Below are 230,686 nucleotides of genomic sequence, written 5' to 3' on the forward strand. Positions count from 1 at the left end.
CGAGGCCCAGGTGGCCATGGCGGGCTTCGCCTTCACGGCGTTGGGCCTGGCGCTCCTGCCGGTGGCTCCCACCTACGGGTGGCTGTTTCCCGTCATGGGGCTCCTGGCGGTGGGCTCGGCCCTGACGAACCCCTGCCTGTCCGCGCTGGTCTCACTGCATGCGCCTCCCCAACGACTCGGTGCGGCGCTGGGGGGCTTCCAGGCGGCGGGCTCGCTGGGGCGGATTGTAGGGCCGGCGCTGGGCGGGTGGCTCTTCACCCGTTTGGGGCCGGGGGCGCCCTACGGGACGGCGGCGGGAATGCTGGTGGTAGGTGTGGTGGTGGCGGCCAGCCTCGTGACCCAAGCGAGAATGGCAGGCGCGAGGGCCGGACAAAGGTCGTAAGATGGGGGGCATGGTGGTCAAACAGCCGCAGCCCGTGACGATTGCCTTCGACGTGATGGGGACGGACCATGGGCCCGCGGAGGTGGTGCGCGGAGCCGCGCAGCTCTCCCTGGACTCACCCCACATCCATGCGTTGCTGGTGGGGGACCGGACCCTCATCGACAACGCGCTCGCGGAGACGAAGCACAACGGCGAGCGCATCTCCGTCCAGCACGCGGCGGACTTCGTGGGCATGGACGAGAAACCCGGCGAGGCGCTGGCTCGCAAGCCCAACGCCTCCGTGGCGGTGGCCGCGCGGCTCGTCGCCGAGGGCGAGGCCCAGGCGCTGGTATCCGCGGGCAACACGGGCGCGGGCGTGCTGGCGTGCGCGCGTCACTTCCAGCTCATCCCCGGCGTGCGCCGCGCGGCGCTGGCCACGGTGTATCCGACGCGCTCGGTGCGAGGCGCCAAGGAGGACCCGTTCTCCCTCATCCTCGACGTGGGGGCGACGGTGGAGGCCACGGCCGATGACCTGGTGACGTTCGCCGTCATGGGCTCGCAGTACGCGCGCATCATCTCCCGCAACGAGCGGCCCAAGGTGGCGCTGTTGTCCAACGGTGTCGAGCCGCAGAAGGGCCCGCCCCGCGTGGTGGAGGCGCACGCGCGGCTGTCGGAGATGAAGGACATCAACTTCATCGGCAACGTGGAGGGCATCGACATCCCCAAGGGCACCGCGGACGTCATCGTCACCGACGGCTTCACGGGCAACGTGTGCCTGAAGATGCTGGAGGGCGTGCACGAGACAGTCGTGGAGCTGGCCCAGTACGCCTACAAGGAGAGCCTGCGCTGGCGCGCGGGCCTGGCCATGTTGTCGAGCGGAATCCAGCGCATCAAGGACATCACCGACTGGAACCAGTACGGCGGTGCGCCCATCCTCGGGTTCGACCGCATCTTCATCAAGGCGCACGGACGCTCGAAGGCGCGCGCCATCGCCAACGCGGGCAAGGTGGCCGCCAAGGTGGTGGCGAACAACCTGGGGAGCTCCATCCGGGAAGGTCTTCAGAAGTGAGTCTGCCGGACCGCATCGACCCGCGACCGCCGCGGCGCATCTACCGCTGGGATCTGGACAAGACGTACCTCCAGACGGACTTCGATTCGCTCAAGGACCTGCTGCGCACCGCCTTCCAGAAGGCGCACGAGAAGGTCGCCATCCCAGGCGCGAGCGCGCTCATCCGCGAGCTGTCGGAGAACGGCGACTCGCGGCTGTGCATCGTCTCCGGCAGCCCCAAGCAGATGCGCGCCGTGCTGGAGGAGAAGCTCAAGCTGGACGGCGTGCGCTGGGACGAGTTCGTCCTCAAGGACAACATCGGCAACCTGTTGCGCGGGCGCTTCCGCGCGCTGCGCGGGCAGGTGGGCTACAAGCTGCCGGCGATTCTGGAGAGCCGGGTGAAGGCGCCCGCGGAGGCCGAGGAAGTCCTCTTCGGTGACGACGCGGAGGCGGATGCGTTCATCTACTCGCTCTTCGCGGACCTGATTGCCGGCCGCGTGGACGAGCGCGTGTTGTCCCAGGTGCTGGAGGCGGGCGGCGTCTACCCGGACGACGCGGAGCGCGTGCGCGCGGCGTGGAAGCAGATTCCAGTGGCGGACCCGGTGCGGCGCATCTTCATCCACCTGGACAAGCTGACGCCGCCCGCGCACTTCACGGCGTACGGGCCTCGCGTCGTCCCCATCTTCAACTACTTCCAGGCCGCGCTGGTGCTGCTGGCGGACGGACATCTGTCCGCGCCGCAGGTGCTGAAAATCGCGGTGGAGATGGTGCAGACGGCGGGGCACAACATCATCACCCTCTCCAACTCCTTCCAGGATCTGCTGCGCCGGGGCCTGCCGCTCCAGCAGGCGGCGGTGGCGCTGTCGCAGGCGCTGGAGGGGCCCAACAAGCTGCTGGCCGCGATGCGTCCGATGCCGGACATCCTCTCCGCGTTCAGCAAGCGGCTCGCCGCGCTGGGCACGCCGCCGCCCCCGCCGCCCGTGCAGGCCGTGGACTACGTGTCCCTCATCCACCACGCCCTGCCGCGCAACCACAAGGGCCGCACCAAGCCGTAGCGGTGGGCTTCAGGGCCTCCGAGCGTCCGAGTCTCGGAGCTCCGGAGCCTGGCGTCCGGGCGCATGGCCGGTGGGGACGTCGGACGCCCGGCCCTGGGGCAGACGACCAGGCGGGTTGGGCGAGCCCAGGCCCGTCAAGGCGCCGCCCAGGCGGGCTGGTGCGCGGTGGTTGGGCTGTTTCCAGAACGTTTCTGGCGTCTCCAGTGTTGATACGGAACAGAGTCTCCCGGGAGAGCGGGTCCCTGCCGCCGGCTTCCGGCCATGGGGCGATACTCGTGGCGGACTCTTTTTCACCGCCTGGAGCGAGCCTGGAACAGGATGCCCTTCGACGCTTCCCCGAATGCACGTTCGTACCCCTTTTCGCTGGAAAAGGGACGGGTGGGGTGGAAGCGCTCCACCTGTCCGGTGGACCCGCAGAAAGGGCGCTACACCCCCCCAGGGCGGATGCGCTATAGACGGCTGCCCCTGAAGCGCCCCTGTCGGGACGTCCACGGTGATGACGCGAGTTTTGACTGAAACGCCGCCTGCCGGCGGTCCGCTGCCACCTGCGCCCGATTCGACGCGCGCGAGGTTGCCTCATCCGAGGCGGCAGTGGGCTCCGAGCGCGGTGCTCAAGAGGTTTCCATGTCTTCCAATCTGGAGCTGACGACTGCCCCCTCGGAACAGGCGAGTGCCCCCGAGTCCGTGGCCGAATCGGCCCCCTCCGACGAAGTGTCCCCCCAGCTCTCTTTTTCCACCGAGGCGGCCCCCGAAACGAATGGCCGGTTGAGCCCGTCCGACGACGAGGCCGACGACGACGAGTCCGATGACGACGACGAGGTCGACGCGCTCGACGCCGTCTTCGACGAAACGGGCCGGGCCGCCGCGGAGGTGCTCGCCGCCGCCGAGGCGCAGGACGCCGCCGAGGCCGCCGAGGACGAAATCGAGCAGGTGCCCACGGTGCTCGAGCCCGAGCCCGAGCCGACCCCCTATGAGCGCGCGCTGCACGCGCCCCACGTGCGCTCCACCGGCGAGCCGGCGGAAATCGACCCGGACGAGTTGGATCCGGACGCGCTGAAGGTGGTGCTGCGGCTGCATCAGCACGGCCATCAGGCGTACCTGGTGGGTGGCTGCGTGCGCGATTTGCTCCTGGGCAAGAAGCCCAAGGACTTCGACGTGGCCACCAGCGCCCATCCGGGCGAGGTGCGCGCCATCTTCCGCAACTGCCGGCTCATCGGCAGGCGCTTCCGGCTGGCGCACGTCTACTTCAAGGGCGGGAAGATCATCGAAGTCTCCACCTTCCGGGCGAATCCGACGGAGCTGGAGGCCGCGGCACCTTCCGCGCCGGAGGAGGAGGGCGAGGCCGGGGGCGATGACCTGCTCATCACCCACGACAACGTCTTCGGCACCGCGCAGCAGGACGCGCGCCGCCGCGACTTCACCATCAACGGCCTCTTCTACGACGTGAGCGAGGGACGGGTCATCGACTACGTCCGCGGCCGGCGTGACTTGGACGAGCGGTTCATCCGCACCATCGGCGACCCGGAGGTGCGCATGCGCGAGGACCCGGTGCGAATCCTCCGCGCCGTGCGCTTCGCCGCGAAGCTGGACCTGGACATCGAGTCGCGCACGTACGCGGCCATGGAAGGCGCGGTGGAGGACCTGCCGCGCTGCGCTCCCGCGCGCCTCCTGGAGGAGACCTTCCGGCTCATCCGTGGCGGTGTGTCCGCGCCGGCCTTGAAGCTGCTGGACGCGCTGGACGCGATGAAGTTCCTGCTGCCTCCGGTGAACGCGTACCTCAAGCAGCACGGCAAGGAAGGCGAGAAGACCTTCTACTCCTTCGCCCAGGCGTTGGATCGCCGGGTGGCCGCGGGAGAGCCGCTCGACGACGCCATCCTGCTGGCGGCGTTGCTGGTGCCCATCAGCCACTCGGGCCCGCCGGCCGAGCCTCAGGAGGGCGGTCGTCCTTCCGTGTCGCAGGTGGTGGAGGAACTGCTCGCCGGCTTCGTCCAGTCGGCCCGGCTGCCTCGCCGCATCGCCGAGCGCTGCCGCATGCTGCTGCTCGCGCAGCGCACGCTGTCCGGTGAGCGCCGCCGCAAGAGCGCGGCCTTCCGGCGTCACCCCCTCTTCGGCGAAGCCCTCACCGTGTTCGAGATGACGGTGGAGGCCACCGGAGAGCACCGTGAGCAGCTTGACGCGTGGAAGGCTGGCGAGGTGCCCACGCCGCGTCCCGAGGCCTCCGATAGCGAGGGCTCCGAGCCCGGTGGCCAGCGCAAGCGTCGTCGCCGCCGTCGTCGTCGTCGTTCCGGGGGAGAGGGCTCCGCCTCGGCGGGTTCTTCATCCGGCTCCGGCGCCGGCGAGGCGTGAGCCCGCGAGTCGACGCGGAGGTCCCCCGGGCGCGTATCTACGGGGGACTGGTGCTGGGCGTGGTGGCCGTCTCCTGGGCGGCGCCGCTCATCCGTTTCGCGGAGGCGCCGTCCCTGGCCATCTCCGCGTGGCGTCTCACCTTCGCCTCGGTGCCGCTGCTGGCGCTGGCGCTGCTTCGGAGTCGCTCGGAGCTGACGTCGCTCTCCACGCGGACCTGGGGCTGGCTGGTGCTGTCCGGCCTCGCGCTGGCGCTGCACTTCGCGACGTGGATTGCGTCGCTCCAGTACACCACCGTGGCCAGCTCGGTGGCGCTCGTCACCACGCAGCCCGTGTGGGTGACGTTGTTCGCGTGGCTCGCCCTGGGTGAGCGCGTGGGCCCCCGGGGAATCGCCGCCCTCGTGTTGTGTCTGGCGGGCAGTGTCCTCATCGGCGCGCGGGACTTCGCGGCCGGAGGCACGGCGCTCTGGGGGGACTTGCTCGCGGTGGCCGGCGCCGTCATGGCGGGCGTGTACTTCGTCGTGGGCCGTCGCGTGCGCGAGTCCATGTCGCTGGGCACGTACGTGGGCATCGTCTACTCCGTGGCGGCGGTGGCGCTGATGCTGGCGCACGGCTTCGTCGACTCTCCGCTGACGGGCTTCACGCCGAGCACCTGGATGGTGCTGGTGGGGCTGGCCCTGGTGCCGCAGCTCATCGGCCACTCGCTGCTCAACGCCTCCGTGCGTCACCTCTCCGCGCCCTTCGTCGCGGTGGCCTCGTTGGGCGAGCCGGTGCTGTCCACGCTGTGGGCCGTGCCGCTGCTGGGCGAGAAGCCGGACTGGGTGCAGTTGGTGGGCGGAGCCCTGGCGCTGGTGGGTGTGCTGGTGATGTCCCGGGACGAGGCCGCGCGTCAGCCTCCACCTCCGGACATGGTTCCCGCCGCGGACTGAGTCTGGCTCAGCGCTTGGGCTTGTCCTTGTCCACGGGACGCTCGGAGCGGTGCTCGTCTCCGCCCGGTGCGTCGCTGCCCGCGATGTCCGCGGTGGTGATGGCCTTGCTGCCGAAGCGCTCCGCGATTCTGTCCAGCGTCGCGTTCAGCTTCGCCGTCCGGGGCGGCGCGGCGGGGAAGAGGCCGAGCTGCGGAGGCACGTCGTCCAACTGCACGCTCACCCCGGTGAGGCGGATGGCCTTGCCCTCGTGTGAGCGCTCCATCAACTCCAGGGCGGTGCGATAGAGCGTCTGCCCGTCGTCCGTCGCCTCGCGCAGCGTGGTGCGGCGGGTGAGCAGCGTGAAGTCCGCGAGCTTCAGCTTGAGCTGCACCACGCGGCCCTTCACCCCCGCGCGTCGCAGACGTCGGGCCACGCGCAGCGCCTGCGCATGGATGTGGGGCTTGAGGGCCTCCACGCCCGCGAGGTCCTCCTCGAAGGTGTCCTCGGCGCCCACGCTCTTGGCCGCGCGGTCCGGCACCACCTCGCGCATGTCGATGCCCTGCGACAGCTCCCACAGGTGCCGCCCGCTGGTGCCCAGCCGCTGCTCCAGCCACTCGACGTCCTTCGACGCCACGTCGCCAATCGTCTTCAGTCCCGAGCGCTGGAGGGACTCCTCCGTCTTCGGCCCCACGCCCCACAGGCGCGACACCGGGAGGCCCGCGAGGAAGGCCATCGTCTCCTCCGCGCGCACCTCCCGCTGCCCGTTGGGCTTGGCGAGGTCGGAGGCAATCTTCGCCACGAACTTCACCGTGGAGATGCCCGCGGACGACGGCAGCTTCAGCTCGTCCGCGATGTCCTTGCGGATGCGCCGCGCGATGTCCGAGGGAGAGCCGAACAGGCCCACCGACGCCGTGACATCCAGGAAGGCCTCGTCCAGGGACAGGGGCTCGATGAGCGGGGTGTAGCGCTCGAAGATGGCGAAGACCTGCTCGCTGGCCTCCGCGTACGCGGCGAAGCGTGGCTTCACGATGAGCGCATGCGGCGCGGCCTTCACCGCGCGCGCCATGGGCATGGCGCTGCGCACGCCAAAGGGCCTGACTTCATAGGACGCGGCGACAACGACGCCTCGTTGGGCATGCCCGCCCACGATGACGGGTTTGCCCTTCAGGGCCGGGTTGTCCCGCTGCTCCACGGACGCATAGAAGGCGTCCATGTCCACGTGGATGATGGCTCGCATGCACCAACCACTCTAACGGCTCTGTCTGACGTTGCAGGGGCTCCAAATCGGCGCGGGCGCCACCGCCGCTCGCTGTCCAGCAAGCCCATCTGCTCGGGCCCATGCCGTTCAACCGAGAAGGTCGCGAGCACCTCGAGCGCGGCGACGTCCGAGCCCGCCAGGGGCCGATTCAAGGCCTCCGGCGCGACTTCGAGCAGTGTGAGGTTCTTCACGTTGATGACGGGAACGAACCCGGGCTGTCGTGCGAGCACCCACGCGACGGCGAGCGGTGCGGGCGACAGCTGATGCTCGCGCGCGAAGCGCTGGAGTGAACCCACCACGTCCTCGTTCTTCTCGCGGTGCTCACCGCTGAGGCGGGGCGGATGGGCGCCGAAGTCGCCGGCGCCCGTGAGGTGCGCCATGAGGCGTTTCTGGTATGAACTGGCGGCGCCTCATGTCCCCCTATCGCCTGGTCATCTTCGACTTCGACGGCACCCTGGCTGACTCGCTGCCGTGGTTCCGGTCCGTCTTCAACGACGTGGCCGACCGCTTCGGCTTCTCCCGGCTGACTCCGACGGAGTTCGAGGCGCTGCGCGGCATGTCCGGGCGCGAGCTCATGGCGCACGCGAAGGTGCCCATGTGGCGGCTGCCCGCCATCGTCAAGCACATGCGCAAGGAGAAGCTGGCCGCCGCCGCCACCACGCCGCTGTTCCCGGGCGTGCCGGAGTTGCTCGGGGCGCTGAAGGACGCTGGAGTCACGGTGGCCATCGTCAGCTCGGACAGCGAGGTGTCGGTGCGGGCCGTGCTGGGACCTCTCGCGGCCTCGGTGGCGCACTTCGACTGTGGCGCCGCCATCTTCGGCAAGGCCGCCAAGTTCCGCCGCATGCTGAAGCGCACCCAGATTCCACCGGGCGAGGCCCTGTCGGTGGGTGACGAGATTCGCGACATCGAGGCCGCGCGAGAGGCGCGTCTTCCCTCCGCCGCGGTGGGGTGGGGCTACACGCTGCCAGAGGCGCTGGCGCGGCACTCCCCCACACACATGTTCCACTCCGTCGCGGAGCTGCGCTCGGTGCTGTTGCCCTGAGCCTGGCACCCGGGAATCGCTCGGTGCCTCGCGGCGGAGCGCTCCCGGGGGTGGGTCGGCCTTGGCCGAACGCTAGCTGCGCTGCGCGTAGTACTCGACGATGAACGGCTCGTTCACGTCGACGGGAATCTCCTCGCGCTCCGGGGTGCGCACGAAGCGCAGTCCCTCTCCGTCACCGAGCACCTGCACGTAGGCGGGCACGTTGCGCCCCTTCATCCGCTCGAAGGACTCGCGGACGATGAGCAGCTTCTGGTGGGCGGGGTGGTAGCGCACCTCGCTGCCTGGCTTGACGCGGAAGCTGGGGATGTCCGTGGCGGCGCCGTTCACCTGGAAGTAGCCGTGGCGGACGAACTGACGGGCCTGGCGGATGCTCGTGGCCAGCCCCGCGCGCAGCACCAACGCGTCCAGGCGGCTCTCCAGCAACTGCAACAGCACCGTGCCCGTGTTGCCCGGCGAGCGGCGCGCCTCCATGAACGCGCGGCGGCACTGCTTCTCCAGCAGGCCGTAGTAGAGCTTCAGCTTCTGCTTCTCCCGCAGTCTCCGGGAGAAGTCGCTGTTTCCCATGCGCGCCGTGGCGCCGTGCTGGCCGGGCGGATAGGGGCGCCGCAGCACCGGGTCCTTGTCGGGGTCCTTCGCGGTGATTCGCGAGAGAGGAATCCCCAGTCGACGGCACATCTTTCCCCTCGGTCCCAGATCACGCGCCACGTCTCGTCCCTCCGTATCCGGCTCGATGCTGTCGAGCTCAGTTGATTTTGATAATCACTATCAATATCATGATCAGTACCGTGACCCGAGGCCTCGGGTCAAGCCCACAGTGCGAGTTCGGTGCGGTGGGGGCTCACGGAGGGTGACTCCCGCGTGCCGTGGGAGGGGAGGCACGGGGCCGCGTGCGGAGTGGAAGGGGGCTGTCGGCGTGGCGTCCGGAGCGTGAGTCCTGGGCGCGGTGGCCGATGTGAGCGCAGCGTCCGGAGCGCGCAGGGAGCTTCAATCGGACGGCTTTCAGCCGGCGCTGGGGAGGGCAGGCCCCAGGTCTTTCTTTGGCGCCTGGTGACAGGCGTGTCGACACGGCGTCTGTCTGGGTTTTAGAGGCGCCTCGCCTGGAGCCTGCCGCACTGCTACCGGACTCGAGCAATGCCTGACGCGCCCCGGCGCGGACCTGGAGCGCTCCTGACCCGCGAGTCCTCGCGGCGGTCAAACAAGACACCCATTGCTTTTCAGTTGCTGGGTGACGAGGGCCGGTGCTGGCAAATTATGGCGCGGGTGTGTCGCATTCTGCTTCGGTGGTCTGTGTTGTGAGCCGTTGCGGGAGGGCGATAGAGTCACGTTGCCTTTTCCCCAACGGAGTCGTTCATCATGACTGTCTTCAAGCGTCTTGCCTGGGCTTGCGCCGCTGTGTCCCTCTCCGCCTGTGGTGGCGGCCTCCCCGAAGGCTCCGCGCCTCAGGACGCGCTGGACGAGCAGCAGGCCGCGCTGACCACCAGCTCCTTCGGGGGCTGTTCGTTCACCATCTCCTCGGCCATCATTCCTGGAGAGCTTCCTCCGCGCTATGCCATCACCCTGACGCGCGCCGCCTCGGGCACGTGTCCGTATGCCGCGGGCAGCGTGGAGCTGGGCCGCTCCTACAATACGCCGCACATCGCCGTGCTGGGGACGGGCGTGGGGCTGGCGACGGCCTACTCGACGAAGGGTTCCCCGAGCGGGAGCGCCAACACGCAGTGCCGGGTGAACCACATCGACGCGGCCACGCTCGCGAAGGTTCGGGACGACACCATCGTGGTGAACTTCGGCGCGGGCAATGTCCCGGTCTGCAACCTGGACAAGACGGACGCTGGCGCCACGCTGGTTGCCTACGGCACGAAGACGGGCCCGCTTCCGGGCGAGACGGGGAGCGGCAGCAACTACGTGGCCACGTATTACAACTACTTCACCAGCACCACGCCGCCCGTCTACTACGCCTACTGAAGACGGCTTCCGGCCCGCGGCGCAGCACCTCCGCGGGCCGTCGGTTTCCTTTCGAGGGACCGCTCTTCAGGGCACTCGAAGCTCAGGGACAGTTCTTGCCGAACACGGCCGTGAAGGAAGCGCCGTTGTTGTAGACCTGGAGCTTCTTCAGCCGGTATCCCTGAGCCGACTCATTCCCATGGAGCGTCTGGTACTGGGACATGGCGGCGTCCACGTACGCATGAGTCAGGCAGCCGCTGGCGTTGTTGGCGGTGTACGCGAAGCGCGGCGGGTTGTGCGTCGGGTCGGCGACCAGGTTCTCCACGTGCATCCCCTGTCCCGCGAGCGCGGCCAGTTCCGACACCGCCTGGGCCTCGGATAGCCCATAGCGCAGGTACCGCACGTCCAGGTCATGACTGCTGAAGAGGACGGCGTAGTACTGCACGCCATTCTCCCGGTAGGGGAAGAAGTCCTCCACGCGCCAGCCCAGGTTCAGCACATACGTCTGGTAGAACGAGTCCAGGCTCGCCTGCGTCAGCCGGTGCTCGAACTGTGCCTGCTCTCCCGCGCGCAGCTTGCCGTAGGTGGTGTTGTAGCGAGCCTGCCCGGAGGAGTTGATGCGGATGCGGGTCTCCCGAGGCACGTAATTGGATTGCCGCCACAGGTCCACCTGTGTGTTGAACCCGGTGCTGTCCAGGCCCGCCTGCACGCCGAAGGCGGTGTCGGTGGAGTACTGGTAGGAGCCCGCGACGCGCAGCACGGAGTCCTGCTCGTAGAAGGTCAGCGTCTCCGGGCGGTAGCTCATGCCCCGGTAGTACTCGGGCTGCTCGGTGAAGGTCTCCCACGTGGCGCCGTGGAAGTCCGGGTAGTGGGGCATCCACAGGCGCGGATAGAAGGTGTCCTGGAAGCCGGTGTAGCAGCCGGTGGAGACCTTCTCGTAGACACCGAAAGGGTCCACCTCCACGGCCACCAGCGGCTGGGTCGGCATGGGCATGCCGATGTAGACATGCAAGTGATTGTTGGCGTGGTTGCTGGCGGGCCTGCCGTCCGCGGCGAGCGAGCCGGGCGTGAGCGTGTTGCCGGATTTGGCGATTCTCTGCCCGCTGGAGACCCACTGGCCGAGGGTGACGGGGATGGCATCCGCCTCCGTGCCCCAGGAGGGGTGATTGGGGTAGTTGTGCGCCATCAACTGGTAGCGCGCGCACTCGTCATCCCCGGTGGGACACGTCATCGCCTTGACGGCGGCCACGTCATGGGCGCGGCCGTCTCGCAGGTGCATGTAGAAACTGTAGAGCTTCTTGCCGTTGGCGCCGGTGTGCTCGATGACGATGGTGTTGCCGCCACCGCCCGGCGGGCCATCGAAGTAGATGCCGATGACCTTGCCCTCGGCGATGGCCAGCACATCGAAGCTGGAGTCCTTGTCCGCCGGCGTGTTGGCGCGGCTGATGTCGAGCCCCCGGTGGATGCCGCCGCCGTTGTAGCGCCAGCCGTGGCCCAGTCGGACCTCGGTGCCGGAGATGACCGGCGAATTCGCCGTGAAGGGCAGCCTCAGCGGAAGGGGTGCGCGGATGCCGCGCAGGAACGTCTGGGCGTCCGCCGCGACTGGGAAGGCGGTGGAGGGGCCGCGCAGGTGCGTCAGCAGCCGCCCCTGGAGGTCGGTGCGCAGCGCGGAGGCGGGCAGGGCGTTGATGGCCTCGCGCCACTCCTCCAGCGCGCCTCCTGGGGCGGTGGAGAGGGACTCCGAGCCCGTGGTGTCCGGAGTCACGCAGGCATCCGCGATGTCGCTCACCAGGACGGGCTGCTCCTGGGTCCCCTCGAAAATGGGAGACGAGGCCTCGGGGGGACCGCCACAGGCGGAGAGGAGCACGGCGGACAGCAGGGACCAGGACCAGGGGCTGCGTGGAGTCATGCCCCCCCAACGAAGCTCGCCGGCGATTCCCCTCACCTCGACGCGCGGAGTACTCCGCTGTCATTGGCGTCCTGCTCCAGGAACTGCTGGGAGTAGCGCTGTGTGTCCAGGTCCACCCAGTCCTGATAGCCCCGCATCCAGTCGCGCATCCCGGTGATGAAGCCTCGGAGCTCCTTGCTGGCGTGGGGCTCCACCTGGCTGGCTTCCCGCTGGAACGCGTCAATCTCCGCGCGGACCTTGTCGAAGGTGTAGTCGATGCCCTCCTGGAGCGTGTGCCCCTGGGCGGCATGGAGGATGACCATGTTGCGGTACTGCCCGGGTTGCCGTGCTTCCATGGGCAGGCTCTGCATGTCGTTGCTCCAGCAGACGACGTTGTTGGTGTGCAGGCGCAGGCCGAGGACATCGGGCCGGTGGAACTCTTCAGCGGGGAGCGGCCCCGCATTGGCCGTGTCGAGCAAGTCGATGCAGGGGTTCATTCCGCTGGTGTGGCGGCGAATCGCCTCATAGGGCCGGATGGCCGAAGAGGGCTCCTCCGCGAGGTGGCTGACGATTTGAAGTCCCGCGGTGGAGGCCCACATCCGCATGCCATGGGCGAACCGCTCGAAGTGCTCCCCGGGGAGCCGGCGGCGCAGGCGCTGGCAGACGTCCAGCCAGGCGACCTCGCCGAAGACGGGCGACGCGCCCAGGCGGTTGAAGTCCAGGACGTCCAGCATCGCCGTGAGATTTGGGAGCGTCTCGCGACTGAGGGTCTCCACCCGGTCCACGAAGAGGTCGTCCGTGATGAAGAACCAGATGAAGTAATCCGCGATGATTTGAAGCAGCTCCCGGTCGGCGTGGGGATAGCAGCGGGCAGCGAGCCAGCCGTATTTCGTCCGAGTGACGCGTGCCAGATACTGCTCGGAGGGGATGAGACCGTGCCTTGCCGCCCAGTGCGTGGCTTCCTGCTCCACGGGCTCGACGTCGGGTGAGCACACGCCCGCCCAGGGGAAGGCGATGGTGGGAATTCGGAGTTGCTCCAGTTGGGCGGAGAGATTCTCGAGCACGATGTGCCTCCAACATCCCTTGGCTGGATTCCGTATGAGCACGCGCTGCCGGGCGGACTCGTGTGTCGCGAGTGCGGTGCTGAAACACGGCTCGAACGGAGAGGGTTGTTGTGTGGATGATGGAGGCGTCACGAGGGCCGCGCAATTGAATCTGTACTCAAGGGCTGTGTCGCGTGAGACAAATAGTGGCTGCGGGCCAGGGGGCTGTTTCATCGAGCCCGCAGGCGTCGCGAATGCCGTGCCTGCTCGGGGGCGCTCAGAGAGGGATGTCATGGGGAGGGCAGATACGCTGGACGGCCCGCGCAACATTGTCTGTTTTCAGGGGCATTGCCGCCGGAGGTGAGAGCCATTGCGGGCCGAGGGGCTGTTCCCGCGAGCCCGCAGGCGTCTATCCTGCGGGGCATGAAGACCCTGACCGAGTACCTGTGGTTCGAGACGAAAGAGCGGCGAGAGCTGGTCCGACTCACCGACACCGTGGCCTCGCTGGTCCGCAAGAGCGGCATCCAGGAGGGGATGGTCCTGGTCTCCGCCATGCACATCACCGCGGGCGTCTTCGTCAACGATGACGAGTCCGGACTCCATGAAGACATCTGGGAGTGGCTCCAGAAGCTCGCGCCGTTCGGGCCTGACTACCGCCACCATGGCACCGGCGAAGACAACGGTGACGCTCATCTCAAATCGATGCTGGTCCACCATCAGGTCATCATCCCCATCACCACCGGGAAGCTGGACCTGGGCCCGTGGCAGCAGGTGTTCTATGCGGAGTTTGACGGACAGCGTCGCAAGCGCGTCATCGTCAAGGTGATGGGCGAATAGCACCGTTTCGGAACAACGCGGTGGGTCCTCTCGGTGACAGGCCCTTGGGGGACGGGCTCGATGCTCGCGGCGTGCTCCTCTTTCTGCTTGGATTCAACGCCCACCCCTGGGAGTCATCATGCGAATGTGTCGTCCATCGACATCTGCCGTTGCCGGTGTGTTGTGCGTCCTCTCCTCCGTGCTCTTGAGCTGCACGGGAGGAGGGACGGAGGATCCTCCCGCGCAGTTCGATGGCGTCGTCCTGGAGCAACGGGGGCAGGCGCTGGATGGCAGCAACATCACCGAGTACGCCGCATCGTGTCGCGCGGAGCTGGGGCGACTGACGGACGCCACGTTCAACTGCCGGGACGGGACGCTGCTGCACACCACGAACACGCCCGACGGCGCGACCTGTGACAAGCCGGTGTGGCTCAACCTCGGCGGGAAGTACTGTGTCGACAACGCGCGCCTGTTGAAGCTGAAGACGAGCAATCCGGACACCGAGGCGCGGGTCATCTGTCGCCGCTACAAGGCGGGGCCGGACACGTCGGAGAGCTTTCAAGACGTCGCCATCGTCGTCGCCAACAAGACGTCGGGGGCCACGTGCTACTTCCAGGCGCTGAGTGGCTCGGGCCCGGATCTCAATGGCAAGAACGTGCCCAACCCGATGGCGGACCCGGCGTCCACGGATGCGGCGGAGCGCGCCGCGGCCACCGCGGCCAAGACGTACTACATCAGCCCCAAAGGGCTTCGGGACAGCTCCTCCCTGCACTGCTCGAAGTGCCATGACAGTGACCCCTGGATGCACTCGCCCTACATCGACCAGGTGGCGGCGAGCGCGGATGGGCTGCCCACGGGCTTCAAGAAGGGGAAGTACAAGCTCGTCGAAGAGGCCTATCTCACGAACGGAGGGAGCGGCTGGCCCAAGCCGGAGACGGTCACCACGGCGCGGGTCAAGGATGGTGCTGGAGATGTCCGCAATCAGGAGTGCACCGCCTGTCACCGCATTGGAACGAAGAACACGTGCGCGGATTGGTTCCCCAAGTCCGTCGACAAGAAGCCCATTCCCTCGCGCAACGCCGCGAATGGTGTGTGGCCGAAGAGCCACTGGATGCCTGAAGTCCTTCCCGCGACGAAGGCGGAGTTCCACACGCTCTATGACAATCACATCAAGGCGCTTGAGTGCTGCTGCTCTTCGCCGTGGAAGCTGGGCTGCTCCACCTTCACGGACCTGACGGACCTGACGAAGAAGCGCCAGGGAACGGGCGCGGCGGGGTTCATGCCCGGGGCGGAGAAGTGCGTGGATGGAACGACGGGAGTGGTGGCGCTCGGAGTCAGCATCGCGCCCATCGTCGTCGCCGCGCGAGGCTCTTCGGAGAGCTCCTGCACGTCACCCTTCACCGCGCCGCTCTGTGCCAGCTTCTCCATCGAACGCACGGACCTGGAGGGCAACACCACCACGCTCACGGAGGGGCCGAACGGGTCCCCGTTGATGGCGTGCGCCAATCATCCCCAGTCGCCCTATCCCGGGCCTCACGAGTCGCTCCTCGATGTGGAGCCGGGGGACCTGGTGAAGCTCAGCACTCCGCAGCGCTATGCCTATGCGGACAACCATGACCTGCTCGAGTTCGTCGGGTGGCAGGTCTCGGAGAGCTGCCCCTGTGTCGATGGCGGCAGCACCACTTGTCAGTTCCGCACGCGCGGCAGCCGCCACTGGTTTGGGACGGATGCCGAACTGCCGGAGGTGACGTACGAGGGCGATCCGGAGAGCTTCCATTGTCAGGCGCTCTATCAGCGCACGAGCGTCTGTCAGCCTCCCGACGCGGGCGTGGATGCCGGCACGAATGCGGGCGTGGATGCCGGATACGACGGAGGGCCGAGTGACGCGGGGTTCGATGGCGGCGTGCGCGACGCGGGGTTCGATGCGGGAGTCTTTGACGCGGGCGTCGCCGACGCGGGAGTCTTTGACGCGGGAGTCTTTGACGCGGGAGTCTTTGACGCGGGAGTCTTTGACGCGGGAGTCTTTGACGCGGGAGTCTTTGACGCGGGAGTATTCGACGCAGGAGTCGCTGACGCGGGAGTCCTCGACGCAGGAGTATTCGACGCGGGAGCCTTCGACGCGGGAGTCGCTGACGCAGGAGTCTTCGACGCGGGAGTCTTCGACGCGGGAGTCGCTGATGCGGGCTGCACCGACGCGGGAGTCTCCGACGCGGGAGTCGCTGATGCGGGCTGCGCCGACGCTGGAGTCGCTGACGCTGGAGTCGCTGACGCTGGAGTCTCCGACGCGGGAGTGAAGCGGTGTGACGGCGGAGTCAGTGTCCCCGCTCAGTTTGGCGTGGGCGGCCCCATCCCCGCCGAGGATTGCCAGATAACCGCGGAGGAGGTGCCCTCGGGGCCCGAGGAGCCTTGACCCAGGGAGGGTCTGAATGACCGCACGGGCCGGTGCCCTCTGGGGTTGCACCGGCCCGTTTGTCCTTGGGCCTCCATGGGCTTTCCGTCCCATGAGTGTGGCGCCAGACAGGTGTTCGCAGGCTTGATCTGGGCCAGGACGATTCCTGGCGCTACATTGGGTGGCCCATGGATTCCGTGCCCGCCAAGCCCTTTGGCCGCTATTCGTTGGTGTCAAGGTTGGGAAAGGGAGGCATGGCCGAGGCGTGGCGTGCGCGATTGGTGGGTGAGGCTGGCGTGACGAAGCCGGTGCTCATCAAGAAGGTGCTGCCGGAGTACGCGCAGGATGAGCGCTTCATCCAGATGTTCATCAGCGAGGCCCGCATCTCCGCGTCGCTGTCGCACGGCAACATCGCCCAGGTCTTCGACTTCGGACGGACGGACGGAGAGCACTTCCTGGCGATGGAGCTGGTGGACGGACCGCCGCTCCATCGCATCATCAAACGCGCGCTCCAACATGGGCTGAGTGCGATTCCCGTGGCGCAAGCCGTGTTCATCGCCATGGAGGTCTGCCGAGGGCTGCACTACGCGCACACGCGCACGGACGGCCGGGGTGTTCCACTGGGCATCGTCCATCGGGACATCTCTCCGGAGAACGTCCTGGTCAGCTACGAGGGACAGGTCAAGATCGTCGACTTCGGCATCGCCAAGGCGCGCGAGCTTCGAGGATTCAAGACGGAGCCTGGTGTGGTGAAGGGCAAGTACCTCTTCTTCTCACCGGAGCAGGCGAGGGGAGAGGACGTCGACGCACGCACGGATGTGTGGGCGGCCGGCGTGGTGCTCTACCAGATGCTGTGCGGACGTCTGCCCTTGCAGGGGCCTGAGTACGTGGTGATGCACCAGCTGCAGGAGGGACGCTTTCCGTCACCGCGAACGCTGCGCCCCGAACTGCCCGCGGAGCTGGATGCCATCGTCCAGAAGGCGCTGACCGTGAAGAAGGAAGCGCGCTTCGAGTCCGCGCTTGCCTTGGCGGAGGCGCTCTCCGGATTTCTCTACGCGACCATGCCCCGCTTCTCGCCCATGTCGGTGGCGTGGCTCGTCCAGACGCTGTTCACCATGGAATTGCGAGAAGAGGGGCGCGAGCCTCAGGTGCCCACACCTTTCCGGGAGGAGCTGGCTCGCGTCGCCGAGACTCGCAGTTTCGCCACGATGCATGAGTCGCCCATCGTGACGGAGGCCTCCACCCGCAAGTGGGTGTCGTATCGACGTGGCGTGGGGACGGGGCTCGGGGCGGCGTTCCTGCTCGCCGCGGGACTCGGTGTCGTGACGTGGAGGCTGCGTGAGACTCCTGCCGTCGATGCGCCGCCGCCGCGCGTGAGTGAGATTGTCGAAGCTCGCGTTGCTCCGGCAGCACCCTCGACGGTACCGGTTGCGCCCACTCAGGCGGCTGCTGGAGAGGTGAACGAGGAGGTTGTACCTGCCGCCGAGGTGGCACCCCCGGTCGTCGACCCTGGTAGTGCGCCAGCTCTGGAGGTGGTGCCGACTCCGCCCGTGAGCACCCCAGCGGAGGCGCGGCAGGTTGACTCCGAAGCCGAGTACGCCGGCCTCATCAAGCAAGCCCGGTCCGCCATCGTGGGCAGTCGCTACAAGTCCGCGGCGGCGTTCTTCCGCAAGGCGCTGTCCTTCAAGCCGGGCTCTACCGAGGCGAAGGTGGGGCTGGGCATCGCCCTGGTCAATGGATTCGAATCCGAGGCGGCCTTCCGCGAGTCCGCGAAGCTGCTCGCGGAGGTCGTGCGCGAGGACCCGCGGCACTCCCGGGCCTGGCTGTCGCTGGGCATGGCCTACCAGTCCATCGGGAAGAATTCCCAGGCGGCCGATGCCTACAAGAAGTATCTGATGCTGGACCCCTCGGGGGCATCCGCCAACGAGGTCCGCACGATGCTCAAGACGCTGGGGAACTGACCCGTCCCGTCAGCTCGCCGGGCTCTCGCCCTCGCCTCGCGGCAACTGCAATCCCAGCCGCTCCAATTCCGCGCGGAGCTCCGGGGGCAGGGGGCTCGTCACGTGCATCGGCTTCTTCGTCTCCGGATGCGTCAGCCCGAGCGCCCGCGCATGCAGGAAGAAGCGCCCCAGCTCCGGCGCCTCGCGCCCGCCGTAGAGCGTGTCTCCGACGATGGGCGCTCCAATGCCCGCCATGTGCGCGCGCACCTGATGCAACACCCCCGTGAGGATGCGCACCTCCACCAGGCTGTGCTCCCCCGCGCGCCCCAGCACCCGGAAGCGCGACACCGCCTCGCGCGCGTCCTCGGCGCCGTGCGGCGCGGGCTCCACCCGGTCCGGGTGCCGCGGGTGATGGCGCAGCGGCAGCTCGATGTCGCCCTCGTCCACCAACGGCCCCGTCACCAGCGCCAGGTAGCGCTTGTCCACCGCCCGCTCACCGAACGCCGCACGGACCGCGTCCCACGCCGTTCTCGAGCGCGCGGCCAGCACCACGCCCGACGTCTCCACGTCCAGCCGGTGGCACAGCCCACCCTCACGCGGGTCCACGGAGGCCTGCGCGCACTCGGGGTAGCGCGCCACCAGCGCGTTGGCCACCGTGCCCGTCTCTCCCGACTGGAGCGGATGCGAGGCCCGGCCCGCGGGCTTGTCCACGAACACCAGCGCCGCGTCCTCGTGCAAGACGACGAGCGGGAAATCCTCGTCCGGCACCGCCTCGCGCGTCTCCTCCTCCACCACCACGGAGATCTGCTGCCCCGCCACGAGCGTCAGGCCCTTCTTCGCCGCCCGGTGGTTCACCTTCACCGCGCCCGCATCGAAGAGCCGCTTGAGGCGCGCGCGCGACAGGCCCAGCGCCTCGCCCACGAAGAGGTCCACCCGCTGGCCCGCCTTGTCGGCGTCCACGGTGAAGGTGTGCAGCTTGGAGGGATTCACTCGGAAAGAGCCTCGTAGACTTCCTCGGCCGTCTGGAACCGGTCGTCCGGCTCCTTGCGGATGAGGCGGTGGGCCACGCGTGCGAACTGCGGGTCCCCATGAAGGTTCAACGCCAGCACCGGCGGAGGCTCCGTCTCCAACACCTGCCGCCACAGCTCGTGCGGCGTCTTCGCATCGAAGGGGGGCCGCCCGCTGAGCAGCTCATAGAGGATGACGCCCAGACTGTACAGGTCCGAGCGCCCATCCAACGGCTCCCCGAGAATCTGCTCGGGCGCCATGTAGCGGTACGTACCGACCAGCTTCCCCGCCTCCGTGATGGCCACGTCGTCCGCGAGGAACTTGGCCAGCCCGAAGTCCATCAGCCGCACCTGCCGGTCCTCGTCCACCATGACGTTGGACGGCTTGAGGTCGCGGTGCACCAACCCATGCCCGTGGATGTAGGCCAGCGCTTCACACAGCTGGAGCATGGTGTCCTTCAACCGCCCCATGCGCTCCGGACGGTTGAGCTCCTCCTCGCGCGGCGCCCGGCCGTCGTCCACCAGCTTGCGAGGCGAGGGCAGGGGCGCATCGAACCCCTCCAGCGAGTCGTCCGAGCTGGAGCCCGAGCCCATCTCGTCGTCGCCCTCTGCCGCGCCATAGGACTCCAGGTCCTCGCTGGGCGGCTCCTCGTTGAAGGCGTTCATGCTGAACAGCCCCTCCGTGGCGGAGCGGGAATCCCCCAGCGCGTCCGCGTTGGAGATGCTGTCACTGCCAGGGCCGAAGTCCTCGTCCGCCGTGCGCCGCACCGTCAGCAGGCTGCGCGGCGTGTTGACGCTGATGGGCGACAGCAGGTCGTCACCCCGGATGTCCAGGTAGTGGCGCAGCGTGAGCCCTTCAATCAGCTCCATGGCCAGGTAGGGCCAGCCCTGGTGGACTCCGGCCTCGAAGACCTTCACCACGTTGGGGTGGGACAGGTCCGCCAGCGTCTCGAACTCGCGCGCGAGCCGTCGCGCCGCGCGCTCGTCCAGCGCGGGGCCGGCGGAGAGCAGCTTGAGCGCGACTTCGTCGTTGCTGCGGCGGTCCAGGGCCCGGTACACGGTGCCTGCCCCGCCGCTGCCGAGCGTCTCCAGGACGCGGTAGGGACCGATGACCTTCGGGGGCATGCGTGGCGCGGATCCTACGAACCCCGTCGCGTCACGGTCAAACTCGATGATGCCTGGTTGCATGGTCCGGGGCAGGACACTCGCGCGGGCATTTCACTTTTCCAGGGAAAACTGGGAGAACCTTCATCAAATGCAAGTCGGGAAGTATCAACTCGTCCGGAAGCTTGCCACGGGGGGCATGGCGGAGGTCTACCTCGCCAAGGCCGCGGGCCCCATGGGCTTCGAGAAGACGCTCGTGCTGAAGCGGATCCTTCCGCACCTGGCGGAAGACCCGGCGTTCGTGGAGATGTTCCTGGGGGAGGCGCGGCTGGCCGCGCAACTGGAGCACCCGAACATCGTCCAGATTTTCGACTTCGGCGAGGCGGACGGCAGCTACTTCCTGGCGATGGAGTTCATCGACGGGCCCACGTTGCGGCGGCTGGTGAAGCGCGCGGCGGAGCAGCCGTTGCCGCCGATGATGTGCGCGAAGCTGGTGTCGCTCGCGGCGGAGGGCCTGGCCTTCGCCCACGACTTCTGTGACGCGACGACGGGGGAGCCTTTGGGGCTCATCCACCGCGACGTGAGTCCGGACAACATCCTGGTGTCGCGGCAGGGCGCGGTGAAGGTGGTGGACTTCGGGGTGGCGAAGGTCGCCGGGCAGGGGCACCGCACGCAGACGGGCGTGGCGAAGGGGAAGGTCTCGTACATGCCCCCGGAGCAACTGCGGACGAAGCCGCTGGACAAGCGGGTGGATGTCTACGCGCTGGGGGTGGTGCTGTACGAGCTGCTGACGGGGAGGCGTCCGTTCGACGCGACGACCGAGGCGAGCACGATGCAGGCCATCCTGTTCGAGCCGTTCATCCCGGCGGTGGAGCGCAGGCCGGACCTGCCGGTGGCGCTCCAGAAGGTCCTCGACCTGGCGCTGGCGAAGGAGCGCGACGCGCGCTACCCGGACTGCCGCGCGCTGCAGATGGACCTGGAGCGCTTCCTGCTGACGTCAGGCGAGTCCGTGGGGGCGTACCAGCTCTCGCAGTTCGTGGCGAAGCTGGGGGCGGAGGGTGTGTCGGGGCCGGTGGTGCCTTCGCCGGGACTGATGGCGGGTGCGACGCCGGTGAAGCCTGGGAGCATGCCGAAGTCCATGGCGTCGCCCCCGCCTCCGCCCGTGGACTCGACGTCGCCCACGACGCCGATGCCGCTCTCGATGCGCGGGGTGGTGGACGAGGTGCGTCCGCGGGCTCCGGCGAATGAAGGAAGCAAGGGCGCGGAGACCCCGGAGGGTACGGCGAAGGCGGCCGGGGCTCGGCGAAAGCCCGCGGCCCGAGCGGTGGCGGCTTCGCAGGAGGGCGTGGCGGCGGAGGCGCGCGGCACGGGTGGGGAGTGGAACCCATCGCGCATCGCTGGCGTGCAGGCGCCCGAGGGGCCGTCACGGGAGTCCGAGAGGGACGCGGAGGAGCGTGTCCCGACGAATGGGGGTGCGTCTGACGAGGACGCCATCGCCACGGGGGCGCAGGTGCGTGCTCCGAAGGCGCGCAAGGTGTCGGCGGGGCTCCTCGCGGCGCTCGTGGGAGCGGCGGTGTTGGGGGTGGGTGGCGTGGCGCTGGTGTCCACGCGGGGCGAGCAGCCCAGGGTCGTGGTGCCTCCTCCGCTTTCCCTGGCGAAGAAGCCCGACGCGAAGCTCCCGCCGCCGACGGCGCGGGTCGAACCGTCGCAGCCTGTCCCTTCGCCGGAGCGGGGCTCGGGCGGGGAGTCACTGGCGGTGGCACAGGTGCCCCAGGGGGCGGAGGTGAAGAAGGCGGAACCTCAGGCCACCGCGACTGCGCCAGAGGCCGTGGCCGCGAAGCCCGTGGAGAAGGCTCCACCGGTCGTCGTTCCTGTCGCCGATGCTCCGGTTGTGCCCGAGCCGAGCGAGACGAAGCCCGCCGTGAAGAGCGCGGCTCCTCGCCCGCGCGCCCCCGCGAAGGCGGTGGCCACGGGCAAGTTGGAGTTCCGCATCCGTCCTTATGCGGAGGTCTACCTGAATGGGAAGCACCTCGGGCCGACGCCGATCGCGGCCGTCGAGGTGCCTGAAGGCAAGCACACCATCAGGCTCGTCAATCCCGAGTTGAAGCGGGAAGAGACGCAGAAGTTCGAGGTGAAGGCGGGGCAGAACAACATCTTCAAGTTCAACTTCCAATCAGAGTGAACCGAGTCATTTCCTACGACGGAGCCGCGCCTGTCGTGATTCCTCGGCTGGCGAGCTGGATGCCCCGGTCATCTGCATCCTGCTCCGCGAACTTCGCCAGGTAGCGGTGGGTGACCAGGTCTGCCCAGTCCTGGTCACCCATCAGCCATTCGCGCATGCCAGAGATGTAGCCCCGGAGTTCCTTGCTGGCATCGCGCTCCAGGCGGGTGGCCTCTTCCTGGAAGGCGGCGATCTCGTCACGGACTCTCCGCGCGGTGTAGTCGATGCCTTCTTGAAGGGAATGTCCCTGGGCCGCGAATAACAGGACCATGTTGCGGTTCTGGTCGGGCTCGTGTGCCTCGGTGTGAATGCCATGCAGGTCATTGCCCCAAGAAGCGATGTTGTTGAAATGCAGGTGGAGGTGCTCCACTGAGGGGTGGTGGTACTCCTCGGGAGCCAAGGGCCCCGCATTGTCGACGTCGAGGAGGGCCGCGCAGGCGTTCCCGCCCGAAAGATGTCGGCGAGTCGCGCAGTAGGCTCGCAGCGAAGTGGGATTGTCCAAGAGCTGCCCGACGATTTGAAGTCCCGCGGAGCTCGCTCACATGCGCATGCCCTGGGCGAAGCGCGAGAAGTGCTCGGGGGACAGGAAGCCTCTCAATCGCTGGCAGATGTCCCGCAGGGCCCCCACTCCGAAGAGAGGCTCGGGGCTGCTCTGGTCGAGGTCGAGGACATCCAGGAAGGCGGTGAGATGCGACAGGGTGGAGGCGCTGAGCGGGTTCACCCTGTCCACGACGAGGTCGTCGATGACGAAGAACCATGCGAGGAAGTCCGCGAAGATTTGGAGCAGCGCTGGGGACGCATGGGGAAAGCCTCGGGCCGCGAACGAGGCATACTTCGCTCGCTCCGCCCGTGCCCTGTGCTCCGCCGTGGGGGTGAGCCCGTGCCGGGTGGCCCAGGTGAGCCTCCTGTGTTCCAGTTGCTCGACGTCGGGCGCGCACGCCCCCTGCCATGGAAATGTGATGACAGGGATGCGGACGTGTTCAAGCTCCAATCGGGCGTGTCTGTCTATTTGAATGGATGCGCGGCGAGAATCCCTGTCGCCAGGTCCACCAAACGGGTGCGCAGCGCTGTCGGCTCCACCACCTCGAAGCCACTTCCCACCTCGAAGAGTTGGCCCACCGCGATGGACTCCCGCTCGAAGTCCACGGTGACAGTCTTTCCCCCATCCTCCACCCGCCCCGCGTCGAACCGGGGCGCATCCGCGGGCGGACGAATCCGTCGCAAGGCCGCCTCCGCCTCGGTCGTCAGCCGCAGCGTCACTTCGTATCGGGCCCGCTTCTCCGCGAAGCGCGCGCACCACTCCCGCCAGAACGCGGGCAAATCGAACCGCGCGGGCCGCTCGAACGTCTCCGCTCGCAAGCGGGCCCCCTCGATTCGCGAGCCCCGGTACACGCGCTCTCCCTTCTGGGTCCCCGCGACCAGGTACCAGCGGTCCGCCTTGAGCACGAGCGCGTACGGGTCCACTTCGCGCCGCCCGCGCTTCCCGTCGAAGTCCCGATACGTCAGCGCCACCTTCCGGTTCAGCCACGCCGCCTCGCGCAGCACCTCCAGGTAGGGCACCGACTCCCGCTCCGTGAACCAGCCCGAGGAGTCCACGTGCAGCCGCTGTCGCGCATATTCCAGCGCGGGTTGCTGCAAGACGGGCAGCGCCGCCGCCAGCTTCGCCAACCCGCTGCTCAGCGGCGCGGACAGGCCCAGGTCGCCCAGCCCGCCTGGCGTGGCGCTCATCGCCGCCAGCGCCTGCAGCTCCGCGCGATTCAATCCCGTGAGCTGCGTCTTCCACCCTTCGAGCAGCGCGACGCCTCCCGCCGAGCCTCGCGTCGCGTACACCGGCACGCCGGAAGCAGACAGCGCGTCGAGGTCCCGGTGGATGGTCCGCTCGGAGACCTGGAGCTCGCGCGCGAGCTGTCCCGCCGTCCGCTTCGGACGGGTCTGCAACAACATCATCAGGCTGACGAGTCGGTCGGCGCGCATGTCGGAAACCCCACCGCGCACTGTACGCGGACCATCATGACAACAGATGTCATGATTCCCTCCATAGGGTGTGCCCATCACCGGCCCATCCACACCCCACCCGCGCCGGTCCGAGGAGAGACACCATGAAGAAGCCACTCGAAGGACGCATCGCCCTGGTCGCTGGAGCCACGCGCGGCGCCGGCAGGGGAATCGCCACGCGGCTCGGCGAGGCCGGTGCCACCGTGTACTGCACGGGCCGCAGCGTGCGCGGCCGTCCCGCCTCCGGCCCCAAGCGCCCGGAGACGCTCGAGGAGACCGCCGAGCAGGTCACCGCGCTGGGCGGAAAGGGCATCGCCGTCCGGTGCGACCACACCGTCACGGAGGAGGTCGCCGCCCTGTGCGAGCGCATCCAGAAGGAGCAGGGGCGGCTCGACATCCTGGTGAATGACATCTGGGGCTGCGACAACATCTCCGAGTTCGGCGTGCCCTTCTGGAAGCAGTCCACCGACAACGCGCGCACCATGCTGGAGCGCGCCGTGCTCACCCACATCATCACCAGCCGCCACGCCGTGCCCCTCATGCTGGAGCAGGAGCGGGGCCTCGTCGTCGAAATCACCGACGGCGACCACTTCGGCTACCGGGGCAGCGTCAACTACGACGTCGTGAAGATGAGCGTCATCCGCCTGGCCTTCGCCATGTCGCGCGACTTGCGCCGCACCCGTGTCACCGCGCTCGCCGTGACGCCCGGCTTCCTGCGCTCCGAGGAGATGCTGGAGAACTTCGGCGTCGCCGAGGCGAACTGGCGCGACGGCGCGAAGGCCGAGCCGGACTTCATCGCCTCCGAGTCACCGGCCTACGTCGGCCGCGCCATCGCCGCGCTCGCCGCGGACCCGGACGTCGCCACCAAGGCCGGCGCCGTCCACAGCTCCTGGGCCCTGGCCCGCGAGTACGGCTTCACCGACCTGGATGGCTCCCAGCCCCACTGGGCCGACTACTTCGAGCGCACCTACCGCGCGCCCTACAGCGTCGCCAACGCCGCCGCCTACGCGTCATGGCACAACAGCCCCATCGACATCGTCCGCCCCAACTGGCCCCTGGAGTGAGTCCGGCGCCCGCGCCCCCTGTCCGCACCGGCGAGGCTGCCCACCTGGGCCTACATGGCTTGGGAGTCCCGGGCCGCTCGCACCGGGCGGGCGACCGACCAGGGGGCTCGGGCGACGGTTGGGCCACGCGCTCGTGGACGTGGCCCCTCGCCGCCGGTAGGGTGCGCGGCTCGAATGGAACGCCCCCTAGTGGTTTCCGCCCTCGAAAATCAGGTCAAGGCCCGGCCGGTGCCGCGCCACGTGGGCATCATCATGGATGGCAACGGTCGGTGGGCGGAGTCGCGGGGTCTGGACCGGCTGGAAGGTCACCGCGAGGGAAGCTCCAGTGTGCGAGAAGTGACCCGCACCGCCCGCCGTGTGGGCATCCAGGCTCTGACTCTCTACGCCTTTTCCTCACAGAACTGGGCCCGCCCCGCGGAAGAGGTCGCCGGGCTGATGGACCTGCTGCGCGACTACCTGGAGCGCGAGCGGGCCGAAATCCTCGACAACGGCATCCGCCTCAACGCGGTGGGTGACGTGGGGCGACTTCCCCGGTTCGTTCGCGAGCCGCTGGACAGCCTCATCACCGCTTCGGCGCACAACACCGGCATGGTGCTGTCGCTGGCGCTGTCCTACGGCGGCCGGGAGGAAATCCTCCACGCCGCCAGCCGGATGGCGGAGGCCATCTCCCGGGGCGAGCTGTTGGCGGACCGGGTGGAACAGGCCGACTTCGAGTCCTTCCTGTGGACGAACGGGCTGCCCCCGCTGGACCTGGTGGTGCGCACCAGCGGCGAGCAGCGCGTGTCCAACTTCCTGCTCTGGCAGATGGCGTACGCGGAACTGTGCTTCACCGACGCCCTCTGGCCGGACTTCCGCACCGACGAGTTTCTCCGCTGCGTGTCTCAGTACCAGCAGCGAGAGCGGCGCTTCGGTCTCACTTCCGCGCAGGTCAAGCGGGAGGACACCCCCCAGCGGGCCAAGGCGTGAACGACAAGAACAAGAACCTCGTCGTGCGCATCGTGACGGCGTTGACGCTCCTGCCGCTCGTGGTGCTGCTGCTCTTCCTCGGTGGCGTGTGGAGCGCGGGCCTGTTGGGCCTCGCCGCCGCCGCGTGCGTGGGCGAGTACTACCTCATCGTCCAGAAGCGGCTGAACGCCGCCGCCTGGGTGGGCATGGCCTTCGCCGCGGTGATGCCGTTCCTGCCGCTCAAGGACGCCGCGCGCACGGGAGAGACGGCCTTCTGGCTCACCGTCGTCTTCTCGTTCTTCGCGTGGATATTCCACCTGTTCAAGGGCCCGCTCGCCGAGGCCCCCACGCGCACGGCCCACCTGGTCAACGGCTTCCTGTACGGCGCCGTGGGCCTCACCGCCTTGTCCGCGCTGCGGCTCCTGCCGGACCATGGCCTCGCGTGGGTCATCTGCGCGCTGACGATTACGTGGGGCAACGACACCGCCGCCTACTTCTTCGGCCGCTTCATGGGGCGCCACAAGCTGTACCCCGAGGTGAGCCCCAACAAGACGTGGGAGGGCTTCTTCGGCGGCATGCTCGGCTCGGTGGGCGGCATGTTCATCGCTCGGGGGTTCTTCTTCCCCGTCTTCACCGTGTGGGACTGCGTGCTGCTGGGAATCGCCGGCGGCCTGCTCGGTCCGGTGGGCGACTTGTGCGAGTCCATGCTCAAGCGCGCCTATGGGGTGAAGGACTCGGGGTTCCTGATTCCGGGGCACGGCGGGGTGCTGGACCGCATCGACGCGCTGCTCTTCAACGCCCCCCTGGTGTTCGTCTACGTGCAGTTCGTGCGCGGGCTGTTGCCGTAGAATCGTGAGATTTCGCTCGCCCGCCTGGCTGGCGGGTCCGGATGTGCGTTGTCCGTCCGGGGGCTCACGATTACTGTTGCCGCCATGCCCTCACTTCAGAACCTGGGGTTCTTCATCCTCCTGCTTGGCGTGCTCGTGACAGTGCACGAGCTCGGCCATTTCCTCGTGGCGAAGGCCTGCGGGGTGAAGGTCCTCAAGTTCTCCATCGGCTTCGGGCCCAAGCTCATCGGCTTCGTGAAGGGCGAGACGGAGTATCAAATCGCCCTGCTGCCCTTGGGCGGCTTCGTGAAGATGGCGGGGGACCTGCCTCATGAAGAGCTGAGCCCGGAAGAGGCCAGGCGCGGCTTCCTGGCGCAGCCCCCCTGGAAGCGCGGCCTCATCGTGCTGGCGGGGCCGGCCTTCAACCTCATCTTCCCCGTCATCGTCTATTTCTTCGTGTTCCTCGGCCCGCACCAGGCGACGTCCACCCTGGTGGGCTACGTGGAGCCCGGGATGCCCGCCGCCGCCGCCGGCATGCGCCCGGGAGACCGGGTGATGTCCGTGGAGGGCGAGTCGGTGCGCACCTTCGACGACATGCGGGACACCTTCGTCGGGCGCTTCGAGCGGGCGATTCCCATCGTCGTGGAGCGGGACGGCCAGCCGGTGACGTTGACGGTGACGCCCATCAAGAACACGGAGACGTCGCCCATCGACACGGTGGAGCGGGGCCTCATCGGCGTGCTGCCGCTGGCCAAGCCGCCGCTGGTGGGCGTGCCCCCGGGTTCCGTGGCGGAGACCGCGGGGCTGCGCACGTTCGACCGCGTGCTGAGCGTCAACGGCGCCAGCGTCCCGGATGAGGCGCGGCTGTACCAGGAGCTGGGCCGGCACCCGGAGGGCGAGCCGCTCAAGGTCGTCGTGCGGCGCATGGACACCGTGGAGGCGGGCGTGGTGCAGGGGCAGGTGGCCCGCGTGGTGGAGGTGACGGTGCCGCGACAGCCCGGCGCGGGTCTGGCGGCGCTGGGCGCGGAACCGGCGGACCAGTACGTGGCGATGGTGATGCCCGGCAGCGCGGCCCAGAAGGCCGGGCTCAAGCAGGGTGACCGCATCGTGTCGCTCGACGGCGAGGCGCTCGCGTCCTTCCGGCTGCTGGAGGTGAAGCTCAGCGGCGCCGAGGCCAAGCCCTTCTCGCTGACGTGGCGGAGCAAGGACGGCGAGCACACGCAGACGATTGCGCAGGCGCCGCTGATGGCGGAGGACGCCATGGGGCAGCAGCTCTCCAAGCTCTCCCTGGGCGCGCGCGGCTGGACGCTGGTGGACGCGGACGTGGCCAAGGCGGACGAGGTGACGGTGCACCTGGGCCCCGCGGCGGCGCTGAAGCAGGCGGCCGTCGTCGTTCCGAAAATCGTCGGGCAGATGGTGAAGGTGCTCGGCGGTCTGGTCACCCGCGACGTGCCGCTGAGCACGGTGGGTGGCCCCATCATGATGTACCAGCTGGCGGCGCGCAGCGCGGAGCAGGGGCTGGACTCCTTCCTCAACCTGATGGCCATCATCTCCATCAACCTGGGGGTGATGAACCTGTTGCCCATCCCCGTGCTGGACGGGTTCGCGCTGCTGTCCGCCGCGTGGGAGGGCATCCGCCGTCGTCCCATTCCGGTGCGCGTGCGCGAGGCCGCCAACATGGTGGGTCTGGCGCTGCTCATCCTGTTGATGCTGCTGGTCTTCACCAACGACATCACCCGCTAGAGAGGCCCCATGCGCGCGAGCACCGTCGTCATCCTGCTGGCGCTGGGCATGGGCCTCTCCACCGGCTGCGCGTCGCGCGCGGCGAAGCCGGACTCGCGCGAGGAGCCGAACCCTTCGCCGCCGTCTCCGGGCGTGACGAGGCGCGAGCAGATGCCGCGCTCCTATCTGGGCGAGGGGCTGGCCTCGTTCTACGGCCCGGGGCTGCACGGCCGTCCCACCGCGAGCGGGGAGCGCTTCAACCAGAACGAGCTGACGGCCGCGCACCGCAAGGAGCGCTTCGGTTCGTGCGTGCGCGTGGTGAACATGGAGAACGGTCGCTCCGTGCAGGTCCGGGTGAATGACCGGGGGCCTTACGTGGACGGTCGCATCATCGACGTCTCGAAGGCCGCCGCCTCCAAGCTGGGCATGTTGGACAAGGGCGTGGTGCGCGTGCGGCTGTATCGCTGCAAGGACGCCGTGTCGGAGATTCCCCGCGCAATGTGGGCCGTGCCGGTGTAGGGAGCGCCCATGTTCCTCGCGCTGGACACCTCCACGCTGACGATGTCGCTCGCCCTGGTGGAGCGCGGGCCGGATGGCGCCGTGCGCGCGGTGGAGCACTCCGTGGTGCGTCCGCCCGTGAAGCAGAGCGAGGCGCTGCCCGGTGTCGTCGGGGAGCTCCTGGCCCGTCATGGCCTCAAGCTGGCGGACCTGGAGGGGCTCGTCGTGGGGCTGGGGCCCGGCTCCTTCACGGGGCTGCGCATCGGCCTGGCCACGGTGAAGTCGCTGGCGTACGCGACGGGCCTCAAGGTGGCTGGCGCGTCCTCGCTGGCGGCCGTGGCGCTGGAGGGCCCGGAGGACGTGCCGCTGTACTGCCTCGCGGTGGCGCGCAAGGACGACCTGTACCTGGGCGCCTACGTCCGGCGTGGCGCCACGGTGGAGGCGCTGGAGCCGGAGACGGCCATGTCGCCCAAGGACGTGGCCGCGCGCATGGCCGCGGAGCCCCGGGCGGTGGCGCTGGGGCCGGCGCTGGTGGACTACCGCGCGGCGCTGGTGTCCCACGGCGTGGCCCCGGAGCGGCTGCTGACGGGGGGGGAGTTCCCCTCGGCGGTGGAGCTGACGCGGCTTGTGCGCATGCCGGAGACGTTCTCGCTCGAGGCCCTCTTCGCCATGGAGCCGCACTACGTGCGGGCCTCCGAGCCGGAGCGAAACCCCAAGTTCCCTCCGCTGCCGGGGCCGGTGCCCACGGCGCGGTTGAAGGACGACTGAAGCGTCCAGCGCTCACGCGCTCGGGCGATGCAAAGGACGCGCGATGAAAGACGATTTCAAGATTGCCGTGGTGGGCGCCACGGGCGTGGTGGGCCGTGAGGTGTTGGCCGCGCTGCACGCGCGCGACGTGCCCGCGGAGCAGGTGCATGCCTTCGGCTCCGAGCGTTCGAAGGGCCTGTCGGTGGAGTACGGCGAGGACTCGCTGGACGTGGAGCGCGCCGTGCCCGAGGCCTTCCGGGGCATGGGCCTGGTGCTGCTGGCCACGCCCGCCGAGGCGTCCCGCACGCTGGCGCCGGCCGCGCAGGCCGCGGGCGCGTGGGTGGTGGATGTCAGCTCCGCCTTCCGGGGCGACGGCAACGTCCCGCTGGTGCTGCCGGGCTTCAACACGGAGCTGCTCGGCGCGACGATGAAGGGGCGCATGGTGTGCCTGCCGAGCGCGGTGACGACAGCCTCCGTGCATGTCATCGAGCCCCTGCGTCGGGCCTTCGGCGTGGTGCGCGCGCAGGTGACGGCGATGATGAGCGTGTCCAGCGCGGGCGTGCGCGGCGTGGCGGAGCTGGAGAAGCAGACCGCGGACTTGATGTCCGGGCGCGAGCCGGACCCGAGCGTCTTCCCGCACCGCGTGGGCTTCAACCTGGTGCCCCAGGTGGGCGGCTTCATGGTGGGCTCCCCGTGGACGGAGGAGGAGGGCGGCTGGACGCTGGAGGCCGCGCGGCTGTTCGCGACGGTAGGGGATGCGCTCGTGCTCGCCGGCACCGCGGTGCAGGTGCCCAGCTTCTACGGCCACGGCCTCACCCTCAACGTGCAGCTCAAGAAGGCGGGCCCGGTGGAGCAGGTGCGCGCGGCCCTGAAGACGTCGCCCGCCCTCAAGGTGCTGGACACCCCCGGTGAGCGCATCTACCCCATGCCCATGCTCGTCACGTCGGACCCCACGGTGCACGTGGGCCGGGTGCGCGCCTTCCCGCAGGCCCCGGAGTGGGTGACGCTCTTCGCCGCCGTGGACAACGCCACCCGGGGCGCCGCCCTCAACCTGGTGGAGGCTGGCCTCAAGCTGGCCGAGCGCGCCGTCTGACAAATTGGCACAAGGGCCGCGGCCGTCCTGCCTGTTTGGCTCGCCAGGACGGCCCGCGAGGGCCAAAAGTAGGCATGCGGGAACGATTTGAGTGTGGCCTCCCGCTTGCTAGCTTGCGGCTTACCCATGCGCCTCACATTCGCCGTGCTCCTGCTCTTCGCGTCGACCGCCCTTGGGCAGACGGCCCCGGTCGTGAACTTCGCGATCCCGGGCACCACCGCCCAGAACAACGAAATCGTTGTCTCCAAACAAACCTGCGCCGACCTGAGGACCGTCACCTGGACGCGGACGGGGGCCCTGGCGTGCAGCTCGCTCATCTTCTGGCTGTCGCCGGACAACTGTACGGGGGAGCCGGGCACGGGGGACCTGGTGCTCGGTAATGAGGTGCCCCAAGGTGACACCACGACCCTGTCCGGCACGCTCCAACTGAGGATGAGCGACGCGCTCGCCGCGAGCAGCCCGACCCTTTCGTGTAGCACCCAGGCGGAGAACAAGAGCTACAAGCTTTGTGCGTCGACGGAGAAGCAGGACTCGACCCTGGACTGTGACGATGAGCGCTCCAACATCGGCCAGCCGACCATCACCTTCACCCTGGACCCGGTCGCTCCCCCAGCGCCCGCGCTTCCGGCCGTGACGGGGCTGGACAGCGCGCTGAGCGTCAGTGTGACGGTGTCTGGTGACGCGTCGCAGATGAAGGTGCAGGTGGTGGAACTGGTGCAGGGCGGAGAGGACGGCGGCACGGTCACCGCAGGCGAACTCGTGGTGGAGAAGACCCAGACGATCGACAACACGGTGTTCCGGATGGACGGCTTGGTGAACGGCAAGTTGTACGGCGTGCAAGCCATCGCCTACGACAAGGCGGGGAATCCGAGTGACGAGTCGCCCCTGGCGACCGGCTCGCCGATTCCGAGCGATGGGTTCTTCGCGGCCTATCGTGAGGCGGGCGGTCAGGAGACGGGCGGGTGTGGAGCGGGTGGTGGCGGGCTCGCGCTGGGCGCTGTGGTGGCGGCCCTGGGGTTCTGGATGATGTCGAGGAGGAAGCTGTCATGAGTCGGGCACGGGCCGTGAGTGTGGCCATGATGGTCGCCGCGCTGCCGGCGTGGGCGCAGGACGTCGGAGTGGTTTCGGACGAGCAGTTCCAGTCGCCTCGCAGCGGCGGCATCATCATCCGGGCGGGCGGCTACAAGCCGCTGTTGGATGATGAGAAGGCGCTCAATGGGAAGACGCCCTTCAAGGACACGTTCGGGGATTCGTCGCTCCTGCTCGCGGAGCTGGAGATTCAGGGGTACTTCTACCAGGGCATTGGCACCGCGGGTGTGGGGGTGTCGGCCGGCTACGGCGAGAAGTACGCGGCGGCGAAGCTTGAGAGCGGAGCCAACGCGGCGGAGCTGACGGCGCTGAAGGTGGTGCCGCTCGGGCTCAACCTCTTCTACAAGTTCGACTACGCCGCCTTCGAGTGGGGCATCCCCCTGGTGCCGTACGGCAAGGTGGGCCTCGTCTACTCGCCGTGGTGGGTGACGAAGGGCAACGACGACGAGGTGGTCGACGGCATCAACGCCAGCGGCGGCAAGTGGGGTTGGAGCGCGACGGGCGGGATGTCCTTCCTGCTGGACGTGCTGCAGCCGCGCTTCGCGCGCGACTTCGACTCGGGGCTGGGCATCAACCACAGCTACCTGTTCGCCGAGTACACCTACTCGGATGTGGACAATTTCGGCAAGCCGGGCTTCGTGCTCTCCAGCCGGCGCTGGATGTTCGGACTCGCGCTGGACTATTAGCGGCGGATGCCGCTCTTTCCGCGCTCCTTCCGCCCGTTCGTCGCGCTCCTCCTCTTGATGGTCGCCGTGGGCCCCTGGGCCTCCGGCTGCCGGCGCGTCGTCCGGGCGGACCTGGGCGCGGACCGCACCGTGGAAGCGGGCGTGCCCGTGGAGCTGGGCTCGGGCGAGGCGGGGGCGCAGGCCCTCACCTGGGAGCCCGGTGACGGGACGCCCGCGTCGCAAGGCGCGCGGCTGTCACATGCGTTCGCGCGCGTGGGCACGTACACGGTTCGGGCGCTGCACGAGGGCCAGGAGGTCGGCCGCGTGCGGCTCACCGTGGTGCCGCGTCCGCTGCTGCGCGCGGTGCCCTCGGATGCGCGCTCGCTGCTGTGGGTGCCTCGACTGCAGGGCAACGTGGAGCCGCTCGTGGACTTCTATGAGCGGCTCGTCGGTCCCGACGAGGCGGAGCAGGCGCTGCGGGAGGCTCCCCTGGTGTCGCTCGTGCTGAGCAGCCTGACGAACGGCTCCAGCAGCGTGGTGGACCCCGAGGAGGGCTTTGGCCTCTTCATGGTGCCCGCGTTCGACGGCGTGGTGGCGCTCCTGGGCGTGACGGAGCCCGACGCGGCGCTGGCGGCGGTGGCGAAGGAGCTGGAGGGCGTGGGGCACGAGGTGACTCCCACCGGGGACGGCGCCATGCGCGTGACGCCCCTGGACTCCAGCGAGGCGATGCTGCTGTTCGTCGACCGGGGCTACCTGTACCTGGCGATTCCGGACAGCGCGGATGCCGACGCGGAGCCCGAGGCGGGTGAGACGCTGGAGGTGCTGGCCCTGGCCGAGGAGGCTCCGGCGGTGGTGGGCGACGTGGAGGTGGCGCGCCGCGCGGTGAAGGGCCTGTCCGGCCCCGGGCTCTCCGAAGCCGCGCTGCTGACGGAGCTGCGGCCGAAGGTGGCCGAGGGCAATGTCTACGTGTACTCGGGCGCGCTGCGGCGGGAAGAGGAAGGGGAGGAGGCGGGGCCGGTGCGTGGGTTCTTCGCGTCGGTGACGGTGCTGCCGGAGCGCCTGTCGTTGGATGGCTTCCTGTCATCCACGCGGCCGTTGTTGCAGGGGGCGGATGCGCCCGCGTCGGCGCTGCTCCTGGACAGCGCGCTGGGGCCGGTGGCCGCCGCGCAGCTCTCCGTGCCTCCGGAGGAATTGGCGAAGCTGGTGTTCGGCGCGCCGGGCTCACCGCACCGGGAGCGCACGGTGGAGCGCTGGCGCGCGCGGGGACTGGACGCGGAGGCGCTGTTGAAGGCGCTGCGCGGCGACGTGGCCATGCTGGTGTACTTCGACGCGCCCGCGTTCCTGCGCAACTTCGTCCAGAAGCAGCGCCCGGAGCCCAAGGGCACGCTGCTCATCGACGCGGGCCTGACGTCGGCGGAGCCGGTGATGCGACTGCTCGATGCGCGGCTGGAGGGCACGTCGCTGCGCTACAGCACGGAGAAGATTCCCGGAGGCAAGGTCTACCGGACGCTGCTCCAGGGGTATCCCATCGAGCTGAAGGTGGGGCCCGAGCGGGCCACGCTCGTCGCGGGCGAGTCGCTGGACGGCCGGCCCCGCGGCGACGTGGGCCGTGCCCTGCGCGAGCAACTGGGAGGTGAGGCGTTCGGTGCCGGGCACATGTCGGTGATGGCGGACCTGGGCCAGCTTCGCGCGGACCTGGATGCACAACGGTCCGTGCCCGGGGTGTCGCCGGAGCGGCTCGCGTCCGCCCAGGCGCTCATCAAGGCGGTGCTGGAGGGGTTCACGCCCCTGGACTCGGCCTTCCTGGACTTCTCGCTCGCCGAAGGAGGCGCGCGGCTCAAGGGCGAGCTGCGGCTTCGCGAGGACACTCGGACGGGACGAGGTTGGCGGTGAGCGCGGGGGGCACCATCACCGTGCTGTACTTCGCCGCCGCGCGTGAGCGGACGGGACGGGCGCGTGAGTCCGTGGAGGTGCCCGAGGGCGCGTCGGTGAAGGACGTGCTCGGGTTGCTCGCGACGGCGCACCCGGGGCTCGCGGTGCTGTTGCCTCATCTGCGCGTGGCGGTGGACCAGGAGTTCGTGGGCGCGGAGGCGCCGGTGCGCGCGGGCGCGGAGGTGGCGCTGATTCCTCCCGTGGCGGGTGGCTCGCCCGGACTGTTCCGGGTGGTGGACCGGCCGTTGCGGCTGGAAGAGGTGGTGGAGGCGGTGGGCGGTGATGCGTATGGCGGGCTGGTGACGTTCAGCGGTTCCGTGCGCGACCAGACGAAGGGGCGACGCGTGCTGCGGTTGGAGTACGAGGCCTACGCGCCCATGGCGGAGAAGAAGCTGGCGGAGATTGGCGCGGAGGCCACGGCGCAGTGGCCCGGTGTGCGACTGGCGATTGTCCACCGCGTGGGCACGCTGGTGCCCGGAGAGCTGGCGGTGGTCATCGCCGCCGCGGCCCCGCATCGCAAGGAGGCGTTCCGGGGCTGTGAGCACGCCATCGAGCGGCTCAAGCAGGACGTGCCCATCTGGAAGAAGGAGTTCTTCGAAGACGGCGAGGTCTGGGTCGGGCTGGGGCCCTGACGTCTCAGCGCGCGCGGAAGGTCGCGGGGATGTGGACCTCCGGGCCCGCGTCGGGTTGCTGCTGCGCGCGCTCCGCGTCGGTGATGGGGCGCATGGGTTTGTCGAGGCCCATCGCCTTGCGGCGCGCGGCCTCCTTGTCGGCGGCCAGTTGCAGCGCGCGCGCGTTGGATTCAGCGGCGCGTTCCGGTGTCGGGCCCGCGAGGAGGAAGCCCACGGGGAGGCTCAGGAAGAGCAGTGCGACGATGACCAGCCAGCCCATGTCCTTCCACTGGAGGGGGCCGACGCGCTCCTTCACGACGGAGCTCTGGACGAGCAGTGACAGGTGGCCTTCCGTCAGCCGCAGCGTCATGCCGTCCGCGAGCGCCACCGAAGTCCGGCCCTGGTCCTGGACGCGCTGGTTGTCCGGCAGGGAGGTGAAGGCGTCGCCGCGTGCCTTGTGGTCCACGTGGACGTTGGGCGGCAGGTGGATGCGCCAACCGCGCCCGGTGCGCTCGGCCATGAGGAAGGGCTCCTCCGGCAGCGTGAAGCCATAGAGGGGCAGGGGCGCCTTTTCATCGGGCGCGGCAAGCACCTTCGCCTGCTCGGGCCCGTAGCTCCAGGCTTCCGCCAGGTTCTCTCCCCAGTACAGCTCGAAATACAGCCCGCCGTCCGCCTTGGTGCTCATCTCGCCTGCAAGCATATGCGTCCTGCTGCCTCTCGGCCGCGTCATCGGGTGCGGAAGCCCACCGGTGGACACGAAACGTCCGCCCGCCTGCCTGACAACCGAGGGAGGGCTGGGGTTCTCCCTGCCTGTTCACGTGGCGGAGGGGGCGCTCGTCCCATCCGGGCCCGTGGGGAGCGGGGCACTCGGGGACGGTTTCGCGGGTGGCGGCGGCCCGGCGGGGCCTGGAGGTGTGGGGCCGCTGGGGCCGCCTGTTCCCGGGGGCGACGCGGGTGCCGGGGCATTCGTGCCGATGGCTGTCGATGCGGCGGGCGGGACATCCTTCCCACTTGTCGTGGGGGAGCTCGAGCCGCCAGGCGCGGAGGCACCCGGAGCGTTCGGTCCCGCGGGTGCGGTGGTTCCAGGCGCTCCCGGTCTGCCTGTCGCGGGGGAGGGTGGATTCGTTTCGTTTGTCGCGGGGGCACCCGGTCCGCCTGGCGGGGTGGTGGCGGGTGCTGCGGAGCCCGTCGTTCCCGCGTCGGTGGGAGGAGTGGTTCCGGCGACAGCGGGCATGGGGCCGCCCGGGCCCGAGGGTCCGGCGGCTCCGGTGACAGCTGGCGCAACCGAGCCACTCGCACCGGTGGCAGCAGGCGGAATGGGCGCACCTGCTCCAGCGACAGCAGGAGGAACCGCTCCACTCGCGCCAGTCACAACAAGCGGAGTCTGCGCACCTGCTCCAGCGACAGCAGGAGGAACCGCTCCACTCGCGCCAGTCACAACAAGCGGAGTCTGCGTGCCTGCTTCCGTTACAGCAGGCGCGCCAGGTCCAGTAGCGCTCGTGACACCTGGCACCACGAGACCACCAGGGCTCGTGACGGCAGGTGCGCCGATTCCTCCGAGGCCGGCAGGCGCCGTCGTCGAACCCGCGACGACAGGCGTGCCCGTTCCAGGTGAGGACGGAGTTCCAGTCACCGGAGTCGTCGCCGTGGCGGCCTGCGTCCCCCACCTGAACCGCTCGGGCACCGCGCCTCGAATCTCCGCGGCGGCCACCGCGACGATGACCGCTGAAATCGCGAGGAAGCCCACCGTCTGCGCCACGGTCTCCACGCGCGGCGGCAGCTTGCGGCCGCTCGCCACCTCAATCATCAGCAACAGCACCCGCCCACCATCCAACCCGGGCACCGGCAACAGCGTCAGCAACGCCAGCGCCATCGATGCGGCCACCAGGGCCCGCAGCACCGAGTCAGTACCCGAGGACGCCGCATCCGACGACTCCTGCCGCACCAGCGCTCCGGGCCCCGTCGGGCCTCCATGTGGCTGGCCACCCCGCACCAGCCGCACGAACATCGCCCCGCCTTCCGACGCGAGGTTCATCGTGTGTACGAACGCATGGCCCAGCGCCTCGCCCGGCGCATGCGAGCGATAGACGTACTGCTGACTCACGCCGATACGTCCCGCGCCACGCTCATCCGCGCGGGGTCGCACGCTCACCGTGCGCGACTCCCCGTGTCGACCCACCCGCAGCTCCAGCGTGCGGCCCACGCCCACCGCCACCTTCTCCACGAACTCCTTCCAGGTGCGCAGGGGCTGCCCGTCCACCGTGTCGATGCGGTCTCCCGGAAGCAGTTGCGCTCGCGCCGCCTCCGAGCCGGGCCGCACCGTGCCCACCGTCAGCGGCACCACCACGTGCGTGCCGGACGTGTACAGCGCGAAGAGGACCCCCAACGCGAACAGGTAGTTGGCCAGCGGACCCGCCAGGATGATGAGCGCGCGACGCAGCGGCCCCATGGCCCGGAAGCTCACGGCCTCGTCCGCGTCCGCGCGGTGCGGATTCATCCCCTGGATGTGCACGGTGGCGCCCAGCGGCACCGCGCCCACGACGAACTGCGTCCCTCCCACCCGGAAGGACGCCATCGGAGGACCAAACCCGAAGACGAACCGAGGCACCCTCACGCCGAGCAACCGCGCGGCGACGAGGTGCCCCAATTCGTGCAGGGCCAACAGCGCCCCGAGGGCGAGCAGGACGAGTGCGTAGTGCATCCGGGACGGCCGCTCCCTACAGCTTCCGCCGCTGTCCGGTCCGCTTGTATGCGCGGTAGTCGGAGAGGATGGTTCCGTGGTCGAAGCACAGGTCGTTCGGCAGCGCATCCAGCGTGAAGGTGCGCGCCTCCGCCGCGTCATCGGAGCCCTGCGGCTCGCCCTCCGCCGTGCCGATGTAGACCGTGGACAGCGTGTGCTGCCGGGGGTCTCTCTTCGGGTCCGAGTACGTGAAGAACTGCTCCACCAGCTTCACGTCCATTCCCGTCTCTTCCTTCACCTCGCGAATGGCCGCCGCGTCCAGCGGCTCGCCTTCGTCCACGAACCCGCCCGGCAGGGCCCAGCCGATGGGCGGATTCGCGCGACGGATGAGGACGATGCGTTCTCCCGGCAGCTCGATGATGCAGTCCACCGTGGGTTTGGGGTTGCGGTATTCGGGCATGGTCCCCAGTCTACCCCGACCTCCACGTCCGCACTGCACTCGATGCGTCCGTGGAGTATGGTGCGCGCCGTGTCCACCGTGAGACGCTTCCGCCTGCTCCTGCCCGCCCTTCTCGTGAGCGCCATGTCGGGCTGTGTGCCCTTCCACCAGGACGCGGGGGAATATGAATTCACCCCCGTGGAGATCTTCCGCGACGAGTGCGGCCTCTTCGCCGCCAACCAGGACCAGTTCCGCGGCGCCCTCCAAGTCACGGGGCGCGTCGTCCGCCTGGACTTCGGACTGCTCAACATGCAGCTCATCGGCTACTTCCTCGCCGAGGGCGACGACTTCGCCATCGACGGCACCATCGTGAACGCCTCGGCCAGGGTGCGAGGGCAGGAGTGCCTGCTCGACGAGGCCAGCTTCCACATCGACGCCACGACGCAGTGCGGGACGCGCTTCGACGGGGTGATGCGCGTGCGCTACGAGGCGACGCAGCGGCCCGCCGAGTGCGCCTGCGAGCTGTGGATGCGTTTTGAAGCCGTCAAGGAAGCGAAGCGCTGCGAATAGCGTGCTTGAGCCTGGGCTCGCGGGTTCCTAGAACAGAGGGGCTGTCGCCCACTCCGTGGAGGAGCCCATGGCTGAAACGCACGATGAGATTGTCTCGGTCCTATCCGAGACCCGCGTCTTCCCACCGCCCCAGGCGTTCTCCCAGCGCGCCCACTTGCGGAGCATGGAAGACTACCAGCGACTGTGGGACGAGGCCGCCAAGGACCCGGACAAGTACTGGGGAGACCGCGCTCGCGAGGAGCTGTACTGGAAGGAGCCCTTCAAGACAGTCCTCGACTGGAAGCCGCCGCACGCGCGCTGGTTCGTCGAGGGGCGCACCAACCTGGCCTACAACTGCCTGGACCGGCACCTCGCCACACGCCGTGACAAGCCCGCCATCCTCTTCGAGGGCGAGCCCGGAGACCGCCGCCGCATCACCTACGGTGAGCTGTCCACGCAGGTGAACCGGCTGGCCAACGGCCTCAAGTCGCTGGGCGTCAAGAAGGGTGACCGCGTGGGCATCTACCTGCCCATGGTGCCCGAGGCCGCGGTGGCGATGCTGGCGTGCGCGCGCATCGGCGCGGTGCACTCGGTGGTGTTCGGCGGGTTCTCCACGGAGGCGCTCCAGGAGCGCATGAACGACGCGGGCGCCAAGGTGGTGCTCACCGCCGACGGCGGCTGGCGCAAGGGCGCGGTGGTGCCGCTGCTCAAGAACGTGGAAGCCGCGCTGAAGAGTATGACCACCGTGGAGAAGGTGGTGGTGCTGCGGCGCACCGGCGACTCGCTGTCGCTGAACGACTCGAAGCTGGTGGCGTGGGACGCGCTGGTGAAGGACCAGGCCGACACTTGCGAGCCCGAGTGGGTGGAGAGCGAGCACCCGCTGTTCATCCTCTACACGTCCGGCTCCACCGGGAAGCCCAAGGGGGTGCTGCACACCACGGCCGGCTACGCGGTGAACGCATCGCTCACCACGCGCTGGGTGTTCGACTTGCGCGAGGAGGACGTCTACTGGTGCACCGCCGACGTGGGCTGGGTGACGGGGCACAGCTACGTCGTCTACGGGCCGCTGATGAACGGCGCGACGACGGTCATCTACGAGGGCGCGCCCACGCACCCGGGGCCGGAGCGGTTCTGGGACATCATCGAGCGCTACAAGGCCACCATCCTCTACACCGCGCCCACCGCCATCCGCGCCTTCATGCGCCTGGGTGACGAGCACCCGCGCAAGAAGGACCTGTCCTCGCTGCGCCTGTTGGGAAGCGTGGGCGAGCCCATCAACCCCGAGGCCTGGATGTGGTACCGCGACGTCATCGGCGGCGGACGCTGCCCCGTCGTGGACACGTGGTGGCAGACGGAGACGGGCTCCATCATGATTTCGCCGCTGCCTGGCGCCACGCCCACCAAGCCCGGCTCCGCCACGCTGCCGCTGCCGGGCATCCACGCCCAGATTCTGGACCGCGAGGGCAACGTGGTGCCGAAGGGGCAGGGTGGACTGCTCTTCGTCACCCAGCCGTGGCCCTCCATGCTGCGCACCGTGTACGGCGACCCGGACCGCTACGTGCGCACGTACTTCAGCGAGCTGCCCGGCAAGTACTTCACCGGCGACGGCGCGCGCACCGACGCGGACGGCTACTTCTGGTTGATGGGCCGCGTGGATGATGTCGTCAACGTGGCTGGCCACCGCCTGGGCACCGCCGAGGTGGAGAGCGCTCTCGTCTCGCACGCCCGCGTGTCCGAGGCCGCGGTGGTGGGCCGCCCCGACGACTTGAAGGGCACCGCGTTGGTGGCCTTCGTCACGCTGAAGCAGGGCCACGCGCCGTCGCCCGAGCTCAAGAAGGAGCTGGCCCAGCACGTCTCCAAGGAGATTGGCGCGATTGCCCGGCCGGATGAAATCCGCTTCGCGGAGGCGCTGCCCAAGACACGCTCCGGGAAGATCATGCGCCGGCTGCTGCGCGACGTCGCCGCGGGCAAGAAGTCCTCCCAGGACACCACCACGCTCGAGGACCTCAACGTCCTCGCCACGCTCCAGCAGAACGACGAATAGCCACACACCCGACGGGTAGGGTGGGGGCTCCCCCGGAGCCCCGCCCTCGTCGATGGGACGTGGGAACTCGGGTGTTCTAAGGGGAACCACTCAGGTCGGACTTTCCCTGGATTTCACTCGACGTGCGAAGTTGAATCCGCGCTCATAATCCGAAATAATCAGGTGTTGAGGAGTTGTTGACACTGGAAGATTGCAGGGGCATTAAAGGCCGCGCTCGACCCCCCCGAGCCGACGCCCCAGGTCCTCTTCCGCGTCGTCATCCCTCCCCCCTCGGATGTGTCCATGAATCTCCGCGATCAGCTCGACTCGCCGCTGTTCACCCATTTCATCGCCAATTACACGCACCCGACGGGGCCCGATTTGCTGGGCCGCACGGAGGCGTTCTTCGAGTGGCAGGAGTCGCGGCGGCAGAGTGGCTTGTGGCCGTACTCGCGGAGCCTGGAGGGGGCGCCCACGGCCGAGTGTGCCGTGAGAAGCGAGACAGGGGTTGCGCGGCAGGGATTGAACTTCGGCTCGCAGGATTACCTGGCGCTGTCGACGCATCCGTCCGTGGTGGAGGCGGCGCACCGGGCCATCCGTGACTTCGGCGTGCACAGCGCGGGCTCCGGGATGTTCGGTGGCAACACGGCGCCGTCGCTGAAGCTGGAGCAGGCGCTCGCGGAGCATCTGGAGATGCCGCATGTGGCGCTGTTCGCGACGGGGTGGGGCGCGGGCTTCGGCGCCATCGCCGGGCTGGTGCGTCCGGAGGACCACGTGGTGCTGGACGCGCTGTCTCACGCGAGCCTCCAGCAGGGAGCGAACGCGGCGACGCAGAAGGTGAGCCGGGTGCCGCACCTGAACAACCGCGCGATGCGCCGCAAGCTGCAGGAGTTGCGCGCCACCGACACGGCCAACGGCATCCTCGTCGTCACCGAGGGTCTGTTCTCCATGGACTCGGACGTGCCTCGAATCGAGGAGCTCCAGGGCATCTGTCACGAGTTCGGCGCGACGCTGCTGGTGGACGTGGCGCATGACCTGGGCGCGCTGGGGCCTCGGGGCACGGGCAGCCTGGGCGCGCAGGGGCTGCTCGGGAAGGTGGACCTGGTGGTGGGCTCCTTCTCCAAGACGTTCTCGTCCAACGGTGGCTTCGTGGCGACGCGCTCGGCGGCGGTGCGCCAGTTCGTGCGTGTCATGGGCGGGCCGCACATCTTCTCCAACGCGCTGGTGCCCGTGCAGGCCGCGGTGGCGATGGAGTCGCTGCGCATCGTCCGCTCGGAGGAGGGAACGATGCTGCGCGCGAAGGCGATGGAGAACATCCTCGCGCTGCGCGCCGCGTTCGCCGAGCGCGGGGTGAAGTGTCTGGGCGAGCCCTCCAACGTGGTACCCGTACCGCTGGGCGACCCGAAGGTGGCGCGCGTCGCATCCAAGCTGGTGTTCGAGCGAGGTGTGTTCCCCAACCTGGTGGAGTACCCCGCGGTGCGCATCCGCGAGTCCCGCTTCCGCATGCAGGTGATGTCGTCGCACACCGTGGAGCAGATGAAGCAGGGCGCCGAGGTGGTGCTCACCGCCGTCGAAGAGGCTCGTGCGCTGCTCGCGGCGCCCCAGCCGAGCCCGTTACGGGTGGCGCGCGCCGATTCAGGCAAGCGCGCTGAGGTCTGAGTCTCTCGCGCCGAGTCGGGCGGGTGTGCTGTGTCTGTGTCTCGCGCGCCAGGTGTCGAGGTGCGCGGCTTCGTGCGGCCCCACGAAGCCAGTCGTGACGCTCAGGTGTCGTCGAGGCTGTCGTCGCGCAGGTGAGTGATATCGCCCCACGTCACCAGGCGGAACGCGCCCTGGTGGTAGTCGAACTGGTTCCAGCAGGCGTTGAGCACCGAGAAGGCGCGCGGCGTGTTGGGCGGAATCCCCAGGCTGTGGCGGAAGAAGCTGCTCAAGACGCCCCCATGGGTGACGACGACGACGCGCTCCCCGGGATGGCGGCTGCCCACTTCCCCCAGGCACTCCACCGCGTAGCCCAGTCGCTGGGACGTGCTCTCTCCTCCGGGGACGACGTAGTCCGGCGCGTTGGTGGCGTACGGGCCGAAGATTTCGGGGTGGCGCTGGTTCGCCTCCTCCCGGGTGAGCCCCTCGAGGATTCCCAGCCCGCGCTCCCGCAGCCTCGCGTCCGCGTGGACCTCGTGCCCCGTCTTCGCGGCGATGCGCCGGGCGGTCTGCAGGGCCCGGCCCAAGTCACTGCTGTACAGCGCGGTGAAGGAGAGGGTGGACAGCCGCGCCGCGAGCGCGTCCGCCTGACGCAGCCCCTCGGCGCTCAACGGGCTGTCCCGGTGGCCCTGGAGCAACCCCAGCGCGTTCCACTCCGTCTCGCCGTGCCGCAGCAGGATGAGCTCGGTCTTCATGCCCGAAGCCTGACGACAGGCCCCGGGCGGGGCAAGGACTCCGTGCGTGACGTGTCAGCGGCTCAGCGTGCCCGCTCCATATGCGTCATGCCTTCCTCCAGAAGTGCCGCCACGCCCCGGCGCACCACATGGACGACCTTGCGGCTGTAGGCCGGGCCTCCATGGGTGTAGTGCCCGCTCACCTTGTGGTGCAGCTCCGTGGCGCCCCACACCAGCACCAGGTCCGCCCACTCCAAATCACTCCGGGCCCGGTCCGACGTGCGCCGCTCGGTGCCGTCCACCATGCGCAGGTCGATGTGGTGGCCCAGCTTCGCCTCCAGCTCCTCGCGCACCGCCGGAGAGCCGCCCACCACCACCACCTTGCGCACGCCCAGGCGGTTGCACGTCTCCACGAAGGCGACCTCCGCCCGGTGGTTGGCCGAGCCTCCGCAGCGCGCGCAGTGGCTGCGAGGCTCCACCCGCAGCGGCTCGCGGCCACTGGCCTGCGCCACCTTGAGGCACGCGCCATCCGCGCACACGGGGAAGAATCTCCCGTCGAGCACCTCCGCCGCCTTCTGCAGCTTGGGCTCGCTCATGCGCACCTTGCCTGGACGCGTGAGGCCCGCATCCTCCAGCACACCGCGGGCGCGTACTCGCGTCTCCGTCAGCGTGATTCCTCGGTCCGACAGCCAGCCGTCGATGTCGCGGTCCGTGCTCATGACTCTCTCCTCGTGGGAGACGGCACGGCGGCGAACAGCTCCGCCTGCACGGGGGAAGTTTCGGAAGGCGCCGTCACCAGACCCAGCGCTTCTCTCACCGGGCCGAAGCTGCGCCGGTGGATGGGCAGCACGCCCTTCTCCTTCAGCGCCTGGACATGGCGCGCCGTTGGATAGCCCTTGTGCTCCGCCAGGCCATAGCCCGGGTAGCGCGTGTCCAGCTCCGCCATCAGCTTGTCGCGCGTCGTCTTGGCCAGGATGGAGGCCGCCGCGATGCTCATGGAGAGCGTGTCGCCCTTGATGATGCCGCGCTGGGGCGAGGGGCACTGCGGAATCGTCCGCGCGTCCACCAGCACGTAGTCGGGCTTGAGCCCCAGGCCCTCCACCGCGCGGCGCATGGCCAGCAACCCCGCGTGGTAGATGTTGAGGCGGTCAATCTCCTCCACCTCCGCGTGGCCCACCGCCCAGGCGACGGCGTCGCGTTTGATTGCGACCGCCAGCGCCTCGCGCTTCTCGGCGTCCAGCACCTTCTTGGAGTCGTCCAGCCCCTTGAGCCGGTAGCTCCGGGGCAGCACCGCCGCGGCGGCGGTGACGGGGCCGGCCAGCGGTGCCATGCCCGCCTCGTCCACGCCCGCGACGTGGATGTGCCCCTGCTCCCACAGCTCAGTCTCGAAGCGCAGCAGGTGCCGCAGCCGCTGACCCTCGGAGCGGTTCTTCTCCTGCCGGGCCCTGATGCGCCGGGCGAGCGCCTGGGCGCCCCGTCGCGGATCCGCGTCGAGCGCCTCCAACAGGCCGTTCGGAACGGGGTTCGCCTGGGTGACGAAGCGCTCGGTCAGCTCACCGAGGGCACACTGAAGCCACTGTTCCCGGCTATCGATGGACATGCTTGCGGACCCGAGCGGCTACCGGAACGGTAGGACTCCCCGATGAGGGAACGCGGTGCCCACCACAACACGTCCCCACCGCCGTACACACGGGAGCGCCCGACTGGTGGGTGGCTCCGAGGACGGGGGAGTGACGCGACGAGGCGGGCATGCGGGTCTGACGCATGCAGACAGCCGTACCGCAGGCGACCGGCTCAATTCAACCTCCCCGGTGATTTCTCCCGAGGAAATCACTGGGAAGCCCGGAGAAGTTGGAGGCCAGATGAGTTCCTACGGACTCAGCTCCAGCGTCAATTCGGCCGGTTCAGGTACGCAGTTGCAGGTGTCACACACCCATTCGACGCGCGATGCGGGCGAAATCTTGGAGCCGGCGGTGGCGACCACTCGTACCGGGCTGGGGGCGAGCCGCTCATTGACGGCGGTGGTGACGCCGTCGCCGTCGGTGACGCCGGAGACGCTCGCGTTGGAGGTGAGGTTGGTGGCCGTGACGGTGGCGCCACGCACGCGTGCGCCGTCCGCCGAGACGACCGCCACGCGCAATGCCATCAGCGTCGCCTCGCAGTCGTCGAGGCCGCGCTCCATGCGAGGCGCGTCATCACATCCCGCGAGCAGGCTGAGTCCGATGAGCCATGAGAGTCCACGCACCCGAATCATGCGTGGAAGGTGATGACGGCGCGCGCGCTCGGCAATGCCCGACTCAGTCGGAAGTGAGCCTCGTGCGTTCACCTGCGTACCTTGCGGCGCTGGTGTCGGGGTAGCGGTGCAGCACGTACCGGTACACTTCCTCCGCGCGGGCCGTGTCGTTCATCCGCTCGCCCAGCACGCGCGCCAGCATCACCAGGGCGCGGGGCGCGGTGGGTGAATCCGGTGCCACGTCCGCCGCCCGTTCCAACGCGGTGACGGCCAATGGGAAGTTTCCTTCCACCGCCGCGGCCTGCCCGATGAACAGGTGGTGCTCCGAGGGCACACGCGAGGAGGGAAGTTGCTCCAGCGCGGCATAGAGCTCCAGGGCCCGGGGCACGTCGCGCGCGCCCACCGCTGTCGCCAGGGCGGAGAGTTGCTCGGTGGCGTCCACCCGTGTCGCTGGGGCTTCCTCCGGAGGCGAACCCGGTTCCGCGCGGCCTTCCGTCAAGCCCCCCATGGCGTGGAGCGAGGGCGCGTCCCGCAGCGGCCGGGTGCTCCCCAGCACGGGCTCCAGGTAGTCCCGGGCGTCTCCGTAGCCCACCTGGTCCCCCCGGACGTACAGGAGCAGGCCCAGCACGTGCGCCGCGAGGAACGGCACGACCAGCGTGACGCACTCCGACAGGAAGCGGGAGATGACCAGCCACTCCAGCGCGCGGAGCCCGCCGGCCACGGCATGGGCCACGCCCTGGAGCAGCACCAGCACCGCGAGGGTGGCGGTGGTCAGCAGGTAGTCGGAGCCCAGGCCCCGGGCCAGGCCGAGCACCAGGCGCGGGTCCAGCATGCGCCACGGCGGCTGGCCCGTCGCGGCGAGCAGGAGCCCCATGGGCAGCCACAGGCCGCCCACCAGCAAGAGGCCCCAGAACACGGGGTCCGAGAGCAGGCCCGGCGGCAGCTGCCACTGGAGGAACCAGGCGAAGGCGTCCAGCTTCGCGGAGGCGCCGCGGTGGGCCAGGTATCCGTAGGCGAGCGCCGGAAGGCTCGCGAGCACGAAGACCATCAGCCCGCGCAGGCCGGGGATGATGGCGTCGCGGAACACGTCGTTGAAGTCGGGGATGTCCAGCGACGTGTCGCCGCGCGCGGACTCCCGCACCAGGCCGAAGAACGTCGCCCAGAACAGGCCTCCATAGAGCGCGATGAGGGGCGCGCGCATCATCAGGAAGGACATCTCCGTGAGCCAGCTCACCACGGTGAGGAACAGGCCGAGCGCTATCAGGAGCTGGAGCCCGGCGGCGGAGAAGGGGTAGCGCCAGGCCTTCTTCAGTCGGTGCGACAGCGGCACCACGCCCCGGTGGATGCTCAGGGTTCGAGCATCGCCACCGCACAGGCCGCACGCTTCCAGCTCCACCGTCTGGACGCGGCGCCCCACGGCGCACTCGGGGCACAGCGCCGCGCCGCAGGTATTGCAGCGCCAACCGGCGAGGGCCTTGGGATGTCGCTGACAGAAGGACGGGGTGGAGTGTGGCATCCGCCCGGCAGCCTACGTCGTGCCAGGGGCCTCGTCCCAGGGGGCTCCGAGCCAGACCTGGTACGCGGACTTCTGCGCCTCGGTGGGCTTGTCCACGCGCGAAAGCCACACGGCCTCCACGGGCTTGGCGCCCAGCACCACCGGGACTTCCAGCAGCTTGTCGCGGCGGAACACCGTCACCCGCACCGTCTCCCCGGGCCTGCGGTCCTCGCAGCGGCTCATCAGCGCTGCGCCGTCCGCCTTCCAGCCATCGAGCGCCACCACGTCGTCCTCCGCGTACAGCCCCGCCTCCTGCGCCGGCGAGCCTTCCAGCACCGTGGCCACCGTGGCGTTCCCCTTGAGGGTGACGCCCAGCCAGCCCTTCGGCTTGGACTCCTTGCCCTTGGGCGGCGTGCCACCCCTGTCGCTCGCGGACTCCCGGGTGCGGAAGTTCATCTCCAGGCCGACGTGCGCCAGGACGGAGTAGTCCAGCTCCTCCGTGGTGCGCAGCGCGCGGTCGAAGAAGGGCGTCAGGTCCACTCCCGCCACCTCGCTCGCCGCCGCCTCCACGCCGTCCTCATTCACTCCGGAGCCATCTCCGTGGCGCCGCCACAGGAGCCGCAGCACGTCATCCAACCCGCGCGCGTCGCTGGTGGCCCGGCGGATCTCCAGGTCCAGGAGCGCCGAGACGACTTCGCCCTTCAGGTAGTAGGAGATGGCGCTGTTGGGCGAGTTCTCGTCCGGCCGGTAGTGCTTCACCCAGCTCAAGAGCGACGCCTCCAGCAGCGTCTGCGTGCGCCGGCCCGGCGTCGAGTGCAGCGCGGTGAGCGTCTCCCCCAGTCGCGTGAGGTAGCGCTGCGCGGACATCAGCCCCGCGCGCCGGACGATGAGGTTGTCGTAGTACGCGGTGGTGCCCTCGAAGGCCCACAGCAGGGAGGTGTAGTTCTCCTTCGAGTAGTCGAAGGGCACCAGCGCCCGGGGCTTCACCCGCTTGACGACCCACAGGTGGAAGTACTCGTGCGCGGCCAGCGTCAGCAAGTCCTCCCAGCCCCGGCCGGTGGACAGCGCCGTGCGAGGGAAGAGCAGGGCGGTGCTGGCCTGGTGCTCCAGGCCTCCGCGCCCCTTGTCCGTCAGGTACAGGAGGAAGAGGTAGCGCTGCATGGGCAGCCCACCGAAGAGGCGCGCCTGCACCTCGCACAGGCGCTGGAAGTCCGCGCACAGCCGGTCCGGGTCCGCCGGCGTGTCACCCCAGACGACGATGTCGTGCGGCACGCCCGCCGCGGTGAAGCTCAGCGGCGTGTGGGGGCCCACCTCGAAGGGGCTGTCCACCAGCGTGTCGTAGTCCGGCGCGATGAAGGCGCCGCCGCGCTGGCCCAGCGCGCAGAAGGTGCTCCAGCCCTGGGGCGCCTCCACCGTGACGTGGTGCTCCAGGCCGCGCGTGGCCTCCGTGTAGAGGAACACGGTGGCGCCGTTGAGGTACGCGTGGGTGCCGTCCACGTGGCTGGTGCGCACCGTCAGCTCGTTGGCGTAGACGCGGTAGCGCAGCGTGACGGCCTGGCCTCCGGCATTCACGCACCAGGTCTGCTTGTCCACGCGCCGCGCCGTCAGCGGCGAGCCGTCCTGCGTCGTCGCCGTGAGGTCCTGGACGTGCCGCGCGAACTCGCGCACCAGGTAGCTGCCCGGCGTCCATACCGGCATCAGCGCGTCGAGGACGGCGGGGCCCGCCGGGAAGGTGACCTCCACATCCACGAGGTGCGAGTGGGGCCGGGGCAGGGTGACGCGGTAGCGGACGCAAGGGGACATGGCCGGGCCTTTCTTCCAGGCAGGCTACTTCGCTCGGACGAGGACGGCGCCGAAGAAGCCGTCGGTGCCGTGGAGGTGCGGCGCCAGGCGCAGGAACGGGCCGGGGCCCACCTTGGCGCCCAGCTCCGGCCCCAGCAGCTCCGCCACCGGGCGCACGGTGTACTCGGGGTGCCGCGAGAGGAAGTCCTCGATGACGGCCTCGTTCTCCTCGCGCAGCACGCTGCACGTGCCGTAGATGAGCCGGCCACCGGGCTTCACCATCCGCGAGAAGCGCTCCAGGAGCGCCTTCTGCCGGGCCACGTGCTCGGCCAACTGCTCGGGCGTCAGGCGGTAGCGCGCGTCCGGCTTGCGGCGGAACGTGCCGGTGCCGCTGCACGGCGCGTCCACCAGCACCCGGTCCGCCTTGCCCGCGAGCGAGTCCAGCGAGGAGTCCGCCTCCGGCCCCTCCGCGGCGATGAGCTGGGCGCGCACGTTGTGCACCCCGGCGCGGCGGGCCCGCTTCTTGAGGTCCTCCATGCGCCGCGTGTCGATGTCCAACGCGTGCAGGTCTCCCCGGTTCTTCATCTGCGCGGCCAGTTGGAGCGTCTTGCCGCCCGCGCCCGCGCACGCATCCACGACGCGCGTGGGAGGCGCGTCCACCAGCATGCCGAGCAACTGGCTGCCCTCGTCCTGGATTTCGAGGAAGCCCTCGCGGAAGGTCTCCAGCGAGAAGACGTTCATGCGCGTCTCCAGGTGCAGGCCCATGGGAGACAGCAGGGAGGGCTTGCACTCCACCTCCTCGGTGGCCAGGCGCTTCGCCAGCGCGTCGCGGTCCTCCTTGAGGAGGTTGGCGCGGACGGTGAGGGGAGCGCGCTCGTTCATCGCCTCGGCGGCGCGCGCGGCGTCCTTGCCGTACAGAGCGAGGAAGCGCTCGGCGAGGAAGTCCGGCAGCGAGGCGGCGATGGGGAAGCGCTTCTTCTCCGGCAGGGCCTCCAGCGCGGCGGCGGCCTGGGGCAGCGCGCCCAGGGCGGAGGCATCCACGGACGTCAGCGACGAGGTGCGCGACACATCGCCCAGCGCTTCACCGTGGAGGATTCGGGAGGCGGCCAGGCGCAGGACGTCCTGACGGGTGGAGTCCAGCGACTCGAAGCCCGGGTGGGCGCGGGACAGGAGGAAGTCCACCGTGCGCTGGCGGCGCAGCAGGGCGTAGACGCGCTCGGCGACGGCGCGGCGCTCCGACGAATAGAGGTTGGTCTTCCGGCGCAGCGTGAAGTCCAGGGCCCGGTCCGACAGGCGGCCTTCATGGCGCACCAGCGCGTACGCCTCCAGGCAGGCCTGGAGCACCAGGTCCTCTCTCACGGGCCGGGGAGAGCGCGCCTGCTCCTTGAGCGTGGGCTTCTTGCTGTGCGGACGCTCGTTGGTGGACTTCTTCGCGGTGTGGTGCCGCGAGGTCGCGGAGGGGCGCGAGGTCCCCGAAGAGCGCGAGGCCCCGGAGGAGGGGCGCGAGGTCCCCGACGAGCGCGAGGTCCCGGAGGAGGGGCGCGAGGTCGCGGACGAGCGCGAGGTGGGGCGGGATTTGGATTTCTGGGCCATGGCTGCAGGGGGCCTTTGCATCCCCCGGGCGGGTTGACAAGCGGGGAAAGCAAACCCGGGTGGTCGGGGACGCTCGGTCCACCGACACACCCGGGCGGGGAGCTCGCTCACCCGAGGGGAGCGAGGGAGGGGGTTCAGGGGCGCTGGCTGGCGCGGCGCCGACGGAGCAGACCGGCCACCAGCAGGCCCGCGGCGGGGAGCAGGGCGGCGGTGGGACCCGCGGCGCAGCCTCCGCCGGAGCCGCCTTCGTCGTCGGTGCTCGGCGTGCCCGTCGTCGGCGGAGAGGGGCGGTCGTCCGGAGTGCCCGTCGAGGGGGGCCCCGCGTCGGTGCCGCCACCCGTCTCGCCACCTGACGCCGCGCTGACGGTGACGACGGACGTCGCCGTGCGCGTCACCGCGCCGAAGGCCGCCGTCGCCGTCACCGTGTACTGGCCGGCCTTGGCGTAGGTGTGCTCCGCCGTCATGCCCTCGGCCGAGCCACCGTCTCCGAAGTCCCACGTCACCGGGACGTCCGAGGACGTCGCCGCGCGGAAGAGGGCGCGGTGGGGGGCCACGCCGCGCTCACCCTCCACCGTGACGGACAGGGCATCCGCCGGGGGCGGCTGTTCCACGGGCGGCAGGTCCTTGCGCAGCGTGAAGCTGTCCAGCACCTTCTCGTCCGTGGTGATGAGCTTCGCGGTGAGCACGCCCTCCACCACCTCCACGTCGAGGAAGCCGTGCGCCTTGTTGTCGCGCACCTGGCTCCAGCTCGGCTGGCCCACGGAGAACGCGCGCAGGGCCGCGCCGCCGCCGCCCACCACCAGGTAGGGGATGCCGCCCGAGGACGCGACGCCGTCACCCTGCATCAGCTTGCTGCGCTCATAGTTGTGGTCATGCCCCGTCAGCACCAGGTCCACGCCGTACTTCTCGAAGAGGGGGCCGAACTGGCGGCGCATGGTGAGCTGCGAGCCGTGCTCACCGCTGGACCAGGGCGGGTGGTGGAAGAAGACGACCTTCCATGGCTGCGTCGTCCCGGCCAGGTCCGTCTGCAGCCACGCCTTCTGGTCCGCCAGCGAGCAGCGCTCCGCGGACGACAGGCCGATGGCGCAGTTGGAGTCGAGCGACACGAAGTGCACATGCCCCCAGTCGAAGGAGAAGTAGCGCTCCGAGCCCGCCGGGTTGTTGGTGGGCATGTAGAGGTTGTCCAGGTACGGCTGCCCCTGGTCCGTCACGTACTCGTGATTGCCGGGCGAGGCGAAGAGAGGCACTTCCGCCAGCAGCGCGGCCATGGGGGCGAAGAGGTGGTCCTGGAAGTCGGCCTCGGTGCCATCCGGGTAGGCGTTGTCACCCAGGGCCACGAACAGCTCCGGCTTGCGCGCGAGCATGTCGGCGGCCACCAGCTTCTGGTCCGAGCCGCCCGTGCCGAAGTCGCCCACCGCCGCGAAGTGCACGCGGCGCGTTCCGGGCTCGGGCGCGGTGGTGAAGCGTTTGACGGGCGTCTTGAGGCCGCACGCGCTGACCTCGTAGGAATATTCCGTGGCGGGCTTCAGGCCGGTGAGCACCACGGCATGGACGCGGCCGGAGGCCTCCGAGCGGGCGACCTCGCTCACCGCTCCCACGCCGTACCGCACCTCGGGCGAGCAGTTGGCCGCCAGTCGGAACGCCACCAGGGCGGTGTCCGGTCCGACTTTCTGGAGGTAGGGGTCGCGAGCGAGGACGCCCGCGGAAGCCACGCCCGACACCAAGGTCAGGGCCACGGCCAGGGGACGCGGGTTGAAGCGGGTCTTCCGATGCATGCAGCCTCCTCCCGAACCATTTCGGGACGGAGGCCCAACCGTTCACTCGGCGACCTTCATCCGGTGAGGAGACAGGCGCCAGGCGGCGAGGCAGGCCCTCGCACGCCCCACGCCTGTCCCACCGGGCGCTACTTCTTGATGTCGTAGGACGCGAGGTCCTCGGTGCGCTCACCCTCCTCGCGCACCTTGCCCACGCCGGGCACCAGCCAGTACGTGCGCTCCTTGCCTTCCTTCACCTCGCCCGCGTCATTGAGCTTCTCGCGGCGCACCTTGATGGCGTTGGTGAAGGTGCCGGCCCGCGTCTGCACCGTCACGCCCACTTCCTGCACGCGCCACGTATAGGTGGGGTCGCTGTCCTCCTTGCTGCCGTCACCCATCACCGTCAGCTCCTGCACGGCGCTGGTGAAGGACCAGGGCAGGGCGGCCGGCGCGCGCGCCAGGGATTTCACCGTGGCGGGGGCCCAGGTGGTGGTGCGCACCTGGACGCCGTCCCGGTGGTCCTCCTCTCGAAGCCGCACCACCAGCCCGTTGCTCTGCTCGAGCTGCCAGGAATACTCCTCGTAGAGGATGCCGGTGGCGACGCGGTCCTGCCGGCTGTGCACCAGCACGCCCGTCGTCCCCGCCGGAGCCCCCGGCACCTCGCGCGGGCCCTGCACCGTCACGTGCTTCTGGAAGTTGCCATGCACCGGGTCCTGGATGTCGTAGACCCACGTGGAGCCCGTCGTGAGCGGCCACAGCGTCTTGGACTCATCCGGGTTGTTGTCGTTCGGGTTCTTGCCTCCTTCACCTGGCAGTCCCACGTCTCCGCCCGGTCCGGTTGGACCAGGTCCATCTCCGCCCGGCAGGCTCCCTCCGCCACCACAACCCACGAGCAACCATCCGGCCGCGAGCGCGACCACCCATCTGCGTCTCATGTCAGCTCCTCCCGTGTCCCCTTGGGGCCTACCGCCGTCCACCGCAGCCCCCGCAGGGGCGTGCCCTCCGTCCGTCCCAGCGCCGCCGTCAGCGAGCCGGGCACGGGCTCCTCCACTTCCAGCTCCAGCCGCCGCCCGTCGAAGTCGAGCGCGCAGCTCTTCACCAGCACGTTGCGCTCGCCCAGCGCGCTCCTCAGCGACGCCTCCGCGCCCACCAGGTCATCGGCCTGCGCGGACACCAGGAGCCGCTGCTTCGCTGGCGCCGCGGGCGCCTCCCGGTTGAACAAGTCGATGACGAACAGCAGCGCCGCGACGAACAGGGTGCCCACGCCCGCGAGCCCCAGGCTGCCGTGGCCACAGGCCATGCCCAGGCCAATCATCAGGAAGAGGATGGCCGCGTCGCGCGGGTCCTTGAGACCGGAGCGGAAGCGCACGAAGCCGCCCAGCCCCACCAGCCCGAAGGCCTTGGCCACGCTGTCGCCGATGACGGCGGTGATGACCGCCGCCGCCGCGCACAGCAGCACCTGCGCCTGAATCATGTCCGCCTTCGGCAGCGCCCGGCGCATGAGAAACCGCCAGGGCCGCAGCGACAGCACCGTGCCGATGAACGCCGCCGCGAGCATCCGCGGCAGCATCACGGTGATGGACAACGCACTCATCTCCGCCTTGGCGCTCTCGAAGAGCGCCGGAATCGTGGCCTCCATGTCGGGGCTCCTTTAGAGCTCGACCAGCTGTGTGGCCGCTTCCGCGACGACGCGGCTTGGGCGGACCGTGGTGCCCCGGGCGTCGAGCGTCGACGCCGTGGCGATGACCGCATAAGCGTTGCGCAACACCGGCAGGCTCGTGGGACAGGCCTCCAATACCCGTGAGATGAGCGTGCGTGCCTCGGGCCCCAGCGGCAGCCCCTTGAGCGAGGACAGCACGGTGGCGGGCCAGCGCTTCGCATGTTCCACCCGCAGCTTCCACGCCCGCGGGTCGTTCATGCCATCCACCGAGTCCAGCGCCTCCTTCGTCTTCGGTGCCCCGCGCTCGCGCAGCGCCCAGGCCTCTTCCGAGTCGAGCCCCGTCAGTGAGCGCAGCACCAGCTTCAGCGCCTTGCCCGCCAGTGCGTCGCGCAGTCCGCGAGCCACGGGCGTGTCCAGCCCCTGGGTGCCGCGCAGCACCGCCAGCCGGTCATGGGGCAGGAGCACTTCTCTCAGCGCGTCCGCCCTCTCATCCGTCAGGCCTCCCAGGCTGCGCGCCACTTCCGTGTACAGCGAGCGCTGCACCCCGGCCTCGCGCACCACCCAGGACTCCTCGCCGTCGACGCCGGAGAGCCCCAGCAGCACGTCGCCCAGGCGTCCGTCCTTCATGCCGCGCTCGCGCAGCGCCCACGCCTGGGGCGAGGTGTCGCCCTTCAGGCCCTGGAGCACCTCCGACGGTGCCTGGGCATACAGCCGCTCGCGCATCATCGACGCTCGCGCGCCGGTGATTCCTCCCAGGCCGAGCGCCACCTGAGCGGGAGACAGCGGCGCCAGCACCTCGCGCAGTGTCCACGCCGCGTCATCGCCCAGGCCCTGGAGGCCCCGCGCGGTGAGGGAGGGGAAGCGCTCCACGAAGTCCAGTCGACGCTGATGCGCCAGGAGCCCGGGAAGGCCGCCCAGCATCCACACCGCGAGCGACGGCTCGCGCACCTCCACGGTGTCGAGGGCCTGGAAGAAGCGCGCCTCCACGTCCTCCACCGCGACGGGGCCCGAGTGCACGGGCGTCGTCGGCACGGGGACGATGCGCTGCACGGGCGTGTCACGCCCCTCCAGTCGCGCCACCACCGCGTCCACCAGTCGCTGCTCCAGCACGTGCAGCGGCGCGTCGTTGTTCTCCAGGATGAGCCAGCGCCGGGGGTCCTCCTTGGCCAGCGCCAGGAAGGACTCGCGCACGCGCACCGCCAGGCCCGCGCCCGCCAGCCCCTTGCGGCTGTCTCCGTCCGAGCTTCGCCCCGACTGGGCCTTGCCCAGCCGCTTGCGCCACCGCGCGAGGTCCGGATTCACGTCCACCAGGATGACCAGGTCCGGCCACAGCCCCTGCGAGGCCAGCTCGCACGCGGGCCGCAGCTCCGACATGGGAAGTCCCCGGCCACCGCCGCTCAGCGCGAGCTGCGAGTACAGGTATCGGTCGGTGATGCAGACTTCGCCCCGCGAGAGCGCGGGCGCCACCACTTCCTCCAGTTGCTGCGCGTCGCGCGCCAGGTTGAGAAAGAACTCCGCGCGTGGCGACATCTCCAGCAGGCGCGCATCGCGCGTCAGCTCCCGTACGCGCCGGGCCGTGGACGAGCGCAGCTCGCCTCCTTCCCGTGCGTGCGCCACCCGGTAGCCGAGCTTCTTCAGCCTCCCGGCCAGCAGGTTGGAGAGCGTCGTCTTGCCGCTGCCGTCAATCCCCTCGAAGTCGATGAACACGGTGCCTTATCCCCTCGCGACCCCATCCACGGCGAAGGCGTGAACCTTCGCCATCCCCTCAGCGAACTTGCTGTACGTCGGCGCGCCGCCCGGATTGAGCGACGACAGCCAGTCGGGCAGCTCCTGCCCCAGGTGCTTCACCTCCACCACCACGCGCCCTTCGTTCCACAGCGGGGGTCCCAGCCGCTCCGCCGTCAGGGCAAGCTGGGACAGCGCCAGCTCCGGGGCAACGTGGTGGTAGCCGATGTCCCGGTCCACCGTCACCCGCCACGCCTGCGACGCCTGATACACGTGCCGCTGGTACGTCACCGCCAGCACCGGCGACAGGCTTCCTCCGGTGATGAGCGGCAAGAGACGCGCGCCCCCTCGCAACACGCGCCCCAGGTCCGAACGCGGCACCCAGACCCGCCGCTTCTGCGTGAGGCCGTGACGCTCGCGCTTCACCTCCAGCACCACGCGCTCCACGCCGCCAGCACCCACGTCCGGCGAGTACTCCTTCGTGCGGACCTTGAGGCAGTCCTCCGGCGTGCGCAGCGCGCGCGACGCCAACGGACAGCCCGGCCGGTCGAAATAGACGGATACGATTCGCGTGGGCCGCGGCGCCTGTCCGCCCAGCTCCATCGACAACCGCGCGCACAGCGCGAGCGCGGCCTGCTCCCCGAGCACCAGCTTGAACTCACGCCGGAGTCGGGTCACTTCTCCCTCGGCGAACGAGAGCATGACGTGTCTCCGTGACTAGAAGCGGGTGGCGAGCTGCAGCGAGTACTCGAGGCCCGGCGCCTCGTCTCCTGGCCGCAACGCGCGCTCCACCTGGAACTGCCCCCGAAAACGACTCCCCAAGAGAAGGTTGAGACCCCCGAGCAGCGAGTGGCCCCGACCTTCCACATCCCCTCTCAACTGCAACCCCTCCGCTCCCACCACCGGCTGGAGCGCCCACTCCGTCGTCACGGGCACGGTCCAACTCGCCAGCAGCAACTGCGCGGTGAATGGACCCACGGGCAGCCGTCCCGTCACGACTTCACCCGTCACGTTCAGCCCACCGAACTTGAGCTCCGCGTCCGCGGCCACCGCGTGCCGCCGCGCCCTGTCCAGGGCCTCCGCCACGTACGTGCTGACGCCCAGGGTGAGCATCTTCTTGAGCGGACGCACGCTCACCCGCCCGGCCATGTCCTCCTTGGTGCGCACGCCGAGCTCGTCCTTGGAGCCCTGGAAGACGCCCGCGGACACGCGGACATCCCAGAGGCTCTTGAGCCGCACCTCGCCCATCAGTCCCATCCGACGGCCACCCAGCTCGTGCGTGCCGCCCAGGTAGTCCTCCACCAGGCCGCGTCCCTGGATGGGAAGGCTCCACGAGCCCTCCAACCGGCGCTGGAGGAAGGGGGCCTTGAACTGGCCGCCATAGAGGCGGAAGCGCTTGTCGTCATCCGCGAGGCGAACGAAGGCGTCCTTGAGGATGTTGGAGTCCGCGAGGTCCGCGCTCACCTCGGCCTCCAGGTTGGGCAGCGACGTGCCCACGCCCACGCGCGCGGAGGGGATGCTCAGCGTGCGCTGGTACTTCGAGCGCTCGTCCGCGTTGGCGCGCGCATAGACGCGGCCGAAGACGCGCACCGTCTGCACCTCGTCCTCGGGCGTGTCGTCGAGCGCGGTGGCGTCCTCGCCCAGCGAGTCCTCCTGCTGCGCGCCGGGCTTCGACTTCTTCTTCTTCTTTTCCTCCGGCGAGGGCTGCGCGCCCGTCGGCGGCACCGGGCTCACCGCGCCGCTGGAGTCTCCCGGCTGGATTCGCGGCGGCAGGGCCTGCGCCAGCGCTCCTTCCGGCAGTTTGTCCTGGGAGGGCTCCAGGGGCTCGGAGCCCTCCGGTGGTCCGCTCTCGGGCGCTTCCACTCCATCCACCACGCCGCCCGAGAGCGGATCCTCCACGGCCACCGCACCAGAGGTGTCCAGCCCCGCGTCGCTTCCGGAGGCCTGGGCCTCCGCGAACGCCGGTCCACTCAGGAGGACCGCGATGAGGAGGCCCCGCCTCCCTAGAACATCCACCCGCCACCCGCCCATGTCCCCGCCTCCCCATCGCAGCCGGGAGAGCTCTTGTGCAACTGCGATGCCCGAATCGACAACGTCGGGTGCAGGACGGCGGTGGACGGCGAGCGCCCGGACCAGGGCGGGAAAACGTCGTGACGAGGGCGTTACATGCCCACGGGTGGGAACGAAAGTTCCACCGCGCGGGCAGCCAGCCCTGTACGAATGTCGATCAGCCGGTGGAAGGAGTTACCGGTCGGACGCCGCATCCGTCGGCGGGACGGTGGAGCCGCTCACCTCGGAGGGCGCGGCAGGCGCGGTGGGCTCCGCCGGGCCCGCCGAAGCAGGCACCTCGGCGCTGTCGGACGTGCCCGCGGGCGAGGTCGGGGCCTTCAGCCGCCGTATCGCGCCCCGCACACCCCACACGAGCGCCGTGCCAGAGGCCAGGATGAGCAGGCCCCAGCTCAACCCCTGAGGCAACGGCCGCGAGGCCACCGTGACGTAGCCCGTCAGCACCTTGAGGTGCAGGTTCTGGTAGCGGACCTCCAGCTCATAGAGGCCGGGCTCGTCGAAGGTCAGCTCCGTGTGCCAGTTGACGCCATCGCGCGTCAGCGTCTTCGTCACCTGGGCGGGCGAGTCCTTCAGGTGCACCGTCACCGTCAGCGGGCCGGTGAACTCGGCGCCCTGGAACGCGCCCACGTGGAGCGACAGCAGCGCGGGCTCTCCCTCGCGGGGGAGGGCGGGGTGAAGCGTACCCTGCAGGCGCTCCTCGGCATCCGCCCAGCGCAGCTCCATGACGTCGCCACGCCTCTCCAGTCGGAGCTGATCCGCACCCGGAGTGACGGCGAGCGCACCCGTCGCCAGCAGGCAGGCAATCAGCGCGCCGGCCGAATTCCGTGCGAGCCACCTTTGCCTCGGCGGCCGGTGTCCTCTAAGATGGCGACCCCTATCGCATTCCATCTGAGCCAACTCCCCCGGCCAGAGTACCGGGATGAACCCTCAATCATTCGGGAAATATCAGCTCCTGAAGAAGCTCGCCACCGGCGGCATGGCCGAGGTGTGGCTGGCGCGTCAGTCGGGCATCGAGGGGTTCCACAAGAACCTCGTCGTCAAGCGCATCCTTCCGCATCTGGCGGAGGACCGTGAATTCGTCGAGATGTTCCGGAACGAGGCGCTCATCGCGGCGCGCTTCAACCATCCGAACATCGCGCAGGTCTACGAGTTCGGCGAGGCGAACGGCACCTACTACATCGCCATGGAGTTCATCCACGGCGAGGACCTGGGCCGGGTCATGCGCAAGGCGGCCAGCGCGGGCCAGTGGATAGCGCGTCCCCTGGCCATCCGCATCGTCGCGGCGGCGTGCGAGGGCCTGTACTACGCCCACAACCGCACGGACGACGCGGGCCGGCCGCTGCGCGTGGTGCACCGCGATATCTCGCCGCAGAACATCCTCATCAGCTTCGACGGCTCGGTGAAGCTGGTGGACTTCGGCATCGCCAAGGCCGCGGACCAGGCGTCGCTGACCAAGTCGGGCGCCATCAAGGGCAAGTTCGCGTACATGGCGCCGGAGCAGGCCGCCGGCAAGCCGCTGGACGGGCGCGCGGACATCTTCGCCATCGGCCTGGTGCTCTACGAGCTGCTCACGGGCGTGCGCCCGCTGAAGCGGGACTCGGAGCTGGCCACGCTCCAGGCCGCCATGGAGTGCGCCATCCAGCCGCCGTCTCAGGTGGCGGACGTGCCGGAGGAGATGGACCCGGTGGTGATGCGGGCCGTCACCAAGAACGCGGATGACCGCTACCGGGACGCGCGGACGTTCCAGACGGCGCTGGAGGAGATTCTCGTCGGCCAGCGCTGGGTGGCGGGCTCGGTGCAGATCTCCGAGCTGATGGAGACGCTGTTCGCGGACCGGCTCGCGGATGAGAAGGCCCAGGGCCAGGTCGTCCCGGTGGACGACGATGCCTCGGGCAGCTCGGGCTCGCCGGTGCCTCCCCCGCCTCCTCCTCAGGAGCGGGGCCGGGGCCGTCCGTCTTCCGCGGACATGAGCTGGGACGCGCCTCCGGGTGAGGCGTCCGCGCCTCGTGAGCGAGGAGGCCGTGCCCCGCCCTCGCGCTCCGCTCCGCCCCCGCCGCCTCCTCGCCGCACGGGTGCGTCCGCGCAGCCCGTCATCGAAGAGGACCCGGGCGAGTGGGACGCTCCCTCGGGCGACGTCGAGGTTCCTCCGCGCCGCCGGCCCGCGACGTCCGACTCGATGCGCCGGCCCAGCAGCGCGAACGCCACCCAGGTGGCGCGCACCAGCTCCCGCTCGGACCTGCGCAGCGCCGTCACCAACCCTGGAGAGCCGGCGCCGGCGCCGCGCCGCTCCATGACGCGGGCCGCGCCGGTGGTGGACGTGGATCCTCCCCCGCCGCCACGCTCGCGCTCGTCCGCGTCCATGGATCTGGACGAGCGCACGCGCATGGAGGACGACGAGGACGACGAGCGGACCATGCTTCCGCCGCCGGAGCCCTCGCCGCCGCCGCGCCGTCGCACGGGGATGCAGTCGCAGGTGTCCGCGCCGGAGCCGCCGCAGCGCCGTCGCACCTCCAGTCGCGCGGAGATGCCCGCGCCGCCGCCGTCGCGCTCGCGCGCCTCGCTCTCCGCGGCGCCCGCGGTGCGGGTGCATGACGAGGTCGACCGGGCGATATCGGAAGACTCCCGCCGCAAGCTTCGTACAAACGCGACGCGCAACGTGGCCACGCTGGGCTTCATCGTGGGGTTGCTGGCGGTGGTGGCCATCTTCCACAAGCCCATCCTCGCGGTGCTCAACTCCACCGCGTCGGACGGGCAGGGTGTGCTTCTCACCATCAACGCCAACGAGCGGGTGAAGGTCTCCGTGCGCCACGCGAATGGCTGTGGCGGCTCGCAGCCCGTCACCGAGCTGGGCATGACGCCGCTGACGCTGGTGTCGGGCGCGCACCTGCAGGACACGCTCATCCTGGAGAACGAGCAGCAGGGCATCTACAAGGAGGACACGGACACGCTGGCCTTCGGCGAGCCGGGTCAGGCCAAGGTGCTCACCCAGGAGTTCCGCCGAGGGAGTCTGCTGCTGCTGCTCAAGCCGGACAGCGTGCGCGGCATCACCGTGCGCCGCAGGGGCCAGGACGTCGGCATCTACCAGGGTGGCAACAACAAGGGCCTCAAGATCGAGTTGATGGAGGGCAAGAACAAGCTCGAACTGGACGGTGGCCCGCTGAAGGAGCCGTTCCACTTCGAGGTCGACATCAAGCCCAACAGCATCAACCGGGAGACGCAGGACCTGTCCGCGTTCCTCTGAGCTGGCCCGCCCCGCCTCAGTAGCGGGGCAGGCTCGGGTCCACCTGAAGCGAGTACAGGTCGATGCCGCCTCGCAGCGACACGGCCTGGAGCCCCCTCGACAGCAGATAGGCCGTGCCGTCCAGGCTGCGCACGCCGTGGTGGCAGTAGACGACGACGGGCTTGCCCCGCAGGGCCTCCAACTCGTCGGCGCGCTCGTCCAGCTCCGGCAGCGGGATGAGCACCGACTCCGGCAGCGCGACGTACTCGTTCTCGTGCGGGAAGCGCACGTCCAGCAGGAGGGGGCGGGACTCGGCGGGACCCGCGAGCAGCTCGGCGAGGCGGGCGGGCGTGATTTCGGGGATGGGCATGGGGCTTTTTTCCGTCAGGCAGTCACGGCGCAGAAGCGCTCGTAGTCGATGAGCTCCACCTTCGCGCCCGGCGCGCACACCGGACACCCGACGTCCCGGCGCAGCTTCAGCTCCTGGAAGCGGGTGGTCAGCGCGTCGAAGGTGAGCAGCCGGCCCACGAGCGTCTCGCCCTGGCCGAGCAGCAGCTTGAGGGCCTCGTTGGCTTGCAAGAGGCCGATGATGCCGGGCAGCACGCCCAGCACGCCGGCCTCCGCGCACGACGGCGCCAGCTCTGGGGGCGGCGGGGCGGGGTAGAGGCAGCGGTAGCACGGGCCCTGGCCGGGCACGAAAGTCGTCACCTGGCCCTCGAAGCGGAACACGGAGCCGTGGATGTTGGGCAGGCCCTTCATGAGGCACGCGTCGTTGAGCAGGTAGCGGGTGGGGAAGTTGTCCCCGCCGTCGAGGACGAGGTCGAACCCCTCCAGCACGCGCAGGACGTTGTGCGAGGTGAGTCGCTCCTGGAAGGGGATGACGCGGACGTCCGGGTTGAGGGCCTCAATCGCGGCCTTCGCGCTCACGACCTTGGGCTGGCCCCGGCGCTCCTGGGTGTGCAGCACCTGGCGCTGGAGGTTGCTCAGGTCCACCACGTCCGAGTCGACGATGCCCAGCGTCCCCACGCCCGCCGCCGCCAGGTACAGCGCCGCCGGTGAGCCCAGCCCGCCCGCGCCCATCAGCAGCACGCGCGACTTCAAGAGCTTCGCCTGCCCCTCCTCGCCGACCTCCGGGAGGATGAGGTGTCGGCGGTAGCGCTCCTTTTGTTCGGCGCTGAGCACGAAGGGCTTCTCCACCGGCAGCGCCGCGTCGCTCCAGCGGTTGTAGCCCCCCGCCAGCGAGGCCACGCGCGTGTAGCCCAGCTCCTTCAGGCTCTTCACCGCCAGCGCCGAGCGCGTCCCTCCGGCGCAGTAGACGACGAGCTCCTCGTCCCGCCCGGCCCGCTCCTCGATTCGCAGCTCCAGGTAACCCCGGGGGATGTGCACGGCGCCAGGCAGCCGCCCCCCCGCGTACTCGTCCGCCTCCCGCACGTCGATGAGCTTCACCGAGGCCCGGTCGTCCAGGAGCCGCTTCACCTCGTCCACGGTGACTTCGCGAATCTCCTGTTTCACACCGGCCAGAAGCTCACGGAAGGATGGGGCCATGGGGCGGGGTATAACCCGAGGGAGGGGCGTGTTCCGCGTGGGATGAAGCGTCCTGGGCGGACAGGCGGCCGGTCCCATGGATTTTCCGGCCCCGGGCGTTATAAAGGGCCGTTCGAGAGGAGATTTTCCCGACATGGATACGACGACCACGACCCCCGCCCCGGTCACCACGACGGCCCCCCAGTCCGCCCCGCCCGAGGCCGTGCGTTTGACGGAAGGCGCAATCCGGCAGGTGAAGGAGGTCATCAAGGCCCAGGGCTTCGAGGGCTACTTCTTCTCCATCCGCGTCGTCCCGGCCGGCTGCAGCGGCCTGGGCTACGACCTGAACCTGGTCAAGGAGTCGAAGGCCGGCGACAGCGTCTGGGAGCAGGACGGCGTGAAGCTCGCCACCGACGGCATGAGCGCCCAGTACCTGGCCGGCACGGAGATCGACTACGTCTCCGCCATCACCGGCTCGGGCTTCAAGTTCAACAACCCGAACGCGAAGTCCTCCTGCGGCTGCGGCACCTCGTTCACGACCTGAGTTCCCGTCGTGGCGTGACGGGGTTCGCGACGGTCCACGCCTCCTGATGCGTGGACGGGTGCTCGCGAGCCGACACGAGGGTGGGTGTACCGCCCGCCCTCGTGCCTTCTCCATGCCGAGCGGGCCTCTTCAGGCCCCGGCGATGGGCTGCATCACCTTCAACCAGGACTGGTTCTCCTTCTGCCGCGCCAGTCGCTGGACGCGTCGCGCCTCGGCCTCCCGGAACGACTCGCGCTCCACGTCCGTCTCCATCAGCAGCGGCGGCACCGGCACGCGGCCGCCGTCCTTGTCGATGGCGACGAACGTCAGCAGCGCGCTGGTGGTGAGCGTGCGCTCGCCGGTGAGGGGGTTCTCCGCATGCACCGTCACGCCCACTTCCATGGAGGTGCGGAAGGCGGCCAGCACGCGCGAGTGGAGGAGCGCAATCCAGCCGACCTTGATGGGCGCGTGGAAGTGCAGGTCATCCATGGACGCCGTCACCACGACTTGCCGGCAGTGACGCTGGGCGGCCACCGCGCCGCAGATGTCGATCCACTCCATCACCTTGCCGCCGAACGCCGCGTTCAGGTTGTTGGCATCCGGAGGCAGGATGAGCTGGGTCATCACCACCTCCGTGTCCTTGGCTCGCTTGGGCGTCATGTCAGCCATCTCACACCTTCCGTCCTGGGACTGGGGGCCGCGTGCGTGGGCCCCGGTGCCTCATGCCAGGAAGGTGGAGACGCGGTCCAGGAACTCCTCGCGGCCCCGGCCCCGGCGGATGTCCTGGCGTGACACGTCCATCACCAGGCACTCCACGCCGTACTTCTCCTGGAGCACCTGGGGGAAGGACGCGTAGTAGCCGTTGAGGCCTCGGAGGAACTGCGGGCGGATGCCCTTCTCCTCTTCGCGGCCCCGGGTGCGGATGCGCTCCAGCAGCACGTCCACGCTGCCGACCTCGAAGCAGATGACCTTGTCCGGGCGGATGATGTGGCGCGACAGGCGCTGGAAGTACTCGTAGTACAGGTCCAGCTCCGCGTTCGTCAGGTGCCCCAGGCCGTGCAGGTACTTGGCGAAAATCTCCGGGTCCTCGTACAGCGTGCGGTCCTGCACGCAACTGCGGCGGTACGAGTGGATGAGCTCGTGGTGCTCCACGCGGCGGATGAGGAACTCGAGCTGGAGCGTGAAGGACCAGCGCGACATGTCCGAGTAGTAGTCGCGCAGGAAGCGGTTATCGATGACGGGCTCGTCGAACAGCTCGTAGCCGAAGCTCTGGCTGAGCATCTTCGCCGCCGTCGTCTTGCCCGCGCCGATGTTGCCCGACAGCGCCACGAAGCGCCGTCCCTTGGGCGCCTTCACCTTCGTCTTCTCCTTCTCCTTCACCTTCACCTTCACCGAGTTCTTGGCGCGGGAGGCGGGGGCCTCGCGCCCGGGTGCTTCGGGAGCGGGCTTCGGGGCGGCGGCCGGAGCGGGGGACGGGCGCGAGCGCGAGGTGGCACGAGGCATGGATCCGGGGCTTAACCCGGCTTGTTGACGTCGTCCATTCGCTGCCTCAGCAGGTCCGGACGGTCCGTCATGATGCCGCCGACGCCTTCCTCCAGCAGCTTTCGCATCTCGTCCGGGTCATCCACCGTCCAGACGTTGACCCACTTGCCGCGCGCCGCGCAGTCGCGCAGGAAGTCCTCGTCCACCAGCCGCACCTCGCCGAAGTACAGCGGCATGTCGAGCACGGTGAAGCGCGGGTCCTCCGGCGGTGTCTCTCCGCCACGCAGCGCGATGACGAGCGCGGCCAGCGCATCGCGAGGATAGAAGTGACACGCGTGGGGTAGCCGGGCGACCAGGCGCTCGCCCACCGCGTCCTGCTCGCTGCCCATGCACACGCGCTCCACCGCGCCCTCGTCCTCCAACAACCGCGCGAAGATGTCCTCGTGACCGGGCATGTCCGGCTTCAACTCCACGTTGAGGCGCAGCGACGGAAAGGCGCGCAGCACCTCCCGCAGCGTGGGCAGTCGCACGCCCTGGCCCCGGAAGGGAAACGTCCGCCCCTCGTCCTGGGTGAAGCCGTACCCCGCATCCAGCTTCTTCAGCTCGGCCAGCGTGTACCCCGCGAGCGGGCCGAAGCCATCCGTGCAGCGCTCCAGCGTGTCGTCGTGCGCCACGATGACTTCGCCGTCCCGCGTCACGTGCACGTCGAGCTCCAGCATGTCCGTGCGGAAGCGCTCCACTGCCTGGCGGAATGCCTCCAGTGTGTTCTCGGGGGCGAGCGACGCGCCTCCTCGATGCGAGATGTGCAGCGTGGGCCGCAGTCCTTGGATGAATGCGGGAATGGCATTCATGGCTTCCTCGAATTCACGTGGGGGTGACCGACCCGGGGGCGGGGGCTTCCTTGCCGGCCCCCGTTGGCCGCCGGTATAAGGCCGACATACTCGGACCGACCGGCGTCGACTTCAACCATCGTGACGCCGCGACAAGAATGGAGAGACGAGACATGCAACTGCGCAAGACTCTTGGCGCGGCGGCGCTGATCACCACGGCGGTATTCGCTTCGGTGGCGGGCTGCTCCGGTCGCGACGATGGCGACGGTGAGACCCCTGACTCCGGCACGGGCTGTACCGGCGCGTGCGGCACGGACTCCGGCACGGATGCTGGCACGGACGCTGGCACCGGGCCCCAGGGCTGTCCCTCCCCGCTCCCCGCGGAGGGCCCCATTGGCGCCCTGCGCACCGCCGGCGAGCGCGGCCAGCAGGTCACCCTGGCCAACGTCGTCGTCACGGCGGTCAGCAACGTCTCCCGTGGCAGCGCGGGTGACTTCATCGCCCGCTTCTGGGTGGTGAACCCCTGCTTCCCGAATGAGGGCCTCTACATCGACAAGTTCTACACGGACCCCACCACCAACTACGAGCCCGTGGTGGGTGACGTGCTCACCGTGTCCGGCTTGTTCCGTCGCTTCGCGGCGGATGCCGGCGACAACACTCCCAGCACGCGTGACGCGTACCGTGCCGTGTTGAAGAACGACTTCCTGCTCGCGGTGCCGGGCAGCACCGGCAGGTTGACCATCACCAAGCACAGCTCCGGCCCGGCGCTGGCGGACGTCGCGGTTCCCGCGGGCTTCGGCAACTCCGAGGGCGGCGCGACCAAGCCGAACCCCCAGTTCGCCGGCGCGCGCGTCCACATCCCGGGCCCGCTCACCATCACCAACGCGCAGCCCCTCGCGATGAAGCAGCGCCCGGAGGATCCGGACAGCGGCACGTACCTGGGCTTCGAGGTCACCGGCGGCGTGCTGGTGGGGAACTACAAGACCTTCGGCACCTGCGACCTGCGCGCGACGGTGGAGGACGGCGGCACGGTGACGTTCCCCAACGGCATCCGTGGCGTGTATGAGACCTTCTCCAACCCGCCCTGCCTCGACGGCACCACGACGACGACCGCTGATGGCGGCAGCTCCTTCCGCTGCAACGCCAACGGCCCGGGCATCATCCCCGGCACGGCGAACGACTACACCTACGTCGTCTATCCGATGAACTGCGACCCGGACCTGGCCATCCCCGCGGCGCCGTGATTCAGGCCTTCAGCCCTGCTGGGATGATCCGCTGATTTCGCCGCCCCTCGCCCGTGTCGGGAGGGGCGGCTTCTTTTTGGACGCGGGCCCCAGGTCGGTGTCCGCTACCAGTCGATGTGGGCCCCCGGCTCCCCCAAGCGTTTGATTGTGGGTAAGCTCGGGAAAAGTCCAACCTGTCCCACCCTGTCAGACGCCTCGTTCCTTCCGTGAACTCCCCCCAGACGGCCATCCCGTTCGGACAGTACCTGTTGATCAAGCGGCTCGCCGTGGGTGGGATGGCGGAGCTGTTCCTGGCGCACCGTCCGCCGGATCCGGAGCTGGTGGTCCTGAAGCGCATCCTCCCGTATCTGTCGGAGGAGCCCGAGTTCGTTCAGATGTTCCTGGACGAGGCGCGCATCGCCGCGCAGCTCAGCCACCCCAACATCGTGCAGGTGCACGAACTGGGGAAGGAGGGCGACAACATCTTCATCGCCATGGAGTACGTGGAGGGCGTGGACCTCCGCAAGGTGGTGATGGAGGAGCTGAAGTTCGGCGCCACGGTGCCCTGTGGCGTGGCGGCGCGCATCTGCTCGCTGGTGGCGGCGGGGCTGGACTACGCGCACCAGAGCCGGGGCGTGGATGGCCGGCCGCTGGAGCTCATCCACCGGGACGTCAGCCCGCAGAACGTGATGATTGCGTACGACGGGCGCGTCAAGCTGGTCGACTTCGGCATCGCCAAGGCCGGCGCGTTCATGGAGCGCAGCAAGCCGGGCGTCATCAAGGGCAAGTTCCTCTACCTGGCGCCGGAGCAGGTGTCGCAGGAGCGCTTGGACCACCGCGCGGACATCTACGCGCTGGGGACCATGCTGTACGAAATCACCACCGGCAAGCAGCCCTTCTCCAAGCCGACGACGGAGGGGATTCTCTACGCCATCCGCTTCGAGGACCCGACGCCGCCGCACCTGCTGCGGCCCGACTATCCGCTGGAGCTGTCGCGCATCGTCATGAAGTGCCTGACGAAGGACCGCAACCTGCGCTACCCGCGCGCCGCGGTGGTCCACGAGGAGCTGGAGAACTTCCTCGAGTCGGGCGAGCTGCAACAGAGCCTGGACGTGTCCGAGTACATCGCCCGGCTGATGGGGGAGGAAGAGGAGCGCACCATCCTCCACATCCCCGCGTCCAAGCCCGTGGGCCGCACCCAGGCCACCGTGCCGCTGGCGGCCAACCGGCTCTTGTCGGCCCCACCGGCCCGACTGGCTCCGCTGGAGGTCACCGCGCCGACGCTGTCGTCCACCACGCCCATGGCGGAGCCCGCCCCGAGCTCCGTCACCGTGGTGCCGGGCCTCACCGCGCGGCCCACTCCGCGCCGCGTCTCCGCGGAGACCGTGCCGGCGGCGCGCTACGCGGACGAGGCGGAGCCCGCGACGCAGATGGCGCGCCCGCGAGAGCTGCCGACCGGGCCTCGGCGTGGAGAGCACGACGACGAGGACTCGGAGATGTCCACCGCCGTCCGGACCGCGCCCACCGGCTACTCGGTGCTGGTGGATCCGGATGAAGAGGACGCGGGGGACGGCGAGTCCACCATTCCGCAGCGGGGGCGAGCGCGCGCGCCCGTCACGCCACCTCCGGGCCCGCCGGTGCGCCGCTCCAGCACGAGCGCGGAGTTCCCTCCGACACCGCGAGGAGGGCCGTCGGCGGTGGAGCCCCTCACCGCGCCGCCGACGCCGGTGCGCCGCTCGGGCATGGGCCCCGCCGAGCCGCCGCGCGCCGTCGCTCCGCTGGAGCCGCCACCGTCGCCTCGCGCGGCCGTCTTCGCGGATGCGCCCGTCCTCAAGGCGCCTCCTTCTTCCTTGGATACGCGCAACCGCCGCGTGTCGCCTCAGCCGGCGCCCGCCGCCGCATCGCCCCGCAGGGTTCCGACGCCCGTGCCGCAGGACCCCCGGGACGTGGACATGGGCGAGCTCTCCGGCGACATGACGATGCCCATCCGCCGCCAGTCCATCCTGGACGTGGAGGCGTCGGTGTCGCTCACCACGCCCATGCGGCGCCTGTCGCCCTTGGACGAGGAGGCCTCCCAGTCGGTGTCGCTCACCACGCCCATGCGGCGGATGTCGTCGGTGGACGTGGAGTCGTCTGTATCGCTCACCACGCCGATGCGGCGGATGTCGTCGGTGGACGTGGAGGCCTCGCAGTCGGTCTCCATCACCCCGCCCACGGTGAGCCACCGCCATGCCTCGCGGCCGCTCATGCCCGCGACCCGGGGCGGCGGCCCCGCGGTGGGCGATGAGGACGACCACTTCCACACCGACTCCAGCATGTCGGGTGCACTCACCAGTCCCACGGCCTCGCTCCGTGATGACGGCGAGGACGACGAGTCCACCGCCGGGTACGCCGGCTACGGCTATCCCTCCACGATTGCCACGCCCGAGCGCACGAACCCGCGCGGGCTGCTGCTCGCGATTGTCGGCGGGTTGCTGCTGCTGGTGCTGGGTGCCGTGTTGATCTGGGTCCTCTATGGCCGGTTCCGCGGCCCCGTTCCCATGTCGTCGCAGGACCTGTCGCGGCGGGCCATGGAAGGGCAGCAGGGGAACCCGCCTCCGGTGCGGGCCACGCCGCCGTCTCCCCCGGTGCAGCCCGCCGTCGTCGTCACCCCTGCGCCGGCACCGCCCCCGCACATCCCCGAGGCCATGCCTCCGTCGCCGGAACCAACGCCTGCTCCCGTCGCTGGCCCGCGGAACGGGGGCGCGGACGTGCCTCCTGCCGCTCCCTCGCTGATCGAGGTGCGCTTCGAGGCCCCGGCCAAGACAGTCCTTCGCCAGGAGGGGGGCTCCCGCCTGCCTGTCAACAGGCTGCTGACGCTGCCTCCGGGCCCCATCAAGGTGGCCTACGACTGCCCCGGACGACGCGCACCCAAGGGGTCGATTCCCTACCTCATCGAGCAGGCGAGCCCCGGTCCGCTGGTCCTCCACGTCCCCTGCAAGGCACGGCGCTAGTCCGGACGGGCACTTGCCCGTATGCGCGGGCCTCCCCCCGGAACGGACACGTGGGACTGGGTGGGCTTGAGTGCCCTTAAGTCGTTGGATTTCCTAGCTTTTCCGAGTCGCGCGCGCATTGCGCATGTCAGACGGGGCCGTAGAATCCGGCGCTCCATGGCGCGCCTCAAGAAGCAGAAAAACATCGTGACGAAGCGGAGTTACACGGCCGGACGGGTAGTGCGACAGCTGCCTGTCGCGCCCGAGCCGAACCGGCTGGTGAAGGTCTGGAGACGCGTGCTCGAACGCCGCCTCCGCACGCGCTTACGCGCGAAGGTGGCGGTGGAGGTCCACGACAACACGCACACGATGCTGACCTTCCAACGTCACCGGACCATGTGGCGGCTGCGGCTGCACCACATGTTCCTGGCGGCGCCGGATGACATCGTCCAGGCCCTGGCCAGCTTCGTTCGCAAGGGGGACCCGGAGGCGAGCGTCTTGTTGGACCGCTACATCGAGCGCAACAAGATGTACATCCGGCGGCTGTCTCCGGCACAGATGCGCAAGCGCATCCGGCTGGAGCCCTTGGGTCAGCATCATGACCTGGAGCGCATCTTCGAGCGTCTCAACGAGCGCTACTTCAGCACCCGGCCCATCGACGCCGCCATCACCTACGGCCCGGCGCCTCGGGTGAAGGGACCCCGCAAGAGCATCAAGATGGGCTCCTACTCGGCGGACTCGAAGGTCATCCGCATCCATCCCGCGTTGGACCAGCCGGTGGTGCCCCGCTACTTCGTGGAGTGGATTGTCTTCCACGAGATGCTCCACCACATCTACCGGACGCGGAAGGGCGACGACGGGCGGCGCTGCATCCACCCGCCGGAGCTCATGGAGCACGAGAAGCGCTTCCACGACTACGCGCGGGCGCAGGCCTGGGAGCAGGAGAACCTGGACCTGCTGCTGCGCGCCCGTGTCTCGCCGGACTGACGTGCCGGGCGGCCCGTCCTCCCCAGGGCTCAGGGGAGGATGAGGCCACCGGGGCTGCGCCGCTCCTGGGTGGGGGCGGCCTCCGCGGGCGAGGGTGCCCGGGTGCCTGGAGCGCCCGCCTCTCGCCGGGCCGCGGCCTCCTGCCGGGCTCCAGCGGCGGCGACCAGTCCCACCACCTTCTCGAACAGGTGCTCGGCGAAGCGGGAGTAGGGCTGGTCGGCGCCGTGGAAGAGGCGCCGGGCCTCGCCCCGGGCGATGTCAGCCTCGCGGGGTCGGCCGGTCCGCTCGAAGAAGTCCGCCATCCTCCACAGCCTCAGGGCGTAGCGCCGGGACATGTCGGGGGTGAAGTACTCCTGTGTCACCGCTCGCACGGCGCCCTGGAGCTGGTCCTGGCGCTGTACGTCGCTGAGGGCCAGGGGACTGACCACCACCTCGTCCAGCTTCGCGAGCAGGCGCTGGGTGATGGACTCCGGCGGGAGCCACGCAGCCAGCTCCGGCGTCTCGTGCAGCACGTCTCCCTCCATGGCGCGGCGGACGTCCTCCGGCTCTGGCGGGGGCAGGGTTGTGGGCTCCAACTGGGGCTGCACGCCGAAGTGGCGAAGCGCCACGTCGAGTCCCTCGGGAAAGGGCGTGTGGGCGCGCAGGTTGAGGCCGGCGGCCTCGGCCAGCAGCGCGGCGGCCTCGTTCACGGACAGCTCCACCGCGCCGCCCTGCTCCAGGCCGTCCTTGATGATGCGGCGCCAGGCGCCCCGGCTCGCCTCCTGGAGCTCGAGTTGGAGGACGCCCTGCTCGTCGGAGAGGAGGGCCTGCGCCATCTCCACGCCACCGCCGCGAAGCACTCGGCCCAGGACGAGGGCCCGTTCTCCTCGGCCCGTCACCGTGCTGGCCAGGGCCGGTAGCGCCTCCGGTGTCGGGGCGGGGCGGGGGGCTTCTGGAGGCGCCGCGCGGGGGGACTCGGGGATGGAGACGCCGCGTGAGCGCAGGCGGTACAGCGCCTTCTTGGCGAGCTTGGCCAGGGGCTTCACGGTGGAGGTGGACAGCGCCTCGGGCAGCGCGGCTTGTCCGTCCAGCACCGCGGCCTCCAGGAGGGCGGCGGCGAGCGGCTCGGGGAGGGCCTCGACGCGGGCGGGCGTGGCGGAGCCCAGGTCCTTCGCGAGGGCCCGCGCGGACTCCACCGCGTCGGCCGGGAAGTCCGACAGCGAGGTGCCTGCGCGCAGCGCGTCCAGCAGGGAGCGAGGGTCCGAAGCGGAGGATTTCATCCGGGGACTTCTACTCCGTGATGAAGGCCCCCCGGCACCACCCGCATGGGTGCCCCGCCCACCAGGCCACACTCGCCCGCGACTTCAGCGCCGTCGCACCAGCCAGCTCCGGCCCGACTGTCCCACCACCGACAGCTCGGACTGGAGGCGCGCGCCGAACACCTGCGAGGGGTGGACGCCGCGCACCACGAAGGTGTCGTACCAGGCGCCCTGCGTGTCGAGATTCACGTCCTGGGGGCGCCACTCGGACGGGAAGGTGGGAGGCACCTCTCCCCGATAGCGCAGGGGCGAGTGCGGCGTGGAGGCGAAGGTGAAGTTCGGCACGCCGCCGCGCTCGCGCGCCAGCACCGCCGCCGAGTGGATGAACACCGGGAAGCGCACCACTCGCGAGCCCGGGTCATAGATGAGGCCCATGACGCGGGGCTTCTGCCCGGTGGCCGCCACCAGGCCTTCCCACTCGGACGCCTCGCGGGAGAACGCGCGGAAGCCCCGGCCCAGCGTGAAGGCCAGCACCAGCGCGCACGCCCCGGCGGCCCACCTCAGCGGCACCCGCCACTCCGGAATCGTCGCGGGCGCGGTGGCCACCAGCAGCGCGGCGGCCAGGTGCGCGTAGCGCGTGTTGAGGTAGTAGACGTAGCCGCGGATGTCGAATGGCAGCAGGAAGTAGAGCGCGAGCGCCAGCACCCCGAGCCCCAGCAGCCGCGCGCGCGCCACCGGACCTTGAGTGCCCACGGGCCCTGGACGCACGAGCGCCGCCACCCAGCCCGCGAGCGCCACCGCGCCCACCGCGTACATCGCCCACCGGTCCGAGCCGTCGCGCAGCGTGTTGGCGAGCACGTCGAACAGCTCCGCGCGGTTCTGCGCGAAGCCCTTCCACCCCAGGTTCTGCGGGGAGAACGTGGGGCCCCACGCCTTCCAGGGCGCGCCGGGCTGGATGTCCGGCGGCTCGCCGAAGCGCAGCACGACCCAGCCGAGGAACAGCGCCACGCCGGGCACCACGCCCAGCAGGGCCGGCAGCCGGGGCCGCAGCCGCGCCATGAGCCCCCGCGCGGTGGAGTCCTCCGGCACCGCCGTGGTGAGCAGCAACCACGGCAGCCCGAAGGCGAGGAACCCGAACGCCTGCACATGGAACAGCAGCACCGCGACGAGACAGCCCGCCAGCGCCCACGCCCAGGTGCGCCGCCGGGGCACGTCCTCCAGCGCTCGCACGAAGAAGCCGCAGCACAGAAACGTCAGCGGCAGGGCCGCGCAGTAGTTGATGAAGCCCCAGCCGAAGCTGTCGCCGTACGCGAAGGGCAGGGCGAGCAGCGAGGGCCACGTCGGCCGCTTCAGCGAACGCAGCAGGAAACCCAGGCTCAGCGGCAGGCCCACCACGTACGCGGTGAGGAAGACGCGGTTGGCCAGGTCCAGCGGGAGCAGCCAGTTCAGCGCGCTGACCAGGTAGTAGTAGCCGAGGTAGGGCGTCAGCGCATGTCGCGCCTCGAAGAGCTGGGGATACAGCGTGCTCGGGTCATCCAGCCGGTGAAGCACGGAGATGAGGTACAGGTGCTGCGGCAGGTCCACCATCGGCAGGTGGCTCGACACCCAGAGGGGCAGCGCTCCCAGCACCAGGGCGGCGAGTTGAATAAAGCGGGCGTTGGGGTTCGTCACGAGAGGTGCCGGACTGTATGCGTCGCTTCCTTGCCCGGCGAGCAACCGACGTGAGGGCTCGGGCCCATCGCGCCGGGTAGACAAAGGTATGGCCGTCGACCTTGGCAGTCGACGGGGGCTGCGCTATAGGCGCCGATGAACGGGAGCCGAGGCCGAGAGTCTCCCGAAGGAGAGCACACATGACACGCAACGCGACGATGGTGGCTGCGGGTCTGCTGGCCAGCGGTCTGCTGCTGCTCGCCCCCCGGGCGGCGAGCGCCTGCGAGGCCCACGCCCAGGCGGCACGGGCGAAGTCCGAGGAGGCCGCGAAGCCCGCTCCCGACACCGCTGCCCCCGAGGCGGCTCCCGCCCCCGAGAAGCCGCGGCCCACGGGTGGCGAGGTGGACCGTCCGCTGGACGCGCTCGACTCGCTGATGGCCGCCAAGTGCCAGTGTGGCAGCAAGGCGGACTGCACCTGCAAGAAGGGCTCGTGCGAGTGCTCCAAGTGCCAGAAGCCCAAGCGGCAGGTGATGGACGCGCTGCGTGGCCGTCCCGCCGAGCTGAAGCTGGACGAGGCGCGCCGCTACGACGCCTCCGCCGGCATCTTCATCTGATTCAGCGAGGCACCTCGGCGGAGCCCTTCTCCGCCTTGAGGACCAGGAGTGGCGGCAGGGCCACGCGCTCGAAGCGCACCAGTCCCGCCGCGCTGGCCGCCGCTCGCAGTGTCGCTTCGCCCCGGGGGTGAAGCCCCACGCGGCGGTGCAGGACACCGGAGGCGGAGCCCGGGGGCGCGTACGTGCTCGCCACCCAGCGGCCCCCCGGACGCAGCACCCGCGCCACCTCCAGCATCAGCCGGCCCAGGTCCTCCAGGTAGTGGAGCGAGTCGGCCATCAGCACCGCGCCGAGCGTGCCGTCCTGGAAGGGGAGCGCGGGCGCCTGCGCGCGCAGGAAGTCCACCGTCGCGCCCGCCTCGCGCGCCTGGGCCACGCCTTCCTCCAGCATGGCGGGCGACACGTCCTGGCCCACGACGAGGGGAAAGGCCGGCTCCCGTGCCAGCCGCCGCGCCACCAGGCCCGTGCCACAGCCCAAGTCGAGCACCGGCCCCTCGGGCGTGCCCAGGAGGCTGCGATAGAGCAGGTACTCGCTGTCCGTGTCGAGCGGACGGCGCAGGAGCGCGCGCTGGAGCGCGGGGCGCACATAGCGCTCGTAGGAGCGGGCCACCCAGCGACTCTCCAGGCCGCGCTGGAGTCCTCCGGCGGTGGCGTGCTCCAGGACGAGGTCAGCGACGCCCTCGGCCACCGGATAGCTGGCGCGACACTCCGGGCAGCGAAGCGGCCCGAACATCAGCACCGGCGCGGGCGCCTCCGCACGGAGGGCGCCACGGCGGCAGCGAGGACACCGGAGGAGCTGGACGAGCGCGTGCCGCATGATTTGTCCGCGGCGGTCCTCGGCGGCGACTCAGGCCGACGGGCCCGGGTCCGCCAACACGCGACGGTCCTCGGCGACCAGGACGGGCCAGCCTCGGGCCATGGCCTCGCGGAAGAACGACGCCAGCTCCTTGCGGCTGTGGTTCACCGCGCCCTGGAAGGGGTCGATGAGGGCTTCCTCACCCAGGCTGCGGGTGGAGTTGAGCTCCACCGGCGTCCCGCACCGCTCACAGCGGATGGACACCTGACGCACCAGGGCCACGGGCACCGCGTACCGGGCGCCGCAGTCGCCGCACTTCCACACCAGCGCGCGCTCACCCGCCTCGCGCCGGGCCAGGCTCTCCAACTCGTCCGCCAACCTCAAGAGCGCGGGCAAGTCCTGGGGAGGCTGGGCGAAGACCGCGGAAGGACCGAACCCCGTCTCGGGAGCTCCCAGCTTGGGAGGCTTGTCCCCCTGAAGAAGGGAGCGCATGCGGTCCTTGGCGCGGACATCGCGGAACTCGGCGCCCGCCAGGGCGCGCTCCACCGCCTCGTGGACCGGCGGCAGGTCCGGCTCGAGGCGCTCATCTACCGGCAGCGACTGGGGGTGTTCCACCAGCCGGTGCGACGGAACTGCGAGAAATCGGAAGGCCACGGATGGCTCCATTGCACCCCGGCCTTTCCGGCGCAAGACGCGAGTTGGCAAATGTCCGCTGCGACGACAGATTCCGCTCTATCTGGACCACTCCAGCATGCGCTGCAACGGAGCCCGGGCGGCCTCCCGCAAACCCTCCGGCATGGTCAGCTCCGGCGTCCGGTCCTTCATGCACTTCCAGAGCTTCTCCATCGTGTTGAGCCGCATGTACGGGCACTCGTTGCACGCGCAGCCGTTGTCGGGCGGCGCGGGGATGAAGGTCTTCTGGGGCGCGCCCTTCTTCATCTGATGGAGGATGCCCGCCTCCGTCACGATGATGAACTTCTGCTTCGGGCTCTTGATGACGTACTCCAGGAGCGCCTTGGTGGAGCCGATGAAGTCCGCGTGCCGCAGCACCGACTGTTCGCATTCGGGATGGGCCACGACTTCCGCGTCAGGGTGCTCGACCTTGAGCCCCACCAGCTTCTTCTCGCTGAAGATTTCGTGGACGATGCAGCTGCCCGGCCACAGCACCATGTCCCGGCCCGTCTCCTTCATCACGTGGCGCCCCAGGTGCTGGTCCGGGGCGAAGAGGATCTGCCGCTCCTTGGGCACCTGGTTGACGATACGCACCGCGTTGGAGGACGTGCAGATGACGTCGCTCATCGCCTTCACCGCCGCGGAGCTGTTCACGTAGCTCACCACGAAGGCGCCCGGGTGCTTCTCCTTGAAGACCTTGAAGGCCGCCGGCGGGCACCGGTCCGACAACGAACAGCCCGCCTTCAAATCCGGGAGCAGCACCTGCCGGGTCGGATTCAGGATTTTCGCCGTCTCCGCCATGAAGTGCACACCGCAGAAGACGATGACGTCCGCTTCCGTGCGCTCCGCCGCCTGCGCCAACGCGAGGCTGTCCCCGACGAAGTCCGCGACATCCTGGACTTCGCTCTCCTGGTAGTAGTGCGCAAGAATCACAGCGTTCATGGAACGCTTGAGCTCCTGGATTTCCTGCGCGTAATCCACCTCGGTGCCCATGGCACCTCCTTGCCTGGTCGACACTTAACTCGGTCGCCGGGGCCAGGCCACATCGTCGGAAGTCGGCTGCCGGGCGAACGGACGGCTGTCGCTGGCGGGCCCTGGGTCGACTCTGCCACCGTCCCCCTTCGTGCAAGTGCGATGCATGCCCGCATCACCTGACGGCGCGGAGAGGGTAGACTCCGCGCAATCCTCCGGGTCGGCCCGGAGGGAGGCAGTCGCCTTGCTGTCAAGCTTGGACAAGCCACACATTCGGGGTCGAGAACACGCGATCGGCTGGTGGAGAGGGGGCGGCACCGGACCTGTGGCCTTGGGCAGGCAGTTGAAGCTGCCCCTTCTCCATTTGAACGCCTTTCCCGTCGAGGAGAGAGCATGAGTGTCCCCACTCAGGACGTCCTGATTGTGCATCCGAACGAGGGCCGGCGCGCCGCGCTGGCCGAGGTCCTGGGAGTCCACCGTGTCGTGGCGGTGGAGTCCCAGGTGGAAGCCACGCGGAGAATGGAAGCCACCGCGCCCACCCTCATCATCGCCCCACCGGAGAACGCGAGACGTTTCCTGAGACATGTCGACAGGGCGGCCCCGGAGGCCGTGCGCGTCTTCGTGTGCGCGCAGTCGGACCGTCAAGGACTGGAGGAACTCGTGGAGACGGCCGCCGAAGGCCACGTCTTCAACACGCTGGATGACGGGCTGACCGTGTCGGAGCTGGGCCGGCGTCTCACCAACATCCTCCAGCATCGCTCCTCCGCCCGGGTGACTCCGGCCAGCTCGCTGTCGGTGCACTTCCGGCTCAATGGCGTGACGCATCAGGCGGGCTGCCTGGATGTCGGCAACTTCGGCGCCGCGCTGCGCGTGCCGCTCACCGCCTCCATCGGCGCGTTCCTCCAGGGCACCGTGCTGGAGGATCTGACCTTCGAGCGTCACGGGAAGAAGGTGCTCCAGGTTCCTCGCGCCTTCATCCGCCACGCCCAGCAGGTCCAGGCCAGCTCGCAGTCCTATCTGCGCCTGGGCATCGCCTGGAGCGACGGGTTGGAGGAGGCCACCGCGCCCCCGACCTCCCGGATGCGGGACCCCGTCATCGTCCTGGCGCTGTTGCGCAAGGCGGTGCGGCGCGAGACGCCCATCTGGCTGCACTTCCTGGACACGCCCTCGTCGCACTTCCGACTGGAGGCGCCGGTGGTGGAGTTGCAGGACGGGCGCGCGGTGCTCCGGGGCTTCAATGACGGCGCCTTCCCCGCGGACGCGGGGGACGTGCTCCAGCTCACCTTCGAGGTCGGCGGTCAGAGCTACACGGGCGCCACCAGCGTGCTGCGTCGGGGCGACAACGGTGCGTTCCTGAGCGTGCCGCGCTCCGTGGGACTGCAGAACCGGCGAGGCCTGCAGCGCTTCCGGTTGGGGCCGGACCATCGGTTCCTGGTGACGTTCAATGCCCCCGTCAACGGCGAGCGCATCACCCGCTCGGTGTTGGACCTGAGCGGGCGCGGCTTCGCCTTTCCCTTCGACGCCTCGTGCGAGGTGCTGCCCGCCGGCTCGCAGCTGGAGGTCGCGCTGCTGCTGCCGGATGGCTCGGAGGTGCCGTGTCGCGCGGAGGTCCGCTCGGTGGACGCGGTCAACACCGACAGCCGGTTCGACCGCAGCCTGCGTCCCTACCGCTGCGGCGTGCGACTGCTGGAGGTCCCTCCGAAGGTCCGCGACGCCATCCATGACGCCTTCATGGCCTCGCGCAGCGGCGCCTCGCGGGATGGTGGGCGGGAGAAGCTCATCGACATCTGGAAGATGATGGAGGAGTCCCACTACACCTTCCATCCGGACTACCCCTTCGGGGGCGAGGCGGGTTACCTGGACGCGCTGGAGCACACGCACCAGCGGCTGGCCGAGGCGAAGGACCTGGGGCGCTCCATCCTCTACGCGGACTCGGGAGCCATCATGGGCCACGTGGGCGGGCTGAGGATGCACTCGGGCTCGTGGCTGGTGCAGCACCTGGCCGTCCGTCCGGGCTTCCACCGGCACGAGCAGATCGCCAACGACCTGACGGCGCTCGCGGTGGAGATGGGCGAGGCCATCGAGGACGTGGAGTTCCTGCGGTACATGTGGCGCAGCGACAACCGGTGGCCCAACCGGCTGGGCACGTGGCTGGCCCGCGTCATGGAGAACCGCGGCTTCAGCATGCTGCGGACCTTCCACTACATGCGCCTGGCGTTGGAGGGGGCTCCGGAGGTTCCCGCGACGACGCTGACGGTGAGGGAGGGGCGCCCCGAGGACCGGGCCTGGCTGGAGGCGCACCTGCGCGCGAAGGGCGAGGTCGTCCGGGTGCTGGCCGAGGACCTCCAGGCGGAGCCGGACGCGGAGGACCGGATGCGCGCGCGCTTCGCGGCGGCCGGGCTCTACAGGGACAGGCGCATGTTCGTCGTGGATGGCGAAGACGGCCCCCTGGCGCTCGCGTTGGTGGAGGAGGCCTCTCCCGGGTTGAGCTTCATCGAGGTGACCAACGGCTTCTGGCTGGAGGTCGCGGACCGCTCGAACCCGAAGACGGAGGAGGCGCTGCTCGCGCTGGTGCGCCGGTGCATCGAACACGCGCGTGGACGCGGGCGTCCCTCCGCGGTGGCGCTGGTGGCGGATGAGGACGCGCCGCTGCTGGCGCGGCTCGGCTTCGGGGACAATGGGCGCTTCTGCGAGTGGATCTTCCACCGCTCCATGGTCCGCCGCTGGTGCGACCTGTGGCGCTCGCTCTTCGAGCGGCTCAGCCGCCCGCGTCGCGCCACCGCCGAGGACCCTTCATGTACTTGATGGAGTCCACGGAGGAAGGACGACGGCTGCTCGCGCAGGAAGGAGCGTCCGGATACGTCCGGGCGCTCCTGGGCTCGACGGGGCTCGTGGCGGGTGCTCGGGCGCTGGACGCGGGCTGCGGGCCGGGGGGCATCTCCGAGACGATGGCGGACCTGGTGGGCCCCACGGGCCACGTCACCGGGGTGGACCTCAACGAGGACCGGCTGCGCGAGGCCACGGCGCGCAACGCCCACCGTCCCTGGTTGCGGTTCACCCAGGCGGACATCCGCCGCACGGGCCTGCCCGACGCCTCCGTCGACTATGTCTGGAGCCAGTACGTCTTCGAGTACCTGCCGGACCGGCCCGTCGCGCTCGCGGAGTTGATGCGGGTCACCCGGCCGGGCGGCAAGGTGGTCGTCTCCGATATCGACGGGCTGGGCTTCCAGAACTGGCCCTTCCCGGAGTCGCTCCGGGAGGGGACCCAGCGCATCGTCGACGCGCTGGCCACGCGCGGGTTTGATCTGCACGTGGGCCGCAAGCTCTTCTCGGAGTTCCGTCAGGCGGGCCTGCGCGACGTGCGCGTGCACCTGATGCCCTTCTACATGGTCGCCGGAGCGGCGGATGAGCGGCTGATGAAGGACTGGGAGGTCCGCTTCGCCGCGCTGGCCCCAGTGGCCGCGCCGGCCTTCGGCGGAGAGCAGCCCTACCAGGAACACTGCCGGGATTTCCTGCGCATGTTGGCGGACCCGGACGGACTCAAGTATGCGGTGACGCTGGTGACGGAGGGAACCCGGCCTTGAGTGACAGTGCCCCGCAGGGGGCGGAAGCGCAGCCGCCCGACAACGCGCCCGAGGTGGGCACGCGAGCGACCGCCACGCTCTTGCTGTATTTCGAGCGGCGCTACGGCGCCGAGCGGCTCCACCGCATCTGGGAGGAGCACGGCTTCAGCCTCCGCCTGGACTACATGCGCACGCCGACGAACTTCGTCTCGCTGCGCTTCCTGGAGCGCGTGGCGTCCGTGCTCCAGACGGAGTCGGGCGACCCGCAGTTCATGCGACAGGCGGGCCTGTTCACCGCCTCGCCGCAGGCCTTGGGCTTCGTCTACTACATGCTGCGCGCGGTCGGCTCGCCGCGCATGTGCTACCGGCAGACGATTGAGTTCTCCCCCAGCTACAACCGCGTGGGCTCCTTCCACGTGGAGCGGCTGGAGCGCGAGCGGCTCGACTTGTCGTACCGCAGCACCATCGTCGAGCAGGACCGCAACATCTGCGAGCTGCGGATGGGGCAGTTCGCGTCGTTCCCCACCATCTGGGGCCTGGCGCCCGCGGAGGTGCGGGAGCTGGAGTGCCAGGTTCACGGCGCGCCGGCGTGCCGCTACCACCTGACGTGGACGGACCCGCCGTCGCTCTGGGGACACCATCTGGGCCTGGTGCTGGGCACCGTCTGCGGGCTCGCGGCGAGCGCCGCGGGGCTGGGCAATCCGGTGTTCTGCGTGGGCGTGCTGGCCCTGGCCGGCTTCTCCATGGGCGGCTGGCTGGATGGCCGCCGGGAGCTGAAGGGAAAGGACGAGGCGCTGCGCTCGCAGAACGAGGCCATCATGGGCTCGCTGGTGGAGCTGCAGCAGCGCTACGACGAAATCTTCCGCGCCAACGTGGCCCTCGAGGACCGTGTCGCGGAGCGCACCCAGGCCCTCAAGGAGGCCAACGGCAAGCTGGGGGACGCGCTGGTGCGCCAGCAGGAGTTGGACCGCCTCAAGAGCGAGTTCTTCGACAACGTCAGCCACGAGCTGCGCACGCCGCTCACCCTCATCCTGCTGACGCTGGAGTCCCTGGAGCGCCGGGGCGAGGAGAACAACCCGGAGGTGGTCATGCAGCACGTGACCACCATGGAGCGCAGCGCCCAGCGCCTCTTGCGCCTCATCAACAACCTGCTGGACCTGGCGCAGCTCGAATCGGGCAAGGCGCGCCTGCGCTACCAGCCGCTGGAGCTCAACGGCTTCCTGAGCACCGTGCTGCCGCCGTTCCACGCCATGGCCGACAGGCAGGGCGTGTTCCTGCGCCTGGAGGGGCGCGAGGTGACGCCCGTGGAGGTGGACCACGAGCGCATGGACATCGTCTTCCAGAACCTGCTGTCCAACGCGCTGAAGTTCACCCAGACGGGCGGGGTGACGGTGCGCGTGCTCGAGGACGAGAAGGACGTGCTGGTGGACGTGGAGGACACCGGCCAGGGCATCTCCCAGCAGGACACGCAGGTCATCTTCGACCGCTTCGCGCAGGCGGACAACAGCGGCACGCGGCGCTTCGGCGGCACGGGCATCGGCCTGGCGCTGGTGAAGGAGACGCTGGAGCTGCACTCGGGCGGCATCGCCGTGACGAGCGAGCTGGGCAAGGGCTCCATCTTCCGGGTGCGCCTGCCCAAGGGCCGCGCGCACATCCGCGAGGACCTGCGCGAGCGGCGCCGCGCGGAGATGCCGGTGCGCAGGGATCGCCGCATCTCCGGCTCGTTCCCTTCGCTGGACACGGGCGTGCCGGACAACGGCCGCGCCTCCGTGGTGGCGCCGGCCCGGGACCACGCGGGGCCAGGTCCGGAAGCGCCCCGCATCCTCGTGGTGGAGGATGACGTGGAGATTCGCGGCTTCATCGCCGGCCTGCTCAAGCAGCACTACCGGGTGCTGGAGGCCGTCAACGGCGAGGAGGGCCGGCAGCGTGCCATTTCCGAGCGTCCGGACCTCATCGTCTCCGACGTGATGATGCCCGTGCTGTCCGGCCTCCAGATGCTGGTGGCGCTGCGCGAGCAGACGGCGACGGTGGACATCCCCGTCATCCTGCTCACCGCGCGGCAGGAGGTCTCCGCGAAGGTGGAGGCGCTGGGCTCGGGCGCCAATGACTACCTGGGCAAGCCCTTCAGCCCGCGCGAGCTGCTGGCGCGAATCGAGACACAGCTGCGCCTGCGCGAGGCGGCGGTGCGCTCCGCGGAGAACGAGCGGCTGGCGGCCATCGGCCTGTTGACGTCGGGCTTCGCGCACGAGGTCCGAAACCCGCTCAACGGGCTGATGAACGCGCTGGCGCCGCTGAAGGAGGTGCTGGCGGACAACACGCCGGACGCGGAGATGAGCCGCGCCATGGTGGAGGTGATGGAGGAGTGTGGCCAGCGCATCCGCCACCTCGCCGAGTCGCTCCTGTCCTTCACCCGCACCTCCGACACGCCGACGATGCTGTCGCTGGACTCGCTCCTGGACTCCACGCTCGGCGTGCTGACGTGGAAGGTGCCCTCGGGCGTCACCGTGGAGCGGGCCTACGCTTGCACCGTGCCCCTGCAGGGGGACCCGGGCTCGCTCAACCAGGTGTGGCTCAACCTCTTGGACAACGCCTTGCGCGCGGTGGGCGAGCATGGCCGCGTGCGCGTCGCCACGGCCTGCCAGGGCGACGAGGCCATCGTCACCATCAGCGACGACGGCGTGGGCATCCGCTCGGAGGACATGGAGCGGCTGTTCCAGCCCTTCTTCTCCACCCGCGCCGCCGGCGAGGGCACGGGGCTAGGGCTGGCCCTGAGCCGCCGCATCATCCTGCGTCACGGCGGACGGATTCAGGTCCACAGCACGCCGGGCAAGGGCACTCAGGTGGAGGTGCACCTGCCTCTTCGGCCCCCGGGCCGCTCCTCGTCGGGCAACGGCGCGGACGGGCAGGGCGAGTCGCGCGTGGGCCGGCTCGGCTGAAGTGCGGGCTTCACCTCACGACGCGCCCTGACGTGAGCAGGGCAACCCAGGGGGCTGGGGAATTCTCGGCCGCCTCTGTTGTCCACTTGCGCACGGCTCTAGCGCTGTCTGCTACAGTCAAGTGCTCTTTCCGTCACACCCGACCACAGAAGCGAAGGAAACCACGGCATGCAAGGAACCGTAGCCGCGGGCGCTGCCCGCCAGGGGCACCCGCGAGGGTTGTATCTCCTGTTCTTCACCGAGATGTGGGAGCGCATGTCGTATTACGGCATGCGAGGCCTGCTCGTCCTCTTCCTCACGAGCAAGGTCAACGGTGGTTTCGGGTGGACCACGGGCGAGGCGCTCAGCCTCTACGGCACGTACACCGGCCTGGTGTACCTGACGCCCATCGTCGGCGGCTTCATCGCGGACAAGTTCATCGGCCAGCGAAAGGCGGTGGTGCTCGGCGGCACGCTGATGATGATCGGCCACCTCGTCCTCGCGCTACCCAACGTGACGATGTTCTACGTGGGCCTGGGCTTCCTGATTGTCGGCAACGGCTTCTTCAAGCCGAACATCTCCACCATGGTGGGTGGGCTGTACGCGCCGGGTGACGGTCGCCGGGATGGTGCCTTCACCATCTTCTACATGGGCATCAACCTGGGCGCCGTGCTGGGCAACTTCATCTGCGGCACCCTGGGCGAGAAGATTGGCTGGCACTGGGGCTTCGGCTCCGCGGGCGTGGGCATGTTCCTGGGCCTCCTCGCGTTCCTCTTCTTCCAGAAGAAGCTCCTGGGCCCGGTGGGTCTGGCGCCGGTGAAGCCGTCGTTGGAGGAGCGCGCCAGTGGCACGGCGGAGAAGAAGGGCTTCAGCCGCGACGAAATCGACCGCATCGTCGTCATCTTCATCATCGCCATCTTCGTCGTCGCGTTCTGGACGGGCTTCGAGCAGGCCGGCGGCCTGATGAATCTCTACACGAACGAGAAGGTCGACCGGAACATGCTGGGCTTCGAGGTGCCCACGACGTGGTTCCAGAACTTCAACTCGGCGTTCATCGTGCTGCTGGCGCCGGTGTTCGCGGGGCTGTGGGGCTGGCTGTCGGCGCGCGGCAAGGACCCGAGCATCCCGGTGAAGATGGGCATGGGGCTCGTCTTCCTGTCCACCGGCTTCCTCTTCATGCTGGGCGCGTCCAACGAGAGCGCGGCGGCGGGCAAGGCGGCGGCGTACTGGGTCATCCTGGCGTACCTGTTCCACACCATGGGCGAGCTGTGCCTGTCGCCGGTGGGCCTGTCCATGGTGACGAAGGTGGCGCCCCAGCGCATCGTCTCCGCGATGATGGGCGTGTGGTTCCTGGCGAACGCGGCGGCCAACAAGCTCTCCGGCGTCATCGGCGGCTACTCGGAGAAGCTGGGCGAGTTCGACGTGTTCCTCTACATCACCATCGGCACCGGCATCTCCGGCGCCATCCTCCTCGTCGTCGCGCCCATCCTGAAGCGGATGATGCACGGCACCGACGAGGTGAAGCCCGCCGCGCCTCCAGGTGAGCAGACCTCGGGCGGCTCGTCGGTGGCCGCGGCCTGAGTCGAAACGACGAGGGGCGCGCTCCTCCACGGGCAGCGCGCCTCTTCGATTGAAGCACCTGACGCCGGAGCTCCTCCAGGATTCGAGGGCTCCGGCGTTGCTCTTTTCTCAGGCCGACCGGGCGGTGATTCCCGCGGCGTTGCGCTCCTCGGTGGGGAGGGGCGCGGACGTCTGGAAGTAGTCGCGCACCACGTAGCGGCGGGCGACCAGCATCATCCCCACGGCGGCGATGAGCGCCATGCCGGCGTAGAAGAAGAACTGCCCGGAGCCGGAGAAGATGTTGAGCGCCGCGGAGATGGCCACCGCCACGTTGGCCAGCGTGTTCGTCACCAGCCACACGCTCTGGATGGTGCCCTTCATCTCCCGGGGCGCCTGCGTGTACGCGAACTCCAGGCCCGTGGTGGACATCAGGATTTCGCCCAGCGTCAGCACGATGTACGGGAGGATCTGCCAGGAGATGTTCAGCACCGTGCCGCTCTCCATCGCCACCTGGAAGAAGCCGGCGATGATGAACGACACCGCGCCGAAGACGAGGCCCAGCGGCATGCGCCTGAGCGGCGTCAGCTCCCACCCGGAGCGCTGGAACAGCGGGTAGACCACCGCCGTCAGCAGGGGGATGAGCAGCATCACCAGCAGCGGGTTGACGAACTGCATCTGGCTCGGCTGGAAGGCGAACCCCAGGATGTTCAGGTCCATGGAGCGCGCCTGCACCACCCACGTGGACGCCTTCTGGTCGAACAGCATCCAGAAGAAGGGCACGAAGGGCAGCATCAGCCCGCTCACCCGGAACACCGCCTTGACGCCCTCCACCGACTCCGAGGGGTGCGCCGTCTTGGCGCCGTCCAGCCAGTGGCCGCCCTGGCCCCGGTTCTTCAGCGCGCTGCCCACCACCTTGAAGAACGAGTGCGGGTTGGCCCCCGTCGGCGGGACGATGACGTAGTGGCGCCGGCCCAACCAGAAGATGATGGTCGCGATGAACATCAACACGCCGGGGATGCCGAACGCGACGGCCGGCCCGAAGTTCTTGAGCAAGAGCGGGATGAACAGCGACGCGAAGAACGAGCCGAAGTTGATGGTCCAGTAGAAGATGGCGAAGAGCTTCTTCACCAGGTGGCTGTTGGACTCGTTGAACTGGTCTCCGGCCATGGCCGCGACACACGGCTTGATTCCGCCGCTGCCCACCGCAATCAGTGTCAGGCCCGCGAAGAAGCCCGTGGCGTTGTTCTCGAAGAAGGCCAGGAACGCGTGGCCCACGCAGTACACGATGCTCAGCCAGAGGATGGTGCGGTACTTCCCGAAGAAGCGGTCCGCGAGATAGCCACCGATGAGCGGGAAGAAGTACACCCCCGCCATGAAGGTGTGCATCAGGCTCTTGCCCTGCGCCTCGCGCAGCCCTGAGTCGGGCACCGCGTTCTTCAGCAGGTAGTCGATGAGGAACACCGTGAGGATGTTCCGCATCCCGTAGAAGCTGAAGCGCTCACACGCCTCGTTGCCGATGATGAACGGTATCTGCGGCGGGAACTTGTTGTTCTGCGCGGCGGGACTCTCAGCCATGAGACGGGGTGCTCCCTGGTGGAGAAAGGTGGGGGCTCCAAGATGACAAGGGGCCCAACCCTACCCAACGCGGAGCCCGGACTCCACCGAAGCCCCACATGACGCACCCGCACGTCCAGGTCGGCGGCCCGCTCCTCCGCGACAGGGGCGGCCTCCAGACGGCCTCGCGGTCCGCCTGCCTTCACCCGGTGCGGGCTCCCAGCCTGCTCGCCACCGCGCAACCGCACCGGAAATCTCTTGTCTGCCCAACGCCGCGTTCCGGTGGCGGTGCGTGTTTATTGATACACCTTAAGCGGCCTGTGCTGGTTTGACAGGAATTGATGGGGGCCTAGAATGAGACACACGGTTGAAACTGATTTCGCGTCTCAGACCCCTCCTGTGAAGGCTTCCTCCAAGGTGGACGGGGGGTTGGGGTGAATGAAGGCACCCCAGCCCCCCGCTCCATGTTTCGGAAAAGCGGTTGGAGGTCAGCCCAGTGCGCCGTGCTTCAAGGGCGTGGAGCCATCCACGCGCTTGCCGACGCGCGCGCGGCGTGACTTGCCCAGCACGTGCGCCAGGTAGCGGCCGGTGTGGCTTCCCTGAACTTTGGCGACGCTCTCCGGCGTGCCCACGGCGAGCACCTGTCCTCCGCCCGCGCCACCCTCGGGCCCCATGTCGATGAGCCAGTCCGCGCTCTTGATGACATCCAGGTTGTGCTCGATGACGAGCACGCTGTTGCCTGCCTCCACCAGTCGGTTGAGCACGGAGAGCAGCTTGCGGATGTCCTCGAAGTGCAGGCCGGTGGTGGGCTCGTCGAGGATGTAGAGCGTGCGGCCGGTGGCCACGCGCGCCAGCTCCCGGGCCAGCTTGATTCGCTGGGCCTCGCCGCCTGACAGGGTGGGGGAGGGCTGTCCCAGGCGGATGTAGCCCAGGCCCACGTCACCCAGCGTCTGAAGCACGCGCTTGATGTCCTTGTGGGCGGAGAAGTGCTCCATGGCCTCGCGCACGCTCATGTCGAGCGTCTCCGCGATGTTCTTCCCCTTGTAGCGCACGCGCAGCGTCGCCTCGTTGAAGCGCTTGCCGGCGCAGACCTCGCAGGGCACGTACACGTCCGCCAGGAAGTGCATCTCCACCAGCTTGACGCCGTCGCCCTCGCACGACTCGCAGCGGCCGCCCTTGACGTTGAAGCTGAAGCGGCCCGGGCCGTAGCCGAACGTGCGCGCCTCCGGCGTCATCGCGAACACGTCGCGGATGGCGTCGAACAGCTTGGTGTACGTGGCGGGGTTGCTGCGCGGGGTGCGGCCGATGGGCCGCTGGTCGATGTCGATGACCTTGTCCAGGTGCTCGAAGCCCAGCACGGCCTTGTGCTTCCCGGGGGACTCGCGGCTGTCGTAGAGATGCTTGGCCAGCGCGGGGTAGAGAATCTCGTTGATGAGCGTGGACTTGCCGGCGCCCGACACGCCGGTGACGGCGGTGAAGACGCCCAGCGGAATCACCGCGTCCACGTCGCGCAGGTTGTTCTCCTTCGCCCCCTGAATCACCAGCTGGTGTTTGGGATTGAGTGCGCGGCGCTGCTCGGGGATTTCAATCTCCAGCCGTCCGGACAGGTAGCCGCCCGTGGTGCTGTTCTCGTCCGCCATCACCTGCTTGGGCGTGCCCTGGGACACCACTTCGCCCCCCAGCTCACCGGCGCCCGGGCCGAAGTCCACCAGCCAGTCCGCCTCCTCCATCGTCTCCTCGTCGTGCTCCACGACGATGACGGAGTTGCCCAAATCGCGCAGGCGCTTGAGCGTCGTCAACAGCTTGCCGTTGTCGCGCTGGTGCAGGCCGATGGAGGGCTCATCCAGGATGTAGATGACGCCCGTCAGCTCGCTGCCCATCTGCGACGCCAGCCGGATGCGCTGGCTCTCACCGCCGGACAGCGTGGACGCGGTGCGGTCCAACATGAGGTAGCCCAGGCCCACGTCGACCAGGAAGGACAGGCGGCTGCGAATCTCCTTCAAGAGCTCCGTGGCGATCTTCCGCTCCTGCGCCGTCAACCCCAGCTCGCCCAGGAACCCGAGCGCGTCGGAGATGGTCAGCCGGCTCAGGGCGACAATCGAGTGCCCGTGCACCTTCACCGCGCGGCTCTCCGGCTTGAGGCGTTCGCCCGCGCAGGTGGGGCAGGGCTTGTTGCTGAAGTACTTCTGCAGCTCGGTGCGCCGGGCCTCGGACGTCGTGGTCTTGAAGTTGCGCATCAAGCGCTCGACCAGGCCCTCCCACTCCATCTTGTACTGGCCGCCCTCGCCCCACTCGACGGTGAAGCTCTTTCCCTTGCCGCCGTACATCAGCGTGTCGCGCTCGCGCTTGGACAGCTTCGCGAAGGGCACGTCCAAATCAATCTTGAACGCCTTGGCCAGGCTCTCCACGAAGTCCGCCGTCCAGCCCTCGCCGCGATTCATGCCGCTGGCCCAGGGCTCAATGGCGCCGTCGCGGACGCTGCGAGACGGGTCCGGGACGATGAGGTCCGGGTCCATCTCCGGCCGCGTGCCCAGGCCGTTGCAGTCCGTGCACATGCCCAGCGGGTTGTTGAAGGAGAACGACGCGGGCGTCAAATCGCCGAAGGAGATGCCGCAGGCGGGGCACGCGTTCAATTCGCTCATCACCCGGTCCGACGTGGACGCGCCCGTCTCGTCGGTGATGATGAGGGTGCCCTTGCCCTCGCGCAGCGCCGTCTCCACCGAGTCGGTGAGGCGCGTCTTGATGTCCGCCTTGAGCACCAGCCGGTCGATGACCAGCTCGATGTCGTGCTTGGACTTCTTGTCCAGCTCGACGCGCTCCTCCAGACTCTTGAGCTTCCCGTCGATGCGCGCGCGGGAGAAGCCGCGCTTCTGCGCCTCGGTGAGCAAATCCTTGTGCTCGCCCTTGCGGTTCGTCACGAGCGGCGCCAGCACCTGCACCTTGCTGCCCGCGGGCATCTTCAGGATTTCGTCGACAATCTGCTGGGCGCTCTGCTTGCCCACCTTGCGCCCGCAGTTGGGGCAGTGCTGCACGCCGATGGAGGCGTAGAGCACGCGCAGGTAGTCGTGCACCTCGGTGACGGTGCCCACCGTCGAGCGCGGGTTGTTGCTGGCCGCCTTCTGCTCGATGGAGATGGTGGGCGACAGGCCCCGGATGGTGTCGTACTTGGGCTTCTCCATCTGCCCGAGGAACTGGCGGGCATAGGCGGAGAGGCTCTCGACATAGCGCCGCTGACCTTCCGCGTAGAGCGTGTCGAAGGCGAGCGAGCTCTTGCCGGACCCCGAGACTCCCGTGAAGACGACCAGCTTCTTCTTTGGGATATCCAGGGAGACGTTCTTGAGGTTGTGCTCCTTGGCGCCTCTCAGGGAAATGACGTCGGGCTCGGACATGATGGGCGGGCGATCTACCACTGAATGGGTGTTCCGGTAGTGGGAAAACTCGTCACGGTGGGTGGATGGTCCTCAACGCGCGGCGTTGCGCCCACACTCCCACTCGGGGCCGGACTCCGAGCGGGCGGCCCCAGGGCACTGGAGGACGGGCGGGGAATCCGATAGACGGGCGCCCTCCATGACACCCCGCTGGGTTCTCCCCGTGCGTTATCGCGGCGCGCCGCTGCTCGTCTTCTCGAGCGTGCTGTTCGCGGTGATGGCGCTGTGCACCCGCCTGCTCTCCGGCCGTCTGTCGCCAGGGCAGGTGGCGTCCGGCCGCTTCCTCATCGGCCTGCTCTTCCTCGCCGTCTACTACCCGGTGCTGGGGCGCAGGCCGCGCTTCGGTCGCCTGCCGCTGTGGGCGCTGCGAGGCATCTTCGGTGGCGCGGCCGTCTATCTGTACTTCGTCGCCATCGACCGGATGACGGTGGGCCCCGCGGTGCTGCTCAACGCGTGCTGGCCCATCTACGCGGCCATCATTGGATGGGCCTTCTTGAAGGAGCGGGTGACGGGGGCGCTGCTCGCGGGGCTGGTGCTCACCACGGTGGGCGCGGGGCTCGTCATGTGGAGCACCATGGAGGGCGGCGTGTCGCTGTCGCTGGGGTTGGGCGCGTGGGCGGGCATGGGCTCGGCGGTGCTGGGCGGCGCGGCCGTCGTCGTGGTGCGCGCGCTTCGCCACGAGACGGATGCGGCAACCGTCTTCCTCTCCTTCTGTCTCTTCGGCCTCTTGTTCAGCCTTCCCTTCGCGCTGCACGACTGGAGGCCGCTCGGCTGGGATGTCGCGCTTCCTCTGCTGGGCGTGGGTTTGACCTCCGTGGTGGCGCAGATGACCTTCACGTATGCGTTCGGCTACGTCACCGCGGTAGCCGGCGGGGTCGCCACGCAGCTCACGCCCGTCTTCTCGTGGGTGCTGGGCGCGGTGCTGTTGGGCGAGGCCGTCTCGCCGCTGGCCGTGACGGGTGCCCTGGTGTGCATGGTGGGTGTGCTCTGGGGCACGGGAATGCTGGAGCGCTGGCGCTCGACGCCGGCCCGCACCGCGCCGTGAGCCTCGGGCAGGGCACCGGTTTCTCCTGATTGCTACCCGCCGTTCCTGAAGGAATTTCAGTCCCACCCCGCAAGTGGGAAATGTCGTTCCCACGGTGGAGAAACGCGTTTCCCAGGCAGGCCCAAGGCTTGCCACGTTGGCCGGTGGACTTCGTCGCCCCTTCGTAACCGGGCACTCGGGTTGCAGAGCGCCCCCTCCGCCGGAATCGCGCGGTACGAGATCGCGCGGGGCCGGGCTCGGGGAAGTCGTGGGGAGGCTGGTATGCGACGTGTGTTTTGGGTGGCGTGGGTGGCGGCGGCGTTGGTCCTGGGGATGGGCTGTGAGCGCCCGTCGTCGCAGCGCGCGAAGAGCGCCTTCCTGGTGCGTCCCGAGACCATCGACTTCGGCGCCTCGGCGTTGGGGCGGACGAAGAGCTTCAAGCTGAAGCTGACCAACGGTGGCCGCGCGGCGTACCGCGTGGAAGGCGCCCTCTCCAGCATTCCCAATGTGTCGGTGCCGCCGTTCGAGGCCTTCACCCTGGGCGCGGGCGCGGAGCGCGAAATCGAGGTGCACTTCAAGCCCGACGTCGAGGGCACGGTGCAGGGCTCGCTGGAGCTCATCACCGACGCGGACTCGCGGGGCGAGGTGCCGGTGTCCGGGCGGGGCGTGAAGGCCTTCCTGGAGGTGCCCGAAACGGAGCTGGACTTCGGCAACGTGTCCATGGGCTTCGTGGAGATGCGGCAGGTGACGGTGCGCAACACCTCGGACGTGGACACGCCGCTGGGGGTGTCCGTCCAGGGCGCGGACGCGGACCAGTTCACCGCGGAGCGCGGCGAGCCGGAGATGCTGGCCCCGGGTGAGCAGCGCGTGTTGTCGGTGGCCTTCGCGCCCCGGCGGCTGGGCTCGGCGACGGCCGACCTGCGCGTCGTGGTGTGCGACGGGTGCGAGCCGGCCGTGGTGCCGCTCAAGGGGACGGGCGTGGCCTCCAAGCTGGAGGTGACGCCGCTGCGACTGGACTTCGGGCGCGTGGCGTTGGGTGCCAGCGCGGAGCAGTCCATCACCGTGCGCAACCAGGGCACGGAGCCGCTGCGCTGGTCTGGCGTCGAGCTTCAGGCGAACCCCGGTGGTGTCTACCGCGTGGTGAGCGAGCCGGTGCTGAGCGGCGGCATGCTGGCGCCGAGCGCCAGCGTGGAGATTCGAGTGGCCTTCACGCCCGTGGTGCTGGGGCGCGCGGGTGAGGGCCGGGTGGAAGTGGGTGTTCGGGAGCAGGGCTCCACCGCGCCGGGCCCCAAGGTGTCGCTGACGGGCGAGGGTGGCACGTCGTGCGTGGCGGTGCTGCCGCGCAAGGTGGACTTCGGCGTGGTGGCGGAAGGGATGACGGCGACGCGCTCGGTGGAGGTCATCAACCGCTGCCGTGACAGCGTGCTCGTCAACAACCTGCGGCTGGACACGGCGCAGGGCGGCTACTTCACCCTGGCGCAGGCGCCGGCCAGCGTGACGGTGCCGTCCGGCCAGTCGGCCTTCGTGGGCGTGACGTTCAGCCCTCGCGTGGGCTCGGCGGGAGTCAGTGAAGGCCAGCTCGCCGTCACGGTGCGGGCGGGGAGCATGACGTCCACGGAGGCGGTGTCGCTGAAGGGCGAGGGGCGCGCCTTCAAGCCGTGCCAGTACGCGCTGCCGACGCAGCTTCGCTTCGGCAAGGTGCCGGTGGGCGCGGAGGTGTCGCTCGGCGTGTCGCTGCGCAACACCGGCACGGAGGCGTGCTACCTGGCGTCGATGCAACTGGTGGCGGGCTCGGACCCGTCCTTCGTGGCCACGGCGGTGCCCAACGGAGTGCTGCTGCCCAACCAGAAGGCCACGCTCGTGGTGCGCTTCAAGCCGGAGGCGGAGGGCGCCTTCGAGGGCCTCGCGGAGGCGTGGGTGAACCACCCGTCGCTGGGACACCCGCTGGTGACGCTCGTGGGTGAAGGAGTGAAGGGCTGCTTCGCGGTGCAGCCCACCACGGTGGACTTCGGCATCACCAAGCTGTCGTGTGGCCCGCGCTCGAGGGAGCTCGTGGCCATCAACGAGTGCATCGGTCCCGTGAAGGTCGCGGGCATGGAGCTGGAGCAGACGGGCAGCGAGTTCGGGGTGACGCCGGCCAACTCCTTCCCGGCGACGATTGCGCCGGGCGCTCGGGTGAAGCTGACGGCGCGCTACACGCCGATTGACGACGGGGATGACGCGGCGGCGGTGCGCTTCCGGCTGGAGGATGGCGGTGAGTACACGGCGGGCCTGGTGGGCCGGGGCGTGACGAAGGCGGAGCAGACGGACCGCTTCTTCCAGGAGTCGAAGGCGAAGGTGGACGTGCTCTTCGTGGTGGATAACTCCGGCTCGATGATGGAGGAGCAGCAGAGCCTGGGTCAGAACTTCGCGGCCTTCCTGAGCGCGGCGAGCGCGGCGGCGGTGGACTACCGCATCGGCGTCACCACGACGGGCCTGGACTCGTCCCCGGGCGGCTGGTCCGAGTGCCCGGGCGGCGCGCAGGGTGGAGAGAACGGGCGCCTGTTCCCGGTGGACGGCTCGCGGGCCCGCATCATCACCCCCGACACGCCGGACGCGGCGGGGGTCTTCGCCGCCAACACGCAGGTGGGCGTGTGTCACTGGAACGAGCAGGGCCTGGACGCGGCGCACCGCGCCCTGTCTGACCCGCTGCTCTACAACCAGGACGACAGCCGCACCCCGCTGCCGAACGATGGCAACGGTGGCTTCCTGCGCGAGGAGGCGAAGCTGGCCATCATCTTCCTCTCGGACGAGGAGGACTTCAGCTCGCAGCCGGTGTCCTTCTACGAGACGTACTTCCTGGCGCTGAAGGGCAACGACAAGTCCAAGCTCAGCATCAACGCGATTGTCGGCCCCATGGACCTGGCCACCTGCCCGACGTCGAGCAGCTCCGGCAGCCGCTACATCCAACTGGCGAACGCGACGGGCGGCGTGGTGGAGAGCATCTGCACGCCGAACTGGGCCTCGTCGCTGGAGAAGCTGTCGAACAGCGCCTTCGGTCCCAACCGCAACTTCCCGCTGTCGGAGAATCCCGCCGACTCCACGCGCATCATCGTCGAGGTGGACGGCGTGCAGGTGACGTCCGGCTGGCACTACGACGCTCGCACCAACACCATCATCTTCGACCGTGACGCGGCGCCCGCGCCGGGCTCGCTGGTGGAGGTGACGTACCCGCTGGGCTGCAACTAACGGTTGCTCGCGAGTCGGTGACGGCGCCGCGCTTCACCTTCGGGTGGGGCGCGGCGTTTCGCGTTCCCGGGTGCCTGTCCGACTCATCGCGCGGCGAGGGAGGTGCGGACCGGGTCGATGATGTCTGTGATTAAGCCCGAGGCCGGAGGCCGGGCCCCGCCCTCCGAAGTGTGGGTTTTCAGTCAGCGTTCGGTCCCCTGGGGCACGGATGACTCGACAGGGTGGATGAGCGGGTGCACCCTTTCGGGCGCGATGCCGGAGACCCTCTTGGTTGCTGCCCTGGGTGACGTCCACGGTCGCTTCCACCGCGTGGAGACGTGGATGGACGCGCTGGAGGAGTCGCGTGGGCGGCGCGTGGGAATGGTGCTGGCGGTGGGCGACGTGGAGGCGTTCCGCCGCGCGGATGACCATCGCCGCAAGGCGGCCAAGCGGACCATGCCCGCGGAGTTCGCCGAGTACGCCGACGGCCTCCGCCGCGTGAAGCGACCGCTGTACTTCATCGGCGGCAACAACGAGGACTTCGAGGCGCTGCACGACTTCCTGGACGGAGGCGAGCTGGCGCCGGGCGTCTCCTATCTGGGGCGCGCCGGCGTGCGGGAGCTGTGCGGGCTCCGCGTGGCCTACCTCTCCGGCATCCACGCGCCGCGCTTCATCGACCAGCCCCTGAAGCGCCCCATCACCCAGGATTTGATGAAGCAGGCGGGGTACTTCCGCACGGCGGAGGTGGACCGGGTGATGTCGCTGCGGGACGTGGACTTGATGCTCGTCCACGAGTGGCCCCGAGGCATCGTCCAGCGTGCCCGGGAGGAGAACCCCTCGCCGCCCAGGCCCCTGCCTTCGTATTGGATTGGGAACGCGGTGACGCGGCGCCTGGTGGACACGGTGCAGCCGAAGTGGCTGCTGTGTGGCCACTCGCACAAGTCTTTCGCGGTGACGCTGGAGGGCGTCGGGCGGCCGGCGACGCGCATCGCCTGTCTGGACCAGGCCACCCGCTCTGAAGAGTCGGTCTTCTGGCTGGAGTACGAGGGCACCACCGTCCAGCGCGTGGGGTGGGGCACCTCCGGCCACGTCGCTTGGGAAGCAGGTCAGCGCTGGGACATGTCGGCACTGCCGCCCCTCCCCGTGGAGAGCGAGTCCAACGGCGATGACGCTCCGGCCGGAGTGATGTAGCGCCCCTCAGGGCTGTCCCACGGCCCAGTGCGTGAGCGACCACTGCGCGTCCGGCGTCGCGAGCGCGCTCGGCGGAGGTGGTGGCGCTCCGGGGATGATGGGCCTGCGTCGCACGTTCGCATCGAGGAACCCACGGGTGGCGCTCGCCATCGTGGCCCAGCCCCGGGCGATGTCCTCGGAGGACCCCACGGGTGCGAGGCCGGGGGCCAGCAGCGAGGCCGCGCCCACGCTGGTGAAGTCCAGGTGACGCATCCCCGTGATTCGAAGCCGCCACCGCTCCGCGCCACGCAGTGACTCCAGCAACCCGAAGTCGGGCACCATCGCCGCATCCCCTTCCTGGTACACGTGGAGCAGCGGGACGCGGTAGCTGTCCGCGCGGAAGTCCGGCAGGCCCGTCAGCCAGTCCTTGCCCGCCTGATTCGCGAGGCCTCCGTCCAGGCTCACCAGGGCGGCGGACTCGGGATGCGCGAGCACGAAGAGGAACGCGGCGCGAGCCCCCAGGCTGTGTCCCACCACCGCCACGCGCGACGCATCGATGCGGCTGTCCGACTGGAGGAAGCGCAGCACGCGCTCGAGCGAGTGCGCCTGGGTCCGCGCGGTGGCGAGCACGTCCAGGTCCGGCCCCGGAGGCGCGCGACGTGTCGTCGAAGGCGTGGTCGCCACGACGTAGCCATGGCTCGCCAGGTACTCGGCCAGCACGGCCTGATGATGGGCGGACTGGTCGCGCCCCTGGGCCATCAGCACCAGTGGGAATCGGCCCGGCGCGGGTGGCGCATCGGGCACGGCGGCCATGGGGGAGTCGAGCCAGGCGCTGGTGCTCTCCTCGGGAACGCCATGGTCGATGAGGCCTTGCTCGTACTGCGTCACCGCGTCGTTCGCGAGCCGCGCGTCGCCCGTGGCCTCGGGATGTTTCTCGGTGCTGCTGAGCCCCACATAGTCCCTGTAGTGCACGCGGAGCGTCGGGTCTCCGCCGCGCGCGGGATACCAGAGGGTGAGCTGGAGCGCGGACGCGTCCGCCGTGTCCGGAGGGATGGGTCGCACGCGCAGCCCCACGTTCCACGGTCCCACTTCGAGCGTGCCCCACAGGGGCGGCGTCACCGCCACCGGCTCTGGAGGGACCAGCAGATAGGTGGGCGCGAACTGTCGCGCGGACTGACAGCCCGTCACGAGCAGCAGCGCGGCGAGTCCTCCGAGCCACGCGAGGCGAGCTGCTCGCGCGAGGGGCCTTGTGGCGCGCATGAGAGGCGACGCCGCGAGGGGCCTTCCCCCCTGGGCGACGGGGCTCAGAAGATGCCCGAGATGCCAGCCATGCGCGCGCCGGCGACGGGCATCAACCGGGCGGCGGACGAAGGTCTGCGAGAGGCGTCGGTGCCCACGGTGCCAGTGCGCCCGTGCAGCAGGAGGGGGACCGCCACGCCGAAGGCCGCGCCCAGCACGGCCCCGGTGGCCACATCGGTGAGGTAGTGCTTGTCCGCGCCCATGCGCAGCAGGCCCACGGAGGTCGCCAGCGGCAGCCCCACCGCCCAGATCCACGCCTGATTCTCGTAGCCGCGCAGCGCGGCCACCGTGCCCGCGGACACCACCAGCGCGAAGGCGAGGTTGGTGTGTCCGCTATAGAACGACAGGTTGTTGTCGCTCGGCTGTTCGGTGAGGCCCTTCTGGTCTTCCGGCAGCACGTGGACGAAGGGGCGCTCGCGCCCGACGAGGAACTTCACCGTCTGGTTGGCCAGCGTCGACAGCATGGCGCTCTCCAGGATGATGGTCGCGTCCTGGGCGAAGAACCGGTCCGGGCTGTCCGAGGCGCGTCCCATCGCGAACTGGAGGCCCATCACCCCGACAGGCAGGACGCCGAAGCCCAGGATGTTGCTCCACGTCCCCGCCCGGTGCCGCGAGGCCTCCGTGTTCCCAGCGAGCCCCCGGCCCCAACGGTCCACGCGGTTGAGGGTGTCCGTCCCATCCGGTGCCCGGTCGCACCAGCGGCACGTCGCCGGCGCCAGGTCGCTCTTGAAGAAGGCCTCGCTCGAAATCCAGAGCACCGCGGCCGAGCCGGTGATGACGCCATCTCGAGCCCAGTCGAACCGCAGCTCATTCAGACGGGGCGCATCCTCGGCGGCCTGGGCCAGGGCGTGCGTCGAGGGGGCGAGCGCGAGGAGGACCGCCAGCGCGAGACTGGAAAAGGACGGGTGCACGGTTCGCAGCATAAGGGGCTTCGTCTCGTTTTCGAAGAACCGGATGAGTGCGTGGGAGGGTCAGCCGCTGCTGGCGCAAGGCGATGGGTTTGACTACAAGCAGCCGACTTCCATTCGCAATCCGAGGCACCATCGTGAGTGAGCACCCCGTCGATTTGACGGCCGAGACCTTCGAGCAGACGACTGGCAAGCCGGGTCTGGTCCTGGTGGACTTCTGGGCGGAGTGGTGCGGCCCCTGCCGCGCCTTCGCCCCCACCTACGCGGCCACCTCGGCGAAGCATCCGGACGTCGTGTTCGGCAAGGTCGACACCGAAGCGGAGCAGGAGCTGTCGGGCCGGTTCGAGATTCAGTCGATTCCCACGCTCATGGCGTTCAAGGACGGCGCCGTGGTCCACCGCTCGAGCGGCGCGATGTCGCCGGCGCGGCTGGACATGCTGGTCAAGTCGCTGAAGACGCTGGACGCCGCCGTGGCCCGTCAGGCCGAGGAGAACAAGAAGCTCACCGAGCAGGGCATCGTCCCTCCGGGCGTCCATCCCAACGCGGAATGGGATGACGGCGACAGCGAGTGGGTCCACGGAGGCAAGGACGCCAAGGGTCGCAACCACGGGCCCTATCGGTACTGGCGCGCGGACGGCACGCTCTGCAACGAGTGCACCCTCGAGCACGGCAAGCCGCACGGTCCCTTCAAGCGCTTCCACGAGAGCGGCGAGGTGTCCCAGGACGGCGAGTTCGTGAAGGGGGAGCTGCACGGCCCTCGCACGTGGTTCGCCTCGGACAAGTTCACCACCGAGCGCATGCATGAGAACGGCGTCTCGGAGAAGGTTCGCAAGACGGTCATGACGTATGACCACGGCCGCGTCGTCGGAGTGAAGCACTTCGACGGCGAGGACCGCCGCGTGGTGCCGTCGACGGGAGAGTTGTACCCGGACCGTCCCGCTGGGGTTCCGGTGGAGGCCGAGCTGCGCGAGGACCTGAATCAGTGGTCCCACGTGCACCTGAACGCCGCGGGCGAGCGCCACGGGCTGGCGCGGTTCTGGACGCCTGACGGTGAGCTGCTCTGGGAGGGTGAGTTCGTCGATGGCAATCGCCATGGCGTCTACCGCTCGCTGGCGAAGGACGAGTACCTGGACCCCCGGGTGATGTTCGACGAGGGGCGGTTCGAGGGCGACGACGCCTGTGGCACCTGGACGCTGTTCGACAAGGACCGTCAGGTGGTGCTGACGCGCGACCTGGGCGTCGCCCAGGGCGAAGAGGAGATGAAGGCGTCGCCGGTCTTCTCGAATCTGCCCCGGTCGGCCGAGGCGTGGCACGAGTACGCGGGCACGTGCATCGCGGCGCGCAAGTACCGCGAGGCCCTCCTGGCGCTGGCCCGCGCGGCCTCGAGCGACCAGCAGGTGGGGCCGCTGAAGGAGTGGGTGGCGCGCGTGGCGCTGCCGCGCACGCCGGAGAACGCTCAGGCGACGGCGGGTCAGGTGCTGGAGAAGGCCGCGGACTCGTGGGCGCCCATGTCGGAGACGCTGATCCACGGTGGCGACGTGGGCATGTTGCTGCGTGGGTACGCGGTGCTGTTGGACCAGACCGACCGGCCTCGGGCGGCGCTGGACTTCGTCAACGCGGCGCTGTTGTTCGACCCGACGCAGACGGCGTTCCTGTTCACGCGCGGCCTCATCCTGTTGAACATGGGGATGGACGAGCATGCGCTGCTGGACGCCGACGGGCTGGCGAAGGCGGAGCCTCGCACGGCGGACTTCCTGCGGGCCTATGCGCGCTGCCTCTTCCCCCGGTTCGATTTCTGGCCGGCGAACGAGACGCCGCACTCGACGTACAACGACCTGCCGGAGAAGCCCGCGCAGCAGCTCAAGGCCATCCAGCGCGTCGTCCAGAAGTATGCGACGCGACTGCAGCAGGTCCGCACGGAGCTGCTCAAGCGGTTCAAGCCGGGCGCGTCCATGCCCTGGATGCCGCCGGAGGTGTCCGCGCTGCTGCCGGATGGGCCCGTGGAGCTGGCGGAGGATGAAGTGGAGATTGGCGAGGACTCGGTCTCCGTGGACGAGACGCTCGCCGTGGCGACGCTGGGCCTGCCGGACCTGGTGCGCACGGCTCGCGCGGACTGGGCCGCGCTGACGTGGCTGTTGTGGGCGTGCGGTGAGACGCAGCTCGCGATGCCCCGGAAGTTGTCGCCGCCGAAGGACTTCGGACATGCGGCGGGCATGGCCAGTCAGCGACTGTGGCGCGCGAGGGATCGCCGCGTGACGGGCGGCCGGGGCGCGCAGGCTTCGGGCGCCGCCAGCTTCAAGTTCGAAGGCATCGACATCGATGAGGTCCACCCCAACCTGGTGGGCATCGTCGAGCAGCAATATGGCGAGGTGCAGGCGATGTTCTACTGGATGGCTGACAGCGACAATGTGTCTCCCTGGCAGGACAACCTGAGGGGGAGCTGAGTCATGAACAGGACTCCTCGAAAGGTCGAAATCGCGGATCCGCTCTGGACCGCGCTGGAGACGATGAGTCGGGAGATGGGCGTGGACCGCGACGTCCTCGTCAGCCAGGCTGTGTTCTCGCTCGCGCGTCAGTTCGGGTTCATCCAGCCGACGCAGATCAGCCTCACTGATGCGGTGGCTGTCGCCGCGCCCGCGCCAGTGGCTCGGCCGGCGCCTGTCGTCGCCCCCGTGCCGGCGGTGCCAGTACCGGTCGAGACGAAGCCCGCATCCAGCGAGGGCACGCCTCCGAGCGTCGAGGTCGCCGAACGCGTCCGGGAGATTGTCCGCGACGTCGAGCAGAAGGTGGAGCCGGGGAAGGCGCCCGCGGCCGTCCAGATGGCGGATGCGGAGGAGGATGAGTCCAAGACCGGGGAGCATGAAGGAGCCCCGGTGGTGGATGAGGCCTCTGCCAGTGACGCGGCGCCCGAGGAGTCGAAGGCCGCTGTCGTCGCGGAGGCGCCGGTCGATGTGGAGGCGCTGCGAGCCGCTGTCGCCGAGCGTGTCCGGGACCTCGTGCGTGACGCGGACCAATGGGTCGAACCCGTGGACGCGAAGCCGGAGGCCGACTCGGACGAGGAGGATTCGGACGAGGACGCGGGTGATGAGGACGAGGACTCGGATTCCGACGACTCGGATGACGCGGACTCCGACGACGAGAACTCGGACGACGCGGAGGATTCGGACGGAGACTCCGACGACGCGGATGAGGAGGATTCGGGCGGGGACTCCGCCGACTCGGATGAGAAGGACGCGGAGGATTCGGGCGCGGACTCCGAGGATGAGTCGTCGGCCGACTCCGATGACGATGCGTCGGGCGACGACGAGGAGGACGAGGATACCGGCGAGGTCGCCGCGGTGGCCCCTGCTCCTCCTGCGTTGGCGGACGAGGATTCCTCCGAGCTGGTGACCCAGGCGAAGGACGAGCGGAAGTCCGGTTCCGGCGTCAGGCCGGACAAGACCATCATCGTCCAGGCGCCGCCCGAGCTGAAGGTGACCGTCAAGCTCGACGAGGGAGAGCCCGTGCTCGTCGCGCGCGAGCGGTTCATCATCGGCCGTGGGCCGAGCGCGGACTTGATGGTCAAGTCCGCCAGGGTGTCCAGAGAGCACGCGGCGATTCTGCGTGACGGTGACGACGTCTTCATCGAGGACCTCAAGTCCTCGAACGGCACGTGGTTTGACAACACCCGCATCAGCCGTCGGCAGGTGGCGGATGGTGAGGAGTATCTGTTGGGTGGCATCCGCATCACCTTCTCGCTGACCACCTGAGCGGCGAGCAGGGCCCTCCGCCTCCACGGTCCTTCGGGACGGTGGAGGCGGTCGTGGGCTTCAGCGAGGCAGTGACATCAGGCGTCATCGCCGTGGCGCGGAATGGACCGCGCCTCCTGGAGTTCGAGCGACATCGCATGGACCTCATTCCCGCCGCGGAGTTTTCGTTCCTGGCCTTGTCCTCGTTGTTCGCCCGTTCGTTCGAGGGCTACTTCGTCCCGATACCCGACGCACCGCTGGCGTTCGATGCGCGGGTGCGGAGTGAGCACATCTCGCTCATGGAGAGTCGGGTCGCCCGAGTGGATGGCGAACTCGCGGGGCTGGTGTTGATGGCGAGGCGAGGGCAGGTCAGTCGCGTCGCGGGCATGGGCATCATTCCCAGCCGACGCGGGCGGGGCCTGGGCGGGGCGATGTTGAGGCCGTTGATGGAGGCGGCGCGGGCGCGAGGGGATTCGCGGATGGTGCTGGAGGTCATCGAGCAGAATGCGCCCGCGGTGAAGCTCTACGAGAAGCTGGGCTTCCGTCGCGTGAGGAGGCTCGTCGGGTTCGTGGGGCGGCCGACACCTGAGGCGGGGGCACTGGAAGAGGTGGCCTTGGGTGAGTGCGCCAGGCTGCTGCCGGACGGGTTGCCGTGGCAGCTCGAGGCGGCGACGGTGCAGGGGTTGTCGTCTCCGGTGAAGGCGTTCAGGTTGGGGCCGGCCTGCGCGGTGGTGGCGGATGTGTCCGCGCCGGCGCTGGGACTGAGGTCGCTCGTGGTGGAGCCCGAGTCACGAGGTCAGGGGGCGGGACGGAGGTTGCTGCGCGCCCTGGCCGCCGCGCACCCAGGGAAAACGGTGTCGGTGGGGGCCATCGTTCCGGAGGGACTGTGCGAGCGTTTCTTCCTCGGGGCGGGCTTCACGCATCCCGCGCTGTCGCAGTTGGAGCTGGTGCTCGACTTCTCCACAGACGCGAGGTGAGTGCGCCTCAGAGTTCGCGCCAGGCGTGCTCTGGGAGCGGCTTGAAGCTCGACAGGAGCGCGAGTCGCGGGATGAGGACGTCGTGCTCCCGGCCTGGCAATCCCCGCGATTCCGCGAGCCGAAGGAGCGCGAGTCCGTTGATGTAGACCTTGCCCTCCGTGGCGTACAACTCGCGGTCGAAGTTGAGTTGCTTCCGGTACTCGCGCATGAGGGTCTGGCGTGCATCGAGCATCTGCGTGAACGCGGCCTGAAATCGGGAGGACTCGTTCTCCATCAGCGATGCGCACACCTGGAAGAAGGGCGAAGGGCTGTCTGCTTCGAGCTGCCGCCAGCGCGTCAGAATCGGGCGGAGTCCTGCTTCTTCGGATGTGGGGTGGACCATCCTGTGAAGGCAGTGAAAAAAGATGAAGTCCTCTTCGTCCTCCCAGCCAGGGGTAGGGGTGTTTGGGGACAGCGCGGCGATGCGCCGGGCTGTTGGCAGGTCGCCCGCCGCGAGCGAGGCGAGGAATCCCACATCGTTGCTGGCGGCCATGGCCCTGGGGCTGACCTGCAATCCGGTGGTCGCGCGCTCCAGGAGATGCAGTCGGGCCTGCCCTGCCTTGCACAACAGCTCCCCGAATCGATTCGAATCGGCCTCGCGTAACAACGCGCAGAGGGCGAGGACGCGATAGGCCACGGAGATGGACGCCAACGTGGCTCCGGTTTCCTTGCCCTGTGTTGTCGTGGCGAGGGCACGTCGGAGCTGAAACAGGGCGTTGGTCTGCGCCAGCTCGAGCGGGTCGTGCCTCATTGGATGTCGACCTTGACGCCCATGCCGTGGAACACGGCGCCCGTCATCCCGGCGCGCTCGAAATGCTCTCGCAAGTCCTCGCGCATGAGGATGAGCTTGGGCATGGCCCCGAGTCGGAAGAGGTTGGTGGAAGGGTCCACCGCATCATCCCGAAGATAGAGGCGCCGGATGCGCCCGAACTCGCGTTCTCCCTCGAGGCTGGTCCTCCGGGCGCCGAAGCTCCGGTCGATATCCGCCCAATCCCGAGCCCCCAGGACGTTGACGATATGGAGGTCGTCGGCCACGACGCGGCCCTTGGTGTTGAGCAGGGAGAAGGGGAGGTACTCGATGTCCGCGGTGGCGTGCTGGGAGAGCAACTCCTTCATCCGCTTCGACACCATGAAGTAGCCCAGGGCGTTGGGCACCACATCGGCGATGAGATTCCCTTTCACCTCGGGGGCCATCTGGAATCGCAAGCCGGCCGGATACTCCGAACCCATGGCGATGCCTCTGCGTGGTCGATGAAACTGGAGCAGTGCTTTGGGATACTTCCAGATCTGGCAGAAGGCCTCATTCGTACTTTCGTCTTGGAGGATGAACCACTTCATGTCGGTCTCGCTCGTGGAAGATGTCACCGTTTGAAAGCAGCAGGCAGATCGTTGATGTGCGCTCCGAGATGTGTCCGGCCATATCTGACAATGAGCCAGTATTCCTTTTGTTGCCATTTCTCGAGTTCGGCCTTCGTCTCGGTGGCTATTTTCGCCTTGGTGGCTCGACAGCCCTGGCTCTTGATGGCGGCAAACAGGTCCTTGAAGTCATTGAGCTTGGCTGTGCACCGCTTGGCGTACTGGGTATCCTTCCCGTGGCGGCCTTGATGCACCGGCAACCCAAGCACTTCGGCGATGGCTTTGATGCAGGGCAGGATGATGATGTTCTTTCTGGAGTTCAGATTGTATTTGATCTCGTCCTGGAGAATGACGAGCTCATCGTGGTCCAGGCATTCGAAGACGGTCTCGGCGGGAAGGATGTGGTGGTACTCGTTGAAGAACGGACGGATGGCCTGTTTGTAGTTCTGACCCTCGAAGTCCCATGCGCCCTTTTTGTCCGTGGGGTTCACGGGCTGGTGCTCATCCCGCTTTCCGCTCTTGGGCATTCGCCCCTCCGCCACCTGGAGTTCGAATGTGAGCCCCTTCAAGCGCTCCGCGGCGGTTCGGAAGGTCCCAGGCCCCACCTTCCAGGCGCCCTTCCTGGGGTCGCTGGTATCCAGTTCGTAGAGGTTTCTCTTGACGCTGAGTCCCTTGGTTTCGTCATAGCCATTGGCCTTGAAGGCGCAGGCCGGGTATTGCTTGCTGGGTTTGTGGTCATTCTTGTGCTTGTAGAGACAGCCCGTGGAAGAGTCCTTGAATGTGGCTGCGGGGTACCACTCGCGGGAGTGATTCAGGACCTTGTTGGCACGGAGTTGTACGAGCGCGTGTCCCCAATCGTTGGCGCGGTAGGCATCGCCATTGAGCGTCGCGATGACGAGCCGAGGAGCTTCACCATGGTCCGGCAATGGCTCCAGCGTATCGCGGATGCACTTCGCCAGACTCCGTCCCAGGCTGGGAGTTCGTGACAGGCGGTGAAAGGGTTCGGCATGCCCTTGGAGAGAGTCGAGGATGGCCAGAATCCTGGCTCCGCGACGAAGAGCGACCTCTGCTCGTTCCAGGAGGATGAAGCCCGCGGCTTCTCCTGGAAGGAAGCCCACCGGATTGTCCGGTCCCTTCAGCAGCCCGAGCGCATCGAGCGCCTCTGCGTGCCGTGCTTCCACCAGACTGTCGACCCCTCCGACGATGCAGCTGTCCACCGCTCCCGACTCGAGCTGGCGTGCGGCAAGCTGGAGCCCTTGTACGAATCCAGCCTCCCCGAAGAAGAGCGCCTGTTCCCGAAGAGGAGCCGGAAGAGGAGTGGTCGCGAAGATTCTCTGAAGCAGACCGTGCTGGAGTTGTTCTCGGCGTGAGGTGTGTCGTGAGGGAAGCTCTTCCCGTTCCTCGAACCGCTGCCAGTAGAAGTCACTGGGCGCCGCGAGAAACAGCGCGCAGCGAGACTTCGCGTGAAGTCCCGTGTGCGGAAGAAGATCGAGCAAGGCTTGCGAGGCCAGTGCGGTCAGGCGCGCGAGGCCGGAGAACCCCTCGGTGACCCAGGGGATGGCATGCCCTCTGGCGGGCTCGAGTTCATGGTGCTCCGAGTCCCAGAGCTGGACGTCCTCCAGGGCGCTGATGCGGACGACGCCCGCCCGACTGGCCGCGCAACTGGCCACGACGCCATCCCCAATCGGCGACACCATTCCCAGCGCGGTGATACCGAGCTTTCCGGTGAGCCGTCGAGTCGGCGTGTGGGCCTCCGGGACGCGTCGCGGCGTGGGCATCTCGAGCGCGGGGCGTGCGGTGTCGCTGAGCTCCTTGATCGGGCGATTCAGGTTCAGCCTTTTGTCGAGTGCTTGCGCATCCCGAAGCGCCGAGCGCTGTCTGTCGGAGAAGGCCCGAGAGGGGACCTGAATCCGGCCTCGGCTTCGCAAGTGAATTTCCTGGGCGAGGACATGACATCTCCGCATGGGCACCAAGGGATAGGACTCGAAGATCCCGGCGGGAGTCAGCGGTAACCCCAGGAGGTAGCGAGTGTTCTTCTGGAATCGCGAGCGGTGGGTCTCCCACCAATGACGAACAGCCTCGGGGACTGCGAAAGGAAGCTCGTCTTCAGGACTGCTCACCTCGACTTCGCTGTCGTCGAGTTCCCGCCCGGGAGTTGGGGACAGGAAATGCTGCTCGAGCCGGAGTCCGGTGATGGCGCAGAAGGACTCCGCCGCCCGACTCCCGAGTGTCTCGTGCGGGAGCAGCTCCAGGCATTTCTCGGCCGCTTCCATGCGACCGCTGAAACCCAGCGCCCACAAGCACGACGGTCCAATGTCCGGGGACGTGGCGCGCTCCAGCAGGAAGCGCAGGTCCGAATCGTCACCTCCGAGTCCCATCAGGAGTCGCGGCAACGCACCTTGCCCCTGGGTAGAGGCGGCGAGCCTCCGACAGTGTGCCCAGGCAGCGTCGACGCCAAGTATGAGCGCGGTGACAAGAGCGTTGTCCCGCAGGAGTCCATTGTCCCCAGCCAGGGCCTCATTCACGGCCCTGGATTCAATGGGCCCCTTCGTGAAGCGCGCGGCTTTCAGGGCGGCGCAACGCACCTCGGGCGAGGAATGGACCAGGAGTGACTTCAACAGCGGCCCAGGCTCGGCTTGCCAGGCTACGAGGACCTCCATCGCGGCGGCCTGGAGTCGCGGTTCGCGCGACTCGAGCAAGGCGTGAAGGCGAGGAACGCAGATTGGAAGGGGACGCAGCTCGAGCGCCCGTTGGAAGCACGCCCGCTCTTCATTCTCCGCGTGTTCGAAGTGCTCCAGGACGCAGTGCCTGTCGCTCTCGGCGCCCGTGGCCAACAGCACCAGGGCGGAGGCGGTGCGCGTCTCCGCGTCCTCTTGTTCGAGTGCGGGGTGGAGCAGCCTTCTTGCGACTTCGGGTCCACCCAGCACGAGGGCGTCGAGGTGCGCGAGCAGGCGACGCTCGATTCCTTCCGCCACTTCCTCCAGGGTGAACCTGGGCGAGTGAAGCGTCCGCTCCCACTGGGTGAACAGGAAGCCCGCCTCGTGGAGATGGTCCTCGAATACTTCCCATTGGAGCCTGGAAGGCATGGGAGGCCATCACTCGTCGACGGGATTCTGGCAGCACAGACACCTGGGCTCTTCCTCGGTGCCTCCCCGGGCAACGACGGGTGGCTGGATGAGCGGCACGGGTGGCGTGTTCTTGTCGTTGTGCAGCATCAGGTCGAAGGCGCGCGCGACATTCTGGCCCTCCACCTTCACGTCGAAGGAGAAGTTGATGAACTCGGCCTTCCCCTTCGTCTTGCCGGACGCCACGCCCCCGCCAGCCGTGCCCGCCTCGTCGCCGGTGCTCGTGCTGAAGTGCGAGTCCTTCAAGCACATGGGGTTGCCTTCGACAATGACTTGCTTGCTTCCCTTCCCGGTGTCTCGGGACTCCGCGACATTGGGATAGGGAATGGGAATCGGCCCGCCGGGACTCGGCGTCTTGCAGAGGTCTGGCATGGCGACGCTGACGCCGTCGCTGTCCTTGGTCACGACAGACATCTTGTTGACGCCCACGGTGGTGGTCATTGCGTCCTCCCTTGCGGCGTCCCCCCGTGAGGCGCGCGGCGCATTGGAGGCGTCAGGGTAGGTCGGTGCGGGGAGGTCCAGCGCGGGGCGAGGCGGGTCTTCGTCGGCTACCGAACGACCCTCGCTCCCCACGCGCTGTTTCGAACGTCGTTCGAGTCGGGGTGACGATGCGAGGGAGTCCTGGTAGGTCCCCGTGCGCCTTCAACCGCAAGGAAGCCCCACGTCATGCAGCAGTCGCTCGATCATCAGCCTGATTTCACACCGCGGGACTGGGAGCGCGCTTGGACGACAGCGCTCTCCCGGCTCAACGAGTCCCAGCGGGAGATGCTCGCGGCGACTTCGCTGCTCCCCACTCCCGCGGAGTTCGCGAACGTCGCCGGCGAGGGCCCCGCGCAGTGGAAGGCCGAAGGGGGCAATCCCACCCTGCAGGCGGTGTGGGCGCTCGCCCTGAGAGAGCTCCATCCGGCGGAGCTGCCCACGCTGACGCTCGACGAGGAACAGGCCTGGAACGAACCCCGGGTCATCGCCGCGAACGTCGTCCTCACGGGCCCGGTGCGGTGGCGTGCACCGCTCGTGTTCCTGGGGAGCGTCCAGTCCACGCGGCCCCTCTACGATTGTGGTCCCGACTCGTCTGTCACCATCGTCGGACGCGTCACCGCTCCGGGACTCGTCACCTCGGGCGACATGCAGTTGCTGGGCGACGTGGACATTCCCCTCATCGAGGGGCAGGGCAACGACAACATGCTCATCGTGCTGGGCGACGTGAGCGCACGGGTCATCCACGAAGCGGACCACGCCTGCTGCTGGGCGGGGAGCGTCGTGGCCCAGTCGCATGCGTCCCTGGGCGACCTCCCCAAGGAGCAGCGCCGGAAGCTTGAGGAAGCCATCCTCCCCGAGTTCCTGGCGGAGAGTCGGCCGCGCCTGGCCCCCGCGATGGAGGCCCTGGCCTCGGGTCAGGACGTCTTCCGGGTACGTCCCGAGTGACGCGCACTGCGCCCGGATGCTCCGGGGCTTCGGGATAAACCCGGCACGGAGGTGCGATTCACTCGCGAATCGGGTGAATCAGGTGGGCAGGCAGGCGGGCTCGCGAACACACTGGGCGGCGAGCGCGGAATGGAGCATGAAAGCGACCCCTCTGGTCGTTCTACACTCCGCGCATCCATGGCCCGCCCTGTTCGCACCCTCCACGTGTTCCCCGATGCCGGTCGGCGTCAGGCCGCCTTGCGGGCGGAGCGGAACGCTCGGGGCCTGGCGTTGGGGACGGACCTGCTCACCTGGGATGAGCTGCTGGGGGCCCTCGGCGGCGCTCGCGAGCTGAATCGCCGTCCCTGCCCGGCGGTGGGCGCGCGTGCGGTGCTGGCCTCGCTGGGCCCGTTGCTGGGGCCCACGCACTTCGGGGAGTACGTCCGGGAGCCGGCCTTCGCTCGCGCGGGGCTGGAGGTGGTGCTGGACCTCAAGGCGGGGCGCCTGTCTCCGCGCGAGCTGCAGGACGCGGTGGAGGTCCTCCCGCCCGAACGGCAGAAGCACGTGCGGGTGCTCGCCCGGCTGTACCACCTGTATGAGCAGAAGCTCGCCGAGCTGGGGCTCGCGGACCGCGAGGACGTGCTCCGAGGCTCACGCGAGGCACTGGGGCGCGGCGAGTGGCCCGCGAGCTGGGATGGCGTGGGCACGCTCGTCCTGCACGGCGTCTACGACGTGCGGCCCTCGGGCCTGGAGCTGTTGCTGGCGCTGGCCGCCGCGTGTGAGTCGCGGCGCGTGACGCTGCGGGTGGAGACGCCGGTGGGTGGCTCGCCGGTGGCGGACGCGGCGCTGGCCTCGCTGTTCCGGGCGTTCGAGAACCGTGGCGAGACGATGCCGCATGTGGACCTCTTCAAGGCGGACGTCACCTTCGAGGCCCGGCCCTTCATCGACCTGGGGCGCTTCGCCTTCTCGCCGCGCGCGCCGCGTGACGTGTTGAAGGACGCGAAGCTCCATCCGCGCGTGTGGAGCGCGGCCACGGCACGGGACGAGGCGCGGCTGGTGGCGCGGGACGTGCGCAGGCTCATCGCCGATGGCGCGTCACCCGCGGACATCGCCATCGCCTACCGCGAGCTGGGTCCGGAGGCCGGGTGGCTCGCGGAGTCGCTCGGAGAGCTGGGCGTGCCGGTGCGCCTGCCCTGGGGCGAGCCGCTCGCGCTGGCGGGGCCGGTGCGACTGGCGCTGGATCTGCCGCTCCTGGTGGAGGATGGCTTCCCGGCCGAGCGCGTCGCGGAGCTCGTCGGCAGTCGCTACGCCCCGACGTTGTCGCGCGGAGGCCCGGAGGCTCCCGCGAGCCTCTTCGCGCTCGCGGCCGTGCGCGATGACCGGTTGGGTGCCTTGCGCGGACGCGGTGCCTACGACGTTCGCCTGGATGGACTCGCGCGTCGACTCCAGGCGTTGCAGAGCGCGCAGAAGAAGGACGCAACCGCGCGCATCCACGCCGTGCGCCTGCTGCGCGAGCGCTGCCAGTTGTTGGTGGATTACTGCCGACGCATCCCCGAGAAGGGCACCGTCGCGGAGCTGCTGGCCACGTGGTGGTACGTAGTGGAGCGGCTGGGGTTGATGGACTCCGAGGGTGTGCTGGAGGCTCGTGAGGAAGGCGGGCTCGCGGCGCGCGCGCTGGATGCACGTGCCCGCGACGAGGCCGCGCGCGAGGCGCTCCGGCAGCGCGTCCAGGGGCTGCTGCGGACGATGAAGGCGGTGGGAGGCGGTCCGGTGCTGCGCCGTCGCACCTTCGGCCGCTGGCTGCGCGATGCGATGGCGGACGCGCACCTGCCCGCGCGGGGACCTCGCGGCGCCGCGGTGGAGGTGCTGGAGGCCGCCGGAGTCCCGGGGCGCTCGTTCCGGCACCTCTTCATCGCGGGGCTCACCGAGGGACGCTTCCCCGGACGCAACGCGCCCTCTCCGCTGCTCGGGGACGCGGAGCGGTCCGCGCTCAACCAGCACCTGGGGCGGGATGTGTTCCGGCTCACGGGCGGCGAGTTCGAGGAGCGCGCGCAGTGGCGGCTCACCGAGGACCGGCTGCTGTTCGCCAGCGCGCTCGCGGCGGCGGAGGAGACGCTGAGCCTGTCGTTCTCGATGGAGGGCTCGGGGGGGCAGGAGCAGGTGCCGTCCTCGTTCCTGGAGGAGGTGCGTCGGCTCACCGCGCTGACGTGGCAGCCGCGCTCGTTGCCGCCCATCCCTTCGCTCGACGAGGTGTTGTCCGAGTCCGAGCTGCGTCGCTGTGTCGCGCTGGAGGCCCTGTCGCCTCCCAAGCTGCGCATCACCGAGCCGGACGCCGCGGCGTCGCTGCTCAAGAATCACTTCGACAAGGAGGCCTGGTACTCGGGCGCCCGCGAGTTGTCGCTGGTGGAGGTGGAGCGGCTGTACTTCTTCGGCGACCTGAACAAGCAGCCGGGAAACTACACGGGCTCGGTGGACAGGAACACGCTGCGCGCGTCGTTGCGCGAGGCCTTCCGTTTCGACCTCACGCGGCCGTTGTCCGCGTCCGCGCTCGCGCGCTTCGGCAACTGTGGCTTCCAGGGCTTCCTCACGTACGGACTGAAGGTGCCCGAGCCGGACCGCCCGGGCGAGGAGTTCGACGCGCGAGGGCGTGGCACCTTCTGGCACCGCGTGGTCGAGGAGGTGTTCCAGGCACTCAAGGAGCACCAGCTCCTGGGCAAGGCCCCGGAGGATGTGCCGGACGAGGTGCTCGACACGGCGCTCCAGTCCGCGGTGGCGCACTTCGAGAGGTTCCACCACGTGGGGCACCCCGCGCTGTGGAAGCTGGCGCACGAGAAGGCGCGGGCGATGGCCCGTCGCATCCTGGTGGACGAGAGCCGGGGACTCCCGTTCGAGCGGATGGTGCCGGAGGGCTTCGAACTCAAGTTCGGTCCCGCTGCCCAGGATGACCGCTGGCGCAGCGTCATCCTCCCCATTGAAGGGGACGCCATCGTCTTCGAGGGGACCATCGACCGGCTCGACGTCTCGGGCTCCGAGGTGGGCGTCATCGACTACAAGTCCGGGAGCCTGGACAAGAGCGACTTGAAGAAGAAGCTGCTCACGTCGGACTTCCAGTTGCCGCTGTATCTCTTCGCGGCCCGGGAGAGCGGGCATGCGACGGCGAGCCAGGCCGCGTGGTTCTCGCTGCGCACCGGCAACACCATCCTCTTGTCGGATGTCGTCCCCGCGCAGGAATTGGAGGAGTTGCTCTCGACGGACCCAGAGGTGCGGGCGATGGTCGCGGCGAAGGAGGGGCGCAACCTGCCCAACGCGGTGGAGTCGCTGGTGAAGACGCTGCGCGCGGGCCAGTTCGCCGCGCGGCCCCAGGACTGCGGCTCGTGTGGTTTCCGCGCAGTGTGCCGCATCACGGATCGCCAGATGGCGGAGGAGGGTGGATGAGCGCGGAGCCCACCCTGCTCGCGTTGGAGCGCAACCTCGCGTTGATGGCGGGTGCTGGCGCGGGCAAGACGTACAGCCTGGTGACGATGACGCTGCACCTGTTGGCCGGTGCGCGCGAGGCGAGCGCTCCGATTCGTCCCGCGCGGCTGTGCATGTTGACCTTCACGGACAAGGCCGCGGCGGAGATGCGCTCCCGTGTGCGTCAGCGTCTGGATGGGCTGGCCCAGGGCGACGTCCCATCGGACGAGGAAAAGGATCTGCGCGCGTCGCTCGAACGGCTGGGCCGGCCCTTCCCGTTGCCCGAGGCGTGGCGGCAGCTGCGCGAGGAGCTGGGCTCGGCCACGGTGGGCACGTTCCACTCGCTCTGCGGCCAGCTGCTTCGGCGGGCCCCTCCGGCGGTGGGCATCGACCCGAGCTTCGACGTGCTGGACGAGTTGGAGGCTTCCAGTCTCGTGCGGGACGTGGTCGAGCGCGTGGTGCTGGACGCGCTGGAGGCGGGTGACGCGCAGGTGCGCGAGCTGTGTCAGGAGCTGGGCTTCTCCGACTCGGGCTTCTCCGATGGTTTGGTGGCCGCGTTGGTGTCCGTCTACGGCAAGCTGCGTGAGGAGGGGCTGAAGGCGGCCTTCGCGCCTGTCGGCGACGCGGCCGAGGCTCACGCGGAGTTCGATGACGCGGTGAACGAGTGCCTGCGGCTGTGCGCGGACGCACGCGCGCTGGATGCGAAGGGCGAGTGGGGACAGTTGGTGGGCGCGCTGGAGAAGGCACTCCATGGGCTGACGGCGGAGAACTTCCAGAAGGGTGACCGTTACCCCTGGCTGCGCGCCTGCTTCGCGACGGACACCCGCAACATCTCGAAGCTCAGCAAGGGCGCCGCCACCCCCGTGAGGGAGCTTTACTGGCGCATCTACAAGCGCAAGAGCAAGGGCAGCGAGCCGGTGCGCATGCTGGTGGATGCCTGGGCCGCGTGGCATACCGCACCCTTCGAGGCCACGTTCCGCGACCTGCTGGGCCGCGTGGAGACCCGGCACGACGCGGAGTTCTCCCGTCGCAACGTCTTCGACTTCACGTCGCTCCTGGTGAAGGCCAGAGACCTGCTGCGAGATCATCCCGAGTTCCGCCGACAGGCGCAGGAGCGCGTGGGCGCGCTGATGGTGGACGAGTTCCAGGATACCAATCGCCTCCAGTTGGAGCTGGTGTTGTTGCTCGCGGAGCGGCGCGAGGAAGGTCCGCGCGAGCTGGCGCCGGACGTGGACCTGGTGTCCGCGCTGCCGCTGGAGCCCGCGTTCCTCTGCGCGGTGGGAGACCGCAAGCAGTCCATCTACGAGTTCCGTGGCGCGGATGTCTCCGTGTTCACCGTGCTCGCGCGGAAGATTGTCGACGAGGGTGGCACGCGAGGCTTCCTCCAGGACAACTACCGCTCGGTGCCGGGGCTCCTGTCCTTCTTCAATCACGCCTTCGCCGGGGTGATGGTGGCGGCGGACTCCCAGGCGCCGCGTCCGTTCGAGGTCATCTACGTCCCCGAGGAGGACGACCTGTCTCCGAAGCGTGACTCGCTCTCCGAGTCACCCGCGGTGGAGCGGCTCCACCTGGAGGAGCAGGAGACCGCGGGCGACTTGCGCTGGTTGGATGCGGACTGCGTGGCGCGACGGCTGCGCATCCTGCTCGCGCCGGGCGCGGCGCCCACCGTGGAACGCGAGGATGGCGAAGGAGCACGGCCCGCGCGCGGTGGTGACGTGGCCATGCTGTTCCGGACCTTCACGCACCTGGACATCTATCGCCAGGCGCTCATCCGGCACCACGTGCCGCACCGGGTGCTGCGCGGGCGCGGCTTCTACGGCGCGCAGGAGGTGCTGGACCTGGCCTCGCTGTTGGCGCTGCTCGCGGACTCGGAGGACGCGCTCGCCTTCGCGGCCGTGCTGCGCTCACCACTGGTGGGATTGACCGACGCGTCGCTGTTCCATCTCGCCGGAGAGCAGCCGCTGTCACTCGCGTCCGCGCGCTTGACGGATGAGACGGTGCTGACGGAGCTGTCGGAGCGCGAGCGGGTGCGCCTGGCGGGGTTCCTGGCGGCGTTGCCGGTGTTGCGTCGCGAGCGGGACCGGCTGGGCGTGAGGGAGCTGCTGCTCGCGGCGCTGGACATGACGGGGTATCGCGAGGCGCTGGCGGGCTCTCCCTACGCGGAGCAGGCGAGCGCCAACGTGGAGAAGCTGTTGTCGCTGGCGTCGCGGCGGGACGAGCGTGGCACGGGCGGCTGCGTGGCCTTCGCGCGCGAGCTGCGCATGCTGGCCGAGTCCAAGCCCAACGAGGCGCAGGCGGACCTGCTGGACGCGGGAGACCCTCGCGCGGTGCAGTTGCTCACCATCCATCGCGCCAAGGGGCTGGAGTGGCCCATCGTCGTGGTGCCGGCCATGGGCAGCAAGCGTCGGGGCACCTCGGCGCGCGCGCACTTCGAGCGCTCGCACGGCATCGCCCTCAAGCCGTGGGTCCCCGACTCGGTGGAGGAATACACCTCCAACCGCTTCGAGGCGGTGCGTCAGGAAATCAAGGCGCGTGAGGACGCCGAGTATCGCCGCCTGCTCTACGTGGCCCTCACACGCGCGCGCGACCTGCTGGTCCTCTCCGGCGGTGCTGAGCCTCGGTCGAGCAAGGAATCGTGGTGGCATCTCGTCGATGCCCGGCTGGAGGATGTCGCCACGCGCGAGTTGGTGGACGACGTGGACGTGGATGAGCTGCCGCCTCCTCCCGACCCGGCGCCTCCCGGGCCGGAGGCGCTCGTGCTCGCGAAGTCCCGCGTGGAGGCCGCGCTCTTGCGCGTGCGGGGTGGACTGCTTGAGCTGGGTGAGTCGCCCGCGGGAGTCTCCGCTCCGGTGAGCGCGGTGCAGGACTTCCTCGCCTGTCCGCGCCGCTTCCACTACCTGCACCGGCTGGGTCTTCGCGGCGCGCCCTGGCCGTGGGAGGTGCCCGTGCGAGAGGAGCCGCTCCTCGTCGACCCGGAAGGTTGGCTGCCAGCGAAGAGTCCCACGGAGTTGGTGCGCGAGTTGCTGCGCGGAGTGGACCTGCGGCTCGCGTCGGCGCGTGACGTGGATGCGAGCGAGCGCCGGGCCCATCTGGAGACCCTGCTTCGCGAGGCGGGCGCGCTGCCGGACGAGGAGGGCATGGAAGACGTCCTGGGCACGGTGGAGCGCTTCCTCGTCACGGACTTCGCTCGCTTGCTCGCGGAGTCGCCGTCGCGCGCGGTGCACCGGAACCTGGCCTTCTCGTTGGTGCTGGAGGACGGCGTCTGCCTGGAGGGCGTGGTGGATGTCCTGTGGGAGTCGCCACGGGGCGAGGCCGTGGTGTTGGCCTACAAGTCAGGTGGGCGACATCCGCTGGGGGCCACGGCGTACACGCATGAGCTGGCGGCGCTGGCGTTGGCGGCTCGACGGATGGTGCGGGGGGGTGTCCCCGTCCGTGTGGGCGTCGTCTTCCTGGGCGAGGCCCGTCCGGAGCCCGAGTGGAGCATGGGTGGGGCAGGGGAGGAGGAGGCGGCCGGGCGGCTCGCGGGCGCGGCGCGTGCACTGGCCCGGGGGGAGGTCCGAGGGACCTGGGCGGGACGAGAGGTGGCGACCTGCCAGGCCCTGCATTGTGGCTTCTCGGAACACTGTCACCCGGCCCCTTCCGCGTGCTAAGCGGCGGGCACCATGCCGAACGTCGTCGTCATCGGAGCGCAGTGGGGAGATGAGGGTAAGGGCAAGGTCGTCGACCTCCTTACCGAGCATGCCCAGTTGGTCGTCCGCTTCCAGGGCGGCAATAACGCGGGCCATACGCTGGTGGTGAACGGTCAGAAGACCGTCCTGCACCTGATTCCCTCGGGCATCCTCCACCCGGGCAAGACGTGTGTCATTGGCAACGGAGTGGTGGTGGACCCCGCGGTGCTCGTGGGCGAAATCGATGCGCTCAAGGCGCGCGGTTTCCTCAAGGAGGACTCGCAGCTCCTCATCTCCGACAATGCCCACGTCATCTTCCCGTGGCACAAGCTGCTGGACAGCTTCCGCGAGAAGGCTCGGGGAGACAGCGCCATTGGCACCACCGGTCGCGGTATCGGCCCGTCCTATGAGGACAAGGTCGCGCGCCGGGGCATCCGCATGCGCGACCTGCTCAACCCGGAGCGGCTGCGCAAGCGCATCGAGGAGCGGTTGCCGCAGGCGCTCGAGGAGCTGAAGGAGCTGTGCGCGAAGGCGGGCGTCCCCGTGCCCCAGCTCGAGGTGCCGCAGGTGCTGGCCGAGTTCTCCGGCCTGGGCGAGCGGCTCAAGCCCTACGTGCACGACGCCTCGCTGTTCCTCGCGGAGCAGGTGCGCAAGGGCGCGCGCATCCTCTTCGAGGGCGCGCAGGGCACGCTGCTCGACGTGGACCACGGCACCTATCCCTTCGTCACGTCGTCGAACTGCGTGGCCGGCAATGCCGCGGTGGGCTCGGGCCTGGGGCCCACGGCCATCGACAAGGTGATGGGCATCAGCAAGGCCTACACCACGCGCGTGGGCGGTGGTCCGTTCCCCACGGAGCTGACCGACGCGATTGGCGACCAGCTGCGCAAGGTGGGTGACGAGTTCGGCGCGACGACGGGTCGTCCTCGCCGCTGCGGCTGGCTGGATGGCGTGGTGCTGCGCTACGCGGTGCGCGTCAACGGCCTGTGGGGCATCGCGCTCACCAAGCTCGACGTGCTCAGCGGGCTTAAGTCGCTGCAGCTCTGCAACGCGTACGACCTGGATGGCACGAAGGTGACCGAGCTGCCCGGTGACTACGAGGACCTGGCGCGCGTGAAGCCCATCTACGAGACGCTGCCCGGCTGGGACGAGAAGCTCGCGGGGGTGCGCAGCTTCGACGAGCTGCCGGGGAACGCGAAGCGCTACGTCCGACGGGTGGAGGAGATCAGCGGCGTGCCCGTGGTGTGCGTCTCCGTGGGCGCGGACCGCGGTGAGACGGTGTTGCTGCAGAACCCCTTCCGGAGCTGAGGCTGGGAAGCGCACCCTCGGAGGAAACTTCCCACCGAGGGTGCGGGACCGCCGTGACGCCGTCCCTGGATTCTGCTACGGCAGCCAGGAGCCACCCCCTGGGGGACGTCATGGTTTTCGTGCGCAGGTCCGTCATCGCCCTGTCCGCGCTGTTGCTGCTCGGCGCAGCGGAGCCTTCCGAGCCCACCCGGGCCGCATTCGCTCGCGGCGAGTCGGCGCTCTCCGGCGGTCGTTTGGAGGAAGCCGCCGCCGCGTATCGCGAGTCGCTGTCCGCCACGCCGGGGTATGCACCGGCGCTCAATGGCCTGGGCAGCGTCCTGTTCCGCCAGGGCCAGTTGAAGGACGCCATCGCGCGCTTCACCGAGGCGACTGAAGCGGACCCCCAGCACAAGATGGCGTTCTTCAACCTGGGCTATGCCGCGCGCAAGGCCGGGGATGCCGCCACCGCGGCGCGGGCGTACGCGCGCTACGTGCAGCTCGAGCCCGACGATGCGGACGGCTACTACGGGCTGGCGGAGAGTCACCGGCAGCTCGGTGACAAGGCCCAGGCGATTGCCGCGTATCAGGGTTACATCGTCCGCGAGCGGCGTCCCTCCGAGCAGATCTGGGTGCAGAAGGCGCGAGGCCACCTGAAGGCCCTGGGCGGACAGCCCCTGTCGGCGAACGAGGTGGCACGTCCAGCAGTGGGCGCGGAGTCTTCGAACGGAGCGCTGCGGGAGAAGGGCGCGAGTCCGAGCGCCATGCCCGTGGCGGGTGCCTCGCAGCCGGGCGCGGGACAGGCGGGAACACTGGCCAGCGCGACTCCCGCGGGAACGGCCTCGTCGGTGGGCAACGCGCCGCACGTGGGCAGCGCGGCTCCAGCGGGAACGGCCTCGTCGGTGGGCAACGCGCCGCAGGTGGGCAGCGCGGCTCCAGCGGGAACGGCCTCGTCGGGAGGCAATGCCTCGCAGGTAGGCAGCGCGGCCCCTGCGGGAACGGCCTCGTCGGGTGGCGGCGCCTCACCGCCGGAGAGCTTCGCCCAGGCGGGAAGTGCCTCGCAGACGGGGAGCGCGCAGCAGGAGCCGTTGCCCTTCCCCTCGACGCGCGCGGCCTCGGACGTCTCGCAGGAGCGCACGTCGAATCCGGCGCTGGCCGCCGCGCGCATCCGCGATGGCGACGCGTTGATGAAGGAGCGCCGCTACCGTGAGGCGGCCTTCGCCTTCCTGGATGCCTCGCACGCGGACGCGGGCCACGTGGAGGCCCTCTTCAAGTTGGGCAACGCGCTGGCCGTGCTGGGCTACTACGGGCAGGCGGTGGAGAAGTGGGAGACGGCGACGCGGCTCACGCAGGACACCGCCATCCGGCAGAGCGCGCAGGACAACATCACCCGGGCTCGCGCGAAGCTGGCCCAGGTGGGCGCTTCGCCGCAGGCGGCGGGGCAGGCTCCTGGCTCGGGTCCTGTCGCGGACCCGACACGTGCCCAGGCCCGACGCGCCTACGAGCAGGGAGTGCAGCGCATCGGCGCGAGGGACTTCGCCACCGCGCTGACGCATCTGACGCTGGCCATCCAATTGGAGCCCATGCTCGCGGTCGCGTACACGGCGCGAGGCAGCGCGAACATCGGCCTGCGTCGCTACGCGGAGGCCGCGGCGGACTACCAGTTCGCGCTGGAGTTGGAGCCCCAGTCGGCCTCGCCTCTTTACGGACTGGCCGAGTCCTACCGCGCCCTCGGTCGCAACGCCGAGGCCCGTGGTCTCTACGAGCGCTACGCCGCCTCGTCCGCCGCGGATGTCCGTGTCCAGCTCCAGGAGGAATCTCGACAGAAGGCCACGAAGCTGCGTTGACCGGCTGGCAGGCGGGCACCGGGGCAGGTGGATCCTGTCAGTCCCAGGCACTAATTTGTAGCCATGGCCGGGCGCGACGCTGGGATGGACGATCGGCAGTTTTTTCGCCCCCGCCGGGGCCTGGCAGCCGCGATGGCGGTGGCTGGCCTGCTCTGGGTGGCGGTGCTGCTCTACCTCTTCAAGTTCGAAGGGGTCCCACTGAAGACCTTCCTCTCAGCGGGCTTCTTCATCCTCTTCTTCGGCGTCTCGCTCACCTACTACGCGCGAACGCTCATCGTCGTGGATGCCCGGGGCATCACCTACCGCGGCATGGTGCGCACGCGGCGGTTCTCCTTCTCGGATATCCGCAACGTGGACGTCCTGCCAGGGCCCGTCACCGTCTACGCGATTCGTGGACAGTGGGGATTCGTACACTTCACGAGCTTCTTCCGGCACCACCAGACGCTTGCCCGGATTCTCGTCGAACGCGCCGGACTGGGGCCGATGCCGGGCTGACCTATCCGGTCGCCAGCACGTAGGTGACGAGCAGTCCCGCCAGCGCGGCCACGCTCCCCAGGCCGATGAGCCACCACTCCGGGAGCACACGGCGCGCGGTGGGCCGAGCCTCCGAGAGCCCCGCCCCTTCTCCTCCGGATGTCGGAACCTCGACGATTCCCTCCGAGCTGTGAGGGGCTCCAGGAGGCACGGGCTCGGCGGTCGGCTCGGGCGCGGGGGCCAGCTCCTCCAGCGGCGCCTGGAAGCGCAGGAGCGTGCGGCCCAGCTCCAGGACATCGCCGTCGGCCAGCGGCACCGGCTCTGTCACCCGCTGACCGTTGACGAAGACGCCGTTGGGGCTGCCGAGGTCCTCCAGCGTGAAGCCGCCATCGTCGTGGAGGACGCACGCATGGCTGCGTGAGACGGCCCTGTCTCTCAGGCGCAGCGTGGCCTCCTGTCCGCGACCCAGCTTCGTGCGGGACTCCGCGAGCGCGTGGGTTCGGCCCACATCCAGTCCCGTCAGGCAGGTGAGGGTGGCGGCGCGAGAGGGAGCCGGGGCCTCGAGTCCCGTGAGCAGCCCCTTGAGCATGGCGACCGTGCCCAGTCCGCGCTCCACGCGCGCTTCGGGCAGCACGCTCAGGAGCATCGTGTCGGGAAGGCCCAGCACCTCGCCGGGCAGCACCAGTCGCGAGACACCGGGCGGGACGAGCACGCCATTGACGGTGAAGGTCCGCGTGGCCTCCACCATGAGCCGGGGCCCTTCGATGCGCAGGGTCAGCAGGTGGGGAGGAAGGGCCTCCAGGCGGATGTGGTCATCGGGACCGCCTCCCAACAGGTGATGTCCTTCGGGCAACTCGAAGGGCGTGGTGGTGCCCAGGTGTTGGAATTCGAAGCGCATGGCCCGCCGTGGAGCAACGCGCGGACCCGCACGGCGCACAAGGAATCGCGCGCTTACCGTGGGCGAGCGTCCGGGACGGCGTCAGTCCATCCCCAGCGTGAGACGCACCCCGCCGCGAGACGCGCCCCGCTGAAGACTTCACGCGGCGGAGGCGAGCGCCGGCCCTCCGGAGGGAAGCCGCGTGCCGGGATACACCGCCACGCCCGAGCCATCCGCGACGAACGCCGACGCGGGTGCCCCGCGCAGGACGGACGTGAAGCGGTCGCCATAGAGGCTCGCCACGTCGCACTCGAAGGCCACGTCCTCCGCCTGCCACACGGACCAGCGCGGGTGCTCCACGCGGTACTCCGCGCAGCCGCCGTCGCGTTGAGGCGTGTAGCCCCAGTAGTGCTCGGTGATGAACTCTTCTTGCGAGCCAGGGGCGCTTTCGATGGGCGTGCCGCGCGTGCGTGCCGAGAGCCGATGCCAGCGGCCCTCGTGCTTCCAGGCGTATTCGAGCCGACCCGGAGTGCCCTGCTCGGCGCCCTCCATCTCCACGACGTGCCGCATGGGCAGCGCGAGATAGGGCTCGTTGTAGACGACACGCGCCACGGTGGCGATGGCCCACCGAGGCACCAGCTCTCGCACGAAGGCCACGCCGCGCCGCCAGCCTTCGGGGCCGAGGTGCCGCACGTAGAAGCGCAGGTTCACCTCGTCGAAGTCCCGGTGGAAGGGCACCGCGAGTCCCCGCACGCGGGTGTCGAGGAAGCGGAAGCCCACCATGCTGGCGAAGGCCTTCCCGTTCCACGTATCCAGCTCCGTGCCGCGCGGCACGAGCGGCGCGAGCACCTTCGGGTCCACCTCGTAGTTGAGCATCACGAGGTACCGCCACGTGGCCGTGAGGAAGGGTCGCATGCTCCCTTCGTAGTGCGCTCCACGCCGCGCTGTCCCGCTCCGCGCGGCCTTGCTTGAACCCGGGCTTACTGGATTCGGAAGCCGATGTTCTGTGGGAGGGAGAACATGTAGAGGGCCGCCACCACCATCATCACCGTGGCCAGGGAGAGGAGGGAGATCTTCAGCGACGGGTGGAGCAGCTTCGTCGACACGCCCGCGAAGAAGAGGACGGAGGCGAAGAGGACGACGCAGAAGGTGAAGTTGTCGCCGTTCTGGGTGGACTGTCGCCCACTCTCGAAGAACCGGGTGGCCTGCTCGGCCAGCTCCTTGCTCCGGGTGCCCGGGGCAGGGTGGTACTCGGGGCGGGTGAAGGGCGTTCCCTCTGGCGCCTCATCCGGACGGGTGGACTCCGCGCGCCAGGCCTCGAAGGCGGGCCGGAACTCCTCCCGGAAGCGTCGCTCGAAGAACTCGGTCCGTCGCGTGTCGTTGTCGTTCCACGCATCCGCCCAGCTCTTGAAGACGCTGGTGTCTATCTCCACCAGCAGGGCCATCTCGGTGGAGGCGCGCACCGACTCCGCGCGCAGCGCGTTGGCCTTGCTGTACTGGAAGGACTGCTCACCGCTCCACCGCGTCGACTGGTAGGCCGTCCAGGCGGAGCCGACGGTGGCGAGCGCCAGCAGCACCGTGGCCAGCAACTCCAGCACGTACTCCCGGCGCCGCTCGTGCTCGGGGCGGAGGTGGAGGAGCGCGTCGGCGATCTCCTTCCGAAGCTCGTGCGGAATCGTGGGAGGCGTGTCCGTAGCCATGGAGAGGCCCTCTTTCTCTCACGGGGATTGAGGTGTCGGCGCCGCGCGGAGCAGGGTCGGAGGGAGCACGCGACGTCGCGACATGGGCGAAACCTCTCGTGAGGTGCTGAAGGGAAGATGGCGCCTGCGCCACGCGAATGGGACGCAGAGGGCTCGGCCGGGCGGGTGCGTGGAGGGCCGCCAGGGCTTCCCATGGCGAACGGGCCCACGCCCCACCGTGAAGTCGCTAGGATGCCCGCCGCCGATGCGCACCCCCATCACCGTCCTTCTCCTGACTCTCTCGTGCCTCGTGGCCGCGTGCCGCGATGAACAGGCGGGCCCCAAGCCGCGCCCGTCCCGTCTGCCCGAGCCCGCGACGGCCCGCGTCCTGGACGCCGCGCCCGCGGACCTGACGTTCCGCAGCGGCGCCACGTTCGCGGGTGGCTCGGTGGTGTACCTGGGCTCGAAGGTGTCACCCCCGAACGCCGCCCCGGGCGAGCAGGTTCGCCTGGCGCATTACTTCCAGGCGCGACGACCGCCTCCGCAGGGCTATGGCTTCTTCGTCCACGTGGTCGACGTGGCGACGGGCGGGATGCTCGTCAACGCGGACCACGAGTTTCAGGACGGCGCGGCGCCGCTGGCCTCGTGGCCGGTGGACAAGGTCATCGAGGACGTCCACTCCATTCCGATGCCGCCCGTGCCCTCCCGGGCCATGCTCGGCTTCTGGAGGGGCGACGAGCGGCTGCCCGTGGATGACGCCGCCTCCCATGACGGCTCCCACCGGATGCTCGGTCCACAGCTCGGCGGCGCGCCTCCGGAGCTGCCCGAGTATGTCGTCCGCAAGGCGAGCGCCGCTCCCACGATTGATGGCGTGCTCGACGACGCGGTCTGGAAGGGGGCCACGCCCGTGGTGCTGCAGGGCAGCTTCGACGGGCGCCCGGTGAAGCTGCGCACCGAGGCGCGGCTCGCCTACGACGACGCGTTCCTCTACGTGGCCTTCGACTGCGAGGACCCCGACGTCTGGGGCACGCTGCGCAAGCGCGATGACCCCATCTACGAGCAGGAAGTGGTGGAGATCTTCCTCGACGCGAACGCGGACGGGCGCACGTACAACGAGCTCCAGGTGTCACCGCACAACGTCAACTTCGACGCGTACTTCCCCGCGCGACGGCAGGGGATGGACCTGTCCTGGGACTCGGGGATGACGTCGGCGGTGAAGGTCCGCGGAACGCTGGACGACGCGTCCGACAAGGACGACGGCTGGTCCGTGGAGATGCGGATTCCCTTCGCGAAGCTCGCCGAGGTGCCGAACGTGCCGCCGCGCCCCGGTGAGCGCTGGCGCTTCAATCTCTACCGGCTGGAGCACCACGGCCGGCGCACGGTGGAGGGACAGGCCTTCTCTCCCCTCTTCGTCGGCGACTTCCACGCGCTGCCGCGCTTCGCGTGGCTCACCTTCCAGTGAGGAACCGGCACCGCGCGCTCACGCGTGCGGGGTGATGTCCCATTGGGCATCCGCCACGGAGCGCTCCGAAGTGTCTCCCAGGAAGCGGAGGTAGCCTTGGAGCTCCAGCGTGTCGATGAGCTCCTCGGACTCCTGTTGGGAGTAGCCCTTCAGGTCCACGAGCAGATCTCTCATGAGGGACTTGCCGCGCAGGTAGCCCACGGGCTCCCCAGGGCCCAGCGCGTCCTTCAGGTCCGCCGTCAGTTGCCGCAGGTCGATGTCCTCGGGATTCATCGACTCAACGATGGGAATGACGCGCATCAACGGCAAGTCGCGCGGATTCCCCAGCCGGCTCGCGCGTCAGGTGAGGGACCAGCCGGACATCCCGACCGTCACTCTCCACCGTGACGGCGCCGTCGATGTCCGTCCGCCAACACTCGCTGCCCGCGGCCCGGTAGCGCGCCTCCACCTCCGGGTGGGGAAAGCCGAAGCGGTTGCGCCGGCCGACACAGAAGACGACGTGCCGGGGCTTGATGCGGTCCACCAGCGCCTGGGTGGAGGACGTGCGCGAGCCGTGGTGCGGCGCCTTCAGCACCGTCACCGGGTCCAGGGTGTCCGCCAGCAGCGCTTCGGCGTCATGCTCCATGTCCCCAGGCAGCAGCACGGTGACGTCTCCATGCCGGACGCGCAGCACGACGCTGCGGTCGTTCACCCCCTCGAGCAGCTCGCGCTCCTCGGCCCCCGGTGGACCCAGCACCTCCAGCGTCGCCTCGCCCAGGCGCAGCGAGGGATGTCCGGCCTCCACTGTCTCGACGCTCGCGTCACGTGCCGCCGCGACCACCTGACGAGACAGCGGGCCACCCTCGTCTCCGGCCGGCAGCCACAGCCGCGCGGTGGGTATCTCCTTCAGCGTGGAGATGAGCCCCAGCGCATGGTCCGGATGGGGATGGGACAGCACCGCCAGTTCCAGGTTGGAGATGTTCTGGTGCCGCAGATAGGGCAGGACGAAGCGCACGCCGGTGTCCGCGCCATTCGGTGAGCCGCCTCCATCCACGAGCGCGTGGTGTCCACGGGAGCTGAGCACCACGGCGTCGCCCTGGCCGACGGAGAGGAAGGTGACGCGCAGGCCCGGCTCGGGCGCGAGCCTGGGAACGAGGGCCGCCGCGACGAGCGCCACGGGAGCAAGCCATCCGCACGCGCGCCACCGACCCGAGCCCAGGGCCCACGTCAGCAGGCCGAAGGCATACAGCGCGGCCCAACCCCCGAGCGGAGGCACCTCCACGGAGGCCAGGGGCATGGCCGCGAATGCACGGGTGATCCACAGCAGCGCCTCCGACGCCCACGCTCCGGCCCACAGCACGGGAATCGCCAGCGGTGGCGCCACCACGAACAGCGCGGCCCCACCCGCCGCCAGGCCCGTGAGCAGTCCGCAGAGGGGCAGGGCGATGATGTTGGAGAGCAGTCCCGCCAGGCTCACCCGCCCGAAGGCCGAGGCCGCCACGGGCAGTCCCGAAAGCGTGGCGGCGGCGCTCGCGCACAAGGTCTGCGCCATGGTCTCTCGTCCCTGTCCCCAGAGTCGGGCCCAGCGGCGCGGCTCGCCTGGGTCCGGCGTCGCGAAGGGGAGGGCCCCGCGCAGGGCCGGCACGAGCAGCACCAGCCCGAGCACCGCGAGGAACGACAGCCGCAGCGACAGGTCCTCCACGCTGGACGGCGCCCACATCACCAGCACCAGCGCCGCCGCGGCCAGGCCATTCAGCCCATCCGCGCGCTTCCACCACGCCAACCCCAACAGCACCACCGTCGCCATCACCGCCGAGCGCACCGCCGGAGGCTGGCTACCGGTGAACAACACATAGGCCCAGACGAACGGCACCGCCGCGGGCGCCGCCACCCGCCGGGCATCCAGTTTCCGCCACCGCGCGCCGGCCCGCACCAGCAGCCGCCGCAACAGCGCGAGCGTCATCAAGGCGAGGGCCGCGACATGCAGGCCGCTCACGCTCAGTACGTGCGCGAGGCCCGCTCGGGAGAAGGCCTCCTCCCACTCCGCATCCAGCTCCGCGCGCCGCCCCGCCGCCAGTGTGAGGAAGAGGGCCGCGGAGTCCCGCGAGGGGGCCACGCGGTGGGTGGCCTCGGCCAGTCGCTCCCGCGTGTCCTCCATCGACCACCGCCACGTCGTCGCCCGGGACAGCACCAGCACGCGTCCGGCGTCCGCCACCCCGGTGAAGGCCACGCCCTGCCGACGACGGACGGACGTGAAGTCCTTCTCTCCGGGATTGGCGGCGGGCGTGTCTGGCGTCAGTCGAACGCGGGCCCTGAGGCGCTGGCCGGCGAGCAACGGCGGCGGAGCTCCGCGAAGCGTCAGGTTCAGCTTGAAGCGAGCGCTCTCGAGCGTCCCGTCCTCGGGCCCCGCACGCGCCACCACCAGCCGCACCCGGGTGGCTTCATCCAGGCGGTCGACCCGCTCGGCTTCGCCCTCCACCACGGCCTCGCCGCCCCTCGACAGGGACTGCGGGACTTGGACCCGGGATTCCCACCGAGCGAGCCCGGCTCCAGCCATCCAGAGTGCGCCCAGCACCGCCAGATGGGAACCAGGCAGCCGGGCGAGCGCCAGGCCGATTGCTCCCAGCAAAACCCCGCACACCAGAAATAGCTCGGCCGGGCCGTCCGTTCCGGGAGACCAGAGAGCGCCTAGCAGCAAGCTCAACGCAGGAAAGAAAAGAGGACGCGTCCCCAGGTCGCGCCACGCGTAACGATCCACCCGCCACCCCGTCCAACACCGTCCGTCACGCCGGCTCGTACACCGAGCGATACCGCGTACGAAAACCGACAACGTAGTCGGGCGCGTCCTGGGTGGTCAAGGCGATATCGTTGCCCGTGGATGTGGTTTGTGGTAGTAGTGCCCGGCTTGGTGATGGAAGGCCGGGAGCGAGTCTTTCAAGGAGGCAGTTAGTGCAGACCAGCTTCAAGACTGGTGACAAGGCGGTTTATCCGGGCCAGGGCGTCGGTGAGGTGATGGGTATCGAGCACACCGAAGTGGCCGGTCAGCGCCAGTCCTTCTACGTGCTGCGCATCCTGGAGAACGGGATGCGGATCATGATCCCGATCAACAAGGTCGGATCGGTCGGCCTCCGGGAGATCATCAGCGAGGAGGACGTCAAGCAGGTCTACTCCATCCTCAAGGAGAAGGACATCTCGGTCGACTCCACGACCTGGAACCGGCGCTACCGGGAGTACATGGAGAAGATCAAGACGGGCTCCGTCTTTGAGATCGCCGAAGTGCTGCGCGACCTGTACTTGCTGAAGGGTGACAAGGACCTGTCCTTTGGCGAGCGGAAGATGCTCGACACGGCGCGTTCGCTGCTCATCAAGGAGCTGTCGCTGGCCAAGGACTGCACCGAGGAAGAGATCGAGTCGGACCTGAAGAAGATCTTCAATCTCGCCTGAGCGTCACGGGCTCCAGCCCGAGACTCCAGCCCCGGGTTCCCTCGTAGGGAGTCCGGGGCTTCGTCTTTTCACGTCATGAACGAGTCGCCTTCCTCTTCCCGGGTCCAGGCCGAGCGGGACGCACGCATCGCCGAGCTCGAGTCGCGGCTCGCGCGGCGCCGCGTGGGTGTCAGGCCGCTCGCGTCCGTGGTCGGCATCCTGGTGAGCCTGGCGCTGCTGGTGATGCAGCGGCGGGAGCTGGCGTACTTCTTCTCCTCGTCGGTGCCCCTGACGTTGGGAGTGGAGGGGGACTACCGCTTCGACGCGCTCGCCTCCAATCGCTACGCGCAGGTGCACGGAGTTCCCACGGCGCGCGGCGCCTACGAGCAGGACGGAGGCGCGCTGCTCGTGCTGGTGGGCTTGCGGGAGTCCCCCTTCGTCGTGCGCCGGCCCGCCTTGCCGGGCGAGGAGTGGGTGCCCGGACGGCCGCCGCCTCCGCCCGATTCGCGGCCCTTCGGCATCCGGGGGCGCCTGCTGCCGGAAGAGGACGCGCCGCGCTACCGCGATGCGCTCGCGTTGCTGCGAGGCATGGGTGAAGTGCAGCCTCATGAAGGCAGGCTGTGGCTGCTCATCGAAGGCGAGCGGCCGGGCGAGGACCGTGGACGGATTCTGACCTGTCTGGCGCTGCTCGCCTTCGCCGTGCTCAACGCGGTGCTGCTCTACACGTCGCTCAAGGGCCCTGCTGGAGCCGCCTGAGTCCCTCGGTGGCCCTGCGGTTGCCCGAGTCGTACTTGAGGGCCTGCTCGAAGTCCGAGCGGGCCGCGTCCGGCTGCTGGGCCTTGAGGTGGTCCGCGCCCGAGCGCACGTACAGCGTCGACAGTTGCGTGCGCAGTTGGGGCCCCAGTCGGCTCCATCCCTTGGACAGCTCCTGGTCGACTTTGACGGCGACGGTGAGATGGGAGATGGCGCGAATCGTGTCGCCCTTCGCCAGCGCCTTGCGTGCCTCGCTGCCCGCGGAGTCGAAGCGGACGAGCTGGGCGTGCAGGGCGGTGAAGCGACCGGACTTCGCCATCTCCATCGCGGACGTCACGTCGCCCGCTTCATAGAGCCGAAGGACTTCCGTTTCGGACGCGGGGCCCAAGGGCTTGCTGTCGCGGACCTTCGTGTTCGTGACGATCTTCTCGGCGGCCGCGGCGTCGTCATCGGACAGGGACTGGAACGCGGCCACTTCTTCCGTTGACTCGCGGCTCCCACGCACGGGAGCGCGGACCGCGCCCGTGGCCAGGTCCCTGGCGCTGAGGCTCGCGGTCGAAGTGGAGGTGTCTGGCTGCGTCGCTCGTGCGGCCAGCGCCGTCGGACGCGGTTCCGAGGGCGCGGTGGACGTGTCGGTCCGTGGAGCGCGCGTGGCGCCAGCGGCGATGTCCCGAGCACTCAGGTTCGCGGAGGAGTCGGTCTGCGCCCCGCGCCCTGTAGCGCCAGTGGAGATGTCCCGTGCACTCAGGTTCGTGGAGGAGTCGGTCTGCGCCCCGCGCCCAGCGGCGATGTCCCGCGCCCCGACGCCCGTGTTCGTCTGTCCCGGTCGTCCTGCCGCACCCGTGGCCAGGTCCCTGGCACTCAGCCCCGTCGTGCCGCCTTGCGACGTGCTGACCTTTCGGACGATCCGTGAGTCGTCGCTTCCCGACCCGGTCGCCTGCGCTTTGTCGTCCCGGGTGGCGGTACGCGGTTCAGCGCGTTCGTCGCCGCTTCTCCGCGTCCCCGCCGGCGTCTCGCCGACACGGGGTTCGCCAGTCTGCGCGCGGTCCGTGGCGGTCCCATTGGGACGCGCATTGCCCGTGTCGACAAGAAGGGGGCGATCATCATCCGCAACGAGCTTCTCCGACGGCGAGGCCTGTCCCCGCGTGGACGACGAGCCACTCGTGCGCCCCGTCTCGTCGGGGGCCACCGTCCGATTCGAGCTGAGTCCCACCGCGAGCACGGTGATGAGCGCCGCGACGGTGGAGCCCAGTCCCGCGGCGACGAGCCCCACGCCCCAGGGACCCAGGCCGCGCTTGCTCGGAATCGGCTCGGAGATGGCTCCGCTCAGGGCGGGGATGCCGGCGGCGGGCGTGCCGCCAGGGCCGCGCAGCCGCAGCATCGCGTTGCCCAGGGTGATCTCATCACCCGACATCACCTCGACCTCGGTGGTGACGCGGTTGCGGTTGAGGAAGGTGCCGTTCTGGCTGCCCAGGTCCTTGATGAAGACCTGGTCGGCCTGCCGGGTGATCTGCGCATGGCGCCGGCTGATGGAGGGATGCTGGAGCCGCAGGTCCGACGAGGACGAGCGCCCCAGGACCAACGGCCCCTGCTGCACGGGCACGAGCTGGCCCGCGCCGGGGCCGCGCTCGACGTAGAGGAAGGCCGGAGGGTGGCCGGGGTTCGAATACTCGCGTCCCCAGTCGAACCGGCCGGACAGCTCCCGGTCGTTCTTCTCCCGTCCCTTGCCGCCACTCTTCGAGCGTCCCTTGCGCGAGCCCGCTGGGAACTGGGGCACGCGTTGGGGGCGGGGGTCGTCGGCCTGGAGGGGCGCCACTTCATCGTCGTCGAAGGGCAGCTCCACTTCGGGCTCCTTTGGCGCCTGCGTGCCCGGCGGACGGGGAGGGCGGGGCGGGCGCTTGGGATTCGCTGGAGCCATGAACACCATTCTCGCTGATTGAGGACCGGCTGGAAGGTTCTCAGGCCCGGGTCGTCCGAAGTTGTCCAGGTCCGGTGGATTCCGGGGGGCTCCCGGCACCGAGGACCTCGTGAATGCTGGCCTGTTCAGGGACCGCGAATCTAGAGTGGCGGTCACACGCACAAAGACGGACCCCCCAGGAGGAATGGCGCAAGTGACTCCCCCACCCATCCGGCTCTTCAATACGATGACCATGCAGAAGGAGCTGCTGGAGCCCGCTGTACCGGGCTGCGTCGGGGTCTACGTCTGTGGTCCTACTGTCTACAGTTACATCCATATCGGGAACGCTCGCACCTTCACGTCCTTCGACGTGGTGGTCCGCTACCTCCGGTACCGGGGCCTGAAGGTCCGCTACGTCCGGAACTTCACGGACGTGGACGACAAAATCATCAAGGCCGCGCACGAGACGGGCGAGGCCCCGGTGGCGCTGGCCTCGCGCTTCGTGGAGATCTTCCGCGAGGACGCCAAGGCGCTCCACATGCAGGAGCCGGACGTGGCGCCGAAGGTGAGCGACCACCTCCCCGAAATCATCGCCATCATCCAGAAGCTCGTGGACAAGGGCTTCGCCTACGCGTCCCACGGCGACGTGTACTTCTCGGTGAGCGCGGACAAGGACTACGCGAAGCTGTCCAAGCGGCACCTGGACGAGCTGTGCGTCGGTGAGCGCGTGCAGCCCGGAGATTTGAAGCGAGAGCCGCTCGACTTCGCGCTGTGGAAGGCCGCCAAGCCGGGCGAGCCCGCGTGGGAGAGCCCGTGGGGCCCCGGGCGTCCCGGGTGGCACATCGAGTGCTCCGCGATGAGCGCGAAGTACCTCGGCGAGACGTTCGACATCCACGGCGGGGCGCTGGACCTCATCTTCCCCCACCACGAGAACGAAATCGCGCAGAGCGAGTCCGCCAACGGGCAGGAGTTCGCGAAGTACTGGATGCACTGCGGCTTCCTGGACCTCGAAGGCGCGAAGATGTCCAAGTCGCTGGGCAACGTGGTGCGCCTGCGCGACGCGCTGGAGAAGGTGGACGCGGAGGCCCTTCGCTTCTTCTTCATCTCCACGCACTACCGCCATCCGCTGAGCTTCTCCGACAAGGCCCTGGCCGACGCGGAGTCGCGCATGGAGTACTTCTACGAGACGCTGCGCAAGGCGGATGAGCGCATCACCGGGAAGGACTTCGGCACCGGCGCGCTCCACGGCGAGCCGCATCGCTTCCTCGCGGAATTCGAGTCCTCCATGGACGACGACTTCAACAGCGCGGGAGGCATGAGCGCGCTGTCAGGCCTCTTCAATCTGATGAACGAGCTGACCGACAAGCCGCCGGTGAAGGACAAGCCGATGGTGGGGCGCACGCTCCAGGCGCTGCGCGAGGACGTGCGCAAGGTGTCCGGTGTGCTCGGCCTGTTCGAGGACGACCCGAGCGCGTGGCTCCTGCGCCGTCGTGAGCGCGCGGTGCGCGAGCGCGGCATCGACGTGGCGGAAGTCGAACGGCTGCTGGGCGAGCGGACGGCCGCTCGGGCCGCGAAGGACTTCGCCGCGGCGGACCGCGTGCGGGCCACGCTGAAGGAGAAGGGCGTGGAAATCATGGATACGGCGGGCGGCACCTCGTGGAAGGTGGCGGCCGCTCAGGGCTGAAGGGCTGCGGCGCCCCGGGCCTTCGTGTTAGGGCTCGGGGCACCATGAAGCACCTGCTGTCACTGTTCCTGGCCCTGACGTCCGTTCCCGCGCTCGCGCAGCGCGCGCCGTTGAGCACCCCCGCGGAGAAGGTCGCCGCGAGCAGCATCGACCCGGACGTGTTGCGCGCGCACGTGCGCTTTCTCGCGAGTGACTTGCTCGAGGGCCGAGGCCCCGGCACCCGGGGCGACGCGCTGGGACAGGCGTACATCGCCGCGCAACTGGAGTCCCTGGGGTTGAAGCCCGCAGGCACGGACGGCACGTACTTCCAGCCGTTCGACCTGGTGGGTGTCACCGGCCATCCGGAGACGATGTCCATTCGCGCGCCGCTGGGCACGGCGGAGCTGAAGTTCCACGAGGACTTCATCGCGGTGTCCGGCGTGCAGGTGCCGGAGTCGAAGCTGGAGGCGTCCGAGCTGGTCTTCGTCGGCTACGGCATCCAGGCGCCGGAGTACGCGTGGGACGACTTCAAGGGGATGGACCTGCGCGGCAAGACGCTGCTCATCCTCAACAGCGACCCGGAGGATGATCCCCACCTCTTCGCGGGCCGGACGCGGCTCTGGTACGGCCGCTGGGATTACAAGTACGAGCAGGCGGCGAAGGTGGGCGCGGCGGGCGCCATCATCCTCCACACCACCGCCAGCGCGGGCTATCCGTGGCAGGTGGTGCAGTCGTCGTGGACGGGCGAGCAGTTCGAGCTGCCCGCGACGTCGGGCCCCCGCCTCCAGGTGAAGGCCTGGACGACGGAGGACGCCACGCGTCGGATGTTGCAGCTCGCGGGTCGAGAGCTGGAGACGCTCCGGGCCTCCGCGCAGTCGCGCGACTTCCAGCCGGTGCCGCTGGGCGTGACGGTGTCCACGCGCTTCGCCAACGACGTGCGTCGCCGTCCCACGGCCAACGTGCTGGCGATGTTGCCCGGAAGCGACGCGAAGCTGTCAGGCGAGGTGGTGCTCTACAGCGCGCACCATGACCACCTGGGCAAGAAGGAGGGTGGCAAGCCGGGCGAGGACACCATCTACAACGGCGCGCTCGACAACGCGGCGGGCGTGTCAGCGATGCTCGCGGTCGCGCGGGCCTACCGTGCGATGCCCCAGGCTCCACGACGCTCCATCCTCTTCGCCGCCGTGGCAGCGGAGGAGCAGGGCCTCCTGGGTTCGCAATATCTGGCCGAGCACCCGCCCGTGCCCGCCGGCCGCGTCGCCGCCAACGTCAACATCGACGGCGCCAACATCCACGGCCGCACGCGCGACATCACCGTCATCGGCCTGGGCAAGTCCAACCTGGACGGTGTCATCACCGCGCTGGCGAAGACGCAGAACCGAGTGGTGAAGGCGGACCAGTTGTCGGACCGGGGCTTCTTCTACCGCTCGGACCAGTTCAACTTCGCCAGGCGCGGCATCCCCGCCGCCTACTTCGGCAGCGGCATGGACTTCATCGGTCGCCCGGAAGGCTGGGGCCGCCAGCAGCGCGAGGCCTGGGAGGCGAAGCACTACCACCAGCCCTCCGACGAGCTGCGCCCGGACTGGGACATGACGGGCGCGGTGGAGGACGCGCGCCTGTTCTTCCTGCTCGGAGCCCACGTCGCGCGCGCGACGGAGCTGCCGCGCTGGAACAAGGGGGACGAGTTCGAGGCCGCTCGCCTGGAGGCGCTGGAGGCACTCAAGGCCCCCCGGACACCTCCCTCCGAGGGGGCATCGAAGTAGGGCGGGAACCGCTCCGTCCGCCGCTCGACGGGCGGGTACAAATGTCCAGTGTTTCGCCCCGCGAGGGTGTTAAACCTCGCGGATATGCCTGAGTTCCAGATCGTCAGCGACCACCGGCCCGAGGGAGACCAGCCCAGGGCCATTGGCGAGCTCACGGAGGGCGTGCAGCGGGGCGACCGCTACCAGACGCTCCTGGGCGTCACCGGGTCCGGAAAGACGTTCACCATGGCGAACATCATCGCCAACGTGCAGCGTCCCACGCTGGTCATCGCCCACAACAAGACGCTGGCCGCGCAGCTCTACGGCGAGTTCAAGGGCCTCTTCCCGAACAACGCCGTCGAGTACTTCGTCTCGTACTACGACTACTACCAGCCCGAGGCCTACGTCCCGTCGTCGGACACCTTCATCGAGAAGGACTCGTCCATCAACGACAACATCGAGCGGATGCGCCACTCGGCCACCCACTCGCTGCGCACGCGCGACGACGTGGTGATTGTGGCCAGCGTGTCCTGCATCTACGGCCTGGGCGCGGCCCGGAGCTACGTGGACCTGGCGGTGCGCGTGGACGTGGGCGGGGAGATGGGGCGCGACACGTTCATGCGCCGCCTGGTGGAGAGTCAGTACGACCGCAACGACATGGACTTCCACCGAGGCACCTTCCGCACGCGCGGCGATACCGTGGAGGTGTTTCCCGCCTACGAGGAGGAGCGCGCGGTGCGCGTCAGCTTCTTCGGCGACGAGGTGGAGCGAATCACCGAGTTCGACCCGCTGCGCGGCGTCACGCTGGGCACGCTCGACAAAATCGTCATCTTCCCCGCCAGCCACTACGTCGCGGGCGAGGACATGCGCAAGCGCGCGCTGCAGACCATCCGCGACGAGCTGTCCGAGCAACTGCAGACGTTCAAGCGCGAGGGGAAGCTGCTGGAGGCGCAGCGGCTGGAGCAGCGCACGATGTTCGACCTGGAGATGATTGAGCAGGTCGGCTACTGCAACGGCATCGAGAACTACTCGCGGCACTTCTCGGGCCGCTCCACGGGCGAGCCGCCCCCGTGCCTCATCGACTACTTCCCGCGCAACCTGCTGGTCCTCATCGACGAGAGCCACCAGACGGTGCCGCAGATTGGCGCGATGTACCGTGGCGACCGCGCGCGCAAGGAGACGCTGGTCAACTTCGGCTTCCGCATGCCCAGCGCGTTGGACAACCGCCCGCTGAAGTTCGGTGAGTTCGAGGAGCTGGTGCCCCAGGCCGTCTTCGTCTCCGCCACGCCGTCCGAGTACGAGCTCCAGAAGTCCCAGGGCGTCGTGGTGGAGCAGATCATCCGCCCCACCGGCCTGACGGACCCGGAAGTGGAGACGCGCCCGGTCGGCAACCAGGTCGATGACCTGCTCGAGGAGGTGCGCCTGCGCGTCACGCGCAACGAGCGCGTCCTGGTGACGACGCTCACCAAGCGCATGGCGGAGGACCTCACCGAGTACTACGCGGACGTGGGCGTGCGCGTGCGCTACCTGCACTCGGACATCGACGCGATTGAGCGCATGGCCATCATCCGGGACTTGCGCAAGGGCGAGTTCGACGTGCTGGTGGGCATCAACCTGCTGCGCGAGGGCCTGGACATCCCCGAGGTGTCCCTGGTCGCCATCCTCGACGCGGACAAGGAGGGCTTCCTGCGCAGCCACGTGTCGCTCATCCAGACCATCGGCCGCGCCGCGCGCAACCTGAATGGCCGCGTCATCATGTACGCGGACTCCATCACCGACTCGATGAAGAAGGCGCTGGAGGAGACGTCGCGCCGCCGCGAAATCCAGCGGCAGCACAACAAGGCCCACGGCATCACCCCTCGCTCCATCAAGAGCAACATCACCAACTTCTCCGAGCACGCCTACGACGCGGAGGGCAGCGGCACGTTGCCCATGGCGGCCGAGGGTGAGGACGACGTGCTCGACGCGAAGGAGATCAAGCGGCTGGTGAAGGAGTTCACCGAGGAGATGCAGCGCGCCGCCGAGTCGATGGAGTTCGAGAAGGCCGCCGAGTACCGGGACAAGGTGCAACTGCTCAAGGACATGGACCTGGGGCTCAAGCCCGCCTCACGCTTCCTGTTGAAGGGGCCGGCGAAGGCGCCGGACGGCGCCCCGAAGCGGGGACGGGGCAAGGGCGGCCGGGCGCGAGGGCGCCGTTAGGAGGCGTCTGCCATGGACGTGAAGCTCCAGGAGAAGCTCGACGCCCTTCCCACCGAGCCCGGCGTGTACCTGATGAAGGACCGCCGGGGTCAAATCATCTACGTGGGCAAGGCCATCAACCTGCGCAGCCGCGTGCGCTCGTACTTCACGCGCACCGGGGACACGCGCGTCTTCGTGTCGCTGCTGGATGAGCTGCTCGGCGACCTCGACACGGTGCTCGTCCACAACGAGAAGGAGGCGCTGCTCCTCGAGAACGAGCTCATCAAGAAGCACCGCCCGCGCTTCAACGTCCTGCTCAAGGACGACAAGCAGTTCATCTCCCTGCGCCTGGACCGCACCCACGCCTATCCGCGCCTGGAAGTCGTCCGCAAGTACGAGCGCGACGGCGCGCGCTACTTCGGCCCGTACTCCAGCGCGGGCGCCATCCGCGAGACGCTGCGCATCATCAACCGCTACTTCCGCCTGCGCACCTGCACGGACCACGTGCTGGCCAACCGCAAGCGGCCCTGTCTGCTGTTCCAGATCGGCCGCTGCCCGGCGCCCTGCGTCCACCCGGTGCCCGAGGACGACTACCACCGCAGCGTGGACGAGGTGGTGATGTTCCTGGAGGGCAAGGCCAGCGAACTGGTGGAGGGCCTCCGCCTGCGCATGAAGCGCTCGGCCCAGGAGCTGAAGTTCGAGGAGGCCGCGCGCGTGAGAGACCAGCTCCTGGCGATTGAGCGCAGCCTGGAGCGCCAGAAGATCGCCACCACGGACTTCAAGGACCAGGACGTCTTCGCGCTGTTCCGCGAAGGCGACCGCATCATGTTCTACGTCCTCTGGGTGCGGCAGGGCCGGCTCAACGGCGGCCAGGCCTTCCCCTTCGGCAACCAGGAGTTCCCCAACGAGGAGCTGCTCGCCTCGTTCGTGAACCTCTACTACGACCAGGGCAGCTTCGTGCCGGAGGAGGTGCTGCTGCCGCTGGACCCCGAGGACGGCACGGAAGGACTCGAGGGTCTGCTCACCGAGCGGAAGGGCGAGCGCGTGCGCGTGCTGGTCCCCAAGCGAGGGGAGAAGCACGAACTGGTGCAGATGGCGGTGAAGAACGCCGAACAGGCCTTCCTGGAGCGCCGCCGCACCAAGGACGAGACGGACCAGGTGCTCTCGCGCCTCCAACAGCGGCTGAACCTCAAGAACTTTCCGCGCCGCATGGAGTGCTTCGACATCTCGCACTTCCAGAGCTCCGCCATCGTCGCCTCGCAGGTGGCCGTCACCGACGGCGAAGCGGACAAGTCCCGGTACCGGAAGTACAAGATCAAGACGCTGGAGAAGCAGGACGACTTCGCCAGCATGTACGAGGTCGTGACGCGCCGCCTCAAACGGGGGCTGGAGGACGGAGATCTGCCGGACCTGCTCGTCATCGACGGCGGCAAGGGGCAGCTCGCCAGCGCTCACGCCGCCATGAAGGACCTGGGCGTGGACTCCGTCGACGTCGTCGGCCTGGCCAAGAGCCGAGACCTGGAGGTCTTCGACCGGGACGCGGAGAGCGCGAAGAGCCCCGAACGGGTGTTCGTCGTGGGGCGAAAGGACCCCATCGTCCTGGCGCAGAACTCGGCGGAGATGTTCATGCTGACGCGCATGAGGGACGAGGCGCACCGCTTCGCCATCACCTTCCAGAAGCAGGTGATGCGCAAGAGCCGGGTGCGCTCGGCGCTGGAGGACATTCCGGGGGTGGGGGAGGTGCGGCGCAAGACGCTCTTGCGGCACTTCGGTTCACTCAAACGCGTGGGCGAGGCGAGCATCGAGGAGCTGGCGGAAGTCGTGGGCCCGGCCGTCGCGGAGCGTGTCCATGCGGGGCTTCACGGACACCCTGACGAAGAGGCCGAGGACCCTGTCCGGGAAGCATCCCTCGACGATGCCGTCGAACCGGCGAACGAAAAATCGCAGGGAGGGTCGCCACCCGGTGCCGCGTGATTAATTTCCACTTCGGACTGCGGGGGAAGTGCGCTGGAACCGCGACGTTCCTGGGGTTTTTAATTGCGACTGGGCTCGGCGCTGATTTATAGCGGTTGACGATTCGAGCCGTCCAAAGAGGGCGAGGGACCGACATGAGGCTGTATCCGAAGGTGATCCCGATCATCTCGCGAGAAGCGATTCAGCGGCTCATGCAGGATGCGGACATCGAGGTGGAGCCGATGCGCGTGGCCGACGCCGAGATGGACCTGTCGGCGATCATGCGTGAGTACCTGGCGAACGAAGAGCGTGTGAACCAGGCGACGCGAGAGGCCCTGGAGCGTCGCGGATATGACTACTCCAAGTTCAACCAGGTGAAGCGCGAGATGGCGGATGTCCGCGGCTTCAAGATGGGGGACGAGGGCATCGAGTTCGTCATCAACCAGATGATCGAATTCCTCCTCATCAGCCGGAACGTCGAGGAGGTCTTCGCGGCCGACAACGTCATCCGCCAGAAGATCTTCGCGGTGATGAAGCATCACCTGGACGTGGATGATGAAATCGACAAGGAGGCTCGCTCCCGGCTGAAGCATCTGCAGGAGGGCACCAGCGCCTTCGACATCGAGTACAACAAGACGGTGGAGCAGATCCGCCGGGCTCGAGGCCTCATCTAGTCTTCTTGGAGAGAGGGGACTGCCGTTCCCCGCTCCGCTGCCTACCTTGTTCCACAAGGAGGCAGCGTCGATGGCGGGACCTCTCACCACGTTTCTGTTGTCCGGGTTGCTGGCCGCGGGGCCAGGCGGGTTCACGTTCGAGGGCCGGCAGGCCAGCGCGCGGACCGAGCATCCGGACGGTTTCTTCATCCAGGGACCTCTGCCCTTCACCGACCTGGCCGAAACCGGCCGAGGGAGCGCGGAGCTCACCGTCGAGGACCGGGTGGACCTCCCGGAGGCCACGTACGGCGACAAGGCGGCCTTCTCCTCGTTGTTCCGGCTGGGAGCCACCGACTACCGGGTGGAGCTGTCCCATGCCGGTTTCCCGCCCCCCCAGGCCCTTGGGCAGGCGCCCTTCCGGCCGCTCCCTCCCCCTCCGCCGCATACGGTGGGCGGCGGCGTGCTGCTGAACGTCCCGCTCTACGGCAACAGCGGGCTGGGGTGGTCCGCGATGACCCGGACGCATGCCGCGGTGGCGGTCTGGGGCGTGGGCAGCGTGTGGCGCAACGGGCGGCTGCTGACGGATACGGCCTTCGTGCACGTGGCGGCGCTGGACGCGGGGGCCTTCGCGGACGACGACACGCACCGGATGCTGCGTCAGGCGCGCGTGGGGGACACGGAGCTGGTGGTGCTCGTGTGGAACCTGCCTCCGGAGGCGGAGCCTCGAGGGTTCATCCAGTTCGTCTTCGAGGACGTGGCCATCAACGTGGATGGGGTGGCGCTGCGCTCGGTGGAGGTGGTGGAGAACACGGGCCACGTGACGGGAGATCCCTACTTGCTGACGCCAGTGCCGGCGAGCGTCTATCCCGGTGTGCCGCCCCTGCTTCCGCCCGCGCCGGTGCAGCCGCAGGCGACGGGAGGCAGCGGGCTGTCGACGACGGCCACGGCGGGCCAGGACGCGTCGCTGGTCATTCCCGAAGGCCCCACGCGGGTGCTGGTGGGCGGGAGTGATGGCCAGGCGGTGACGGAAGGCGGGGTTGCATTGGACACGGGCGCGAATGCCCTCGTGACGCCGCAAGAGCCCGAGGTGACGAGTGGGGTGTCCCCGATTTCGAGCACGCCGAATCCGCCGGTGAACACTTCGACGGTGTTCCCTGGGACGCCCGTGTTGAGCCCGGGGTTCACGACGGTGGCGCCGGGGACGGCGGCCCCGAGCGTGAACACGACGACGAGCGTCTTCGGGACTCCGACGAGCCTGTCGACCACGGGCTCGTTCTCCGTGCCGTCGCAGACGGCGCTGCCCAGCTTCGATGCGTTCTCCGGGACGGCGCAGGTGAGCCCGGGCATCATCGGCACCGCGCCGCCGCTGAACGCCGACCCCGCGGCACCGCCCGCGGCGCTGCTGGGGGCTCCCGCGCCGCTCAACTCCGCGTCCGCGCCACCGCTGCTGGGTTCTCCCACGCCGCTGAATGCGACGCCGGCCATTGGCCTGCCCGCCACGCCGACGCCGGGCAATGCGGCGTCCGCGACAGGCGTGGGTTCCACCGTGGCGCCAGCGGCGGGGCCGGCGGCACCGGCGGGGACACCCGCGAACTGAGGGGATGCTTCCGAGGCCAGGGTCGCGCGGGTCACGCCCTCGGCCTCGGGAGAGAATGTGCCGGCGGATGCGGCCACTCCCTGGAGTCGAGGGCCGCGAGACTCCAGCGGGTCGGTCGGATGAAGGGCGACGGTCCGAGGAGTCCGCTGGATGCGTCTCGCGCCTCTTGAAGAAGGTTCGCGTGCGGAGCGGTTCTGACGCCGCGCGCGAGCGGGCGCCGGTGGTGTCACCTGGTCGACACTGTCGAGGACGGACGCGCGTCCCGCTTAGCGAGCGCGCGAAGGGGGCGTCTGCCGCGCCATCGCGGCGGCCTGGGCCAGCCGCTTGCGGAGCTGGAGCACCAGGTGCTGCAGGTAGTCGAGCCGCTCGATGATTCGCGGGTCATCTCCCGCGTTCACCAGGTTCACCGGCGTCAGCGGCCCCGTGCGCAGCGTGCCGAGCAGGTCCGAGAAGTGGGCCTCCACGTCGCCGAGCGCATCCAGCCCTTCTCTCAAATCGTCCTCGAGCAGATCCACGAGCACGGCCGCGTCGGTGCGGGCGGGGAGGGCACGGGCCAGTCGTTCGGCGGCCACTCGGACCGGGTCGGCCTGGCGCGACAGCACGGGGGCGGCGAGGGCGAGAGGGGGCATGGCCTCGACGCTACAGGCCCGTAGCACTCCGTCAATTTTCCCGCCCCCGCCTCGGTGCCGAGGACTTCAGCGCGCCGCGGCCTTGAGCGTCTCGCGATGGCTCGTCAGGAAGGTCGCCACGCTGGTGGGGGCCTTGCCCGTGAGCTCCGCGACACTTCCGGTCGCCTCGGCCATGAGTCCCCGGGCCACCGCCACGTCGAATGAGGCATAGGCCTCCGCCAGCGGTGCCGGAAGCCCGTGGGACACCATGCCCGCCTTGAGGCTCTCCGCATCCACCGGAACGAACTGCACGGGACGACCGGACAGCTCGCCCGCCAGCCGCGCCAGCTCCGCGTGACTCACCGCCGAGGGCCCCGTGACTTCCAGCGTGCGCTTGCCATCGAAAGTCGACGTCAGCGCGGCGACGGCGATGCGAGCGCAGTCCTCGCGGGTGACGTACGCCGTCGAGCCCGTGCCGGTGGCGGCCACGAGCTGCCCCGTCGCGATGGCCTGAGGGAGGCTGTGCAGCAGCAGGTCCGCGTAGAGGTTGTTGCGCAGCACGGTGTAGCCCAGCCCGCTCTTGGCCAGTGCCTGCTCCGTCTGCCAGTGGTCCTGCGCGAAGGTGACGGGGGAGCCCGGCTCGGGACGCGTGAGCGACGTGTAGACGACGTGCCGGACACCCGCGCGACGAGCGGCGTCCACGGCGCTCTGGTGCTGGGTGATGCGGCGACCCGGGACATCGAGCGAGTCCGTGCTGATGAGCAGCAGCCGCTCCGCTCCCGCGAAGGCGGCGTCGAGCGACTTCGCGTCATCGAAGTCCGCCTTGCGCACCGTGACGCCGCGAGCCGCGAGGTCCGCGAGCTTCGAGGGCTCCCGGGTGGTGACGATGAGCGAGTCGGGGTGGGATTCCAGGAGCAACTCCACGACGCGACGGCCAAGGTGGCCGGACGCGCCGGTGACGAGCAGGGTGGCGGACATGGGGACTCTCCAGGGCAGCGAGGTGAAATCAGCTTCGGCCCATGGGTTAATCCCCGGACTCCGTCCTGCACAATGCCGTCTCGTGGAGCATACTGTTCCACAGGAGGAACAATGGACCTCAACCAGCTCGCGCTCTTCGTCGCCGTCGCGGAAGGAGCCAGCTTCTCCACCGCCGCGAAGAAGCTGGGCATGCCGAAGTCCTCGGTGAGTCGAGGCATCTCCAGTCTGGAGTCCTCGCTGGGCGTGCAGCTCCTCCACCGCACGACGCGTCGGGTGGCGCTCAGCACCGCGGGGCAGGCGCTGTATGAACGCGTATCTCCCATGCTCGCCTCGCTGAGCAAGTCGGTGGGGGAGTTGCCTGAGTTGGAGGAGGAGCCCTCCGGCGAGCTTCGGCTGACGGCGGTGGTGGATTGGGGCACCACCGTGCTGGCGGAGATCATCACCCGCTTCGTGGCGCGCTACCCGGCGGTGAAGGTGGACCTGCACCTGGACAACCGAGTGGTGGACCTGGTGGCCGAGGGCTTCGACGCCGCGCTCAGGTTGTCCTCCAACACGCTCAAGGACTCGTCCCTGCGCGCCCGTCGACTGGGGCTCTTCTCGCTGCGCCTCTACGGCTCACCTTCGTACCTGGCGCGCCGGGGAACTCCGCGCCATCCGCGCGACCTCGCCAGCCACAGCTGGGTCTCCTTCCGGAGCGCGAAGCCCTTCTCTCTGGTGGGGCCGGGGGAGACGCTGCGCGTCCCGCAGAACGGCTCCATCCTGTGCGACGACATGTTCTTCATGAGGGAGACGCTGCGCCTGGGCGCGGGCATCGGCTTCCTGCCCACGATGCTCGCGGAGCCGGACATCACCGAGGGGCGCCTCGTCCCGGTGCTCCCGAAGTGGAGCATGCCCGGGGGAAGCGTGTGGTTCGTCTCCACCGCGGAGCGACACATGCCGCGCAAGGTGGCCGCCTTCCGCGACTTCCTGGTGGAGTCACTGAAGCAGCGCCCCTTGCCACCTTGAGCTGGAGCGCGGCGGACGTCCCGCGCCCTCCCGTTGTCAGAGCGAGCCGAGGAACTTCAGCAGCGCGGCGCGGTCCTCGCGGGACAGCGTGCGGAAGCCATCGCGCGCGGTGAGGGCCTCGCCCCCGTGCCACAGCACCGCCTCTTCCAGCGACCGGGCGCGGCCGTCATGCAGGAAGCCGGAGTAGGGCAGCACCGTGTGCGTCAGCCCCAGGCCCCACAGCGCGGGCGTACGCCACTCGGTGCCGGTGGCCGCGCCGTCCGGCCTTCCATCCGCGAGCTCCGGCCCCATGTCGTGCAGCAAGAGGTCCGTGTATGGATGGATGACCTGCGACGCGAGCTCCTCGTAGGTGGACGCGCCCGTTTCGAGCATCTCGCGGTGGCAGGACTCGCAGCCCAGCGAGCCGAACAGCTTCTCGCCGCGTTGGACGACCGGGTCCTCCAGCGCCGTGCGCGCGGGAACGCCGAGCGACTGCGAATAGAAGACAGCGGCCTCGAGGAGCTCGGGCGGGAGCTCGTGCGTCCCGTCGGGCTCCGGGAAGAGGGCGCTGCTGATGCCCATGTCGTTGAAGTACGCCTCGGCGGACTGCTGCAGCAGGTGGGGGCTGTTCGCCTTCCACCCGAAGCGCCCGGGCACGAGCGTGTGCCGCGTCGCGTCCCAGACCTCGTTCATCCGCCCGGAGATGCCGTCACCATTCCGGTCGGCCGGGTCCTCCAACGCGCGCAACGTGTCGAGCGGCACGGCTTCCAGCAGCCCCAGCCCGAACACGGGAGGAGGAAGCCGCAGCGACATCAACATGTCCGAAGGCAACGCGGAGCCATCCGACGGGACGATGCTCACTCGCGGCGAGCGCAGCGAGTACGGCGTGCCGTCCGCATGCTGTCCGGTGCGCTCCACCCACGACAGCGTGAGCGAGGCCGGTGGCGTGGTGCCATAGACGGCCTGGTCTCTCACCTGCAATCCCAGGCCGGGGACAGGCACCGCGCCGTGCGGGTGGTCCGGCACGCCGTCGGGAAGGCTCACGCGCACGAGGAGCTGGGTGCGCTGGGCCGTCGGGCCCATCACCGGCATGCCTCGCCCGTTGCGAAGATGACAGCCGTTGCAGGAGACGTTGTTGTACGTCGGACCGAGCCCTGGATTCACCCGCGAGGGCGCCGGGACGAAGATGGCCGCGAAGGCCGCGTCGCCGTCCCGGTGCAGCCGGTCGTACTCAGGTCGCAGATTGGCCGCGGGCTGGGCGAACGCCAGCGACGTGCGGTTGTCGACGGTGGTGGCCCCGCCCGCCCTCGGCGGAGCGAAAGGCACCTGGGGTGCCTCCTCTCCGCATCCAGCGGTCCACAACAGCAGGGCTCCCATCATCAAAGCACGTCGCATGGCGCTCACCTTCACTCGCTACCCTCCGTTACTTCGTCACGAGGGGCAGCACCTCACCCTGGAAGGTGTCGTGCAGGGTGCGGATGGCCTCCTGGGCCGCCGCGATCTTGGGACGCTCCGCCTCGTTCCTGATGGACTCGCGGAACGGCTCCGCGACGGCGCCCAGGGCGCTGATGGACGCGGCGATCTGCTGGCGGATTTTCACGTCGAGCGCGCTGTCCACGCCCACCACGTCGCGCAGCGACGAGCCCGTCTTCGTCTCACCCTGCAGGTGGCCCAGGTAGGCGTTCTCCACGCTGCGGACGTTGTTGGCGAAGTCCTCCAGCGAGTTGTACGCGAATTGGCTCTCCACCACGTCCGGATCCCGAGTGGTGTAGGGGTCGGCGATCTTCCCGTTGGCGACCTCGTCGAGAATCGTGGTGATGCCGCCCACCATCTCCTGCGCGGCGGCCTGCACGGACGGGTATGCGGTGTTGCCCGACTGGCCCGCGGTCGCCAGCGTGTCGCGGAACGGCGGGTTGCCGCCCAGCGACTCGGCCCACGAGCCGTGCAGCGCCTGGCCCACGGACTTCAGCTCCGCGGACAGCGCCTTCATGTACTCGAGCTCACGCGCCGTGAGCTGGTCCACCGTCTTCGTGCCGCCGCTGTTGCCGAAGATGATGTACTCCAGCGTGTGGAAGCCCTTCTGCTCGTTCGCGAGGTTGCTCACGTACTGCTGCGTGAGGGCGTCGTTGCTGGCCAGCACCGCGTCCAGCTCCGTGTGGCTCACCGGCCAGCTGTCCAGCGCCGGGTCATAGCCGAAGCTGTCCACGGGACCGAACAGGAAGCCCTCGCTCTGCTCCCAAGGGATGCGTGACGCGCGCCACGCCGCCCGGGCCGCCGTCAGCTTGTCCGCCGTGGGCGCCGCCGCCAGCGCGACACAGGCCGCGTCCATCTCGGTCAACCGCGTGGCCAGCCGCGCGTAGGTCGGCACCACGACCTTGTCCGCGAACGTGACGACGAGCTCCTGGGTGACCCTGGAGTCGTCCTCGGTGGGGTTGTTGTCGTCGTCGCCGCAGGCACCGAGGAACAGCGCGCTGGACAGGAGCGCCGGCGCGAGCGCCAGGCGGAGGGGTAGGGACATACGCTTCATGACGGACCTTTCGTTGGGGGTAGGAGACGCCGGCAACTCGGGCCGACGTCAGTAGTTGAAGCCAGTGGCGAAGCGCAGGGTGTTCTCCGGCCGGAAGTCGGAGGAGCCCAGGCGGCGATGCCCGAAGTCGAGCTTCGCGAACGCCACGTTCATCAGGTTGTAGGCCATGCCCACCGTGTAGACGGAGCGGCGGAAGCGAGGGTTGTCGTACAGCTCCTCGCGAGGCTTGAACTGCGTGTCCGCGTAGTCGTAGCGGACGAACGGGAAGAGGTGGTGCGAGTCGCTCAGGCCCACCACCGGGGCGATGTCGTAGCCAAGCTCGCCCCATACGGCCAACGCGTTGTCGGACACCGGCGTGCGCATCACGCCCAGCAGGTTGGACAGGCGCGCGTTGCGCTGCGAGACGAGCTCCGCGTTCTTCAGGTGGCCGTACATCACCAGCGCCTTCGCGCTCCACGGGCCCTTGCGCACGGAGAGGTGCGCATCCAGGAGCGTCAGCGGCGCGGACACGTAGCCGCACGGCGCCACCTCCCTGTCGTTCGTCTCCTCGCAGGTCTTCACCAGGTCCGGCTTGGGACGGTTGCGCGTGGTGTCGCCGTGATAGGCGGACACTCCGAAGGTGAAGCCGTTGAAGTGGGTGACGTCCGCCCGGAGGACGAGCGCCATGTCCGTGGCCCGCTGCACCTCGAAGCGACGCTGGTGTCCGCCCACCGCCCAGAGCTGCGAGCTGAAGCCCGTGGAGTCCAGGCCGTTCACCAACTGGCCCGTGAGCCGCAGCCCCCAGGGGAACTTGTAGCGCAGGCGCAGGCCCATCTCGTCCCAGGTGTTGGGGATGATGGCCGTCTCCGCCTCGTCGCGGTTGGTGCCCAGATAGTCGGTGGGGCGCGAGAACTCACTCAGCGTGCCCACCGCGACGTAGAAGCGGCCCACCGCGAGCGCGGCGTTCTGGCCCAGCTTCTTGGAGAGGAACATCTCCTCGACGAGGATTTCGCCGCCCTTGTCCAGCTCCTGATCGAACTCGCCGAACTCCTCGTACTCCAGCTCCATCGCGGAGCCGGTGCCGCCGTGCTCGAACTCGACCTCGACCTCCGCCTCCAGGCCGTAGTCGGGCAGTCCGCCCTTCACTTCAATCACGAAGCGGTTGGTGTCGAACTCGATGCGCGAGTCGCGCTGTGCGCCGCCCACCCGGTTCTGGTTCAGCCCGTAGTTGAAGTACGCGAACTGCAACTCACCATAGGCCGTGACGTAGACGTCGATCTTGGGACGCGAAGGCCCCAGGGGCGGAGCAGGTATCGGCGCGGTGGGAACCGCCGGAGCGGGCTCCGCGACGACGGGAGCAGGCTGCGCGGGAACGGGCTCTGCCTGGGGCGCGGAAGGCTGCTCCACGGCGGGCCCGGCCTCGGGCGCGGTGGGCGCGGAAGGCGGCTCCACGGCGGGTTCGGCCTGAGGTGCTGGGGGCGTCGCCTGGGGGCCGGCCGGAGTTTCGGCCCGGGCCACCGTGGCGGAGAGCAGCAGGGTGGAACAGAGCAGCAGGGAGGAGCTACGGACGAAGCAAGAGCGTGGGCGCATCGGAGCGGCGCGCACCCTATGCTCCAGATTTTGATTTTGCAAACCAGAATCAATTTGTGTTCAACACGAAAGGCCCGGGAATACCGCCCACCGGGCCTCTCGCAAGGGACTTCAGTCCCTCGTCACCACTTCATCTCTTCCTTGCCGGGGCCGGCCTCCTGGCGCTTCTCACCAGGGCGGCTGACGGAGGTGAGGGTGGCGCGCACGGCGCCCAGGTCCAGGGTGCCCACGGCGGCCAGGGGCAGGCGGCGCGCGTCGTCGGAGAGCCAGACGTGGACTTCGCGCTTCTGCTTGGGGCGGTCCAACCGGATGGCGGTGCCCTGCAGGTGCCACGCGGTGAACTGGCCCAGCGGCGTCGTCACCTGCTCCTTCTTGAGGACCTGTCCCTGCATGCGCCACAGCCGGCGCACGCCGTACACGTCGAAGCAGACGGACATGTTCTCCTCGAGCGGGAGCTGGCGCAGCAGGTAGATGGAGCCCGCGACGTCCAGGCCGTCCTTGTCGTAGGTGTAGTTGTACTGGCCCTTGGCGCGCTGGCCGATCTGATAGTCCACCTTGATGGCGCGGTCCTTGTGGGTGAAGGCGACCTCCACCTTGCGGCGCATCTCGTTCTCCGTGGCGTCCTCCACGTAGCGCTTGGGGCGCAGCGTCTTGGGGTTCAGCCAGGTGGTGGCGCTGCCCCGGACGCGGCGGACCTTGGAGAAGAAGGAGTTGGTCTGCGCCTCGGCGACCACGGGAATCTGCCCGTCCTGCTGCTTCTGGACGCGCAGGGTCATCGTCCCCGCCTGCGCGCCCATGGCGTCCAGGTCGAACTCGAGCACCTCGCCGGGCATGAAGGCGAGCGGCATGCGCAGCGCGGGCAGCGCCTGGGCGCAGGGCTCCACGGTGATGGGGGGCTCTTCGGGTGTCGCCGTCGCGCTCGCTTCAGCGGGCTTGTCGGCTTCGGGCTTGTCGGCCTCCGTGTCCGGAAGCTGGGCCCAGGCGGTGCCGCCGGAGGACAGCATCAGGCAGGCCGCGAGGAGGGTGCGCAGGGAGCTCATCCTTCTTCCTTCCACAAGTGACTACGGGGTGCTCTTGGGCGTGTGACGGCCCGGACGCTTCGCAAATTCGGACGTGGACCATCGCTGTCGGAGCCGGGCAGTCACGACCTGGCGGACCAGGGCCCATTCTCGCGCATCCCGGCGGATGTCCCAACCGGTGCGCACCAGGTGACGTGCCGCGTCTCGGGCGAACGCCGGGTCTCCCAGCTCGGAGAGGAGCCGGAGGTACTCGAAGTCCTCCAGGCCGTCTCGCAGGTGCTTGAGGCGGAGCGACTGCACCGGGTGGTGTCCGGAATCTCCCAGGCGGCCGGGCGTGCCTGGATAGAAGAGCGTCCCGTCGCCGTTGCCGCCGAACTCCAGGAGGTCCTTCCAGGGGTCCTTCTTCGTGTTGTAGGCGAAGACGGTGTCGAAATAGAGCTCGCCGTCCACGCCACTGGCGAACGCCAGCGGGCCCATGGCCCGGTTGAGCGGGGCGGGGTGGTCCACCATGTACGAGGCCCAGCCGCTGTAGGCCCGCTCCTGCGCGGGGTCCGGAGCGGGGCCGCCGTTGCACCCGTGGGAATTACAACTCTGATACCACCACACCTGGGTGGCGGCGGGCAGCTTCGCGCGCAGCTCCGCCAACTCATGCACGGCCGGGCAGGTGGCGGGGCCGGAGCGGGGATGGAAGCAGTTGAGCGTGGGCGCGAGGATGTCCGCGGCCGGCGCGAGCGTGTCGTCGAACGGGCTGGTGATGAGCACCCGGCTGCCTCCCGCGGCGCGCACCCGACGCGACTGCGCCAGCACCAGGGGCACGTCCTCGGGCTTCGGCTCGTCCTTGGCGTAGAAGAAGAGCTGCGCGGGCCAGCCCTTCTGGCGGAAGTGCTCGGCGAAGGCGCGGTAGTACGCCACCTTCTCCTCCTCGGTGACGGCCTGCTTGTTGTCGCGCACCTCGGCGGTGGTGAAGCGGGCGCCGGAGGAGAGCAGGGTGCCTTCGAGGAAGGGCGCCATCTCCGCGTCGTACTCGCTCCAGTCGAGGACGGCCTTGCCCTCCTCGAAGCGCACGGGAGGCGGCGTCATGCTCATGCCGTGCGCGCTCACCCGGTGCTCCAGGAGGACGCGTGCGTACGCGCGCAGCAGCTCGCGCGCCTCCGGTGAGGCGGGGGCGAGCCCGTGTCCCCGGGCGATGCTGTAGAGGGAGATGCCGAAGCTGGTGGGCAGCGAGGACGTCGCCGGCAGCACGAAGGGCTGCACGTCCACCGTGAAGGGCACCGCGACGTGCTCCACCTTGTTGAAGCGCGCGCGCAGCGTGCCCCGGTAGGTGCCCGGTGACTGGCTCTCCGGCGCGCACACCTCCACGTAGAGGACGGCGGGCAGGCTCCGGGCCTTCTCGGAGACGGGCGCGCTCAGCGGCAGCAGCGCATCGGGCCACGGGCCCTGGGCGCCCTCGCTGTTGGAGGCGAGGTGGACGTGGAGATAGCCCTCGCGCCAGAGGGACGCGCTCAGCGCTTCCCCCGGGCCGCCGAGGAACAGGGGCGTCACCTTGAGTTGCTGGACGGTGCCGGGCAGCACCACCTGCACGCCTTCGCATTCACCGCGCGCGACGCTCAGGCGGGCCTGGGGCCTGCCCTGGAGCGCGGCACCGGGCCGCACCTTCACCAGGGGAGACACCACCATTGGCTCCGGTGTGGCGGTCATCGCCGCCAGCACCACCCACGCCCAGCCCGCGCCCATCCGCTCCCGTCACTCTCCAGCGGTGCTATCCACCGCTCTCCGCGCTCGCCACCGCCATGGTGCGCCCGGGCTGGTAGTCGGTGATTTCCGCCACCACCGTGCCCAGCGCGAACTCCGCCTCCACCCGCACCGGGACGTGCCTCGCGTCCGCGGTGAAGTAGACGAACATGTCCCGCTTCGACGTCAGGCTGCCGCCGAACTCCGCCTGCACCCGCGTCTTGAAGACCTCCTGGGTGCCCAGCTCCGTCTTCATCGTCTCGCGCGACTCCACCTTGGCGCGCATGGTGAAGCTCTTGCTGCCGGTGAACACCGGGTAGGAGTACTCGCCGCCCACCGCCAGTTCCCGGTTGCGCAGCGCGAAGGTGGCGCCCGTCACGTCCAGCGTCCCCTCCACGACTTCGGCGGTGGACTCGCGCGGCGCCTCGCCTTCCTTCTGCTTGACGACGAAGACGCTCTTGCCATCCGCCTGCAGCTTGATGCGCTGGCGGCGGCGCTTGCCGTTCTCGTCCGCGTGCAAGTCACTGCCGACGACGGACTGCGTCCCTGCCTTCCAGTACGACACGAACTTGTCCTTGATGGGCCACACGCCGATGAGCGCGTCGGAGCGAGCCACCGCGACGATGGGCCACACGTCCTCGCCCCACTGCTTCATGGGAGAGCCCACCGTCACCTGCGCGGTGCCCGCTGTCACGCCGAGGTACTTCACGCGATACTGTGCCTGTTCACCGGGGCCGAACGCCGCGTTCGCGGAGGGCTCCTGAGCCAGGGCCGATGCCGACCAGACCAGGCCCGCCAGCATCGCCGCGAAACCCCAATTGGACTGCGCACGCATCGGTTGAGCTCCATCGCTTGGAAGTTAAGTAGCCTGCCTGCTACCTGCCAGGCCCTGCCCCCGAACCATTCCCGCCACTCCACATTTCCATGGACGTGCCCGTCCCCCGGGCATTCAACGGACGCTCGTTCCCTCGCCGTGGGGGCGACGCCAGGGCCGAACGGGGACGCAGTCTCGCACGTGAGGGCCCCTTGGCGCCTCCGCGCGGTCCAGGCCCGGCCGCCCTCCAGCGAACCGGGCATGTCCACCGGCCGACACCGCTGCTAGCCTTCCGGCCCGGCGCCCGCAGCCAGGCGGCGCCTTGCCTCGGAGGCACGGAAGACATGTCCGGCAACTATGACTTCGACGATGACGACATCAAGGAGTCGTCCAAGGGCGGCGGCAAGAACAAGGAGTTCGACTGCCCCGGCTGCGACGCCAACAACCCCGTGCCTGACGGCTTCGGAGACGGTGACGAGCTGCGCTGCAACTACTGCGGCTGCGAGTACAACGTCCGTGTCAGCGCGGAAGGCCGCGTGAAGTTCAAGGAGATCTGAGGCCGCCAGCGAGCGAGCCCGGTCGTCCTCAGGTCCGCTCGCCGAAGATGGCGGTGCCCACGCGCACCCGCGTCGCGCCTGCCTCGATGGCCAGCTCGAAGTCATGCGTGGTGCCCATGGACAGCTCGGGCAGCGCGTGGCTTCGCGCCAGTTCGCGCAGCGCCTGGAAGTAGCCGCGCGCGCGGGCCTCGTCGTCGGTGGGCGGGGGCAGGGACATCAGCCCCACCAGCCGCAGGCCCGGCAGCTCGCGCACCTGGGCCAGGAAGTCGGGCAGCGCCGAGGGCTCCAGGCCGGACTTGGTGGCCTCGCCGCCCACGTTGACCTCGACGAAGCAGGGCAGGGGCGCGGCTCCCTCGCGGCGCTTGGACAGCTCGCGCGCCACTTCCAGCCGGTCCAACGCGTGGAAGGTGCTGGCCACCTTGGCCACGTACTTCACCTTGTTGGTCTGCAGCGGGCCGATGGCGTGCCAGCGCAGTCCCTCCAGGTCCGCCAGCTCCACGGCTTTGTCCCGCAGCTCCTGCGCGTAGTTCTCCCCGAAGTCGCGCTGACCCGCGGCGTAGGCCTCGCGGATCATCCCCGCGGGCTTCAGCTTGGAGACCGCCACCAGCGTCACCGACTCCACGGGGCGCCCCGCGCGAGCACACGCGGCGGCCACCCGCGCTCGCACCGCCTCCAGTCGCTCCGCGAGGTCAGCGCCCATGGTCAGCGCTTCCAGGCCAGGGGCACGCCGGCGCGCTCCATCAGCGCGAGCGTCTCCCCGAGCGGCAGGCCGACGACGTTGGTGGGGCTTCCGTCCACGGAGGCGACGAGGAAGCCGCCCTTGCCCTGGATGGCGTAGGCGCCAGCCCGGTCCACCGGCTCGCCGGTGCCGACGTACCAGGCAATCTCGGCCGCGCTCAGCTCCCGGAAGGTGACGCGCGTGCGCACCACGAGTGCCTCCTCATGACGTCCCGCGAGCGCGACGCCGGTGTGGACGTCGTGCGTCTTCCCGGACAGGCGGCCGAGCATGGCGCGGGCCTCGGCCGGGTCCTGGGGCTTGCCCAAGAGCTCCGAGCCCAGGGCCACGGTGGTATCCGCGGCCAGCACCCAGGCGCCAGGGTAGCGGGAGGCCACGACGGCGGCCTTCTCGCGCGCCAGGCGGAGGACATAGGGGCCTGCCTCCTCGCCAGGGCGGGGTGTCTCGTCGATGTCCGCCGCGGAGACGGTAAAAGTGAGACCCAGTTGCGACAGGAAGTCCTTGCGCCGGGGAGAACCCGAGGCCAGGACGAGCAACGTTTGATCAGCGTGCGTGTGCATGTTACGGCTCCAGGCGTCGCGTCCTTAGCAGACCTGCGCCTCGGAGTGGACTCTACGGATGAATCCCGCGGACCTCCTGTCGGCCATGAAGCGGACAGTGGAACAACTGGCCGCCTTCAACGAGATGGCGAAGGCGTTGACGTCCACGCTGGAGCTGCGCGAGGTGCTCGCGCTCGTCATGCAGAAGGTCAGCAGCCTGCTGCTGCCCCGGAACTGGTCCCTCATCCTCCAGGATGAGCGCACCGGGAAGCTCTACTTCGAAATCGCGGTGGGAGAGGGAGCGGGCGTCCTCAAGGGCCTGCAGCTCAACCCCGGCGAGGGCATCGCCGGCGCCGTCTTCTCCTCGGGTGTGGCCCGGCTCGTCCACGACGTGGGGGGAGACCCCAGCTTCTCGCCCCGCTTCGACGAGGCCTCCGCCTTCCACACCCGCTCCATCCTCGCCGTGCCCCTGTTGTCCAGGGGACACGTGCTGGGCGTCATCGAACTGGTCAACGGCCCCACGGACCCGCCGTTCTCCAACGACGACCTCACCACCCTCACCGCCATCGCCGACTACGCGGCCATCGCGATTGAGAACGCGCGCAACTTCCGCCGGGTGCAGGAGCTCACGATCACCGACGAGCACACCGGCTGCTACAACGCCCGGCACCTGCGCGCGCTGCTCGACACGGAGGTGAAGCGCTCAGCGCGCTTCCGCCACCCGCTGTCGCTCGTCTTCCTGGACCTGGACCACTTCAAGAGCGTCAACGACCGGCACGGGCACCTGATGGGCAGCGCCACGCTGAAGGAGGTGGGCGACCTGCTCATGGCCCTGGGGCGCAACGGCCTGGACGCCGTCTTCCGCTATGGGGGAGACGAGTTCGCCATCCTCCTGGTGGAGACCGACCAGGACGGCGCGGCCCTCATCGCCCAGCGCATCTGCGAGGCGTTCCGAGGGCGCTCCTTCCTCCAGGAGCACGGCCTGGACGTGCGCGTCACCGCCAGCGTGGGCGTGGCCACCTTCCCGGACCACGCCACCTCCGCGTTGGACCTCATCCGCTCGGCGGACTTCGCCATGTACGGGGCCAAGGCCCGGGGCCGGGACGCCATCTGCGTCGCCGAGTCCACCCCGCCCGACAACGGCAACGGCGGCCACGGCTCCGACTTCCCGGCGCGCTGAAGCTCAAGTGAACGAGCAGCACCCCGCAAAGGCCGAGGGCCGGGGAGGGGAACACCCTCGGCCCGGCCCTCGTGGGACTGCGTCGTACGGGAAGACGACTACCCGGCGCCCACCACCGAGTCGATGGCCTCGGTGTTCGTCACGACGTCGCCGTTCTTCTTCAGCGCCTTGAGGAAGGACTCCGTCACTTCAATCTGCTTGGCCTGCTGCGCCTGGGCGCGCAGGGTGTCCTTCTTCGCCTCGAAGCCCGCGGCGTCCGGCTTCTGGCGCTCCACCACCTGCGCCACCACGAAGCCCTCGCCCACGGGGAACGCCTCACCCAGCACCTGGGGACCGGTGGTCGCGAAGGCCGCCTTCACCAGCGCGGGGGAGGGACCCAGGTGCGGCACGGCCTCACCCTCGGCGGTGAAGCTGTCCGTCTCCACGGCCTCCGGACGCGTCTCCGTCTCGAAGCGCAGCAGCGCGGGCTGCTCCTTCTCCGGCGGGAACAGCTCCTTCAGCGTCTTGCCGCCCTGCACGGTGGCCAGCGCCTTCTCGGCCTCCGCCTTCGCCAGGTCCTTGGCGCGCTCCTGCTTGTAGAGCGTGGTGGCGATCTCGTCCGAGACCTCCTCCAGCTTCTTGTCCTGGGCGGGCTGCTTCTCCTCCACCTTCACCAGGTGCACGCCGAACTTCGTCTCCACCGGCTGCGTGACGCCGCCCGCGGTGAGCGCGAACGCCGCGTCCGCCAGCGCCGGCTCCCAGCTGCCACGCTCCACCCAGCCCAGGTCTCCGCCGCGCGCCTTGCTGCCGGGGTCCTCGCTGCTCTCGCGGGCCACGGTGGCGAAGTCCTTGCCGCCGTCGATCTCCTTCTTGAGCGCCTCCGCCTTCTTGAGCGCCTCCGCCTTCTGCTCGGGGGTGGCCTCCAGGGGCAGCTTCACCAGCACCTGGCGGGCGCGGATGCGCTCCGGCTGCTGGTACACGAAGCGGTTGGCCTCGTAGTAGTCCTTCATCTCCTTCTCGTGCGCCTTCTTCCAGTCCGCGAGCTGCGCGGGCGTGGGGGCCGGCACCTTGTCCGCGAACATGGTGGGCAGGAAGCGCGCGAAGACGAGCTTGGCCTGGTTGCCGTCCTTCTCGTAGCGGGCCAGGACCTCGTCATCGGAGACGACCGCGTTGGCGCGGACGACCTCAATCATCTTCTGCGCGGCCAACTGGCGGCGCAGCTCGGTCTCGAACTCCTGGGGCGTCTTCCGATAGAAGTCGCGCAGGACTTGCTGGTAGCGCGCGAAGTCGAACCCGCCCTCCTTGGCGTGGAAGTCCGTGTTCTGGTGGATGAGCTTGCGCAGCTCCTCATCGGACGGGTTGATGCCACGCTGCTCGGCCGCCTGGGCCAGGAGCTCCGTGTTCACCAACCTGTCCATCACCTGGTTGTGCATGCCGAACTGCCGGGCCACGGACTCGGGGATGGGGCTGCCCTGCGATCGCAGGAAGCTCATCTGCCGGGCCCAGGCCGTGGCGAAGTCGCGCAGCGGGATTTCCTTGCCGTTCACCTTGGCCACCGAGCCTGGAGCCGTGGTGGCGGGTCCAGAGGCGCCGAAGCCGGAGCTGCCCGGCCCGAACGAAAGCGTGAACACCACCGCGATGCCGATGATGAACAGCAGGGAAAAGACCTTCCGGGGGTTCAGACCGTCCATTGTCGTCACTTCGAGAGCAAACGCGCCGAGAAAAGTCGTGCGGAAGGACTCGCGACGCGGTGTTGTTGGTAGCCCGGCCGAAGGGTGGTTGACCTGCGGCCACCCCCGTCACAGGGCCTTGACTGCCTAGGACACTGCACCGGAAAATGCAAGCGATTTAGAGAGTTTAGCGCCGACCCCCACCCTCCGCACTTCCCTCCCACCCCGGAATTCCCCTCTGTGCTGTCGCTCCTCAAGCGATATCGGCGCCCCCTCCTGGTCGGCGTCCTACTGCTCTACCCGCTGGTCGCCTTCCTGCTCAGCGGGCGCAAGGGCAGGGACCCCAATCCCATCGACCGGGCGGTCATCGCGGTGACGTCGCCCGTCCAGCAGGTGCTCACGGCCTCCATCGAAGGCACGGTGTCGGCGGTGCGCCACTACCTGGATTTGCGCGGCGTCCGGCAGGAGAATGACACCCTGCGTCTGGAGAACCTCCAGCTCCGCGCCTCGGTGCAGGCGCTGGGCGAGTCGCGCACGGAGAACGAGCGGCTGCGCAAGCTGTTGGGCTACGCGGAGGCGGCGGCGGGGCCGGAGATTCCGGCGCGGGTGGTGGGAGTCAACCCGGTGGCCAAGCTCCTGTCGGTGCGCATCAGCGCGGGGGAGAAGGAGGGCGTCTTCCGGGGCATGTCGGTGGTGACGCCGGATGGAATCGTGGGACAGGTCATCCGGGCCACGGGGAGCTATTCGGACGTGGCGTTGGTGACGGACACGCAGAGCCGGGTGGCGGTGAGGGTGCAACGCTCCAGGGCGCGAGGCACGGCGTCGGGTGCTGGCAGCGGACCTTTGAAGCTGGAGAACATGCTGCGCACCGAGGACGTGGACAACGGCGACCTCATCATCACCTCGGGCACGGATGGCATCTACCCACCGGGGCTGGTGGTGGGCCGGGTGACCCATCTAGAGAAGAAGGAGCACGGCATGTTCCAGGGTGGGGACATCGTGCCGGCGGTGGACACCAGCAAGCTGGAAGAGGTGTTGGTGGTGGGCAGTCCCTACAGCGCGATGGCGCAGGGCAGCGCGGCGGAGGGTGCGTCGAAATGAAGTTCCTGGTGACGGTGGGCATCGCGCTGGCGCTGCTCACGCTGGAGTCCGTGGTCGTCAAGCAGGCGGGCCTGGTGCTCGGCCGCATCGACGTCACCGTGGTGCTGGTGGCGTTCCTCGCCCTGCGCGCCACGCTGCTGGAAGGCGCCTTCTCCGCGTTCGCGGTGGGCTACCTGTTGGACTTGATGAGCGGACAGCCCACGGGGCTGTTCACCTTCCTCGCTGTCTTCACCTTCCTGGTGGGGCGGCTGGTCGCGACCTTCGTCGACGTGCGCGGCGGCCTGTCCTTCGCGCTGTTCGCCATGGGCGCGGATGTGGGGCACGGCCTGCTGGCGACCTTCTTCACCTGGCTGACGGTGAAGGACGGCGGCACGGGGCCGGTGCTGGCGGGCCTGCCGGTGCAGGTGGCGCTCACGGGGGCCGCGGCGCTGGCGCTCTTCCCGTTGTTGCGGCGCTTCGAGGCGGCGCAGGACCGTCCGGCGGGGTTGCTGAGGTGACGCCTCCCACGCTGGGCAACACGACGCCGGGCCGCGAGCTGCGTCGGCGCTTCCTCTGGCTGGGCCTGGCCATGACGGTGGGGCTGGGCCTGTTGTCCATCCAGCTCTATCGGCTGCAAATCACCCGGGGCGAGGAGTACTCCGCCAAGAGCGTGGCCAACTTCGTCAAGGAGGTGCGCCTGCGCGCCGACCGGGGCGTCATCAAGGACGCGCGCGGCACCATCCTCGTCGACAGCCGCCCGTCCTTCGACGCCGTCGTCACGCCCGCCTTCTGCACCGACTGCTCCGAGCAGGTCATCCCCCGGCTGGCGGAGTTGCTCCAGTGGGACGCCGACCAGGCGAAGAAGGTGGAGGACCTGGTGCGCCAGGGCCGCCGCAACGCGCCCTTCCAGCCGGTGCCGGTGCGCGTGGACCTGACGCGGGACGAGTACGACCGGCTGGCCGCCCGCCGCGACATCCTGGACGGCGTGGAAGTGGCCCCCGTGCCTCACCGCCACTACCGGACCAACACGGTGCTGTCGCACGTGCTGGGCTACATGAACGAAATCACCCAGGAGGAACTGGAGCGCCTCAACGGCGACGGCTCGCGCTACGCGCTGGGGGACTACATCGGCCGGCGCGGCCTGGAGCGCTACTTCGAGCAGCGCCTGCGCGGCCAGGACGGCGTGCGCAAGGAGGTCGTCAACGCGCGCGGCCAGAAGATTGAAGAGCTCAACGTCAAGCTGGGCGACAACGCCGTGGTGCAGCCCCAGGCGGGCAGCAACGTGGTGCTGTCCATCGACATGCGCCTGCAGGAAGAGGCGGAGCGCGCCTTCCCTGGCGTGACGGGCGCCGTCGTCGCCATCGACGTGAATACGGGCTTCATCCGCGCGCTGGTGTCGCGGCCCGGCTTCGACCCCAATCTCCTGACGGGCCGCGTGACGCCCACGCAGATGGCGCAGCTGTCGAGAGATCCGCTGGAACCCATGGTCAACCGCGTGGCCGCGGAGCACTACAGCCCGGGCTCCACGTTCAAGGTCGTCACCGCGCTGGCGGCGTTCAAGTCCGGCGTGTTCCGTCCGGAGACGGTGGTGAACTGCCCCGGTGGCTACCGGCTGGGCGCGCGCACGTGGCGCTGCCACCTGGACCGGGGCCACGGCCCGGTCAACGGCCTGGACGCGATGAAGAGCTCGTGTGACACGTGGTTCTACAAGGTCGCGGACACCATCGGCCTGGACCCCATTGGAGAGATGGGCAAGTCGCTGGGCCTGGGCAGCCCCACCGGCATCAACGTGGTGGCGGAGGTGCCCGGCATCATGCCGACCAGCGCGTACCACGACAAAGCCTCGCCGGGCGGCTACACCAAGGGCATGGCGCTCAACAGCGCCATCGGCCAGGGTGACAACAACGTCACGCCGCTCCAACTCGCGCTGATGTACGCGGCCATCGCCAATGGCGGCACGCTCTACAAGCCGCAGATGGTGCAGCGGTTGGAGAACCTGGACGGGCAGATCATCCAGGAGTTCAAGCCGGAAGTCGTCCGCCGGGTGGAGCTGTCCCCCGCGCACCTGAAGGCCGTCATCGAGGGCCTGGTGAAGGTGGCCCACGAGCCGGGCGGCACCTCCTACCGCACCCGCCTCAAGTTCATGCGCGACCAGGACGTCCTCATCGCGGCGAAGACGGGCACCGCCCAGGTGGCGCGCCTGGGGGCCATCCGGCTCAAGACGCACCAGATGAGCTACTTCGAGAGAGACCACGCCTGGTTCGCGGGCTTCGCCCCGGCGGACAAGCCGGAGATCGCCGTCGTGGTGCTCAACGAGCACGGAGGCCATGGCGGCTCGGACGCCGCGCCGACGGCGATGGCCATCATCCAGAAGTACCTGGACCTGAAGAAGCTGGACGCCACGGCGCCGCCGCCGCGTCCCAACCAGCCCTATACCCCCTCGGTCCTGCGCGCTCCGTCTCCGGACGAGGCGGCCCTGACGCGCGGCGTGAAGCCCCCGAAGCTGCTCCCGGGCGACGAAGAGGTTTCGGAGGACACCCGTGCAACTCAGGATTGAGCGGCGGATGGTGCCCCACGTCCCGTGGGGGCTCATCGTCTGTGTGCTGGGCGTGTCCCTCCTGGGCATCTGGAACCTCGCCTCGGCGTCGCGCCCCCCGCTCGCGCCGGTGTGGTCCAGCCAGGCGCTGTACCTGGGGCTGGGCGTCGTCGCCGTGCTGGTGGTGTGCCTGGTGGACTACCGCTGGATTCAGCGCATGGCGCTGCCCATCTACGTCTCCAACATCCTGGCGCTCATCGCCTTGCGCTTCATCGGCCACACGGCGAAGGGCGCGGAGAGCTGGTTCGTCATCGGCCCGTTCCGCCTCCAGCCCGCGGAGTTCATGAAGATTGGCGTCGTGCTGATGCTGGCCAAGGTCTACCACGACGACTTCCGCCCCAATGAGCCGTCCTACGGCCTGGTGCGCCTGTGGAAGCCGCTCTTGGTGGTGGGCGTGCCCTTCATCCTCGTGCTCGTCCAGCCGGACCTGGGCACGGCGCTGATGATTGGCCTGTCCTCGCTCACCGTCATCCTCTTCGGCAAGGTGCGCTGGTACCTGGTCGCCACGCTGGTCGCGGCCATCCTCGCGGGTGCCATCGTCATCTGGAACGACTACGTCCGCGACGTGCCCGAGCCCCGGCCCACCATCGTCCGGCACCACCTGAAGAAGCACCAGAGCCAGCGCATCTCCGGCTGGTTGGACCCGGAGGCGGACCTGCGCGGCAGCGGGTACCACGCGGCCCAGTCGAAAATCGCGGTGGGCAGCGGCGGCGTGTCCGGCAAGGGCTGGCGCGAGGGCACCCAGACGGGCCTTCGCTTCCTGCCCGAGCAGCACACCGACTTCATCTTCTCCGTGTGGGCGGAGGAGCACGGCTTCGTGTTGTGCACGGTGCTGCTCGTGCTCTACGGCGCCATCTTCATCTTCGGCCTGGGCGTGGGGTTCAACGCCCGGGACAGGTTCGGCGCCTTCGTGGCCGTGGGCGTCGTCGCCATGCTCTTCTGGCAGGTGTTCGAGAACATCGGCATGGTCATCGGTCTGCTCCCGGTGACGGGAATCACCCTGCCACTGATGAGTTATGGCGGGTCTTCCATGATGTCCGTGATGCTCAGCATTGGCTTGCTGGTGAACATCAGCATGCGGCGTCACATGTTCTGAGACGCCGCGACACGCGACGCTGAAGCGGGCGCTCCGAAGATGGTGCGGGGCGCTGGCGGCGACTCGCGGGTGGTGTATGAATCACCCCACCAATTCCGGGGGGAGGGCGAGTCCCTCTCGGGCCGGTGGAGGTCAGGCATGCAGAGGAAGGTCGGGCAGAAGGTGAGTGGGAGTGTCCGCGTGGCGGAGATTCCCGTGGCGACGAGGGACGTGAAGCCCGCGGCGCCACCGCCCGTGGCGAGGGCCCCCGTCGTGGCGAAGGAAGAGGTGCGACGGCCGGTGGCCTCGCCGCCGCTGCTTCCGACGTTCGCTCCCATCATCGAGCGCAACCAGGGCGAATCCGAGCACCGGGAGTTCCCCCGGGCGCAGCTGACGACGCGCTTCGAGGTCTGGGTGGATGACGAGGAAGGCGGGCGGCGCTTCGCGGCGAGCCTGGCGTCCATCAACGTCAGCGTCAGCGGGGCCTTCCTGGAGAGCACCTTCTACCTGCCCATGGGCACGGTGCTGGGCGTGAGCTTCCTCCTGGAGCCGGGAGCCTCGCCGGTGCGGGCGCGGGCGCAAATCGTCCGGGAGGAGCGCGGGGACGGGCCCGAGGGCCGCAGCGGCTTCGGCATCCGCTTCCTCGACTTCAGTGGCCAGACGGAGGTCGCCCTGGCACGGCTCTTCGTGGGAGCCCGGCTGCGAGCGTTCGCGGAGGACTACCTGAGCTCCCAGCGGGCGCGTTCACTGCCCAACGAGTTGGAGCGGGTGGTGGATGTCCTTTCGGCGTGGGAGCTGCTCAAGGCCACGAGCACCGAAGCGGACCCCTGGCAGACCAAGTAACGAATTGAGCGGCGGCTCGCCCAGGGCCGTGGGCGCCACCTCGAACCGCGTGTCTCAGGCGGGCTTGCCACCCGCCAACAGACGCCGCCGCTCGGCCTGGTAATGCGCTGAACACAGCCCCTTCGAGCGCTGCTCACGCGTGCAGTCCGGCATCGTGCAGCGCCGGTCAGACGCCACCATGTTGCCCGCAAGGGCCTTGGGTGGCCGGCCACGACGACGACTCGCCGCCATGCCGTTGCTGTTGCCACCCGTGGGCATGCCTTGGTTCATGGCTCGGAGGACGCCTCGGCCAATCGCATCGCCAAGCGCTTCCGCCCAATTCACCAATGCGGGGGTCAGGGGGACCTTCGACAACTCCTTACGTGGTCGTGCCATGAAAACTCCCGTGAAAACAGTCAAAACAAACAAGGCTTCCAATGCGCCTATTTGGCGGTGGATGTCAACGCTGTCAATACAACCAGGGAGGGGTCTCGTATGACTCGCAAACCCGCGCGGAAAATTGATGACAAGACTGCAAAGGGATACGTGTTTCCCACAGGCGAGCGGGACGACGATTCGGTATCCGAGCTGGATTTGTCCGCAGGGGTGAAAATGACGCGGAGTCTGAGAAATCGCTGAAGGCTCGCCCGAGACTTGGGTTGAGTTGAGTCAGGACGGGGGCGGGCAAAGCCGCTGCTCCAACGGTTCCGGGCTCGCGAGAAGGATCCGCTCACAAGCCATGAATCGGAGCTCACGAGGGTGGGCGGCACCAGGCAGGGCAGGCGCTCCGGGGGGACGTTTCTCGCATCCCTCAGCCGGGCAGCGGGCTGGCGCTCCGCGTCGACAAACAGAATCGCCGGGCGAGGCGCGCGCGGGACAAAGCGTCCTCACGTGCGCGCAGGCCCGGCGAAGCGGCTTACAGCGCCTTCTTGATGGCGTCTTCGATGCGCGCCTTGGGGACGGCGCCGACAATCTGCTCCACGACCTTGCCGCCCTTGAAGAGCAGGAGCGTGGGGATGGACCGGATGCCGTAGTCCTGCGGCGTCTGCTGGTTGTCGTCGATGTTCAGCTTGGTGAACTTCACCTGACCGCCATACTGGGTGGCGAGCGCGTCGATGGATGGGGCGATGGCGCGGCACGGCGCGCACCAGGTCGCCCAGAAGTCCACCAGCACGGGCTCCTGGGAGTCCAGCACCAGCTGCTTGAAGTCGCCATCTCCGACCTGTGTCACGTTGTCGCCTGCCATGGTGTCTCCTTCGGGCCCTCTCCGGCCTGCACGGCGCGTCGTCTAGTACGTGCCCCGGGGGCCTGCAAGAATCGGCGGACCTCCGACCGATCCGCCAGGAATGATGCGGTGGGAAAGCGCGGGTTTCACCCGGCATTCCGAACGGCTCCCCCTTCAAGCCCGGCGCTGGTGTAGGCTGGCGGACGTGACGAAGCTCTTCCTGCCCCAGTCCCAGCTCGAGGAGTGGGCACTGGCGGACAAAGCGGACGTGAAGGACGGCCGGCTGGTGGTCATGGCCGAGGGCGGCACCGCCTTCGCCGTCTCCCCAGCCGTGCATTTCCTGCAGCTCGTGTCGGGCGAGGACACCCACGGCCTGGTGGCCAAGGTGAAGACCGAGGAGCAGCTCTCCCGGCTGGGGGCCGAGCAGATGGCCGACTCGGTGCTGGTGGGGGAGTCCGCCTACGAGGTCGTTCCGGGGTATGTGACGGAGGTGCCCTCCGGGGCGCCGAAGCCGGAGGCGGCGGGCAAGAAACCCGATTCGGAGACCGACCTGTTGGCGGCGTTCCTTCTCAACAAGATGGGCTGATTCGCCCGTCTGTCACGGTTATTGCCTGAATCCATGAGCCACACGCTCGTATCGCTCGCCTGCCACGCCTACGGCATCGCCGCCGTGGCCTATCTGGCCTACCTGGTCCGCCAGTCGGATGCGCTGGCCATGGCCGGGCGCGTGCTGGTGGGCGGGGGGCTCGTGCTGCACGGGGTGGCCCTCTTCGAGCTGCTCGGAGCCCAGTCCGGCCGGCCCGTGGGCATGGCCCAGGGCTTCTCCACGCTGGCCTTCCTGCTGCTGGCCATCTTCCTGGCCCTGGATGTGCGCTACCGCCGCCCCGTCATCGGCGCGTTCCTCACGCCCCTGGCCGTGACGGTGCTGATACCCGGGCTCTTGATGAACGGAGGGCAGTCGCCGCTTCCACCGGGCGTGAGACAGCCGCTGTTGCCGTTGCACATCACCCTGGCGCTCCTGGGGTTGGCCGCGTTCGCGGTGGCCGCGGGCGTGGGGGTCATGTACCTCTTGATGGAGCGGCAGGTGCGCGCCAAGCGCTTCGGCCTGCTCTTCTCCCGGCTTCCGTCGTTGGAGTTCCTGGACACCCTCAATCGGCGTTTGGTGGTGTGGGGCTTCATCGCGCTGTCCATCACCCTGGCGACGGGGGCGTTCTTCGTCGCCTCCACCATCGGCTGGCAATGGGATGGCAAGTCGATTGCCACGGTGGTGGCGTGGGCCGTCTTCGCGGCGATCGTCAACGCGCGCATCTTCGCGGGCTGGCGGGGGCGCCGGGTGGCGTTGCTGACCATGGCGGGGTTCTGTCTGGTGCTGGTGTCGTTCCTCACCTCGTACGACGTGACTTCGAGCACGGCGGCCGCCATGAGGATTCCCTGAGTATGGAGCTCGTCTGCATTGGCCTGTCCCACCGCACGGCGCCCCTGGTGGTGCGCGAGCGGCTGGCCTTGTCCGAGTCGCGTCAGGTGGAGGTGCTCCAGCGCCTGGCCCAGTCGCCGGTGGAGGTGCTCTGGGTGTCTACCTGCAATCGGGTGGAGGTCTATCTCTCCGCGCCGGACGGGATGCTCGCGCGGGAGCGCGCGGTGTCGGAGCTGCGGGCCCTGGGCGGGGACGAGGCGTTGGACCACCTCTACGAGCACCGGGGCGAGGCGGCCCTCATCCATTTGTTCCGGGTGGCGTCCAGCCTGGATTCGATGGTGCTGGGCGAGGCGCAGATTCTGGGACAGGTGAAGGACTCCTTCGAGCGGGGGCAGGGCGCGGGGGCGGTGCGGGGTGAGTTGACGCGTGCGTGCGCGGCGGCGTTCGGTTGCGCCAAGCGGGTGCGCACGGAGACGGCCATCGGCCGCGCGGCGACGTCCATGGCGTCGGCGGCGGTGCAACTGGCCAGCAAGGTGTTCGACGGCTTGAAGGGCAAGACGGTGTTGGTGGTGGGAGCGGGGGAGATGGGAGAGCTGGCGGCGCGCCATCTGCAACAGGCGGGTGCGACGAAGTTGTTCATCACCAACCGGACGTTGGCTCGCGCGGAGGCGTTGGCGATGGAGGTGGGCGGAGTGGCGCGGCCCTTCGAGGAGCTGTTCTCGCTCCTGGGCGCCGCGGACGTGGTGGTGTGCAGCACCGCGTCGCCCGTGCCGCTGTTCACCCGGGAGAACGTGGGCGCGGTGGGCAAGGGTCGCAAGGGCCGGCCGCTGTTCATGGTGGACCTGGCGGTGCCGCGAGACATCGACCCCGGGGTGGGCACGCTGGACTGGGTGCACGCCTACGACGTGGACGACATCCAGAAGTTCGTCGCGGACAACGCGGCCGCGCGCGCCGAGGAGGCGCACAAGGCGGGCGTGCTGGTGGCGCAGGAGGTGGCCCGCTTCGTCAAGGAGCGCGCGCTGCGCGAGGGGATGCCAGTGCTCGCGAGGCTGCGTCAGCGCGCGGAGGCCATTGCCCGCACGGAGGTGGAGCGCACGCTGACGTCGCTGGGTGACGGGCTGACGGACAAGCAGCGCAAGAGCATCGAGGCCATGGGACGCGCCATCGTGAACAAGCTGCTGCATGAGCCCACCTCGCGGCTGCGCGCCGTGGGGCCGGAGGGTGAGGGCAATCGCCTGGCGGGTGCCGCCGCGGAGCTGTTCGGGCTCCTGGAAGCGGAGATGGAGGCGGCGGACTCGGAGGCCTCTTCCATGGCGCCGGTTCCGCAGCAGCTCGCGACGGGGGCCAAGCGATGAAGACCGTGCGTATCGCCACCCGACAGAGCCCGCTGGCGCTCTGGCAGGCCCGCCACGTGGGCGCGCTCCTGGCCTCGCATCATCCGGGCCTGGAGGTATCCCTGGTGGAGCTGTCCACCGAGGGAGACCGCTTCCTGTCCGCGCCGCTGTCCGCGGTGGGCGGCAAGGGCCTGTTCGTGAAGGAGATCGAGCAGGCGCTCATCGATGGTCGCGCGGACCTCGCGGTGCACAGCCTGAAGGACATGACGTCCGAGCTGCCGGAGGGCCTCATCCTCGCGGCGGTGCCGACGCGCGAGGACCCTCGCGATGCCTTCTGTGGCCTCTCGGGACTGACGTTGGACTCGCTTCCCCAGGGCGCGCGCGTGGGCACGTCGTCGCTGCGCCGCAGCTGCATCCTGCGCTCGCGGCGGCCGGACCTGGAAATCGTCAGCCTGCGCGGCAACGTGCAGACGCGCTTGCAGAAGACGAAGGAGCTGGGACTCGCGGGCGCAGTGCTGGCGTACGCGGGGCTCAAGCGCCTGGGGCTGGAGGACGTCATCACCCAGGTGCTGTCCACCGACGTGAGCCTGCCCGCGGTGGGGCAGGGCGTGCTCGCCATCCAGTGTCGGGGGGAGGACACGCGCGTGTGCGCGCTGCTCGCGCCACTGGAGGATGCGACGACGCGTGTGGCGGTGACGGCCGAGCGCGCGCTGTTGGCGAAGCTGGAGGGGGGCTGCACGGTGCCGCTGGCGGGGCATGCCACGGTGTCCGAGGGCTTCGTGCACCTGCGCGGACTGGTGGGCCGGCCGGATGGCGCACGGGTGGTGCGGGGCGAGGTTCGTGGGCCGGTGGCTCGGGCGAGGGAGCTGGGCGAGGCCCTGGCCGACAACCTCTTGTCGCAGGGCGCGGCGGACATCCTGCGTGATTTCGCTCGCCGTCCGGACGCACGGCCCTAGACTGCCGCCCGCGTGGAACGGCGACTGGAAGGCATCCGAGTCTTGGTGACGCGCCCGCGTGAGCGGGCCGAGGAGCTGTGTTTCCTCCTGGAGGACGAGGGCGCGGAGGTGCTCAGCCTTCCGCTCCTGGAGCTGCGTCCCCCGGAGGACCCACGTCCGCTGGCGTCCGCCGCCGAGCACATCCAGCGCTATCGCTGGGTGGTGTTCGCGAGTCCCTCCGCGGTCGACGCGCTGATGGACGCGCTGCGCGAGGCGGGCACGGCGCAGCGGCTCTCCCGCGTGAAGCTGGCGGCGGTGGGGCCTCGGACGGCGCGCGCCATGCGGAGCTATGGCCTGGACGTCGCCGCGGAGCCGGACGAGGGCACGGGGCAGGCGCTCTTCGAGATGCTCAAGGACGGACTCCAATCGGGTGACGAGGTGCTGTTGCCCGCGGCGGAGGAGGGGCGGCGCGAGTTGGAGGAGGCGCTGCGCGACGCGGGCGTGCTCGTCACCCGCGTGACGGCCTATCGCTCCCTGCCGGCGGAGGTGCCCTCGGAGGCGCTGGCGCTGCTCACCGAGTCACCGCCGGACGTGGCGGTGTTCGCCTCGCCGCGCACCGCCGAGGCCTTCCTGGACGCCGCGGGGCGTGAGCGATTGGGGCCCGCGCGGGTGGTGGCGATTGGTCCCACCACGGCGTCGGCGCTGGAGCAGCTCGGGCTGCCGGCCACGGCCGTCGCGGAGAAGCCCACGCCGGAGTCGCTGGTGGATGCGACGGTGCGCGCGGTTCGCGGCCAGGTGGAAGCTCCCCCGGTGAAGTAGGGGGGATGCGGCTCGACGCGCTGTTCGCGGGTAGACTGCCCTTCCCGTCGAAGTCCGGGCGAATGCGTGCCCGGTGCTGGACGACGCGGAGGGGTCTTCGATGATTCGGGGTTCGCAGCGGAGCGCCGTCGTACTCGGGTTGTTGTTGTCCGTCACGGCGGCGGCGCAACAGGTGCTGGAATACAGGGACCTGGGCTACCGGGTGCTCAGCACTCCCGCGGACCCCTTCGTCTTCTACGTGGACGGCCGACAGTCCCAGCCCGGAGGCAATGACCTCAGCCTGGTGGTGGCGGCCAGTCAGGCGGCCGCGCAGACGTGGCAGGTCAGCTGCTCCTGGCCGACGTTCTCCTTCCCCGATGGTGGAGTGGCCACGACGGGCTCGCCCATGGCGAACGTCAATGACCCGGGTGACCGCTTCAACGTGGTGCCCGTCTGGGTGACGAGCGCGAGCGACCCTCGCTACACGGACACGCTCAACGGTGGAGACCGGCCTTCCGCCGCCAGGCCGCTGACGTTCAGCGGCTACGTGTACCAGTGCGACATCTTCCTCAACGCGGTGGACTTCGACTGGTCCACGACGACGCCCACGCCCGCGGGTCACTACGACATCCAGAGCGTGCTGACGCATGAGATTGGCCACTGCCTCGGCCTGGGTGACTCCTTCGAGGCGATTGGCGCGGTGATGTTCTTCGACCTGCCGGCGGGAGTGAGCCGGCGCAACCTCGCGGACTACGACAGGACGGCGCTGTGCCGCTTCTATCCGAAGACGGGCGCTGTCGGTTCACCCTGTGACAGCACCGCGTGCACCACCGGCCTGACGTGTGTCACCGCGCCGTCCACCGTCTCCGGCAAGGACCTCAAGGTCTGCGCGAAGGGCTGCTTCGGCAACGCCACCGCCGAGTGTCCGGCCCCCTATGTCTGTCGCGAGTCCTCCGCGGTCTCCGGGTACACCCGGGCCTGTCTGCCAGCCCTTCCCGACGGTGTCACGCCGGTGGGCCGCGAGTGCACGCCTGGCCCGAGGAGCTGCGCCACCACGAATGGCGTCTGCATCGCCCCGGTGTCCGCGCCGTCGGGCAATGGCGAGTTCGACCGGTGGGACGAGGGCTACTGCACCGAGACGTGCAGCGGTTCGAACTCGTGCCCCGCGGGCTCGGGGTGCTCCGTGGTGGCGGGACAGGGTTCCATCTGTCTCAAGGACTGTACGCTCGGGGGCAGCGACTGCCGCCCTGGCTATACGTGTGAGGCCCGGCCCGAGGGCAACCTCTGCGTCCCTGGCTGCTACGGCGACCTGGACTGTGACAGCAACTCTGTCTGCCGGACGTGTGACCGTGTCTGTGTTCCGAGGCAGGCCGCCGGCAAGCAGGTGGGCGACGCGTGCACCGCGAACGCCGAGTGTGGCACCAACCAGTACTGCCTTTTCGCGGAAGGCGGCACGCAGGGCGTGTGCGCGCAGCAGTGCTCTGTCTCCGCGTGCTCCTGCCCTGGAGGCACGTCGTGTCAGGTGGTGAACAAGGAGGGTGAGCGGGCCTGCGTCCGGGCGTGCTCCGCCAGCTCATGCCCCGCGACGCTGCGGTGTGGCTCGGTGGAGCAGGGCGGCTCCGCCTGCTTGCCTGTCTGTGTCACGAATCAGGACTGCGCGCCCAACATGCTCTGTGCGAGTGGCGGCACCTGTTACGATCCTCAGGCGCGGCCGGACGCCGGGCCTTGCACGCTGTGCAACGATGGTGGCTCTCAGCCGCCTCCGCCCGTGGACGCGGGGCCGCCCAAGGGCAGCACCACGGGGCCGGATGGCTGTGGTTGTACGGGCGCTCCCGTGTCGGCGGCGGCCTTCCTCGGTGGGTTGGTCCTGCTGCTGTTGGTGGCGGGAAGGAGACGGACTTGGCACAAGCAGTGAGCGGCCCGGGGAATCCTCCCCCGAGGAGCCGGGATGACTTCACCACGCTCTTCGTGCTGGAGGCGCTGGTGGGGCAGGGGCTGTTGACGCCCCAGCAGGCCCAGGAGGTCCTCGCGAAGGAGGGGGCCGCGCGAGCGCGAGTCCTCAAGGCGCAGACGGCCGCGATTGGCAAGGAGGCGGCGCGCTACGACGTGTCGCCTGTCGAGGTGGTGGCCGCCTTCCAGGTGCCCCTGGCCAATGGCCGGGGCGTGCTGGACGAGGACCGCGTCACGGAGGCGGCCGCTCGTGCCGCTGGCATCGCCTACCGGAAGATAGACCCGCTGAAGCTGGACATGACGCTGGCCACGCGCACGGTGTCGCGGCCGTATGCGCAGAAGCACGTGTTGCTCCCGCTGGAGCGCACGGTGCAGGGGCGGTTGCTGGTGGCGGTGGCCAACCCGTTCGACCGGGAGCTGTTCGAGAGCTTCCACCGCCTCACGGGTTTGCCGGTGGAGCCGGTGCTGAGCGCGAAGGCGGACATCCTCAAGTCCATCTCCGACATCTACGGCTTCGGGAGGACGTTGGCCCGGGCGGCGGATGACTTCAGCGTGGCGGTGGGTGGGGGACAGGTCGCCAACTTCGAGCAACTCGTGTCGCTCAGCGGCACGCAGGAACTGGAGGCGTCGGACCGTCCGGTGGTGCAGGCGGTGGACTACCTGCTGCGCTACGCCTTCGACAACCGCGCTTCGGATATCCACATCGAGCCCAAGCGCTCCACCAGCATGGTGCGGCTGCGCATCGACGGTGTGTTGCACCCGGTGTATTCGCTGCCGGCGCAGGTGCATCCGCCGATTGTGTCGCGCGTGAAGATGCTCTCGCGCATCGACATCTCCGAGAAGCGCAAGCCCCAGGATGGCCGCATCAAGACGGAGCGGGACGGGCGCGAGGTGGAGTTGCGCGTCAGCACGCTGCCTACGGCCTTTGGCGAGAAGGTGGTCATCCGCATCTTCGACCCGGAGACGCTGGTGCAGGACATCGCCCAGCTTGGCTTCGACCCGGAAGAGAAGAGCTCCTTCGAGTCGTGGATTGACCAGCCCCACGGGCTCATCCTCGTCACGGGGCCCACGGGAAGTGGCAAGACGACGACGCTCTACTCGGCGCTCAAGGCGCTCGCGGGACCGGACGTCAACGTGACCACGATTGAAGATCCCATCGAAATGGTGTGGGACGCCTTCAATCAGGTGCAGGTGCAGCCCAAGCTGGGGCTCGATTTCGCGACGGCGCTGCGACACATCCTGCGTCAGGACCCGGACGTCATCATGGTGGGCGAGATTCGCGACGCGGAGACGGCGGAGAATGCCATCCAGTCCGCGCTCACCGGACACCTCGTCCTCTCCACGTTGCACACCAACGACGCGCTGGGCGCCGTGGCGCGCATGAGGGATTTGGGTGTCCCGTCGTTCCTCCTGGCACAGTGCTTGTTGGGCGTCATGGCCCAGCGGCTGTTGCGCCGCGTGTGCAGTCATTGCGCGGAGGAGGCGACGCTGACGCCGGACGAACTGCTCGCACTCCAGGCGCCGCTGCCCTTGCTGCCGGGTGGGGTGCGTCTGCTCAAGGGAGCAGGCTGCGTGCGCTGCCGAGGCACGGGCTACGTGGGTCGCACGGGCGTCTTCGAAATCGTCACCACGGGTGGAGAGCTGCGCGAGCAGATTTCACGTGAGGCGCCGTACGAGAAGCTGGTGGAAGTGGCCCGGCGCGGAGGCATGCGCACCCTGCGCGAGGCCGCCGTGCGCAAGCTGGCTCAGGGGCTCACGGCCTTCGACGAAGTGGTGCGCATGACTTCGGCGTGAGGCAGGCAAGTGGGCAGGACTCCCGCCGGAAAGGTGGGGTCCTGACATTGTTTGGTGTCGGGCGACGAGGGTGTATGTGATTGAGGGCCGAACGAGATGGCCTGAAACCGCGAGAGCTGAATCCGCCGTCGTTGATTTTGTATGAAACGGTTCGCCATGGAGGACTACCGCAGTTCGGGTTCTCAAACCATGACAGCCATTGGAATCGCCCTTGTGAGCTTGCTCGGCCGAGTGCACGCAGGTGTGCTTCGAGGGGCCAGAGGGGACGTGAGCGCTCCAACGACAACGGCCCGGTCCCCAGGAAAGGGAACCGGGCCGCGATGTCCGCTCAACCGTGTGAGGGTTAGAAGCGCGCCTGCAGCAGCGTGTTGAAGCCCAGCGCGTGCGGCTTCTCGAACGTGGGCTGCGCCACACCGGTGATGTCGTCCCGGAACGTGGTCCGGTTGGTGTCGTACGTGTAGTAGACCTCGCCGACCGCCGCGACGGAGTCGGACAGGTCCCAACGGAACGTCGCCTTGGCCGAGTAGATGGGCTCCGCGCCGCACGGGCCCGAACCACCGCACGTCTCCGGCAGGATGCTCAACTGATTCACGTCACGCACCACGACGGTGGGCGTGCCCTGCAGGTTCGGCGGCGGGTTGTTGCCACCCAGGATGGGCGTCGGACTGCGGAACGACGCCGGACGCTGGATGCCGAAGATGAAGCCCGGCGTGAAGTGCAGCTCCGACAGGTGGTAGTCCGCACCCAACGCCAGGAACATCTCCGGGTTCAGCTTCGTACCCTCGGGGAAGTCCTGGAACGGGGGGAAGCCCGGCACGTCGAACTGGATGTAGGAGAGGCTGCGGTACAGGCCGAGCAGGCTCAAGCGCAGGAAGCCCAGCTTCGCGCGGGCCTGCAGCGCCAGCGCCGTGGCGCCCTGGGGCTCCGTCGCGCCGAACTGGTCGGGCTTCTCCAGCGTCTGGGACAGGTAGCTGCCTTCCAGCGACACGGAGTAGGACAGGCCACCCGGGTACTTCTCCGGAGCGAAGAAGCGCTCGTAGATTTCGGGGTCATTCTTGTAGAGCCGGAAGTCCACGCTCGTGCCGACGGGCACACCCACGTGGTAGACGACCTGCCCGGACACGCCCGCGGCGTTCACCGGCGCCTCCACACCCAGGGTCGCGAGACCCGGGACGAGGCCCTTCTGGAAGTAGCCGCCGCCCGCCTCGACGCGCAGCGTCTCCAGGATGTCCACGCCCGCGCCGCCCATCACGCCGTAGAGCGTCGTCTCCTCGAGGATGAGCTCGTTCTGCACCAGCGCCGTCTTGCCGCCCACGTACGCGTACCACCGGTCGCGGGTGATCTGCAGCTTGGCACCCGGTACGCCGTTGGTCGCCGAGCGGGTGGTGAACACGCCGCTGCCACCCCAGGAGATGCGGTACGCATAGCCCAGACGGAAGCGGTCCGCGGACACCGGGAAGCCGACCAGCGAGATGCCTTCCTTCTCACCCCAGCCCGGCGGCTGGTAGTTGAGCCGGATGTAGCTGGAGTTGTCCTGGATGGCGACCTGACCGCTCGGGCGCTCCAGCACCAGCAGCGTCAGGGCCGCCTCCGTCGTCAGTCCCTCGAAGAACGCCGGTGCCCGCTTGTAGAGCACGATGTTCGACAGCGACTCGAAGCCGGAGAAGCGCGTGTTGAAGTTGTCGTAGAACTGGGTGTTCTGATTGCCCGCGCCAAACCGAGCGTTGGGGCTGTTGGGAGTGGTCTCACCCGAGCCCGCGAGCACGTTGTCGTCCGCGAAGACGAACGACAGACGCGTGTCCACGAAGTCACTGGCCCAGGCGGGCGCACTCAGGGAGATAAGGCCGGTCAAGGCCAGCTTCTGCAGCGTTTTCAATGTCCCTCTCCACGGAGCGCCCGCTTGGGTTCGCTCCTCCCTGCACCCCGGCTGAACCGGGGGGCGAGTTTCGTCAAAAGTCTACGGATTCACGCAAGGTTCGATGGGACGCGGGCACTCCATGCCCGGGCCGGGGTAGCAGCAGAGGTCGTCCTGATCTCGGGGCAGCACAATCCAGCGAGGCCGGGCCGCGCTGACGTGGCGCAGATGGCCCACGATGTCGAAGGTCGCCCCATGCAGGAACCGGCACTGCTCGGCGCGCTCCGCGTCGGCATCCGTCTCGCTGCAGTTGACCACCAGGTCCGGCACGGCGTCCTTGGTCACCAGGTTGATGCGAGCGCGCGGGTGCTGGCTCACCTTGCAGCTCGCCGCGCCGTTCGCCCCGTCCTGCACGGAGACCCAGACATAGGCCTGGTTCTCGATGAGCGTGTGCTCCAGGCGCGTGGCCGAGGCCAGGGCGACGGTGCTCGTCGCGGCCGGCACGCTGGTGCCGCCGAACCGCACGTTCACCGCCTTGTCACACCAGAGGTTCAGCGTCACGCCCGCGGGGTAGGAGGCGGTGGAGCGCGTCCAGGCCTCGGTGGCGGGCAACACGGGCGGCGGCGCGTTGAGCGCATGCAGCCGGCCACTCACGGAGGAGTCCAGGCCCGCCTCGGCGGCGCCCATCGGGTTCATCTCCACCACGAACTGGCCGAAGCCGTCGTACGTCGTCTTCTCGGCGCAGATCTTCCCCTTGTACTGGCCCAGGCCCAGCGTGCAGTCCACGTTGCACGCGCGCTCCGGGACGTCCGGGTCATTGGGGTTGTCCGTGCCGCAGGCCCCGAAGGTGTTGGTGCGCGTGTCCGGGCAGAAGAAGGGCACGGTGTTGTTGCCGTTGGCGTCGCAGTTCCTGAACACCTGCGGGAACTTCACGCGGCGGATCTTCACCAGCGAGGACTCCAGGCCCTCCATCTTGTAGTTGCCGTAGCTGTAGCCGCACATCACGTCCGTGATGTAGGGCGAGCCGCTGAAGCCGCACAGCCGGCCGTTGATCTCCGTCGGCGGCGCCAGGTCCAGGTACTTGTTCCACTCGGACTGGGGCAGCAGGCGGACGCTCTCGCGGATGCTCCACGAGGGGAACGTCAGCTGCGTCGTCGCGGTGAACTCCTGCACGGAGCCCGCGATGGACCACAGCAGGTCGCCCGGGTCCAGGCCTTCGGGGAAGGAGTAGTTGTAGATGTAGATGGCGTTGAAGCGGCCGGGGTAGAAGCCCGAGGGCTCCGCCGTCTGCGTGTTGCCGCCAGGGATGCTCCCCTCGCGGATGCGGCACGCCGTCAGGTCCGTCACGAAGAAGCCGCCCGGGTCCGTGCCCGTCACCAGCAGCGTCACCGGCTGGTTGTAGTTCGGGTCGTCCGGCTCGCAGTTCTGGATGAGCGGAGAGCCCGCCTCGGGCGCGCGGCCGATGCGCATGAACGTGCCGTTGTAGGCGGTGAGCTGGTCGCCGTTCTGCGGCACCTGCACCGTGGAGATGGTGGGCTCCTCGAAGTGCATGGCGCGCGACAGGCCGGTGGCGAAGGTGCGCGTGGCGGGCTCCTGCGGGAGCTCTCCGGCGACGACCTGACCCTCGGCGTAGTCGACCTGGACGGGCTCGTCCTCCACCCACACATGGGCCTCACCGTAGAGCTGCGCGCTGCGCACGGTGCCCGTCCCCTTGCCGTTGGTGAGCTGCACCCACCGGTAGCGATAGGGGCCGGTGAGGTTGCCCGGGACGGTGCGGAAGGAGACGGGGCCGTTGAACGAATCCATCGGCTGGCCCTGCACATCCACCGCCTGGATGTCGAAGTCGATATCCACCGCGCTCCGGGGCATGGACAGGCGGCAGTCCGGGGTGCCGCGGATCTCCATGGGCACCGCGGCCTGGCTGCCACCGTGCTGGGCGACGCAGCTGGCCACCACGGGCAGCGACGCGCGCGGATTGGAGTCCGCGACGTAGAAGCCCTTCACGGTGACTTCGAAGGAAGCGAGGCCCGTTGGCTGGGGCGACTCCTTGGTGTAACAGCCGGCCAGGGTCAGCGCCGACAGCAGCATGAGCTTCTTCATTACTTCACCCTCCGGCCAATGCGGCCGTCTTCCACGGCGTCGGCGATGGGCATCGCCGTCGGGTTCGTGCAGAAGTTGCGCAGCTGCTGCGTCACCGTTCCGCACACGGGGTTGGTTCCACTCATGACTTCGCGGCAATCACACCGGCCGGTGAACGGGCCCGGGGAGACCGTGCAGGCGGCCTGGGCCTTCGCGGCATTGTCGATTTCGGGGACGTTGCAGCCCGCCGGGTTGTAGCCGCGCCCCGCGAGCTCTCCGCAGGTGCACGAGCCCACCTGCTTGGCGGCGATGCAGGCCGCGCGCGCCTGGTCGGGGTTGGTGACGGTGGCGACGCCGCAGCTCGACGGGTCGTAGCCATTGCGCAGCAGGTCCTCGCACGAGCAGCTCCCCACCTTCGCGGCCAGCTCGTTCTCGTAGTCCTGCATCTCCCGGCACGAAGCCACCAGGCGCTCGTTGAGGACCCACCTGCCATTGACGAGGGAGCCACAGCGCTGGCCATCCGCGCGGTTGCCGCGCGTCTCGTAGCCCGCGTTGATGTCGTCGCAGGTGCAGAAGTCCTGCATGTAGCCGATGAGCGAGTCGCGCAGCGAGATGCCCGTCTCCTGGCGCGTGGTGTTGCGCTTGAGGACGTTGAAGCCCGAGCCACCCTTGGCGATGTAGTCGTTCACCGCCACGCGGTAGGTGCCGAACGGGTTGAGCGGCGCGGGCCCCACGACGATGTTCGTTCCAGGGTGGGCGTAGCAGCGGCCCGCCGTGGACGAGGTGCTCGTGTCCTGGAGGCACTGCCAGGGAGCGTGGCCCTCGCGGTTGTCCTGGGGGCAGTCCGCGCCGGCCAACGAGAGGTCACACGCGATGCGCAGGTCGTTGATCTGCACCTGGGCGCAATCCATGGTGAAGCTGGCGCCGGAGATCTGCGCCTGACTCACGCAGCCACGCTCGGAGGAGCGCTCGGCGACGAAGTCGAACATCTCCTGCATCTCCTTGCCCGACAGGTACATGATGTTGATGGTGTTCTCGAACGGGAACACGTTGAACATCGACTCCTGGGACACGACGCCGGCGTAGAGGTTGTCGCGGATGCCCAGCGAGTTGGTGAGCGCCATCTGCGCGTCCACGCGGCGGCGCTTGCGCATCGAGTCCGCGGCGATGTTGCCCAGCGGCGAGTCACCACCCGTCGAGTTGTTCCGGCGCGTCACGTCCGTGGGCGCGTACGCGAAGATGTTGGTGAGCTGCAGCTTCATGTCCATCCCGATGATGTAGGGCTGGAGCAGGTGCGTCGTCTGCCGGTCCTCCTGCTCGGCGCAGGCATCGAGGGCCGCGCGCACCGCGGGATTCTGGATGAACTGGCCGTCCTCCCAGAAGATGTTGGAGTCGTAGCGGTAGCGGCGCATGGCGTCGTCGCACCAGAGCCCGTCGATGGGGAACACGCGGTAGTCCTGGCTGACGACCTCGCCGCCTTCACCCGTGCCGAGCACGTCCGGCATCTTCACGACCAGCTCCAGCCGGCCCACGAACTTGGCGAAGGCGCCGGAGTGCGCGAGCACCACCTTGCGGCCGCTCGGGTCCGACAGCAGCTGCGGCGGGTTGAGCACCACGTGCAGGTGGCCGCCCATGATGACGTCGACGCCGGAGACGCCGGGGATCATCACGCGGACGACCGACTTCTCCTCGCCCTCCGGACCGAACCACTCCAGCACCTGCCAGGGGTTGTCCTGGCGGCGGATGAAGCTGCGGGCGCGGCCGTACTCGTAATAGGCCTCGTAGCCCTGGACGACGTCCTGGTCCTCGGTGAGGCCCAGGTGGCTGACGATGACGATGAGGTCCGTCACCGGCCGCAGGAGCGACACATAGGCGCGGACGACCTCGTTCTGCTCAAGCGGCGTGGCCTGCAGGCTGTTGCCGCCCTCGACGATGGAGTTGAGCGAGGAGATGTTGGCCATGCCGATGATGCCCACCCGCAGGCCCTTGATGTTGCGGATGGTGTACGGCGAGGTCTCCAGCGCCGTCTCGTTGCTGCCGTTCTGCCGCCAGTCGTTCCACTGGTAGTTGGCGGCGAGCAGCGGGAAGGTGGCGTTCTGCTTGGCCTGCTGCGTGAAGTTCAGCGCGCCCGCGTCGAACTCGTGGTTGCCCACCACCGCGGCATCCAGTCGGGCCTGCGACAGGAAGCGGAACTCCGCTTCGCCGGTGTTGATGTTGAAGATGGGCGCGCCCTGGAAGCAGTCGCCCGAGTCCAGGTGCATCACCCGCTCACCCCTCGCGCGCTCGCGCTTGAGCACGGCGGCCACGCGGGTGGCGCCACCGAAAGGGCCCGCCTCGGGCACGAGGCCCAGGTCCTGGTCCGTCTTCAACGGAGCGAAGTCGTAGGGGATGAGCCGGGAGTGGATGTCCGAGGTATGAAGGAGCGTCAGTCGCACCTCCTGCCCCTCGAGGTGGTAGTCCTGGCCCTCCACCACTGGCATGCACGAAGCGGTGGCCAGGGCACAGGAAAGGCCGAGCAGGAGGCGACGCATCAGGAAGAATCCGTGTTTCGGTAGAACGTCGGGAGTAAAGCGCGGGCAAGGTACGGTATCGGACACGGGCGGGCAAGCAACGCCGCCATGGCATTCCTACTCGCACACCTTGACGAGCGAACTCCAGGAGAGCAGGCAGACATGCGTCAGAGCCATTCCAGTGTGACTGACATCGAGATCATCGAGGATTTCTCGGCCACGGCGCGCTGCGACGAGGGTTTTCTCCGAGTGAAGAGGCTGCGCTGCCGCAACCGGCGCGCGGACGGCTCTTCCTCGTCTGTCTACCGAGTGGACGTGGTGGACAGGCCCCGGCTGGACGCGGTGTCGGTGCTCGTCTACCGACGCGGTGCGGCGGGACTCGAGGTGTTGACGCGGATGAACCTGAGGCCCGCGGCGTTCTTCAGGAAGGATCAGCGCGACGCGATGACGGTGCCTGATCCCGGTGCGGGCTACTTGAGGGTGGAAGAGATTGTCGCGGGGCTGCTGGAGCCCGAGGACAAGGGCGAGGAAGGCCTGCGACGGCGCGCGGCCGAAGAGGTTCGCGAAGAAGCGGGTTATCCGGTGCGCCCCGAGGACATCCAGCTTCTGGGCGGCTCGTTCTTCCTGGCGCCGGGCATCCTCTCCGAGAAGGTGTTTCCCTCGGCGGTGGACGTCACCGACGTGAAACAGGAGGAGCCGGAGGGAGACGGGTCGCCTCTAGAGGAGGGGACACTCCTGCATTGGAGACCGTTGTCCGAGGTCCTCGACGCGTGCCGACGCGGTGACATCCCGGATGCGAAGACGGAGGTGTCGCTGACGCGGTTGCTCGCCCGATTGGGCTGAGCGGTGTCGGTGGGGTTTCTCGCGGGCCGCGCGCCAGGGTAGGGTGCGCGGCGTTTCCGCACTCCACTGACGAGGTCGCTGCATGTCGTCGCTGCCCCCGTGGCTGGCCAACCTGTTGCCCATTCTCATCCTGCTGGGGGCCGTCTCGCTCGTGCTGGCCCGCCTGCCCAAGGTGGAGCTGGGCCACACGGATGCGTTCCGCCGACGCCGCTTCTTCAACTGGTTCCCGCTGGGGATGACGTACGCGTTCCTCTACATGGGGCGCTACAACCTCAACGAAGCCACCAGCGCGATGAAGGGCCACACGTCCAACGCGGACTTCGGCACCATCTTCTTCTGGGGCACGCTCGTCTACGGCTTCGCCTTCCTGCTCAACGGTCCGCTGACGGACCGGCTCGGCGGACGGAAGACGATTCTCCTGTCCGCCGCGGGCTCGTCCGTGGCGAACGTGTTGATGGGCATCGTCGTCTACAAGGTGCTCACGGAGGGCTGGCAGCCGCCGGGCGGAATCGTGGGGACGCTGTCGTTCCTCTACGCCGTGAACATGTACTTCCAGAGCTTCGGCGCGGTCTCCATCGTCAAGGTGAACGCGTCCTGGTTCCACGTGCGCGAGCGCGGCCAGCTGGGCGGCGTCTTCGGCATCCTCATCTCCCTGGGCGTGTACTTCGCCTACGACTGGAGCCGCTTCATCGCCAAGGCGGCGCCCACGTACTGGGTGTTCTTCGTGCCCGCGGCCATCCTCGCCGCCTTCGTGGTGCTGGACTTCTTCGTCATCCGCGACACGCCTGGCCACACGGGCCATCCGGACTTCGACACGGCGGATGCGTCCAGCGGCGAGGCCCACGCGGGCCTGGGCGTGTGGCCCGTCTTCAAGAAGATGATCACCAACCGCACCATCATCATCATCCTGATGGTGGAGTTCTGCAGCGGCTTCATGCGCAACGCCATCATGCAGTGGTACCCCAAGTTCGCGAAGGCGACGGGCATCGCCGACGGTTTCGTCGCGGCCAACTGGGGCATGCTGCTGTGCGTGGCGGGCATCACCGGCGGCATGTTCGCGGGCGTCATCAGCGACCGCGTGTTCGACTCGCGCCGGGGCCCTGTCTCCGCGGTGCTCTACGCGGGCATGAGCGTGGGCGCGGTGGCCACGCTGTTCCTCCTGGGCAGCCCCGCGCTGGGGTGGACGGTCATCTTCATGTCCCTGTGTGTCATCGGCGTGCACGGCATGCTGTCCGGCACGGCCAGCATGGACTTCGGCGGCAAGAAGAACGCGGGCCTGGCGGTGGGCATCATCGACGGCGCGGTCTATGCGGGCACTGCGCTCCAGTCGCTGCTGCTCGGGCGCATCCTCCCGGCGGGGGAGGTGGCCAAGGACCCCCATAACTGGGGCAACTGGCCCCTGGCCATGCTGCCCCTGTCCTTCGCGGGCCTCCTTTTGGCCACCAAGGTCTGGAATGCCCGGCCCCAGCCCAAGGCGGCCCCCGTGTCGGGCGCTTCCGCCGTCACCCAGGCAGTTTCAGCTCCCAAGACTGGTACCGGGGGCTGAGTTCCCTGTGGACCGCTGGACGTCACGGGGGCGTCACTCCCCCGTGACAGGGTTGTAACGTAGAGTGCTGGTGTGTCCCAGGCACCCGCACCGCTCCATAGCCGCTTCGAGGTTCACGACCGGAAGCAGTTCGAGATCAAGCTCGAGTACCAGCCCTCGGGCGTGGACGAGACGCGCTACCTCGTGGAGGCGCATCTGTTCCTCCCCGGCAGTCTGAACATCGACCAGGAGACGTACCCCCGCGCGGACTTCTACGCGGACATCCACAACTACGTGCGCTTCAAGACGCCGGTGATGGCGGTGCAGGAGCTGCTCTCGTCGGACACCTCGCCGCTGGTGCGGCTGGAGGCGTGGCTGCGCACGGGGCTGGGCTCGGAGCGGGACGTCGTCTACCAGGCCAAGCTCCTGTCGTGCGTGCTGCGCGGTGCGCTGCGCCGCTTCGCCACGGGGGTGGAGTCCCGCTGCGAGGGGCCGGTGGCGCTGCCCACCGACGCGTGCGCGACGCTGGAGTCCGAGGTGGTGGCGATGCAGGCGGGGGTGACGCAGGTGATGGCGCGCTTCCGCCAGTGGCTGCGCTCGGTGGGGGAGCTGCGCCTGCAGGAGCGCTCGCGCGCGTCGCTGCGGCTGGTGGACGAGTACGTCAGCCTGCTGGTGGAGAACGGCTTCCGGCGCTCGGTGGCGGACATGAAGTCTCTGCCGCGCGGAGAGCCGTGGCTGGGGCTGCGCAAGGGGTTGATGGAGGCGGTGCTGCGCGAGGAGTCCTACCGCAAGGAGCACCGGCTGCGCAGCGTGCTGAGCCCCACGGGCGACAACGAGGAGTACATCCAGCGGCTGGGCATGCTGAAGAAGTTCTGCATGAACGTGCTCTTCCTGTCCTCGCGCCGCAGGCAGAAGCGGCAGGGGTGGGAAGAGGTGCTGTTCGCGCTGGCGGCGGGCATCGCGATGGCGTTCGCCACGGCGGTGGCGCTGTGGGCGCAGATCCGCTTCACGCAGGTGAGCCTCAACTTCTTCCTCATCGCCGTGGTCGGCTACATGATGAAGGACCGCATCAAGGAGGGCCTGCGGAGGCTGTCGAGCCGGGTGGCCGCCACGCACCTGTCGGACCGCACCGCGGACCTGGTGGACCCGGTGACGGGGCGCACCATCGGCACGTGCGAGGAGCGGGTGGACTACGGGCCCAAGGTGCCGGACTCGGTGCTGGCGCTGCGGCACCAGGACGACTTCCTCACCGTGTCCCAGGGCGAGCTGACGGAGACGGTCATCCGCTACCGCAAGCACATCGTCCTGGACGCGCGCCTGTTGCCGCGCTCGGACCGGGGGCTGTCGGGCGTCACGGACATCCTGCGGCTCAACGTGGAGCGCTTCCTGCGGGACATGGACGAGCCGGAGCTGGCGCTGGAGTACGTGGACCTGGCGGACCTGTCGGTGGGGCACATCCGAGGCGCCAAGCGCTACCCGGTGGACGTGGTGTTCCGCTTCACGGTGGAGGAGGAGGAGACGGACCGGCGCCAGGAGAGCACGCAGCTGGTGCGGCTGGTGCTGGACCGCAACGGCATCCAGCGCATGCTGCGCTTCGCGGACACGACTCCGGGCGCGCCCACTGGCCCCATGCCCTGGCAGTCGGCCGCCTGACCCGGGCGGTTTCGGCGGCGCTGGAGCCCGGGCGCGGGTAGTCTTCGCCGCGCCCATGGCCCACGAAGACTTCAAGAAGCGCATCCGCGACGACTGGCGCGACAGCCTGAACGCCATTCTGGCCCGGGCCCGCTCCCTCGGTGAGCGGGCGGTGCTGGCGTTCGACCTGGACTCCACCCTGCTCGACAACCGGCACCGGCAGGCTCGCATCCTGAGGGAATACGGCGAGGCCCAGGGCGTGCCGAGCCTCGCCGCCTGTGGACCCGACCATTGGACTTCCGGCTGGGACATGCGTGACGCGATGCGTGCCTGCGGCCTGGAGGAGGCCCAGGTGCAGGCCCACTTCCCGGAGGCCCGCCGCTTCTGGGGCGAGCGCTTCTTCACCAGCGAGTACTGCGAGGTGGACGAGGCCATCGACGGCGCGGCGGCCTTCACCCACGCCGTGGTGGCCACCGGGGCGAGGCTCGTCTACGTGACGGGGCGCCACGAGGGCATGCGCGAGGGCTCCGTCGCCTGCATGCGGCGCCACGGCATGGCGCTGCCGGATGACGAACGGGTGCTGCTCGTGATGAAGCCCACGCCGCGCGAGGACGACGACGCGTTCAAGCGCGAGGCGCACGCGAGGCTGGGTCGGCTGGGCACCGTGGTGGCCGCCTTCGACAACGAGCCCACCCACGCCAACGACTACCGGGTGCGCTTCCCCGAGGCCACCGTGATTCACCTGGCCACGGATCATTCCGGTCGACCGGTGACGCTGTTGGACGGCATCATCAGCGTCCCTCATTTCACCCTCGTTTCCTGACGCACCGCGCCTGGAAGACAGGAGCGGCCCCGAGGGGTTTGAAAGGCTTTGAAGTCCCCCTGCCGCGCGCTATGAGGCGCACGGCGTTTACCGCCCCGGGTGAGGAGGGGCGGACAGCATGGAGGCACCCGCGGTGGCCAGCCCGTACTCGAAAGACCTGCTGTTGACGATGTACCGGAAGATGTACCTCATCCGCCGTTTCGAGGAGCGCGCGGGCCAGCAGTACACGCTGGGGAAGATCGCCGGCTTCTGCCATCTGTACATTGGCCAGGAAGCGGTGGCGGTGGGCCCCATCGAGGCCATGCGCAAGGATGACTACATGCTCAGCGCGTACCGCGACCACGGCCAGCCCCTGGCGCGCGGCAGCGACGCGGGCATGGTGATGGCGGAGCTGTTCGGCCGGGGCACCGGCTACAGCAAGGGCAAGGGCGGCTCGATGCACATCTTCGACATCGAGCACCAGTTCTACGGGGGCTACGGCATCGTCGGCGGGCAGATTCCGCTGGCGGCCGGCATGGCCTTCGCCAGCCGCTATCGCAACGAGGACCGGGTGACGGTCTGCTACTTCGGCGACGCGGCGGCCAACCAGGGCGCGCTCCACGAGACGTTCAACATGGCGTCGAAGTGGAAGCTGCCGGTCATCTACATCTGCGAGAACAACCGCTACGGCATGGGCACGGCCATCTCCCGCACCTCGGCGGTGCCGGAGATCTACAAGCGCGCCGCCGCCTACGACATGCGCGGCGAGCCGGTGGACGGCATGGACGTGCTGAAGATGTACGAGGCCGTGAAGGACGCGGCCGCGTGGTGCCGCGCGGGCAAGGGCCCCGTGCTGCTGGAGGCGAACACGTACCGCTTCCGTGGCCACTCCATGGCGGACCCGGCGACCTACCGCTCCAAGCAGGAGGTGGAGGAGGAGCGCAAGGGCGACCCCATCCCCAAGCTGCGCGACTACGCCCTCAAGAACGGCCTGGGCGCGGACGCGGACTTCGAGCGGATCGAAGAAGAGGTGAAGGCCCAGGTGGACGCCGCGGTGAAGTTCGCGGACGAGTCCCCGGAGCCGAGCCTGGAAGAGCTGTGGCGCGACACCATCGTCGAGCCGGGCGAGCCGGACGTGCGTCCCCGTGAGCGGGTGCTGGGCGTGAAGGTGGAGAACTGGCCGTCGTACCCGAGCGGCCAGGAGCTGAAGGTGACGTGGGACCTGGAGCCGCGCGCGCAGGCCGAGGCGGCGGACAAGAAGGCGGGCCTGACGAACTGAGTCGCAAGGCCCCCCTGACCAACCAACCTTTTTGATTTCGAGTCGGAGCCGACGATGCCCGAGTTGATGTACCGCGAGGCCCTGAACCAGGCGCTCGCCGAGGAGATGGAGCGCGACGCCAACGTCTTCCTGATTGGCGAGGAAGTGGGTCGCTACAACGGCGCCTTCAAGGTGTCGCAGGGGCTTTTGGACAAGTTCGGGAGCGCGCGCATCATCGACGCGCCCATCTCCGAGCTGGGCTTCGGCGGCATGAGCGTGGGCGCGGCCATGGTGGGCCTGCGTCCCGTGGTGGAGATGATGACCTGGAACTTCGCGATTCTGGCGATGGATCAGATCGTCAACAACGCGGCCAAGCTGCGCCACATGTCCGGCGGTCAGCTGCGCTGCCCCATCGTCTTCCGTGGACCGGGCGGCGCCGGTGGCCGTCTGTCCAGCCAGCACAGCCAGTCGCTGGAGGCCAACTACGCGCACTTCCCGGGCCTGAAGGTGATTGCGCCCGCGACGCCCGCGGACGCCAAGGGGATGCTCAAGTCGGCCATCCGCGACGAGAACCCCGTCATCATGTTCGAGGGCGAGCGGCTCTACGCGCTCAAGGGCGAGGTGCCCGAGGGCGAGCACGTCGTGCCGCTGGGCAAGGCGGACGTGAAGCGCGAGGGGACGGACGTCACCGTCATCACCTGGAGCCGCATGTACTACTTCTGCATGCAGGCGGCCGAGGAGTTGGCGAAGGAGGGCATCAGCGTGGAGGTCCTGGACCTGCGCACGCTGCGGCCCCTGGATGAAGAGGCCATCCTGGCGAGCGTGCGCAAGACGAACCGCGCCGTCATCGTCGAGGAGGGCTGGGCGCTGGCGGGTATCGGCGCCTCCGTGGTGGACATCATCCAGTCCAAGGCGTTCGACGAGCTGGACGCGCCAGTGGAGCGCGTGACGGGGCTCGATGTGAACATGTCCTATGCGGCGAACCTGGAGAACGCGACCCAGCCGGACGCGCCCAAGATCATCGCGGCCGTGAAGAAGGTGTTGTACCGCCAGGGAGCCTGACCCGTATGGCCACGCCCATTCAGATGCCGAGCCTGTCCCCGACGATGACGGAGGGGAAGATCGTCAAGTGGCTGAAGAAGGTGGGGGACAAGGTCACCTCCGGTGAGGCCATCGCCGAACTGGAGACGGACAAGTCCAACCTCGAAATCGAGGCCTACGACGACGGCTACCTTCTTCAGATTCTCGTCGACGAGAACCAGTCGGCTCCCGTCGGCGCTCCCATCGCCTACATCGGCGCGCAGGGCGAGAAGGTGGCGGCGGGGGGGGCTCCGGCGCCCAAGGCCGCCGCGCCCGCTCCTGCTGCTCCCGCCGCGAAGGTCGAGGCCCCCAAGGCCCCCGCCGCCGCGCCTGCTCCGGCCGCCGCTCCCGTGTCGAGCGGAGGCGGGGACCGCATCGCCATCCAGTTGCCGAGCCTGTCCCCGACGATGACGGAGGGGAAGATCGTCAAGTGGCTGAAGAAGGTGGGGGACAAGGTCTCCTCCGGTGAGGCGCTCGCCGAACTGGAGACGGACAAGTCCAACCTCGAAATCGAGGCCTACGACGACGGGACGTTGGCGGAGATCGTCGTCGGGGAGAACCAGTCGGCCCCCGTCGGCTCGCCCATCGCGTACCTCACGCCGAAGGGTGGCAAGGCCGCCGCGCCTGCTCCCGTCGCCGCGTCGAAGCCCGTGGGGGCTGCTCCCGCCGCCGCGCCCACGCCTCCGGCCCAGGCCGCGCCTGTCGCGGCGGCACCGGTGGCGTCCGGGGGACGACGTGTTCGCGCCAGCCCGCTGGCGAAGAAGATCGCCAAGGACAAGGGGCTGGACATCGCCCAGGTGCAGGGCTCGGGTCCGTCGGGTCGCGTGGTGAAGCGCGACATCGAGGAGGCCCTGGCCCGTGGAGTGAAGGCTCCTGTCGCCGCTCCCACGGCGCCCGTTGCGCGCAAGGCACCGTCCGCCGCGACGGTGGCCCGTCCCGAGGCCCGCACCGAGCCGCTGTCCTCCATGCGCAAGGTCATCGCGCAGCGGATGACGGAGGTGAAGCCCGGCGTGCCGCACTTCTATCTCACCCTCGAGGTGGAGATGGATGCCGCGGTGAAGGTGCGCGAGGAGGCGAAGGCGATGGAGCTCAAGGTCTCCGTCAACGACCTCATCGTGAAGGCCGTGGCGATGGCCGTGCGCCGCTACCCGAAGATCAACGTCTCGCTCCAGGGGGACCAGGTGGTCCACCACGGCTCGGTGGACGTGGGTATCGCCGTGGCGCTGGAGCAGGGACTCATCACCCCCGTCATCCGCGACGCGGACACGAAGGGGCTCCAGGCCATCTCCACGGAGGTGCGTGAGCTGGCGGAGCGCGCTCGCAAGCGGGCCCTCAAGCCCGAGGAGTACACGGGCGGCTCCATCACCGTGAGCAACCTGGGCATGTACGGCATCGACCAGTTCGTCGCCATCATCAACCCGCCGCAGGCATCCATCCTCGCGGTGGGCGCGGTGGCGGACAAGGTGGTGGCGCGGGACGGGCAGATGGTGATTCGCAAGATGATGACGGCGACGTTGTCGTGCGACCACCGCATCATCGACGGTGCCATTGGCGCGGAGTTCCTGCGGGAGCTGCGTGGCCTGCTGGAGCACCCGACGCGGCTGCTGTTCTAGGCCGTTCTCGTGGCCCGCTCCTCGTCGTGCTCCGTCATCCGGGGCGCACGGGAGCGGGCCGCGCTGTCACTTGCGCGTCGGCTCGTCGCGGCGCGATTCCTCTTCCAAACGCCGCTGCTCGCACGTCACGCTCGCCTGCTGCTCGCGGCTCGTACCCGTCGGCAGGTCGTGCTCCTCGTCCACCGAGCGTCCCCTCATGCCGGGCCAGGGCTCGGGGCGGGTGGCCTCCACGTGCTCAATGTGTTCCTTGTAATCACTGTCGCTGGCCGCGTTGCGCGGCACGTCGTCCGGCTTGTCCTGGTGCGCCATGGCGCTGCCCTCCTGGAGCTGGAGACTCGGGGGGAGTCCCTCAGTCAACGGTGTGACGCGTGGCGATAGGCGTCCACCCCGTGGCTCCTCGGCAAGGCCCGTTCCCTCGCTTGCTGAGCGAGCACGAAAAAAAGGCCGGCAGCCGCATCGGTTCGCTGCTTAACTTGGTCCCAATGAACGACGACATGACACGCGAACGGCTTGTCGAGGGTGTGTCGGAGTTGGAGTCACGGGTCGGTCAGCCGCTGCCACTCGCGCAGTCGCTGCACCAGGCCCTGCTCGGCGCGGTTTTCCCCCTCACCGCTGAAGAGCTCACCTGGGTGGCCCGGGAGAACGAGGCCTCGCCCACGGTGCTGTCGCTGCTGGGCGTGCTGCCCAGGGGCAGCTTCCCCTCCGTGGACGCGGTGGCCGTGGCCCTGGAGCAGGATGCCGAGCGCGCGGAGCCGCTCCCGGAGCCTCGCGCCTCCACCCTCACATCCTCCCGCTGAACCCTCCATCCTCGCGGCGCGTCGGGCCCTCACCCGACGCGCTCGTGACGCCGGCGGCACGTCCGTGCCCCTGCCGGGGAACCGTGCCGTCGTCTGGATTTTCCTGGGGGTCAAACCTGTCTGGTTGCTCTAGAGTTGGGGAGGCATTGCGTCCCGGGGGGACGGTTCCGTCGGCACCCAGAAGAAAGGGAGTCGGAGGAGGCGCTATCCTAGGCGTCACCAGCCTGGCCTCGTCGTGGGATAGCCGGCCAGGAGGAGCGTCATGAACCCGTCTGAACTACCCGCGGTGCTGTACGTCGACGACGACGCCCTCAACCTGCGGGTCTTCGACGCGAACTTCGGCCAACGCTTCCGCATCTTCCGCAGCGCGTCCCCCAGCGAGGCGCTGACGCTGCTCGAGCAGCGCAAGGGTGAGATTGGCGTCATCCTCTCCGACCAGCGCATGCCAGGGATGACGGGCGTGGAGCTGTTGGAGCGCGCCCGCTCGATTGCGCCCGACGCCAAGCGCATGCTCGTCACGGCATACGCGGACATGCAGGCCGTCATCGACGCGGTGAACCGCGGACAGGTGACGCGCTACTTCGTCAAGCCGTGGGACCGCTCGGAGCTGCAGGCGGCGCTGGACGACGCGCTGAAGATTGCGCGGTTGGAGCTGCGCATCCGCGAGGTGGAAGGGCGGATGATGAAGTCGGAGCGTCTGGCCACGCTGGGGCAGGTGACGGCGGGAATCGCCCACGAGCTGATGGGCCCGGTGGGCTACCTCTCGCAGAACGTGGCGTCGCTGCAGCGGGATTTGACGAGCGTCATCCAGTACGTGTCCAAGCACCTGCCGGGAGACCCGAGTCCCGAAGTCGCGGAGACGGTGGAGGACCTGCCGGCGCTCATCAAGGACCTGGCGGACGGCGCCGAGCACCTGCGCCAGGTGGCGTTGGGGCTGCGCGCGCAGGCGCGAGGCGAGGACATGGAGGGCACGGCGGACGTGGCCGAAGTGGTCTCCTTCGCGGTGAAGCTGGCGCGCGCCGAGGTGCGCGACAGGGCTCGGTTGACGAGCAACGGCGAGCCGGTGCGCGTGGCCTTCGGTCCGGTGAAGTTGTGCCAGGTGCTGCTCAACCTCGTGGTCAACGCGGCGCAGGCCATGAGTGGCACCGGGCGGCAGGGGCGCATCGAAGTGCGCTGGTCCGTGCGGACCGAGGACGTGGTGCTCACGGTGGCGGACAACGGCTGCGGCATCCCGATGGACCTCCAGGAGCGCGTCTTCCAGCCGCTGTTCACCACGAAGCCGGTGGGCATCGGCACGGGTCTGGGGTTGTCCATCTGCCGCGAACTGGTGACGCAAGCGGGCGGCAACCTGCGGCTGTCGTCCACGCCGGGCGAGGGCACGGACATCGAAATCACCCTCCGGCGAGCCCCGCTCCCCTGAGGCCGAAGGCGTTGCTGAGCATGCGCCACACACGGTGGAGTGACTCGCCCTCCGAGGGGCGCACGTCCTCCACCAGCACGGCGCGCTGGGGCTGAGCGCCCTCCGGGGCGTACTCCACGATGAGCGCGTAGCGAGGGCCGGGGCGCTCGACGAGGTGCACCGCGCGCACCGCGTCGAAGGGCACCAGCTCCGCGCGGGTGGCGCCGGGAGTCCAGGCCAGGCGCTCCAGGCGCAGGCTCTCCGAGCGGAAGTGCATCACGAAGCGACGGCGTCCCAACCGGGACTCGATTCGCAGGGCGAGTCCCACCAGCGCCGCGGCGACGAGGGCCAGGACTCCCGACGCGGTGGGGAAGGCGCCTTTCTCGTGGCCCACCATGACGGCTGCGCCCACGGCGCAGCCCACGGCGACACCGACACACAATCCCGGCAGCATTCTCCGCTCCCAACGCGGGGGGAGGGATTCGCCCAGCAGGCGTCCGCCGTCGTAACGCAGGCGCACGTCTCCCAGGAGTGGGGGCACCCGGTTCTCCAGCAACGCGTCTTCGAAGCTCGCCACGGACAGCAGCATAGCGGCCCCCGCATGCGAGCCTCGAAGTCCGCGTGAAGCTGTGCGAATCTCCCAAGTCATGGATCTCCCGTTCGAGACCGGTGAGGGCGGCGGTGGGGAGGGGGGAACGCTCGCCTCGACGGTGTTGGTGGTGGACGACGAGCCCGTCGTCCTGGACATCTGCGCTCGGTTGTTGGAGCGCGAGTCGGACCTGGTGGTGCTGGTGGCGGCGAGCGCGGAGGAAGCGCTGCCGATCCTCAGCGAGCAACGGGTCGACGTGCTGGTGACGGACAAGAACCTGCCTGGCATGGGCGGGGTGGAGCTGGTCTCCGAGGCGCGCAATCTCCAGCCGACGCTGGAGGCGCTGATGATTACGGCCTACGCGAGCAGCGAGTCCGTCATCGCCGCCTTCGCCGCGGGTGCCAGCGACTACATCCTCAAGCCCTTCGACGACTTGAGGGTGTTGCGCGCCAAGGTGCGGGCGGCGCTGGAGCGGCGCAGCGCGGGGACACAGGTGCGGGAGCAGGCGCGTGAAGTGGCCCGCGAGGCGGCGACGTTGCTGGCGGCGGGGCATGACGCTCCGGAGCCGGCGCACGAGGCGCTGGAGGTGGAGCTGCGGGCCTACGAGGAGTCCTCGCGCACGGTGCTGGACGGGCGGGTGGCGGTGGTGGGCAGCGAGGAGGCGCTCGCCGTGTTGAAGGAGGCGGGCTTCGAGGTGCGGGAGCTTCCACCGTACGCGCCGGAACTGGAGAGCGTGGACGTGGTGGTGGTGGAGACGGGAGACCCGCAGTGGCGCACGCTCGCGGAGCGGCTCCAGCGCAGGCCCCCGGACGTGCTCCTGTTGGCCAGTCCCCAGGCGGACCTGGGTGACCTGCTGGAGGCCATCACGCTGCGCATGGACCTGGTGGGTTTTGGCAGCACGCAGGGCGCGAGCGCGCTGCCGGAGAAGGTGCGGATGCTGCTCTTGCGCCGAGGCGTGCAGCGGGCACAGGACCGACTCACCGCCGCGCTCTCCGCCTTCCGGCAGAGCATCCCCACGTCGAAGGCCTGAGGCAGCTCGGGAGGGAAGGGGACCGAGTCCTGCTTCAGGGCTCGGTGCCGTCGAGCTGACGCGCGAACTCAAGCTGGATGTTCAAGAGCTCCGTCATGGGAACCGGGCGCTTGGACACGCGGGCGAGGTCCTTGCCCTCCGCTGTCCAGAGCGGTGGGTGCATGGAGAATCCTTCATCCGGAGAGAGTCGTGAGACGTCCTCGCTCCATCCGGCCCCACGGGAGTCGCCGTAGAATCCGGAGAGGTCTCCTCCAAGAAAGAACGCCAGCAGGTCCGAGTAGCCACGGCCCAGGTCTTCCCACTTGAGCGAGTCGGGTGCGAAGTAGAACGCTCCGCCACGTCCCTCACCGAGCGCCCCGCCGTCGAGCGCGAAGAAGCCGCCGAGAACGTCGTGCGCCACGAGCAGCATCCCCTGCGTCGAAGCCACAGCCTGATGCGGGCCCAGGGCATTCCAGGACGACAGGCTGCCGCGCATGCGCGCACCCCCGCTGCCCAGGATTCGGAGCCAGCCCCGGTCGACGAGCAGGCCTCCTGTTTCATGGGCCACCGCACCCAAGGGTGAGCGGGTCGTCACTTGAAGCTGGTGGAGGACCTGTCCCGCGGAGACTTCGTCCCGAGGAAGGACTTCGACGGGGTTGCTCGCGGAGGCGAGCCACTCCTGCACCAACGGCCAGGCGGGCGAGGTGGTGTCGAGCAACTCCTTCAGCGTCCGCATGCCGCCACCGTGCTCCGGAAAAACAAAACGCCGCCTTCTTTTCAGAAGGCGGCGTCGGAGTGACCCTGCCGGGATTCGAACCCGAGTTTGAGCCGTGAGAGGGCTCCGTCCTAACCGCTAGACGACAGGGCCGACATTTCGCTGCAACCACCGTGTTTCTGCTGCTGCTTCCTACATTCTCGTCTGGCTCGCGTCAACCATCTGATTTCGAGCGTTCCGAGGTGCTGCGACTGCGGTGCTGCGAGCTGGGGAACTAGGATTCGAACCTAGATAAGCAGAGTCAGAGTCTGCTGTCCTGCCGTTAGACGATTCCCCAATCACTGCGGCTGCCTCTACTACCAACACCGCCCAACGACTGCAACAACTTCGGTGGGCGGCTGCTGCTGCGACTTCTACTTCTTCTTCCCCGGTTTCGTCTCCGGCTTTTTCGCCGGTTTGACCGCCTGCTGCGTGGGGACGATGTAGATGCGAACTTCCTCGTTCGCCTCGTAAATATTCAGCCCCGCGAAGTTCTTCCCCGAGGGGTTGGTGATGTGGACCGCTTTCACGCCCGGCTGGTTGACGATCTGCCGTCGTGGATAGTTGCTCGTCGAGTAGACCGAGCGGTAGTAGTCCAGCGTCGCCTCGAAGTCCTTCGGCACCTTGTAACGGTTCTCCCCCACCTTCTGGGAACCGTCCGGCAACTGCGCGCCGCTGACCACCTCGGCACCTGCCCCCACCGCCCAGAGCGCACACAGCGCCGCACCGAGCGGGCGCGCCTTATAGAAATGCCGTTTCATGGTGTCAAGCGCACGCATCATGGGTCGTGAAGATAGGTGCCGAAGCGGCGGACGTCCACCGCTTCGTCGGGCTGACGTCACCCGCCTCGCGCGAGCGCGGCGTCGATGCGACGCAGGGCCTCGTCCCGCCCCGCGAGCAGCAGCGTCTCGCCGATGCCGGGGCTCGTGGTGTTGCCGGTGATGGCGACCCGCACCGGCTGCGCCACCTTGCCCATGCCCACGCTCGAGGCCTCGCTGACGGACTTCACCACCCCGTCCAGCGCCTCCACCGTCCACTCGGGCAGCGCGGCGGCCGCGTCGCGCACCTTGCGCAGCAACACGAGCGAGTCACCGACGAGGTGCTTGCCCGCCGCCTTCTCGTCGAGCGTGACGCCCGAGCCGAAGTAGAGCGCCGCCGTCGTCGCCATCTCCTCCAGCGTGCGAGCGCGCTCCTTGAGCGCATGCACCAGCGGCACCAGCCGGGAGTCCCCCTTCGCCTGGAAGCCCTTGGCCTCCAGGAAGGGCACCAGCCGCTCGGCGACGGTGGCCTCCGGCAAGAGCTTCATCCACTGCTGGTTGAGCCACAGCAGCTTCTCCGGATTCCACACGCCGGACGTGGTGCCGACGTTGGAGAAGTCGAACCACTCCTCCATCTGCTCGCGGGTGATGACCTCGTCGTTGCCGTGGCTCCAGCCCAGGCGGATGACGAAGTTGCTCAGCGCCTCCGGCATGATGCCGGTGCGCTTGTGCAGCATCACGTCCGCCTCCGGGTGCTTGCGCTTGGAGAGCTTCTCGCGGTCCGGCCCCAGGATGAGCGGCAGGTGCGCGAAGTCGGGCGGCTGCCACCCCAGCGCCTGGTAGAGCATCAGCTGCGGGAAGGTGGAGTTGACGTGCTCCTGCCCGCGCGCCACCAGGGTGATCTCCATCAGGTGGTCATCGATGACGCAGCCGAAGTTGTAGAGGGGGATGCCGTCCGCGCGCAGCATGACCCAGTCGTCCAGGTCCGAGTACGGCTTGGTGATGACCCCCAGCGCCTTGTCGTCGAACGACACGGTGCCGTCGGTGGAGGGCATCTTGAAGCGGATGACCGCCTCCTCCTCGCGACGACCCGCGGGCGGGCCCTTCAACTCCCGGCACGTGCCCGGGTACTTGTAGAAGGCGCCGGACTTCTCCGCCGACTCGCGCTGGGCCTCCAGGTCCTGCTTCGTGCAATAGCAGCGGTAGGCCTTGCCCTCGGAGAGCAGCCGCTGCGAGTGCTCGCGATAGGTGTCCAGGCGCTGGGTCTGGAAGTAGGGCGCGTGCGGGCCCTCCTTGCCGGGGCCCTCGGTCCAGTCGATGCCCAGCCACACCAACCCGTCGAGGATGGCTTGCACCGACTCGGCGGTGGAACGCACGCGGTCGGTGTCCTCCATGCGAACAATGAACGTGCCGCCGAACCTCCGCGCCTGGAGGTAGTTCATCAGCGCCGTACGGGCACCGCCAATGTGGAGGTAGCCGGTGGGCGAGGGAGCGAAGCGGACGCGTGGGGCAGTGGGCATACGGGCGCGCGGATTAGCAGGGCGGGGGTAGGGGGTCAACGCGGATGGGCACGCTGAGGTATGGTGCGCGCCGAGGAGAGAAATCGTATGTCGATTCGTCAGCTATTTCGCATGGGGATGGTGACGGTGGCCCTGCTGGGCGCCTTGCCCGCGGCCGCCACCACGCAGCTCCGGGTGGACCTGTCGCAGCTCTCCCGGGACTCGGACACCGTCATTCACGGCGTCGTGCGTCGCGTGGAGAGCCGGTGGAGCGGTGATGGCCGGCGCATCGTCACCGACGTCGAAGTCGAGGTGAAGGAGCCGCTCAAGGGACAACCGGGCAACACGGTGCTCGTGACGCAGCCGGGTGGCCAGGTGGGCGATATCGGACAGGTGGTGCACGGGCTCGCGTCGTTCAAGACGGGCGAGGAGGTCGTCATCTTCCTGCGCAAGCGCGGCACCCAGGCCTTCCGTCTCTCCGGCGAGGCCCAGGGCAAGTACCAGGTCCAGCGCGACGCGGCGGGCAAGCCCGCCATGGCCGTGCCCGAGCCCTCCGAGGCGCTGCTGCTGGACCCCGTCACGCGCCAGCCGACCACCGTGGTGGAGAAGCCGAGGACCCTCGCGGAGCTCAAGGCGGCCATCCGCGCCGCGCTCACGGAGCCGACACCGTGACGCCCGCGGCGACCCTGCTCGCGGTCCTCGCGCTGGGACAGTTCGACCCGTATGTCCGCAGCCGCGTGACGCCGGGCGATGACGCCACCCAGTGCCTGTACTGGACGGTGCCGAGCATCACCTGGAACCAGAGCACGCTCGGCAATCCGGACACGCAGGGCGACACGGAGTTCGACGCCGTCCGCGTCTCCTTCCAGAACTGGGAGGACATCTTCGCCGCCTGCGGCAACCTCAACCTCCAAGAGGGTCCCCGCATCGCCGAGCGGAACGTGGGCTACCTGCGCGACGGGGAAAACCACAACGTGGTGCTCTTCCGCACGAAGGTCTGCAGCGCGGTGGTGGCGGCCACGGACGCGTGCTGGGACGCCGAGACGTGCGCCAATCAATACGACTGCTGGGATGACGACCAGAGCACCCTCGCCATCACCCTGACGACGTATGACAAGCGCTCGGGCATCATCTACGACTCGGATATCTCCTTCAACGCGAGCCAGTACGCCTTCACCACGTCGAACGGGCCCACGTGCTTCCCGCCCGTGACGACGAACTGCGTCTCCACCGACGTACAGAACACCGCCACGCACGAGATTGGCCACTTCGTCGGGCTGGACCACACGCGCGCCGCGGGCTCCACCATGAACCCGAGCGCCCAGACCGGTGAGGTGTCCAAGCGCATCATCGACTCCGGCTCGCGCGACTTCGTGTGCTCCGTCTACGCCAAGGGCGCTCCCAGCCAGGCGTGCCTGCATCCGGTGGTGAACGAAGAGCTGGGACCGAAGGGCGGGGGCTGCTCCGCGACGGGCGCTTCGTCGCTCGGTCCCGCGCTGATGGCCTGGGTGCTGTGGCGGCGGCGTCGCGCGCGGGAGGCCCGCTCATGAAGGCGCGGTGGATGCTCGGCCTCGCGCTCCTCGTCTCCTCGCCTGTCCTGGCGCAGGAGTTCTCGTACCGTCGCACCGTCGTGCCGGGCAGGCCCCTGTGTCTGCTGTGGCCGGTGCGCGAGTACGTCTATCACCTGGACGCGGCCGGCAGCGCGCGCACGCCGGGCGACACGGAGGTCGCCGCGATTGAAGCGTCGTTCGAGTCCTGGCGCCAGGTGTCGAAGACGTGCAGCGACTACGTCTTCACGCGGGGCGAGGACTGGCGCCTCCCGGTGGTCGTGGGCTTCGACCAGGAGAACCGCTACGCCAACTACAACATCGTCACGTTCCGCGAGACGTCATGTAACGACATCGTCGCGGCGGACGACCCGTGCTGGGACGCGGAGACGTGCGGCAACCAGTACACCTGCTGGGAGCACGGCGACGGCACCATCGGCCTCACCACCTCCACGTTCAGCTTCACCGACGGCCGGGTGCTGGACTCGGACATCGAGCTGAACGCGTCCCAGCCCGGAGGCAGCGTGGGCTTCCTCTTCACCACGGTGGACTCGCCGCCCTGCTCCGGGACTCCCGCCACGAACTGCGTGGCCATAGACCTGCAGAACACCATGACGCATGAGATTGGCCACGTCGTGGGGTTGGACCATGTGCCCATCTCGGGTGCCACCATGGAGCCCACCGCGCCGGCGGGTGAGACGCGCAAGCGCATCATCGACCCAGGCTCCGCCGCTGGCTTCTGCTCCATCTACCCCAAGAACCTTCCGCCCAATCAGTGCCTGATGCGCGCGGAGGCGGGCATCGTGCTCCTGGCGGACGGGCGGGGAACCGGCTGCACCGTGGCTCCTGGCGCCGGTGTCACGGGGGCCTGGCTCGCCGTGCTGGCCCTGCTGCGAGGGAGAAAGCGGACGGGCGGACGTCGGGATGGCACTGCGTCCCACCGTGAGCGGACTTAGAACGAAGAACGTGGCTGTCGCCTTCTTCGACCTCGACAAGACGTTGATCGCCGCCAACTCCGGCTCGCTGTGGGTCCGCCGCGAGCTGGAGCTGGGGCATATCAACCGGTGGCAGGCCCTGCGCGCGAGCCTGTGGATTGCCCGCTACCACCTGGGCTTCGTGTCCATGCAGGACGCGCTGGAGCGCGCCGTCGCGCTGCTCGCGGGCTCCCGGGCAAGCCCCATCCAGCAACGCACCGCGGACTTCTACGAGCAGACGGTGCGCTCGCTCTATCGGCCGGGCGCGCTCTTCGCCGTGGAGGAGCACCGCCGCGCCGGTGACAGGCTGGCGCTCCTGACGTCGTCGTCGGGCTACCTGTCGGACTGGGTGGCGCGCGAGCTGAGCCTGGATGCCGTGTTGTGCAACCGCTTCGAGGTGGACGCCGAAGGACTGCACACGGGCCGCCCGCTGGGGCCCATCTGCTTCGGCGAGGGCAAGCTCACGTACGCCCAGGGCTACGCGCGCGAGGTGGGCGTGCCCTTGTCGGCGTGCGCCTTCTACACGGACTCGTACTCGGACCTGTCGGTGATGGAGGCGGTGGGGCGGCCGGTGGCCGTGCATCCCGACCATCGGCTCAAGCGCGAGGCGCGCAAGCGAGGCTGGCCGGTGGTGAGCTGGGGTGTTCCATCCGGAGGGGGCGTGCTGTCCGTGCCGCCCGCGCCTCCGGTGGTGCCTTCCACCGGGCCCTGAGCGAAAGACGCCCACGGGCCCGGCGGAAGAGGTGTGACGTCAGCGGCGCGGCGCGACCAGCCGCATGCTGAAGGTGTAGTCCACGTTCACCGGATGGCCCTGGTACATGATGGGCTTGTAGGTGCGCGACTGGAGCGAATCCAGCACCGGCTTCTCCATGTACGTGACGGACTTGATGACGCGGCACTTCTCCACGCGGCCCTTGGTGGTGATGGTGCAGCGGACAATCATCACGCCCTCGGCCTTCGCCGCCATCGCCTCGCGCGTGTAGACGAGGTCCTTGCTCTGGTCGATCATCTCCGGGCGAGACATGTCCTCGTTGTAGGGCAGCACGTCGCCGCGCGCGGACGCGAGCGCCGCGGTGGGGAGCACCGGCACCGCCAGCCCACCGGACACGCCCTTGGCCTGCGTCGCCGCCGCCGCGCCCACCGCGCCCGCCGTCGGCGGAACCACCGGCTCCGCGGCAATCGCCTGCGTGGGCGAGAGCATCACCGGCGCGGACATTCCGCCCGGCGTCGCCACGGGCTCGGCCACCTCGACCTCGTCCGTGGAAGAGGCAGCGGACGCCACCTCGATGCCACCACCGCCGCGCGAGCCACCCCGGCGCTTCTGGAGCTTCTGCGACAGCACCACCTCGCCGGAGCCGCCCGTGACGACGGTCTCCATCTGGTAGCCCTCCATCGCGAAGGTCAGCTCCACGGTGATGGAGCCGTCCTGGCCCGACGGCAGCTCCAGGGTGAAGGGCGTCGTGCCGCGCTCCTTGCCCCGATAGAAGACGCGCGCGCCGCTGGGCTGGCTCATCAGCTTGAAGCGGACCTTCTGCGCGCCGGCGGGGATGACCGCCTCCTGCGCGGGCGCCGTGGGCGGAGCCTGCACCGGAGCCTGCGCCACCGCTTCCGGCTTCGTCTCCGGAGCCTTCGCGGGGTCCTTGTTGCTCATGAAGAAGATGGTGCCCACGGCGACGAGTCCCGCCACCGCGAGTCCGCCCAGTCCGCCGATGGCCAGCGTGCGCTGACGGGCGCGCTGGACGGCGACAGGCACTTCCACGCTGATGTCCACCGCGAGCGTGTCACCGGAGTCCGTGCCCGAGCTGCCGGCGCTGGAGAACAGCGGGGACGGGTAGGGGCCCGTCGTCGTCGCGCCACCCGGGCGCTTGAAGATGCCGCTGTTGCCGCCCGCGGACATGCTCGCCTCGCGCAGGCCCTCCAGCAGCTCGTCCATCGTCTGGAATCGCCGCGCCGGGTCCTTCTCCAGACAGCGGCGCACCACCGCCTCGATTTCCGGCGGCACCGCGATGTCCGGGCGGAGCTGCTGGAAGGTGGGCGGCGCTTCCTTGTAATGGGCGAAGATGAGCTCGATGTGGTCCCGCGCGATGAACGGCGGGCGCCCCATCAGCATCTGGAAGAGGACGATGCCCAGCGAGTACACGTCGCTGCGCGCGTCCGTCGCGTTGCGCGCCTGCTCCGGCGCCATGTACTGCGGCGAGCCGAGGAATGTTCCGTTCTGGGTGATCTCCGGGGAGATCTGCCCCTCTTGCGGCGCGGCCACCGACTTCACGAGCCCGAAGTCCAGGACCTTCACCAGGTCCTGGTCCTGCTCGTTGAGCAACATGATGTTCGCGGGCTTGAGGTCCCGGTGGATGATGCCCAGGCTGTGCGCCTCGCGCAGCGAGCGGCAGATCTGCTGCGTGATTGCGATGGCGCGGGACCACGACAGCGGCCCCACCTGCCCGAGCACCTGGGCCAGCGTGCGGCCGTCCAGGTACTCCATGGCGATGTAGAAGATGCCATCGTCCGTCTGCCCGTAGTCGATGACGGTGACGGTGTTGGGATGGCGCAGCTTCGAGGTGAGGGAGGCCTCGCGCAGGAAGCGCTTCTGGAAGCCGGGGTCCCGGGTGCTGGAGTAGCTGGGGTTGAGGACCTTGAGCGCGACGACTCGCTCCAGGGGGGCCTGCACCGCTCGGTAGACCTTGCCCATGCCGCCAACACCCAGGGGGTCCAGGATGCTGAAGCGACCGTTCAGGGTGCGGCCGATGAGCGGATCCGCGCCCGTCGCGGCAGGCGTCTCGGGGTTCGGCGAGTCGCCCTTGATCATTCGTACCCCCTGACTACAAGCAACATGGATTCTCCAGGAGTGTGCCGGGTACGCATCAAACCATATCTCCAGTTCCGGACGCACTCCCGGCCTGGATGATCCATGACTCACCAGGGTGGCTGACAGCACACACCGGGGTCGTCGGATGCGGGACGGTCCATTTCACCCCGCATTGACGCTCCTTCACTGCCCGGATTAGCGTGAGTCCACCCGCGCGCCAGGGCAGAAGCGGGCGGGGCCGCCCCCCATGGCAGACACCCCCTCCAACTCCCCCGTCGTGGAAGCCCAGCTTCGTCGAACCTCCGTACAGGAGCGTCTTGGCGCGCTGGAGGTCGAGCAGGCGCGGCTGCGCCAGGAACTGGTCTCCCTGTCGGGAGAGCTGCGACTGCCGGGCCTCTATCTCACCCTGGACGCCGCGGGCACCAGCGCGCTGCTGGTGGCGGACGCCGTCCAGGAGGTGGTGCGGCTGGTGGAGCTGGAGCCACTGCCCGGAGCCCCGCCGCATGTCGCGGGGACCTTCATCTACAGAGGGAGTCCCGCCGTCGCCGTGGACCTGGCCGCGCTCCTGGGCGTCACGCGCGAGCCGGCGCTGGATGCGCACCTGGTCATCTGCAAGGGCGCTCGGCCGGTGGCCGTGCTGGTGGACAGGGTGAGAGACCTCGTCGAGGCGCCGGTGCTGGTGGAAGGCACTCCGGACGGCGACGTGGCCTTGCCGTGGGATGGCACGGGACTGATGGCGGGCCTGTGCCGGACGCCCGAGGGGATTCGCCCGCTGCTGCGCATCTCCGCGGTGCTGGTGGGGTCGGAGGAGACGTGAGCGACGCCGTCCTCGATGACGCGACGCTCGTGAAGGTCGAGGAGGTCCTCCGGGCCGCCTGCGGCCTGACGCTCGCGCACAGCCTGCGACGCTCGCTGGAGACTGCGCTGGCGCGCTCCGCCGAGACGCGGAACCTGTCGCCCGCCGCGTTCCTGAACGCGCTGCTGCGGCGGGACGCGCAGGCGGTGGAGACCTTCATCGAGCACGCCGTCATCGGCGAGACGTACTTCTTCCGCCACCCCGAGCACCTGCGCTCGCTCGCCAGGCTGGCGCCGCCTCAGGCCGGGCCCTTCTTCCAGGTGTGGAGCGCGGGCTGCGCCAGCGGCGAGGAGCCCTACAGCATCGCCATGGCCCTGCTCGCCGCGGGCGTGCCGGAGGGCCACTTCCGAGTGCTCGCCACGGACGTGTCGGGCCGGGCGCTGGAGCGCGCGCGGGACGGAATCTACGGCCCCTGGTCCCTGCGGCACATCGAGCCGGAGCTGGAGAAGCGCTTCCTGGAGCCTCGAGGCGAGCAGTTGTCGGTGGTGGCCCAGGTGCGGCGCATGGTGGAGTTCCGCCGCCACAACCTGGCCATGGAGCCGCCCCCCGTGAGCGCGCCGAGCGCCATCTTCTGCCGCAACGTCCTCATCTACTTTCCGCCGGACCTGGTGCGGCAGGTGCTGGAGAGCTTCGTCTCCGTGCTCGCGCCGGGCGGCCTGCTCTTCGTCTCGCCCGCGGAGGTGCCGCTCACCAACGGGCTGGGCCTGGAGGCGGTGGACGCGGAGGGAAGCGTGGCCCTGCGGGTTCCACCTCCGGGGTGGACTCGCCCCGCGCCGCCGACTCCGCGCGCCGTTCGCGACGCGGCCACGGCGCTGCGTGCCGCGGCCAGGGCGCTTCCTCCCCGACCGCCTCCCGCGCCGGAGCCTCCTCCGAAGCCCGTCGTCGCGGAGCGGACGGTGACGCCTCCGGTTCCCACCCTCAAGGACCCGATGGCGCGGGCGGTGGACGCGGCGAGGGCCGGGCAGTTCGAGGAGGCGGAGGCGCTGGCGCGCGAGGCCGCGAAGGCGCTGGTGCCGGAGGCGTATCTGCTGCTGGCGATGGTGGCGGAGGAGCGCGGCGAGTTGAACGGAGCGGTGGAGGCGGTGCGCAAGGCGCTGTACCTGGAGCCGCGACTGGCGCTGGGGCACGCGACGCTGGTGGCGCTCTATGGGCGCATGGACCGGCCCGAGGATGCGGAGCGCGCACGGCAGAATGCGCTGCGCGCGCTCGACGGGCTGGACGACGAGCAGCCGTTGCGCGGAGTAGAGACGATGACCGCCGGAGGCCTGAGGCAGGCCCTGGCTCCAAGAACGCAGGCCGGATGGCAGGGTGCGCGCTGATGACGCGGAATCCTCACCGGTGGGAGGCAAAGTGGACGTCAAAGAGACGAAGCTGACACTGCCGGCACGACTCGCGGTGGGACGCCTCAGTCTGCGATTCAAGATTGTCGCCGTCACGGGTGTGACGGGCGTGCTCGTGGCGGGCATCCTCATCCTCGCCTTCTGGGTGCAGATGAGCGGCGCGCAACGGGAGGACCTGTCGCGGCGCTCGCGCTCGGTCAGCTCGGAGCTGTCCCGGACGCTGGCGCCCATGTTGGTGGCCAACCAGGACGCCAGCCGCATCCAGTCCACCGCGCACGGCGTGCTGAGGCACGTGCCGGACGTGGCCTATGTGCTGGTGCGCGACGCGAAGGGCGAGCTGCTGGCGGAGGTCGCCGCGGAGCGCTTCGCGGGTGCGGACCAGCCATCCGCCGACGGCGAGGACGCGGTGGAGCGCCGGCTGGTCATCAACGACGAGTCGGTGCTGGAGTCCACGGTGCCGGTGCTGTCGCCGGGGGCCGCCAATCGCCGCGTGGGCACCGTTCAGGTGGCGCTCCATGAGGAGGCGCTCACCAACGCTCTCAAGGGCACCACCCGCTTCACCGTGGTGCTCGGCATCTTCATCCTGGCCGCGTGCCTGTTGGCGTCCTGGTTCATGTCGGGGCTGCTCGTCGTCCCGCTGGAGCGGCTGGCGCGCGCGGCGTCGGGCATCGCGGGCGGCAACCTGCGTCAGCAGTTCGACACCGTGGCCTCGGATGAGATTGGCGAGGTGTCCCGCAGCTTCGCCGCCATGTCCGAGGGCCTGGCGCACCTCCTGGAGGACCTGCGCGGCGCGGCGGCGGAGATGGAGAAGGAAGCGGTGGGCGTGTTGACCACGTCCTCGCAGCAGTCCGCCATGGCGCACCAGCAGGCGTCCGCCATCAGCGAGACGAGCACCACCGTGGCGGAGATTGCACAGACCTCCAAGCAGGCGACCGCCTACGCGGACGCGGTCATCTCCCAGACGCAGAAGTCGGAGACGCTCAGCTCCGAGGGCCAGAAGGTCGTCTCGGAGAGCGTGGCCGGCATGGAGAAGCTGGGTGAGCAGGTGAAGGCGATTGCATTGTCCATCACCGACCTGAGCGAGCGCACCCTCCAGATTGGCGACATCATCAGCACGGTGAAGGACGTGGCCGAGCAGTCGAATCTACTGGCGCTCAATGCCTCCATCGAAGCGGCCAAGGCGGGGGAGCACGGGCGCGGCTTCGCGGTGGTGGCCACGGAGATGCGCACCCTGGCCGAGCAGTCGCGGCTGGCGGCGGAGCAGGTGCGTGGCCTGCTCAACGAAGTGCAGAAGGGAACGCGGGCGGCGGTCAGCGCGACGGAGGAAGGCAGCCGGCGCGCGCAGGCGGCGATGGAGCTGGCGCGCGGCGCGGGCTCGGCCATCCTCGGACTGTCCGAAGTCATTCGCGAGTCCTCCGGCGCGGCCCGGCAGATCGCCGGCAACACCCGGCAGCAGACGATTGGCGTGGAGCAAATCGCCGCGGCGATGGGCGAGCTGACGTCGGCCATGGGAGACTCCGTCGTAGGGACGCGACGCATCGAACAGGTGGCTGGAAACCTGACCAATCTCTCGAAGCGCTTCTCGGACCTGGTGGGTAGGTACCAGCTATGAACGCAAACGTGGCGACGACACGACAGGCCTTGAAGGTCCTCATCGTCGAGGACACGAAGACCATCACCAACTTGCTCCAGGTCTACCTGATGGGATGGGGATTGGAGTTCATCGACGCGCCCAATGGCGTGGAGGGTTTGAGCAAGGCGCGGGAGCTCAAGCCAGACCTCATCATCTCCGACGTGCAGATGCCGCTGATGGACGGGTTCGCCCTGTGCGCGGCGGTGCGCGCGGACAGCAACCTGCACAACATCCCCTTCATGATGCTCACCTCCCTGAAGGACGACGCGAGTCGCCAGAAGGGCAAGTTGGTGGGCGCCAACGCCTTCCTCAACAAGCCGGTGTCGGTGGATGACCTGCGCTCGAAGGTGAGCGACATGTTGAAGCTGCCCGCGAAGACCCGGTGATGCCCGAATGCCGAGTGACGAGGTCAAGGTGAACAACGACTCCCTGGGCTCCAAGCCCCAGCTCGACGTTTCCCATGCGCCCGGGGTGAGCGCGGAGAAGCGCCGCGAGGTGCTCGGCGCGCGCGCTCGCGCCCTGGCCGAGTCTCGTCACGAGGAGCACCACGAAGTGTTGTCGGTGCTCGCCTTCCAGGTGGGAGGCGAGCGCTACGCGGTGCGCATCGAGCACGTGGACCATGTGCTGGAAGCGCGCGGCATCTCCTCTCTGCCCGGCGCGCCGCCGCATGTGCTGGGCGCGCTGGCCAGCCGCTCCCGGGTGATTCCGGTGTTGGACCTCCGGCAGTTGCTGGGGCTGGAGGGCGGCGGGATGTCGGACCTTGGAAAAATCGTGGTGGTGGAGGTGGGGGAGGAGAGCTTCGGCCTGGCGGCGGAGACGGTGGAGGGACGCAAGGAGTTGCCGAAGTCGGAGCTGTCACAGCCCCCACCGGGACCCTTCCTGTACCTGACTCCGGACCGGCTGACGGTGCTGGAGCTGGAGCAGCTCGGAGGCCCGGCCGGCCAGGCGCGGGAATAGAGGCGCGACATGGATCCGCAGCTCTTGCGCAGCATCTGGCCGGTGTTCTCCGCGGAGACGCGTGAGCAGATCCAAGCCATTGGAGCGAAGGTGCTCGGATTGGAGGGCCCTTCGCGCGAGCGTGAGGCGGACCTCCTGCCCTCGCTCAAGCGACTGGTGCACAGCCTGAAGGGCTCCGCGGCGAGCCTGGGGCTGGATGACATCGAACAGGTGGTGCACGCCATCGAGGATGGGCTGGCCCACATCGAGCCGGACACCGGCCTGCCTCGCGCCTCGGTGGAGTCCATGCTGCGCGGCCTGTCCGGCATCGAAGCCGCCATGGCCCGGGGCGACGCGGGCGAGGCGCCGCAAGTGGATGGCCTGAGCGCGCTCCTGAAGCTCCTGGGGCGCGAGGTCTCCGTGCCCGAGTCCACGGCGACGGCCTCCGGCCTGTCCTCGAAGGGGTTGGAGGCGCTGGAGTTCCTGGAGGCGTCGCTCGGCGCGCTCTGCTCTCCGGACGTTCCAGACCGGGCCGCCGTCGTGCGCAAGGCGATGGAGCGGGCGCGCGCGCTGCGGGTTTCGGCGCAGGAGTCCGGGGCCCCGCGGCTGGCGACGTTGTCCGAGTCCGCGGCGCTGGGCTTCGCGCGCATGGAGCCCGGTGGCGACGAGGCCAGCCTGGCCGCATCCGACGTGGCCGGCACGCTGGTGGAGCTGCGGGCCCAGTTGGAAGAAGGTGGCGCGCGGAACATGGCGCGCACGGTGGACGCGCTGAGGGCCGTGCCGGCGCCCACGCCCGCGGACTCGGCCTCTCCGAGCGCGCAGGCTCAAGCGCCGCGGGAGGAGACGCGCGGCACCACGGCGGACCACACGGTGCGCGTGGCGGTGAAGACGCTCGAGTCGCTGGCGCTCCAGGTGGAGCTGCTCGTGGCGGGGCGTGCGCAGCAGGCGCGGCGCTCAGAGGGCTACCGTGCGTTGTCGGACGGGACGCACGAGGTGCTGCGGCACCTGGAGCGCGCGTCGTCGCAGCTCACGCTGGCGGGCGGTGGGCCGGCGCTGGAGTCGCTGCGCTCCGGCGTGGCGATGATGCGGACGATGCAGAAGCGTCTGCTGGAGGTGTCGCGCGAGGCGCACCGCGACGGCGAGCAGCTGGCGCTGGTGGCCCAGGTGGCGCGCGATGACCTGCGCGACCTGCGCATGGTGCCCGCGTCCCAGCTCCTGGAGCCGCTGCGCCGCACCGTGCGCGAGGTGTCCACGCGGCTGGGCAAGGACGTGGCGCTGGAGTTGAACGGCGGCGACGTGCGGTTGGACCGGCGCATCCTCGACGCGCTGAAGGACCCGTTGCTCCACCTGGTGCGCAACGCCATCGACCACGGGCTGGAGTCCCCGGAGGAGCGACGCGCGGCGGGCAAGTCGGAGACGGGGCGCCTGACGGTGCGCGTGGAGCCTCGGGGCGCGCGCATCGGGATGATTGTGGAAGACGATGGCTACGGCCTGTCACCGGAGCGCGTGCGCGCCACGGCGGTGCGCCGGGGGCTGTTGTCCGAAGAGGAGGCCGGCAACCTCACCGACGCGCAGGCCGCGCGACTGGTGTTCCAGCCGGGCTTCTCCACGCGTGAGCAGGTGACGGCGACGTCGGGACGTGGCGTGGGACTGGACGTGGTGCAGGCCACCGCGGCCCGACTCCAGGGCTCCGTCGACGTGGAGTTCTGGGCCGGACGAGGCACCCGCTTCACCGTGGACCTGCCGCTGTCGCTGGCGTCCGCGCTGGGGCTGCTGGTGCGCACCGGCACGACGGTGTCCGCGATTCCCTCCGACAGCGTGGAGCGCGTGCTTCGCTTGACCCCCGCGGACGTGGGCACGGTGGCGGGCCGCGTGGTGGCCCGCGTGGACGGTGGGCAGCTCACCTTCCTGCCCCTGGCGGAGGCCATCGGCCTGCCTCGGCTGCCCCTGGCGATTGAGTCCGGGCAGGTGCAGACGGCGGCGCTCGTCGTGGTCGGCGGCGACAAGGTGCTGTACGCCATCGACGAGGTGGTGGGGCAGCAGGAGATTGTCGTGCGCTCCCTGGGCAAGCATCTGCAGAGCGTGCGGCACCTCGCTGGCGCGGCGGTGCTGGATGACGGGCGCGTGGTTCCGGTGCTCAACGCGCCGGAGCTGGTGCGCGCGGCCCGGCCGGAGACTCGCTCCACGGGGACGGAGGCGCGGCGCCCGCGCATCCTCGTGTGTGACGACGCGCTCACCACGCGCTTCGCCATGAAGTCGCTGCTCGAAATCGCCGGCTTCCCGGTGGTGACGGCGGCGGACGGCGAGGAGGCCTGGGGCGTGCTGGAGCGCACGTCGGTCCAACTCGTCGTGAGCGACTGGCAGATGCCTCGGTTGGATGGCGTGGGGCTCGCGCGACGCATCAAGTCCCACCCGACGCTGCACTCCACGCCCATCATCCTCGTCACCTCGCTCGACAGCCCGGAGGACAGGGCCGCGGGACTCGAGGCGGGCGCGGATGGCTACCTCGTCAAGCGCGAGGTGGAGCGCGGCAAGCTGCTGGAACTGGTGCGGCAGCTGCTTCCGACGCGCTGACGCCGCTCAGGGGCTGGAAGCTCCTGGCGGCCCCAGCTCCGCGGGGAGCTGGACGACCCACGGTTGCTCGCCCGGAGTGGGGGAGCGCAGCGTGCCACCGAGTCGCCGCGTGAGTTCTCCCACCAACGCGAGCGCGCGCTCTCCGGGCGCACCTCCATCTTGCGTCGTGGCGACAAGTCGCCAGCAGCCCGTCGCCTCAAGCATCTCCACTTGAAGCGTCACGGAGGTGGCGCGTGTGGACGCAAGCCCTCGGACGAGGGCGCGCACCCACGCCTTCAGCTGCGCGGGGCTCGCCTTCACCAGCAACGTCCGCTCCGGTACCGTCATCGTCACACGCCAGCGCGAGGCCAGCCGCGTGTCGGGGCCGAAGGCCGCGTGGAGCAGGGGCCGCAGGTCCGTGGCGCTGCCCCGCCCCAGGCGGAAGTCGATGAGGGTCTTCTGGTCCTGGGCGGCGCGCATCATCCGGTCCAGGTAGCGCTGCACCGTCGCATTCAGCGGGCCCGCGGTGCCCTTCAACATCATGTCCAGGTAGCCCTTGATGACCATCAGGGGCGTTCGCAAGTCATGGGCCGCGAGCGAGCGGCGCTGCTCCCAGCGGACCGCGTCGCGCTCCTGCTCGCGTCGTGAAGCCAACAATCGCGCGTGTCGGGCCTCGGCGGCGGACTCGCGGGCATGGGCGGCGAGCAGCGCGCTTCCCAGGGCGGACAGCCGTGCGAGCACCTGTCCATCCGCGCGTCCGGTCCGCTCGGGCCAGACCTTCAGGAGTCGTCCACCTCTTGAGGTGGAGCCGGCGACGCCCGTGCCCGCCCTGGCCACGCAGGTGCGTCCATCGAAGAGGGCCGCGCCGGACGCCTCCGTCAGCCGGAGCGTCTCCCGCAGCAGCAGCTCCATCCCCGCCAGCGCGCCACAGCGCAGCGCGCGCTCGGCCACCGCCGCGAGCGTCTGCTCCACCCCCGCGTCGACTTTGAGGTCGACGCTCCGCCCACTCCAAGCACCCACTTGCACGCGCAGAGGTATGAGCACGGCGCGGTCTGGGCGCAACACTGCCCAGGGAGGGCAAAGAAAGGGACGCGTATCGGCAATCCTTTACCCACGGCCGCCGCCAGGCCCCCGACTTTTTACTGTCCCGCGGGGCTGGATGATCGCCCAAACCCGCTCAACTCCTCGTGAGGACCCCTTGGCCGGACCCTTGCTAACGGCCACTGCGACGGGCGGCGGAAGGGACGAATGGGGACTCTCGATTACTACGCGGCAATCGCAAGACTCGCTCCGGGGGCCCTGGCCCTCAGTGCGATGCGGCGGGTGCAGGGCGTGGCGCGGCAGGCACGATATCGAAGGCGTGAGCGCACCGATGAGGTGGTGTTGCTCCAGGCCTTCGGCGCGGCCCGCGCGGAGGAGCTGGCGGAGCGAGCCCTCGACAATCGAGCGTCGCGAGTCTGGTGTGAGCTGTCGCAGCGAGCCTCCGTGCTGGACGCGCTCGCGGCCATTCCTGGAGCGAGGGAGCGCGCCCGGGCCCGTGCGCAGGCCGCGCTCCGTCAGGAGTGGGATGTCTTTGGAACGCGCGTCGCCTTTGGCGAGGGACGCCCGGTGGACTGGTCGCTGGATGCGCTCAGTGGCCACCGCTATCCGCTGGCGCCCGTGGAACGGATGCCGCTCACCTCGAAGGGGAATGACCCGAAGTACCCCTGGGTGATGGGCCGGCTCGACAGCGTCGTCGCGCTCGCGCAGGGCTACTGGGTGGAGGAGTCCCAGGGCGAGCGCGCCCGGCTGGCCTCCGCCTTCGTCATGCAGGTGCTGGACTTCCTCCAGGCCAATCCCGTGGGGCAGGGCGTCCACTGGACGTGCGCCATGGAAGTGGCGCTGCGCGCGGCCAATCTCGCGCAGGCGCTCGTCATGTTCTCCGACGCTGCCGAAGTGCGTCGGCCGGAGTTCGTCGTCCCGGTGCTGGGCGCGCTGGCGGACCACCAGTCCTGGGTGGAGGCCCACCTCGAGGACCGGGGCACGGTGCCCAACAACCACCTGGTCTCCAACTACGTCGGCTTGCTCGTGGTGGGGTTGCTCTTCCCGGACCTGCCGCGCGCCATGCATCAGGTAGCGCTGTCGGTGTCGGGTCTGTGCGCGCAGATGGCCGCGCAGGTGCACGTCGAGGGCACGTCCTTCGAGGGCTCCATTCCCTACCACCGGCTGTCGGTGGAGCTGTTCACCCTGGCGCTGCTGGTGGCGCGGGGCGCGGGCGTGCCGCTGGGCACGGCCTACGAGACGCGGCTGCGTCGGATGTTCCACGCCGTGCGCGCGTGGTGCTCGGAGACAGGGCTGGCGCCGCAGGTGGGCGACAACGACTCCGGCCGCGTCTTCCCGCTGCGCGAGCGGGATGACCTGGAGCAGGGATATCTGGTGGGACTGGGCGCGGCCCTCTTCGGAGACGCGGGCCTGGGCGGAGGCGAGCTGCCGGATGAAGCGGCGTGGCTCTTGGGCCGCCAGGGATTGGAGCGCCACCGGAAGCTGGCACCCGCGCCGGCGCCGCTGTCGGTGAGTTTTCCGGAGGGTGGCTTCCACGTGCTGCGCGGCGCGGGCGCCGTCGTCACGGTGATCGCGGGCAAGCAGGGCCAGCGCGGAGTGGGCGGACACAGCCACAACGACAAGCTCTCCTTCGAGCTGCACCTGGGTGGCCGTCCGCTCATCGTCGACCCGGGCACGGGCTCGTATACGAGAGACCCGGCGATGCGGAATGCGTTCCGTGGCACGGCCGCGCACAACACCGTGCAGGTGGATGGCGTGGAGCAGGCGCCGTTGGACCCCGCGCGACTCTTCGCGCTGACCGAGGGTGCGAAGGCGCGCGTGGTGGCCTTCCTTCCTGGCGCGACCGTGGACAGATTGCGTGTCCGTCATGATGGTTACCGCATGCTCCCCGCGCCGGTGGGCATCGAGCGCACGTTCCGGTTGGACCGGCACGAGCGCGCGCTGGCGGGGCGAGACAGCTTCATCGGCACCGGGCGGCACGAAGTCATTGGACGGTTTCATCTTCCCGACGAGCAGGCGCGGCGCATGACGCCGGACGCGCAGGTGCTCGCGAGGGCGCAGCGCGCGGCGGAGGAGCCGCTGGAGTTCGAGCCTGTCGCGGTGGAGTTGGGCCCCGCTGGCGCGCCGCTCGCATGGATTCTGCTGGAGCGAGGGCTGGAGTCTGGATTGGTGGAGTCCCGGTATTCACCCGGCTACGGGCGGGTGGTGCCGGCGATGACAGTGGAGTTCCGGGGGCAGGTGAAGCCTCCGACGAGTTTGCGGTGGGTGGTTGTCTTCAGGTGAGTTTTTGGTCGGGGCGTGACCGTTCAGGCGGCACGTCGCATCAGGAGAGGTGAGGACGATGAGGGTGATGGTCGGCAGCCCGCTGTTGGAGCGTATTCGTCGGCGGGACGCGAAGGTCGGTGTGGTGGGGTTGGGGTACGTCGGTCTTCCTTTGGGTATGGCGTTCGCGGAGGCGGGCTTCCCGGTGCTGGGGCTCGACGTCGACAAGCGCAAACTCGACAAGATTGAGAAGGGCGAGAGCTACATCAAGCACATCCCCAGCGGGCCGCTGGCGGAGCTCACCAAGTCGGGCAAGCTGAAGGCGACCAGCGACTTCGCGAAGTCGAAGGACCTGGATTGCGTCATCATCTGCGTGCCCACGCCGCTCACGGCTTCTCGTGAACCGGACATGAGCTACATCATCCAGACGGGTGAGTCGCTCGCGCCGTACGTGCGCCGCGGTCAGCTCTTCATCCTGGAGTCCACCACCTACCCCGGTACCACCGAGGAGGTGCTCAAGCCGCTGCTCGAGAAGAACGGTCTCAAGGCGGGCGTGGACTTCCACCTGGCCTTCAGCCCCGAGCGCGAGGACCCGGGCAACAAGAACTTCAACACCAAGACGATTCCCAAGATTGTCGGTGGCTACACCCCGGAGTGCTCCGAGGTGGCGGCCGCGCTGTACGGCAGCGCGCTGAAGGAAGTGGTGCCGGTGTCCTCCACCCGCGTGGCGGAGCTCGCCAAGCTGCTGGAGAACATCTACCGCTGCGTGAACATCGCCATGGTCAACGAGATGAAGATGCTCTGCGACCGGATGAACGTGGACGTGTGGGAGGTCATCCAGGCCGCCAGCACCAAGCCCTTCGGCTTCCAGCCGTTCTACCCGGGCCCGGGCCTCGGTGGGCACTGCATCCCCATCGACCCGTTCTACCTGACGTGGAAGGCGCGCGAGTACGAGTTCCACACCAAGTTCATCGAGCTGGCCGGCGAGGTGAACTGGCAGATGCCGTACTACGTGGTGCAACGCACCATGGAAGCGCTCAACAAGAGCCGCAAGACGCTCAATGGCGCGCGCGTGCTCTGCCTGGGCGCCGCGTACAAGAAGGACATCGACGACATGCGCGAGAGTCCTTCGCTCCGCATCATGACGCTGCTGGCGGAGAAGGGCGCGGAGATCAACTACCACGACCCCTACGTGCCGGAGCTGCACAAGGGCCACGGCTTCAACATGGAGATGAAGTCCGTCCCCCTGGAGCCGGAGAAGCTGGGCGACTACGACGTGGTCATCATCCTCACGGACCACACCAACATCGACTACGCGGCGGTGGTGGCGAATTCCTCGTGCGTGATTGACACGCGCAACGCGACCAAGGGTGTGACCCAGGGCCGCGAGAAGGTGACGAAGGCGTAGTCGGCGACAAGCAAGGGCCCGGAGGCCGACCCTCCGGGCAGGGGTTCACGGCTCCAGGTGTCGGGAGGGGCACCTGGGGTCGGCGGACCTGCTCGTCTTGTGGGGTGGTTTGGGTACAGTGGGGGACGTGAATTCCCTCACTCGACCTGTTCTCCCCCTGCTGGCGGCCGCTGCCGTGTTGCTGGCGGCGACGCCCGTGCAGGACTCGCGACTGCTGCTGCTCGACGCCATGTCGAGCGAACTGACGCGCAATCAACAACAGCTCAAGCTGCAGAGTCACGAGCCGCCGTACTTCATGAGCTACCAGCTCAAGGACTACGCGCAGGAGGTCGTGGCCGCGCGCTATGGCGCCGTCTTCATGGACGACGGCTACCGCGAGCGTCGGCTCTATGTCGACACGCGGGTGGGCGACTATGCCTTCGACAGCTCGGTCGAGGAGGGGCTGGAGTTCTCCTTCTCCACCAAGGGCACCAGCTACACGTCGCGCAAGGAAGGCCCGCTGGATGACTCGCCGCTGGCGCTGCGCACCGCGCTGTGGCTCATCACCGACGAGAAGTACAAGTCGGCGCTCTTCCAGTTCCTGAAGAAGAAGGGCGAGGACGTCTATTCGGTGGAGGACCCGAAGCGTCCGGCCTCCTTCACGAAGGAGAAGGCGAGCAACTACGTCCAGCCGCCGGTGGCGAACCCGTTCAACCGCGAGCGCTGGGTGAAGCTGTCGCGCGAGGTCTCCGCGCAGTTCAACGCGCATCCTGAAATCTTCGACTCCGAGGTCCGCGTCACGTCGGACAAGGTGACGCGATTGTTCGTGTCCACCGAGGGCACGAAGCTGGTGACGGAGGAGACGCTGTACGGGCTCCATGTCACGGCGGTGACTCGGGCGCCGGATGGCCAGCTCCTGGATGACTCGCGCGACTTCTACGCGCCCACCGAGGCGGGGCTGCCGGATGATGCTCGCGTGCGCGCCGCGGCGGAGAAGGTCATCGAGGAGCTGCTCGCGCTGCGGCAGGCTCCCGCGATTGACCCATATTCGGGGCCGGCCATCCTCGCGCCGGAGGCTTCTGGAGTGCTCTTCCACGAGACGGTGGGGCACCGGTTGGAGGGTGACAGGCAGGATGGGGACAACGAGGGGAAGACGTTCAAGGGGCAGATTGGGAAGCTGGTGCTGCCGGCGTTCCTGTCCATCCACGATGACCCGTCCCAACGTGCACTGGCTGGGGAGCCTCTCAACGGGTACTACCTCTATGACGAAGAGGGCGTGAAGGGGCAGAAGGTGACGCTGGTGGAGAAGGGCGTGCTGCGGAACTACCTGCTGGGCCGGCGTCCGGTGGACGGGTTCCTGAACTCCAACGGGCACGGGCGCAGCCAGGGCACCCTGAAGCCGGTGGCGCGCATGGCGAACCTCATGGTGGAGAGCACCCGGCAGGTGAGCGACGCGAAGCTGAAGCAGATGCTCATCGACGAGGCGAAGCGGCAGGACAAGCCCTACGGCCTCATCATCCGCGACATCACCGGTGGCAACACGAACACGTCCAGCTACGGCTACCAGGCCTTCAAGGGGGTGCCGCGCATGGTGTACCGGGTGGATGTGAAGACGGGGAAGGAGACGCTGGTGCGTGGTGTGGAGATTGTCGGCACGCCGCTGTCGGCGGTGAACCGCATCATGGCCACGGGTGAGAAGCGGGGCATCTTCAACGGCTTCTGCGGCGCGGAGAGCGGCAACGTGCCCGTGTCCACGGTGGCGCCCGCGGCGCTGCTCCAGGAAATCGAGCTCCAGCGCGCGGTGGAGGGCAAGGACCGTCCGCCCATCCTCCCCAGCCCCACGACGCTCCAGGCGTCGCCGGCTCGCGAGAAGCCGTAGCAGTCCTTCGACGATGCGGGGGGCATGGCACATGGACCATCCGGCGGCGCCAGGTGGCTGGGTGTCGAGCGGCGCGGTGCTCCAGTACGGAGCCCGCGTCGCGTGGGGCGTGCTGTCCATGTGCGGTGTCCTCCTTGCGGCCGGAGTCCGCGTCACACGGTGCATGCTGTCCATGTGCGGTGTCCTCCTTGTGGCCGGAGTCCGCGTCACACGGTGCATGCTGTCGGCGTGCGGTGTGTTCCTCGTGGCCGGCGTCGCAATCGCGGAGCCCGTGCCCTCGGCTGATGCATGGCTGGAACTGGTGCATGACGACCGGCTCGGACCTGGGGGTAACTGGGAGCTCATCTCCGTGGAGGCGACGCTGGATGGCCGCCCCCTGCCGACGGCTTCGGACTCCAGGGAACAGGGCACTCTTCGCCATGTACTGCCGCTCGGCTTGCATTGGCTCGACGTGACGACGGTGTACGAGGGGCGCTCGGACGTCTTCTCGTACGTGGAGGGCTATCGCTTCGTGATGCGAGGGCGCGTCACACTCGATGCTCGGCCTGGCGATACGGTGCGCATCACCTCCACGGCGTATGAGCGCGATGGCGTCACCGTGCAGTGGCAGCAACGCCCTGTCTTCCTGCTGCTGGGCCAGCCCCAGGAAGCGGTGGTGGGAATCGAGTACGGGTCCGCCGCGAACAGGCCACTCCCAGAGGACGTGGCGGCGCGGGTCGTCGACGAGGTGCTCGCGGAGGCGCATCGCCTCTCCCCGATTCGGCGCGAGGCCACGGCCTCCGTGCCCGCCGCCGAGCCTCCCGGTACCTGCGAGCTGGAGCCCGTCTACTTCTCCTTCTTCGACACCCGGCTCTCCGTGGAGGGAGACACCTCGCTGATGCTCGCGGCCGACTGCCTCCGTCAGCGTCCGAGCCTGCGCGTCCGACTGCGCGGCCACGCGGATGTCCTGGGGTCCGAGTCCATCAATGCATCCCTGGGCCTGGGGCGGGCCCAGTCCGTGGCGGCGAGGCTCGAGGCGCTCGGTGTCGAGGGCGCCCGGCTGATTCTGGAGACCCAGGGCGCGGACCATCCGCCATGCGACGACGGCACCCCGGGATGCTTCGCCCGCAGCCGCCGTGTCGAACTCATCGCGGAGCCGTCGCCTCCCTGAGGCGCGAGCTTCACGCGAGCCGCGCGGCGCGATTGCTTCCCTGCGTCACGAACCTCCCTCGAGCCGCGCGGCGCGATTGCTTCCCTGCGTCACGAACCTCCCTCGAGCCGCGCGGAGCCCACCGTCATCACCATGTCGCGCAGGTGCTGCGCCTCGAACGGCTTGGCGAGCACCGGGTTGCGGACCTCCTGGAGGAAGCGCTTGGTCTCCGGAGTGAAGGCGCCGCCGCTGATGAAGACGATGCGGTCATGCAGCCCCGGCCAGGTGTCACGCACGGAGTGGTACACGTCCATGCCCGTCAGCTCCGGCATCATCAAGTCACAGAGGATGACATCGAAGGCCCTGTCCTGGCCCAGGTGCGCCAACGCCTCGCGGCCGTTGGCGAGGGTGACCAGCTCGTGGCCTCGCAAGAGCCTGCGCATCAAGTCCAGCACGCGGGGCTCGTCGTCCACCACCAGCACGCGTCGGCCCAGGGAAGGGGGACCCACGCGAGGGAGCGGCGGGACGAAGATCTCGTTCTCCGCGCGAGGCAGGATGACCTCCACGGTGGTGCCACGGCCCACCGTGCTGCTCACGCCAATGCGCCCGCCCAGCGCGGTGATGATGTCGCGGCAGATGGCCAGCCCCATGCCCATGCCCTCGCCCGAGCGGCGCGTGGTGAAGAGCGGGTCGAAGATGCGCGGCATGACGTCCGGAGCGATTCCGCAGCCGGTGTCGGTGACGGAGAGCAGCACGTCATCGGCCTCGGCGCGCAAGGCGACGGTGATGCGGTGCTCGGACGCGTGTCCCTCCGGAATCGCGTGGGCCGCGTTGAGCACCAGGTTGAGCAACACCTGGCCCAGCTTCGTCACGGTGCCGTGGACCCGAGGCACCTCCGTCTCGTAGTCCCGGACGACTTGTGCCCGATGGCGCAGCTGGTTCGCCGCCATCCGGAGCGTGCTCTCCGTGACGGCCTTGAGGTCCACCGGCTCCCGGGCCTCCGTGTTGGGGGCGGAGAGCGACTTCAGGTCCGCGACGATGCGCTGGATTCGCAGCGTGCCCTCCAGGGCCTCGTCGAGGACCTGACGACATTCCGCGTCCGAGGCCTCGCTGGGGTCCGGCAGTCGCTCGCGCAGGTACTCGAGGTTGCCCGTCGTGTACGCGAGCGGGTTGTTGATTTCGTGCGCCAGGCCCGCCGCGAGGATGCCCAGGGACTGCGCGCGCTGCTCCCGCTCCTTGTCCTGGAGGTACTGCGCGTCCCGGCGCTTGCGCTCCACCGCGTTGACCAGCACGTGGCCCGTCAGGCGCATCAGGTGCCGCTCCTCCGGCTTCCACTCGCGCGGCTGGTCCACGGTGTCGAAGCCCATCCAGCCGATCAACCTTCCGGCCAGCAGCAGCGGCGCGTTGATGAACGAACGAATGCTCAGCAGCGTGCAGATGCGGCGCTCTTCGGTCGCCTCCAAGGGGAGCTGGGCCGCGTCCGTCACCGTCACCATCCGGCCCGCGCGCAGCTCGTCCAGCGACCAGCGGAAGCCGACCACGGAGCGCCCACTGTGGCTCGCCAGTCCGTGGGGCCGCATGCCCTGCGCGCACCACTCGTAGGAGTCCGACAGGTGCTCACCGTCGTCGGAGAGCAGGTTGACGTAGCCACGCTGGGCGTCGATCTGCCGACCCAGGACTTCCAGTGCGGCCCGCACGCCAGAGCCCAGCTCGTCCGGAGGAAGGTTGAGCAGCTTCTGCGAGGTGTCCGTGAGCAGCGACCAGCTCTTCAGCAAGAGCCCCAGCTCCCCCCGCATCGCCCGCAGCGCGGAGGCTTCCTGGCGCAAGGTCGCGAGCGTGCCCTCGGGCAGCCCCGGTGCTGGTGTCGTGCTGAGTTGATCCAGGACCTCGGCGGACTGCTGGAGTCGCTCCAACAGTGTCAGCGAGTCCGTTGCCTCGGCGGACAGCCCTGGGCTGTTCCGCTGCTGCTCGGCCATCGAATACCCCCTCCCGTCCCCGCACGGCTTTCCCCAACCCGTGGCGTGGATTTCAGCTCGGCCGAAATTCTGCCACCGGTTTGTTCCCTGCATCCAGTGTGCATTTTTGAATAATGCAACCGGGCAACAGGTGGTGGCGATGACTCAGGGTGAAGTGGGGGGATGAGTGTCCAGGGACTCAGGAGGGGGCGCGAGGCGAAGTTGCCGGCCGCCCTTGAAGCCGCGCCACTGGATGTAGCGGCGGAAGTCCTGGAGGAAGACGTCGGGAGAGAGGCCCACGGCCTGGGTGAAGGCCTGGGCGAAGTCTGGCCCCTGGCTCATGGCGTGGAGGATGCCCCGCACCACGGGCTCGCCGTAGCGCCGGGCCAGGAAGGTGAAGGCGTGGTGGGCGGCGCCGTAGACGATGTCGCTCTCGCGTCGGTAGAGCGCGTCGGCCTGCGCCAATGGGTCCGCGCGAGGATGGGTGCTCCAGTAGCGGGCCAGGTCCTCGAGGGAGGAGACGCGGTAGCCCTGCTCGGCGGTGTACGAGGCCATGCCCTCGCGGAACCAGAGGGGGATGCCCTTGCGCGTCCAGCCCAGCCGGTCCGAGGCCACCTGGTACATCAGGCTGTGGGTGAGCTCGTGCAGCAGCAACTCGTCCACCTGGGCCTGGCTGGCGCCCAGGAGCGTCCACGTGCGGGGGCTCTGGAGCTCAATCTGCTCGTAGCGGGCCCAGGCGCGCAGGAAGTCATGGTCCGGGCGGTTGGCGGCGCGCTCCAGGGCGGCGTGGTTGGGGTGGATGATGATGGCGACGGAGTCGTCGAAGGTGCCCCAGCGGGCCATGCGCGGCAGGGCGCGCTCGACGGCGAGGCGGACCTGCGTCGCTGAGTCGGAGTCCCGGGCCTGGAACTCCAAGGTGATTCGCGCTCCGCTGGCGGTGGGCGTGCCGGGCTTCTGCATGCCCTCGGTGGGGACGGCCAGGGTGGTCCGTCGCGGCGCGGAGCAGCCGGCCAAGAACCCCAGCAGCAGCAGGACCAGGGCGTGGCCGAGGCTCCCCTGACTTCGCATCCATCCCTTCGTCACGAGCCTCACTCCACCCCGAGCCAACGCACCACCGCGCGCCCCACGTCCGCGACGGTGGTGAAGCCGTCGACGTCCGGCGCGGGTGGGCCGAAGTAGAGCACGGGGACGGGGTGCAGGGTGTGTCCTCGCGTGGACAGGTCCTCCACGTTGCCGTGGTCACTGCACACCAGGACGCGGGCCTCGGGGGGACGGTGGGCCACCACGGCGCGCAGGAAGGCGTCGAAGGTGTCCAGCGCGGCATGGGCCGCGACGAAGTCCTGCGCGTGTCCGGCCTCGTCCGCGAGGTAGTGCTCGAAGAAGGTGAAGTCCGAGCCGGAGGCCACGCGCCAGAAGATATTGGCGGCCTCCTCGGGCGTGCGCTCGGGGGCGGGCAGGCCGTAGGCGCGCGCGTTGGCGCCGGTGATGTCCGGGGTGAGGCCGTCTCCGGCCCGGGCGTCCTCCAGCGTGCGCAGGGGGACGGGGCCCGCGGCGAAGGCCAGCTTGGACGCGGAGGGCTTCATGCGGCGCCGGGCCTCGGGCGTCGGGGTGAACTCCGGGGGCAGGGTGGTGGGGCGCCGGGGGACGCCGAGCGCGTCCAGATAGGGCGCGGGGTAGGCGTTGGCGAAGGTGGCGGTGCGGCCGGCCTCGAGCAGGCGCTTGACGATGGAGCGGTTCGCGAGCAGCTCGCGCAAGGGGGCGTTGGGGTAGCCCAGCACGTGCTGGCCGATGAGGGCGGGGGCCGGGTCTCCGGTGAGGATGGCCGTCTGGTTCGAGGCGGACTGGGGCCTTCCGGACACGCCGAACGTCGTGTCCACGGGGATGCAGCGTCCCCCGTCCGGCAGGGTGGGGCCCGGGGCGTCCTGGAAGAAGGAAAGCAGGTGTTCGCGATGGGCGAGCGGGTTGACGGCCGGGTCCTTCCGGCCAATCCCCACACCATCGATGAACAGGAGCGCGACGCGCACGGCTCGCGACTGTATCCTCGAAACAGAACGCATGGCCCTCCACGGCGACCTCTTCAGCTATCCGCTTCCCGAGTTCCTTCAATGGCTGGACAGCTCCCGCAAGACGGGGACGCTCCAGCTCTCCTGGGAGGCTGGAGAGCGCAAGCTCTTCCTCCTCTCCGGCCAGGTCGGGGCCACCGCCTCCGAGGGCCTGCGCGGGAGGGTGGCCCGGCTCCTGGCGCTGGCGAAGCTCGCCTCGGGGGCCAAGGTGCTCGCCGCCTTCGACGAGCTGTCCCGCACGCCCGATGTCGACGCCGCCTTCGACGTGCACGGGCTCCAGTCGCGGTGGATTCGAGATTTGGGCCGCGAGGAGCTGTTCGCGGCGATGACGGACCTGACGATCGCCGAGCGAGGCACGTTCCACTGGACGGAGGACGCGGACCGCTCGGGCGAGGACTGGGTGCCGTCCGACATGAGCATCCGCGAGCTGCTGTTCGAGTCGCTGCGCTGGGTGGATGAGCAGCCGGACGTGGAGAAGGCGCTGCCCATCGACGCGCTCAGCGTCCGCGCGTTGTCGCCGCCCAGCCCGAGCCAGCCGCTGATGCACCGGATCATCCTGGGGCTGTGCGCGACGCCGCAGAACCTGGGCCGTCTGCGGCTGTCGATGGGCGTGTCCCGCTCCTCGGTGACGCGGCGGGTGTACGAACTGCTCCGGGCGAAGCTGGTAGAGGTGGAGGGCGCGCCGCAGGTGGAGGCGGACCCGGTGGCGGAGATGCTGGAGAAGGGCGCGGTGCTGATGCGCGAGGGCCAGTTCGACGCGGCGGGCATCGTCTGCGCGTCCCTGCTGGCGAGCGACCCCGCGGACCGACGCGTGCGCGAGTTTGCTCGACTGGTGCAGCGGGAACACGTCGCGGCGCTCTACTCGGACATGCCGCCGTTGCTGATTCCGCTCGTGATTCACGACCCGCAGGGGATGTCGCTGCTCAAGCCGGAGGAGCGGCAGATCGCCGGCCTCGTGAGCGGGACGTGGGACGTGTCCACCATCGTCCTGGCGAGCCCGGCGCGCGAGCTGGAGACGCTCAAGACGCTCGCGAAGCTGCACCGCATGGGGTTGTTGCAGCTGACCGCGCCGCGCTGACCGCGGCCTCCAGTCTGGTTCGCGCCCCGTGCGAAGTTCCGGGGCGCGTCGCCGTCCGCGTTACTCCGAGGCGGGCAGGCCCACCGCGTTGAGGCGGACGAAGGTCTGCATCAGCACGTAGAGGGCGAAGGCCGCGTCATCCACGCGCAGGTGCTGCTGGGTGGCCAGGCCCTGGATGCGCAGCAGGTCCGCCCCATCCACGCGGAGCAGGAACGCCTGCTGCGCCAGCGTGCCCTCACCCGCGAAGGCCAGCGAGCGCCGGATGGCGTCCGTGCAGGCGGTGACGCAGGTGGAGTAGTTGCCCGCCATGAACGCGGCCTCGGCGGCACGCGCGTGGTCGAACATGTCTCCCGGCGCCAGCGCGCTCACCGCGCCGAGCAGCTTGGTGGAGGCGGCCTGCGAGACAGGGGCGATGGGCGGAGGCGGAGCAGCCACCACGGGCTCCACCCGAGGAGGCGGCGCAATCGCGGGGAACGAGCCTGAAGGACGGTGGGGCACCGGCGTCGGCATCATCGCCACGGCGGGGCCATGGCCCGAGGGCGCGGCCACGTGCTGCGAAGGCGGCTGACGGTGCTGGAGATGCTGGGCGAGCTGCGCCTCCAGGCCCGCGGGCTGCGTACCACCGACGGGGGCCACCGGACGCGGCGGCGGGACGATGCGCTTGGCGCGCAGGTCCTTGATGACCAGCCGGGTGATGGCCTTGAGCGTGTCGAGCACCCCGCGCCCATTGGTGGCGGCCGTCTCGAAGTCCGGCACGAGGCGCGGGTTGAGCTCCTGGCGCAGCTGCTCCACGGGCAGCACGTTCTCCAAGTCCCTCTTGTTCCACTGCATCACCAGTGGGAAGCGGTCCAGGCGGATGCCGTGCTCGTAGAGGTTCTCCTCCAGGTTCGCCAGCGACTCGCGGTTGGCGTCCATGGCGTCCGGCTGCGAGTCCGCCACGAAGACGACGCCGTCGGCGCCCTGGAGCACCAGCTTCCGAGTCGCGTTGTAGAAGACCTGGCCCGGCACGGTGTACAGCGCCAGCCGCACCGAGCAGTCGCCAACGCGTTCCACCTTCACGGGGAGGAAGTCGAAGAAGAGCGTCCGGTCGCCTTCGGTGGCGATGGACATCATCTCGCCCCGGTGCGCGGGCCGGACGGTTTCGTAGATCTTCCGCAGCGAGGTCGTCTTTCCGGACAAGCCTGGTCCGTAAAAGACGATTTTGGCGGCCACCTCGCGGGCCATCAGGTTCACGCTGCTCACGGTGTCAGCTTTCCTAGAACGACTCGACGCTTCGCGCCAGTTGCGGACGGGACATTCGCTGGGGTTCCCACGAGGTATTCGGCCGCCAGCAACGCGAACAGGGCCGCTTCCTTCGCCCCTTCCGGGAATCCCAGGGTATCAAGCCGGCGGACGGGAAGGGGGGCCAGCCGCGCCTCCAGTCGCTCCATCAGCCGGGGATTCCGGGTACCGCCCCCCGAGGCGTACATTGCCTCCAGACCTGGAGTGCGTGGAAGGACCCACGTCTCGTACGCTCGCGCGGTGCTCTCCACGGTGAACTCCAGCGCCGTGGCCATCAAGTCATGGGGGCGCGCGGAGTAGCCGGCCCACAGCCGGTCCACCAGGACGTCGCCATAGCGCTCGCGCCCGGTGCTCTTCGGCGGAGGTTGAGCGAGGAACGTGTCCGCGAGCAGCTCCGTCAGCAGCTCCGGAATCACCTGGCCCTGTCTCGACAGCGTGCCATCCCGGTCACAAGCGAGGCGGCCCTGGGTGACGCGACGCGCCAGCCCATCCAACACCATGTTGCCGGGCCCGGTGTCGAAGGCGAGGGTGTCATCCAGGCGGGAGCTGACGACGGACACGTTGGCGATGCCGCCAATGTTCTGGAGGGCGCGAGGCGCGTCGGCGCTCCGGAAGGCCACCCAGTCGAAGTAGGGCACCAGCGGCGCGCCATGGCCTCCAGCGGCCATGTCCCGGGTGCGGAAGTCGCTGACGACGGGCAGTCCCGTGCGCTCGGCGATGACGGAGGGCTCTCCAATCTGGAGGGTGGAGGGGAAGTCCGTGGTGCCAGGGGGCAGGTGCGCCATCGTCTGCCCGTGCGAGCCGATGGCGGCCACGTCCGACGGACTGAGTCCCGCCCGCTCAATCGCCTGGAGGGCGGCTCGGGCGAAGTGCTCCGCGAGCTCGAAGTCGAGCTGGCTCAGCGAGTGGGCGTCCTGGGGCCCGAGCATCCGGATCACCAGCTCCGGAGGGAAGGGCGTGGAGACATGGGACAGCAAGCGCAGGCGGGCGCCGCCGCCGGTGCCCGTCACCTCGCAGAGGGCGGCCTCCACCGCGTCCGCGCTGGTGCCAGACAGCAGCCCGACGCACAGTCGCGGGCGCTGGGAGTCGGAGAGGGGAGGTTGGAGGCGCATGCCTCCTAGTTTAAGGCTCGCCCCCCACACTCCGCCGTCAGCGGCCGGTCGAGCGAGGGCTCCGTGCGTGCGGACCCTTACGTCCCGAGGCGCCAAGCGCGCGCAAGCCGTTCTCCTGAAGACGCTTCCGGGCGCCCCGGGCCGTCAGCCCCGTGAAGTGCATGGCCACGGCGACCTTCACCTCCCCCCCCGCCGCTTCCAGGAGGCGCGAGGCCTCCGAGGCGGGCAACGCCGTCAACTCCGCCACCATGCGCGCGGCGCGGGCCCGCAGCTTCGCGTTGACGGGACGCACGTCCACCATGCGGCCCCGGTACACCTTGCCCAGCGCCACGAAGGCCGCGGTGGTGATGGCGTTGAGGATCAGCTTCGTCGCCGTGCCGGCCTTCAGCCGCGTGGATCCGGCCACCAGCTCCGGCCCCGTGCGCGCCAGCACCAGCGTGTCCACGTCCGCGCGAGTCCCTGGCCGGTTGCAGCACACCAGCACCGTGTGCGCGCCCCGCCGCTTCGCCTCGCGCAGCGCGCCCCGGACGTAGGGCGTGGAGGAACTGGCGGAGATGCCGCACACGACGTCGAGAGGCCCCGCGTCGAACGCGCGCACGTCGGAAGCGCCAGCGTCGGCGTCGTCCTCGGCGCCTTCCACGGCGCGAGTCAGCGCCCGGCGTCCACCGGCGATGCGAGCCTGGACCTGGGAAGGGGAGCTGCCGAACGTAGGAGGACACTCGCTGGCGTCGAGCACGCCCAAGCGTCCACTGGTGCCGGCACCGATGTAGAGAAACCTGCCGCCCGCCCGCAACGCGTTCGCCACGGCCGTCGCTGCCTGGATGACAGCGGGCAACGCGGAGCGAACCGCACGGACGGCGACGACGTCCTCGTCATGTAACTGGCGGACGACCGACCCGATGGAGCGTAGATCAAGGTCGTCCGCGCGGGGGTGAAGCCGCTCGGTGGGAGGGAGTTTCGTTGATGAAGCGCGTGAGGACCCCGCCCCCGAGCGCATTACTTCAAGCCGCCTTCGTCACCTTGCCCGCTTTGATGCAGCGGGTGCAGGCGAGAACGCGCTCCGTGCGGCCCTCGACGCTGGCCCGGACCTTCTGCAGGTTCGGGAGGGTTCGCTTCTTGGTCTTGTTGTTCGCGTGGCTGACGTTGTTGCCGACGAGCGGACGCTTGCCACAGATGTCACACTTCCACGCCATGACCTCTAACTCCTTGAAAACTGGGGCGTTGGACGCCTGCCGATAAAGAGCGGCGGAACCTGCCAGAAAGCCGCTTGGAAATCCAGCCTTTCAGCCGTTTGGATCAGCCCTTCAGCGGATCCTTCTTCTTCAACATGTCTTGAACCAGGCGTGCGGCGCGCACTCCGGCGAGCAGCTCGCCCTCCAATCCGAGGCCGGGAAGCACCTCGCGGCCCGCGAGCAGCAGGTTCTTCACCGGGGTTCGCTGACTCAAACCGGTGACGCCCAGCACGGCTTTCGATTCGAAGCTGTAGAGCGGGTGCGGCATCAGCCGCGTGCCGCGCGAGCCGCTGGCGTCGAGGTAGGGCACCGAGCGCAAGAGCCGGTGCTGCGCGGTGAAGGGCATCACCGCGTCCAGTTGCGCGTCGATGCGCGTGGCCAGGGCCTGCAGGTGCTCCTCGCCCAGCTCCCGGGCGGAGGCGGGGATGAAGACGCCGGCGCACACGACGCGCAGGCCCTCCGCGTCCTTGGGCTCCTTGCCACTGGTGGCCGTGGGGCGCGCGGGGTGGAGCTGGAGCAGCATGGCGCCCAGCTCCGCGTCCTGCGTGTCCACGAGTGTCAGCTCGCCCAGGCCCCGAGGGAGCGCCGTCTCCGGCACCACCCAGTTGACGGTGAAGAGGATGGACCTGGTGTTGGACTGGTCCAGGTGCTCCAGCAGGCCCCGGTGGTGCTTCTTGTCCGTCACCAGCCGCCGCAGCGCGCCGGAGTCGGTGGCGGCCACCATGCACGCCGCGCGGTAGAGCGTGTCCGAGCGCACCAGCTTCACGCCCGCGAACTTGCTGCCGTCGAAGGACAGCTCCTCGACGATGAAGCCGGTGGGGCTGTCGCGCCCGAGCACGTCGCCGCCCAGCTCCGCCAGCCGCCGGGTGAGCATCTCGCGCAGGCCGTCGTGGCCGCCGGTGAAATAGGACGGCGCCGCCAGCACCTGGGACAAGGGCCGGGTGAGGGCGAGCGGCGACTCCGGCTTCTCCAGGTGGTTGATGAAGGGACGCAGGCCGCGCACCAGGGCGGCGGCGGGGGTGTCCGAGGCCAGCCGGGGCGGGGTGTCCAGCCCGGGGTGGGCCTTGATGAGCTTCTTGAGGCCCCAGCCTTCGAAGAAGCCATCGGGAGGAAGGGCGGGGTGGGCCTTGAAGAAGGCGTCGCTCGTCTCGTGCTGCGCGGTGGTGCCGGCCAGCGCGCCCAGGAGCGCCTCGCCCTCTTCGCCCAGCTCGCGCGTCACCTCGGCCTTGCGGCGGGCGGCGTCGGAGTGCAGGTCCATGCGGTTTCTGGGCAGGACGAGCTGCAGCTCGGGGGAGTGGGGGCGCAGCGCGCGCTGCACGGTGGTGGTGAGGCCCAGCTCGGTGAGGGCCTCCTCCACGGCGGGCATGGCCTTGAGGGGCGGCGCGACGAAGGGCGCGTAGGGGAGCACGTAGCCGCCGTGCTCGTAACCCGGGCCCATGCCGTCGTGCTCCACCATCAGGACGCGGTGGCCGCGCTTGGCGAGCAGCGCGGCCGCGAGTGCGCCGCCGAGCTGACTGCCCAGCACGATGACGTCATACACGTGCCGGGATGGACCCGATGGAAGCTTGAGTTTGGCTGCGGACGTCATGAGGCCGGCAACACTACACAACGTCCCACACCGCTGGCTCCCTTTTGGCGCGCCATGAAGGCCGATGGGGCGGGGTGCCCCTGGCCCCGGGCTTCAGCTCCCGATGCCGAAGAGGCGGGACTCCAGCTCGGGCGGAAGGGTGGTGAAGTCCGGGAGCGTCCAGAGGGCGCCGGCCTGGCGGAGCTGAATCGCGGACGTCGTGGTGGTGAGGCCCACCACGGGCATTCCCGCGTCCCGCGCCGACATGACGCCGAGGATGGCGTCCTCGAAGGCCAGGCACTGGGAGGGGTCCACGCCCAGGCCCTGGGCGGCCGCGAGGAAGATGTCCGGGAAGGGCTTGCCCCGGGAGACCTCCTCGGCGCCGACGATGCGGTGGAAGACGGGGCGCAGGCCCAGGCCGTCAATCACCAGCTCCCGGTTGCCATGGGGCGCCGCGGTGGCGATGGCCATGGGAATGCCAGCCGCGCGCAGGCGGGAGATGAGGGCCTCCGCGCCCCGGTGCAGTCGCAGGTGGGGCCGGTAGAGGGTGCGGTAGTGGTTCTCCTTCTCGTCCGCGAGCCGCTCCAGCTCGTCGGTGGCGAGCGCGCGCCCCAGCAGCTCCGGGAGGATTTCTTCGTTCTTCTTGCCGGCGAAGCGGGTCTGGAAGTCGTCGGCGGTGAGGGACAGGCCGAGCTTGCGCGCGAGCGCCACCCAGGCCTGGTTGTGGAACACCATGTTGTCGACGAGGGTGCCGTCCATGTCGAACACGGCGGCGCGCAGGGGCGTGTCGGAAGGTGTCATGGTTTCCCACCCATAGCGCGGCCGGGGGCGTCGGAGGACCCTGAATCGTGCGCGCCTGCTTGGGAGGACTGATATTCGGGCCTCACATGAGCGACAGCGTGCGGACAGAGATGCGAGGTGCGGTGGGCGTGGTGACGTTGGACCGCCCGAAGGCACTGAATGCGCTGAATCTGGAGATGTGCCGGCGGCTGCTGCCCCAGTTGGAGGCGTGGGCGGCGGACCCGGCAGTGAAGGCCGTGGTCGTCCGGGGAGCGGGCGGGCGGGCCTTCTGCGCGGGCGGAGACGTGCGCGCCGTGGCGGCCTCGACGGTGGAGTCGCGGGGGGCGGACCCGGAGCGCTTGTCGCGAGAGTTCTTCCGCGCCGAGTACGCGTTGAACCATCGCATCCACCACTTCGGCAAGCCGTACATCTCCCTGGTGGACGGCATCTGCATGGGGGGCGGACTGGGCTTGTCCATCCATGGTGCATACCGCGTCGTCACCGAGAAGCTGGTGCTGGCGATGCCGGAGACGGGGATTGGCCTGTTCCCGGATGTGGGGGGCGGCTGGTTCCTGCCGCGCTTCCCGGGCGAGTCCGGGACGTACCTGGGGCTGACGGGGGCCCGGTGTGGCGCTGCGGACGCGATGTGGCTCGGCTACGGGACGCACCACGTGGAGTCGGCGCGACTGGACTCCGTGCTGGAGGCGCTGGTGGGGGCGGAGTGGGGGCCGGGGCCGGCGGGCGCGGTGGTGGAGCGGATTCTCGGGAGCTTCCACGCGGACGCGGGGACGTCGGTGCTGGCCACGCAGCACGCGGCGATGGACCGGTGCTTCGCGGCGGAGCGGGTGGAGGACATCCAGCAGGCGTTGGAGGCGGAGGGCACGGCGTGGGCCCAGCAGACGTGGGCGACGCTGGTGCACATGTGCCCGACGAGCCTCAAGGTCTCGCTGCGGCAGCTCCGGATGGGGCGCACGCGGGACTATGACGAGATGGTGACGGTGGAGTACCGGCTGAGCCAGTCGATGACGGCGCGCGCGGACTTCCGCGAGGGCATCCGCGCGGTGCTGGTGGACAAGGACAACAAGCCGCGCTGGCACCCGGGCACGTTGGGCGATGTCTCGGAGTCGGACGTGGAGGCGTGCTTCGCGCCCCGCGACGGCGATGAACTCGTGCTGGCGCGGAGCTGAGCTGAGCGCTCAGTTCGAACCAGAGGGGCTCTTCAGGGCGCGCTTCAGGAAGTCGACGCAGGCCCCTGGGGCCTCCTCGTGGGGCCAGTGGCCCGCGTCGGCGAGGGTGTCCACGGTGGCGTGAGGCCAGGCCTTCCGGAACCGCTCGAGGACCGCGGGCGGGAAGGCGCCGTCGCGCAGGCCCCAGATGAAGTGGAGGGGCGTCTTCGCGAATCGTTCACGCCGCTCCCAGAGCGACTGGAAGAAGGGCGTGGACGCGCTGAGGCTCTTCGCGAGGGCCCAGAGCACGCGCTCGCGAGAGTCGGGGTCGGGGAACATGCGGGTGTACTGGCTCCACGTCTTCTCGGGACGCGGGCCCTTGCCCCAGGCCGACTTCGCGATGAGGAACGAGAGATTCAGGTTCCGATACAGCCAGCGGAAGAGCCCGCCCCCCGCCATGCGCGCGGCCCTCGCGAGTGAGGGCTCGTCGACGAAGGGCCAGGCGATGGTGTTGATGAGCACCACGCGCTCGATTCGCTCCGGATGGGCGAGCGCGAAGTCGAGGGAGATGGGGCCGCCGAAGTCGTGGGCCACCAGGGTGAAGCGGGGGAGGTCCAGCGCCTCGATGACCGCGGCGAAGCGGCGCGCATGGGCTTCGGGCGAGTAGTCCGCGTCCGGAGGCCGTGGTGACAGGCCGAAGCCCAGGTGGTCCACCGCGATGCAGCGATGGGTGGTGGAGAAGGCGCTGATGAGCGCGCGCCACTCGAAGGACCAGGTGGGCGTTCCATGCACGAAGACGATGGGCGGACCCTGGCCCTCGTCCACCACCGACAGCCCTGCCACCTCACGCACGTTGAAGGGAAATGCCTCGCGGTCGACCCAGGCGGGAACTTGCATGGGATGATAGTCAATGGTGCTTGACCAATTAAGTCAAGTAGACTTGACCGATGAAGAGGAAGGACGCGCTCGAGGACGTGAAGAAGCTTCAGGCCAGCAGCCTGGGTTACGTGCTCATCCGGTGTGGGCAGTTGTTCAACGAGCTGGGGATGCGGGCGGTCAACAGCGAGGCCGGCTGGCCCATGATGCGCGAGGTCCACGCGCGGCTCCTGCCGTATCTGGAGAATCCAGAGGGCGTGCGCATCACCGAGCTCGCACGCAGCCTCGGGGTGACGAAGCAGGCGGTGCAGCCGGTCATCGCGGAGCTCGCGGAGTTCGGCGCGGTGCGTGTTGAGCCGGACCCGGATGATGCCCGTGCTCGCAGGGTGCTGCTGACGGAGAAGGGCATCGCGGCCATGCGGCATGGGACGACGAAGCTGGTGGAGATAGACCGGCGGGTGGCCAGGCGCCTGGGCACGGACGAGACCCGGGAACTGCACGGCTTGATGACCCGGCTGTTCGAGGTGCTGAAGGCGCTGGACTGATGCGAATGGCCCGTGCTGGGTGCCCCGTCGGTCCCGGACGTGGCTGGCCGGCTACAGCTCCTCGTCGCTGACGACGGTGACGTCGTGGGCGCGCAGCAGGGCGGTGGTGATGCCTTCCCCGGGGCGAAGGACTCCGGATTCGTAGACGCGCTGGCTGCCACAGGAGGGGCTCTTCTCCTTCAACAGCGCTACTGAAGCACCGAAGTTGCGCGCGGCCTCCAGGGCCAACTGGGCGCCTCGCTTGAAGTCCTCGGTCCGGTCGACGCGAGCTTCTCGCTCCAGCGCCCGCGCCTGTCCGGCCCAGACATCGACACCCGAGCCACCACAGAGGTCCACGGGAGGACGAGGGATGGGCAGGCCCGAACCTACTTCGGGACAGACGGGAACGACGGCCTTGCCCTCCAGCGCCGCGAGCACTCTCTCAGAACGCTGCGAGCGACCGTCGTACCGGCAGGCTTCCCCGAGCAGGCACGCGCTCACGAGCACCGTGGATGCCTCGCGAAGCGCCGCGCGCCTGTCACCCTTTGACGGGTCCGCGCACGCCTGCGCTGAGCCGGGCCTCGACAGGTCTGCATGCTTCGTGACCGGCTCCATTCCGCCAGCCGCGTCACCGAGAGCGCCGGAAGGCCCTCGCGAGCCCGTCACTTCACGGCCCCGGGACTGCGCAGCGCCAGTTCTCCCGCCGTCGCCACCGCCGCCACGCGAGTGCGCATCCCATCCATCGCGACCTGCCCCGTCACCGCGAGCCGCACGGCCAACGGATAGAGCCGATGCTCCTCGACGAGGATGCGCGCGCTCAGGCTCTTCTCGTCGTCATCCGGCAGCACCGGCACCGCCGCCTGCCCGATGATGGGCCCGGTGTCCGTGCCCGCATCCACGAAGTGCACCGTGCACCCGGCCACCTTCACGCCCCGCTCCAGGGCCTGCCGCTGCGCATGCAGCCCCGGGAACGACGGCAGCAGGGAAGGGTGGACGTTCAGCACCTTGCCCGCGAAGCGCCCCAGGAAGTCCGCGCTCAACAGCCGCATGAACCCCGCCAGGCACACCCACTCCACACCCGCCGCGCGCAGCGCCTCCAACAGCGCCGCCTCGAACTCCACCTTCGAGGCGTGGGCCTTGTGGTCCACTACGACGGCCGGCACCCCCGCCGCGCGAGCCCGCTCGAGCGCGTAGGCGGTGGGCACGTTCGACACCACGCAGGCCACCTCGGCCGGGAAGTCCTCGCGAGCGCACGCGTCGAGCAGCGCCTGGAGATTGCTCCCGCTGCCGCTGACGAGCACGCCCAGCCGGACCCGCCGTCCGCTCATGGCTCGATGACCGCCGTGGCCTCGCCCTGGCCCGCCTCCACGCGGCCCACCTCGCTGGCCTCCGCGCCCCGAGCGCGCAGCACCTCCAGCGCCTTCGCGACGTCCTCCTGGGCCACCACGACGATGAGGCCGAGGCCCATGTTGAACGTGTTGAACATCTCGTCCCGGGCCACGCTGCCCAGCTTCGCAATCAGGTCGAAGATGGGCGGCTTCACCCACGACTTCTCGCTCAGCACCGCGCGCGTCCCATCCGGCAGGCACCGGGGCAGGTTGCCCGGAATCCCGCTGCCGGTGATGTGCGCCATGCCCTTCACCTTCACCTCCGCCAACAGCGCCAGCGCGTCCTTCACATAGATGCGCGTGGGCTCCAGCAGCGCGTCACCCAGCGGGCGGCCCAGGCCCTCGGGCGTCGCGTCCAGCGCGAGCTTCGAGTCCTCCAGCAGCACCTTGCGCGCCAGCGAGTACCCGTTGCTGTGCAGCCCCGAGGACGTCAGCCCGATGAGCGCGTCACCCGGCTTCACGCTCTTGCCGTCGATGATGGCCGACCGCTCCACCACGCCCACGCAGAAGCCCGCCAGGTCGTACTCGCCTCGCGCGTAGAAGCCCGGCATCTCCGCCGTCTCTCCGCCCAGGAGCGCGCACCCCGCCTGCTCGCAGCCCAGGGCGATGCCCTTGACGACTTCGGCCGCCGCGTCCACCTCCAGGCGCCCGGTGGCGAAGTAGTCCAGGAAGAACAGCGGCTCCGCGCCACAGGTGAGGATGTCGTTCACCGACATGGCCACCAGGTCGATGCCCACCGTGCCGTGCCGGCCCGCGGAGAAGGCCACCTTCAACTTGGTGCCCACCCCGTCCGTGCCCGCCACCAGCACCGGCTCCCGGTACTTGCCCGGCGGCAGGGCGAACAGCCCCCCGAAACCGCCGACGCCCGCCACCACCTCCGGACGCATCGTCCGCGCGGCGAAGGGCTTGATTCGGTCGACGAAGGCGTCGCCGGCCTCGATATCCACTCCGGACTGCTTGTAGGTCGTTCCCACGGGCGGCCTTCTATCGGCCGGCGCGCCCGTTGTCTCGGCCAGCGAAAAGAGGGTGTCGGGTTTGAGGCGCGGACGCCTGCACACACCCGCTGTCCCACTGAACCGCACAACAGGGAATTTGACCGGGGGGGGAGGGGCTGATTGACTCCTCGCAGGATGGGCGCCGAGGAAACCCTCTTTCAACGTTTCGGCAAGGAATTCTCAAAGGGCACCGAGCTCTTCCGCGAGGGAGAGGCCGGCCGGGAGATGTACGTCATCCAGGCGGGCAAGGTTTCCATCACGAAGCGCGTGCGCGACGTGGAGAAGACGCTTGCTGTGCTGGGGGCCGGAGAATTCTTCGGCGAGATGGCGATCATCTCCAACAAGCCCCGTAACGCGTCCGCGGTCGTCAACGAGGACGCTCGCCTGCTGGTCATCGACCCCAAGACGTTCGAGGCGATGATCCGCGGCAATGCCGAGATCGCCGTCCGGATGATCAAGACGCTGGCCGGGCGGCTCTCCGAGGCGGACGCTCAAATCGAGAACCTGCTCCACAATGATCCGGCCAGCCGGGTCGTCCATCAGATCATCCTGCTGTCCCAGACCCGGAGTCGTCCGTCCGAAGAGGGCACCGAGATCGACTTCGTGGTCCGCGAGATGCCCCGCCAGCTCGGCGTGGGCGAGCCCGCCGTGCGCAACGTGCTGGACCGGATGATCCGGGCCGGCCTCATCTCACGCAGTGGTGACAGAGTGACCGTGTATGACACGGCCAAACTCCACGACTTCCTCCAATACCTGGAGATGAAGTGGAAGTTCGGAGACCTCTAGGTGAAGCTCCGAGTCCTCGGCTGCCACGGTGGCGAGCTCCCCACGTGCAAGAGCACGTGTTTTCTCGTCGATGACGTGCTGGCGCTCGATGCGGGCGCACTGACGGGGACGCTCTCGTTGGAGGAGCTGTGTCGGGTGGACCACGTGCTCGTGGGCCACAGTCACTTCGACCATGTGAAGGACCTGCCGCTGATGGCGGACCTCGTGATTGGTCGCCGCGACAAGCCCGTCACCATCCATGCGTCGCGCGAGTGTGCCAAGGCCCTGCGCGACAACATGTTCAACAACGCGCTCTGGCCGGACTTCACCCGCATCCCGACCAAGGCCAACCCCGTCCTGCGCATCAAGACGTTCCGCGCCGGCGGCACCTTCGAGGTGGGGCCCTACACCGTGCGCAGCGTGCCGGTGAGCCACCCGGTGGAGTCCTGCGGCTTCATCATCTCCAACGGGAAGTCGTCGCTCGCCATGAGCGGCGACACCGGGCCCACCGACAAGCTCTGGAAGGCCCTCAACCAGACGCGCGACCTCAAGGCGCTCCTGTTGGAGACGTCCTTCCCCAACGCGCTCCAGTCGCTGGCCGACATCTCCGGCCACCTCACGCCCCACACCCTGGGTCTGGAGCTCCAGAAGTTCGAGCGCAACGGGACCTCCGTGATGCTCTACCACCTCAAGCCAGCCTTCGTGGCCCAGCTCAAGAAGGAGCTGGCGGGCATGCCGGTGGAAGTCCTGGAGCTGAACGACACCTTCGAGTTCTAGCCGCCGGACGACGCGGCGCGCCACACGGAACGGTTGACGGGCGGGGACGGTCGGATTAACCCCCGGCCTCTCATGGCCTGGTTTTCGAAGAAGCCCCGCATCGCCGTCGACACCCAGCAGCAACCCGAGCCTGGTCCGTCTCGCATGGAGGGCCTGTGGGCCAAGTGCGAGAACTGCGACGAAATCATCTACCGGCAGGAGCTGGAGAAGCACTGGATGGTGTGTCCGCACTGCGACCACCATCACCCGTGGAACGCGCGCGCGCGGCTGGCGACGCTGCTGGACCCGGACAGCTTCGAGGAGTTCGACAAGGAGCTGGAGCCGCAGGATCCGCTCGGGTTCAGTGACACCAAGAAGTACAAGGACCGGCTGAAGTCCACGCGGAAGAACCTGGAGGAGAACGACGCCTTCGTCTCCGGCGTGGGCCGCATCGCCGGCCACCAGGTCTCCGTGGGCGCGTTCATCTTCGAGTTCATGGGCGGCTCCATGGGCTCGGTGGTGGGCGAGAAGGTGGCGAGGACCTTCGAGCGAGCGCATGACTTGAAGTGCTCGGCGCTCATCTTCTCGGCCTCCGGTGGCGCGCGCATGCAGGAGGGCATCTTCTCGCTGATGCAGATGGCGAAGACGTCCGCGGCCATCGCCCGCTTCCGCACCGGCAACAAGCCCTACATCTCCGTGCTGCTGCACCCGACGACGGGCGGCGTGGCGGCGTCCTTCTCCTGGCTGGGCGACGTCATCATCGCGGAGCCCAAGGCGCTCATCGGCTTCGCCGGTCCGCGCGTCATCGAGCAGACCATCCGCCAGAAGCTGCCGGAGGGCTTCCAGCGCTCGGAGTTCCTGCTGGAGCACGGGATGATCGACAGCATCGTCAACCGCAAGGACCTGCGCGCGAAGCTCGGGCAGATTCTCGGCCTGCTGGGCTGAACCCGCGCGGCTCGCGTCCCTGGCATGAGCGCGCCCCGCACACCGGAGGAGGCCCTGGGCTTCCTCTCCCGCCTCAACCCCTCCGGAATCAAGCTGGGGCTTACGCGCGTGCGCGAGGCGCTCTCCGCCCTGGGCCATCCGGAGCGCCGCTTCCCGGTGCTCCACGTCGCGGGCACCAACGGCAAGGGCAGCACCTGCGCCTTCGCCGCCACCGCGCTCCAGGCCGCCGGCCACCGCGTGGGCCTCTACACGTCCCCGCATCTGGTGCGCATCAACGAGCGCATCCGCGTGGACGGCGAGGACATCTCCGACGCGGACTTCGGCCGCGCCATCCTCGACGTGCTGGAGCGCTACCCGTCCGCCGTCGCCGAGCCGATGACGTACTTCGAGTTCGGCACCGTCGTCGCCCTGTGGCACTTCGCGCGAGTGGGTGTGGACGTGGGGGTGCTGGAGACGGGCCTGGGCGGACGGCTGGATGCCACCACCGCCGCGCCGTCGCTCGTCACCGCCATCACCCCCGTCTCCTTCGACCACATGGAGTACCTGGGCAACACCCTGGCCTCCATCGCGGGTGAGAAGGCCGGCATCCTCAAGCCCGGCGTGCCGTGTGTCGTCGCCCGGCAGGAGCCCGAGGCCCTGGAGTCCATCGAGGCCCACGCGCGCGCCCTGGGCGTGCCGCTCTGGGTGGAGGGCCGCGACTTCTCCGCCGACACGCTGGACGACGGCGGCCTCACCTACAGGGGACCGGGCTGGCGGTTGGAGGGCCTGCGAATCTCGCTGCGCGGACCGCATCAGGTCCAGAACGCCGCGGTGGCGCTGGCCTGCCTGGAGGCCCTCGATGCGCGAGGTGTCGCCGTCACCGCCGACGCGGCGCGGGCGGGGCTGGGCTCGGCGCGCTGGCCGGGTCGACTGGAGGAGGCAGGGCAGGGGCCCACCGTACTGTTGGACGGCGCCCACAACCCGGCGGGTGTGGCCGTGCTGCTGGCGTCCCTGCGGGCGCTCTACGCGGGCCGCCCCGTCCACTGCGTCTTCGGCGTGGTGGCGGACAAGGACCGGGGGCCGATGATGCGGGCCCTCTTTCCCGCGTGTGCCTCCGTGCAACTCACGCCGCTGGACACGCCACGCTCGCTCGCACCGGCGGCCTATCTGGACGAGGCGCGCGCCCTGACTCCCGACGTGGCCGCCTGGCCCGACGTGGATGCGGCGCTGGCGGAAGCGCGGCGGCGCGCGGGCATGGATGGCATCGTGCTCTGCACCGGTTCGCTCTTCCTGGTCGGCATGGTGCGCGCCCGGATGGAGCGGACCTCCGCGCCCTGAAGGGCCACCGCGCGAGGGCTGGACGACGCTGCCCGGCCCCAGGGGGCCAGGCGTCGGCTGGCGAGCCTTGACGGGATGACCTCATAGGGTGGGTCCTCCGTTCCGCCCGGGCAAGACATGTGAGCAACCAGACTGAATCCTTGGCGCGCTGCATCAGCCGCCGTAGATTC

General features: G+C 69.2%; 190 protein-coding genes and 2 tRNA genes. 103 read left to right on the forward strand and 89 right to left on the reverse strand.

All coding sequences use genetic code 11. The features are described 5' to 3' along the window. The 5 genes from G4D83_RS29980 to G4D83_RS30000 form a co-directional block, all read left to right on the forward strand. On the forward strand, positions 1-382 hold a 382-nt coding region (locus G4D83_RS29980; protein WP_163868286.1), incomplete at its 5' end, for an MFS transporter. 1 nt (position 383) lies between these two features. Next, positions 384-1,430 carry a phosphate acyltransferase PlsX gene (plsX, locus tag G4D83_RS29985; RefSeq protein WP_420826667.1) on the forward strand — a complete coding sequence of 349 codons (1,047 nt, stop codon included), beginning with the start codon at positions 384-386 and terminating at the stop codon, positions 1,428-1,430. Beyond that, positions 1,427-2,464: a phosphatase domain-containing protein gene (locus G4D83_RS29990; RefSeq protein WP_163868287.1), complete on the forward strand. Its 1,038-nt coding sequence runs from the start codon at positions 1,427-1,429 to the stop codon at positions 2,462-2,464. The genes plsX and G4D83_RS29990 overlap by 4 nt, the downstream gene beginning before the upstream one ends. 624 nt (positions 2,465-3,088) lie before the next feature. Further along, a complete protein-coding gene (gene pcnB / locus G4D83_RS29995) occupies positions 3,089-4,810 on the forward strand; it encodes a polynucleotide adenylyltransferase PcnB (protein WP_163868288.1) in 1,722 nt (573 codons plus the stop codon). After that, positions 4,807-5,736, forward strand: a complete 930-nt coding sequence (locus G4D83_RS30000; RefSeq protein ID WP_163868289.1) for a DMT family transporter — start codon at positions 4,807-4,809, stop codon at positions 5,734-5,736. Before pcnB ends, G4D83_RS30000 begins: the two co-directional genes overlap by 4 nt. Positions 5,737-5,743: 7 nt before the next feature. Here G4D83_RS30000 and dinB read toward each other — a convergent pair whose 3' ends face one another. Then, a complete protein-coding gene (gene dinB, locus G4D83_RS30005) occupies positions 5,744-6,952 on the reverse strand; it encodes a DNA polymerase IV (RefSeq protein ID WP_163868290.1) in 1,209 nt (402 codons plus the stop codon). Further along, complete coding sequence (locus G4D83_RS30010; RefSeq protein ID WP_163868291.1) at positions 6,880-7,353, reverse strand: aldo/keto reductase; 474 nt, start codon at positions 7,351-7,353, stop codon at positions 6,880-6,882. The genes dinB and G4D83_RS30010 overlap by 73 nt, the downstream gene beginning before the upstream one ends. A gap of 32 nt (positions 7,354-7,385) precedes the next feature. Between G4D83_RS30010 and G4D83_RS30015 the strand changes: the two genes are divergently transcribed. Beyond that, a complete protein-coding gene (locus G4D83_RS30015; RefSeq protein WP_163868292.1) occupies positions 7,386-8,015 on the forward strand; it encodes an HAD hydrolase-like protein in 630 nt (209 codons plus the stop codon). Between the two features lie 72 nt (positions 8,016-8,087). On the opposite strand, the gene rpsD is transcribed toward G4D83_RS30015, so the two are convergent. Then, positions 8,088-8,720 carry a 30S ribosomal protein S4 gene (gene rpsD, locus G4D83_RS30020; RefSeq protein ID WP_163868293.1) on the reverse strand — a complete coding sequence of 211 codons (633 nt, stop codon included), beginning with the start codon at positions 8,718-8,720 and terminating at the stop codon, positions 8,088-8,090. Between the two features lie 648 nt (positions 8,721-9,368). Here rpsD and G4D83_RS30025 point away from each other — a divergent pair. Beyond that, positions 9,369-9,977, forward strand: coding sequence for a hypothetical protein (locus G4D83_RS30025; protein ID WP_163868294.1), 609 nt, complete (start codon positions 9,369-9,371; stop codon positions 9,975-9,977). A gap of 82 nt (positions 9,978-10,059) precedes the next feature. On the opposite strand, the gene G4D83_RS30030 is transcribed toward G4D83_RS30025, so the two are convergent. Both G4D83_RS30030 and G4D83_RS30035 read right to left on the reverse strand, forming a co-directional pair. Continuing rightward, positions 10,060-11,865 (reverse strand): M23 family metallopeptidase, encoded by a 1,806-nt coding sequence (locus G4D83_RS30030; RefSeq protein WP_163868295.1) that lies wholly within the window; start codon positions 11,863-11,865, stop codon positions 10,060-10,062. Between the two features lie 32 nt (positions 11,866-11,897). Further along, positions 11,898-12,908: a terpene synthase family protein gene (locus G4D83_RS30035; protein WP_205522743.1), complete on the reverse strand. Its 1,011-nt coding sequence runs from the start codon at positions 12,906-12,908 to the stop codon at positions 11,898-11,900. Between the two features lie 402 nt (positions 12,909-13,310). On the opposite strand from G4D83_RS30035, the gene G4D83_RS30040 reads away from it, so the two are divergent. From G4D83_RS30040 to G4D83_RS30050, 3 genes are all read left to right on the forward strand, one after another. Next, the gene (locus tag G4D83_RS30040) at positions 13,311-13,724 is read left to right on the forward strand and encodes a secondary thiamine-phosphate synthase enzyme YjbQ (protein WP_163868296.1); all 414 of its coding nucleotides are present in this window, start codon (positions 13,311-13,313) and stop codon (positions 13,722-13,724) included. Between the two features lie 118 nt (positions 13,725-13,842). Beyond that, on the forward strand, positions 13,843-16,113 hold the full coding sequence (locus G4D83_RS30045; RefSeq protein WP_163868297.1) for a hypothetical protein: 2,271 nt from the start codon (positions 13,843-13,845) through the stop codon (positions 16,111-16,113). A 167-nt stretch (positions 16,114-16,280) separates the two neighbouring features. After that, on the forward strand, positions 16,281-18,053 hold the full coding sequence (locus tag G4D83_RS30050; protein WP_163868298.1) for a protein kinase domain-containing protein: 1,773 nt from the start codon (positions 16,281-16,283) through the stop codon (positions 18,051-18,053). A 9-nt stretch (positions 18,054-18,062) separates the two neighbouring features. Here G4D83_RS30050 and G4D83_RS30055 read toward each other — a convergent pair whose 3' ends face one another. Both G4D83_RS30055 and G4D83_RS30060 read right to left on the reverse strand, forming a co-directional pair. After that, entirely contained in the window at positions 18,063-19,022 is a 960-nt protein-coding gene (locus G4D83_RS30055; RefSeq protein ID WP_163868299.1) for an RluA family pseudouridine synthase, read from the reverse strand. Then, on the reverse strand, positions 19,019-20,164 hold the full coding sequence (locus G4D83_RS30060) for a serine/threonine-protein kinase (RefSeq protein ID WP_163868300.1): 1,146 nt from the start codon (positions 20,162-20,164) through the stop codon (positions 19,019-19,021). Before G4D83_RS30060 ends, G4D83_RS30055 begins: the two co-directional genes overlap by 4 nt. A 130-nt stretch (positions 20,165-20,294) precedes the next feature. Here G4D83_RS30060 and G4D83_RS30065 point away from each other — a divergent pair, with 130 nt between their 5' ends. Further along, complete coding sequence (locus tag G4D83_RS30065; protein WP_163868301.1) at positions 20,295-22,325, forward strand: protein kinase domain-containing protein; 2,031 nt, start codon at positions 20,295-20,297, stop codon at positions 22,323-22,325. A 13-nt stretch (positions 22,326-22,338) separates the two neighbouring features. On the opposite strand, the gene G4D83_RS30070 is transcribed toward G4D83_RS30065, so the two are convergent. The 3 genes from G4D83_RS30070 to G4D83_RS30080 are packed head-to-tail and all read right to left on the reverse strand — an operon-like array spanning position 22,339 to position 24,338. Next, positions 22,339-22,866, reverse strand: a complete 528-nt coding sequence (locus G4D83_RS30070) for a terpene synthase family protein (RefSeq protein WP_240356747.1) — start codon at positions 22,864-22,866, stop codon at positions 22,339-22,341. Positions 22,867-22,902: 36 nt separating this feature from the next. Beyond that, positions 22,903-23,355, reverse strand: a complete 453-nt coding sequence (locus G4D83_RS30075) for an isoprenoid biosynthesis enzyme family protein (RefSeq protein WP_163868303.1) — start codon at positions 23,353-23,355, stop codon at positions 22,903-22,905. Between the two features lie 14 nt (positions 23,356-23,369). Beyond that, the gene (locus G4D83_RS30080; protein WP_163868304.1) at positions 23,370-24,338 is read right to left on the reverse strand and encodes a helix-turn-helix transcriptional regulator; all 969 of its coding nucleotides are present in this window, start codon (positions 24,336-24,338) and stop codon (positions 23,370-23,372) included. Between the two features lie 125 nt (positions 24,339-24,463). Here G4D83_RS30080 and G4D83_RS30085 point away from each other — a divergent pair, with 125 nt between their 5' ends. The 11 genes from G4D83_RS30085 (at position 24,464) to moaD (ending at position 35,573) form a co-directional block, all read left to right on the forward strand. Next, positions 24,464-25,423, forward strand: coding sequence for an SDR family oxidoreductase (locus G4D83_RS30085; RefSeq protein ID WP_163868305.1), 960 nt, complete (start codon positions 24,464-24,466; stop codon positions 25,421-25,423). Between the two features lie 174 nt (positions 25,424-25,597). Beyond that, entirely contained in the window at positions 25,598-26,389 is a 792-nt protein-coding gene (gene uppS / locus G4D83_RS30090) for a polyprenyl diphosphate synthase (RefSeq protein ID WP_163868306.1), read from the forward strand. Then, positions 26,386-27,216 (forward strand): phosphatidate cytidylyltransferase, encoded by an 831-nt coding sequence (locus tag G4D83_RS30095; protein WP_163868307.1) that lies wholly within the window; start codon positions 26,386-26,388, stop codon positions 27,214-27,216. Before uppS ends, G4D83_RS30095 begins: the two co-directional genes overlap by 4 nt. 84 nt (positions 27,217-27,300) lie before the next feature. Next, complete coding sequence (gene rseP, locus G4D83_RS30100; protein ID WP_163868308.1) at positions 27,301-28,938, forward strand: RIP metalloprotease RseP; 1,638 nt, start codon at positions 27,301-27,303, stop codon at positions 28,936-28,938. Between the two features lie 9 nt (positions 28,939-28,947). Then, positions 28,948-29,436, forward strand: a complete 489-nt coding sequence (locus G4D83_RS30105) for a septal ring lytic transglycosylase RlpA family protein (RefSeq protein WP_163868309.1) — start codon at positions 28,948-28,950, stop codon at positions 29,434-29,436. A 9-nt stretch (positions 29,437-29,445) separates the two neighbouring features. Then, positions 29,446-30,183 (forward strand): tRNA (adenosine(37)-N6)-threonylcarbamoyltransferase complex dimerization subunit type 1 TsaB, encoded by a 738-nt coding sequence (gene tsaB, locus G4D83_RS30110; RefSeq protein WP_163868310.1) that lies wholly within the window; start codon positions 29,446-29,448, stop codon positions 30,181-30,183. Positions 30,184-30,226: 43 nt separating this feature from the next. After that, on the forward strand, positions 30,227-31,255 hold the full coding sequence (locus G4D83_RS30115; protein WP_163868311.1) for an aspartate-semialdehyde dehydrogenase: 1,029 nt from the start codon (positions 30,227-30,229) through the stop codon (positions 31,253-31,255). Between the two features lie 126 nt (positions 31,256-31,381). Next, the gene (locus G4D83_RS30120) at positions 31,382-32,305 is read left to right on the forward strand and encodes an MXAN_2561 family MXYO-CTERM-anchored protein (RefSeq protein WP_255203894.1); all 924 of its coding nucleotides are present in this window, start codon (positions 31,382-31,384) and stop codon (positions 32,303-32,305) included. Beyond that, complete coding sequence (locus tag G4D83_RS30125; RefSeq protein WP_163868312.1) at positions 32,302-33,030, forward strand: MXAN_2562 family outer membrane beta-barrel protein; 729 nt, start codon at positions 32,302-32,304, stop codon at positions 33,028-33,030. Before G4D83_RS30120 ends, G4D83_RS30125 begins: the two co-directional genes overlap by 4 nt. A gap of 6 nt (positions 33,031-33,036) precedes the next feature. Further along, on the forward strand, positions 33,037-34,902 hold the full coding sequence (locus G4D83_RS30130) for a PKD domain-containing protein (protein WP_163868313.1): 1,866 nt from the start codon (positions 33,037-33,039) through the stop codon (positions 34,900-34,902). Continuing rightward, positions 34,899-35,573 (forward strand): molybdopterin converting factor subunit 1, encoded by a 675-nt coding sequence (moaD, locus tag G4D83_RS46960; RefSeq protein ID WP_163868314.1) that lies wholly within the window; start codon positions 34,899-34,901, stop codon positions 35,571-35,573. Before G4D83_RS30130 ends, moaD begins: the two co-directional genes overlap by 4 nt. A 4-nt stretch (positions 35,574-35,577) precedes the next feature. On the opposite strand, the gene G4D83_RS30140 is transcribed toward moaD, so the two are convergent. The 3 genes from G4D83_RS30140 to G4D83_RS30150 all read right to left on the reverse strand — a co-directional run bounded on the left by G4D83_RS30140 (position 35,578) and on the right by G4D83_RS30150 (position 38,692). Beyond that, positions 35,578-36,252 (reverse strand): hypothetical protein, encoded by a 675-nt coding sequence (locus tag G4D83_RS30140; protein ID WP_163868315.1) that lies wholly within the window; start codon positions 36,250-36,252, stop codon positions 35,578-35,580. A 114-nt stretch (positions 36,253-36,366) separates the two neighbouring features. Beyond that, the gene (locus tag G4D83_RS45665; RefSeq protein ID WP_205522744.1) at positions 36,367-38,253 is read right to left on the reverse strand and encodes a site-2 protease family protein; all 1,887 of its coding nucleotides are present in this window, start codon (positions 38,251-38,253) and stop codon (positions 36,367-36,369) included. 16 nt (positions 38,254-38,269) lie between these two features. Continuing rightward, positions 38,270-38,692, reverse strand: coding sequence for an NUDIX domain-containing protein (locus G4D83_RS30150; protein ID WP_163868316.1), 423 nt, complete (start codon positions 38,690-38,692; stop codon positions 38,270-38,272). A 69-nt stretch (positions 38,693-38,761) separates the two neighbouring features. Between G4D83_RS30150 and G4D83_RS30155 the strand changes: the two genes are divergently transcribed. From G4D83_RS30155 to G4D83_RS30165, 3 genes are all read left to right on the forward strand, one after another. Next, positions 38,762-39,241 carry a hypothetical protein gene (locus tag G4D83_RS30155; RefSeq protein WP_240356752.1) on the forward strand — a complete coding sequence of 160 codons (480 nt, stop codon included), beginning with the start codon at positions 38,762-38,764 and terminating at the stop codon, positions 39,239-39,241. Between the two features lie 67 nt (positions 39,242-39,308). Beyond that, entirely contained in the window at positions 39,309-41,264 is a 1,956-nt protein-coding gene (gene acs / locus G4D83_RS30160) for an acetate--CoA ligase (protein ID WP_163868317.1), read from the forward strand. A gap of 282 nt (positions 41,265-41,546) precedes the next feature. Continuing rightward, entirely contained in the window at positions 41,547-42,902 is a 1,356-nt protein-coding gene (locus G4D83_RS30165; RefSeq protein WP_163868318.1) for an aminotransferase class I/II-fold pyridoxal phosphate-dependent enzyme, read from the forward strand. A gap of 101 nt (positions 42,903-43,003) precedes the next feature. On the opposite strand, the gene G4D83_RS30170 is transcribed toward G4D83_RS30165, so the two are convergent. The 7 genes from G4D83_RS30170 to G4D83_RS30200 form a co-directional block, all read right to left on the reverse strand. Then, positions 43,004-43,633 (reverse strand): histidine phosphatase family protein, encoded by a 630-nt coding sequence (locus G4D83_RS30170; protein WP_163868319.1) that lies wholly within the window; start codon positions 43,631-43,633, stop codon positions 43,004-43,006. Between the two features lie 62 nt (positions 43,634-43,695). Continuing rightward, positions 43,696-44,331, reverse strand: a complete 636-nt coding sequence (locus G4D83_RS30175) for a hypothetical protein (RefSeq protein WP_163868320.1) — start codon at positions 44,329-44,331, stop codon at positions 43,696-43,698. Continuing rightward, positions 44,328-45,212 (reverse strand): ribonuclease HII, encoded by an 885-nt coding sequence (locus G4D83_RS30180; RefSeq protein ID WP_163868321.1) that lies wholly within the window; start codon positions 45,210-45,212, stop codon positions 44,328-44,330. Before G4D83_RS30180 ends, G4D83_RS30175 begins: the two co-directional genes overlap by 4 nt. A 270-nt stretch (positions 45,213-45,482) precedes the next feature. Next, entirely contained in the window at positions 45,483-45,857 is a 375-nt protein-coding gene (locus G4D83_RS30185; protein WP_240356754.1) for a carboxypeptidase-like regulatory domain-containing protein, read from the reverse strand. A 52-nt stretch (positions 45,858-45,909) separates the two neighbouring features. Further along, on the reverse strand, positions 45,910-47,361 hold the full coding sequence (locus tag G4D83_RS30190; RefSeq protein WP_163868323.1) for a B-box zinc finger protein: 1,452 nt from the start codon (positions 47,359-47,361) through the stop codon (positions 45,910-45,912). A gap of 12 nt (positions 47,362-47,373) precedes the next feature. Further along, positions 47,374-49,143 carry a M61 family metallopeptidase gene (locus G4D83_RS30195; protein WP_163868324.1) on the reverse strand — a complete coding sequence of 590 codons (1,770 nt, stop codon included), beginning with the start codon at positions 49,141-49,143 and terminating at the stop codon, positions 47,374-47,376. A 24-nt stretch (positions 49,144-49,167) separates the two neighbouring features. Continuing rightward, complete coding sequence (locus tag G4D83_RS30200) at positions 49,168-50,481, reverse strand: RsmB/NOP family class I SAM-dependent RNA methyltransferase (protein ID WP_163868325.1); 1,314 nt, start codon at positions 50,479-50,481, stop codon at positions 49,168-49,170. Positions 50,482-50,506: 25 nt separating this feature from the next. On the opposite strand from G4D83_RS30200, the gene G4D83_RS30205 reads away from it, so the two are divergent. Beyond that, positions 50,507-50,752, forward strand: coding sequence for a hypothetical protein (locus G4D83_RS30205; RefSeq protein WP_163868285.1), 246 nt, complete (start codon positions 50,507-50,509; stop codon positions 50,750-50,752). A 97-nt stretch (positions 50,753-50,849) separates the two neighbouring features. On the opposite strand, the gene G4D83_RS30210 is transcribed toward G4D83_RS30205, so the two are convergent. The 7 genes from G4D83_RS30210 to G4D83_RS30240 form a co-directional block, all read right to left on the reverse strand. Continuing rightward, positions 50,850-52,490 carry a metallophosphoesterase gene (locus G4D83_RS30210; protein WP_163868326.1) on the reverse strand — a complete coding sequence of 547 codons (1,641 nt, stop codon included), beginning with the start codon at positions 52,488-52,490 and terminating at the stop codon, positions 50,850-50,852. A gap of 128 nt (positions 52,491-52,618) precedes the next feature. Then, positions 52,619-53,404: a hypothetical protein gene (locus G4D83_RS30215; protein ID WP_163868327.1), complete on the reverse strand. Its 786-nt coding sequence runs from the start codon at positions 53,402-53,404 to the stop codon at positions 52,619-52,621. Beyond that, positions 53,401-54,108, reverse strand: a complete 708-nt coding sequence (locus G4D83_RS30220) for a DUF4956 domain-containing protein (protein WP_163868328.1) — start codon at positions 54,106-54,108, stop codon at positions 53,401-53,403. The genes G4D83_RS30215 and G4D83_RS30220 overlap by 4 nt, the downstream gene beginning before the upstream one ends. Before the next feature lie 12 nt (positions 54,109-54,120). After that, a complete protein-coding gene (gene tmk, locus G4D83_RS30225; RefSeq protein ID WP_163868329.1) occupies positions 54,121-55,836 on the reverse strand; it encodes a dTMP kinase in 1,716 nt (571 codons plus the stop codon). Positions 55,837-55,842: 6 nt separating this feature from the next. Continuing rightward, the gene (locus tag G4D83_RS30230; RefSeq protein WP_163868330.1) at positions 55,843-56,556 is read right to left on the reverse strand and encodes a VTC domain-containing protein; all 714 of its coding nucleotides are present in this window, start codon (positions 56,554-56,556) and stop codon (positions 55,843-55,845) included. A 15-nt stretch (positions 56,557-56,571) separates the two neighbouring features. After that, on the reverse strand, positions 56,572-57,885 hold the full coding sequence (locus tag G4D83_RS30235) for a hypothetical protein (protein WP_163868331.1): 1,314 nt from the start codon (positions 57,883-57,885) through the stop codon (positions 56,572-56,574). 213 nt (positions 57,886-58,098) lie between these two features. Next, positions 58,099-58,644 (reverse strand): hypothetical protein, encoded by a 546-nt coding sequence (locus G4D83_RS30240; RefSeq protein WP_240356756.1) that lies wholly within the window; start codon positions 58,642-58,644, stop codon positions 58,099-58,101. A 196-nt stretch (positions 58,645-58,840) separates the two neighbouring features. On the opposite strand from G4D83_RS30240, the gene G4D83_RS30245 reads away from it, so the two are divergent. After that, entirely contained in the window at positions 58,841-61,162 is a 2,322-nt protein-coding gene (locus G4D83_RS30245) for a serine/threonine protein kinase (RefSeq protein ID WP_163868332.1), read from the forward strand. Positions 61,163-61,178: 16 nt separating this feature from the next. On the opposite strand, the gene G4D83_RS30250 is transcribed toward G4D83_RS30245, so the two are convergent. Both G4D83_RS30250 and moeB read right to left on the reverse strand, forming a co-directional pair. Beyond that, complete coding sequence (locus G4D83_RS30250) at positions 61,179-61,511, reverse strand: rhodanese-like domain-containing protein (RefSeq protein ID WP_163868333.1); 333 nt, start codon at positions 61,509-61,511, stop codon at positions 61,179-61,181. Positions 61,512-61,525: 14 nt separating this feature from the next. Beyond that, positions 61,526-62,686 (reverse strand): molybdopterin-synthase adenylyltransferase MoeB, encoded by a 1,161-nt coding sequence (gene moeB, locus G4D83_RS30255; RefSeq protein WP_163868334.1) that lies wholly within the window; start codon positions 62,684-62,686, stop codon positions 61,526-61,528. A gap of 133 nt (positions 62,687-62,819) precedes the next feature. On the opposite strand from moeB, the gene G4D83_RS30260 reads away from it, so the two are divergent. Beyond that, positions 62,820-63,209, forward strand: coding sequence for a HesB/IscA family protein (locus G4D83_RS30260; RefSeq protein ID WP_163868335.1), 390 nt, complete (start codon positions 62,820-62,822; stop codon positions 63,207-63,209). A 129-nt stretch (positions 63,210-63,338) separates the two neighbouring features. On the opposite strand, the gene G4D83_RS30265 is transcribed toward G4D83_RS30260, so the two are convergent. From G4D83_RS30265 to G4D83_RS30275, 3 genes are read right to left on the reverse strand one after another with little or no spacing between them, the layout of a single operon-like run. Further along, on the reverse strand, positions 63,339-63,857 hold the full coding sequence (locus tag G4D83_RS30265) for an acyl-CoA thioesterase (protein WP_163868336.1): 519 nt from the start codon (positions 63,855-63,857) through the stop codon (positions 63,339-63,341). Positions 63,858-63,908: 51 nt separating this feature from the next. After that, a complete protein-coding gene (locus tag G4D83_RS30270; protein ID WP_163868337.1) occupies positions 63,909-64,691 on the reverse strand; it encodes a deoxynucleoside kinase in 783 nt (260 codons plus the stop codon). Between the two features lie 11 nt (positions 64,692-64,702). Beyond that, a complete protein-coding gene (locus G4D83_RS30275; RefSeq protein ID WP_163868338.1) occupies positions 64,703-65,521 on the reverse strand; it encodes a glycerophosphodiester phosphodiesterase family protein in 819 nt (272 codons plus the stop codon). A 152-nt stretch (positions 65,522-65,673) separates the two neighbouring features. Between G4D83_RS30275 and G4D83_RS30280 the strand changes: the two genes are divergently transcribed. The 3 genes from G4D83_RS30280 to G4D83_RS30290 all read left to right on the forward strand — a co-directional run bounded on the left by G4D83_RS30280 (position 65,674) and on the right by G4D83_RS30290 (position 70,682). Further along, positions 65,674-66,744, forward strand: a complete 1,071-nt coding sequence (locus G4D83_RS30280; protein ID WP_163868339.1) for a hypothetical protein — start codon at positions 65,674-65,676, stop codon at positions 66,742-66,744. Between the two features lie 206 nt (positions 66,745-66,950). Next, positions 66,951-69,716, forward strand: coding sequence for a serine/threonine-protein kinase (locus G4D83_RS46965; protein ID WP_275902400.1), 2,766 nt, complete (start codon positions 66,951-66,953; stop codon positions 69,714-69,716). 156 nt (positions 69,717-69,872) lie between these two features. Further along, positions 69,873-70,682 carry a hypothetical protein gene (locus G4D83_RS30290; RefSeq protein ID WP_163868340.1) on the forward strand — a complete coding sequence of 270 codons (810 nt, stop codon included), beginning with the start codon at positions 69,873-69,875 and terminating at the stop codon, positions 70,680-70,682. Between the two features lie 29 nt (positions 70,683-70,711). On the opposite strand, the gene G4D83_RS30295 is transcribed toward G4D83_RS30290, so the two are convergent. Further along, on the reverse strand, positions 70,712-71,941 hold the full coding sequence (locus G4D83_RS30295; protein ID WP_163868341.1) for a hypothetical protein: 1,230 nt from the start codon (positions 71,939-71,941) through the stop codon (positions 70,712-70,714). Between the two features lie 84 nt (positions 71,942-72,025). Then, positions 72,026-73,591: a hypothetical protein gene (locus G4D83_RS30300; RefSeq protein ID WP_163868342.1), complete on the reverse strand. Its 1,566-nt coding sequence runs from the start codon at positions 73,589-73,591 to the stop codon at positions 72,026-72,028. Between the two features lie 179 nt (positions 73,592-73,770). Between G4D83_RS30300 and G4D83_RS30305 the strand changes: the two genes are divergently transcribed. Continuing rightward, entirely contained in the window at positions 73,771-74,184 is a 414-nt protein-coding gene (locus G4D83_RS30305) for a metallothionein (RefSeq protein WP_163868343.1), read from the forward strand. Position 74,185: 1 nt separating this feature from the next. Here G4D83_RS30305 and G4D83_RS30310 read toward each other — a convergent pair whose 3' ends face one another. From G4D83_RS30310 to nadA, 3 genes are all read right to left on the reverse strand, one after another. Next, positions 74,186-74,998: a class I SAM-dependent methyltransferase gene (locus tag G4D83_RS30310; RefSeq protein ID WP_205522745.1), complete on the reverse strand. Its 813-nt coding sequence runs from the start codon at positions 74,996-74,998 to the stop codon at positions 74,186-74,188. 30 nt (positions 74,999-75,028) lie between these two features. Beyond that, positions 75,029-75,631: a zinc ribbon domain-containing protein gene (locus G4D83_RS30315; protein ID WP_163868344.1), complete on the reverse strand. Its 603-nt coding sequence runs from the start codon at positions 75,629-75,631 to the stop codon at positions 75,029-75,031. A 78-nt stretch (positions 75,632-75,709) separates the two neighbouring features. Beyond that, a complete protein-coding gene (gene nadA, locus G4D83_RS30320; protein WP_163868345.1) occupies positions 75,710-76,642 on the reverse strand; it encodes a quinolinate synthase NadA in 933 nt (310 codons plus the stop codon). Positions 76,643-77,014: 372 nt separating this feature from the next. Here nadA and G4D83_RS30325 point away from each other — a divergent pair, with 372 nt between their 5' ends. The 4 genes from G4D83_RS30325 (at position 77,015) to G4D83_RS30340 (ending at position 84,680) form a co-directional block, all read left to right on the forward strand. Then, on the forward strand, positions 77,015-79,426 hold the full coding sequence (locus tag G4D83_RS30325) for a PilZ domain-containing protein (protein ID WP_163868346.1): 2,412 nt from the start codon (positions 77,015-77,017) through the stop codon (positions 79,424-79,426). Beyond that, a complete protein-coding gene (locus tag G4D83_RS30330) occupies positions 79,417-80,205 on the forward strand; it encodes a methyltransferase domain-containing protein (RefSeq protein ID WP_205522746.1) in 789 nt (262 codons plus the stop codon). Before G4D83_RS30325 ends, G4D83_RS30330 begins: the two co-directional genes overlap by 10 nt. After that, the gene (locus G4D83_RS30335) at positions 80,202-83,120 is read left to right on the forward strand and encodes an ATP-binding protein (protein WP_205522747.1); all 2,919 of its coding nucleotides are present in this window, start codon (positions 80,202-80,204) and stop codon (positions 83,118-83,120) included. Before G4D83_RS30330 ends, G4D83_RS30335 begins: the two co-directional genes overlap by 4 nt. A gap of 168 nt (positions 83,121-83,288) precedes the next feature. Beyond that, on the forward strand, positions 83,289-84,680 hold the full coding sequence (locus tag G4D83_RS30340) for a peptide MFS transporter (protein WP_163868347.1): 1,392 nt from the start codon (positions 83,289-83,291) through the stop codon (positions 84,678-84,680). A 108-nt stretch (positions 84,681-84,788) separates the two neighbouring features. Here G4D83_RS30340 and G4D83_RS30345 read toward each other — a convergent pair whose 3' ends face one another. Then, entirely contained in the window at positions 84,789-86,234 is a 1,446-nt protein-coding gene (locus G4D83_RS30345) for a POT family MFS transporter (protein WP_163868348.1), read from the reverse strand. A 467-nt stretch (positions 86,235-86,701) separates the two neighbouring features. Further along, positions 86,702-89,602 (reverse strand): excinuclease ABC subunit UvrA, encoded by a 2,901-nt coding sequence (gene uvrA, locus G4D83_RS30350; RefSeq protein ID WP_163868349.1) that lies wholly within the window; start codon positions 89,600-89,602, stop codon positions 86,702-86,704. A gap of 178 nt (positions 89,603-89,780) precedes the next feature. Here uvrA and G4D83_RS30355 point away from each other — a divergent pair, with 178 nt between their 5' ends. The 3 genes from G4D83_RS30355 (at position 89,781) to G4D83_RS30365 (ending at position 95,063) form a co-directional block, all read left to right on the forward strand. After that, complete coding sequence (locus tag G4D83_RS30355) at positions 89,781-90,686, forward strand: DMT family transporter (protein WP_163868350.1); 906 nt, start codon at positions 89,781-89,783, stop codon at positions 90,684-90,686. Positions 90,687-90,947: 261 nt separating this feature from the next. After that, positions 90,948-93,893: a choice-of-anchor D domain-containing protein gene (locus G4D83_RS30360; protein WP_163868351.1), complete on the forward strand. Its 2,946-nt coding sequence runs from the start codon at positions 90,948-90,950 to the stop codon at positions 93,891-93,893. Positions 93,894-94,145: 252 nt separating this feature from the next. Then, complete coding sequence (locus G4D83_RS30365; protein ID WP_163868499.1) at positions 94,146-95,063, forward strand: metallophosphoesterase family protein; 918 nt, start codon at positions 94,146-94,148, stop codon at positions 95,061-95,063. 6 nt (positions 95,064-95,069) lie between these two features. Here G4D83_RS30365 and G4D83_RS30370 read toward each other — a convergent pair whose 3' ends face one another. Continuing rightward, complete coding sequence (locus G4D83_RS30370; protein WP_163868352.1) at positions 95,070-96,302, reverse strand: dienelactone hydrolase family protein; 1,233 nt, start codon at positions 96,300-96,302, stop codon at positions 95,070-95,072. 44 nt (positions 96,303-96,346) lie between these two features. Then, positions 96,347-97,264: a phosphatase PAP2 family protein gene (locus G4D83_RS30375; protein WP_163868353.1), complete on the reverse strand. Its 918-nt coding sequence runs from the start codon at positions 97,262-97,264 to the stop codon at positions 96,347-96,349. A gap of 122 nt (positions 97,265-97,386) precedes the next feature. On the opposite strand from G4D83_RS30375, the gene G4D83_RS30380 reads away from it, so the two are divergent. From G4D83_RS30380 to G4D83_RS30390, 3 genes are read left to right on the forward strand one after another with little or no spacing between them, the layout of a single operon-like run. Next, positions 97,387-99,693 carry a thioredoxin domain-containing protein gene (locus G4D83_RS30380; protein ID WP_163868354.1) on the forward strand — a complete coding sequence of 769 codons (2,307 nt, stop codon included), beginning with the start codon at positions 97,387-97,389 and terminating at the stop codon, positions 99,691-99,693. 3 nt (positions 99,694-99,696) lie between these two features. Then, entirely contained in the window at positions 99,697-100,998 is a 1,302-nt protein-coding gene (locus G4D83_RS30385) for an FHA domain-containing protein (RefSeq protein ID WP_163868355.1), read from the forward strand. Positions 100,999-101,051: 53 nt separating this feature from the next. Next, positions 101,052-101,954 (forward strand): GNAT family N-acetyltransferase, encoded by a 903-nt coding sequence (locus tag G4D83_RS30390; protein WP_240356758.1) that lies wholly within the window; start codon positions 101,052-101,054, stop codon positions 101,952-101,954. A 7-nt stretch (positions 101,955-101,961) separates the two neighbouring features. On the opposite strand, the gene G4D83_RS30395 is transcribed toward G4D83_RS30390, so the two are convergent. The 4 genes from G4D83_RS30395 to G4D83_RS30410 form a co-directional block, all read right to left on the reverse strand. Then, positions 101,962-102,645: an immunity 49 family protein gene (locus G4D83_RS30395; RefSeq protein ID WP_205522748.1), complete on the reverse strand. Its 684-nt coding sequence runs from the start codon at positions 102,643-102,645 to the stop codon at positions 101,962-101,964. A 95-nt stretch (positions 102,646-102,740) separates the two neighbouring features. Beyond that, on the reverse strand, positions 102,741-103,448 hold the full coding sequence (locus G4D83_RS30400) for an imm11 family protein (RefSeq protein ID WP_338041951.1): 708 nt from the start codon (positions 103,446-103,448) through the stop codon (positions 102,741-102,743). Beyond that, a complete protein-coding gene (locus G4D83_RS30405; protein ID WP_163868358.1) occupies positions 103,355-106,435 on the reverse strand; it encodes a TIGR02270 family protein in 3,081 nt (1,026 codons plus the stop codon). Before G4D83_RS30405 ends, G4D83_RS30400 begins: the two co-directional genes overlap by 94 nt. Positions 106,436-106,444: 9 nt before the next feature. After that, on the reverse strand, positions 106,445-106,915 hold the full coding sequence (locus G4D83_RS30410) for a DUF4150 domain-containing protein (protein WP_163868359.1): 471 nt from the start codon (positions 106,913-106,915) through the stop codon (positions 106,445-106,447). Between the two features lie 225 nt (positions 106,916-107,140). On the opposite strand from G4D83_RS30410, the gene G4D83_RS30415 reads away from it, so the two are divergent. The 6 genes from G4D83_RS30415 (at position 107,141) to G4D83_RS30440 (ending at position 118,622) form a co-directional block, all read left to right on the forward strand. Continuing rightward, a complete protein-coding gene (locus tag G4D83_RS30415) occupies positions 107,141-107,899 on the forward strand; it encodes a hypothetical protein (RefSeq protein ID WP_163868360.1) in 759 nt (252 codons plus the stop codon). 177 nt (positions 107,900-108,076) lie between these two features. Next, positions 108,077-111,313 (forward strand): PD-(D/E)XK nuclease family protein, encoded by a 3,237-nt coding sequence (locus G4D83_RS30420; RefSeq protein ID WP_163868361.1) that lies wholly within the window; start codon positions 108,077-108,079, stop codon positions 111,311-111,313. Further along, a complete protein-coding gene (locus G4D83_RS30425; RefSeq protein ID WP_163868362.1) occupies positions 111,310-114,981 on the forward strand; it encodes a UvrD-helicase domain-containing protein in 3,672 nt (1,223 codons plus the stop codon). Before G4D83_RS30420 ends, G4D83_RS30425 begins: the two co-directional genes overlap by 4 nt. A 12-nt stretch (positions 114,982-114,993) precedes the next feature. After that, entirely contained in the window at positions 114,994-116,304 is a 1,311-nt protein-coding gene (locus G4D83_RS30430) for an adenylosuccinate synthase (RefSeq protein ID WP_163868363.1), read from the forward strand. 110 nt (positions 116,305-116,414) lie between these two features. Then, a complete protein-coding gene (locus G4D83_RS30435; RefSeq protein ID WP_163868364.1) occupies positions 116,415-118,127 on the forward strand; it encodes a tetratricopeptide repeat protein in 1,713 nt (570 codons plus the stop codon). A 63-nt stretch (positions 118,128-118,190) separates the two neighbouring features. Further along, the gene (locus tag G4D83_RS30440; RefSeq protein ID WP_163868365.1) at positions 118,191-118,622 is read left to right on the forward strand and encodes a PH domain-containing protein; all 432 of its coding nucleotides are present in this window, start codon (positions 118,191-118,193) and stop codon (positions 118,620-118,622) included. Position 118,623: 1 nt separating this feature from the next. Here the strand turns inward: G4D83_RS30440 and G4D83_RS30445 are convergent, their stop codons facing one another. From G4D83_RS30445 to G4D83_RS30455, 3 genes are all read right to left on the reverse strand, one after another. Continuing rightward, on the reverse strand, positions 118,624-119,499 hold the full coding sequence (locus G4D83_RS30445) for an FHA domain-containing protein (protein ID WP_163868366.1): 876 nt from the start codon (positions 119,497-119,499) through the stop codon (positions 118,624-118,626). Between the two features lie 138 nt (positions 119,500-119,637). Next, positions 119,638-120,393: a YqjF family protein gene (locus tag G4D83_RS30450; RefSeq protein WP_163868367.1), complete on the reverse strand. Its 756-nt coding sequence runs from the start codon at positions 120,391-120,393 to the stop codon at positions 119,638-119,640. 65 nt (positions 120,394-120,458) lie between these two features. Then, the gene (locus G4D83_RS30455) at positions 120,459-121,178 is read right to left on the reverse strand and encodes a hypothetical protein (protein WP_163868368.1); all 720 of its coding nucleotides are present in this window, start codon (positions 121,176-121,178) and stop codon (positions 120,459-120,461) included. A gap of 244 nt (positions 121,179-121,422) precedes the next feature. Between G4D83_RS30455 and G4D83_RS30460 the strand changes: the two genes are divergently transcribed. Beyond that, on the forward strand, positions 121,423-122,619 hold the full coding sequence (locus tag G4D83_RS30460) for a carbohydrate-binding family 9-like protein (RefSeq protein ID WP_163868369.1): 1,197 nt from the start codon (positions 121,423-121,425) through the stop codon (positions 122,617-122,619). A gap of 18 nt (positions 122,620-122,637) precedes the next feature. On the opposite strand, the gene G4D83_RS30465 is transcribed toward G4D83_RS30460, so the two are convergent. Both G4D83_RS30465 and G4D83_RS30470 read right to left on the reverse strand, forming a co-directional pair. Continuing rightward, complete coding sequence (locus tag G4D83_RS30465) at positions 122,638-122,892, reverse strand: hypothetical protein (RefSeq protein ID WP_163868501.1); 255 nt, start codon at positions 122,890-122,892, stop codon at positions 122,638-122,640. Between the two features lie 4 nt (positions 122,893-122,896). Beyond that, complete coding sequence (locus tag G4D83_RS30470) at positions 122,897-125,356, reverse strand: DNA internalization-related competence protein ComEC/Rec2 (RefSeq protein ID WP_163868370.1); 2,460 nt, start codon at positions 125,354-125,356, stop codon at positions 122,897-122,899. A gap of 191 nt (positions 125,357-125,547) precedes the next feature. On the opposite strand from G4D83_RS30470, the gene G4D83_RS30475 reads away from it, so the two are divergent. Both G4D83_RS30475 and G4D83_RS30480 read left to right on the forward strand, forming a co-directional pair. Next, on the forward strand, positions 125,548-126,042 hold the full coding sequence (locus G4D83_RS30475) for a CarD family transcriptional regulator (protein ID WP_047859039.1): 495 nt from the start codon (positions 125,548-125,550) through the stop codon (positions 126,040-126,042). Positions 126,043-126,117: 75 nt separating this feature from the next. Then, complete coding sequence (locus tag G4D83_RS30480; RefSeq protein ID WP_163868371.1) at positions 126,118-126,777, forward strand: hypothetical protein; 660 nt, start codon at positions 126,118-126,120, stop codon at positions 126,775-126,777. Here G4D83_RS30480 and G4D83_RS30485 read toward each other — a convergent pair. After that, positions 126,752-128,692 (reverse strand): FHA domain-containing protein, encoded by a 1,941-nt coding sequence (locus G4D83_RS30485; protein ID WP_163868372.1) that lies wholly within the window; start codon positions 128,690-128,692, stop codon positions 126,752-126,754. The two genes, G4D83_RS30480 and G4D83_RS30485, sit on opposite strands and share 26 nt — an antisense overlap. 184 nt (positions 128,693-128,876) lie before the next feature. Here G4D83_RS30485 and cysS point away from each other — a divergent pair, with 184 nt between their 5' ends. The 6 genes from cysS (at position 128,877) to G4D83_RS30515 (ending at position 138,457) form a co-directional block, all read left to right on the forward strand. Next, positions 128,877-130,355 carry a cysteine--tRNA ligase gene (gene cysS, locus G4D83_RS30490; RefSeq protein WP_163868373.1) on the forward strand — a complete coding sequence of 493 codons (1,479 nt, stop codon included), beginning with the start codon at positions 128,877-128,879 and terminating at the stop codon, positions 130,353-130,355. Positions 130,356-130,399: 44 nt separating this feature from the next. Then, positions 130,400-132,097 (forward strand): M28 family metallopeptidase, encoded by a 1,698-nt coding sequence (locus G4D83_RS30495; RefSeq protein ID WP_205522749.1) that lies wholly within the window; start codon positions 130,400-130,402, stop codon positions 132,095-132,097. An 84-nt stretch (positions 132,098-132,181) separates the two neighbouring features. Next, entirely contained in the window at positions 132,182-134,275 is a 2,094-nt protein-coding gene (gene uvrB / locus G4D83_RS30500) for an excinuclease ABC subunit UvrB (RefSeq protein WP_163868374.1), read from the forward strand. A gap of 12 nt (positions 134,276-134,287) precedes the next feature. Continuing rightward, positions 134,288-136,228, forward strand: a complete 1,941-nt coding sequence (uvrC, locus tag G4D83_RS30505; RefSeq protein ID WP_163868375.1) for an excinuclease ABC subunit UvrC — start codon at positions 134,288-134,290, stop codon at positions 136,226-136,228. 134 nt (positions 136,229-136,362) lie between these two features. After that, positions 136,363-136,881 carry a DUF507 family protein gene (locus tag G4D83_RS30510; protein WP_163868376.1) on the forward strand — a complete coding sequence of 173 codons (519 nt, stop codon included), beginning with the start codon at positions 136,363-136,365 and terminating at the stop codon, positions 136,879-136,881. A gap of 70 nt (positions 136,882-136,951) precedes the next feature. Next, entirely contained in the window at positions 136,952-138,457 is a 1,506-nt protein-coding gene (locus tag G4D83_RS30515) for a hypothetical protein (protein ID WP_163868377.1), read from the forward strand. A 266-nt stretch (positions 138,458-138,723) separates the two neighbouring features. Here the strand turns inward: G4D83_RS30515 and G4D83_RS30520 are convergent, their stop codons facing one another. After that, positions 138,724-139,086, reverse strand: coding sequence for a hypothetical protein (locus G4D83_RS30520; protein WP_176437153.1), 363 nt, complete (start codon positions 139,084-139,086; stop codon positions 138,724-138,726). A 66-nt stretch (positions 139,087-139,152) separates the two neighbouring features. After that, complete coding sequence (locus G4D83_RS30525; protein WP_163868379.1) at positions 139,153-140,043, reverse strand: SDR family oxidoreductase; 891 nt, start codon at positions 140,041-140,043, stop codon at positions 139,153-139,155. A gap of 111 nt (positions 140,044-140,154) precedes the next feature. Here G4D83_RS30525 and G4D83_RS30530 point away from each other — a divergent pair, with 111 nt between their 5' ends. Next, the gene (locus G4D83_RS30530) at positions 140,155-141,048 is read left to right on the forward strand and encodes a LysR family transcriptional regulator (protein WP_163868380.1); all 894 of its coding nucleotides are present in this window, start codon (positions 140,155-140,157) and stop codon (positions 141,046-141,048) included. A gap of 36 nt (positions 141,049-141,084) precedes the next feature. On the opposite strand, the gene G4D83_RS30535 is transcribed toward G4D83_RS30530, so the two are convergent. The 6 genes from G4D83_RS30535 to G4D83_RS30560 all read right to left on the reverse strand — a co-directional run bounded on the left by G4D83_RS30535 (position 141,085) and on the right by G4D83_RS30560 (position 148,708). Beyond that, entirely contained in the window at positions 141,085-142,422 is a 1,338-nt protein-coding gene (locus G4D83_RS30535; protein ID WP_163868381.1) for a di-heme oxidoreductase family protein, read from the reverse strand. A 28-nt stretch (positions 142,423-142,450) separates the two neighbouring features. After that, positions 142,451-143,554 carry an imelysin family protein gene (locus G4D83_RS30540; protein WP_163868382.1) on the reverse strand — a complete coding sequence of 368 codons (1,104 nt, stop codon included), beginning with the start codon at positions 143,552-143,554 and terminating at the stop codon, positions 142,451-142,453. Between the two features lie 48 nt (positions 143,555-143,602). Then, positions 143,603-145,123 carry a hypothetical protein gene (locus G4D83_RS30545; RefSeq protein WP_163868383.1) on the reverse strand — a complete coding sequence of 507 codons (1,521 nt, stop codon included), beginning with the start codon at positions 145,121-145,123 and terminating at the stop codon, positions 143,603-143,605. Between the two features lie 122 nt (positions 145,124-145,245). After that, entirely contained in the window at positions 145,246-146,163 is a 918-nt protein-coding gene (locus tag G4D83_RS30550; RefSeq protein WP_163868384.1) for a DUF3108 domain-containing protein, read from the reverse strand. A gap of 21 nt (positions 146,164-146,184) precedes the next feature. After that, complete coding sequence (locus tag G4D83_RS30555) at positions 146,185-147,876, reverse strand: DUF4091 domain-containing protein (RefSeq protein ID WP_163868385.1); 1,692 nt, start codon at positions 147,874-147,876, stop codon at positions 146,185-146,187. Positions 147,877-147,901: 25 nt separating this feature from the next. Beyond that, entirely contained in the window at positions 147,902-148,708 is an 807-nt protein-coding gene (locus G4D83_RS30560; RefSeq protein WP_163868386.1) for a DUF3108 domain-containing protein, read from the reverse strand. A gap of 323 nt (positions 148,709-149,031) precedes the next feature. Here G4D83_RS30560 and G4D83_RS30565 point away from each other — a divergent pair, with 323 nt between their 5' ends. After that, entirely contained in the window at positions 149,032-149,244 is a 213-nt protein-coding gene (locus tag G4D83_RS30565) for a hypothetical protein (protein ID WP_163868387.1), read from the forward strand. A gap of 28 nt (positions 149,245-149,272) precedes the next feature. Here the strand turns inward: G4D83_RS30565 and G4D83_RS30570 are convergent, their stop codons facing one another. Then, positions 149,273-149,944 (reverse strand): YggS family pyridoxal phosphate-dependent enzyme, encoded by a 672-nt coding sequence (locus G4D83_RS30570; RefSeq protein WP_163868388.1) that lies wholly within the window; start codon positions 149,942-149,944, stop codon positions 149,273-149,275. A gap of 2 nt (positions 149,945-149,946) precedes the next feature. Further along, a complete protein-coding gene (locus G4D83_RS30575; RefSeq protein ID WP_163868389.1) occupies positions 149,947-150,540 on the reverse strand; it encodes a Maf family protein in 594 nt (197 codons plus the stop codon). A 58-nt stretch (positions 150,541-150,598) separates the two neighbouring features. Here G4D83_RS30575 and G4D83_RS30580 point away from each other — a divergent pair, with 58 nt between their 5' ends. Next, positions 150,599-151,699: a sensor domain-containing diguanylate cyclase gene (locus tag G4D83_RS30580; RefSeq protein ID WP_163868390.1), complete on the forward strand. Its 1,101-nt coding sequence runs from the start codon at positions 150,599-150,601 to the stop codon at positions 151,697-151,699. Between the two features lie 98 nt (positions 151,700-151,797). Here G4D83_RS30580 and G4D83_RS30585 read toward each other — a convergent pair whose 3' ends face one another. Then, on the reverse strand, positions 151,798-153,369 hold the full coding sequence (locus G4D83_RS30585; protein ID WP_205522750.1) for a peptidylprolyl isomerase: 1,572 nt from the start codon (positions 153,367-153,369) through the stop codon (positions 151,798-151,800). A gap of 219 nt (positions 153,370-153,588) precedes the next feature. Between G4D83_RS30585 and mreC the strand changes: the two genes are divergently transcribed. The 5 genes from mreC (at position 153,589) to G4D83_RS30610 (ending at position 158,942) form a co-directional block, all read left to right on the forward strand. Next, a complete protein-coding gene (gene mreC, locus G4D83_RS30590; protein ID WP_163868392.1) occupies positions 153,589-154,449 on the forward strand; it encodes a rod shape-determining protein MreC in 861 nt (286 codons plus the stop codon). Then, positions 154,446-154,946 (forward strand): hypothetical protein, encoded by a 501-nt coding sequence (locus G4D83_RS30595; protein ID WP_163868393.1) that lies wholly within the window; start codon positions 154,446-154,448, stop codon positions 154,944-154,946. The genes mreC and G4D83_RS30595 overlap by 4 nt, the downstream gene beginning before the upstream one ends. After that, positions 154,943-156,985, forward strand: a complete 2,043-nt coding sequence (mrdA, locus tag G4D83_RS30600; RefSeq protein WP_163868394.1) for a penicillin-binding protein 2 — start codon at positions 154,943-154,945, stop codon at positions 156,983-156,985. Before G4D83_RS30595 ends, mrdA begins: the two co-directional genes overlap by 4 nt. A 7-nt stretch (positions 156,986-156,992) precedes the next feature. After that, complete coding sequence (rodA, locus tag G4D83_RS30605) at positions 156,993-158,120, forward strand: rod shape-determining protein RodA (protein WP_205522753.1); 1,128 nt, start codon at positions 156,993-156,995, stop codon at positions 158,118-158,120. 138 nt (positions 158,121-158,258) lie between these two features. Next, positions 158,259-158,942: a PilZ domain-containing protein gene (locus G4D83_RS30610; RefSeq protein ID WP_163868396.1), complete on the forward strand. Its 684-nt coding sequence runs from the start codon at positions 158,259-158,261 to the stop codon at positions 158,940-158,942. 54 nt (positions 158,943-158,996) lie between these two features. Here the strand turns inward: G4D83_RS30610 and G4D83_RS30615 are convergent, their stop codons facing one another. After that, positions 158,997-159,212 carry a hypothetical protein gene (locus tag G4D83_RS30615; protein ID WP_240356761.1) on the reverse strand — a complete coding sequence of 72 codons (216 nt, stop codon included), beginning with the start codon at positions 159,210-159,212 and terminating at the stop codon, positions 158,997-158,999. Between the two features lie 625 nt (positions 159,213-159,837). Beyond that, positions 159,838-160,167, reverse strand: coding sequence for a thioredoxin (gene trxA / locus G4D83_RS30620; protein WP_163868398.1), 330 nt, complete (start codon positions 160,165-160,167; stop codon positions 159,838-159,840). A 184-nt stretch (positions 160,168-160,351) separates the two neighbouring features. Here trxA and G4D83_RS30625 point away from each other — a divergent pair, with 184 nt between their 5' ends. The 7 genes from G4D83_RS30625 (at position 160,352) to G4D83_RS30655 (ending at position 168,371) form a co-directional block, all read left to right on the forward strand. Further along, complete coding sequence (locus G4D83_RS30625) at positions 160,352-160,732, forward strand: hypothetical protein (RefSeq protein WP_163868399.1); 381 nt, start codon at positions 160,352-160,354, stop codon at positions 160,730-160,732. 33 nt (positions 160,733-160,765) lie between these two features. Then, the gene (locus tag G4D83_RS30630; RefSeq protein WP_163868400.1) at positions 160,766-161,581 is read left to right on the forward strand and encodes a cytochrome C assembly family protein; all 816 of its coding nucleotides are present in this window, start codon (positions 160,766-160,768) and stop codon (positions 161,579-161,581) included. A 2-nt stretch (positions 161,582-161,583) separates the two neighbouring features. Continuing rightward, a complete protein-coding gene (hemA, locus tag G4D83_RS30635) occupies positions 161,584-162,915 on the forward strand; it encodes a glutamyl-tRNA reductase (protein WP_163868401.1) in 1,332 nt (443 codons plus the stop codon). Then, complete coding sequence (gene hemC, locus G4D83_RS30640; RefSeq protein ID WP_163868402.1) at positions 162,912-163,850, forward strand: hydroxymethylbilane synthase; 939 nt, start codon at positions 162,912-162,914, stop codon at positions 163,848-163,850. The genes hemA and hemC overlap by 4 nt, the downstream gene beginning before the upstream one ends. 42 nt (positions 163,851-163,892) lie before the next feature. After that, entirely contained in the window at positions 163,893-164,648 is a 756-nt protein-coding gene (locus tag G4D83_RS30645; protein ID WP_217911111.1) for a uroporphyrinogen-III synthase, read from the forward strand. A 100-nt stretch (positions 164,649-164,748) separates the two neighbouring features. Beyond that, complete coding sequence (locus G4D83_RS30650) at positions 164,749-166,542, forward strand: zinc metalloprotease (protein ID WP_163868404.1); 1,794 nt, start codon at positions 164,749-164,751, stop codon at positions 166,540-166,542. Further along, positions 166,527-168,371, forward strand: a complete 1,845-nt coding sequence (locus G4D83_RS30655; protein ID WP_163868405.1) for a GspE/PulE family protein — start codon at positions 166,527-166,529, stop codon at positions 168,369-168,371. The genes G4D83_RS30650 and G4D83_RS30655 overlap by 16 nt, the downstream gene beginning before the upstream one ends. Before the next feature lie 343 nt (positions 168,372-168,714). Here the strand turns inward: G4D83_RS30655 and G4D83_RS30660 are convergent, their stop codons facing one another. The 3 genes from G4D83_RS30660 to G4D83_RS30670 form a co-directional block, all read right to left on the reverse strand. Further along, a complete protein-coding gene (locus tag G4D83_RS30660; RefSeq protein ID WP_163868406.1) occupies positions 168,715-170,247 on the reverse strand; it encodes a hypothetical protein in 1,533 nt (510 codons plus the stop codon). An 81-nt stretch (positions 170,248-170,328) separates the two neighbouring features. Then, entirely contained in the window at positions 170,329-172,326 is a 1,998-nt protein-coding gene (locus G4D83_RS30665) for a single stranded DNA-binding domain-containing protein (protein WP_163868407.1), read from the reverse strand. Continuing rightward, positions 172,326-174,836, reverse strand: coding sequence for a bifunctional metallophosphatase/5'-nucleotidase (locus tag G4D83_RS30670; RefSeq protein ID WP_163868408.1), 2,511 nt, complete (start codon positions 174,834-174,836; stop codon positions 172,326-172,328). Before G4D83_RS30670 ends, G4D83_RS30665 begins: the two co-directional genes overlap by 1 nt. A 141-nt stretch (positions 174,837-174,977) precedes the next feature. Between G4D83_RS30670 and G4D83_RS30675 the strand changes: the two genes are divergently transcribed. From G4D83_RS30675 to G4D83_RS30705, 7 genes are all read left to right on the forward strand, one after another. Further along, the gene (locus tag G4D83_RS30675; protein ID WP_163868409.1) at positions 174,978-175,658 is read left to right on the forward strand and encodes an NUDIX hydrolase; all 681 of its coding nucleotides are present in this window, start codon (positions 174,978-174,980) and stop codon (positions 175,656-175,658) included. Between the two features lie 82 nt (positions 175,659-175,740). Next, positions 175,741-177,204, forward strand: coding sequence for an MFS transporter (locus G4D83_RS30680; protein WP_163868410.1), 1,464 nt, complete (start codon positions 175,741-175,743; stop codon positions 177,202-177,204). A 72-nt stretch (positions 177,205-177,276) separates the two neighbouring features. Further along, positions 177,277-178,836 (forward strand): hypothetical protein, encoded by a 1,560-nt coding sequence (locus tag G4D83_RS30685; RefSeq protein ID WP_163868411.1) that lies wholly within the window; start codon positions 177,277-177,279, stop codon positions 178,834-178,836. Positions 178,837-178,891: 55 nt separating this feature from the next. Next, positions 178,892-179,638 carry an HAD family hydrolase gene (locus G4D83_RS30690; RefSeq protein WP_163868412.1) on the forward strand — a complete coding sequence of 249 codons (747 nt, stop codon included), beginning with the start codon at positions 178,892-178,894 and terminating at the stop codon, positions 179,636-179,638. Positions 179,639-179,771: 133 nt separating this feature from the next. Beyond that, positions 179,772-180,896, forward strand: coding sequence for a pyruvate dehydrogenase (acetyl-transferring) E1 component subunit alpha (pdhA, locus tag G4D83_RS30695; RefSeq protein ID WP_163868503.1), 1,125 nt, complete (start codon positions 179,772-179,774; stop codon positions 180,894-180,896). Positions 180,897-180,950: 54 nt separating this feature from the next. Then, positions 180,951-181,937, forward strand: coding sequence for a pyruvate dehydrogenase complex E1 component subunit beta (locus G4D83_RS30700; RefSeq protein ID WP_163868413.1), 987 nt, complete (start codon positions 180,951-180,953; stop codon positions 181,935-181,937). 5 nt (positions 181,938-181,942) lie between these two features. After that, positions 181,943-183,568 (forward strand): pyruvate dehydrogenase complex dihydrolipoamide acetyltransferase, encoded by a 1,626-nt coding sequence (locus tag G4D83_RS30705; protein ID WP_163868414.1) that lies wholly within the window; start codon positions 181,943-181,945, stop codon positions 183,566-183,568. A 66-nt stretch (positions 183,569-183,634) separates the two neighbouring features. On the opposite strand, the gene G4D83_RS30710 is transcribed toward G4D83_RS30705, so the two are convergent. Further along, the gene (locus tag G4D83_RS30710; protein WP_163868415.1) at positions 183,635-183,877 is read right to left on the reverse strand and encodes a hypothetical protein; all 243 of its coding nucleotides are present in this window, start codon (positions 183,875-183,877) and stop codon (positions 183,635-183,637) included. Positions 183,878-184,062: 185 nt separating this feature from the next. Here G4D83_RS30710 and G4D83_RS30715 point away from each other — a divergent pair, with 185 nt between their 5' ends. Both G4D83_RS30715 and G4D83_RS30720 read left to right on the forward strand, forming a co-directional pair. After that, the gene (locus G4D83_RS30715; protein ID WP_163868416.1) at positions 184,063-184,365 is read left to right on the forward strand and encodes a DUF2795 domain-containing protein; all 303 of its coding nucleotides are present in this window, start codon (positions 184,063-184,065) and stop codon (positions 184,363-184,365) included. Between the two features lie 262 nt (positions 184,366-184,627). Beyond that, positions 184,628-185,785: a sensor histidine kinase gene (locus G4D83_RS30720; RefSeq protein ID WP_163868417.1), complete on the forward strand. Its 1,158-nt coding sequence runs from the start codon at positions 184,628-184,630 to the stop codon at positions 185,783-185,785. Here the strand turns inward: G4D83_RS30720 and G4D83_RS30725 are convergent. Beyond that, on the reverse strand, positions 185,757-186,353 hold the full coding sequence (locus G4D83_RS30725) for a hypothetical protein (RefSeq protein ID WP_163868418.1): 597 nt from the start codon (positions 186,351-186,353) through the stop codon (positions 185,757-185,759). The two genes, G4D83_RS30720 and G4D83_RS30725, sit on opposite strands and share 29 nt — an antisense overlap. Before the next feature lie 58 nt (positions 186,354-186,411). Here G4D83_RS30725 and G4D83_RS30730 point away from each other — a divergent pair, with 58 nt between their 5' ends. Continuing rightward, the gene (locus G4D83_RS30730; RefSeq protein WP_176433604.1) at positions 186,412-187,383 is read left to right on the forward strand and encodes a response regulator; all 972 of its coding nucleotides are present in this window, start codon (positions 186,412-186,414) and stop codon (positions 187,381-187,383) included. A 34-nt stretch (positions 187,384-187,417) separates the two neighbouring features. On the opposite strand, the gene G4D83_RS30735 is transcribed toward G4D83_RS30730, so the two are convergent. The 5 genes from G4D83_RS30735 to gltX all read right to left on the reverse strand — a co-directional run bounded on the left by G4D83_RS30735 (position 187,418) and on the right by gltX (position 190,394). Then, positions 187,418-188,098, reverse strand: coding sequence for a DUF2625 family protein (locus G4D83_RS30735; protein WP_163868420.1), 681 nt, complete (start codon positions 188,096-188,098; stop codon positions 187,418-187,420). A 60-nt stretch (positions 188,099-188,158) separates the two neighbouring features. Then, a tRNA-Glu gene (locus G4D83_RS30740) sits at positions 188,159-188,230 on the reverse strand. Positions 188,231-188,343: 113 nt separating this feature from the next. Further along, positions 188,344-188,414, reverse strand: a tRNA-Gln gene (locus G4D83_RS30745). A gap of 76 nt (positions 188,415-188,490) precedes the next feature. Beyond that, complete coding sequence (locus G4D83_RS30750) at positions 188,491-188,898, reverse strand: hypothetical protein (protein WP_163868421.1); 408 nt, start codon at positions 188,896-188,898, stop codon at positions 188,491-188,493. Positions 188,899-188,954: 56 nt separating this feature from the next. Continuing rightward, on the reverse strand, positions 188,955-190,394 hold the full coding sequence (gene gltX, locus G4D83_RS30755; RefSeq protein ID WP_163868422.1) for a glutamate--tRNA ligase: 1,440 nt from the start codon (positions 190,392-190,394) through the stop codon (positions 188,955-188,957). Positions 190,395-190,481: 87 nt separating this feature from the next. Here gltX and G4D83_RS30760 point away from each other — a divergent pair, with 87 nt between their 5' ends. The 4 genes from G4D83_RS30760 to G4D83_RS30775 are packed head-to-tail and all read left to right on the forward strand — an operon-like array spanning position 190,482 to position 193,606. Next, complete coding sequence (locus G4D83_RS30760) at positions 190,482-191,045, forward strand: hypothetical protein (protein WP_163868423.1); 564 nt, start codon at positions 190,482-190,484, stop codon at positions 191,043-191,045. Next, positions 191,042-191,923 carry a myxosortase-dependent metalloprotease, MXAN_2677/MXAN_2678 family gene (locus G4D83_RS30765; RefSeq protein WP_163868424.1) on the forward strand — a complete coding sequence of 294 codons (882 nt, stop codon included), beginning with the start codon at positions 191,042-191,044 and terminating at the stop codon, positions 191,921-191,923. Before G4D83_RS30760 ends, G4D83_RS30765 begins: the two co-directional genes overlap by 4 nt. Beyond that, positions 191,920-192,876 (forward strand): myxosortase-dependent metalloprotease, MXAN_2677/MXAN_2678 family, encoded by a 957-nt coding sequence (locus G4D83_RS30770; RefSeq protein WP_163868425.1) that lies wholly within the window; start codon positions 191,920-191,922, stop codon positions 192,874-192,876. Before G4D83_RS30765 ends, G4D83_RS30770 begins: the two co-directional genes overlap by 4 nt. A 10-nt stretch (positions 192,877-192,886) precedes the next feature. Next, positions 192,887-193,606: an HAD-IB family hydrolase gene (locus tag G4D83_RS30775; RefSeq protein WP_163868504.1), complete on the forward strand. Its 720-nt coding sequence runs from the start codon at positions 192,887-192,889 to the stop codon at positions 193,604-193,606. A 39-nt stretch (positions 193,607-193,645) separates the two neighbouring features. Here G4D83_RS30775 and G4D83_RS30780 read toward each other — a convergent pair whose 3' ends face one another. Beyond that, complete coding sequence (locus tag G4D83_RS30780) at positions 193,646-195,700, reverse strand: TonB family protein (protein WP_163868426.1); 2,055 nt, start codon at positions 195,698-195,700, stop codon at positions 193,646-193,648. A 247-nt stretch (positions 195,701-195,947) separates the two neighbouring features. Here G4D83_RS30780 and G4D83_RS30785 point away from each other — a divergent pair, with 247 nt between their 5' ends. From G4D83_RS30785 to G4D83_RS30810, 6 genes are read left to right on the forward strand one after another with little or no spacing between them, the layout of a single operon-like run. Beyond that, a complete protein-coding gene (locus G4D83_RS30785) occupies positions 195,948-196,517 on the forward strand; it encodes a chemotaxis protein CheW (RefSeq protein ID WP_163868427.1) in 570 nt (189 codons plus the stop codon). Further along, positions 196,514-197,875 carry a CheR family methyltransferase gene (locus tag G4D83_RS30790; protein ID WP_163868428.1) on the forward strand — a complete coding sequence of 454 codons (1,362 nt, stop codon included), beginning with the start codon at positions 196,514-196,516 and terminating at the stop codon, positions 197,873-197,875. Before G4D83_RS30785 ends, G4D83_RS30790 begins: the two co-directional genes overlap by 4 nt. Positions 197,876-197,906: 31 nt before the next feature. Beyond that, complete coding sequence (locus tag G4D83_RS30795) at positions 197,907-199,508, forward strand: methyl-accepting chemotaxis protein (protein ID WP_176433600.1); 1,602 nt, start codon at positions 197,907-197,909, stop codon at positions 199,506-199,508. Further along, the gene (locus tag G4D83_RS30800) at positions 199,505-199,915 is read left to right on the forward strand and encodes a response regulator (RefSeq protein ID WP_163868430.1); all 411 of its coding nucleotides are present in this window, start codon (positions 199,505-199,507) and stop codon (positions 199,913-199,915) included. The genes G4D83_RS30795 and G4D83_RS30800 overlap by 4 nt, the downstream gene beginning before the upstream one ends. Positions 199,916-199,922: 7 nt before the next feature. Beyond that, positions 199,923-200,486 carry a chemotaxis protein CheW gene (locus G4D83_RS30805; protein ID WP_163868431.1) on the forward strand — a complete coding sequence of 188 codons (564 nt, stop codon included), beginning with the start codon at positions 199,923-199,925 and terminating at the stop codon, positions 200,484-200,486. A 9-nt stretch (positions 200,487-200,495) separates the two neighbouring features. Then, on the forward strand, positions 200,496-203,039 hold the full coding sequence (locus G4D83_RS30810) for a hybrid sensor histidine kinase/response regulator (RefSeq protein ID WP_163868432.1): 2,544 nt from the start codon (positions 200,496-200,498) through the stop codon (positions 203,037-203,039). A 6-nt stretch (positions 203,040-203,045) separates the two neighbouring features. On the opposite strand, the gene G4D83_RS30815 is transcribed toward G4D83_RS30810, so the two are convergent. After that, positions 203,046-203,990: a histidine kinase dimerization/phospho-acceptor domain-containing protein gene (locus tag G4D83_RS30815; protein ID WP_163868433.1), complete on the reverse strand. Its 945-nt coding sequence runs from the start codon at positions 203,988-203,990 to the stop codon at positions 203,046-203,048. Between the two features lie 276 nt (positions 203,991-204,266). Between G4D83_RS30815 and G4D83_RS30820 the strand changes: the two genes are divergently transcribed. From G4D83_RS30820 to G4D83_RS30835, 4 genes are all read left to right on the forward strand, one after another. After that, on the forward strand, positions 204,267-206,342 hold the full coding sequence (locus tag G4D83_RS30820; protein ID WP_205522751.1) for an alginate lyase family protein: 2,076 nt from the start codon (positions 204,267-204,269) through the stop codon (positions 206,340-206,342). 67 nt (positions 206,343-206,409) lie between these two features. After that, positions 206,410-207,729, forward strand: a complete 1,320-nt coding sequence (locus tag G4D83_RS30825; RefSeq protein ID WP_163868506.1) for a nucleotide sugar dehydrogenase — start codon at positions 206,410-206,412, stop codon at positions 207,727-207,729. Between the two features lie 127 nt (positions 207,730-207,856). Further along, positions 207,857-209,587, forward strand: a complete 1,731-nt coding sequence (locus G4D83_RS30830; RefSeq protein ID WP_240356765.1) for a TldD/PmbA family protein — start codon at positions 207,857-207,859, stop codon at positions 209,585-209,587. Between the two features lie 31 nt (positions 209,588-209,618). Continuing rightward, the gene (locus G4D83_RS30835; RefSeq protein ID WP_163868434.1) at positions 209,619-210,737 is read left to right on the forward strand and encodes an OmpA family protein; all 1,119 of its coding nucleotides are present in this window, start codon (positions 209,619-209,621) and stop codon (positions 210,735-210,737) included. Positions 210,738-210,826: 89 nt separating this feature from the next. Here the strand turns inward: G4D83_RS30835 and G4D83_RS30840 are convergent, their stop codons facing one another. From G4D83_RS30840 to G4D83_RS30850, 3 genes are all read right to left on the reverse strand, one after another. Continuing rightward, the gene (locus G4D83_RS30840; RefSeq protein ID WP_163868435.1) at positions 210,827-212,692 is read right to left on the reverse strand and encodes a hybrid sensor histidine kinase/response regulator; all 1,866 of its coding nucleotides are present in this window, start codon (positions 212,690-212,692) and stop codon (positions 210,827-210,829) included. Positions 212,693-212,836: 144 nt separating this feature from the next. Further along, positions 212,837-213,739, reverse strand: a complete 903-nt coding sequence (locus G4D83_RS30845) for a hypothetical protein (protein ID WP_163868508.1) — start codon at positions 213,737-213,739, stop codon at positions 212,837-212,839. A 20-nt stretch (positions 213,740-213,759) separates the two neighbouring features. Further along, positions 213,760-214,695 (reverse strand): metalloenzyme, encoded by a 936-nt coding sequence (locus G4D83_RS30850; RefSeq protein ID WP_163868436.1) that lies wholly within the window; start codon positions 214,693-214,695, stop codon positions 213,760-213,762. 31 nt (positions 214,696-214,726) lie between these two features. On the opposite strand from G4D83_RS30850, the gene G4D83_RS30855 reads away from it, so the two are divergent. Beyond that, positions 214,727-215,812: a DUF4388 domain-containing protein gene (locus G4D83_RS30855; RefSeq protein WP_163868437.1), complete on the forward strand. Its 1,086-nt coding sequence runs from the start codon at positions 214,727-214,729 to the stop codon at positions 215,810-215,812. Positions 215,813-215,872: 60 nt separating this feature from the next. Here G4D83_RS30855 and G4D83_RS30860 read toward each other — a convergent pair whose 3' ends face one another. From G4D83_RS30860 to G4D83_RS30885, 6 genes are all read right to left on the reverse strand, one after another. Further along, positions 215,873-217,054: a GTP-binding protein gene (locus G4D83_RS30860; RefSeq protein ID WP_163868438.1), complete on the reverse strand. Its 1,182-nt coding sequence runs from the start codon at positions 217,052-217,054 to the stop codon at positions 215,873-215,875. Beyond that, positions 217,051-218,205 carry an anhydro-N-acetylmuramic acid kinase gene (locus G4D83_RS30865; RefSeq protein ID WP_163868439.1) on the reverse strand — a complete coding sequence of 385 codons (1,155 nt, stop codon included), beginning with the start codon at positions 218,203-218,205 and terminating at the stop codon, positions 217,051-217,053. The genes G4D83_RS30860 and G4D83_RS30865 overlap by 4 nt, the downstream gene beginning before the upstream one ends. 37 nt (positions 218,206-218,242) lie before the next feature. Continuing rightward, on the reverse strand, positions 218,243-219,202 hold the full coding sequence (locus tag G4D83_RS30870; RefSeq protein ID WP_163868440.1) for an N-acetylmuramic acid 6-phosphate etherase: 960 nt from the start codon (positions 219,200-219,202) through the stop codon (positions 218,243-218,245). Positions 219,203-219,206: 4 nt separating this feature from the next. Then, a complete protein-coding gene (gene rpmB / locus G4D83_RS30875; protein ID WP_015348676.1) occupies positions 219,207-219,398 on the reverse strand; it encodes a 50S ribosomal protein L28 in 192 nt (63 codons plus the stop codon). A 103-nt stretch (positions 219,399-219,501) separates the two neighbouring features. Continuing rightward, complete coding sequence (locus G4D83_RS30880) at positions 219,502-221,025, reverse strand: NAD(P)-binding protein (RefSeq protein ID WP_163868441.1); 1,524 nt, start codon at positions 221,023-221,025, stop codon at positions 219,502-219,504. 93 nt (positions 221,026-221,118) lie between these two features. Then, positions 221,119-221,805, reverse strand: coding sequence for an HAD family hydrolase (locus G4D83_RS30885; RefSeq protein ID WP_163868442.1), 687 nt, complete (start codon positions 221,803-221,805; stop codon positions 221,119-221,121). Between the two features lie 86 nt (positions 221,806-221,891). On the opposite strand from G4D83_RS30885, the gene G4D83_RS30890 reads away from it, so the two are divergent. Then, a complete protein-coding gene (locus G4D83_RS30890) occupies positions 221,892-222,971 on the forward strand; it encodes an enoyl-CoA hydratase/isomerase family protein (RefSeq protein WP_163868443.1) in 1,080 nt (359 codons plus the stop codon). A 9-nt stretch (positions 222,972-222,980) separates the two neighbouring features. Here the strand turns inward: G4D83_RS30890 and G4D83_RS30895 are convergent, their stop codons facing one another. Further along, the gene (locus G4D83_RS30895) at positions 222,981-223,847 is read right to left on the reverse strand and encodes an alpha/beta fold hydrolase (RefSeq protein WP_163868444.1); all 867 of its coding nucleotides are present in this window, start codon (positions 223,845-223,847) and stop codon (positions 222,981-222,983) included. 50 nt (positions 223,848-223,897) lie between these two features. On the opposite strand from G4D83_RS30895, the gene G4D83_RS30900 reads away from it, so the two are divergent. Next, positions 223,898-224,371, forward strand: a complete 474-nt coding sequence (locus G4D83_RS30900; RefSeq protein WP_163868445.1) for a MarR family winged helix-turn-helix transcriptional regulator — start codon at positions 223,898-223,900, stop codon at positions 224,369-224,371. Between the two features lie 51 nt (positions 224,372-224,422). Here G4D83_RS30900 and G4D83_RS30905 read toward each other — a convergent pair whose 3' ends face one another. From G4D83_RS30905 to purM, 3 genes are read right to left on the reverse strand one after another with little or no spacing between them, the layout of a single operon-like run. Beyond that, the gene (locus G4D83_RS30905) at positions 224,423-224,965 is read right to left on the reverse strand and encodes a 2-thiouracil desulfurase family protein (RefSeq protein ID WP_163868446.1); all 543 of its coding nucleotides are present in this window, start codon (positions 224,963-224,965) and stop codon (positions 224,423-224,425) included. A 47-nt stretch (positions 224,966-225,012) separates the two neighbouring features. Beyond that, the gene (gene purN, locus G4D83_RS30910; protein WP_163868447.1) at positions 225,013-225,678 is read right to left on the reverse strand and encodes a phosphoribosylglycinamide formyltransferase; all 666 of its coding nucleotides are present in this window, start codon (positions 225,676-225,678) and stop codon (positions 225,013-225,015) included. Further along, complete coding sequence (gene purM / locus G4D83_RS30915) at positions 225,675-226,712, reverse strand: phosphoribosylformylglycinamidine cyclo-ligase (protein ID WP_163868448.1); 1,038 nt, start codon at positions 226,710-226,712, stop codon at positions 225,675-225,677. Before purM ends, purN begins: the two co-directional genes overlap by 4 nt. Before the next feature lie 156 nt (positions 226,713-226,868). Between purM and G4D83_RS30920 the strand changes: the two genes are divergently transcribed. From G4D83_RS30920 to G4D83_RS30935, 4 genes are all read left to right on the forward strand, one after another. Continuing rightward, complete coding sequence (locus tag G4D83_RS30920) at positions 226,869-227,519, forward strand: Crp/Fnr family transcriptional regulator (RefSeq protein ID WP_163868449.1); 651 nt, start codon at positions 226,869-226,871, stop codon at positions 227,517-227,519. Next, entirely contained in the window at positions 227,520-228,275 is a 756-nt protein-coding gene (locus G4D83_RS30925; protein WP_163868450.1) for an MBL fold metallo-hydrolase, read from the forward strand. 72 nt (positions 228,276-228,347) lie between these two features. Continuing rightward, positions 228,348-229,199 carry an acetyl-CoA carboxylase, carboxyltransferase subunit beta gene (gene accD, locus G4D83_RS30930; RefSeq protein ID WP_163868451.1) on the forward strand — a complete coding sequence of 284 codons (852 nt, stop codon included), beginning with the start codon at positions 228,348-228,350 and terminating at the stop codon, positions 229,197-229,199. A gap of 24 nt (positions 229,200-229,223) precedes the next feature. Beyond that, a complete protein-coding gene (locus G4D83_RS30935; RefSeq protein WP_163868452.1) occupies positions 229,224-230,516 on the forward strand; it encodes a bifunctional folylpolyglutamate synthase/dihydrofolate synthase in 1,293 nt (430 codons plus the stop codon). The last annotated feature ends 170 nt before the right edge of the window (positions 230,517-230,686 follow it).

It is taken from the genome of Myxococcus eversor (assembly GCF_010894455.1).
Lineage (GTDB): Bacteria > Myxococcota > Myxococcia > Myxococcales > Myxococcaceae > Myxococcus > Myxococcus eversor.

Coding starts and splice junctions, on each gene's coding strand:
- G4D83_RS30270 (WP_163868337.1), bottom strand. CDS start 64,691: ATGCCTCGTGCCACCTCGCGCTCGCGCCCGTCCCCCGCTCCGGCCGCC.
- rodA (WP_205522753.1), top strand. CDS start 156,993: ATGGTGCCCCACGTCCCGTGGGGGCTCATCGTCTGTGTGCTGGGCGTG.
- G4D83_RS30895 (WP_163868444.1), bottom strand. CDS start 223,847: ATGCAAGTTCCCGCCTGGGTCGACCGCGAGGCATTTCCCTTCAACGTG.
- accD (WP_163868451.1), top strand. CDS start 228,348: ATGGCCTGGTTTTCGAAGAAGCCCCGCATCGCCGTCGACACCCAGCAG.
- G4D83_RS30610 (WP_163868396.1), top strand. CDS start 158,259: ATGCAGAGGAAGGTCGGGCAGAAGGTGAGTGGGAGTGTCCGCGTGGCG.
- G4D83_RS30680 (WP_163868410.1), top strand. CDS start 175,741: ATGTCGTCGCTGCCCCCGTGGCTGGCCAACCTGTTGCCCATTCTCATC.
- G4D83_RS30405 (WP_163868358.1), bottom strand. CDS start 106,435: ATGCCTTCCAGGCTCCAATGGGAAGTATTCGAGGACCATCTCCACGAG.
- G4D83_RS30715 (WP_163868416.1), top strand. CDS start 184,063: ATGACACGCGAACGGCTTGTCGAGGGTGTGTCGGAGTTGGAGTCACGG.
- G4D83_RS30565 (WP_163868387.1), top strand. CDS start 149,032: ATGTCCGGCAACTATGACTTCGACGATGACGACATCAAGGAGTCGTCC.
- G4D83_RS30130 (WP_163868313.1), top strand. CDS start 33,037: ATGCCGCTCTTTCCGCGCTCCTTCCGCCCGTTCGTCGCGCTCCTCCTC.
- G4D83_RS30105 (WP_163868309.1), top strand. CDS start 28,948: ATGCGCGCGAGCACCGTCGTCATCCTGCTGGCGCTGGGCATGGGCCTC.
- G4D83_RS30415 (WP_163868360.1), top strand. CDS start 107,141: ATGCAGCAGTCGCTCGATCATCAGCCTGATTTCACACCGCGGGACTGG.
- G4D83_RS30820 (WP_205522751.1), top strand. CDS start 204,267: ATGGGGACTCTCGATTACTACGCGGCAATCGCAAGACTCGCTCCGGGG.
- G4D83_RS30905 (WP_163868446.1), bottom strand. CDS start 224,965: ATGGAGCCGGTCACGAAGCATGCAGACCTGTCGAGGCCCGGCTCAGCG.
- G4D83_RS30785 (WP_163868427.1), top strand. CDS start 195,948: ATGGCAGACACCCCCTCCAACTCCCCCGTCGTGGAAGCCCAGCTTCGT.
- G4D83_RS30845 (WP_163868508.1), bottom strand. CDS start 213,739: ATGCGAAGTCAGGGGAGCCTCGGCCACGCCCTGGTCCTGCTGCTGCTG.
- G4D83_RS30440 (WP_163868365.1), top strand. CDS start 118,191: ATGGCCGGGCGCGACGCTGGGATGGACGATCGGCAGTTTTTTCGCCCC.
- G4D83_RS30530 (WP_163868380.1), top strand. CDS start 140,155: ATGGACCTCAACCAGCTCGCGCTCTTCGTCGCCGTCGCGGAAGGAGCC.
- G4D83_RS30330 (WP_205522746.1), top strand. CDS start 79,417: ATGTACTTGATGGAGTCCACGGAGGAAGGACGACGGCTGCTCGCGCAG.
- G4D83_RS30245 (WP_163868332.1), top strand. CDS start 58,841: ATGAACCCTCAATCATTCGGGAAATATCAGCTCCTGAAGAAGCTCGCC.
- gltX (WP_163868422.1), bottom strand. CDS start 190,394: ATGCCCACTGCCCCACGCGTCCGCTTCGCTCCCTCGCCCACCGGCTAC.
- G4D83_RS30400 (WP_338041951.1), bottom strand. CDS start 103,448: ATGGCAACAAAAGGAATACTGGCTCATTGTCAGATATGGCCGGACACA.
- G4D83_RS30150 (WP_163868316.1), bottom strand. CDS start 38,692: ATGCCCGAATACCGCAACCCCAAACCCACGGTGGACTGCATCATCGAG.
- G4D83_RS30295 (WP_163868341.1), bottom strand. CDS start 71,941: ATGAAATCCTCCGCTTCGGACCCTCGCTCCCTGCTGGACGCGCTGCGC.
- G4D83_RS30305 (WP_163868343.1), top strand. CDS start 73,771: ATGACACGCAACGCGACGATGGTGGCTGCGGGTCTGCTGGCCAGCGGT.
- G4D83_RS30260 (WP_163868335.1), top strand. CDS start 62,820: ATGGATACGACGACCACGACCCCCGCCCCGGTCACCACGACGGCCCCC.
- G4D83_RS30535 (WP_163868381.1), bottom strand. CDS start 142,422: ATGCGACGTGCTTTGATGATGGGAGCCCTGCTGTTGTGGACCGCTGGA.
- G4D83_RS30250 (WP_163868333.1), bottom strand. CDS start 61,511: ATGCCCATCCCCGAAATCACGCCCGCCCGCCTCGCCGAGCTGCTCGCG.
- cysS (WP_163868373.1), top strand. CDS start 128,877: ATGGCGCAAGTGACTCCCCCACCCATCCGGCTCTTCAATACGATGACC.
- G4D83_RS30770 (WP_163868425.1), top strand. CDS start 191,920: ATGAAGGCGCGGTGGATGCTCGGCCTCGCGCTCCTCGTCTCCTCGCCT.
- G4D83_RS30210 (WP_163868326.1), bottom strand. CDS start 52,490: ATGCATCGGAAGACCCGCTTCAACCCGCGTCCCCTGGCCGTGGCCCTG.
- G4D83_RS30125 (WP_163868312.1), top strand. CDS start 32,302: ATGAGTCGGGCACGGGCCGTGAGTGTGGCCATGATGGTCGCCGCGCTG.
- G4D83_RS30080 (WP_163868304.1), bottom strand. CDS start 24,338: ATGCGCGCCGACCGACTCGTCAGCCTGATGATGTTGTTGCAGACCCGT.
- G4D83_RS30065 (WP_163868301.1), top strand. CDS start 20,295: ATGCAAGTCGGGAAGTATCAACTCGTCCGGAAGCTTGCCACGGGGGGC.
- G4D83_RS30370 (WP_163868352.1), bottom strand. CDS start 96,302: ATGCGCGCCACAAGGCCCCTCGCGCGAGCAGCTCGCCTCGCGTGGCTC.
- G4D83_RS30195 (WP_163868324.1), bottom strand. CDS start 49,143: ATGTCCCCTTGCGTCCGCTACCGCGTCACCCTGCCCCGGCCCCACTCG.
- G4D83_RS30355 (WP_163868350.1), top strand. CDS start 89,781: ATGACACCCCGCTGGGTTCTCCCCGTGCGTTATCGCGGCGCGCCGCTG.
- G4D83_RS30345 (WP_163868348.1), bottom strand. CDS start 86,234: ATGGCTGAGAGTCCCGCCGCGCAGAACAACAAGTTCCCGCCGCAGATA.
- G4D83_RS30410 (WP_163868359.1), bottom strand. CDS start 106,915: ATGACCACCACCGTGGGCGTCAACAAGATGTCTGTCGTGACCAAGGAC.
- hemA (WP_163868401.1), top strand. CDS start 161,584: ATGGAGCTCGTCTGCATTGGCCTGTCCCACCGCACGGCGCCCCTGGTG.
- G4D83_RS30560 (WP_163868386.1), bottom strand. CDS start 148,708: ATGCGTGCGCAGTCCAATTGGGGTTTCGCGGCGATGCTGGCGGGCCTG.
- G4D83_RS30650 (WP_163868404.1), top strand. CDS start 164,749: ATGATTCGGGGTTCGCAGCGGAGCGCCGTCGTACTCGGGTTGTTGTTG.
- G4D83_RS30365 (WP_163868499.1), top strand. CDS start 94,146: ATGCCGGAGACCCTCTTGGTTGCTGCCCTGGGTGACGTCCACGGTCGC.
- trxA (WP_163868398.1), bottom strand. CDS start 160,167: ATGGCAGGCGACAACGTGACACAGGTCGGAGATGGCGACTTCAAGCAG.
- G4D83_RS30165 (WP_163868318.1), top strand. CDS start 41,547: ATGAATCTCCGCGATCAGCTCGACTCGCCGCTGTTCACCCATTTCATC.
- G4D83_RS30550 (WP_163868384.1), bottom strand. CDS start 146,163: ATGAGCTCCCTGCGCACCCTCCTCGCGGCCTGCCTGATGCTGTCCTCC.
- G4D83_RS30725 (WP_163868418.1), bottom strand. CDS start 186,353: ATGCTGCTGTCCGTGGCGAGCTTCGAAGACGCGTTGCTGGAGAACCGG.
- G4D83_RS30235 (WP_163868331.1), bottom strand. CDS start 57,885: ATGGGCGGGTGGCGGGTGGATGTTCTAGGGAGGCGGGGCCTCCTCATC.
- moeB (WP_163868334.1), bottom strand. CDS start 62,686: ATGGCCCCATCCTTCCGTGAGCTTCTGGCCGGTGTGAAACAGGAGATT.
- G4D83_RS30180 (WP_163868321.1), bottom strand. CDS start 45,212: ATGTCCATCGATAGCCGGGAACAGTGGCTTCAGTGTGCCCTCGGTGAG.
- G4D83_RS30885 (WP_163868442.1), bottom strand. CDS start 221,805: ATGACACCTTCCGACACGCCCCTGCGCGCCGCCGTGTTCGACATGGAC.
- G4D83_RS30430 (WP_163868363.1), top strand. CDS start 114,994: ATGCCGAACGTCGTCGTCATCGGAGCGCAGTGGGGAGATGAGGGTAAG.
- G4D83_RS30445 (WP_163868366.1), bottom strand. CDS start 119,499: ATGCGCTTCGAATTCCAACACCTGGGCACCACCACGCCCTTCGAGTTG.
- G4D83_RS30275 (WP_163868338.1), bottom strand. CDS start 65,521: ATGAATGCCATTCCCGCATTCATCCAAGGACTGCGGCCCACGCTGCAC.
- uvrA (WP_163868349.1), bottom strand. CDS start 89,602: ATGTCCGAGCCCGACGTCATTTCCCTGAGAGGCGCCAAGGAGCACAAC.
- G4D83_RS30050 (WP_163868298.1), top strand. CDS start 16,281: ATGGATTCCGTGCCCGCCAAGCCCTTTGGCCGCTATTCGTTGGTGTCA.
- G4D83_RS30455 (WP_163868368.1), bottom strand. CDS start 121,178: ATGGCTACGGACACGCCTCCCACGATTCCGCACGAGCTTCGGAAGGAG.
- tsaB (WP_163868310.1), top strand. CDS start 29,446: ATGTTCCTCGCGCTGGACACCTCCACGCTGACGATGTCGCTCGCCCTG.
- G4D83_RS30525 (WP_163868379.1), bottom strand. CDS start 140,043: ATGTCCGCCACCCTGCTCGTCACCGGCGCGTCCGGCCACCTTGGCCGT.
- G4D83_RS30435 (WP_163868364.1), top strand. CDS start 116,415: ATGGTTTTCGTGCGCAGGTCCGTCATCGCCCTGTCCGCGCTGTTGCTG.
- G4D83_RS30120 (WP_255203894.1), top strand. CDS start 31,382: ATGCGCCTCACATTCGCCGTGCTCCTGCTCTTCGCGTCGACCGCCCTT.
- G4D83_RS30800 (WP_163868430.1), top strand. CDS start 199,505: ATGAACGCAAACGTGGCGACGACACGACAGGCCTTGAAGGTCCTCATC.
- G4D83_RS30690 (WP_163868412.1), top strand. CDS start 178,892: ATGGCCCACGAAGACTTCAAGAAGCGCATCCGCGACGACTGGCGCGAC.
- G4D83_RS30575 (WP_163868389.1), bottom strand. CDS start 150,540: ATGCACACGCACGCTGATCAAACGTTGCTCGTCCTGGCCTCGGGTTCT.
- G4D83_RS30465 (WP_163868501.1), bottom strand. CDS start 122,892: ATGAATCCCGAGGACATCGACCTGCGGCAACTGACGGCGGACCTGAAG.
- rseP (WP_163868308.1), top strand. CDS start 27,301: ATGCCCTCACTTCAGAACCTGGGGTTCTTCATCCTCCTGCTTGGCGTG.
- G4D83_RS30760 (WP_163868423.1), top strand. CDS start 190,482: ATGTCGATTCGTCAGCTATTTCGCATGGGGATGGTGACGGTGGCCCTG.
- G4D83_RS30810 (WP_163868432.1), top strand. CDS start 200,496: ATGGATCCGCAGCTCTTGCGCAGCATCTGGCCGGTGTTCTCCGCGGAG.
- dinB (WP_163868290.1), bottom strand. CDS start 6,952: ATGCGAGCCATCATCCACGTGGACATGGACGCCTTCTATGCGTCCGTG.
- G4D83_RS30340 (WP_163868347.1), top strand. CDS start 83,289: ATGCAAGGAACCGTAGCCGCGGGCGCTGCCCGCCAGGGGCACCCGCGA.
- G4D83_RS45665 (WP_205522744.1), bottom strand. CDS start 38,253: ATGCACTACGCACTCGTCCTGCTCGCCCTCGGGGCGCTGTTGGCCCTG.
- G4D83_RS30595 (WP_163868393.1), top strand. CDS start 154,446: ATGAAGTTCCTGGTGACGGTGGGCATCGCGCTGGCGCTGCTCACGCTG.
- G4D83_RS30030 (WP_163868295.1), bottom strand. CDS start 11,865: ATGACTCCACGCAGCCCCTGGTCCTGGTCCCTGCTGTCCGCCGTGCTC.
- plsX (WP_420826667.1), top strand. CDS start 384: ATGGGGGGCATGGTGGTCAAACAGCCGCAGCCCGTGACGATTGCCTTC.
- G4D83_RS30880 (WP_163868441.1), bottom strand. CDS start 221,025: ATGACGTCCGCAGCCAAACTCAAGCTTCCATCGGGTCCATCCCGGCAC.
- G4D83_RS30450 (WP_163868367.1), bottom strand. CDS start 120,393: ATGCGACCCTTCCTCACGGCCACGTGGCGGTACCTCGTGATGCTCAAC.
- G4D83_RS30025 (WP_163868294.1), top strand. CDS start 9,369: ATGACTGTCTTCAAGCGTCTTGCCTGGGCTTGCGCCGCTGTGTCCCTC.
- G4D83_RS30700 (WP_163868413.1), top strand. CDS start 180,951: ATGCCCGAGTTGATGTACCGCGAGGCCCTGAACCAGGCGCTCGCCGAG.
- G4D83_RS30665 (WP_163868407.1), bottom strand. CDS start 172,326: ATGAAGAAGCTCATGCTGCTGTCGGCGCTGACCCTGGCCGGCTGTTAC.
- nadA (WP_163868345.1), bottom strand. CDS start 76,642: ATGGGCACCGAGGTGGATTACGCGCAGGAAATCCAGGAGCTCAAGCGT.
- G4D83_RS30570 (WP_163868388.1), bottom strand. CDS start 149,944: ATGGGCGCTGACCTCGCGGAGCGACTGGAGGCGGTGCGAGCGCGGGTG.
- G4D83_RS30060 (WP_163868300.1), bottom strand. CDS start 20,164: ATGCCCCCGAAGGTCATCGGTCCCTACCGCGTCCTGGAGACGCTCGGC.
- G4D83_RS30545 (WP_163868383.1), bottom strand. CDS start 145,123: ATGCGCCCACGCTCTTGCTTCGTCCGTAGCTCCTCCCTGCTGCTCTGT.
- G4D83_RS30835 (WP_163868434.1), top strand. CDS start 209,619: ATGGACCATCCGGCGGCGCCAGGTGGCTGGGTGTCGAGCGGCGCGGTG.
- purN (WP_163868447.1), bottom strand. CDS start 225,678: ATGAGCGGACGGCGGGTCCGGCTGGGCGTGCTCGTCAGCGGCAGCGGG.
- G4D83_RS30710 (WP_163868415.1), bottom strand. CDS start 183,877: ATGGCGCACCAGGACAAGCCGGACGACGTGCCGCGCAACGCGGCCAGC.
- G4D83_RS30230 (WP_163868330.1), bottom strand. CDS start 56,556: ATGCTCTCGTTCGCCGAGGGAGAAGTGACCCGACTCCGGCGTGAGTTC.
- G4D83_RS30190 (WP_163868323.1), bottom strand. CDS start 47,361: ATGCCACACTCCACCCCGTCCTTCTGTCAGCGACATCCCAAGGCCCTC.
- G4D83_RS30480 (WP_163868371.1), top strand. CDS start 126,118: ATGAACGAGTCGCCTTCCTCTTCCCGGGTCCAGGCCGAGCGGGACGCA.
- rpmB (WP_015348676.1), bottom strand. CDS start 219,398: ATGGCGTGGAAGTGTGACATCTGTGGCAAGCGTCCGCTCGTCGGCAAC.
- G4D83_RS30555 (WP_163868385.1), bottom strand. CDS start 147,876: ATGGGCGCGGGCTGGGCGTGGGTGGTGCTGGCGGCGATGACCGCCACA.
- G4D83_RS30935 (WP_163868452.1), top strand. CDS start 229,224: ATGAGCGCGCCCCGCACACCGGAGGAGGCCCTGGGCTTCCTCTCCCGC.
- G4D83_RS30840 (WP_163868435.1), bottom strand. CDS start 212,692: ATGGCCGAGCAGCAGCGGAACAGCCCAGGGCTGTCCGCCGAGGCAACG.
- G4D83_RS30290 (WP_163868340.1), top strand. CDS start 69,873: ATGGCGCGCCTCAAGAAGCAGAAAAACATCGTGACGAAGCGGAGTTAC.
- G4D83_RS30540 (WP_163868382.1), bottom strand. CDS start 143,554: ATGAAGCGTATGTCCCTACCCCTCCGCCTGGCGCTCGCGCCGGCGCTC.
- G4D83_RS30585 (WP_205522750.1), bottom strand. CDS start 153,369: ATGGACGGTCTGAACCCCCGGAAGGTCTTTTCCCTGCTGTTCATCATC.
- G4D83_RS30385 (WP_163868355.1), top strand. CDS start 99,697: ATGAACAGGACTCCTCGAAAGGTCGAAATCGCGGATCCGCTCTGGACC.
- G4D83_RS30140 (WP_163868315.1), bottom strand. CDS start 36,252: ATGCTTGCAGGCGAGATGAGCACCAAGGCGGACGGCGGGCTGTATTTC.
- uvrC (WP_163868375.1), top strand. CDS start 134,288: ATGGACGTGAAGCTCCAGGAGAAGCTCGACGCCCTTCCCACCGAGCCC.
- G4D83_RS30215 (WP_163868327.1), bottom strand. CDS start 53,404: ATGAGACGCAGATGGGTGGTCGCGCTCGCGGCCGGATGGTTGCTCGTG.
- G4D83_RS30630 (WP_163868400.1), top strand. CDS start 160,766: ATGAGCCACACGCTCGTATCGCTCGCCTGCCACGCCTACGGCATCGCC.
- G4D83_RS30675 (WP_163868409.1), top strand. CDS start 174,978: ATGCGTCAGAGCCATTCCAGTGTGACTGACATCGAGATCATCGAGGAT.
- G4D83_RS30615 (WP_240356761.1), bottom strand. CDS start 159,212: ATGAACCAAGGCATGCCCACGGGTGGCAACAGCAACGGCATGGCGGCG.
- G4D83_RS30420 (WP_163868361.1), top strand. CDS start 108,077: ATGGCCCGCCCTGTTCGCACCCTCCACGTGTTCCCCGATGCCGGTCGG.
- uvrB (WP_163868374.1), top strand. CDS start 132,182: ATGCCTGAGTTCCAGATCGTCAGCGACCACCGGCCCGAGGGAGACCAG.
- G4D83_RS30750 (WP_163868421.1), bottom strand. CDS start 188,898: ATGATGCGTGCGCTTGACACCATGAAACGGCATTTCTATAAGGCGCGC.
- G4D83_RS30870 (WP_163868440.1), bottom strand. CDS start 219,202: ATGCGCTCGGGGGCGGGGTCCTCACGCGCTTCATCAACGAAACTCCCT.
- G4D83_RS30730 (WP_176433604.1), top strand. CDS start 186,412: ATGGATCTCCCGTTCGAGACCGGTGAGGGCGGCGGTGGGGAGGGGGGA.
- G4D83_RS30460 (WP_163868369.1), top strand. CDS start 121,423: ATGCGCACCCCCATCACCGTCCTTCTCCTGACTCTCTCGTGCCTCGTG.
- G4D83_RS30825 (WP_163868506.1), top strand. CDS start 206,410: ATGGTCGGCAGCCCGCTGTTGGAGCGTATTCGTCGGCGGGACGCGAAG.
- G4D83_RS30720 (WP_163868417.1), top strand. CDS start 184,628: ATGAACCCGTCTGAACTACCCGCGGTGCTGTACGTCGACGACGACGCC.
- G4D83_RS30495 (WP_205522749.1), top strand. CDS start 130,400: ATGAAGCACCTGCTGTCACTGTTCCTGGCCCTGACGTCCGTTCCCGCG.
- G4D83_RS30220 (WP_163868328.1), bottom strand. CDS start 54,108: ATGGAGGCCACGATTCCGGCGCTCTTCGAGAGCGCCAAGGCGGAGATG.
- G4D83_RS30900 (WP_163868445.1), top strand. CDS start 223,898: ATGAAGAGGAAGGACGCGCTCGAGGACGTGAAGAAGCTTCAGGCCAGC.
- G4D83_RS30175 (WP_163868320.1), bottom strand. CDS start 44,331: ATGAGCACGGACCGCGACATCGACGGCTGGCTGTCGGACCGAGGAATC.
- G4D83_RS30510 (WP_163868376.1), top strand. CDS start 136,363: ATGAGGCTGTATCCGAAGGTGATCCCGATCATCTCGCGAGAAGCGATT.
- G4D83_RS30085 (WP_163868305.1), top strand. CDS start 24,464: ATGAAGAAGCCACTCGAAGGACGCATCGCCCTGGTCGCTGGAGCCACG.
- G4D83_RS30115 (WP_163868311.1), top strand. CDS start 30,227: ATGAAAGACGATTTCAAGATTGCCGTGGTGGGCGCCACGGGCGTGGTG.
- G4D83_RS30805 (WP_163868431.1), top strand. CDS start 199,923: ATGCCGAGTGACGAGGTCAAGGTGAACAACGACTCCCTGGGCTCCAAG.
- G4D83_RS30520 (WP_176437153.1), bottom strand. CDS start 139,086: ATGCCCCCTCTCGCCCTCGCCGCCCCCGTGCTGTCGCGCCAGGCCGAC.
- G4D83_RS30855 (WP_163868437.1), top strand. CDS start 214,727: ATGGCCCTCCACGGCGACCTCTTCAGCTATCCGCTTCCCGAGTTCCTT.
- G4D83_RS30170 (WP_163868319.1), bottom strand. CDS start 43,633: ATGAAGACCGAGCTCATCCTGCTGCGGCACGGCGAGACGGAGTGGAAC.
- G4D83_RS30375 (WP_163868353.1), bottom strand. CDS start 97,264: ATGCTGCGAACCGTGCACCCGTCCTTTTCCAGTCTCGCGCTGGCGGTC.
- G4D83_RS30045 (WP_163868297.1), top strand. CDS start 13,843: ATGCGAATGTGTCGTCCATCGACATCTGCCGTTGCCGGTGTGTTGTGC.
- G4D83_RS30325 (WP_163868346.1), top strand. CDS start 77,015: ATGAGTGTCCCCACTCAGGACGTCCTGATTGTGCATCCGAACGAGGGC.
- G4D83_RS30015 (WP_163868292.1), top strand. CDS start 7,386: ATGTCCCCCTATCGCCTGGTCATCTTCGACTTCGACGGCACCCTGGCT.
- G4D83_RS30580 (WP_163868390.1), top strand. CDS start 150,599: ATGAATCCCGCGGACCTCCTGTCGGCCATGAAGCGGACAGTGGAACAA.
- G4D83_RS30010 (WP_163868291.1), bottom strand. CDS start 7,353: ATGGCGCACCTCACGGGCGCCGGCGACTTCGGCGCCCATCCGCCCCGC.
- G4D83_RS30240 (WP_240356756.1), bottom strand. CDS start 58,644: ATGGAGCTGCGCTGGGCGGATGCCGAGGAGCGCCTGCAGGGTACGCTT.
- G4D83_RS30040 (WP_163868296.1), top strand. CDS start 13,311: ATGAAGACCCTGACCGAGTACCTGTGGTTCGAGACGAAAGAGCGGCGA.
- G4D83_RS30310 (WP_205522745.1), bottom strand. CDS start 74,998: ATGCGGCACGCGCTCGTCCAGCTCCTCCGGTGTCCTCGCTGCCGCCGT.
- hemC (WP_163868402.1), top strand. CDS start 162,912: ATGAAGACCGTGCGTATCGCCACCCGACAGAGCCCGCTGGCGCTCTGG.
- G4D83_RS30425 (WP_163868362.1), top strand. CDS start 111,310: ATGAGCGCGGAGCCCACCCTGCTCGCGTTGGAGCGCAACCTCGCGTTG.
- acs (WP_163868317.1), top strand. CDS start 39,309: ATGGCTGAAACGCACGATGAGATTGTCTCGGTCCTATCCGAGACCCGC.
- G4D83_RS30705 (WP_163868414.1), top strand. CDS start 181,943: ATGGCCACGCCCATTCAGATGCCGAGCCTGTCCCCGACGATGACGGAG.
- G4D83_RS30865 (WP_163868439.1), bottom strand. CDS start 218,205: ATGCGCCTCCAACCTCCCCTCTCCGACTCCCAGCGCCCGCGACTGTGC.
- G4D83_RS30265 (WP_163868336.1), bottom strand. CDS start 63,857: ATGGCTGACATGACGCCCAAGCGAGCCAAGGACACGGAGGTGGTGATG.
- pcnB (WP_163868288.1), top strand. CDS start 3,089: ATGTCTTCCAATCTGGAGCTGACGACTGCCCCCTCGGAACAGGCGAGT.
- G4D83_RS30515 (WP_163868377.1), top strand. CDS start 136,952: ATGGCGGGACCTCTCACCACGTTTCTGTTGTCCGGGTTGCTGGCCGCG.
- G4D83_RS30670 (WP_163868408.1), bottom strand. CDS start 174,836: ATGCGTCGCCTCCTGCTCGGCCTTTCCTGTGCCCTGGCCACCGCTTCG.
- G4D83_RS30780 (WP_163868426.1), bottom strand. CDS start 195,700: ATGATCAAGGGCGACTCGCCGAACCCCGAGACGCCTGCCGCGACGGGC.
- G4D83_RS30890 (WP_163868443.1), top strand. CDS start 221,892: ATGAGCGACAGCGTGCGGACAGAGATGCGAGGTGCGGTGGGCGTGGTG.
- G4D83_RS30735 (WP_163868420.1), bottom strand. CDS start 188,098: ATGCGGACGCTGAAGGAGTTGCTCGACACCACCTCGCCCGCCTGGCCG.
- G4D83_RS30485 (WP_163868372.1), bottom strand. CDS start 128,692: ATGGCTCCAGCGAATCCCAAGCGCCCGCCCCGCCCTCCCCGTCCGCCG.
- G4D83_RS30920 (WP_163868449.1), top strand. CDS start 226,869: ATGGGCGCCGAGGAAACCCTCTTTCAACGTTTCGGCAAGGAATTCTCA.
- G4D83_RS30360 (WP_163868351.1), top strand. CDS start 90,948: ATGCGACGTGTGTTTTGGGTGGCGTGGGTGGCGGCGGCGTTGGTCCTG.
- G4D83_RS30280 (WP_163868339.1), top strand. CDS start 65,674: ATGCAACTGCGCAAGACTCTTGGCGCGGCGGCGCTGATCACCACGGCG.
- uppS (WP_163868306.1), top strand. CDS start 25,598: ATGGAACGCCCCCTAGTGGTTTCCGCCCTCGAAAATCAGGTCAAGGCC.